The organism is Lederbergia graminis (genome assembly GCF_042655485.1).
In the GTDB taxonomy this organism is placed as follows: Bacteria; Bacillota; Bacilli; order Bacillales; family Bacillaceae_C; genus Lederbergia; species Lederbergia graminis.
The window spans coordinates 576,716-807,401 of record NZ_JBHSMC010000001.1 but is presented as its reverse complement, the minus strand read 5'-3'; the positions used below and the strand labels follow the sequence as shown (position 1 = coordinate 807,401).

The 230,686-nt window shown below is 35.0% G+C and carries 233 protein-coding genes, 1 riboswitch and 1 other annotated feature (2 of these 235 cut by a window edge); of the genes, 211 read left to right on the top strand and 22 right to left on the bottom strand.

Features of this window, described 5'->3' with window-relative positions; translation table 11 throughout:
- From ACFPM4_RS04150 to ACFPM4_RS04140, 3 genes are all read left to right on the top strand, one after another.
- A protein-coding gene (locus ACFPM4_RS04150; protein WP_382347963.1) for a peptide chain release factor 3 crosses the window boundary here: on the top strand, positions 1 to 1,262 show its 3' portion. Its footprint begins 319 nt before the window's first position; the window shows 1,262 of its 1,581 coding nt (coding positions 320-1,581); its start codon lies off the left edge, out of view; the stop codon is at positions 1,260 to 1,262.
- 103 nt (positions 1,263 to 1,365) lie between these two features.
- Entirely contained in the window at positions 1,366 to 4,461 is a 3,096-nt protein-coding gene (locus tag ACFPM4_RS04145; RefSeq protein WP_382347960.1) for an efflux RND transporter permease subunit, read from the top strand.
- Between the two features lie 73 nt (positions 4,462 to 4,534).
- A riboswitch (yybP-ykoY riboswitch) is annotated at positions 4,535 to 4,696 on the top strand.
- Between the two features lie 31 nt (positions 4,697 to 4,727).
- Positions 4,728 to 5,525, top strand: coding sequence for a TerC family protein (locus tag ACFPM4_RS04140; protein WP_144922290.1), 798 nt, complete (start codon positions 4,728 to 4,730; stop codon positions 5,523 to 5,525).
- A 43-nt stretch (positions 5,526 to 5,568) separates the two neighbouring features.
- Here the strand turns inward: ACFPM4_RS04140 and ACFPM4_RS04135 are convergent, their stop codons facing one another.
- Positions 5,569 to 5,760: a small, acid-soluble spore protein, alpha/beta type gene (locus ACFPM4_RS04135; protein ID WP_144922288.1), complete on the bottom strand. Its 192-nt coding sequence runs from the start codon at positions 5,758 to 5,760 to the stop codon at positions 5,569 to 5,571.
- 170 nt (positions 5,761 to 5,930) lie between these two features.
- Between ACFPM4_RS04135 and ACFPM4_RS04130 the strand changes: the two genes are divergently transcribed.
- Together ACFPM4_RS04130 and ACFPM4_RS04125 are read left to right on the top strand one after the other, a co-directional pair.
- Complete coding sequence (locus tag ACFPM4_RS04130) at positions 5,931 to 7,280, top strand: TrkH family potassium uptake protein (protein ID WP_144922285.1); 1,350 nt, start codon at positions 5,931 to 5,933, stop codon at positions 7,278 to 7,280.
- 79 nt (positions 7,281 to 7,359) lie between these two features.
- On the top strand, positions 7,360 to 8,346 hold the full coding sequence (locus tag ACFPM4_RS04125) for a diaminopimelate dehydrogenase (protein ID WP_144922281.1): 987 nt from the start codon (positions 7,360 to 7,362) through the stop codon (positions 8,344 to 8,346).
- Between the two features lie 128 nt (positions 8,347 to 8,474).
- On the opposite strand, the gene ACFPM4_RS04120 is transcribed toward ACFPM4_RS04125, so the two are convergent.
- Both ACFPM4_RS04120 and ACFPM4_RS04115 read right to left on the bottom strand, forming a co-directional pair.
- Positions 8,475 to 10,226: a B12-binding domain-containing radical SAM protein gene (locus ACFPM4_RS04120; protein WP_382347955.1), complete on the bottom strand. Its 1,752-nt coding sequence runs from the start codon at positions 10,224 to 10,226 to the stop codon at positions 8,475 to 8,477.
- Positions 10,227 to 10,336: 110 nt separating this feature from the next.
- Entirely contained in the window at positions 10,337 to 11,368 is a 1,032-nt protein-coding gene (locus tag ACFPM4_RS04115) for an acyltransferase family protein (protein WP_382347952.1), read from the bottom strand.
- Positions 11,369 to 11,714: 346 nt separating this feature from the next.
- Here ACFPM4_RS04115 and ACFPM4_RS04110 point away from each other — a divergent pair, with 346 nt between their 5' ends.
- The 3 genes from ACFPM4_RS04110 (at position 11,715) to ACFPM4_RS04100 (ending at position 13,410) form a co-directional block, all read left to right on the top strand.
- Positions 11,715 to 11,972 carry an aspartyl-phosphate phosphatase Spo0E family protein gene (locus tag ACFPM4_RS04110; protein ID WP_144922272.1) on the top strand — a complete coding sequence of 86 codons (258 nt, stop codon included), beginning with the start codon at positions 11,715 to 11,717 and terminating at the stop codon, positions 11,970 to 11,972.
- A gap of 100 nt (positions 11,973 to 12,072) precedes the next feature.
- Positions 12,073 to 12,867, top strand: a complete 795-nt coding sequence (locus tag ACFPM4_RS04105) for an SDR family oxidoreductase (RefSeq protein ID WP_382347949.1) — start codon at positions 12,073 to 12,075, stop codon at positions 12,865 to 12,867.
- 99 nt (positions 12,868 to 12,966) lie between these two features.
- Positions 12,967 to 13,410, top strand: a complete 444-nt coding sequence (locus ACFPM4_RS04100; RefSeq protein WP_144922266.1) for a MarR family winged helix-turn-helix transcriptional regulator — start codon at positions 12,967 to 12,969, stop codon at positions 13,408 to 13,410.
- 38 nt (positions 13,411 to 13,448) lie between these two features.
- On the opposite strand, the gene ACFPM4_RS04095 is transcribed toward ACFPM4_RS04100, so the two are convergent.
- Entirely contained in the window at positions 13,449 to 15,578 is a 2,130-nt protein-coding gene (locus tag ACFPM4_RS04095) for an ATP-dependent Clp protease ATP-binding subunit (protein WP_382347946.1), read from the bottom strand.
- 196 nt (positions 15,579 to 15,774) lie between these two features.
- On the opposite strand from ACFPM4_RS04095, the gene ACFPM4_RS04090 reads away from it, so the two are divergent.
- Positions 15,775 to 16,809, top strand: a complete 1,035-nt coding sequence (locus tag ACFPM4_RS04090; protein WP_382347943.1) for a YkvI family membrane protein — start codon at positions 15,775 to 15,777, stop codon at positions 16,807 to 16,809.
- A gap of 629 nt (positions 16,810 to 17,438) precedes the next feature.
- Here ACFPM4_RS04090 and ACFPM4_RS04085 read toward each other — a convergent pair.
- Complete coding sequence (locus tag ACFPM4_RS04085) at positions 17,439 to 18,050, bottom strand: CPBP family intramembrane glutamic endopeptidase (protein ID WP_144922256.1); 612 nt, start codon at positions 18,048 to 18,050, stop codon at positions 17,439 to 17,441.
- Positions 18,051 to 18,153: 103 nt separating this feature from the next.
- Positions 18,154 to 18,345: a YkvS family protein gene (locus ACFPM4_RS04080; RefSeq protein WP_144922253.1), complete on the bottom strand. Its 192-nt coding sequence runs from the start codon at positions 18,343 to 18,345 to the stop codon at positions 18,154 to 18,156.
- A 199-nt stretch (positions 18,346 to 18,544) separates the two neighbouring features.
- Here ACFPM4_RS04080 and ACFPM4_RS04075 point away from each other — a divergent pair, with 199 nt between their 5' ends.
- The 5 genes from ACFPM4_RS04075 (at position 18,545) to ACFPM4_RS04055 (ending at position 22,618) form a co-directional block, all read left to right on the top strand.
- Positions 18,545 to 18,811, top strand: coding sequence for a phosphocarrier protein HPr (locus tag ACFPM4_RS04075; protein ID WP_144922250.1), 267 nt, complete (start codon positions 18,545 to 18,547; stop codon positions 18,809 to 18,811).
- A complete protein-coding gene (ptsP, locus tag ACFPM4_RS04070) occupies positions 18,811 to 20,526 on the top strand; it encodes a phosphoenolpyruvate--protein phosphotransferase (RefSeq protein WP_382347939.1) in 1,716 nt (571 codons plus the stop codon). Before ACFPM4_RS04075 ends, ptsP begins: the two co-directional genes overlap by 1 nt.
- Positions 20,527 to 20,820: 294 nt before the next feature.
- Positions 20,821 to 21,204, top strand: coding sequence for a VOC family protein (locus tag ACFPM4_RS04065; protein WP_144922244.1), 384 nt, complete (start codon positions 20,821 to 20,823; stop codon positions 21,202 to 21,204).
- A 57-nt stretch (positions 21,205 to 21,261) separates the two neighbouring features.
- Positions 21,262 to 22,134: an NAD(P)-dependent oxidoreductase gene (locus ACFPM4_RS04060; RefSeq protein WP_186324691.1), complete on the top strand. Its 873-nt coding sequence runs from the start codon at positions 21,262 to 21,264 to the stop codon at positions 22,132 to 22,134.
- Between the two features lie 34 nt (positions 22,135 to 22,168).
- Positions 22,169 to 22,618, top strand: a complete 450-nt coding sequence (locus ACFPM4_RS04055) for a chemotaxis protein CheW (RefSeq protein WP_382347935.1) — start codon at positions 22,169 to 22,171, stop codon at positions 22,616 to 22,618.
- Positions 22,619 to 22,669: 51 nt separating this feature from the next.
- Here ACFPM4_RS04055 and ACFPM4_RS04050 read toward each other — a convergent pair whose 3' ends face one another.
- The gene (locus tag ACFPM4_RS04050; RefSeq protein WP_144922237.1) at positions 22,670 to 23,125 is read right to left on the bottom strand and encodes a YkyB family protein; all 456 of its coding nucleotides are present in this window, start codon (positions 23,123 to 23,125) and stop codon (positions 22,670 to 22,672) included.
- Between the two features lie 194 nt (positions 23,126 to 23,319).
- Between ACFPM4_RS04050 and ACFPM4_RS04045 the strand changes: the two genes are divergently transcribed.
- From ACFPM4_RS04045 to ACFPM4_RS03985, 13 genes are all read left to right on the top strand, one after another.
- Positions 23,320 to 23,577 carry a YkuJ family protein gene (locus ACFPM4_RS04045; protein ID WP_144922234.1) on the top strand — a complete coding sequence of 86 codons (258 nt, stop codon included), beginning with the start codon at positions 23,320 to 23,322 and terminating at the stop codon, positions 23,575 to 23,577.
- A 94-nt stretch (positions 23,578 to 23,671) separates the two neighbouring features.
- On the top strand, positions 23,672 to 24,112 hold the full coding sequence (gene cbpB, locus ACFPM4_RS04040) for a cyclic-di-AMP-binding protein CbpB (protein WP_144922231.1): 441 nt from the start codon (positions 23,672 to 23,674) through the stop codon (positions 24,110 to 24,112).
- Between the two features lie 130 nt (positions 24,113 to 24,242).
- The gene (locus tag ACFPM4_RS04035) at positions 24,243 to 25,703 is read left to right on the top strand and encodes an MDR family MFS transporter (protein ID WP_144922489.1); all 1,461 of its coding nucleotides are present in this window, start codon (positions 24,243 to 24,245) and stop codon (positions 25,701 to 25,703) included.
- 272 nt (positions 25,704 to 25,975) lie between these two features.
- Positions 25,976 to 27,730 carry an ABC transporter ATP-binding protein gene (locus tag ACFPM4_RS04030; protein ID WP_144922228.1) on the top strand — a complete coding sequence of 585 codons (1,755 nt, stop codon included), beginning with the start codon at positions 25,976 to 25,978 and terminating at the stop codon, positions 27,728 to 27,730.
- Positions 27,731 to 27,733: 3 nt separating this feature from the next.
- Positions 27,734 to 29,566 (top strand): ABC transporter ATP-binding protein, encoded by a 1,833-nt coding sequence (locus tag ACFPM4_RS04025; protein ID WP_382347929.1) that lies wholly within the window; start codon positions 27,734 to 27,736, stop codon positions 29,564 to 29,566.
- A 134-nt stretch (positions 29,567 to 29,700) separates the two neighbouring features.
- Positions 29,701 to 30,858, top strand: coding sequence for an MFS transporter (locus ACFPM4_RS04020; RefSeq protein WP_318281063.1), 1,158 nt, complete (start codon positions 29,701 to 29,703; stop codon positions 30,856 to 30,858).
- Positions 30,859 to 30,948: 90 nt separating this feature from the next.
- The gene (locus ACFPM4_RS04015) at positions 30,949 to 31,800 is read left to right on the top strand and encodes a CvfB family protein (protein WP_382347925.1); all 852 of its coding nucleotides are present in this window, start codon (positions 30,949 to 30,951) and stop codon (positions 31,798 to 31,800) included.
- Between the two features lie 208 nt (positions 31,801 to 32,008).
- Positions 32,009 to 32,353, top strand: coding sequence for a lmo0954 family membrane protein (locus tag ACFPM4_RS04010; protein WP_144925132.1), 345 nt, complete (start codon positions 32,009 to 32,011; stop codon positions 32,351 to 32,353).
- Between the two features lie 14 nt (positions 32,354 to 32,367).
- Complete coding sequence (locus ACFPM4_RS04005; protein ID WP_144925129.1) at positions 32,368 to 33,024, top strand: PspA/IM30 family protein; 657 nt, start codon at positions 32,368 to 32,370, stop codon at positions 33,022 to 33,024.
- 83 nt (positions 33,025 to 33,107) lie between these two features.
- Positions 33,108 to 33,839, top strand: a complete 732-nt coding sequence (liaF, locus tag ACFPM4_RS04000) for a cell wall-active antibiotics response protein LiaF (RefSeq protein WP_144925127.1) — start codon at positions 33,108 to 33,110, stop codon at positions 33,837 to 33,839.
- The gene (locus ACFPM4_RS03995) at positions 33,836 to 34,876 is read left to right on the top strand and encodes a sensor histidine kinase (RefSeq protein ID WP_144925124.1); all 1,041 of its coding nucleotides are present in this window, start codon (positions 33,836 to 33,838) and stop codon (positions 34,874 to 34,876) included. Before liaF ends, ACFPM4_RS03995 begins: the two co-directional genes overlap by 4 nt.
- 1 nt (position 34,877) lies before the next feature.
- The gene (locus tag ACFPM4_RS03990) at positions 34,878 to 35,513 is read left to right on the top strand and encodes a response regulator (protein WP_144925121.1); all 636 of its coding nucleotides are present in this window, start codon (positions 34,878 to 34,880) and stop codon (positions 35,511 to 35,513) included.
- 41 nt (positions 35,514 to 35,554) lie between these two features.
- Positions 35,555 to 36,214, top strand: a complete 660-nt coding sequence (locus tag ACFPM4_RS03985; protein WP_144925117.1) for a potassium channel family protein — start codon at positions 35,555 to 35,557, stop codon at positions 36,212 to 36,214.
- A gap of 318 nt (positions 36,215 to 36,532) precedes the next feature.
- Here the strand turns inward: ACFPM4_RS03985 and rnjA are convergent, their stop codons facing one another.
- Both rnjA and ACFPM4_RS03975 read right to left on the bottom strand, forming a co-directional pair.
- A complete protein-coding gene (gene rnjA, locus ACFPM4_RS03980; RefSeq protein ID WP_382347918.1) occupies positions 36,533 to 38,200 on the bottom strand; it encodes a ribonuclease J1 in 1,668 nt (555 codons plus the stop codon).
- A gap of 1 nt (position 38,201) precedes the next feature.
- Entirely contained in the window at positions 38,202 to 38,414 is a 213-nt protein-coding gene (locus tag ACFPM4_RS03975; RefSeq protein ID WP_144925111.1) for a DNA-dependent RNA polymerase subunit epsilon, read from the bottom strand.
- Between the two features lie 409 nt (positions 38,415 to 38,823).
- Between ACFPM4_RS03975 and ACFPM4_RS03970 the strand changes: the two genes are divergently transcribed.
- Positions 38,824 to 39,615, top strand: coding sequence for a Cof-type HAD-IIB family hydrolase (locus ACFPM4_RS03970; protein ID WP_382347915.1), 792 nt, complete (start codon positions 38,824 to 38,826; stop codon positions 39,613 to 39,615).
- Positions 39,616 to 39,869: 254 nt separating this feature from the next.
- Here ACFPM4_RS03970 and def (ACFPM4_RS03965) read toward each other — a convergent pair whose 3' ends face one another.
- Positions 39,870 to 40,424 carry a peptide deformylase gene (gene def / locus ACFPM4_RS03965; protein WP_382347912.1) on the bottom strand — a complete coding sequence of 185 codons (555 nt, stop codon included), beginning with the start codon at positions 40,422 to 40,424 and terminating at the stop codon, positions 39,870 to 39,872.
- A 154-nt stretch (positions 40,425 to 40,578) separates the two neighbouring features.
- Between def (ACFPM4_RS03965) and ACFPM4_RS03960 the strand changes: the two genes are divergently transcribed.
- The 10 genes from ACFPM4_RS03960 to ACFPM4_RS03915 all read left to right on the top strand — a co-directional run bounded on the left by ACFPM4_RS03960 (position 40,579) and on the right by ACFPM4_RS03915 (position 49,596).
- On the top strand, positions 40,579 to 41,229 hold the full coding sequence (locus ACFPM4_RS03960) for a YkyA family protein (RefSeq protein ID WP_382347909.1): 651 nt from the start codon (positions 40,579 to 40,581) through the stop codon (positions 41,227 to 41,229).
- A 421-nt stretch (positions 41,230 to 41,650) separates the two neighbouring features.
- Complete coding sequence (pdhA, locus tag ACFPM4_RS03955; protein WP_144925097.1) at positions 41,651 to 42,766, top strand: pyruvate dehydrogenase (acetyl-transferring) E1 component subunit alpha; 1,116 nt, start codon at positions 41,651 to 41,653, stop codon at positions 42,764 to 42,766.
- A gap of 3 nt (positions 42,767 to 42,769) precedes the next feature.
- Positions 42,770 to 43,747 (top strand): alpha-ketoacid dehydrogenase subunit beta, encoded by a 978-nt coding sequence (locus ACFPM4_RS03950; RefSeq protein ID WP_144925095.1) that lies wholly within the window; start codon positions 42,770 to 42,772, stop codon positions 43,745 to 43,747.
- A gap of 44 nt (positions 43,748 to 43,791) precedes the next feature.
- The gene (locus tag ACFPM4_RS03945) at positions 43,792 to 45,075 is read left to right on the top strand and encodes a dihydrolipoamide acetyltransferase family protein (protein WP_144925093.1); all 1,284 of its coding nucleotides are present in this window, start codon (positions 43,792 to 43,794) and stop codon (positions 45,073 to 45,075) included.
- 4 nt (positions 45,076 to 45,079) lie between these two features.
- Positions 45,080 to 46,489 (top strand): dihydrolipoyl dehydrogenase, encoded by a 1,410-nt coding sequence (gene lpdA, locus ACFPM4_RS03940; RefSeq protein WP_144925090.1) that lies wholly within the window; start codon positions 45,080 to 45,082, stop codon positions 46,487 to 46,489.
- A gap of 150 nt (positions 46,490 to 46,639) precedes the next feature.
- Complete coding sequence (locus tag ACFPM4_RS03935; RefSeq protein ID WP_382347904.1) at positions 46,640 to 46,900, top strand: hypothetical protein; 261 nt, start codon at positions 46,640 to 46,642, stop codon at positions 46,898 to 46,900.
- 59 nt (positions 46,901 to 46,959) lie between these two features.
- On the top strand, positions 46,960 to 47,814 hold the full coding sequence (locus ACFPM4_RS03930) for a polysaccharide deacetylase family protein (RefSeq protein WP_382347901.1): 855 nt from the start codon (positions 46,960 to 46,962) through the stop codon (positions 47,812 to 47,814).
- Positions 47,815 to 47,894: 80 nt separating this feature from the next.
- The gene (locus tag ACFPM4_RS03925) at positions 47,895 to 48,170 is read left to right on the top strand and encodes a UPF0223 family protein (RefSeq protein ID WP_144925084.1); all 276 of its coding nucleotides are present in this window, start codon (positions 47,895 to 47,897) and stop codon (positions 48,168 to 48,170) included.
- A 209-nt stretch (positions 48,171 to 48,379) separates the two neighbouring features.
- Entirely contained in the window at positions 48,380 to 48,574 is a 195-nt protein-coding gene (locus ACFPM4_RS03920; RefSeq protein ID WP_144925082.1) for a hypothetical protein, read from the top strand.
- Positions 48,575 to 48,798: 224 nt separating this feature from the next.
- Positions 48,799 to 49,596: an inositol monophosphatase family protein gene (locus tag ACFPM4_RS03915; RefSeq protein WP_144925148.1), complete on the top strand. Its 798-nt coding sequence runs from the start codon at positions 48,799 to 48,801 to the stop codon at positions 49,594 to 49,596.
- A gap of 31 nt (positions 49,597 to 49,627) precedes the next feature.
- Here ACFPM4_RS03915 and ACFPM4_RS03910 read toward each other — a convergent pair whose 3' ends face one another.
- Positions 49,628 to 49,810, bottom strand: a complete 183-nt coding sequence (locus ACFPM4_RS03910; RefSeq protein WP_144925079.1) for a YlaF family protein — start codon at positions 49,808 to 49,810, stop codon at positions 49,628 to 49,630.
- A gap of 104 nt (positions 49,811 to 49,914) precedes the next feature.
- On the opposite strand from ACFPM4_RS03910, the gene typA reads away from it, so the two are divergent.
- Together typA and ACFPM4_RS03900 are read left to right on the top strand one after the other, a co-directional pair.
- Complete coding sequence (gene typA, locus ACFPM4_RS03905) at positions 49,915 to 51,753, top strand: translational GTPase TypA (RefSeq protein WP_144925076.1); 1,839 nt, start codon at positions 49,915 to 49,917, stop codon at positions 51,751 to 51,753.
- A gap of 108 nt (positions 51,754 to 51,861) precedes the next feature.
- Complete coding sequence (locus tag ACFPM4_RS03900) at positions 51,862 to 52,212, top strand: YlaH-like family protein (protein WP_382348185.1); 351 nt, start codon at positions 51,862 to 51,864, stop codon at positions 52,210 to 52,212.
- 241 nt (positions 52,213 to 52,453) lie between these two features.
- On the opposite strand, the gene ACFPM4_RS03895 is transcribed toward ACFPM4_RS03900, so the two are convergent.
- On the bottom strand, positions 52,454 to 52,654 hold the full coding sequence (locus ACFPM4_RS03895; RefSeq protein WP_144925072.1) for a YlaI family protein: 201 nt from the start codon (positions 52,652 to 52,654) through the stop codon (positions 52,454 to 52,456).
- A 63-nt stretch (positions 52,655 to 52,717) separates the two neighbouring features.
- Positions 52,718 to 53,347: a YhcN/YlaJ family sporulation lipoprotein gene (locus ACFPM4_RS03890; RefSeq protein ID WP_144925069.1), complete on the bottom strand. Its 630-nt coding sequence runs from the start codon at positions 53,345 to 53,347 to the stop codon at positions 52,718 to 52,720.
- Between the two features lie 178 nt (positions 53,348 to 53,525).
- Here ACFPM4_RS03890 and ACFPM4_RS03885 point away from each other — a divergent pair, with 178 nt between their 5' ends.
- Positions 53,526 to 54,854 carry a PhoH family protein gene (locus ACFPM4_RS03885; RefSeq protein WP_382347895.1) on the top strand — a complete coding sequence of 443 codons (1,329 nt, stop codon included), beginning with the start codon at positions 53,526 to 53,528 and terminating at the stop codon, positions 54,852 to 54,854.
- A gap of 36 nt (positions 54,855 to 54,890) precedes the next feature.
- On the opposite strand, the gene ACFPM4_RS03880 is transcribed toward ACFPM4_RS03885, so the two are convergent.
- Positions 54,891 to 55,385, bottom strand: coding sequence for a peptidyl-prolyl cis-trans isomerase (locus ACFPM4_RS03880; protein WP_382347892.1), 495 nt, complete (start codon positions 55,383 to 55,385; stop codon positions 54,891 to 54,893).
- 236 nt (positions 55,386 to 55,621) lie between these two features.
- On the opposite strand from ACFPM4_RS03880, the gene ACFPM4_RS03875 reads away from it, so the two are divergent.
- Both ACFPM4_RS03875 and ACFPM4_RS03870 read left to right on the top strand, forming a co-directional pair.
- Positions 55,622 to 55,903 carry an Fpa/YlaN family protein gene (locus tag ACFPM4_RS03875; protein ID WP_144925060.1) on the top strand — a complete coding sequence of 94 codons (282 nt, stop codon included), beginning with the start codon at positions 55,622 to 55,624 and terminating at the stop codon, positions 55,901 to 55,903.
- A gap of 168 nt (positions 55,904 to 56,071) precedes the next feature.
- Positions 56,072 to 57,286, top strand: coding sequence for an FtsW/RodA/SpoVE family cell cycle protein (locus ACFPM4_RS03870; protein WP_382347889.1), 1,215 nt, complete (start codon positions 56,072 to 56,074; stop codon positions 57,284 to 57,286).
- Positions 57,287 to 57,330: 44 nt separating this feature from the next.
- Here the strand turns inward: ACFPM4_RS03870 and ACFPM4_RS03865 are convergent, their stop codons facing one another.
- On the bottom strand, positions 57,331 to 58,281 hold the full coding sequence (locus tag ACFPM4_RS03865) for a COX15/CtaA family protein (protein WP_382347886.1): 951 nt from the start codon (positions 58,279 to 58,281) through the stop codon (positions 57,331 to 57,333).
- 482 nt (positions 58,282 to 58,763) lie between these two features.
- Here ACFPM4_RS03865 and cyoE point away from each other — a divergent pair, with 482 nt between their 5' ends.
- From cyoE to ACFPM4_RS03830, 7 genes are all read left to right on the top strand, one after another.
- A complete protein-coding gene (gene cyoE / locus ACFPM4_RS03860; protein WP_144925053.1) occupies positions 58,764 to 59,678 on the top strand; it encodes a heme o synthase in 915 nt (304 codons plus the stop codon).
- Between the two features lie 126 nt (positions 59,679 to 59,804).
- Positions 59,805 to 60,881: a cytochrome c oxidase subunit II gene (gene coxB, locus ACFPM4_RS03855; protein ID WP_144925050.1), complete on the top strand. Its 1,077-nt coding sequence runs from the start codon at positions 59,805 to 59,807 to the stop codon at positions 60,879 to 60,881.
- A gap of 32 nt (positions 60,882 to 60,913) precedes the next feature.
- Positions 60,914 to 62,782 (top strand): cytochrome c oxidase subunit I, encoded by a 1,869-nt coding sequence (gene ctaD, locus ACFPM4_RS03850; protein WP_382347881.1) that lies wholly within the window; start codon positions 60,914 to 60,916, stop codon positions 62,780 to 62,782.
- Positions 62,782 to 63,414, top strand: a complete 633-nt coding sequence (locus ACFPM4_RS03845; RefSeq protein WP_144925043.1) for a cytochrome (ubi)quinol oxidase subunit III — start codon at positions 62,782 to 62,784, stop codon at positions 63,412 to 63,414. Before ctaD ends, ACFPM4_RS03845 begins: the two co-directional genes overlap by 1 nt.
- Before the next feature lie 2 nt (positions 63,415 to 63,416).
- Entirely contained in the window at positions 63,417 to 63,746 is a 330-nt protein-coding gene (gene ctaF / locus ACFPM4_RS03840) for a cytochrome c oxidase subunit IVB (protein ID WP_144925040.1), read from the top strand.
- Positions 63,747 to 64,797: 1,051 nt separating this feature from the next.
- Positions 64,798 to 65,709, top strand: a complete 912-nt coding sequence (gene ctaG / locus ACFPM4_RS03835) for a cytochrome c oxidase assembly factor CtaG (protein WP_144925037.1) — start codon at positions 64,798 to 64,800, stop codon at positions 65,707 to 65,709.
- A 44-nt stretch (positions 65,710 to 65,753) separates the two neighbouring features.
- Positions 65,754 to 66,215 carry a DUF420 domain-containing protein gene (locus ACFPM4_RS03830; RefSeq protein ID WP_144925034.1) on the top strand — a complete coding sequence of 154 codons (462 nt, stop codon included), beginning with the start codon at positions 65,754 to 65,756 and terminating at the stop codon, positions 66,213 to 66,215.
- Between the two features lie 161 nt (positions 66,216 to 66,376).
- Here ACFPM4_RS03830 and ACFPM4_RS03825 read toward each other — a convergent pair whose 3' ends face one another.
- Positions 66,377 to 66,736 (bottom strand): YugN family protein, encoded by a 360-nt coding sequence (locus ACFPM4_RS03825; protein WP_382347876.1) that lies wholly within the window; start codon positions 66,734 to 66,736, stop codon positions 66,377 to 66,379.
- A gap of 402 nt (positions 66,737 to 67,138) precedes the next feature.
- Between ACFPM4_RS03825 and ACFPM4_RS03820 the strand changes: the two genes are divergently transcribed.
- From ACFPM4_RS03820 to coaD, 9 genes are all read left to right on the top strand, one after another.
- Positions 67,139 to 68,137: a CAP domain-containing protein gene (locus ACFPM4_RS03820; protein WP_382348182.1), complete on the top strand. Its 999-nt coding sequence runs from the start codon at positions 67,139 to 67,141 to the stop codon at positions 68,135 to 68,137.
- A gap of 152 nt (positions 68,138 to 68,289) precedes the next feature.
- Entirely contained in the window at positions 68,290 to 68,694 is a 405-nt protein-coding gene (locus ACFPM4_RS03815) for a YlbD family protein (protein WP_382347873.1), read from the top strand.
- Positions 68,695 to 68,713: 19 nt separating this feature from the next.
- Positions 68,714 to 68,953 carry a YlbE-like family protein gene (locus ACFPM4_RS03810; protein WP_144925022.1) on the top strand — a complete coding sequence of 80 codons (240 nt, stop codon included), beginning with the start codon at positions 68,714 to 68,716 and terminating at the stop codon, positions 68,951 to 68,953.
- 63 nt (positions 68,954 to 69,016) lie between these two features.
- The gene (locus ACFPM4_RS03805; RefSeq protein ID WP_382347870.1) at positions 69,017 to 69,400 is read left to right on the top strand and encodes a hypothetical protein; all 384 of its coding nucleotides are present in this window, start codon (positions 69,017 to 69,019) and stop codon (positions 69,398 to 69,400) included.
- A gap of 53 nt (positions 69,401 to 69,453) precedes the next feature.
- A complete protein-coding gene (locus ACFPM4_RS03800) occupies positions 69,454 to 69,897 on the top strand; it encodes a YlbF/YmcA family competence regulator (protein WP_144925016.1) in 444 nt (147 codons plus the stop codon).
- A complete protein-coding gene (locus ACFPM4_RS03795) occupies positions 69,897 to 70,190 on the top strand; it encodes a YlbG family protein (protein WP_382348179.1) in 294 nt (97 codons plus the stop codon). Before ACFPM4_RS03800 ends, ACFPM4_RS03795 begins: the two co-directional genes overlap by 1 nt.
- Positions 70,191 to 70,286: 96 nt before the next feature.
- Positions 70,287 to 71,669: a hypothetical protein gene (locus tag ACFPM4_RS03790; protein ID WP_382347867.1), complete on the top strand. Its 1,383-nt coding sequence runs from the start codon at positions 70,287 to 70,289 to the stop codon at positions 71,667 to 71,669.
- Positions 71,670 to 71,944: 275 nt separating this feature from the next.
- Positions 71,945 to 72,514 (top strand): 16S rRNA (guanine(966)-N(2))-methyltransferase RsmD, encoded by a 570-nt coding sequence (gene rsmD / locus ACFPM4_RS03785; protein WP_382347864.1) that lies wholly within the window; start codon positions 71,945 to 71,947, stop codon positions 72,512 to 72,514.
- Positions 72,515 to 72,517: 3 nt separating this feature from the next.
- The gene (gene coaD / locus ACFPM4_RS03780; RefSeq protein WP_382347861.1) at positions 72,518 to 72,997 is read left to right on the top strand and encodes a pantetheine-phosphate adenylyltransferase; all 480 of its coding nucleotides are present in this window, start codon (positions 72,518 to 72,520) and stop codon (positions 72,995 to 72,997) included.
- 23 nt (positions 72,998 to 73,020) lie between these two features.
- Here the strand turns inward: coaD and ylbJ are convergent, their stop codons facing one another.
- Positions 73,021 to 74,250, bottom strand: coding sequence for a sporulation integral membrane protein YlbJ (ylbJ, locus tag ACFPM4_RS03775; protein ID WP_382347858.1), 1,230 nt, complete (start codon positions 74,248 to 74,250; stop codon positions 73,021 to 73,023).
- An 88-nt stretch (positions 74,251 to 74,338) separates the two neighbouring features.
- On the opposite strand from ylbJ, the gene ACFPM4_RS03770 reads away from it, so the two are divergent.
- A complete protein-coding gene (locus ACFPM4_RS03770; protein ID WP_144925001.1) occupies positions 74,339 to 75,115 on the top strand; it encodes a patatin-like phospholipase family protein in 777 nt (258 codons plus the stop codon).
- 139 nt (positions 75,116 to 75,254) lie between these two features.
- Here the strand turns inward: ACFPM4_RS03770 and ACFPM4_RS03765 are convergent, their stop codons facing one another.
- A complete protein-coding gene (locus ACFPM4_RS03765) occupies positions 75,255 to 76,490 on the bottom strand; it encodes a nucleotidyltransferase (RefSeq protein ID WP_382347855.1) in 1,236 nt (411 codons plus the stop codon).
- 287 nt (positions 76,491 to 76,777) lie between these two features.
- Here ACFPM4_RS03765 and ACFPM4_RS03760 point away from each other — a divergent pair, with 287 nt between their 5' ends.
- The 3 genes from ACFPM4_RS03760 to ACFPM4_RS03750 all read left to right on the top strand — a co-directional run bounded on the left by ACFPM4_RS03760 (position 76,778) and on the right by ACFPM4_RS03750 (position 78,217).
- On the top strand, positions 76,778 to 77,311 hold the full coding sequence (locus ACFPM4_RS03760; protein WP_382347852.1) for a YceD family protein: 534 nt from the start codon (positions 76,778 to 76,780) through the stop codon (positions 77,309 to 77,311).
- Between the two features lie 48 nt (positions 77,312 to 77,359).
- Positions 77,360 to 77,533 (top strand): 50S ribosomal protein L32, encoded by a 174-nt coding sequence (rpmF, locus tag ACFPM4_RS03755; protein WP_144924996.1) that lies wholly within the window; start codon positions 77,360 to 77,362, stop codon positions 77,531 to 77,533.
- Between the two features lie 120 nt (positions 77,534 to 77,653).
- Positions 77,654 to 78,217, top strand: a complete 564-nt coding sequence (locus tag ACFPM4_RS03750; protein ID WP_144924993.1) for an RsfA family transcriptional regulator — start codon at positions 77,654 to 77,656, stop codon at positions 78,215 to 78,217.
- A 417-nt stretch (positions 78,218 to 78,634) separates the two neighbouring features.
- On the opposite strand, the gene ACFPM4_RS03745 is transcribed toward ACFPM4_RS03750, so the two are convergent.
- Positions 78,635 to 79,060: a DUF4064 domain-containing protein gene (locus tag ACFPM4_RS03745; RefSeq protein ID WP_186324777.1), complete on the bottom strand. Its 426-nt coding sequence runs from the start codon at positions 79,058 to 79,060 to the stop codon at positions 78,635 to 78,637.
- Between the two features lie 169 nt (positions 79,061 to 79,229).
- Here ACFPM4_RS03745 and ACFPM4_RS03740 point away from each other — a divergent pair, with 169 nt between their 5' ends.
- The 19 genes from ACFPM4_RS03740 to ftsZ all read left to right on the top strand — a co-directional run bounded on the left by ACFPM4_RS03740 (position 79,230) and on the right by ftsZ (position 100,278).
- Positions 79,230 to 80,126, top strand: a complete 897-nt coding sequence (locus ACFPM4_RS03740) for a 2-dehydropantoate 2-reductase (protein ID WP_382347847.1) — start codon at positions 79,230 to 79,232, stop codon at positions 80,124 to 80,126.
- Positions 80,123 to 80,518, top strand: coding sequence for a DUF3397 domain-containing protein (locus ACFPM4_RS03735; protein WP_144924984.1), 396 nt, complete (start codon positions 80,123 to 80,125; stop codon positions 80,516 to 80,518). Before ACFPM4_RS03740 ends, ACFPM4_RS03735 begins: the two co-directional genes overlap by 4 nt.
- A gap of 80 nt (positions 80,519 to 80,598) precedes the next feature.
- Positions 80,599 to 82,230 (top strand): bacillithiol biosynthesis cysteine-adding enzyme BshC, encoded by a 1,632-nt coding sequence (gene bshC / locus ACFPM4_RS03730; RefSeq protein ID WP_382347844.1) that lies wholly within the window; start codon positions 80,599 to 80,601, stop codon positions 82,228 to 82,230.
- A gap of 137 nt (positions 82,231 to 82,367) precedes the next feature.
- A complete protein-coding gene (gene mraZ / locus ACFPM4_RS03725) occupies positions 82,368 to 82,799 on the top strand; it encodes a division/cell wall cluster transcriptional repressor MraZ (protein ID WP_382347841.1) in 432 nt (143 codons plus the stop codon).
- A 55-nt stretch (positions 82,800 to 82,854) separates the two neighbouring features.
- Positions 82,855 to 83,787: a 16S rRNA (cytosine(1402)-N(4))-methyltransferase RsmH gene (gene rsmH, locus ACFPM4_RS03720; RefSeq protein WP_382347838.1), complete on the top strand. Its 933-nt coding sequence runs from the start codon at positions 82,855 to 82,857 to the stop codon at positions 83,785 to 83,787.
- 34 nt (positions 83,788 to 83,821) lie between these two features.
- Positions 83,822 to 84,178, top strand: a complete 357-nt coding sequence (gene ftsL / locus ACFPM4_RS03715; protein WP_144924973.1) for a cell division protein FtsL — start codon at positions 83,822 to 83,824, stop codon at positions 84,176 to 84,178.
- On the top strand, positions 84,178 to 86,373 hold the full coding sequence (locus ACFPM4_RS03710; protein ID WP_382347834.1) for a penicillin-binding protein: 2,196 nt from the start codon (positions 84,178 to 84,180) through the stop codon (positions 86,371 to 86,373). Before ftsL ends, ACFPM4_RS03710 begins: the two co-directional genes overlap by 1 nt.
- Before the next feature lie 338 nt (positions 86,374 to 86,711).
- Positions 86,712 to 88,625 (top strand): stage V sporulation protein D, encoded by a 1,914-nt coding sequence (locus tag ACFPM4_RS03705; RefSeq protein ID WP_382347831.1) that lies wholly within the window; start codon positions 86,712 to 86,714, stop codon positions 88,623 to 88,625.
- A gap of 165 nt (positions 88,626 to 88,790) precedes the next feature.
- On the top strand, positions 88,791 to 90,242 hold the full coding sequence (locus ACFPM4_RS03700) for a UDP-N-acetylmuramoyl-L-alanyl-D-glutamate--2,6-diaminopimelate ligase (protein ID WP_382347829.1): 1,452 nt from the start codon (positions 88,791 to 88,793) through the stop codon (positions 90,240 to 90,242).
- 2 nt (positions 90,243 to 90,244) lie between these two features.
- Complete coding sequence (mraY, locus tag ACFPM4_RS03695) at positions 90,245 to 91,219, top strand: phospho-N-acetylmuramoyl-pentapeptide-transferase (protein ID WP_382347826.1); 975 nt, start codon at positions 90,245 to 90,247, stop codon at positions 91,217 to 91,219.
- Positions 91,219 to 92,580: a UDP-N-acetylmuramoyl-L-alanine--D-glutamate ligase gene (murD, locus tag ACFPM4_RS03690; protein ID WP_382347823.1), complete on the top strand. Its 1,362-nt coding sequence runs from the start codon at positions 91,219 to 91,221 to the stop codon at positions 92,578 to 92,580. The genes mraY and murD overlap by 1 nt, the downstream gene beginning before the upstream one ends.
- Positions 92,581 to 92,663: 83 nt before the next feature.
- Positions 92,664 to 93,764: a stage V sporulation protein E gene (gene spoVE, locus ACFPM4_RS03685; protein ID WP_144920296.1), complete on the top strand. Its 1,101-nt coding sequence runs from the start codon at positions 92,664 to 92,666 to the stop codon at positions 93,762 to 93,764.
- Between the two features lie 159 nt (positions 93,765 to 93,923).
- Positions 93,924 to 95,024: an undecaprenyldiphospho-muramoylpentapeptide beta-N-acetylglucosaminyltransferase gene (gene murG, locus ACFPM4_RS03680; protein WP_382347820.1), complete on the top strand. Its 1,101-nt coding sequence runs from the start codon at positions 93,924 to 93,926 to the stop codon at positions 95,022 to 95,024.
- A 91-nt stretch (positions 95,025 to 95,115) separates the two neighbouring features.
- A complete protein-coding gene (locus ACFPM4_RS03675) occupies positions 95,116 to 95,895 on the top strand; it encodes a cell division protein FtsQ/DivIB (protein WP_382347817.1) in 780 nt (259 codons plus the stop codon).
- Positions 95,873 to 96,580, top strand: coding sequence for a DUF881 domain-containing protein (locus tag ACFPM4_RS03670; protein WP_144920290.1), 708 nt, complete (start codon positions 95,873 to 95,875; stop codon positions 96,578 to 96,580). Before ACFPM4_RS03675 ends, ACFPM4_RS03670 begins: the two co-directional genes overlap by 23 nt.
- Entirely contained in the window at positions 96,580 to 97,299 is a 720-nt protein-coding gene (locus ACFPM4_RS03665) for a DUF881 domain-containing protein (protein ID WP_318280863.1), read from the top strand. Before ACFPM4_RS03670 ends, ACFPM4_RS03665 begins: the two co-directional genes overlap by 1 nt.
- A 5-nt stretch (positions 97,300 to 97,304) precedes the next feature.
- On the top strand, positions 97,305 to 97,661 hold the full coding sequence (locus ACFPM4_RS03660) for a small basic family protein (RefSeq protein WP_382347813.1): 357 nt from the start codon (positions 97,305 to 97,307) through the stop codon (positions 97,659 to 97,661).
- 151 nt (positions 97,662 to 97,812) lie between these two features.
- A complete protein-coding gene (gene ftsA, locus ACFPM4_RS03655; protein WP_382347810.1) occupies positions 97,813 to 99,099 on the top strand; it encodes a cell division protein FtsA in 1,287 nt (428 codons plus the stop codon).
- Positions 99,100 to 99,135: 36 nt separating this feature from the next.
- Positions 99,136 to 100,278: a cell division protein FtsZ gene (ftsZ, locus tag ACFPM4_RS03650; protein ID WP_382347807.1), complete on the top strand. Its 1,143-nt coding sequence runs from the start codon at positions 99,136 to 99,138 to the stop codon at positions 100,276 to 100,278.
- A gap of 83 nt (positions 100,279 to 100,361) precedes the next feature.
- Here the strand turns inward: ftsZ and ACFPM4_RS03645 are convergent, their stop codons facing one another.
- Entirely contained in the window at positions 100,362 to 101,051 is a 690-nt protein-coding gene (locus tag ACFPM4_RS03645; RefSeq protein ID WP_382347804.1) for a YetF domain-containing protein, read from the bottom strand.
- 328 nt (positions 101,052 to 101,379) lie between these two features.
- Between ACFPM4_RS03645 and spoIIGA the strand changes: the two genes are divergently transcribed.
- From spoIIGA to uxaC, 25 genes are all read left to right on the top strand, one after another.
- Positions 101,380 to 102,303 carry a sigma-E processing peptidase SpoIIGA gene (gene spoIIGA, locus ACFPM4_RS03640; RefSeq protein WP_382347801.1) on the top strand — a complete coding sequence of 308 codons (924 nt, stop codon included), beginning with the start codon at positions 101,380 to 101,382 and terminating at the stop codon, positions 102,301 to 102,303.
- A 47-nt stretch (positions 102,304 to 102,350) separates the two neighbouring features.
- Positions 102,351 to 103,070: an RNA polymerase sporulation sigma factor SigE gene (gene sigE, locus ACFPM4_RS03635; RefSeq protein ID WP_144920276.1), complete on the top strand. Its 720-nt coding sequence runs from the start codon at positions 102,351 to 102,353 to the stop codon at positions 103,068 to 103,070.
- A gap of 127 nt (positions 103,071 to 103,197) precedes the next feature.
- The gene (gene sigG, locus ACFPM4_RS03630; protein WP_382348176.1) at positions 103,198 to 104,016 is read left to right on the top strand and encodes an RNA polymerase sporulation sigma factor SigG; all 819 of its coding nucleotides are present in this window, start codon (positions 103,198 to 103,200) and stop codon (positions 104,014 to 104,016) included.
- A gap of 123 nt (positions 104,017 to 104,139) precedes the next feature.
- Positions 104,140 to 104,415: a YlmC/YmxH family sporulation protein gene (locus ACFPM4_RS03625; RefSeq protein WP_144920315.1), complete on the top strand. Its 276-nt coding sequence runs from the start codon at positions 104,140 to 104,142 to the stop codon at positions 104,413 to 104,415.
- A gap of 104 nt (positions 104,416 to 104,519) precedes the next feature.
- Complete coding sequence (locus ACFPM4_RS03620) at positions 104,520 to 105,191, top strand: YggS family pyridoxal phosphate-dependent enzyme (RefSeq protein WP_382348173.1); 672 nt, start codon at positions 104,520 to 104,522, stop codon at positions 105,189 to 105,191.
- 13 nt (positions 105,192 to 105,204) lie between these two features.
- A complete protein-coding gene (locus ACFPM4_RS03615; RefSeq protein ID WP_382347797.1) occupies positions 105,205 to 105,657 on the top strand; it encodes a cell division protein SepF in 453 nt (150 codons plus the stop codon).
- 4 nt (positions 105,658 to 105,661) lie between these two features.
- Positions 105,662 to 105,922: a YggT family protein gene (locus tag ACFPM4_RS03610; RefSeq protein WP_382347794.1), complete on the top strand. Its 261-nt coding sequence runs from the start codon at positions 105,662 to 105,664 to the stop codon at positions 105,920 to 105,922.
- Between the two features lie 30 nt (positions 105,923 to 105,952).
- Positions 105,953 to 106,729, top strand: coding sequence for a YlmH family RNA-binding protein (locus tag ACFPM4_RS03605; protein ID WP_382347792.1), 777 nt, complete (start codon positions 105,953 to 105,955; stop codon positions 106,727 to 106,729).
- Positions 106,730 to 106,830: 101 nt separating this feature from the next.
- On the top strand, positions 106,831 to 107,340 hold the full coding sequence (locus ACFPM4_RS03600; protein ID WP_382347789.1) for a DivIVA domain-containing protein: 510 nt from the start codon (positions 106,831 to 106,833) through the stop codon (positions 107,338 to 107,340).
- Positions 107,341 to 107,389: 49 nt separating this feature from the next.
- Positions 107,390 to 107,618 (top strand) — a binding site (T-box leader).
- Positions 107,619 to 107,794: 176 nt separating this feature from the next.
- Positions 107,795 to 110,554 (top strand): isoleucine--tRNA ligase, encoded by a 2,760-nt coding sequence (ileS, locus tag ACFPM4_RS03595; protein WP_382347786.1) that lies wholly within the window; start codon positions 107,795 to 107,797, stop codon positions 110,552 to 110,554.
- Between the two features lie 164 nt (positions 110,555 to 110,718).
- Positions 110,719 to 111,186, top strand: coding sequence for a signal peptidase II (gene lspA / locus ACFPM4_RS03590; protein WP_382348170.1), 468 nt, complete (start codon positions 110,719 to 110,721; stop codon positions 111,184 to 111,186).
- Positions 111,179 to 112,084 (top strand): RluA family pseudouridine synthase, encoded by a 906-nt coding sequence (locus tag ACFPM4_RS03585; protein WP_382347783.1) that lies wholly within the window; start codon positions 111,179 to 111,181, stop codon positions 112,082 to 112,084. The genes lspA and ACFPM4_RS03585 overlap by 8 nt, the downstream gene beginning before the upstream one ends.
- A 218-nt stretch (positions 112,085 to 112,302) precedes the next feature.
- The gene (gene pyrR / locus ACFPM4_RS03580; protein ID WP_144920256.1) at positions 112,303 to 112,848 is read left to right on the top strand and encodes a bifunctional pyr operon transcriptional regulator/uracil phosphoribosyltransferase PyrR; all 546 of its coding nucleotides are present in this window, start codon (positions 112,303 to 112,305) and stop codon (positions 112,846 to 112,848) included.
- 173 nt (positions 112,849 to 113,021) lie between these two features.
- Positions 113,022 to 113,906 carry an aspartate carbamoyltransferase catalytic subunit gene (locus tag ACFPM4_RS03575; protein WP_144920254.1) on the top strand — a complete coding sequence of 295 codons (885 nt, stop codon included), beginning with the start codon at positions 113,022 to 113,024 and terminating at the stop codon, positions 113,904 to 113,906.
- Positions 113,907 to 113,920: 14 nt separating this feature from the next.
- The gene (locus tag ACFPM4_RS03570; RefSeq protein WP_382347779.1) at positions 113,921 to 115,195 is read left to right on the top strand and encodes a dihydroorotase; all 1,275 of its coding nucleotides are present in this window, start codon (positions 113,921 to 113,923) and stop codon (positions 115,193 to 115,195) included.
- Positions 115,195 to 116,286, top strand: a complete 1,092-nt coding sequence (locus tag ACFPM4_RS03565; protein WP_382347776.1) for a carbamoyl phosphate synthase small subunit — start codon at positions 115,195 to 115,197, stop codon at positions 116,284 to 116,286. Before ACFPM4_RS03570 ends, ACFPM4_RS03565 begins: the two co-directional genes overlap by 1 nt.
- Positions 116,279 to 119,488, top strand: a complete 3,210-nt coding sequence (gene carB / locus ACFPM4_RS03560; RefSeq protein WP_382347773.1) for a carbamoyl-phosphate synthase large subunit — start codon at positions 116,279 to 116,281, stop codon at positions 119,486 to 119,488. The genes ACFPM4_RS03565 and carB overlap by 8 nt, the downstream gene beginning before the upstream one ends.
- 2 nt (positions 119,489 to 119,490) lie before the next feature.
- On the top strand, positions 119,491 to 120,273 hold the full coding sequence (locus ACFPM4_RS03555; RefSeq protein ID WP_144920245.1) for a dihydroorotate dehydrogenase electron transfer subunit: 783 nt from the start codon (positions 119,491 to 119,493) through the stop codon (positions 120,271 to 120,273).
- The gene (locus ACFPM4_RS03550) at positions 120,270 to 121,181 is read left to right on the top strand and encodes a dihydroorotate dehydrogenase (RefSeq protein WP_382347769.1); all 912 of its coding nucleotides are present in this window, start codon (positions 120,270 to 120,272) and stop codon (positions 121,179 to 121,181) included. Before ACFPM4_RS03555 ends, ACFPM4_RS03550 begins: the two co-directional genes overlap by 4 nt.
- A gap of 2 nt (positions 121,182 to 121,183) precedes the next feature.
- Complete coding sequence (pyrF, locus tag ACFPM4_RS03545) at positions 121,184 to 121,897, top strand: orotidine-5'-phosphate decarboxylase (RefSeq protein ID WP_382347766.1); 714 nt, start codon at positions 121,184 to 121,186, stop codon at positions 121,895 to 121,897.
- Between the two features lies 1 nt (position 121,898).
- Positions 121,899 to 122,534: an orotate phosphoribosyltransferase gene (gene pyrE / locus ACFPM4_RS03540; protein ID WP_382347763.1), complete on the top strand. Its 636-nt coding sequence runs from the start codon at positions 121,899 to 121,901 to the stop codon at positions 122,532 to 122,534.
- 367 nt (positions 122,535 to 122,901) lie between these two features.
- The gene (gene uxuA, locus ACFPM4_RS03535) at positions 122,902 to 123,960 is read left to right on the top strand and encodes a mannonate dehydratase (protein WP_382347760.1); all 1,059 of its coding nucleotides are present in this window, start codon (positions 122,902 to 122,904) and stop codon (positions 123,958 to 123,960) included.
- A gap of 33 nt (positions 123,961 to 123,993) precedes the next feature.
- Complete coding sequence (locus ACFPM4_RS03530; RefSeq protein WP_382347757.1) at positions 123,994 to 124,839, top strand: SDR family oxidoreductase; 846 nt, start codon at positions 123,994 to 123,996, stop codon at positions 124,837 to 124,839.
- Positions 124,840 to 124,895: 56 nt separating this feature from the next.
- Entirely contained in the window at positions 124,896 to 126,050 is a 1,155-nt protein-coding gene (locus ACFPM4_RS03525; protein WP_144920233.1) for a Gfo/Idh/MocA family protein, read from the top strand.
- A gap of 81 nt (positions 126,051 to 126,131) precedes the next feature.
- Positions 126,132 to 127,541 (top strand): glucuronate isomerase, encoded by a 1,410-nt coding sequence (gene uxaC / locus ACFPM4_RS03520; RefSeq protein WP_382347754.1) that lies wholly within the window; start codon positions 126,132 to 126,134, stop codon positions 127,539 to 127,541.
- A 658-nt stretch (positions 127,542 to 128,199) separates the two neighbouring features.
- Here the strand turns inward: uxaC and ACFPM4_RS03515 are convergent.
- Complete coding sequence (locus tag ACFPM4_RS03515; protein ID WP_382347751.1) at positions 128,200 to 129,912, bottom strand: Rqc2 family fibronectin-binding protein; 1,713 nt, start codon at positions 129,910 to 129,912, stop codon at positions 128,200 to 128,202.
- A gap of 156 nt (positions 129,913 to 130,068) precedes the next feature.
- Between ACFPM4_RS03515 and ACFPM4_RS03510 the strand changes: the two genes are divergently transcribed.
- From ACFPM4_RS03510 to spoVM, 15 genes are all read left to right on the top strand, one after another.
- Complete coding sequence (locus ACFPM4_RS03510; RefSeq protein ID WP_382347748.1) at positions 130,069 to 132,732, top strand: cation-translocating P-type ATPase; 2,664 nt, start codon at positions 130,069 to 130,071, stop codon at positions 132,730 to 132,732.
- A gap of 152 nt (positions 132,733 to 132,884) precedes the next feature.
- The gene (gene remA, locus ACFPM4_RS03505; RefSeq protein ID WP_144920225.1) at positions 132,885 to 133,145 is read left to right on the top strand and encodes an extracellular matrix/biofilm regulator RemA; all 261 of its coding nucleotides are present in this window, start codon (positions 132,885 to 132,887) and stop codon (positions 133,143 to 133,145) included.
- 12 nt (positions 133,146 to 133,157) lie between these two features.
- Positions 133,158 to 133,772 (top strand): guanylate kinase, encoded by a 615-nt coding sequence (gene gmk / locus ACFPM4_RS03500; protein WP_382347744.1) that lies wholly within the window; start codon positions 133,158 to 133,160, stop codon positions 133,770 to 133,772.
- Positions 133,773 to 133,774: 2 nt separating this feature from the next.
- Positions 133,775 to 133,984, top strand: coding sequence for a DNA-directed RNA polymerase subunit omega (rpoZ, locus tag ACFPM4_RS03495; protein ID WP_144920221.1), 210 nt, complete (start codon positions 133,775 to 133,777; stop codon positions 133,982 to 133,984).
- A gap of 118 nt (positions 133,985 to 134,102) precedes the next feature.
- The gene (gene coaBC / locus ACFPM4_RS03490; protein ID WP_382347740.1) at positions 134,103 to 135,311 is read left to right on the top strand and encodes a bifunctional phosphopantothenoylcysteine decarboxylase/phosphopantothenate--cysteine ligase CoaBC; all 1,209 of its coding nucleotides are present in this window, start codon (positions 134,103 to 134,105) and stop codon (positions 135,309 to 135,311) included.
- On the top strand, positions 135,308 to 137,713 hold the full coding sequence (priA, locus tag ACFPM4_RS03485; RefSeq protein WP_382347737.1) for a primosomal protein N': 2,406 nt from the start codon (positions 135,308 to 135,310) through the stop codon (positions 137,711 to 137,713). The genes coaBC and priA overlap by 4 nt, the downstream gene beginning before the upstream one ends.
- Positions 137,714 to 137,736: 23 nt before the next feature.
- A complete protein-coding gene (gene def / locus ACFPM4_RS03480; RefSeq protein ID WP_382347734.1) occupies positions 137,737 to 138,219 on the top strand; it encodes a peptide deformylase in 483 nt (160 codons plus the stop codon).
- Positions 138,219 to 139,166: a methionyl-tRNA formyltransferase gene (gene fmt / locus ACFPM4_RS03475; RefSeq protein ID WP_382347731.1), complete on the top strand. Its 948-nt coding sequence runs from the start codon at positions 138,219 to 138,221 to the stop codon at positions 139,164 to 139,166. The genes def (ACFPM4_RS03480) and fmt overlap by 1 nt, the downstream gene beginning before the upstream one ends.
- Positions 139,159 to 140,499, top strand: coding sequence for a 16S rRNA (cytosine(967)-C(5))-methyltransferase RsmB (rsmB, locus tag ACFPM4_RS03470; protein ID WP_382347728.1), 1,341 nt, complete (start codon positions 139,159 to 139,161; stop codon positions 140,497 to 140,499). The genes fmt and rsmB overlap by 8 nt, the downstream gene beginning before the upstream one ends.
- Before the next feature lie 115 nt (positions 140,500 to 140,614).
- Positions 140,615 to 141,367, top strand: coding sequence for a Stp1/IreP family PP2C-type Ser/Thr phosphatase (locus tag ACFPM4_RS03465; protein ID WP_382347725.1), 753 nt, complete (start codon positions 140,615 to 140,617; stop codon positions 141,365 to 141,367).
- Entirely contained in the window at positions 141,364 to 143,325 is a 1,962-nt protein-coding gene (gene pknB / locus ACFPM4_RS03460) for a Stk1 family PASTA domain-containing Ser/Thr kinase (protein ID WP_144920207.1), read from the top strand. Before ACFPM4_RS03465 ends, pknB begins: the two co-directional genes overlap by 4 nt.
- A gap of 17 nt (positions 143,326 to 143,342) precedes the next feature.
- On the top strand, positions 143,343 to 144,224 hold the full coding sequence (rsgA, locus tag ACFPM4_RS03455) for a ribosome small subunit-dependent GTPase A (protein WP_144920205.1): 882 nt from the start codon (positions 143,343 to 143,345) through the stop codon (positions 144,222 to 144,224).
- 1 nt (position 144,225) lies between these two features.
- Complete coding sequence (gene rpe, locus ACFPM4_RS03450) at positions 144,226 to 144,879, top strand: ribulose-phosphate 3-epimerase (protein ID WP_144920203.1); 654 nt, start codon at positions 144,226 to 144,228, stop codon at positions 144,877 to 144,879.
- Positions 144,879 to 145,544 (top strand): thiamine diphosphokinase, encoded by a 666-nt coding sequence (locus ACFPM4_RS03445; protein ID WP_144920201.1) that lies wholly within the window; start codon positions 144,879 to 144,881, stop codon positions 145,542 to 145,544. The genes rpe and ACFPM4_RS03445 overlap by 1 nt, the downstream gene beginning before the upstream one ends.
- Before the next feature lie 104 nt (positions 145,545 to 145,648).
- Positions 145,649 to 145,729 (top strand): stage V sporulation protein SpoVM, encoded by an 81-nt coding sequence (spoVM, locus tag ACFPM4_RS03440; protein WP_144920313.1) that lies wholly within the window; start codon positions 145,649 to 145,651, stop codon positions 145,727 to 145,729.
- Positions 145,730 to 145,818: 89 nt separating this feature from the next.
- On the opposite strand, the gene rpmB is transcribed toward spoVM, so the two are convergent.
- On the bottom strand, positions 145,819 to 146,007 hold the full coding sequence (gene rpmB, locus ACFPM4_RS03435) for a 50S ribosomal protein L28 (protein WP_144920199.1): 189 nt from the start codon (positions 146,005 to 146,007) through the stop codon (positions 145,819 to 145,821).
- 285 nt (positions 146,008 to 146,292) lie between these two features.
- On the opposite strand from rpmB, the gene ACFPM4_RS03430 reads away from it, so the two are divergent.
- The 89 genes from ACFPM4_RS03430 to ACFPM4_RS02990 all read left to right on the top strand — a co-directional run.
- Positions 146,293 to 146,655: an Asp23/Gls24 family envelope stress response protein gene (locus ACFPM4_RS03430; RefSeq protein ID WP_144920197.1), complete on the top strand. Its 363-nt coding sequence runs from the start codon at positions 146,293 to 146,295 to the stop codon at positions 146,653 to 146,655.
- Between the two features lie 16 nt (positions 146,656 to 146,671).
- A complete protein-coding gene (locus ACFPM4_RS03425) occupies positions 146,672 to 148,330 on the top strand; it encodes a DAK2 domain-containing protein (protein ID WP_144920195.1) in 1,659 nt (552 codons plus the stop codon).
- A 91-nt stretch (positions 148,331 to 148,421) separates the two neighbouring features.
- Positions 148,422 to 150,467 carry an ATP-dependent DNA helicase RecG gene (recG, locus tag ACFPM4_RS03420; RefSeq protein WP_382348167.1) on the top strand — a complete coding sequence of 682 codons (2,046 nt, stop codon included), beginning with the start codon at positions 148,422 to 148,424 and terminating at the stop codon, positions 150,465 to 150,467.
- A 94-nt stretch (positions 150,468 to 150,561) separates the two neighbouring features.
- A complete protein-coding gene (gene fapR, locus ACFPM4_RS03415; RefSeq protein WP_144920193.1) occupies positions 150,562 to 151,143 on the top strand; it encodes a transcription factor FapR in 582 nt (193 codons plus the stop codon).
- Positions 151,143 to 152,141, top strand: coding sequence for a phosphate acyltransferase PlsX (gene plsX / locus ACFPM4_RS03410; RefSeq protein ID WP_144920191.1), 999 nt, complete (start codon positions 151,143 to 151,145; stop codon positions 152,139 to 152,141). The genes fapR and plsX overlap by 1 nt, the downstream gene beginning before the upstream one ends.
- An 18-nt stretch (positions 152,142 to 152,159) precedes the next feature.
- On the top strand, positions 152,160 to 153,095 hold the full coding sequence (gene fabD, locus ACFPM4_RS03405; RefSeq protein WP_382347715.1) for an ACP S-malonyltransferase: 936 nt from the start codon (positions 152,160 to 152,162) through the stop codon (positions 153,093 to 153,095).
- The gene (fabG, locus tag ACFPM4_RS03400) at positions 153,095 to 153,838 is read left to right on the top strand and encodes a 3-oxoacyl-[acyl-carrier-protein] reductase (protein ID WP_382347712.1); all 744 of its coding nucleotides are present in this window, start codon (positions 153,095 to 153,097) and stop codon (positions 153,836 to 153,838) included. Before fabD ends, fabG begins: the two co-directional genes overlap by 1 nt.
- Before the next feature lie 88 nt (positions 153,839 to 153,926).
- Positions 153,927 to 154,160, top strand: coding sequence for an acyl carrier protein (locus ACFPM4_RS03395; RefSeq protein WP_144920185.1), 234 nt, complete (start codon positions 153,927 to 153,929; stop codon positions 154,158 to 154,160).
- A gap of 83 nt (positions 154,161 to 154,243) precedes the next feature.
- Complete coding sequence (gene rnc, locus ACFPM4_RS03390; RefSeq protein ID WP_382347708.1) at positions 154,244 to 154,981, top strand: ribonuclease III; 738 nt, start codon at positions 154,244 to 154,246, stop codon at positions 154,979 to 154,981.
- Between the two features lie 78 nt (positions 154,982 to 155,059).
- Positions 155,060 to 158,626 carry a chromosome segregation protein SMC gene (gene smc, locus ACFPM4_RS03385; protein ID WP_382347705.1) on the top strand — a complete coding sequence of 1,189 codons (3,567 nt, stop codon included), beginning with the start codon at positions 155,060 to 155,062 and terminating at the stop codon, positions 158,624 to 158,626.
- Positions 158,627 to 158,644: 18 nt separating this feature from the next.
- Entirely contained in the window at positions 158,645 to 159,631 is a 987-nt protein-coding gene (ftsY, locus tag ACFPM4_RS03380) for a signal recognition particle-docking protein FtsY (RefSeq protein WP_382347702.1), read from the top strand.
- An 88-nt stretch (positions 159,632 to 159,719) separates the two neighbouring features.
- Positions 159,720 to 160,058, top strand: coding sequence for a putative DNA-binding protein (locus tag ACFPM4_RS03375; RefSeq protein WP_382347699.1), 339 nt, complete (start codon positions 159,720 to 159,722; stop codon positions 160,056 to 160,058).
- Positions 160,059 to 160,069: 11 nt separating this feature from the next.
- Positions 160,070 to 161,413 carry a signal recognition particle protein gene (ffh, locus tag ACFPM4_RS03370; RefSeq protein WP_144920177.1) on the top strand — a complete coding sequence of 448 codons (1,344 nt, stop codon included), beginning with the start codon at positions 160,070 to 160,072 and terminating at the stop codon, positions 161,411 to 161,413.
- Between the two features lie 97 nt (positions 161,414 to 161,510).
- A complete protein-coding gene (rpsP, locus tag ACFPM4_RS03365; RefSeq protein WP_144920175.1) occupies positions 161,511 to 161,783 on the top strand; it encodes a 30S ribosomal protein S16 in 273 nt (90 codons plus the stop codon).
- An 11-nt stretch (positions 161,784 to 161,794) separates the two neighbouring features.
- Entirely contained in the window at positions 161,795 to 162,028 is a 234-nt protein-coding gene (locus ACFPM4_RS03360; RefSeq protein ID WP_144920174.1) for a KH domain-containing protein, read from the top strand.
- A 72-nt stretch (positions 162,029 to 162,100) separates the two neighbouring features.
- Complete coding sequence (locus ACFPM4_RS03355) at positions 162,101 to 162,493, top strand: YlqD family protein (RefSeq protein WP_382347694.1); 393 nt, start codon at positions 162,101 to 162,103, stop codon at positions 162,491 to 162,493.
- 8 nt (positions 162,494 to 162,501) lie between these two features.
- Positions 162,502 to 163,020 carry a ribosome maturation factor RimM gene (gene rimM, locus ACFPM4_RS03350; protein WP_382347691.1) on the top strand — a complete coding sequence of 173 codons (519 nt, stop codon included), beginning with the start codon at positions 162,502 to 162,504 and terminating at the stop codon, positions 163,018 to 163,020.
- Positions 163,020 to 163,724, top strand: coding sequence for a tRNA (guanosine(37)-N1)-methyltransferase TrmD (gene trmD, locus ACFPM4_RS03345; RefSeq protein WP_382348164.1), 705 nt, complete (start codon positions 163,020 to 163,022; stop codon positions 163,722 to 163,724). Before rimM ends, trmD begins: the two co-directional genes overlap by 1 nt.
- Before the next feature lie 158 nt (positions 163,725 to 163,882).
- A complete protein-coding gene (gene rplS / locus ACFPM4_RS03340) occupies positions 163,883 to 164,227 on the top strand; it encodes a 50S ribosomal protein L19 (protein WP_144920168.1) in 345 nt (114 codons plus the stop codon).
- Between the two features lie 160 nt (positions 164,228 to 164,387).
- Positions 164,388 to 164,930: a signal peptidase I gene (gene lepB / locus ACFPM4_RS03335; RefSeq protein ID WP_382347687.1), complete on the top strand. Its 543-nt coding sequence runs from the start codon at positions 164,388 to 164,390 to the stop codon at positions 164,928 to 164,930.
- 18 nt (positions 164,931 to 164,948) lie between these two features.
- Complete coding sequence (gene ylqF, locus ACFPM4_RS03330; protein WP_382347684.1) at positions 164,949 to 165,806, top strand: ribosome biogenesis GTPase YlqF; 858 nt, start codon at positions 164,949 to 164,951, stop codon at positions 165,804 to 165,806.
- A gap of 76 nt (positions 165,807 to 165,882) precedes the next feature.
- Positions 165,883 to 166,650, top strand: coding sequence for a ribonuclease HII (locus tag ACFPM4_RS03325; protein WP_382347681.1), 768 nt, complete (start codon positions 165,883 to 165,885; stop codon positions 166,648 to 166,650).
- Positions 166,651 to 166,669: 19 nt separating this feature from the next.
- Positions 166,670 to 167,923, top strand: coding sequence for a hypothetical protein (locus ACFPM4_RS03320; protein ID WP_382347678.1), 1,254 nt, complete (start codon positions 166,670 to 166,672; stop codon positions 167,921 to 167,923).
- Complete coding sequence (locus ACFPM4_RS03315; protein ID WP_144920159.1) at positions 167,920 to 168,204, top strand: EscU/YscU/HrcU family type III secretion system export apparatus switch protein; 285 nt, start codon at positions 167,920 to 167,922, stop codon at positions 168,202 to 168,204. Before ACFPM4_RS03320 ends, ACFPM4_RS03315 begins: the two co-directional genes overlap by 4 nt.
- Before the next feature lie 97 nt (positions 168,205 to 168,301).
- A complete protein-coding gene (sucC, locus tag ACFPM4_RS03310) occupies positions 168,302 to 169,462 on the top strand; it encodes an ADP-forming succinate--CoA ligase subunit beta (RefSeq protein WP_382347675.1) in 1,161 nt (386 codons plus the stop codon).
- A gap of 69 nt (positions 169,463 to 169,531) precedes the next feature.
- Positions 169,532 to 170,434 (top strand): succinate--CoA ligase subunit alpha, encoded by a 903-nt coding sequence (gene sucD, locus ACFPM4_RS03305; RefSeq protein ID WP_382347672.1) that lies wholly within the window; start codon positions 169,532 to 169,534, stop codon positions 170,432 to 170,434.
- A gap of 264 nt (positions 170,435 to 170,698) precedes the next feature.
- Positions 170,699 to 171,385 (top strand): DNA-processing protein DprA, encoded by a 687-nt coding sequence (gene dprA, locus ACFPM4_RS03300; protein WP_382347669.1) that lies wholly within the window; start codon positions 170,699 to 170,701, stop codon positions 171,383 to 171,385.
- 203 nt (positions 171,386 to 171,588) lie between these two features.
- A complete protein-coding gene (gene topA, locus ACFPM4_RS03295; RefSeq protein WP_382347666.1) occupies positions 171,589 to 173,664 on the top strand; it encodes a type I DNA topoisomerase in 2,076 nt (691 codons plus the stop codon).
- 106 nt (positions 173,665 to 173,770) lie between these two features.
- Positions 173,771 to 174,670 carry a tyrosine recombinase XerC gene (gene xerC / locus ACFPM4_RS03290; RefSeq protein ID WP_382347664.1) on the top strand — a complete coding sequence of 300 codons (900 nt, stop codon included), beginning with the start codon at positions 173,771 to 173,773 and terminating at the stop codon, positions 174,668 to 174,670.
- 26 nt (positions 174,671 to 174,696) lie between these two features.
- Complete coding sequence (gene hslV, locus ACFPM4_RS03285) at positions 174,697 to 175,239, top strand: ATP-dependent protease subunit HslV (protein WP_144920147.1); 543 nt, start codon at positions 174,697 to 174,699, stop codon at positions 175,237 to 175,239.
- Between the two features lie 50 nt (positions 175,240 to 175,289).
- Complete coding sequence (hslU, locus tag ACFPM4_RS03280) at positions 175,290 to 176,702, top strand: HslU--HslV peptidase ATPase subunit (RefSeq protein ID WP_318280857.1); 1,413 nt, start codon at positions 175,290 to 175,292, stop codon at positions 176,700 to 176,702.
- A 107-nt stretch (positions 176,703 to 176,809) separates the two neighbouring features.
- The gene (gene codY / locus ACFPM4_RS03275) at positions 176,810 to 177,589 is read left to right on the top strand and encodes a GTP-sensing pleiotropic transcriptional regulator CodY (RefSeq protein ID WP_382347659.1); all 780 of its coding nucleotides are present in this window, start codon (positions 176,810 to 176,812) and stop codon (positions 177,587 to 177,589) included.
- Between the two features lie 274 nt (positions 177,590 to 177,863).
- Entirely contained in the window at positions 177,864 to 178,253 is a 390-nt protein-coding gene (gene flgB / locus ACFPM4_RS03270; protein ID WP_382347656.1) for a flagellar basal body rod protein FlgB, read from the top strand.
- Between the two features lies 1 nt (position 178,254).
- Complete coding sequence (gene flgC, locus ACFPM4_RS03265; protein ID WP_144920142.1) at positions 178,255 to 178,713, top strand: flagellar basal body rod protein FlgC; 459 nt, start codon at positions 178,255 to 178,257, stop codon at positions 178,711 to 178,713.
- Positions 178,714 to 178,727: 14 nt separating this feature from the next.
- Entirely contained in the window at positions 178,728 to 179,030 is a 303-nt protein-coding gene (gene fliE, locus ACFPM4_RS03260) for a flagellar hook-basal body complex protein FliE (RefSeq protein WP_382347653.1), read from the top strand.
- A 32-nt stretch (positions 179,031 to 179,062) separates the two neighbouring features.
- Entirely contained in the window at positions 179,063 to 180,658 is a 1,596-nt protein-coding gene (gene fliF / locus ACFPM4_RS03255; RefSeq protein WP_382347650.1) for a flagellar basal-body MS-ring/collar protein FliF, read from the top strand.
- A gap of 12 nt (positions 180,659 to 180,670) precedes the next feature.
- The gene (gene fliG, locus ACFPM4_RS03250) at positions 180,671 to 181,678 is read left to right on the top strand and encodes a flagellar motor switch protein FliG (protein ID WP_382347647.1); all 1,008 of its coding nucleotides are present in this window, start codon (positions 180,671 to 180,673) and stop codon (positions 181,676 to 181,678) included.
- A 16-nt stretch (positions 181,679 to 181,694) separates the two neighbouring features.
- Complete coding sequence (fliH, locus tag ACFPM4_RS03245) at positions 181,695 to 182,441, top strand: flagellar assembly protein FliH (RefSeq protein ID WP_382347644.1); 747 nt, start codon at positions 181,695 to 181,697, stop codon at positions 182,439 to 182,441.
- A complete protein-coding gene (fliI, locus tag ACFPM4_RS03240) occupies positions 182,438 to 183,763 on the top strand; it encodes a flagellar protein export ATPase FliI (RefSeq protein WP_382347641.1) in 1,326 nt (441 codons plus the stop codon). The genes fliH and fliI overlap by 4 nt, the downstream gene beginning before the upstream one ends.
- The gene (gene fliJ, locus ACFPM4_RS03235; protein ID WP_382347638.1) at positions 183,760 to 184,206 is read left to right on the top strand and encodes a flagellar export protein FliJ; all 447 of its coding nucleotides are present in this window, start codon (positions 183,760 to 183,762) and stop codon (positions 184,204 to 184,206) included. Before fliI ends, fliJ begins: the two co-directional genes overlap by 4 nt.
- 20 nt (positions 184,207 to 184,226) lie before the next feature.
- The gene (locus ACFPM4_RS03230; protein ID WP_382347636.1) at positions 184,227 to 184,802 is read left to right on the top strand and encodes a MotE family protein; all 576 of its coding nucleotides are present in this window, start codon (positions 184,227 to 184,229) and stop codon (positions 184,800 to 184,802) included.
- 22 nt (positions 184,803 to 184,824) lie between these two features.
- On the top strand, positions 184,825 to 186,048 hold the full coding sequence (locus ACFPM4_RS03225; RefSeq protein WP_382347633.1) for a flagellar hook-length control protein FliK: 1,224 nt from the start codon (positions 184,825 to 184,827) through the stop codon (positions 186,046 to 186,048).
- 6 nt (positions 186,049 to 186,054) lie between these two features.
- Positions 186,055 to 186,687, top strand: coding sequence for a flagellar hook assembly protein FlgD (flgD, locus tag ACFPM4_RS03220; RefSeq protein WP_144920123.1), 633 nt, complete (start codon positions 186,055 to 186,057; stop codon positions 186,685 to 186,687).
- 18 nt (positions 186,688 to 186,705) lie between these two features.
- Entirely contained in the window at positions 186,706 to 187,098 is a 393-nt protein-coding gene (locus tag ACFPM4_RS03215) for a TIGR02530 family flagellar biosynthesis protein (RefSeq protein ID WP_144920121.1), read from the top strand.
- Positions 187,099 to 187,178: 80 nt separating this feature from the next.
- Positions 187,179 to 188,549: a flagellar hook-basal body complex protein gene (locus tag ACFPM4_RS03210; protein WP_382347628.1), complete on the top strand. Its 1,371-nt coding sequence runs from the start codon at positions 187,179 to 187,181 to the stop codon at positions 188,547 to 188,549.
- Between the two features lie 50 nt (positions 188,550 to 188,599).
- Entirely contained in the window at positions 188,600 to 188,818 is a 219-nt protein-coding gene (locus ACFPM4_RS03205) for a flagellar FlbD family protein (protein ID WP_144920117.1), read from the top strand.
- Complete coding sequence (gene fliL, locus ACFPM4_RS03200) at positions 188,811 to 189,236, top strand: flagellar basal body-associated protein FliL (protein WP_144920115.1); 426 nt, start codon at positions 188,811 to 188,813, stop codon at positions 189,234 to 189,236. Before ACFPM4_RS03205 ends, fliL begins: the two co-directional genes overlap by 8 nt.
- 34 nt (positions 189,237 to 189,270) lie before the next feature.
- Positions 189,271 to 190,272, top strand: coding sequence for a flagellar motor switch protein FliM (gene fliM / locus ACFPM4_RS03195; RefSeq protein ID WP_144920113.1), 1,002 nt, complete (start codon positions 189,271 to 189,273; stop codon positions 190,270 to 190,272).
- Positions 190,262 to 191,416, top strand: coding sequence for a flagellar motor switch phosphatase FliY (gene fliY / locus ACFPM4_RS03190; RefSeq protein WP_382348161.1), 1,155 nt, complete (start codon positions 190,262 to 190,264; stop codon positions 191,414 to 191,416). The genes fliM and fliY overlap by 11 nt, the downstream gene beginning before the upstream one ends.
- A 24-nt stretch (positions 191,417 to 191,440) precedes the next feature.
- Positions 191,441 to 191,803, top strand: coding sequence for a response regulator (locus tag ACFPM4_RS03185; RefSeq protein ID WP_144920109.1), 363 nt, complete (start codon positions 191,441 to 191,443; stop codon positions 191,801 to 191,803).
- A gap of 6 nt (positions 191,804 to 191,809) precedes the next feature.
- Positions 191,810 to 192,496 carry a flagellar biosynthetic protein FliO gene (gene fliO / locus ACFPM4_RS03180; protein ID WP_382347621.1) on the top strand — a complete coding sequence of 229 codons (687 nt, stop codon included), beginning with the start codon at positions 191,810 to 191,812 and terminating at the stop codon, positions 192,494 to 192,496.
- On the top strand, positions 192,489 to 193,157 hold the full coding sequence (fliP, locus tag ACFPM4_RS03175; RefSeq protein ID WP_144920104.1) for a flagellar type III secretion system pore protein FliP: 669 nt from the start codon (positions 192,489 to 192,491) through the stop codon (positions 193,155 to 193,157). Before fliO ends, fliP begins: the two co-directional genes overlap by 8 nt.
- Positions 193,158 to 193,204: 47 nt before the next feature.
- Positions 193,205 to 193,474, top strand: coding sequence for a flagellar biosynthesis protein FliQ (fliQ, locus tag ACFPM4_RS03170; RefSeq protein WP_144920101.1), 270 nt, complete (start codon positions 193,205 to 193,207; stop codon positions 193,472 to 193,474).
- A gap of 4 nt (positions 193,475 to 193,478) precedes the next feature.
- On the top strand, positions 193,479 to 194,258 hold the full coding sequence (gene fliR / locus ACFPM4_RS03165) for a flagellar biosynthetic protein FliR (protein WP_382347616.1): 780 nt from the start codon (positions 193,479 to 193,481) through the stop codon (positions 194,256 to 194,258).
- Entirely contained in the window at positions 194,255 to 195,343 is a 1,089-nt protein-coding gene (flhB, locus tag ACFPM4_RS03160) for a flagellar biosynthesis protein FlhB (RefSeq protein WP_382347613.1), read from the top strand. Before fliR ends, flhB begins: the two co-directional genes overlap by 4 nt.
- A gap of 31 nt (positions 195,344 to 195,374) precedes the next feature.
- Positions 195,375 to 197,405 carry a flagellar biosynthesis protein FlhA gene (gene flhA / locus ACFPM4_RS03155; protein ID WP_382347610.1) on the top strand — a complete coding sequence of 677 codons (2,031 nt, stop codon included), beginning with the start codon at positions 195,375 to 195,377 and terminating at the stop codon, positions 197,403 to 197,405.
- Positions 197,402 to 198,538 carry a flagellar biosynthesis protein FlhF gene (flhF, locus tag ACFPM4_RS03150; RefSeq protein WP_382347607.1) on the top strand — a complete coding sequence of 379 codons (1,137 nt, stop codon included), beginning with the start codon at positions 197,402 to 197,404 and terminating at the stop codon, positions 198,536 to 198,538. The genes flhA and flhF overlap by 4 nt, the downstream gene beginning before the upstream one ends.
- On the top strand, positions 198,535 to 199,401 hold the full coding sequence (locus tag ACFPM4_RS03145; protein WP_382347604.1) for a P-loop NTPase: 867 nt from the start codon (positions 198,535 to 198,537) through the stop codon (positions 199,399 to 199,401). Before flhF ends, ACFPM4_RS03145 begins: the two co-directional genes overlap by 4 nt.
- A gap of 6 nt (positions 199,402 to 199,407) precedes the next feature.
- Positions 199,408 to 200,007 (top strand): CheB methylesterase domain-containing protein, encoded by a 600-nt coding sequence (locus ACFPM4_RS03140; RefSeq protein ID WP_382347601.1) that lies wholly within the window; start codon positions 199,408 to 199,410, stop codon positions 200,005 to 200,007.
- Between the two features lie 13 nt (positions 200,008 to 200,020).
- The gene (locus tag ACFPM4_RS03135; protein WP_382347598.1) at positions 200,021 to 202,039 is read left to right on the top strand and encodes a chemotaxis protein CheW; all 2,019 of its coding nucleotides are present in this window, start codon (positions 200,021 to 200,023) and stop codon (positions 202,037 to 202,039) included.
- A gap of 19 nt (positions 202,040 to 202,058) precedes the next feature.
- Positions 202,059 to 202,526: a chemotaxis protein CheW gene (locus ACFPM4_RS03130; protein ID WP_382347595.1), complete on the top strand. Its 468-nt coding sequence runs from the start codon at positions 202,059 to 202,061 to the stop codon at positions 202,524 to 202,526.
- On the top strand, positions 202,519 to 203,154 hold the full coding sequence (locus ACFPM4_RS03125; RefSeq protein ID WP_144920083.1) for a chemotaxis protein CheC: 636 nt from the start codon (positions 202,519 to 202,521) through the stop codon (positions 203,152 to 203,154). Before ACFPM4_RS03130 ends, ACFPM4_RS03125 begins: the two co-directional genes overlap by 8 nt.
- Positions 203,151 to 203,642, top strand: coding sequence for a chemotaxis protein CheD (locus tag ACFPM4_RS03120; RefSeq protein ID WP_382347591.1), 492 nt, complete (start codon positions 203,151 to 203,153; stop codon positions 203,640 to 203,642). The genes ACFPM4_RS03125 and ACFPM4_RS03120 overlap by 4 nt, the downstream gene beginning before the upstream one ends.
- A 46-nt stretch (positions 203,643 to 203,688) precedes the next feature.
- Entirely contained in the window at positions 203,689 to 204,450 is a 762-nt protein-coding gene (locus tag ACFPM4_RS03115; protein WP_382347588.1) for a FliA/WhiG family RNA polymerase sigma factor, read from the top strand.
- Between the two features lie 13 nt (positions 204,451 to 204,463).
- Positions 204,464 to 204,775: a hypothetical protein gene (locus ACFPM4_RS03110; protein WP_382347585.1), complete on the top strand. Its 312-nt coding sequence runs from the start codon at positions 204,464 to 204,466 to the stop codon at positions 204,773 to 204,775.
- Between the two features lie 38 nt (positions 204,776 to 204,813).
- Complete coding sequence (locus ACFPM4_RS03105; protein ID WP_382347582.1) at positions 204,814 to 205,341, top strand: hypothetical protein; 528 nt, start codon at positions 204,814 to 204,816, stop codon at positions 205,339 to 205,341.
- Positions 205,342 to 205,488: 147 nt separating this feature from the next.
- On the top strand, positions 205,489 to 206,217 hold the full coding sequence (gene rpsB, locus ACFPM4_RS03100; RefSeq protein WP_144920073.1) for a 30S ribosomal protein S2: 729 nt from the start codon (positions 205,489 to 205,491) through the stop codon (positions 206,215 to 206,217).
- 103 nt (positions 206,218 to 206,320) lie between these two features.
- Entirely contained in the window at positions 206,321 to 207,202 is an 882-nt protein-coding gene (gene tsf / locus ACFPM4_RS03095) for a translation elongation factor Ts (RefSeq protein WP_382347578.1), read from the top strand.
- Between the two features lie 86 nt (positions 207,203 to 207,288).
- Positions 207,289 to 208,014 (top strand): UMP kinase, encoded by a 726-nt coding sequence (pyrH, locus tag ACFPM4_RS03090; RefSeq protein WP_144920069.1) that lies wholly within the window; start codon positions 207,289 to 207,291, stop codon positions 208,012 to 208,014.
- Positions 208,014 to 208,571, top strand: a complete 558-nt coding sequence (gene frr / locus ACFPM4_RS03085) for a ribosome recycling factor (RefSeq protein ID WP_144920067.1) — start codon at positions 208,014 to 208,016, stop codon at positions 208,569 to 208,571. Before pyrH ends, frr begins: the two co-directional genes overlap by 1 nt.
- Before the next feature lie 238 nt (positions 208,572 to 208,809).
- Positions 208,810 to 209,607, top strand: coding sequence for an isoprenyl transferase (locus tag ACFPM4_RS03080; RefSeq protein ID WP_382347574.1), 798 nt, complete (start codon positions 208,810 to 208,812; stop codon positions 209,605 to 209,607).
- A complete protein-coding gene (locus ACFPM4_RS03075) occupies positions 209,604 to 210,377 on the top strand; it encodes a phosphatidate cytidylyltransferase (RefSeq protein WP_382347571.1) in 774 nt (257 codons plus the stop codon). Before ACFPM4_RS03080 ends, ACFPM4_RS03075 begins: the two co-directional genes overlap by 4 nt.
- A gap of 27 nt (positions 210,378 to 210,404) precedes the next feature.
- A complete protein-coding gene (gene dxr, locus ACFPM4_RS03070) occupies positions 210,405 to 211,550 on the top strand; it encodes a 1-deoxy-D-xylulose-5-phosphate reductoisomerase (RefSeq protein ID WP_382347568.1) in 1,146 nt (381 codons plus the stop codon).
- A gap of 15 nt (positions 211,551 to 211,565) precedes the next feature.
- Positions 211,566 to 212,837, top strand: a complete 1,272-nt coding sequence (gene rseP, locus ACFPM4_RS03065; RefSeq protein ID WP_382347565.1) for an RIP metalloprotease RseP — start codon at positions 211,566 to 211,568, stop codon at positions 212,835 to 212,837.
- Positions 212,838 to 212,858: 21 nt separating this feature from the next.
- Positions 212,859 to 214,562: a proline--tRNA ligase gene (locus ACFPM4_RS03060; RefSeq protein WP_382347562.1), complete on the top strand. Its 1,704-nt coding sequence runs from the start codon at positions 212,859 to 212,861 to the stop codon at positions 214,560 to 214,562.
- An 80-nt stretch (positions 214,563 to 214,642) separates the two neighbouring features.
- Complete coding sequence (locus ACFPM4_RS03055; RefSeq protein ID WP_382347559.1) at positions 214,643 to 218,965, top strand: PolC-type DNA polymerase III; 4,323 nt, start codon at positions 214,643 to 214,645, stop codon at positions 218,963 to 218,965.
- A 169-nt stretch (positions 218,966 to 219,134) separates the two neighbouring features.
- Positions 219,135 to 219,602: a ribosome maturation factor RimP gene (gene rimP / locus ACFPM4_RS03050; protein WP_382347556.1), complete on the top strand. Its 468-nt coding sequence runs from the start codon at positions 219,135 to 219,137 to the stop codon at positions 219,600 to 219,602.
- A gap of 88 nt (positions 219,603 to 219,690) precedes the next feature.
- Positions 219,691 to 220,818 carry a transcription termination factor NusA gene (gene nusA, locus ACFPM4_RS03045; RefSeq protein ID WP_144920050.1) on the top strand — a complete coding sequence of 376 codons (1,128 nt, stop codon included), beginning with the start codon at positions 219,691 to 219,693 and terminating at the stop codon, positions 220,816 to 220,818.
- Between the two features lie 12 nt (positions 220,819 to 220,830).
- The gene (gene rnpM / locus ACFPM4_RS03040) at positions 220,831 to 221,106 is read left to right on the top strand and encodes an RNase P modulator RnpM (protein ID WP_144920048.1); all 276 of its coding nucleotides are present in this window, start codon (positions 220,831 to 220,833) and stop codon (positions 221,104 to 221,106) included.
- Between the two features lie 4 nt (positions 221,107 to 221,110).
- Entirely contained in the window at positions 221,111 to 221,416 is a 306-nt protein-coding gene (locus ACFPM4_RS03035; RefSeq protein ID WP_144920046.1) for a YlxQ family RNA-binding protein, read from the top strand.
- 15 nt (positions 221,417 to 221,431) lie between these two features.
- Complete coding sequence (gene infB, locus ACFPM4_RS03030; RefSeq protein WP_382347552.1) at positions 221,432 to 223,696, top strand: translation initiation factor IF-2; 2,265 nt, start codon at positions 221,432 to 221,434, stop codon at positions 223,694 to 223,696.
- A complete protein-coding gene (locus ACFPM4_RS03025; protein ID WP_382347549.1) occupies positions 223,693 to 223,971 on the top strand; it encodes a DUF503 domain-containing protein in 279 nt (92 codons plus the stop codon). Before infB ends, ACFPM4_RS03025 begins: the two co-directional genes overlap by 4 nt.
- Before the next feature lie 18 nt (positions 223,972 to 223,989).
- Entirely contained in the window at positions 223,990 to 224,331 is a 342-nt protein-coding gene (gene rbfA, locus ACFPM4_RS03020; RefSeq protein WP_144920040.1) for a 30S ribosome-binding factor RbfA, read from the top strand.
- A gap of 67 nt (positions 224,332 to 224,398) precedes the next feature.
- Positions 224,399 to 225,304, top strand: coding sequence for a tRNA pseudouridine(55) synthase TruB (gene truB, locus ACFPM4_RS03015; protein ID WP_382347545.1), 906 nt, complete (start codon positions 224,399 to 224,401; stop codon positions 225,302 to 225,304).
- A gap of 38 nt (positions 225,305 to 225,342) precedes the next feature.
- Positions 225,343 to 226,281 (top strand): bifunctional riboflavin kinase/FAD synthetase, encoded by a 939-nt coding sequence (gene ribF, locus ACFPM4_RS03010; RefSeq protein ID WP_382348157.1) that lies wholly within the window; start codon positions 225,343 to 225,345, stop codon positions 226,279 to 226,281.
- A 113-nt stretch (positions 226,282 to 226,394) separates the two neighbouring features.
- Positions 226,395 to 226,664 (top strand): 30S ribosomal protein S15, encoded by a 270-nt coding sequence (rpsO, locus tag ACFPM4_RS03005; RefSeq protein ID WP_144920034.1) that lies wholly within the window; start codon positions 226,395 to 226,397, stop codon positions 226,662 to 226,664.
- Positions 226,665 to 227,110: 446 nt separating this feature from the next.
- Positions 227,111 to 229,231 carry a polyribonucleotide nucleotidyltransferase gene (pnp, locus tag ACFPM4_RS03000; RefSeq protein WP_382347541.1) on the top strand — a complete coding sequence of 707 codons (2,121 nt, stop codon included), beginning with the start codon at positions 227,111 to 227,113 and terminating at the stop codon, positions 229,229 to 229,231.
- A 129-nt stretch (positions 229,232 to 229,360) separates the two neighbouring features.
- The gene (locus ACFPM4_RS02995; protein ID WP_382347538.1) at positions 229,361 to 230,359 is read left to right on the top strand and encodes a polysaccharide deacetylase family protein; all 999 of its coding nucleotides are present in this window, start codon (positions 229,361 to 229,363) and stop codon (positions 230,357 to 230,359) included.
- 61 nt (positions 230,360 to 230,420) lie between these two features.
- Positions 230,421 to 230,686 carry the start of a M16 family metallopeptidase gene (locus ACFPM4_RS02990; RefSeq protein ID WP_382347535.1) on the top strand. The gene runs 976 nt beyond the window's last position, so the window shows 266 of its 1,242 coding nt (coding positions 1-266); its start codon is at positions 230,421 to 230,423; its stop codon lies beyond the right edge, outside the window.

Here is a 230,686-nt window from a genome sequence, read left to right as displayed (position 1 = left end):
GTGCGGTGATGATAATCGACTCCGCAAAAGGGATTGAGGAGCAAACATTGAAGTTATTTAAGGTTTGCAGGATGCGTGGAATTCCAATTTTCACTTTTATTAATAAGCTTGATCGTCAAGGTCGACCACCACTAGAATTGTTAGCTGAATTAGAAGAAGTATTAGGGATTGAATCATATCCAATGAATTGGCCAATCGGAATGGGAAAAGAATTTTACGGAATATATGATCGTCATAATAAACGAATAGAGCAATTCCGTGTAAATGAAGAGGAAAGATTTTTAGCACTAGATGAAAATGGAGAAGTGATTGGAGATCACAAAATTAAAGAAACATCTCTATATACGCAAGCATTAGAAGAAATAATGCTTCTTGATGAAGCAGGAAATGAATTTTCTGTAGAGAAAATTAATAATGGGACTCTATCACCTGTATTCTTTGGTAGTGCTTTAACCAATTTTGGTGTTCAAACCTTTCTTGAAACTTACTTGCAATTTGCTCCAGCTCCACAACCGCGTGTTGCAAATGAAGGCATCATTGATCCTGCTTCTGAAGGCTTTTCGGGCTTCATCTTTAAAATTCAAGCAAATATGAATCCTGCCCATCGTGATAGAATTGCATTCGTGCGTATTTGTTCAGGACAATTTGAAAGAGGTATGAACATAACTCTTGCAAGAACGGGAAAGCAAATAAAACTATCCCAATCAACTCAGTTTGTTGCGGATGATAGAAGTACTGTGAATTCTGCTGTAAGTGGAGATATTATAGGATTATATGATACAGGAACATACCAAATTGGAGACACAATCTTTGAAGGTAAGATGAATGTTAAGTATGAAAAACTCCCTCAATTTACTCCAGAATTGTTTGTAAGAGTAACTGCTAAAAATGTGATGAAACAAAAAAGTTTTCATAAAGGCGTGCAGCAACTTGTACAGGAAGGTGCAATCCAATTATACAAAACATATAGAACGGAAGATTATATTTTAGGGGCTGTTGGTCAGCTTCAGTTCGAAGTATTTCAACATCGAATGAAAAATGAATATAATTCAGATGTTATTATGGAATCAATTGGCTCTAAGATAGCAAGATGGATAGAAAACGAAAAATTTGATGAGAACCTATCAAGTCAAAGAAGTTTACTTGTAAAAGATCGATATGATAAGCCATTATTCTTATTTGAGAATGAGTTTGCTCTTAGATGGTTTCAAGATAAAAATCCAGAAATAATTTTGACTAATCCAATGGATGAACATCAATAATATAAAATAAAGATGCCTCTTTTGCTAGTATGTGAAAGAGGCATTCTAATTGATATACTAATTTTATGGTAGTACTTGATACGATGAAAGGAGTAATCATTCTTTGGACTTAAGTAAATTTTCTATTAGGCGTCCGGTATTTACAATTGTAACAATGGTTTTAGTAATCATCCTTGGGGGTGTTTCCTTATTTAAATTACCATTTAAACTAATACCTGAAATAAACCCTCCAGTTGGTGTCGTGGTAGCTACATATCCAGGTGCCAGTCCTGATGAAGTGCTCGAAAAATTAACGAAGCCGCTTGAGGCAAGTTTAGCAACACTACCAGGTATCAAGAACATTCACTCCATATCACAAGAAGGATCTAATTTTATTTTATTAGAATTTTCATGGTCTACATCCATAGATGATATTCAGAATGATGTCCAACAAAGAATTCATCAAACTCCTTTACCTAGTGATGCTACACAGCCGAGTTTTTTAAAGTTTGATCCATCCCAGTTTCCTATCATTCAATTATCTTTAAGTACAGAAAATGTTGACAAACAAAACTTACATAAGATATCAGATACACTAATTACACAATTATCTAAGGTAGATGGTGTTGCAAGTATTAATGTAAACGGTAAATTTGTAGAAGAAATAATGGTCATTATTGATCAAGAAGCATTAAAGCAACATGGGCTTTCACAATCTGATATCGTAACGATAATCCAAGCAAATAATATTTCACTGCCTGGTGAAACAGTGTTAACAGATGGAAAGCAACTAACAACACGTATTGTTAGTGCATTACATTCAGTTGCAGAAATTGCAGATCTACCTGTTACGATTAATCCAGTGACAGGACATAAGGTGTTATTAAGTGATGTAGCAACAATTAAACAACAAGAACAGGAACAATACACTAGCACTCGAACAAATGATAATCCTGCGCTTTTATTGAGCGTCCTACAAGAAACAGATGCGAATACCGCTGAAGTTTCAAAAGAATTTCAACAAGAGTTGGAGCGTTTATTAGAACAGGATCAATTTAAGGATATTAAAGCTGATGTATTATTTGATCAAGGAGACTATATTCAAATTGCAATAAGTAATATATCTACATCTCTCCTTTTTGGAGGAGTCTTTGCTATGCTTATCTTGTTTCTGTTTTTGCGAAATGTGAAAAGTCCTCTTATTGTCGGTATAGCTATTCCTTATTCCGTCATAGTGACATTCGTTTTAATGTTCTTTGCTAATTTTGCTCTTAATATTATGACACTTGGTGCATTAGCTCTTGGCATTGGGATGCTTGTTGATAATGCCATCGTCGTAATAGAAAATATCAATCGCCATCTCTCATTAGGTAAGAATAGTAAAGAGGCTGCTCATGTTGGTACGAAAGAAGTTGCAGGAGCCATTACAGCATCTACACTTACAACTGTGGCTGTTTTTTTACCTGTTGTATTTATTAGTGGATTGTTAGGTGAATTATTTAAAGAGTTTGCCTTAACTATTTCCTTTAGTTTATTTGCATCGTTATTTGTAGCCCTAACAGTAATTCCTATGTTAGCTAGTCGCTTTATAAAAAAACCAAGGGGAAATTATAAAGTTTCTAGAAGAAGGGCAAAAATGAATTTCTTTGAACGATCATTACGTTGGTCTTTAAAACACCGCATTATTGTGCTAGTAAGTGCGATCTTATTATTTGTTGGAGGAATGTATGTTGTACGTGCAGTTGGTGTACAATTCCTACCTCCAACAGATGAAGGCTTCTTTAGTATTCGTGTACAGCTAGAAAATGGTGTTGCAATAACAGAAACAGAAAAAGTAATCAATATAATGGAGGAACAATTAAAATCCGAGGTAATTGTAGATACTTACGTTAGTTTAGTTGGCTCAACACAAGAGTCAAGTTTTCAAGGTGTAGGGAAGGCTAATACTGCAGAAATGTATATTAAATTAAAACCGCTTGATAAAAGAGAAGTATCCTTGTTTGAGTTTGTAGATGAAATTCAACCACGAATAGAAAAGGCGGTACATGATATAAATACAAATGTAAACCTTGATTTCAATATCCCAACATCTTCAGGTCTGGAACCACAAACATTAACATTTTATATAAAAGATACAAATAAATCATTGTTAGATGAATATAGTGAAAAAATAATGTTTTCCCTGAGCAATTTGGATCATGTCACAGATATTAATACGAATACAGAGGATAGCGTAGAGGAAATAAAAATTAAGATCAATCGTGAAAAAGCGATGGAAGCAGGATTAAATCCTGCGCAGATTGCGATGGTTGTTAATGATGTTACAAGAGGTGTACATGCTTCTCAAATTATGACAGACGAATCAGACGTGTTAGACGTTATCGTGCAATATGATGAAGATGTTACTAGGGAAATAGACAAATTAGCTACACTTTTAATAAGAAAGCCTGATCGGAATTATATTGAATTAGGAGACATTAGTGATATTGAAATTGGAAATGGACCATTAAATATACAAAGGATTAACCAACAAGATTCCATTCAATTTACATTAATTTATGATAATCAAATTGATTTAGGTGCGATGAGAGAACTGATAGAGAAAGAATTTGACCAGCTCAAGCTACCAGATAGTATGGAAATAACATATAGCGGTGAAATAGAAATGTTAGATGATTCCATAAATGATATGATCTTGGCACTTGTATTGGCGATCATCTTCATCTACATTGTGATGGCAGCTCAATTTGAATCATTTAAATATCCCTTTGTTATTATGTTTACTATTCCGCTAATTGCTATTGGGGTTGGAGTAGCACTATTCATAACACAGACAAAACTTAGTGTACCAGTGTTCATTGGCATTATCGTGCTAGCTGGGATTGTAGTTAATAATGCAATCGTGCTTGTGGATTATATAAACAAGCGAAAGGAACAAGGATTAGCTAGTTATGAGGCAATTATTGAATCTGTAAAAGTGAGAACGCGTCCAATTCTTATGACGGCACTTACGACAATTCTTGGTTTGATTCCTTTATCCTTAGGTATTGGTGAAGGTACAGAAATGAACCAGCCGATGGCAATTGCCGTAATAGGTGGATTAATTAGTAGTACTTTTTTAACTTTATTAATCATACCTATTGTGTATAGTCTCTTTGATAAAGAAACAAGGAAAATGAACCGAAGAAAAGTACGTTGGAGCGACAATGTAAATAATTAATATATGCGAGTGTTAAAAAAAGTTGCATGCCCACTATGAATCTATTATAATAATTATAAATTAATACATTTGACTTTCAGTCAAAGGGGAGTAGCGTTAGGTGAATATAGATTCACCTGAAACAAAGTCGTCATTTCGTGAAGTAATTCACCGGCTTTGTTGGCATTTAAAAATGTCTAGCAAGACCTTTGCCTTGTACGGCAGAGGTCTTTTTGTTTTTCAAAAAAATTCTGCCGTATGAAATGTAAAACAGAGGGGGAATTTTTTTGGAAATGTCGATGTTATTAGAATATGGATGGGTCCTACTTGTCTTAGTAGGGTTAGAAGGAATTTTAGCAGCTGATAATGCCGTTGTTATGGCTGTAATGGTGAAGCATTTACCACCAGATAAGCAGAAAAAGGCCTTATTTTATGGATTGTTCGGTGCTTTCATATTCCGGTTTGCTGCATTATTTTTAATTTCTTTTCTTGTCAATGTTTGGCAAATTCAAGCGCTTGGAGCGGCATACTTAATATTCCTAGCAGCTCACCACTTTATGAAAAAGCGGAAACCTGCAGAAGGAGATTCAGAAACGAAAGAAAGAAAAGGGAGTTCTTTCTGGGTAACAGTACTTAAAGTAGAAGTAGCGGATATTGCCTTTGCAATTGATTCTATGTTAGCTGCAGTAGCTTTAGCGGTAACATTAAAACCAACAGGATGGTTTGAAGTTGGTGGTATCGACGGTGGACAGTTTACAGTAATGCTACTTGGTGGTTTAATCGGAGTTATCATTATGCGTTTCGCAGCAACATCTTTTGTTAAGTTGTTGGCAAAATATCCTACATTAGAATCTGCAGCATTTTTAATTGTCGGTTGGGTTGGGGTTAAGCTAACTGTTTTCACTTTAGCTCATCCAAATGTATCAATCTTAGATGAACATTTTCCGGAATCAGCAGCTTGGAAAACAATCTTCTGGGTAGTTTTAATTGCAATTGCAGTAGGTGGATATCTGATTTCGAAAAAGAAGGGAAGTCAACTGCATACAGAAGAATATGTTTCTAATGCAGTATTAAATAAAGATTAAATAAAGAAGGAGCTTTTCCATAAAGGAATAGGCTCCTTCTTTATTATTGACCTTTTAATTGAGCTTGAGCTTGTTGAACTAATCTTTTAGTAATTTCTCCACCAACTGATCCATTTGCACGAGATACTGTATCAGATCCAAGAGTTACTCCGAATTCTTGGGCAATTTCATATTTCACTTGGTCCATGTATTGTTCAATTCCAGGAACGAGCAATTTATTACTTTGTCTAGCCATATAATTTTCCTCCTAATACTTTATTAACAAGCTGTAATAATAGTATGTACGCTGTGACCAAAACCATTACTGGTAAAAGAAAGCATTCAATATTAAAAAAAACTTTTAATCACATACATTTTTCTTTAGTATATAGTCATGGTTAATAAATTTAGGGAGATAGTATTATTATGAAGGCAAAAAGGCGTTTCACAAAGTTTACTCCATTTAGAATTCTTGTTTCATATTATTTTTTAACGGTAGCTTTCTCTGCATGTATTTTAAGTTTGCCCTTTGCCAGAAATGAAAATGTAGATTGGACTTTTATGGATGCGATTTTTACCGCAGCTAGTGCTGTTAGTGTAACTGGTCTTACAACAATTAATGTCTCAGAAACATTTAGTACAACAGGGCTATTTTTGTTAATGTTGGTTTTACAAATCGGTGGAATAGGAATTATGACAATCAGTACATTTTTCTGGTTAATTCTCGGAAAGAAAATTGGATTGAAACAAAGGCAATTAATAAAAACCGATCAGAATCAAATTAATATGTCTGGACTAGTTTCTTTATTAAAACAAATATTGTATTTAATTTTAATCATTCAATTAGTTGGTGCAATCATACTTGGTACATATTATTTAAAATACTTTCCAACATGGCAAGAAGCATTTTTACAAGGTTTATTCGCTTCCGTTAGTGCAACTACAAATGCAGGTTTTGATATAAGTGGAGAATCATTATTACCATTTGCTAAAGATTATTTTGTTCAATTTATAACTATTATTTTAATTGTACTAGGGGCAATCGGTTTTCCAGTATGGATTGAAGTGAAAAATTTTATCCTTCATAAGGATAACAAATTAAGATTTCGTTTCAGTTTGTTTACGAAGATTACAACAACTACATATTTTCTGCTTTTAATAATCGGTACTCTGTTTATTGTATTGTTAGAATATAATCATTTCTTTGTTGGTAAGTCATGGCATGAATCTTTTTTCTATGCGCTATTTCAATCAACAACGATGAGAAGTGCCGGGTTATTGACCTTAAATGTGAATGATTTATCTACACCAACTATATTGTTCATGTCGCTATTAATGTTTATTGGTGCTTCTCCAAGTTCTGTAGGAGGAGGAATCAGAACAACAACATTTGCATTAAATATTTTGTTTTTAATTCATTTTGCACGTGGACATAAATCAATAAAAGTGTTTCAACGAGAAATACATGAAGACGACCTTTTAAAATCTCTTGTTGTTTTGTTATTAGCGGTAATATTAGCAGGAGGATCTATCTTAATTTTATCGATAACAGAGGACGCAAGTTTAATTTCTATCATATTTGAAGTCGCTTCTGCGTTTGGAACATGTGGAGCTTCCATGGGAATTACCTCTTCCTTAACAGTTTTCGGAAAATTGGTCTTAATTGTATTAATGTTCATTGGAAGAATTGGTATTTTATCCTTTTTATTGTCGATGTCAGATAATGAAAAGCGACCAGATTTCCACTATCCAAAAGAGAGAGTGATTATCGGTTAAATTAAAATTAGACTTTTTAGTAATTTGACAAATAATAAAATTTTACGTAATATTTTATTCTGCAACAGGAGGGGATAATATGGAAAAGAAGATTAGAATTGGTATCACTGGATACGGAAATTTAGGGCGAGGTGTAGAAGCTGCTATAAAGCAAAATGAAGATATGCAATTAGTAGCTGTATTCTCTCGTCGTGATCCAGAGAGTGTTGGGGTAGAAGATAAATCTGTTAAGGTATTACCGATTACTGAAGCAAGAGATTATCAAGCAGAAATTGATGTTATGATACTTTGTGGTGGTTCAGCAACAGATTTACCAGAACAAGGACCCGAGTTTGCTCAATTTTTTAATACGATAGATAGTTTTGATACACATGCAAAAATTCCAGAATACTTCGCAGCCATAGATAAGGTAGCAACAAATTCTGGGAAAACTAGTATCATATCCGTCGGTTGGGATCCCGGAATGTTTTCTATGAATAGATTACTTGGAGAAGCAATTCTTCCTGAAGGAGAAACGTATACTTTTTGGGGAAAAGGTTTAAGCCAAGGTCATTCAGATGCTATTCGCCGAGTACCAGGTGTAAAAGCTGGTGTGCAATATACAATTCCAATAGAAGAAGCAGTTAATAGAGTTAGAAATGGAGAAAATCCAACTTTGACAACAAAGGAAAAGCACTTAAGAGAGTGCTACGTAGTTGCTGAAGATGGAGCAGATCTTCGTGAAATTGAAGAAACAATTAAAACAATGCCGAACTACTTTGCAGATTATGAGACGGTTGTAAATTTTATTTCTGAAGAGGAACTGAAAAATAATCATTCCAAAATGATGCATGGTGGCTTCGTCATTCGAAGTGGAGTAACAGGTGCAGGAAATAAAGAGATTGTGGAGTATTCCTTAAAACTTGATAGCAATCCGGAATATACTGCAAGTGTTTTAGTTGCATATGCGAGAGCTGCTTTCAAGATGAATCAAATGGGACAAGCTGGTGCCAAAACAGTATTTGATGTACCTATTGGATTATTATCGTCTAAGTCTCCAGAACAATTAAGAAAAGAGCTATTATAAATACCGCTTTGGAAATACACTTCGTATTCAATATTCAAACAGTCCTATCATAAAAAAACCGAACTATCTTGAGTTGATAGTTCGGTTTTTAGTTTCATCTATATTACTTTGTGCCAGTCTCTGTTTTTTCAACTTCTATTTCTAACAATTGGATAGATTGTTGAGTCACCTGTAGTAGGCTCGAAGTAAATTAACGCTAGGGATGGTTTTTGTACGATAATTCCTTGCTCTTGATATGATTTCATACAAAATGGGAATGATTCGATTAGTGTATGCTTATATAGGTCACGTTCATTCAATTTTAAATCAATGAACCCATTGCCAACAATTTTTGGGTCGTCGATAATTGTTAGATACGTTTTAGACCTTACATTTCTTTCAATTATATCAATCCACCATGCTTTTCTTGGTTTGTAGCGTTGGTTGACTAAATAATCGTATTTCATTAATCCAGCTGCAATTTCAGCATTTGGAATTTTTTCTTCTTGTAGAAATTGATTTAGGCGTTTGAATAAATCTTCTAATTGATGACCAATTCTAGACCATGCTTTGTTATCCCAATAGGTTCCAAATTCTTGGAAAAAATCGAATGGTGTTTCAAAGCAATAGCTAGTTAAATACTGAATAGTGTGATCCATTCTATGGGCATTCCAGTACTTTTCTAGGACATCCTCTACTTGCTTAATACGAACTATATCATTAAAATCAATGACATTATTTCCTAGAATCTCATATGGTGAATAGTCCATATATGTGTATCCATACTGTTTTGCAGATAGTCTTAGACCAGTACCTCGCAACATTTTTAGGAAGCCAAGCTGTAATTCTTCTGGCCCAAGCTCAAACACATCGTTAAATGTTTTACGGAATGATTGGTAATCCTCTTCTGGTAAACCTGCAATTAAATCGAGATGCTGGGCAATTTTTCCGCCATCTTTCACCATTGTCACGGTTCTCTTTAATTTCTCGAAGTTTTGTCTCCGCTTCACTAGTTCATTTGTTAAATCATTTGTGGATTGAACCCCAATTTCAAATCGAAATAGTCCTGCAGGAGCTTCATTATTTAAAAACTCGATAACCTCTGGTCGCATAATATCTCCAGTGATTTCGAATTGGAACACTGTACCTGGGAGATGTTCATCAATAAGGAATTGAAACATTTCCATTGCATAGCTTCTACTAATATTAAATGTTCTGTCAACGAATTTAATTGTTTTTGCCCCGTTTGCCATTAAATAACGAATATCTTCCTTAATCTTTTCACGGTTAAAATATCTAACACCAACTTCAATCGATGATAAACAAAACTGACAACTAAATGGGCATCCTCGACTAGTTTCTATATATGTAACTCGTTTGGAGAGATGAGGAATATCTTCCTTAAAGCGGAAAGGAGAGGGAGATTCTCTTAAATCAATTTTTTGTCGAACAGTGTTAATAATGGGCTTGCCGTCCTTCATATAAGCAATACCTTGGATATTTTCAAGATTCATTTCTCCATGAAATTGTTCTAAAAGCTCTTTAAATGTTGCTTCACCCTCACCCATAACAATACAATCCACTTGTGGTAGTCTATTTAACCAATGAATGACATCATAGGAGACTTCGGGTCCTCCTAACACAATTTTCACATTTGGTGTTATCTTTTTGATAATTTCAATTACCTTAATTGTTTCTTCGATATTCCAAATATAACAACTAAAACCTATTACATCCGGCTTTTTATTGAACAAATCAGTAACTATGTTCAAAGTAGGATCTTTTATAGTATATTCGGCTAATTCTACATCGAAATCAGGTGCTGCATATGCTTTTAAGTACCGTATTGCTAAGTTAGTATGTATATATTTCGCGTTCAGTGTACTTGCAATAATTTTCATTGATCAAAGTGCTCCTTTATTAATATATCTAATCTATTTTACAAGAGTTTATAGGAAATCACAATGACTAGAAAATCATACAAAAAGAACAGCTTTTACACTGTTCCTAACTATTGTCTATATTGATTAAATAAGTGTTTTTTACTAACCCAATTCATTTCAATTAATGGTTGTGTTGTGTTTTTTACAAATTTACTTGATAAGAAAATCGTTAGTAGAATGGTAAAAAGCAGAACAAGCAGTATTGGTTGTGAATCCTTCAAATATTCCTCTATATTGCTTTCTCTAAAAGTCCGGACAATAAAACCATGGAGTAAATAAACATACAATGTGTTTTTTCCTAATCGAGTAAAGAAAAGCTTGTTTTTAGGTACAAATGCGAAAAATCCTATAATCATAATAAAGTTCATCATGTAAATTCCTACTCTTTTTATTAAGCCAATTGTTGCAATAGAAGTGAATTCACTATACGGTTTTGAAGCAAAAAACCATTTTTCGTTCATTTCTGGAAAAAAGAATAGGATAGTGATTACCATTAAAATGATCATTCCAGAAATTATCTTTGCTTTTTTTGTTGTGATCAATTGAAAATGTTCCTTCTTCATATAATAGCCGATAAGGAAGAAAGGGAAGAAAACGAATGTTCTAGATAGACTAAGGTAATTAGAAATAAAGTCCACATATCCGACTGCAAGACCAATCAATATCGATAAGATTATCGCATGTTGCGGTTTTAATTTATTAAAAAGGATTAATAAGATATTCCAACAAAATAAACTTACTAAAAACCATAGCGACCAATGTGGATTTAACATGTCTATTTCTAACATAGACTCACTAAATAAGAAATAATAAAAAACAGAATATATTATCTGAAATATTATATAAGGGAGAATCAACTTTTTAGCGATTTTACTTATATAACCTCTTTCGTAAAATCCTTTTGCAAAAAAACCTGAAACTAATATGAAAGCCGGCATATGAAATGTGTAGATAATTTTATATAGTATAAAGATAAACGTATCAGCACCAATATAGGATTGAAGTAAATGGCCGAACACAACAAAAAATATCAAAATGAACTTTGCATTATCAAAATAATAATCTCTTTTTGCCATGTAATCACCTCTCCATAACTTCATTCTACCCGCATAAATATAGGAATAACATTACTGTTCTCCAACAGTTCCTTTTCAAGTGAAACAGTAATGAAACACTACGAAAAGATATGTAACATTTGATTAAGCACGCAGATAGGTTTTTCTTACCATAGAAAATATGGACTAAAATTTTTGCTTAATTAAGGCGATAATTTAGAAATTTCATCAGTTAGTTTTAATCTTTTTGATAAAATGCGGACTAATTGTTAACGAATAGTGAATTCTTTTAAGAAAAATGTCTAATTTTGCGAATCTATTTACTTTTGATAGGAGAGTTGAGATAATTACGAGGTTGAATTAATAGGAAAATAATTGGGGGAGAAAAGGAATGCATTTCAGCAGTAAGGAACAAATGCGATTTTTAATTCGCATCCAAAAAAAGCGAGAATTAATGTGTATTTTAGGAGAAGTTTATGGATTAAATGCAACCGAGACGATTAAATGTAGTCAGGAATTAGATGCATTATTAAACGAATACTATCATTTATTTCAAGCACCTACGAATAAGAAGAAATCTTCTTTACCTCTCAAATCAGTATCAAATATTTTTAGTAAACAACAACACTTACTTCTTACTGCAAAATGATTTATACATATACGTACGTGTAATCGTTTACTGTTATATATATAGGCATGGAATGTATCTCAAAGGGTAAACTATCAAATAAACTCTATTGGAGGTACATATGGAAGAACAAATTTTTTCATTAAAGAATAAAGTTGCAATTGTTACTGGTGCATCATCTGGTATAGGCAAAGCTTCTGCACTTCGGCTAGCTAAAGCTGGTGCAGCAATTGGATTACTAGATATTAAAGAAGAAAGAGCAGAACATGTTAAGAAAGAAATAGTAGGGATGGGGGGACAAGCACATGTAGTAGATGTGGACTTGTCTGACCCGAAACGTATCGATAATGGAATTAATGAAATTGTAAAGGAATTTTGGCGACTAGATATTGTTTTTGCAAATGCTGGTATAAATGGTGTAGTTACACCGATTGAGGATTTTCCACCTGAAGAATGGGATCATACAATTTCAACAAATTTAAAAAGCACTTTTTTGACAGTAAAATATGCTATACCTCACATGAAGAAAGATGGAGGGAGCATTATTATTACGAGTTCCATTAATGGTAATCGGAAGTTCTCAGGTATTGGGATGTCTGCCTATAGTAGCTCTAAAGCTGGTCAAATGGCATTTGGAAAAATGGCAGCACTAGAATTAGCTACTTACAAAATACGTGTAAATATTATTTGTCCCGGTGCAATAGAAACGAACATTGGTCAAAACACACACCCAGATCAAGAAAAGCTTAAAAAAGTACAAATCCCTGTAGAATATCCAGAAGGTAGTCATCCGTTAGAAGGTGCTCCAGGACAACCAGAGCAAGTTGCTAATTTAATCCACTTTCTAGCATCTGATGCTTCTAGTCATATTACTGGTTCAGAAATATATATTGACGGTGCAGAAACCCTTCTATAAAAAGCTGAAATTTATTTTAGGAACATTACCCAACATATTACAAATAGTTCAGTAATCTGCTAATATTGGATTATGAGTAATTAATGTAGAGGGATTGATATGATGATTAAAGAATATGAAGAGTCATTAAAGCTTTTTATTGTTTTATCTCGTGCTTATCGATCTGTGAATGAAGAGGTTAATAAACATATTCAAAAATCAGGTCTAAATCCAACTGAATTTGCAGTATTAGAGCTTCTTTATCATAAGGGCAAACAACCACTTCAGCAAATAGGTGGTAAAATCCTCTTGGCGAGTGGGAGTATTACGTATGTAGTTGATAAGCTTGAAAAGAAAGAATTAGTAAAAAGAAATGCGAGTTCAGAAGATCGTAGAGTAATTTATGCGGAAGTTACAGAAAAGGGTAAGAACTTCATAGAACAATTTTTCCCCGAACATTCCAAAAGAATATATGAATTAATGTCAGCCCTTGAACCAGATGAAATTGAAACTGCTATTACCTTACTGAAAAAGTTAGGTCTGTCTGTAAAAAAACTCGGATAAAAAAAGATTGCCATAAAGGCAATCTTTTTTTATTTGACTTAAACATTTACTGTGTTTGGTTTTATTGATATGTTATCCTCTATCACATCAACAGAGAATATTTTTTCTTCTGGATAATCTAGTATATAATCCGCTAATTGATCTTCTAATTGTTCTTGAATTACCCTGCGCAATGGTCTAGCTCCAAATTCAGGATGATATCCTAACTCTACAATTTTATCTATCACATGATCTGAGAATTCTATCGTTATATTTTGTTCTTGTAGAGTATGTTGCAATTCAGTTAATAGTAATGAAACTATTTTTTCTAAATGAGGTTTCTCTAATTTATTGAATTCAATAATGCTGTCGAAACGATTTAGAAACTCTGGTTTGAAGAATGATCCAAGTGAATCAAGAATGTTAGACTCTTTAATTGCTGTACTATTAGCAAATCCTACAGTAATTTCTTGAATTCCAGTTCCGGCATTACTTGTCATGATAATAACCGTATCTTTAAAACTAACAACTCTTCCTTGACTATCAGTTAGACGGCCATCTTCTAGTATTTGTAAAAAGATGTGCTGTACATCTGGGTGAGCCTTTTCTATTTCGTCAAGAAGAATGATACTATATGGATTTCTTCTTACTCTTTCTGTTAATTGTCCTGCTTCTTCGTGTCCAACATAACCTGGAGGGGACCCGATTAGTTTCGATACACTATGTTTTTCCATATATTCACTCATATCAAGTCGGATTAATGCATCTTCTGTTCTAAATAATTCACTAGCTAGGGTTTTGGTTAATTCTGTTTTCCCAACACCAGTTGGACCTACAAAGAGAAAACTACCAATTGGTCTGTTTTTAGCTTTTAGACCTGCACGACTACGTCTAATTGCTTTTGCAACTTTTTTGACAGCTTCCTCTTGTCCAATTACCTTTTTCGCTAAATTTTCCTCTAGGTTTTTCATTTTTTGCTGTTCCTGCGACTGAAGTTTACCTACAGGAATACCTGTTTTTGATTCAATAATATCATGAATATGATCGATGGTTACTTCTATCATCTTGTCTGTTGTATCAGCACTTAACTCTTTTTCTAACTGCATCTCTTCATCACGGAGTTCAGCTGCTAATTCGTAATTTTCTTCAGCCAAAGCACTCTGTTTTTCTTTTTCAATTTCCGAAAGACGTTGTTGTGCTTCTTCTTTAGTAGGCGTCTTAATAGTAAGGTTTAATTTTGAACCAGCTTCATCCATTAAATCGATTGCTTTGTCAGGCAAATACCTATCTTGAATATAGCGATTGGAAAGCTCTACACAAGCACGTATTGTTTCATTACTATATGTGACTTGATGAAAGTTTTCATATTTATCTTTTAGTCCTTCTAGTATTTCTATTGCTTTTTCAATAGAAGGTTCATTTACTTGAACAGGTTGGAATCGACGTTCAAGTGCGGCATCTTTTTCAATTTGTCTATATTCTTTTAATGTTGTTGCACCAATTACTTGTAATTCTCCTCTTGCGAGAGCAGGTTTTAGTATATTTCCTGCATCCATTGAACCTTCAGCAGATCCAGCACCTACAATAAGATGTATTTCATCTATAAATAATAGGACATTTTTTCTTTGCTGGAGTTCTGAAATTAATTGTTTCATTCTCTCTTCAAACTGACCTCGAATACCAGTGTTTGCTACTAATGAAGCTACATCTAATATATAAACTTGCTTGTTCAACAGTTTTGCAGGGACATCTTTTTCAATTATTTTTAATGCTAGTCCTTCCGCAATCGCAGTTTTTCCGACTCCTGGTTCTCCAATGAGCACCGGGTTATTTTTATTACGACGGTTTAATATTTCGATTACTCGTTTTATTTCCTCATCTCGACCAATTACAGGATCAATGAGACCAGCTTTTGCAGCGTTGTTCAGATTTTTTCCGAATTGGTCTAAGAAGCCATTATTTGTAGAGCTATCATTTTTTTGCGTCGTATTATTGATTGGTGAGGATCCAAGTTTATTAAATATATCGTCAAATCCACTGAACCCAAAGTTTGAACTTGGAATAGAACCTATTTTGTTTTTTTCTATCGCATAACAACTTGAACATAAAGGTAGAGTTTGCTTTTTACCATTAATATTTAAGTGGAGATGAATATTCGCATGATTCTGTTTGCATTTACTACATAACATAAATATCAATCCTCCGTATTTGACTATATTTGACCAATTAGTGAAAAAAGATAGTCAATTAAGTTTGACTTAATTTGACCTTTGGTAATTTTATTATACACTGACCTTTTTTGACTTTCAAGAAAAAAAGTTGGTTATTTTTCTAAAATGAAACATATGGTGTTAGAAGAGAATAAAAATGAAGAGGGGAAGACCTTTGAAAAAATGGACAGGCGCTTTTCAAGTGGCTGCTGTTTATGTAGGAACAGTCATTGGTGCGGGATTTGCTACAGGAAAAGAAATTGTTGAGTTTTTTTCACAGTATGGAATCGCTGGATTTATAGGTATATTACTTGTTGGTTATTTATTTATCTTTCTAGGATCAAAGATTATGACGATCTCAATAGAGATTCGTGCAAAATCATATGAAGAATTCAATGAATATTTATTTGGAAAGAAACTAGCTAAAATCATGAATATCTTTACGATGTTGATGCTAATTGGTGTTTGTGCAGTGATGTTATCTGGTGCAGAAGCATTATTTGTGGAACAATTACATCTGTCAAAATCAATCGGTTCTATCATTACTATTACATTAGCATTATTAGTTATGGCAATGGGTGTGAGAGGAATTTTTGCTGTAAATACATTTGTTGTACCGATGCTAATTATTTTTAATATCACTTTATTGATTGTTACTCTGACAAATGATTACTTTATACAAAATTTTTGGTTAACATCCGATAAACAATTTAGTTGGAGAGTAATTATGTCTGCTTTTTCTTATAGTGCATTTAATCTCACTTTAGCACAAGCTGTTTTGGTACCTATCGCAACGGAAGTAAATGATAAAGAAATAGTTAAGCGTGGTGGAATACTAGGAGGGATTTTTCTAACAGTTATATTAGCTGCTAGTCATGTAACATTATTGTCACTACCTGAGCTAATGATATTTGAAATTCCGATGGCAGTTATCGTTAAGTCCACTATAAGTAGTATTTATGTTGTTTATTTATTCATAATCTATGGAGAAATTTTTACATCCCTTATTGGCAATCTATATGGTTTAGAAAAACAAATAAAAAAATATATATCTGTTAAGAGTGTATTTATTTATCTAGGAATTATCATGATTGTATATGGTATTAGTAGAGTAGAATATGGGAAATTGCTTAGTTTGTTATATCCGGCTTTTGGTTATATAAGTTTAATATTTCTAGTACTTCTATGGCTTAAGCCCGTTAAAAAATGAAATGTGGAAGGGATAAAGTTAACTTAATTAGATAGATAAATTAGAGCAATAAATAACACTATACTTTTTTAAAGTCAAAAAGTCATTTGAAAATTAAACAAATTGTATAGTTGTTTTCCGCTCTAGTCGGATGCTTTCCACGGGCTTAGAAAAGCGAAAGGCGTTTGGAACTCAAAGGAAGGCTAATTTTCATATCTTCCTGTGGGCAGGCTCAAACAGCGACGTCCAGTCGCTTCGCCTGCACTAGTAAGTCCTTTGTACTTCGCAACGCCTTCCTGACCCGCAACGTGTGGCCCGAGACAAGCAAATGTTCTGAGATATTTACGTTCAGTTTCATTTTTTTATTTTATTTTTTTTAAAAAAAAGGCTCTGTTAAAGTTCATTGTTGTTAACAACTTAGTTGATTGTAGCGAATGTACACGAGACTCCTGCGGGAACAGCACGAGCCGAAGATCCACTTGGCAAAGCGGTTTTCTTTGCCAAGTTAGCTGAGGCCGTGCCCGCGGAAAGCGAGTGTACAGGAGCGAAAATCAACAACAGAGTTTAACAGAGCTAAAAAAAAGACCAAACTCTCTTGAAAAACAATTCAAGAAAAAGTTTGGTTAATTAATTCCATTCACATTAATTTTTTAATTTAGTGGAAAAAGAATGATTAGTAATACGTCAAATATTAAATGCGATATGATTACTAGCATGATATTTCGCTTCCAAACGTATAACCAACCCCAAACAATAGCACTAAAAAAAGCAGCGATTATAAGGAGTGGGTAACCAGTGAAACAATAGGGGAGGCTGTTTAATAGAGCAGTAGTCATAATTGCTCGGAATGGAGTCAAATGTCTACTGATTCGTTTCTGTATAAAACCTCGCCAAAACACTTCCTCTCCAGGAATAATAATAAGTATTAGTACAAAGTAATGCCAAATCCATTTCATTTTAAATAAAGTATATAATCGTTCAATATGATAATTAATATTCCATGGAAATAATGATAGGAATGAGCTTCCGATATAAAAAATACCATATAGGAAAATACCTGATATTAACCCCCAGATAAGATTTTCTAATGAAATAGATGTTTCATCTAGTTTCTCGTTAAGAATCGAGAAGCTAACTAAAAACAATATATTAGCAGTATATAAATACCAGAATACTTGTGTATGATCAAAGCTAAAGTAGATAAATATGTATGCTAATACTATTCCGCTTAGTAATTTCCAGTCTATATTGCGTGTATTCATTACAATATCCTTTCTATTAGTCTTTCATAATTATAACTAACTCATGAATAATCTGCCATGAGTGATGATAAGAAAAACCAATAGAATCCGTAAGCGCTTGCATTTATGCTTTAATAGATTCCTTGATAATTTTATAATTTTTATGGTTAACAACGGTTTTTTCAGTAAGATCCAAATCTCGAAAATTTTCCATATAAGTCAAGTCTACAATAACAGAATTCTCATTGATTTTTTCTACGATTCCTTTTAGCCCATCCTTGAATTCAATAATATCTCCTCTTTCTGCGACTCTCATACAATTTCCCCCTTTGCTTTTTTACCATATTTTGCACTAATATGTTTGAAAGTGCAAGGATTAAAAATAATTTCTTCATAACTCATACAAATTTTTGATAATAAAACGCTTTTTTCATTCGATTTGTTTGACGAAATGGCAAAAATTCGCTAATTTTGTATAGAAGTAAAAAATTAATCTTAATAAGGAGATGAAGTAAATGCAAGAAAAACAATTTACTGTTATCGCTGATACTGGTATTCATGCTAGACCTGCTACATTATTAGTTCAAACTGCTAGTAGATTTTCATCAGATATTCAGTTGGAATATAAAGGTAAGAAAGTTAACTTAAAATCAATTATGGGTGTTATGTCACTTGGAATTGGTAAAGATGCAACAATATCAATTTCAGCAGAAGGCAATGATGAAGCAGAAGCAATGACTGCAATTGAAGAATTACTCAATAAAGAGGGACTTGCAAACTAATGAAAAACTTAAAAGGGATAGCAGCATCTAGTGGTATTGCTATTGGAAAAGCATACCGTCTTGTAGAACCAGATTTTACAATCACGAAAAAAACTATCTCAGATACAAAAAATGAAATTGATCGATTTCAAACTGCAGTAAGTCATGCAAAGTCGGACTTGGAAATAATTCGAACAAAGGCATTAAATGAGCTTGGAGAAGAGAAAGCGCAAATATTTGATGCTCACATGCTTGTATTAAGCGATCCAGAATTGTTATCTTCCATTGAAGGTAAAATTAGTTCAGACATGGTTAATGCAGAGATTGCTTTGAAAGAAACTGCTGATATGTTCATCACAATGTTTGAACAAATGGATAATGAATATATGAGGGAACGAGCAGCAGATATAAAAGACGTATCCAAGCGTGTACTTGCTCATCTTTTAGGAGTGGAAATCCCAAATCCAGGATTAATAAATGAGGCTGTAGTAATAATCGCTACAGATCTAACACCATCAGATACCGCTCAATTAAATAAAGAATTCGTTAAAGGATTTACGACTGATATTGGTGGTCGTACATCTCATTCAGCGATTATGGCGCGTTCGATGGAAATTCCGGCTGTAGTAGGTACAAATTCTGCTTCTCAAACGATTGCCAATGGAGATATGGTGATTGTAGATGGTATTAATGGTGAAGTATATATCAATCCATCACCAGAAACGATCGAAAAGTATAAAAATCTGCAACAAGATTTTATCAAGCAAAAGTCAGAATGGGCATTGTTGAAAGACGAGCCATCTATTTCCAAAGACGGTACACAAGTGGAACTTGTTGCTAATATAGGTTCTCCACAAGATGTAGAGTCGGTAATTTCTAATGGTGGTGAAGGTGTCGGTCTTTATAGGACAGAGTTTCTTTACATGGAAAGGGATCAGTTACCTACTGAAGATGAGCAATTTGAAGCTTATAAAACGGTCCTTGAACAAATGGGAGAAAAAACTGTAGTAGTTCGCACACTGGATATTGGTGGAGATAAACAGCTACCTTACTTAAATCTGCCTACAGAGATGAACCCATTCTTAGGATTTAGAGCAATTAGACTTTGCTTAGAAGAACAGGATTTATTTAGAACCCAGCTTCGAGCATTATTGAGAGCAAGCATTTATGGGAATTTAAAAATTATGTTCCCAATGATTGCTACTATAAATGAGTTCCGAGCAGCTAAAGCAATATTATTAGAAGAGAAAGAATCACTTAAGGCAAATGGTGTTGCGATTTCAGAAGAAATAGAAGTTGGAATTATGGTTGAAATACCATCAACAGCTGTAATTGCAGATCAATTTGCTAAAGAGGTGGACTTTTTCAGTATCGGTACAAATGATTTAATTCAATATACACTAGCTGCAGACCGGATGAATGAAAAAGTATCTTATCTGTACCAGCCTTATAACCCGGCAATATTACGACTAGTTAAAATGGTAATTGATGCTGCACATAGTGAAGGTAAATGGGCAGGTATGTGTGGTGAAATGGCTGGAGATGAGATAGCAATCCCACTCTTACTAGGGCTAGGTTTAGATGAATTCTCTATGAGTGCATCATCTATATTAAAAGCAAGAAGCCAAATAAAGGGTCTTAATCAAAAAGAAATGGCCCAGTTAGCTGAGGAAGCATTAACAAAAGGTACAGTTGAGGAAGTTATCGAGCTTGTTAAAAGCAAAACTGTAATATAATTGTAATGTTATCTGAGTGTATAAATTATAAAAAGGTGGTATAGACTAATAATCATGATTGATATGACGATTCCTAGTCATTTCATTCTCATTTTTCCCCCTTTTTACCGCTAGACATTTGTCTAGCGGATTTTTTTATGTTATGAATGAAAATAACTATTAGTGAAATCATCCAATCTTTATCTGTAGCTCAAGTGAAGTTCTAATTAAGTAAAAAATAATGGTATTCGCTTAGAGAGAATAGTATGGTAATAATAGAAATATTTTAGAATTATATGAGAGGGGAAGAGCATAATGATTGAAATTGTTGGGATGCACCATGTAAGTCTTACAGTAACAAAACTGGAGGAGTGTAAGCATTTCTATGGAAACATTCTCGGATTAACAGAAATAGAGCGTCCACCATTTGATTTTCCAGGAGCATGGTATCAAATTGGAGATCAACAGCTTCATCTAATCGCCTATCCTGAATCCAGTACATTTAGAGCGAAAAAAAATATAGATACAAAAGATGGGCATTTTGCAATTAGAGTGAAAAATTACGATGCAGCAATTACATGTTTACGAGAAAATAATGTTCCGTATTTTGAGAATAAAGGGACGAAAAGTGGTTTTGTCCAAGTATTTTGTACTGACCCAGATAATAATTTGATTGAGTTAAATATAGAGGGAAAATAATATTTAGATGTAGCTGTAAAGGTTTTCTCTTTGCTACATAAAAGGAAGGACACTATTATGATGGATACTAATACTAGAATTGGTTTTATTGGAATAGGTGTAATGGGTGAGAGTATTGTCCGTAATTTAATGAGTAACGGCTTTACTGTAACTATAAATACTAGAACAAAATCAAAAGCTAATACGTTACTTACAGAAGGAGCAAAATGGTGTGACAGTCCTAGACAGCTAGCTGAAATATCAGATGTTATATTCACTATGGTTGGGTACCCTCATGATGTAGAAGAAGTGTATTTAGGATCTGAGGGAATTTTTGCTGGAGTTCAAGAGGGAACTATATTAGTAGATATGACAACATCAACACCGACACTAGCGAAACAAATTTTCCAGCTTGCTAAAGAGCACAGAGTGGAAGCATTAGATGCACCTGTGTCAGGTGGTGATATTGGAGCTAAAAATGCTACATTATCTATTATGGTTGGTGGGGACAGGAGTACTTTTGATAAAGTATTATCACTGTTCCAAGTCATTGGAGAGAATATTGTATTTCAAGGTCCTGCAGGGTCTGGGCAACACACAAAAATGTGTAATCAGATTGCAATTGCCTCCAATATGATCGGTGTTACAGAAGCGTTTGTCTATGCACAAAAAGCAGGTCTCGATCCAGAAACTGTATTAAAATCCATTAGTAATGGTGCAGCCGGTAGTTGGTCTATGTCAAATTTAATTCCTCGTGTATTAAAGAAGGATTATTCGCCTGGTTTTTTTATTAAGCATTTTATTAAGGATATGAGCATTGCTATTGAGGAAGCTGAGAAAATGAATCTACAATTACCAGGACTAAAATTAGCGAAACAAATGTATGCAACCCTTGCTCAAAATGGGGAAGAAAATAGTGGTACACAAGCATTAATTAAGTTTTGGGAATAAAATCGGCATTGAATATGAAAGGTTTGAAGAGTATATGAAAGATGAAAGTAAAGAAATGATTGAATTTCGGTTAGCTAGGAAAAGTTACGGAATAGATGTCTTACTAGTACAAGAAATTATTCAGAGTACTACTATTACACCAATTCCATATGCACACCCCGCAATAACGGGAATAATCCAGCTTAGGGGAGAAATTCTACCTGTTATTGACTTTAGTAGATTATTGAATAACAACGATTTACATCTAAACTATACACGCTTTATTGTTGCCAAAGTGAAAGGACACAGTGTTGTTTTTCCAGTAGAAGAAGTTAATGATATTGTTCGAGCATCCTCTGAACAAATAGTAGAAATAGAGGATGCGCAAGATGTAAAAGAATCATTCATAATTGCTGAAGTACAGGTTGGTAGTAAAGAAGCGATAAAATTAGTAGATTTTACAAAGGTTTTGGATACAATTCAAAATCACAAAAATATAGCATAAAAGCAAAAGAAATATAGCCCGAAGTCCTTATAGAAGGAGTCCGGGCTATTTCTAATTATAAAAACTTTCCCCAAGCTTCTTAAATACCGGTTTATTAGGTGTCCTTGTTTGAGGTTTATTGTCTTCCTTTATGCCGGTATAACGTTGAAGTATTTTTTTTGCTATACTGAGAGACATGTAGGTTTTTGGGTTGCGGAAATTTGAGTCTAGCTGACCAAGATGAGGCAATTCTTTGAAATCCTCTTTTGTTGGGGGAATATGAAACAAATAGTCACCACATTCGATAAGTACATCAGATCTTTGTTGACTAAATTTCGGGTTTCTTGAGAAATGAAGACCTATTTTAGTTGCTTTTTTTTCTCGAATCATTTTGTTAATTGCTGTTTTTTTTAGGTCATATAAAAATGAAGGATTAGTAGCTGTTTTTGCATGCCGATTAACGGTAAAAATGGCTTGTGATAGGTTCGATACAGTAAGTTCGGTTGAATTACGGGTTCGATAATCCATTAAATTTCACCTTTCTTTATTTTAAGAAACTAAATTATGCATATTATATCATTGTATTTATTATAAGGAAAGAGAACGAAGTAGATTTTAACAGTATTGATTAATATTAATAAAAGTGAATTTTTTGATGTTTGCAATCACATACCAAACTCTTTTATAATAACAAGTGGCTTTCCAAAGAAAGGAGTTTTTAAATGTCTCAATTAGCAGGAATAATTCAAAGGTTGCAATCAATGCAAAAATCAGAAGATCATGAGGATTTACCACAAAGGTTATTTGAAGTAAATGGGAAGGTATTATGTCAGGTTAAATACTTTCCAGCAACTAATATGTATGAAGTAGAAGAATATGATAAAGATCGTTATAAGAAAAAATATCAATTTGATGATATTGATATGGCTGCCATTGAAATCTTTGAGATTGTACAAGAGGAAAAAACATCATCTTCATGAATTCTTAATGGAATTTACACATTAACCCAATCTTCTATATACAATTATGTTAAAATGAATTAGAAATGAAATATAGAGATGAGGGAGTTTTTCGATGCTTTCCTTACGTCATAATCAAGATTTTATAGAACCAAAAATTAGTAAGTATATGATACCCGCAGAAAAGGTTGCACATGTACAAATTGGGAATAGTCTAGAACATGCACTCCTAGTGCTGACAAAGAGTGGGTATTCCGCTATACCAGTTCTGGATGCCAGATTTCGTTTACATGGACTCATTAGTTCTGCAATGATTACAGAATCCCTTTTAGGACTAGAACGGATTGAATTTGAAAAATTAGCCGATAAAAAAGTGGAAGATGTAATGTTAGTTAAAATACCCAAAATTACTTTGGAAGAGAACCTCGAAACAGCGATTGATTTATTGATTAACCATCCTTTTCTTTGTGTTGAGGATAGTGAAGGTTTTTTTGAGGGCATTTTCACGAGAAGGATTCTTTTGAAAGAATTGAAACATCATATTATTAATCAATAATAAATGTAGCTCCTGGATGTAGGGGCTACATTTACTATTTCCCGATTTGAATGGAGTGGGATGTTAGTTGAGCCTACATACAATATCCAATACAAAACAAACGAAGCGAGTCTATGTACTTATCTGTGTTATGCTTGTAATGTTTATGGGGGCAATTGAAGGAACAATTGTTGCTACCGCTATACCTGCGATTGTTGGTGATCTGGGTGGCTTCTCACATTATAGCTGGGTATTTTCATCGTATTTATTAATGACAACGATTACAGTTCTGATTTACGGGAAATTAGCAGATTTATTTGGAAGGAAAATAATCATCTCAATTGGAATTATCATTTTTCTTATTGGGTCAGTACTTTGTGGATTTGCTCTAACAATGAATCAGTTGATTGTTTATCGCTTTGTACAAGGCATTGGTGCTGGTGCAGTTATGCCGATTGCAACTACTATAATCGGAGATATTTATCCGAAAGAGGAACGGGCTAAAATACAAGGGTATTTATCTAGTGTTTGGGGAATTTCAGCAGTAATGGGTCCTGCAGTAGGTGGCTTGCTCGTTGAATATGTAAGCTGGCGTTGGGTATTCTGGGTTAACATTCCTATCGGTTTCATTGCGATGATTGGATTATGGGTTTTTCTACAGGAATCTAATGTAAAAAGAAAAGCATCTATTGATTATGTAGGAGCGATTCTGCTTACAGTTTCAGTATCTGCTTGTATGCTCGTCCTTGTAGAAGGAGGAGTACAATGGGAATGGTATTCGATGGAGACAATATTAATATCAATGATCTCTTTCGTTACGCTTATTTTATTTATTTTAAAGGAAAGAAAAACACCTGAACCAATGATGCCTTTCTCATTATGGAATACTCGTCCCATATTAATAGCTAATATTGTCTCGTTTCTAACAGGGATAATATTAATTGGTATTTCGAGTTTTCTGCCTGCGTTTGTTCAAGGTGTAATGGAGAAGAATGCAACTATTGCTGGTTTTACATTAACAGCCATGTCTATTGGGTGGCCAATAGCATCGACATTATCAGGAAGATTGATACTTACAATTGGTTTTCGAAATACCTCCATTTTAGGAGGTATCTCATTAGTAATTGGTGGCAGTTTATTTGTATTCATTGTTCCGGAGTTCGGTCCTATAGGAGCAGCTGTTTCATCCTTTTTTGTAGGAGTAGGAATGGGACTAACATCAACATCTTTTATTGTACTAATACAAGAAGCTGTAGCATGGCAACAACGAGGCATTGCTACTGCATCTAATATGTTTATGCGGAATCTTGGTAATACAGTTGGTGCTGCACTTTTAGGTGGAATTCTAAATGGTCAAATTATGCGTTATTTTTCAAAACAAGGAAACGATATTGGTGAGCTCTTGACATTGGACTCGACGAATAAGTTATTGAATGAAGAAGAAAGAAATACTCTTTTACCGGAGGTTAAGAATTTACTTCAAGAAGGATTAGAGATATCGCTTCACACGGTATACATTACAATACTTTTCGTGGCACTTATTAGTTTTTTCCTTATATTCCTATTGCCTAGAATGAACGTTGATTCAAATGAAAAAGTAGTAAATAAATAGGTTGCTATTTAATCAAAAAGAATAATAATCAAAGTTCATTAGATGTTATGAGTGCCCATATTATTTTTAGGGCATTCTTTTTTTATTTAACTTACACTTTTTTTAAAAACTTGCTTGGAATGAACTTATGATTTTTTTCTTCTCAGACTTTTGATGTAGGGGGGTTCGTTAATTGGATGGAAAAATGAAAATAATTGAAAAAATACTGGAAAAATAATTCGTAAACCGATATATTTATTATCATGGTCATTTGGCATAAGGGAGGGAATTGCGTGGAAGTTTTTAAAAAGTTAAGGCAATACTACTGGCCATATAAAAATTACTTCATCTTTTCAATGGTTTTCTTGTTAATTGTAACAGGACTCACAGTAGTATATCCGGTTATACTACAACAAACGATTGATAAGGTGATATATAAGGGTCAGTATGATTTAATTCCAACACTAACTTTAGGATTTCTTGGAATTATGGTTATCAAAGGAATAGCAACATATATCCAGCAATATACCGGTGATTTATTTGGAATTAAATCTGTGTATAGAATGCGGAACGCACTATATGAAAAACTACAGTTTTTGCCATTTAGTTATTATGATAACGCAAAAACAGGGGATTTAATGTCACGATTAACAGCAGATGTGGAGACTTTCAGATTCTTTTTATCTATGGGGTTTTCCGAGTTATTTAGATTCATATTAATGTTATCAGTAGCATTCGGGGTTATGTTCTTTTATTCTGTACCACTTACTCTTGCTACAATGGTATCATTACCTTTTCTACTCTTTGTCGTATATAAGTTTGATCGCTCTGTGCATCCTGCATTCCGAGGGATTAGAAAATCATTCGGAAGATTAAATACGAATGTTCAAGAGAATATTTCTGGGATTAACACAGTCAAATCTTTGTCACGTGAAGAATTTCAAAATGGTAAATTTAATGTATCGAATACGGATTACAAAGACCAAATGATCTTTACATCTGGAATTTGGGCGAAGTATTTTCCATTGATGGAATTCCTCGGAAACCTCTGTGTTGTAGTGATGCTTTCATTCGGGGGTTACCTTGTAATCAATGGCAGCTTAACTCCAGGTGAATTAGTAGCATTTTACAGTCTTGTAGGTTTTGTATTATGGCCAATCATGAGTCTTGGATTTACAATTAACATGTTTTCTCAGTCTAAGGCTTCTGGTGAAAGATTACTAGAAGTACTCGAAGTGAAGGAAGAAATCCAAGAGAAAGAGGATGCCTATGCTCCAGAAAGGTTGTTAGGTGAAGTTGAATTTAAGAATGTATCTCTTCGGTATGCAGGTGATGATAACGAAGCGTTACAAGACATTAACTTTAAAGCAGAGCCTGGAAAGATTATTGGATTATTGGGTGCAACCGGTTCCGGAAAAACTAGTATTACCCAGTTGATTACTAGATTTTATGAAGCCGAGAAAGGCGAAGTACTAATTGATGGAAGAAATGTAAATGAGTACTCCTTAAAATCATTAAGAAGCAATATCGGTTTTGTGATGCAAGAAAGTTTTCTATTTTCTTCCACAATTAAGGCTAATATCGCTTATGGTCGTCCTGAAGCATCGATGGAAGACATTATGGAAGCTGCAAAAAGAGCAGATGCACATAATTTTATTATGGACTTACCTGAAGGATACGACACAGTACTTGGTGAACGTGGATTAGGTTTATCAGGTGGTCAAAAGCAACGTATTTCTATTGCTCGCGCTATCTGCCAAGATCCAAGCATTTTAATACTAGATGATGCAACAAGTGCAGTTGACATGGAGACTGAGTTTAAAATACAAGGTGCACTCCGTGAAGTAATGAATGGAAGAACAACATTTATAATTGCTCATCGTATTTCTTCCTTAAAACATGCGGACGAGATACTAGTATTAGATAATGGTAGAATTGTTGAAAGAGGGAAGCATGAACAACTTCTTCAAAATGGCGGTCCTTATGAACGTGTATATAAAATCCAATTCCAGGATCAGCAAGCAATTTTGCAAGGTCAGCGAGGGTGAGGAATGAAGATGGATAAAACAAAAAAAGTCAATCCACTTGTGTTAGAGCGTTTCCGATATTCCTCTGAACAGTTAATTGAGAAGCCGTTTAACTGGAAACAAATGGGGAGACTAATAGAATATTTAAAACCATATTCTAAAAATTTATTGCTAAAATCAATTATCACGGTTTTAATTACAACGATCGTAAGATTAATAATACCAATCATGATAGGTGTTTATGCTTTAGAAAAGGCGATTGAGGAGAATAGAGACTTCTCCATGCTAATGTGGCTAGTATTCGCAATTGCTGTCTTATATTTGATTTCTTATGTCGCCAATATTTACCGTATAAAATGGAGTAATGAGCTTGGACAAAATGTTGTCTATGACTTAAGGAAGCATATTTTTACACATGTTCAAAATTTATCCCATAACTTTTTTGATCAACGTTCAGCCGGATCAATTTTGGTAAGGATTATGAACGACACTAACTCACTTCAAGATTTATTTACAAATGGTGTTATTAATATCTTTATGGATATATTGATGTTGTTCGGGGTTATTATTATTTTATTTACGTTAAGTCCACAGTTAATGTTGGCTGTTCTAATTATATTACCTTTAATGTTCTTAATTTCTACTAAACTACGTCGCAATATCCGTAGATCTTGGCAGTTCATGAGATTAAAGCAATCTAAGCTAAATTCTCATTTGAATGAGAGTATTCAAGGAATTAGAGTTACTCAAAGTTTCACTCAGGAAAAAGAAAACATGGCTTTCTTTAATGGTGTAAATGAAGAGAACTATGAGGCATGGAGAAACGCCTCCAAGAAAAGTGCCTACTTCCGTCCATTAATTGAATTAACAAATGCAATTGGATCTGCTGTGTTAATTTGGTATGGGGCACATTTAATTCAAACAGACAGCTTGTCTTTTGGTAAATTTGTTGCGTTTGCTTTCTACTTAGGTATGTTCTGGGAACCAATATCGAGAATTGGTCAGTTATATAATCAGTTATTAATGGCAATGTCTTCGTCTGAACGTATTTTTGAATATTTAGATGAACGTCCAATTGTCGATGAAAAGCAAGAAGCAATTGAATTACATGATATTGAAGGTAGAATTGAATTTAAAGATGTAGAGTTCTCATATGATGATAAACGTCAAGCACTAAAAGGAATTTCACTAGAAATGAAGCCAGGCCAAACAATTGCTCTAGTTGGTCATACTGGTTCTGGTAAGTCTACAATAGCTAACTTAATTTCTCGATTCTATGATCCTACTGCTGGTGCAGTTTTAGTCGACGGACATGATTTGCGTGATGTATCATTATCTAGTCTTCGTCATCAAATCAGTGTTGTGCTACAAGATACGTTCATCTTCTCTGGTACTATTATGGAGAATATTCGCTTCGGTAGACCAACAGCGACGAATGAAGAAGTAATTGCAGCAGCAACTGCGATTGGTGCAAATAAATTTATTGAAAAATTACCGATGGGATATGATACGGAAGTAGAAGAGCGCGGAAATATACTTTCTGTTGGAGAAAGACAATTGTTGTCATTTGCAAGGGCGTTGTTAGCGGATCCGAGAATTATCATTTTGGACGAAGCAACTGCAAGTATTGATACTGAAACAGAAGTACAAATTCAAAAAGCGTTAAAATTACTTCTAGAAGGAAGAACATCCATTATTATCGCTCATCGTCTTTCAACAATTCGAGAAGCAGATAAAATCTTTGTACTCGAGCAAGGTAATATTATCGAAGAAGGAAATCATGATGAATTAATGCTACACAAAGGTGAATATTACCGTCTAATTGAAGCTCAATTTAAAGTTATGAGAGCAATATAAACTTAAAAAAGGCTGTGCAATTCATTGCACAGCCTTTTTTGTTTATTAAATATTATGAAACTATTTGTTCACTCTGCTGTTTTTACGTGATAGAATGTACAAGGTACTTTATTAGTTTTTAGGAGATGCTTATTTTGATAAAGTTATCGGTTTTCTATTTTGTTTTTTATTGGTCGATGACAATTGTGAATGTGTTTTTGCCTTTATTATTTGGTTATAAAGGATTAACACCTGCTGAAATAGGAGTAGTAATTGCTTCGGCACCAATAATTGCTATTTTTTCACAACCACTTTGGGGAATCATTTCAGATAAATATCAAACAGTGAAGAAAATAATATTACTTCTTTTAGTAGCATCATTATTATTAGGGATGTCAGTTTTCTTTAGTTCCACTATGATCTTACTAATAGTTTCAATGCTATTATTTCAATTTTTTATGGCTCCTATACAACCACTAATGGATAGTCTTGCTACAAATATCTCTAGAGAAAATGGTGGAAACTACGGATCGATTAGAATATGGGGTTCCTTGGGATTTGCCTCATCGTCCTTAGCAATAGGTTTTATTATAGGGAAGATTGGGGTTCAATATTTATGGGTAATATACATAATAATAATCATTATTTCTTTTATTCTTGCTTTATCCTTATCAGATTCTAAAGCAGCTAGAAAACCAGTAACTGCTGAAGGGTTCAAGAAAGCTTTTAAGAATCCTAAATATGTAGGAATATTAATAGCAGTATTGTTTATTGCAATTCCTCATAGAATGAATGACAGTATGCTAGCTTTATATATGAAATCACTTGGAGCAACTGAGGGTCAAGTTGGGCTGGCATGGACCTTTTCAGCATTAAGTGAAGTACCTGTAATTGCAATTATGTATCTTTTAATGCGGAAATTACCCTTATTAGCTTTAATAAGTATTGCAGGCTTCTTTTATTCCATTCGTTGGCTTTTATATGGGTTTATTACAGAACCTTTTTTATTAGTCATAACACAGGCGATGCATAGTGTCACATTTGCTATTTTTATGGTAGCTACGTTACAATACATAGCCTCAATCATCCCACCTGAAATGCTGGCAACAGGTCAGACTGGTTATTTTGCTACATTTACAGGAATAGCTTCCATTATTGGAAGTTCTGCTGGAGGATATTTAATGCAATATTACGGTGGGGGCTTAATTTATAAATTAGGTTCAATATCAGCATTAATAGGCACATCAATTGTTTTATTTATGTTTTTAAAAGAAAGAAAACAGCAATCAAAAGTGTTAACACAACATAACTAGCAGCATGCCTCCTAGTTGAATGATAGTAAATTCTTGTGACATGATATAAGTAAATATTAAGTATGTGAAGTGAAAGTAGGGAAAATAGTTATGGAACCAGGTAAAGTTAAGAGACTACGAGTTGTTCGTGAGGTGCCATTTGGTTTCTTCTTATCTAATGGAGAAGAAGATATATTGCTGCATCGTTCGGAAGTAAATGATGAAATAACATTAGATGAAGAATTAGATGTATTTATTTTTCAAGATCATGAAGGAAGACTTGCAGCAACATTAACAATTCCATCTGTTCAAATAGATCTGTATGATTGGGTAGAAGTGGTGGAAGTAAATAAAAAACTAGGTGTATTTGTAGATATTGGCTTGAAGAAAGATATTTTAGTTTCGATGGATGATTTACCAGCCTTGTTTGAATTGTGGCCAGAAAAGGGAGATAAGTTATATTGTTCCTTAAAGGTTGATAATAAAAATCGCCTGTTTGGTAAGTTAGGTACAGAGAATGTGATGCGGTCTATTTCAAAACCAGCTGATCGTAGTGCATTTAACAAAAATGTTTCTGGTCATATTTATCGTCTGCTTCTTGAAGGGTCATTTTTAATAACTGAAGAAGGCTACTTAGGTTTTATCCATTCTTCTGAGCGGAAAAGGGAACCGCGCTTAGGCGAAAAAGTAAGTGGAAGAATCATTGACGTGAAAGTCGATGGATCAATTAATATTAGCTTGTTACCAAGAACGCATGAACAAATGGATGACGATGCAAATACTATATATGATTATTTACAAAGTAGGGGAGGTTCTATGCCTTATTGGGATAAGAGCTTGCCTGAAGAAATCAATAAACGATTTAATATGCGTAAAGCAGCATTTAAACGCGCCCTCGGTAGACTAATGAAGGAAGGCAAAATTACACAAGAGGACGGCTGGACACATTTAAAGAATAAATAAACGAAGAGATTGGGAAGCCAAACTATTGCTTGATTTATTAATCAAGATAGTTTGGCTTTTTTTCTTTAGAAATATTTTCGGCAAAAATTGTCGTTTTTTTATTTTCAAATCGGTCTTAGGTCTTAGATGAAAATCCAGCTAGGGCTGGTTAAGCAAATCACTAAATTTCTTTAAAGTATAGATATAAGGAACGGAAGGAGGAAACTTGATGAAACAATTCTTATTGATCACAGCAGCTATAGTTTTAGCAATTATCGCACTATCAAGTATTGGACCAATGATAGGGATGGCAATAAGTGCATTAATTGTCTATTACTCACTTAAGAAGTTTACAGCAACAAATTCTACAGGAGCAAAAGTTTGTTGGGCAATCCTCGGATTAATTGGTTTTTCAGGATTGTTAGCAAATCTGCCAGCATTAGCAGGTATCGCTGCAGTATACATTCTTTACACTGGATATAAACACTGGAAGAGCGATGAAATGTCATCAAAACAAGAAGATCCGTTTGCAGGATTTGATAAAGAATGGAAAAAACTACAAGGGCTTAAATAAAAGGAGAGATTATAATGACAAACATCTTTGAAAAAATAAAAAAATCAATCTTAGAAGATTTTAACGACATGAAAAATGAACCACAAAACCCAATCAATCAATTAAATAAATATGTACGTGATAGTGAAGCAGAAGTTGAAAAAGCAGCAAAATTAGTGGAAAGACAGCGTTTATTGAGAAATGAATTCCATAAGGAATGGAAATTAGCGGAATCATTGGCGAACAAGCGTAAAGAACAAGCTAATATTGCTATTCAGGCTGGAGAAGATGATTTAGCGGAGGTAGCATTACGTTTCCAAGTACAAGCGGAACAGCAAGCAGAAAAATTACAAAAGTCATATGAGAATTCCTTAGAACAGCTTGCACAATTGGAAGAAAAGTATGAAGAAATGAAAATGAAAGTAAAGGATATGCATTATAAACGTCTAGAACTAATGGGAAAACAAAATCTTCTTGAAATGAAAGAGAAGATGAATAACTTATTAGACGAGTCTGAGTTTGGAAATGCTGCTAAAAACTTTGAAAATGTTGAATCTGAAATGAAGAAAAAAGAAACAAATATAGATGAGGAATATGATATCTCTATCTTCGATGCAAAAATTCAGCAACTTGCAAAAGAGATGAATAAGGTTGAAAAACAAAACAGTTTGGATGAAAACGTGGTACAATAACAAGAAGAAAAGGCGTTAAACATGCGCCTTTTTCGTCTATTTCATTTTGAACAGTTACTAACAAGAAAGGGGGAACCAGAATCATGAAGAATATGAGTAAAACTAGTATTATCGGATGGACCATATTAATATTTGCAATTGGAATGGGATTAGAAATTCTTTTTCAATGGTGGCTACTCATCCCCCTTTTAATAGGCATTTTCATACTGTATCATGTGAAAAATGAAAAGGATTTACGTGATAATAAACGAACACTACTATTAATTGCCGGTTATTCATTATTAGCAATTCCTATTTTATCTTCTACATTTTTGAAATTATTTATTATTGTTGTAGTTATCTATGGGTTAAACGAATACTCTAAATCGAAGAAGCAAGTGAATACCATTACGGTTAACACAATTGAACCGGGTCAAAAAACGACACATTTTAAGAAGAAACAACCTTTTATTAGAAATTTCTTTGCTGGCAACCAACGGATAGTAAATGAAATTTATGAATGGGACGATATAAATATTCAATGTGGTTTCGGAGATACAGTAGTGGATTTAGGAATGACAATGCTTCCAAAAGGTGAAAGTACTGTAGTAATACGAGGGCTGGTAGGAAATATACAATTACTTATTCCTTTCGATGCTGCAGTTATCATAAATCACTCGACTGTTAGTGGAAAATTAAAAGTATTTGAAGAGGAAGAAACAGAATTATTTAATAGTAATGTCATTTATCATCCGAACCAGGACGAATCTTCCATTCGAACTATAAAAATTATTACTAACATTGTGGTTGGAAATCTTGAGGTGAGGCGAATATGAGAATCCAAGCCACTTTCTCTCTTTATTTCGCTTCAGCCATGTTTATTGCTTCAATCTTTGTTGGTGGATCATTAATTTATCTTATTGATGCTAATTGGACGGAAGTTTTATTTCAACGAAAGGTTTTTTTAATTCCGACAGGCCTGGTAATTATACTTACTTGTATTTTATTTGGCGCAGTTACAGGATGGATAATTGGAATGCTTATTGTACAGAAAAGAAACGCTATTGCAGAAAGCTTGCTTGAAATTGAAAAGGGGAATTATGATTTAAAGCCTGCAGGATGGAAACAAAGTGATGATTTTTATGTTGTTTGGGAGCGTATTAATGCAATTTCCACTCGTTTTAAGGAGCAAGCAAAAGTGCATCAAAAGTTAGCAACAGAGCGTGTGGAATGGAATAATCAATTAAAGGAAGAACTGATTACAAAGGAAAGAAATCGATTAGCACGTGAATTACATGATTCTGTAAGTCAACAATTATTTGCCGCAACAATGCTTTTATCTGCGATAAATCAAAATCCAGATCAGCATAGTGAAACAATGAAAAAGCAACAAAAACTAGTAGAAGGTATTGTCAATGATGCACAAACAGAAATGAGAGCATTACTACTCCATTTACGTCCTATCCAATTAGAAGGAAAATCACTTAAAAGTGGAATGGAAGAGTTGCTATCCGAATTAACATCTAAACTTCCATTAGAAGTTTTTTGGCATATACAGGATGTTTCCTTAGATAAAGGCGTAGAGGATCATTTATTCCGTATTGTACAAGAGGCAGTCTCTAATACATTACGACACGCCAAAGCGACTTCCTTAGAAGTTACTTTAAAACAAATTAATCAAGTTGTTTTCCTGAAAATAATGGATAATGGGAAAGGCTTTGATGTGGATAACATTAATAAAGGTTCATATGGTATTAATAATATTAAAGAAAGAGCATCGGAAATTGGGGGGAGTGTAAAGATAATATCTATCCCTGGAAGTGGGACCAATATTGAAGTAAAAGTACCGATAATAATACAAAAGGATGAGTGAAATGATAAAGGTACTATTAGTAGATGATCATGAGATGGTGCGCATTGGCGTATCAGCCTACTTGTCAATTCAACCAGATATTGAAGTTGTTGGTGAAGCAGAAAATGGGGCAAAAGGAGTTGAACTAGCACTCTCATTACGCCCAGACATTATTTTAATGGACCTAGTGATGGATCAAATGGACGGTATTGAGGCAACAAAAAAAATTATTGAACAATGGCCTACAGCTAAAATAATTATTGTTACTAGTTTTTTAGATGATGATAAAGTCTATCCGGCCTTAGAGGCAGGGGCAACAAGCTATATATTAAAAACATCTACTGCGGATGAAATTGCTGAAGCAATTCGCACTACATATAAAGGTCAATCTGTCTTAGAACCTGAAGTTACGGGGAAAATGATGGAGGGTATGAGAAAAAGGCAAACACCAATTTTACATGATCAACTTACCAATCGTGAATTTGAAATATTATTGCTAATTGCCGAGGGGAAGACAAATCAAGAAATTGCAGAAGAATTATTTATTGGATTGAAAACGGTGAAAACCCATGTTAGTAATATATTGAGTAAATTAGAAATACAAGATAGGACACAAGCTGCTATTTACGCATTTAAGAATCATTTGGTTGAGAAATAATAGTTCGTTTTATAGGAATAGGAGCTTAATTGGAGGTACTAATGAATAAACAATTTGCAGTTATTGGGCTTGGCCGTTTTGGAGGAAGTATTTGTCGAGAATTATTAGAACAAGGTATGGAAGTTTTAGCAATGGATGTAGATGAGGAAAGAGTAAACGAATTCGCTTCTATTGCTACTCATGCAGTTATTGCTGATACTACAGATGAAAATGTGTTGAAGAATTTAGGCTTGCGAAATTTTGATCATGTAATCGTTGCAATCGGTGAGGACATTCAATCAAGTATTTTGACAACACTTATGTTAAAAGAAATTGGTGTAAAGCATATTACGGTAAAAGCACAAAATGATTACCATGAGAAAGTGTTACGTAAAATCGGTGCAGACCATGTAGTTCATCCAGAACGTGATATGGGTAGGAGAATTGCGCATTATATTGTGTCTAATAATGTACTGGATTATCTAGAGCTTTCTGATGAGTATAGTATTGTTGAAATAAAAGTAAATGAAAAGCTTGCTGGAAAATCATTAATAGAACTAGACGTGAGAGCGAAGTACGGCCTTAATATCGTAGCTATTAAAAGGAAGAGAGAAATAATTGTTTCACCGGCTGCTGCCGACCCATTGTTATTAGAAGATATTCTAATCGTAATTGGCGCTGATTCGGATATAAATCGTTTCGAAACAAAATTAATGAATTAATTTAATAAAGGGTTACTATTACTGTAATCGCATGTCTGACTTATAGATAATTCTATGTTGACATTTGCTTTTTCGAATAGTGAAGTAGAGAGCCAGACATACATACTAAGTGAGTACAGGATAATGGAATAAAATCAAATAAATACTTTAATAAAAAAGGTATAATTCCATGTAAAAATAGAATTATACCTTTATTGCTGATTATAGGGTGTAGCAGGGCACCTAATGCCATTTAGTTATGAACTTAGTACCCTAGCATGTCCTAGAAATCAATAATTACAAGTTAGGCAGATGATTAACTGCCTTTTTTAGTATGTTTTAAATTTCCATAATGATTGGTAAAATCATTGGTCTTCTTTTTGTCTTTTCATATAAGAATGGGGAGATTGTATCCGTTATTTCATTTTTAATCTCTGACCATTGTGTTGTTTTTCGCTCCATGATTTTATTCAAGTGTTTGGAAATCATTTTTTGTGCTTCATTAATTAAATCCCCAGATTCTCTCATATAAACAAATCCACGTGAAATAATATCTGGACCAGCAAGTATTTGGTTGTTCTCCATATCTATTGTTACGACAACGATTACCAAACCTTCTTCAGATAAAATTCGGCGGTCCCTAAGCACGATATTACCAATATCTCCAATTCCACTTCCATCAATATACACATTACCAGATGGTATCTTTCCAGCTATTTCTGCAGTGTTTGCCGATAATGCTAATACATCTCCATTATCCATAATAAAGCAATCTTCCTCTGGAACTTCACAATCTATCGCTAATTGAGCATGCATCTTCTGCATACGGAATTCACCATGTATTGGCATGAAAAATTTTGGTTTCATTAATCGTAACATAAGCTTTTGCTCTTCTTGACCACCATGTCCTGATGTATGAATATCGTTTAGAGATCCTGCAATAACATCAGCACCTGCTCTATACAATAGATTTATAGTTCTGTTTACACTTATCGTATTTCCAGGAATTGGTGAAGAAGAGAAAACGACTGTATCACCAGGCTGAATTTGTATTTGACGATGAGAACCATTTGCTATTCTAGATAGTGCAGCCATTGGTTCTCCTTGGCTTCCAGTACATAGAATTGTAACTTTATTTGCTGGGAGCCGATTTAGCTGTTGCGCAGAAATAAATGTATCCTTAGGCGCTTTAATATAACCAAGTTCTTGACCAATTTCTATCGCAGCATCCATACTTCTTCCAAATACAGCAATCTTTCTTCCATTTGCAACAGCTGCTTCTGTTACTTGTTGCAAGCGATGAATATTGGATGCAAATGTAGCGAAAATAACTCTACCATCCACTTTGCGGAAAATATCGTGAATACTATCTCCAACACGTCTTTCTGACATCGTAAATTGTGGAACTTCGGCATTTGTACTATCTGATAGAAGACATAGAACTCCTTCTTTCCCAAGTTCAGCCATCTTTGTTAAGTTTGCAGGTTCACCTACTGGTGTAAAATCAAACTTAAAATCTCCAGTATGTACAATATTACCTGGAGGAGTTTTAACAACTATCCCGTACGAGTCAGGAATACTATGAGTAGTTCGGAAGAAAGAGACCGAAGTTTTCCTGAATTTAATAATGTCATCTTCTTTAATTTCTATAAACTTAGTTTGTCTTAGTAGTCCATGTTCTTCGAGTTTTTTTCGAATAAGTCCAATAGCTAATTTTCCAGCATAAATAGGTACATTTACTTCTCTTAATAAGTACGGAATTCCACCAATATGGTCCTCATGTCCATGTGTGATGAATAATCCTTTAATTTTTTCGGCATTCTTAACAAGAAAAGAATAATCAGGTATGACGTAATCAATTCCTAAAAGTTCATCTTCAGGAAACTTAATGCCTGCGTCAATTAAAATTATTTCATCCTGAAACTGAACTCCATAGGTGTTCTTACCAATTTCGCCTAAGCCGCCAAGGGCGAAAACGGCAGTTTGGTCATTTTTTACAAACTTCATATTAAACATTCTCCTGTATTTTGAAGTTCTCACTTTGTTTTTCATATTCGAGGTAAGCACCTTCAAGGAGCTGAACTAATTCGATATTTATATCTTTACCTTGTAATTTTTCTCTAATTTCTCGTTCGTTTTCTCCTTCCATATATAATGTTTTAGTGTTTTCTCGAACTGGAACTTCAGTTTTACTTTCCTGATAATATACTTTAAAAATCATGTGAATCTCTCCATTTCATTAGTTTTGTAATATATAAAGCTTAGCAGCTATTACAGGCATATTTTTATTAAAGGATTTTTATAAGATGAGATAACCTAGTAATACAGAATCCTTCCAATAAATAAGCCCTCTTATATGAGAGGGACTTATAAAAATTGAATTAGGCAATTGTTTTTTTTCTAAGTAAATCTTTCCACTGTTTTAAAAGCTTCTTACGTAGCCTCTTAAACATTGTGGGTTCACTCCTTATTATTCTATTTTAACCGATTGTTGTCTAAAGTAAAAGTAACTTACTATGATAAGCGCTCATTTTGTGCATTTTTGTTAAATTTATTATATGCTCATTATGAAAAGTCACTCAAAAATTATACTAGTAAAGATTGGTATTAAACTTTTAAGGAGCTGTAAAATGAGTAAAATAGTGTTTTTTGATATTGATGGAACTTTGTTGGATGATGACAAAAATTTACCGTCATCAACAAAAGCAGCAGTAAAAGCATTGCAGAAAAATGGTATTTATACGGCGATAGCAACTGGTAGAGGGCCGTTTATGGTAACACAAGTTATAAATGAACTAGATATTGATTCTTATGTAGCTTTTAATGGTCAATTTGTTGTATTTGAGAAAGAAGTTATCTATAAAAATCCATTTAATCCAACAGAATTAAAAAGGTTTGCTAGTGAAGCAAATAAACGTAATCATCCGCTAGTTTATATGAGTGAAAAAACATTAAAGGGGAATGTTGAAAAAGATAAGAGAATTGCAGATAGTATGGCTTCTCTTCAGCTTGTACATCCTGATGTTGATCCTGATTATTATGTAAAAGAAGATATTTATCAAACATTATTATATGCAAAGGAAGATGAAGAGGAATATTTATCCGCATTTGAGGACATATATACTTTCATTCGATGGCATAAAGAAGCAATGGATGTTGTTCCAAAAGGTGGTTCAAAAGCAGAAGGTATTAAAATATTAATTGAAAGATTAGGTTTTAAGATGGAAGATGTGTATGCATTTGGTGATGGTTTAAATGATATTGAAATGCTAAAGACTGTTGGAACTGGTGTAGCGATGGGGAATGCTCATGAGGCAGTGAAAATACATGCTGATATAGTCACGGAGCGCGTAGAGAATAATGGGATTGCAGTTGGTTTGAAGAAGGTTGGACTTCTAGATGACAGTTTTGAAATTATATAAAAACAGCGACAAATATATATTGCAAAAGATGTATCTGTGTTTTGGAGAAAATAGTTTGTAATAAAAAATAGTCTTTTATGTAATCTATTTTACAGGACGTACTAGTGCAGGCGAAGCGACAGTTCGTCGCTTCGCCTGCAAACAGGATGTTATGAGATTAGCCTTCCTTCAAGTTCCAAGCGTTTATCAATTTTCTATGCCCGGGAAAGCGAAGTGTATTTCTGCAACAGGAATATCCGCACAAATACTAGTATCTACCTATTAATTGGTTTGGCACCTTCTTCAATTTGAAAAGGGTTTTCTGGATTAATATGATCATAAAACATAACACCATTTAAATGATCCAACTCATGTTGAAACACGATTGCGGGTAATCCTTTTAAACGTAGTTTTACTTCTTGCTCAGTGTTCACGTCATAACCAGTGATAGTGATTCGTGCATATCGATGTACGTACCCTGGCACATTACGATCTACAGATAAGCAGCCTTCTCCACTTGTTAAGTATGCTTTTTCAACAGAGTGACTAATAATTTTGGGATTTATTAATGCATAGTCATATAACTTTTCGTTATCTTCTAAATAAATTGCAAACATTCTTTTCGATATATTAATCTGTGGGGCAGCAAGTCCAACACCAGGGCGTAGGTTATATTTAACACTTAGTTCAGGATCTTGACTATTTAGTAAGTACTCTCGCATTTCTTTTAACGTATTTTTATCCTCATTACTAGGGGGAAGAGAGACTTCATCTGCTACTTTTCGAAGTATCGGATGATCTTCTCTTACGATGTCTTTCATAAGAATCATTTCATCACTCCTAAAAAATCGAATATAATAATATAGTAAGTATATCAAAATAAAAAATAATAGCTGAATAAAAACATCTTATTTATTTTCAAGAATGTTGTCAAATTAAGTATATCTCGGTATAGTATTAATGGAAAAGGTTAGGAGGGTTTGGATGAAAAAGCAATATATAGCAATTCTTATATTTATTTTTTCGGTAATTTTAGCTGGGTGTACATCACCTGAAGAAACCATTTATGAAATAATTGAAGCAAGTGCTCAGGAAGAAAAAGTTTTTGAGGATCAGCAGAAGCCTATTGCTGACCTAGTAGAAGAAGAAAAGAATCTTTTTGATGAAATCATTGCGCTTGGATTAAAGGAATTTGAACAAATCTCTACTCTATCTAATAATGCATTAGAAAATATAGATAAGAGAGAAGAGCATATTAATAAAGAAAAAGAATCCATTTCTTCATCTTATGACGAATTTAATAAAATAGTAGATGAAATGGAAAAAATAAAAGATGCTGATTTAAAGAAGCAAGCAGAAGACTTAAAAAGTATTATGGATGAGCGATATCAAGCATATGAAGAATTATATACCGCTAATATAAATGTTCTTGCAGAGGATCGTAAGATTTATGAATTGTTAAAAGATGAAAATCTTAAAGAAGAAGATTTATTAGCACAAATTGAAGCCCGTAATGAGACATATGAAAAAGTAAAAGAAGCAAATGAAAAGTTTAATGAAGCAACAGATAAATTTAATGAAGCAAAACTACAGTTTTATAAAGATTCTGGATTAAACATCACTTCTGAAGTGTAAAACAAGAAAAACAGGAAACGATAAGAGTATCGTTTCCTGTTTTTGGTATTGGTTGGAATAAATTGTAATGTATAACAGATGCACAAAAAAAGTTTTTTTATAAAACAGTTTACGAAATTCTATTAGTACAGTTTTAGAAATTAAAATTCTGGAAATTCAGTATTTCGTAGGTCAAAGTAAATTTATTGACGAAAAAGTGGTTTTCATGTACTCTTAATTATGCAAGTATTGTATTATATTTTTTTAAAAAATCATTAGTACAGTTTGTAATTTTAGATGGGAAAGTTTTTCTGTTTTTCTTCTGAAGAAATGTGGAAAACCTATACTAGTATGGAAAACGGCATATTAAAGAAATAGAATGAAATCTTACTCTTTAATAATCCGTAAACAAATATTTGATTAGAAAGGGTAGGTGGCTTCAATGGCTTCTAAAACAAAGAAGGCACAATTCGATGCAGTAAAAACGCTCGAAAATATTGAAAGTCAATTTTCAATGGTTCAGGTTTTGAATGAAAAAGGTGAGATTGTCAATGATGCGGCAATGCCTGACTTATCTGATGATCAACTAGTTGAATTAATGCGTCGCATGGTATATACGCGAATTCTCGATCAACGTAGTATTTCTTTAAACAGACAAGGGCGTCTAGGCTTTTATGCACCTACAGCAGGTCAAGAAGCTTCTCAAATAGCTTCTCAATTTGCACTAGAAAAAGAAGACTTTATCTTACCTGGATATCGTGATGTTCCACAAATCGTTTGGCATGGTCTTCCATTATATCAAGCATTCTTATTCTCCCGTGGCCATTTTGTAGGTAACCAAATTCCTGAAGGTGTAAATGTTATTTCACCTCAAATTATTATTGGTGCTCAATATGTTCAAGCAGCTGGAGTAGCACTTGGATTCAAAAAGCGTGGTAAAAAAGCAGTCGCTGTTACATACACAGGTGATGGTGGTTCTTCTCAAGGTGACTTCTATGAAGGAATTAACTTTGCAGGAGCATACGGTGCACCAGCTGTATTTATCGTGCAAAATAACCAGTTTGCTATTTCTACTCCACGTGAAAAACAAACTGCAGCTACAACAATCGCACAAAAAGCAGTTGCTGCTGGGATTCCAGGAGTATTAGTAGACGGTATGGATCCACTTGCAGTTTATGCTGTAGTAAAAGAAGCGCGTGAACGAGCAATTAATGGTGGTGGCCCAACTTTAATTGAAACAATGTGCTATCGTTACGGTCCACATACAATGGCTGGGGATGATCCAACACGTTACCGTACATCCGATACAGACAGTGAGTGGGAAAAGAAAGATCCACTAGTTCGTTTCCGAATTTATCTTGAATCTAAAGGTCTTTGGACTGAAGAGAAAGAAAACGAAGTAATCGAACAAGCGAAGGAAGAAATTAAACAGGCAATTAAACAGGCTGATGATACTCCTAAGCAAAAAGTAACAGATTTAATTACAAATATGTTTGAGGAGTTACCTGTAAACTTACAAGAACAGTATGAAATTTATAAAGAGAAGGAGTCGAAGTAAGCCATGGCGCAAATGACTATGATTCAAGCTATCACGGATGCGCTTCGCACTGAATTGCGCAACGATGAAAATGTTTTAGTTTTTGGTGAAGACGTTGGCGTAAACGGAGGGGTTTTCCGTGCTACAGAGGGTCTTCAGAAAGAATTTGGCGAAGATCGTGTTTTTGATACACCTCTTGCCGAATCAGGCATCGGCGGATTGGCTATTGGATTGACTACACAAGGGTACCGCCCTGTTCCGGAAATTCAATTCTTTGGCTTTGTATATGAAGTAATGGACTCCATTAGTGGACAAATGGCTCGTTGGAGATATCGTTCAGGTGGAACATATCATGCTCCAATTACAATTCGTTCACCATTTGGCGGTGGTGTTCATACACCAGAAATGCATGCGGACAGTTTAGAAGGTCTGATGGCACAGCAACCTGGTTTGAAAGTTGTTATTCCTTCAACACCTTATGATGCAAAAGGTCTATTGATCTCTGCGATTCGTGATAATGATCCAGTTATCTTTTTAGAACATATGAAACTTTATCGTTCATTCCGTCAAGAAGTACCTGAAGAGGAATACACAATTCCATTAGGTAAAGCAGAAGTGAAAAGAGAAGGTTCTGACCTATCTATCGTTACTTATGGTGCAATGGTTCATGATTCTCTTAAAGCTGCGGAAGAATTAGAAAAAGAAGGTTATTCAGTAGAAGTAATTGACTTACGTACTGTTAGCCCACTAGATATCGAAACAATCATTGCTTCTGTTGAAAAAACAAATCGAGCTATCGTTGTCCAAGAAGCACAAAAACAAGCAGGAATTGCAGCAAATGTTGTTGCTGAGATTAATGACAGAGCTATCTTAAGCTTAGAAGCACCTGTGTTACGTGTAGCAGCACCTGATACTGTATATCCATTCTCTCAAGCAGAACCTGTGTGGTTACCAAATCACAAAGATATCATCGAAACTGCTAAAAAAGTACTAGAATATTAAGACACCAAGAATTCGATTATGAATAAACAGGAGGTTGAAAATCAATGTCATTTCAATTTAAAATGCCAGATATCGGTGAAGGTATCCACGAAGGCGATATCGTAAAATGGTTTATTAAACCAGGAGATAAAGTAGAAGAAGATGATGTTCTATGTGAAGTGCAAAATGATAAAGCTGTAGTAGAACTTCCTTCTCCAGTAGCAGGTACTGTCTTGGAAATATTAGTTGAAGAAGGTGCAACTGCTACTGTTGGTGACGTACTAATTAAATTTGATGCTCCTGGATATGAAGATCTTCAATTCAAAGGGGACTCTGGAGAGGAACCAGAACAACCTGCACAAGAAGCGGAAGCTCCAGCTACTAAAGAAGCTGTTAGTGCAAGTGAAGAAGCTGCAGATCCTAACACACGTGTTATTGCAATGCCATCTGTTCGTAAATATGCACGTGAAAAAGGTGTAGATATTCAAAAGGTTACTGGATCAGGTAAAAACGGCCGTATCTTAAAAGAAGATGTTGATACATTTGTATCTGGTGGACAACCTGCAGCAGCTACAGCAGAGACTGTTGAAGAACCAAAAGCTGAAACTACTACTGCTGCAGCGAAACCTGCAATTCCAGAAGGTAATTTCCCAGAAACACGTGAGAAGATGAGTGGAATCCGTAAAGCTATTGCTAAAGCGATGGTAAATTCCAAACATACTGCACCACATGTTACATTAATGGATGAAGTTGATGTATCTAAACTTTGGGATCACCGTAAGAAATTCAAAGATATTGCTGCTGAAAAAGGTATTAAATTAACATTCTTACCTTATGTAGTGAAAGCTCTTGTAAGTGCATTACGTGAGTATCCTGTTCTGAACACTGAAATTGACGACAAAACAGATGAAATCGTACAAAAGCATTATTACAATATCGGAATCGCGGCTGATACGGAAAAAGGTCTCCTAGTTCCAGTTGTTAAGAATGCGGATCAAAAATCTGTATTTGCTATTTCAAATGAAATTAATGAACTTGCTGCTAAAGCACGTGATGGAAAACTTGCTCCAAATGAAATGAAAGGTGCGTCTTGCACAATTTCTAATATTGGTTCTGCAGGAGGTCAATGGTTCACTCCAGTTATCAACCATCCAGAAGTCGCTATCTTAGGTATTGGTAGAATTGCAGAAAAACCAGTTGTTAAAAATGGAGAAATAGTTGCAGCTAGAGTATTAGCTCTATCACTAAGCTTTGACCACCGTGCAATTGATGGCGCAACTGCTCAAAATGCACTTAACCAAATTAAACGACTACTAAGTGATCCTGAACTTTTATTAATGGAGGCGTAAAATAATGGTAGTAGGGGATTTTCCGATCGAAACAGATACAATTGTCATTGGAGCAGGACCAGGCGGGTATGTAGCTGCAATTCGTGCAGCACAACTTGGCCAAAAAGTAACGATTGTAGAAAAAGCTGATTTGGGTGGCGTATGTCTAAATGTTGGTTGTATTCCATCAAAAGCACTGATTACTGCTAGTCATCGTTATGAAACAGCTAAACACTCTGATAATATTGGTATTACTGCTGATAATGTATCAGTTGATTTTTCTAAAGTACAAGAATGGAAAGGTCAAGTTGTAAACAAACTTACATCAGGTGTTGGTGGTTTATTAAAAGGTAATAAAGTTGACATCGTTAAAGGTGAAGCATATTTTGTGGATGAAAATACATTACGCGTAATGGATGAATCATCTGCACAAACATATACTTTCAAGCATGCGATTATTGCAACTGGATCCCGTCCTATTGAAATACCATCATTTAAATACTCAAAGCGCATCATCAATTCAACAGGTGCATTAAACTTACCTGAAATCCCTAAGAAATTAGTGATTATTGGTGGTGGAGTTATCGGAGTAGAACTTGGAACTGCATATGCTAACTTCGGAACTGAAATTACCATTCTTGAAGGTAGCAGTGAATTATTTGCTGGTGCATTTGAAAAACAAATGACTTCTGTTGTTGTGAAGAACTTGAAAAATAAAGGCGCAGAAATTGTTACAAGTGCAATGGCAAAAGGCGCAGAAGAAAAAGAAGACAGTGTAGTTGTAACGTATGAAGCAAATGGAGAAGAGAAAACAATTGAAGCTGATTATGTCCTAGTAACGGTTGGTCGTCGTCCAAATACAGACGAAATAGGCCTTGAACAAGTTGGCATTAAGATGACAGATCGTGGTGTAATTGAAGTCGATCAACAATGTCGTACAAATGTACCGAATATCTATGCAATCGGTGATATTGTTCCAGGACCTCAACTTGCTCATAAAGCATCTTATGAAGCTAAAATTGCAGCCGAAGCTATTGCTGGTGAGCCTTCTGAAATTGATTATTTAGGAATACCTGCTGTTGTATTCTCTGAACCAGAGCTTGCGACTGTTGGTTATACTGAAAAACAAGCAAAAGAAGAAGGGTTAGAAGTTGTTGCTGCTAAGTTCCCATTTGCAGCTAATGGCCGTGCTCTCGCTTTAAACAACACAGATGGATTCTTAAAGCTTGTGACTCGTAAAGAAGATGGAGTAATCATTGGTGGTCAAATTGCTGGTGCAAGTGCATCTGATATGATCGCTGAGATTGGTCTAGCAATTGAAGCGGGAATGACAGCTGAAGATATTGCTTTAACAATCCATGCTCACCCTACTTTAGGTGAAATTACGATGGAAGCAGCGGAAGTTGCTTTAGGAACTCCAATCCATATTATGTAATAGTGAATATATATAAAAGGTTGTTGTCAGCACATTTTGTTGTGCTGAAACAACCTTTTTATTTTATAGACAAGTAAAGGTTTATTCTATAAATTGTCCCGCATATTATCAGAGTAATAATCTATTTAGGAAAAGATGGTGTTGCGGTCCATGTTGAAAAAATATGTTGCCATGCTAATCCAAACATTTTTCTGGTGTGGGTATACAGTTGCTGAGTGGTTATCTGGAAAGGATCACTTCATTTATAAATTGGTGCTATTTATAGTTTTTCTTTATCTAGCATTTCTTACTGCGAGAAAAATAGTGGAATCGAATAGAATTTCAATCATTGTTACGATAACGAGTTTGGGAGCATACGGTATCGTTTATTTCATACTAGATACGTTAAATAGGTTAGAAATCCTCTTCTAAAGTTTATAGAAGATAGAGTAAAATGGAAGTGGAAAATTCGGTATAAAGGAGAGGTAAATATGAAGAAGTCTTTATATATATTACTTGTTTTGGTCGTAATATTTCTTGGTGCTTGTTCTACAGAAAAAGAATCATCAATAGATGAGACGAAAGATAATGTAAATGACAAAAACGAGAATATAAACTTAGAAGAACAAAATGAGGAAGATAGTGAAGTGGATGAATCAGATTCTATATCTGATGAAGTGGAAGAACAAAATGATGTGATTACGAAGGAACCACAATATAAAATGAATGAAATTTATTCCATCGTCCCAATCGATGATGCGAATCCAAAAGTAGTGTTACTTACAATTGATGATGCACCGGATAAATATTCGTTAGAAATGGCGAAAACACTAAAGGAGTTGGATGCTCCAGCAATATTTTTTGTGAATGGTCATTTTATACAAACGCCTGAAAAACAACAAATATTAAAGGAAATTTATGATTTAGGGTTTGTAATCGGTAATCATACAGCAACACATCCTAATCTAAAAGAAATAAGTGCGGAAGAACAGAAAGAGGAAATTATTTCAGTAAATGATATGGTTGAAAAAATTACAGGTGAAAGGCCGAAGTTTTTTAGAGCACCATTTGGGGTTAATACCGAAGTAAGTCAACAAATAGCTGCAGATGAGAATATGCTTTTAATGAACTGGTCATTTGGTTATGATTGGGATAAACAATATATGACAAAAGAAGCGATTGCGGATATTATGGTTAATACTCCCTTATTAGCGAATGGATCAAACTTACTCATGCATGATCGTAAATGGACTGCTGAGGGGTTAGAGAGTATTGTTACAGGATTACTTGAAAAAGGATACGAACCTGTGGATCCGAAGTTAATCCAAACTCCGAATATACAATAAATAATTTATGTTTTTTTTGGTATATGATAGTTTGAGATTACCAACAATAATACAAAGAAGGGGAAATGGGGGCACAAAAAATGGAATATCGTTATCCATTCTCAATCGACTGGACAAAAGAAGAAATTTTGGATGTGGTAGCTTTTTTTCACGCTATAGAGGCTGCGTATGAAAAAGGGATTAAAAAAGAAGAACTTATGGAAGCATATCGGAAATTTAAGGTGATTGTTCCAGGGAAAGCAGATGAAAGAAATATTTGTAATGAGTTTGAAGAGGAAAGTGGATATTCTGCCTATAGAACAATCCAACAGGCGAAAAGCTCAGACCAAATGGATAAAATAAAGATGAGTAAGTAAGAAGAGTCGAAATTCATAAGAAAAGTTTATTGGAGAGAAAAATTGGGTACAAAATAATAACAGAAATAATAAATATCACCCAATAGCTAGTACACTACATAGGTAAACACACAATTTTGTTACGGCAATAGTACCGGTAACATAGAATATATTAAGTAATTCCCGAAAGATGAATGGTCGTTAATCAATTTCGGAAGGGGTGTTTTTCCATGAAACAAGTAGTGAATGCATATCGGAAGAAAAACTTAGATAGACAAAGGCTTGCGGTACTCCGTTTAGAGTTAAATTATGAATTAGCTGTTCTTTATGAGGCACTTCAGGAAAATGATGAAGATCTACAATTAAAAACAAAACGCAAACTGGAAAGACTGCGTGAAGAACTAATAAAATTAGAAGCATTTTGAATCGTAAATTGGGTGATTTTTTTCCTGATAGTATGATAAAGCGAACTTCCTGATGTATTATATATAAAGGAAGTTCGTTTTTTGCTATTCGAGAGAAAATTTCATCACTACTTTTCTTCAACTTGAGAAATATGCACTGTATGTGTAAATCAACAATATCCAACCTGCTAAACTTTATTAGATTTTACAAACACTCTCGGCTATCTATCTTGAAAGGATTGATTATATTGACTGATTGGAATAAGATAGACAAGTTTGCAAAAGAATGGTTACAGGAAGCTAGATCAAAGATTATTGCTTCATTTGAAAGTACTTTAACAATTACTACAAAGTCGGATGCAAATGATTTAGTTACGAATATGGATGAAGAAATTGAAAATTTCTTTGTTACTAATATTCGAAATCAATTTCCAAGTCATGAAATACTTGGAGAAGAGAGTATCGGACATGAGATCGAACAGCTTGATGGTGTAGTTTGGATAATCGATCCAATTGATGGAACGATGAATTTCGTGCACCAAAAAAGAAATTTCTTCATCTCTATTGGTATTTATGAAGATGGAGTTGGACAGCTCGGTTATTTATATGATGTCGTACATAATGAATTATATTATGGTAAAAAGGGGGAAGGTGTTCATTGTAATGAAGTGAAAATTCCTCCAATAAAGGATGTCCCTATACATGAAGCTATTGTTGGAATAAGTGCTACATGGCTCATTGAGAATAAAGATACGAATAAAGGGGAAGCCTTAATCGAACTCGTAAAGGATGTACGAGGGACACGTTCATACGGATCAGCTGCATTAGAGTTTTCCTATGTTGCAACAGGTCGTTTAGATGCTTATATTAGTATGCGTCTCGCTCCTTGGGATTTTGCGGGTGGGAAGATCATCATTGAAGAACTCGGTGGCATTGTTACTGATTTGGATGGAAAAGCATTAAATTTATTAGAAAAAAGCCCAGTACTCGTTACATCATCAGGGCTACATGAACAAATATTTAAATCATACATAAAAAAATAGGCGCCAAATTATGGTGAGCCTATTTTTTATATTAATTTTCTTTATTACGTAGGTTTCTTTTCCATGTAAATCCAGTTCCCATGATTGCAATGAACAGGATGAAGCAAATTCCAATTCCTAATAAACTTCCTCTTCCTAAGAAAACGCCGATTCCTATAATTGATGCAACAGCTAAAATGGCTAATGCTAGAAAGTTCCACTGAATATTTTGCATGACATTACCCCCTCGTGTAATACTATTGTACAAAAAATAATACAAATCTTCTACTGTATATGATATAATACTTCAGTTAATCCCAATTAATGGAGGAAAAAAACTTGAAACTTAGAGAAGATATCCGTAATATTGCCATAATTGCACACGTTGACCATGGAAAAACGACAATGGTTGACCAACTATTACGACAATCAGGAACATTTCGTACAAATGAACAAGTTGCAGAACGGGCAATGGATTCCAATGATATTGAAAGAGAACGTGGTATTACAATTTTGGCGAAAAATACTGCCATTCAATATAAAGATACTAAAATAAATATCTTGGATACACCAGGACACGCTGACTTTGGTGGAGAAGTAGAACGTATTTTAAGAATGGTGGACGGCGTATTACTAATTGTGGATGCTTATGAAGGATGTATGCCACAAACTCGTTTTGTGCTAAAAAAAGCACTTGAACAAAACTTAACACCAATTGTTGTTGTAAATAAAATTGATCGTGATTTCGCTAGACCTGAAGAGGTAGTAGATGAAGTTCTTGAATTATTTATTGAATTAGATGCCAATGATGAACAATTAGAATTCCCTGTTATTTACGCTTCTGGTATTCAAGGAACTGCTAGTAAAGATCCAAGTTCCCAGGATGAAAATATGGAAGTACTTTACGAAACAATTATTGAAAATATTCCTGCACCTATTGATAATAAAGAAGAACCATTACAATTCCAAGTTTCGTTACTCGATTATAATGATTTTGTTGGTCGAATTGGAATTGGAAGAATTTTCCGTGGTAGCATGAAGGTTGGACAACAAGTTGTCGTATTAAAACAAGACGGTACTTCAAAGCAATTTCGTGTTACTAAAATGTTTGGGTTTTTTGGTTTAAAACGGGTAGAGATTCAAGAAGCTTCAGCAGGAGATCTAATTGCAGTTTCTGGGATGGAAAGTATTGATGTCGGTGATACGATTTGTCCGGTAGAACATCAAGAACCATTACCAATTCTACGTATTGATGAACCAACATTACAAATGACATTTTTAGTAAACAATAGTCCATTTGCAGGTAGAGAAGGGAAGTTTATTACTTCACGTAAAGTAGAAGAACGTCTCAGAAGCCAACTTGAAACTGATGTGAGTCTTCGCGTTGAAAATACGGATTCCCCTGATGCTTGGATTGTTTCAGGCCGTGGTGAGTTACATTTATCTATTCTTATTGAAAATATGAGAAGAGAAGGATTTGAACTTCAAGTTTCGAAACCACAAGTTATTGTGAAAGAAATTGACGGAGTAAAATGTGAGCCTGTTGAGCGTGTGCAAATAGATATTCCTGAAGAACATACTGGAAGTGTGATTGAATCACTTGGTACACGTAAAGGTGAAATGTTAGATATGATTAACAATGGTAATGGCCAAGTCCGATTAATATTTAATATTCCAGCTCGTGGTTTGATTGGTTATACTACAGAATTTATGTCCATTACAAGAGGGTATGGAATTTTGAACCATACATTTGACAGTTATCAACCATTACAAAAAGGTAAAGTTGGCGGAAGAAGACAAGGTGTCCTTGTTTCTATGGAAACAGGAAAATCTACCTCATATGGAATCTTACAGGTAGAAGACCGAGGTACTATATTTGTGGAGCCTGGTACCGAAATATATGAGGGTATGATTGTTGGGGAACACACTCGGGAAAATGATATTACAGTTAACATAACAAAAACGAAACATGCAACGAATGTTCGTTCAGCAACAAAAGATCAAACAACTGTTATTAAAAAACCAAGAATTATGTCATTAGAAGAGGCTTTAGAATATTTAAATGACGATGAATATTGTGAAGTAACTCCGCAATCCATTAGGTTACGTAAACAAATATTAGACAAAAATGAACGAGAAAAGGCAGCAAAGAAGAAAAAATTACAAGAAGTTGAGTAATAGTTGAAGCAATATCCTGCTTATATGTTATGATATACTCGGACCTAATTGTTAGGTTCGAGTATTTTTTTAGTATTAGTAGAGGGGGCAATTACAGGAATGAACCTCATGATAAATATCCCTTTCCTGATTGGAGCAGTAAGTGATCAAAAGGCAATTGATAGTTTTTCACCAACCTTGCGTTTTTATTATCTACTTACAGATAGTCCAAGTATATCAAATTGGTTACTATGGATTACGATAACCGCGTTAACTATTGTAGTATATAAACTAGGGTTTGCGAAAAAACTACCTCTTTTGAAATCAGCTATCATATATACCTTTTTAATAGCTGGATGCTTATTTTTAACCTTTTTAGCGATCTTTTTGCCAATTACAGAAGGGTTAATGGTTGCTGCATTAATCTTAATCATTTATAAAATTAGACTCCATCGTGAAAGAAAATCTGGTGCTATTTAATAAGAAAGAGACTAGGTATATGTAAGTGCAATTAACTCGTTGTGAAAATACACCACGCTGTTAAGCGCAAAAACAATTGACTCGAATTTTACACTAGTTATTTAAACGCCAAAAGCCAAACTAGCTTTTGATTAATTCAAGCAATAGTTTGGCTTTTTGTTCTATCTACATACTTATGTTTCAGCTTCTTTCGATTTTATTTATTAATATTGTAAATGAAATCGACAGAAGCACTTTTTGTTTAGAATTCATTGTTTTTTGTGTCATATTGATATAAGTGGAAGTTACCGCTAGCAAGGCGTGCTTCGGTTTTTATTTTAATTCTTTCATAACAATCATGGCACATATACGTATGAATTGGTCGGTTACGTAATTTCTTAGCGAGTGGCAAATCATCATCAAGCTGAGATTGACCATCGCATATGACACATTGTACTTTCATATCATACACTCCTGGATAAAATGCAATATTATTATCCAAGTATATCATGAAAGATTGTGAAAACTAAATGTTATTTCCGCTAGAATGCTCCTCTTGTTCTTTTTCTAATTTATTCTCCTTCGTATTATTCAGGTCTTGTTTTTGATTATCCATTGAATCCTCAGGATTTTTACCTTTTTCCTGTATTGGAATATCAGGAATAACTCTACCAACTATGTCTGCCAATTCATTCATAAGTCCTTGGATAGGTTTGCCGTTTTTAATATCTTCACTTATTTCCTTCAATCTTGCGTTAATATCAGGATCTGCTACAACAACAGCTCCTGCACCATGTGGATCATGTTTTAAACTTTCAGCCACAGAATATTTAATAGTACCTACTTGGGACCTCTCCACATTTCCATCAATATCGATACCAACAACGGCGATATTTCCTAACACGACAGCTGTAGCATCATTTACATTAGGGACACTTGCAGCTAGATTTGCTAAGTGTTGAGCTCTTTCTTCATCTGATGCCTTAGTTGTATCGGTGTTTAAATGACTATCTCTAACGGAAACACCTTTAGGCATAAACTCCGAATTTGGAACATTATTATTTGAATTTTTATTTTCGTTTTGTGAGTCAGCATTATTCTGAGTACATGCAGACAGTATAATTAAACATAAAACAATAAATAGTACATTTCTCACACACAATACCTCCTAAAAAAATCTTCATTACTTTTTATTATTTTGCTTTTATCTTCTATCTTTATTCTGACTTTCATATATTTCATAAAAATAGGAAGAACTGTTTGAAGTAATTTCTTCAGGAACCGGCCAACTTGGAGCCACATATATTATAAAAAAGGAGCAGGAGGCATCGATTTTGACAAAAATTTATGTATTGGATACAAATGTCTTACTGCAAGATCCCAATGCGGTCTACTCATTTGAAGACAATGAGATTGTAATTCCAGCAGTTGTACTTGAAGAGGTGGATTCAAAGAAAAGATACTTAAATGATGTTGGCAGGAATGCAAGAATCGTCTCAAAAATGATTGATGGTTTTAGGGGTACAGGTAAACTCCATGAAAAAATTGTATTAGAGAATGGAGGGACATTGCGTATCGAATTAAACCATCGATCCTTTCAACAACTCCAAGAAATCTTTATAGAGAAAACGAATGATAATCGAATATTAGCTGTAGCAAAAAATATTGCCCTTGAAGAAGAAACAAAGACGGATGGGAAACCTGTTATACTCGTAAGTAAAGATGCATTACTCCGTGTAAAAGCAGATGCACTTGGATTGATGGCAGAGGATTTCTTGAGTGACCGAGTGGTCGAATTAGATCACATATATACTGGTGTACAAGAAATGTATGTCAATATAGATAAAATTGGAATGTTTTATGAACACGGTGAAATACCGTTACTTGAGTGCAGTGGTAATGGATTTTATCCAAATCAATTTTTAATCATAAGAGATGAACTCGGTAGTTCCGCTTCAGCGATTGGTATTGTAAATGAGAAAGGTACAGCATTAAAGAAACTCATCAATCAATATGATTCCATTTGGGGTATCAAGCCAAGGAATGCTCAACAAACAATGGCTTTGGAATTATTATTTAGAAGGGATATTCCATTAGTAACGATGATTGGAAAAGCAGGTACGGGGAAAACATTACTTACCCTTGCTGCTGGTTTAATGCAAACCGAAGACTTGCGATTATACAAAAAACTGCTTGTGGCGCGACCTATTGTTCCTGTTGGAAAGGATATTGGTTATTTACCGGGGGAGAAGCAAGAGAAATTAAGACCGTGGATGCAGCCGATATACGATAATCTAGAATATTTATTTAATACAAAAAAACCTGGTGAGTTGGATGCAATTTTAGCTGGAATGAGTTCAATTGAAGTGGAAGCTCTAACTTATATAAGAGGTCGTAGTATCCCAGAGCAATTTATCATAATTGATGAAGCGCAAAACTTAACAAAACATGAAGCTAAAACGATATTAACGAGAGTAGGGGAAAGAAGTAAAATTGTTTTTGTAGGAGATCCTGAACAAATCGATCACCCATACTTGGATGAATATAATAATGGATTGACATATATACTGGAGAAATTCAAATCACAACCAGTTGCTGGTCATATTAAATTAGTGAAGGGGGAACGTTCAGGACTTGCTCAATTAGCTGCAGACTTACTGTAATGTAAAAAGCAGGCGGGTGCGTCCGCCTGCTTGATTCTACTCAACTCTAAATCCTTTGACGTGCTTAATTGGATTATCACGATTGGATCCATCTGGAAATAAAATGTGGACAGGGCCGTCTTCACGTAGTGGCTTTCCTTCCTTTGAGAATTGGATAATGACGTCATACCCTTGCTCTAAAGGTAAAGAAAATTCTCCCTTATCTGTTTCAAAAATTAATGTGGTAGCATCTTTTAATGGTTCGGAATTATGTAAGAATGGTCTAAAAATAATACCAAATGTACCAGTTAACATTTTAATTTTTTCATATTTGCGTTCGGTCTTTAATGTTGGTGGGGCAACAGAGCCTTCTTTAATTACTCTATCCCAATGTTTAGAAGCAATTGTAAGTTCTTCTTCTTCCTCATTTTCATCAATTGAATGATTGAAATATGTATCTAAATCAATTCTGCGATCATCAAAAATCCAAGCACCTACATCTAAAGTTATTGGAAATTTTACTTTTCCTTTAATATTCATAATCAAATCCACGGTAATATCCCTTCCTTCCTATTAATAAATTATAGCGCTAACATTTATAAATTAAAAGAGTCTAGTTCATTTCCTATTAGTAAGTTATAAATCTCCGTTACCTCATTCTCTAATCCCTTGCTTTTTTTTGATATTAGTTGTAAAATTTATAGATAATACTGACCTTTTATAAGAATTGCTTACATATTTTTTAGGGACTCTAGCGCTAATGCGTGATAGGAGATAGGGGGATTAATGTGGTGTCTGAAACTCAAATAAATCATCGTGAAAAAGCCTACGAAATATTAAAGGCGGATGCTGAAAAGATATTACGTCTTATACAGGTACAGATGGATAATTTAACAATGCCGCAATGCCCTTTATATGAAGAAGTGCTAGACACTCAAATGTTTGGATTGTCTCGCGAAATAGATTTCGCTGTACGTTTAGGACTTGTGGATGAAAAAGATGGGAAAGAATTAATTGGTTCTTTAGAAAGAAAACTTTCAGCTCTTCATGAAGCTTCAATTGATAAATAACTCGTAGATTAAACATATAAATAGTTTACTTTTAACGCAAAAAATCATGTAAACTCAAACATTTTATTGAAATTGTTTGAGTTTTTTTCAATAATATGTGATAGCCTAGATTTTGAAAGGTGTTATTTCTTTTATGCCGAACTTATTTAAATAGATTGGAAGAATTATATGTTTAAAAAAATGCTTAAATCACATGACTATTCAATAATAGGTGTTTATATTTTCCTTTGTTTGTTTGGACTTGTCATGATATATAGTTCGAGCATGGTAATGGCTGTCCAACGTTATGGATATCCAGCTGATTTTTTTTACGATAAACAAAAAATTAACTTACTTATTGCATTCGCTGCATTTTTATTTTTTGCTTTTTTTCCTTATAAAGCTTTTAGAAATAAAAAGTTCCTAATAACGATGACAATAACTGCTATACTTGCTTTATTTGCAGTGTCCGCTTATGGTTATGTCGGAAATAATGCACAAAGTTGGATTAGTGTTGGGTTTAGAAGTATTCAGCCATCTGAGTTTGTCAAAGTGTCTGTCATTATTTATTTATCTGCAGTATATGCTAATAAACAAGCATATATAAACCAGCTAAATAAAGGTGTATTACCACCAATAATATATTTAGTATTTGTTTGTTTTTTAATTAAAATCGAACCAGATAATGGATCTGCAGTAATTACTTTCTTAATAGGTATGACGATAATTCTTTGCTCTGGAATGAAATTTAAAACATTAATGAAACTAGCAGCTATTGCAGGAGGACTTGCATTATTGTTTGTTCCGTTTATCCTATTTAAATTTGATTCTATCGTAACTGATAATAATATGGCCCGTATTACTGGCTTTTTACATCCGTTTGAACTTGCTCAAAAGGAAGGTTACCAATTAGTTAATTCTTATTTAGCTATTGGATCTGGTGGGCTCAAAGGTGTAGGTCTTGGACAAAGTGTCCAGAAATTAGGATATCTTCCAGAACCACATACTGATTTTATTATGGCAATTATAGCCGAAGAATTAGGTATAGCTGGAGTTATTATAGTAATTGGTGGATTAAGTTACCTAGTCTTAAGAGGAATCTATATAGGCATTAGGTGTCGCGATCCTTTTGGAAGTATGTTAGCAATTGGTATTGCGTCTATGTTAGGAATTCAATCATTTATTAATTTAGGTGGAATGTCTGGCTTAATACCAATCACAGGTGTAACATTGCCGTTTATTAGTTACGGTGGATCCTCTATATTAGTTTTATCGATAGCGATGGGGATATTATCTAATGTCGCGATGTTTAAAAATTATGATGAAAAATATAAACATCAAAAAGTAGAGGATAAGCCAGTGTCACCATCAATCCCTTTGAATTATGAAAACAATTTTCGGTAAATAAAAAACTTGCATATTCATATATGCAAGTTTTTTTTTGGTGTTTAAAAACTCTTTTTATCCATTTTGTTTTGAATTGCAGCTTGATTTGATGCGACCACTTTATTTCGTGATAAAAGCATGATGAAATAACATAATAACCCAAATAGAAGTGTTATAAATAATGCATGGAGCAGAGCGAAATAAATATTAAGACCTGTTAGGACGACAATCGCACCAGAAGTGACTTGTAATGAAACGATTATAAAAGCGATAATCCAGCCTAAATATAAAACTTTTTGATGTTTATAATTTCTTATAGCAATAATCATTACGTAGGCAATCCAGATGAAAATTAATCCGGCTGCTAAGCGATGTCCCATTTGTATCCATTCATATTGATTCACTGGTAATGTAAATGAACCATTTACACACATTGGCCAATCATGACAAATTAGACTTGATTCAGTGTGTCTTACTAAAGCGCCTGTATATACTACAAAATAACTGTAAATAGTCACACCTATAATATGAAATTTCATACGTTTGTCGATAATAAGTTTTTCGGTATCAAATTTTTTATCGACTTCAAAAATTAGCAGTGTCAGTAGGAATACTGCTGCAAATGATATGAGTGAAATTCCAAAGTGTAAGGCTAGAACAAAATCTGATTGTGGCCAAAGCACTGCAGCTGCTCCGATTAAAGCCTGAATGATTAGAAAAGAGATAGACAAAATCGCTAATAGTTTTGTTTCGCGAATATGTCCTATAACCTTCCAACTCCAAATACTTAAAATAAGTACGAATATAGCAGCACTTCCGGATACGAGTCGATGAGCAAGTTCAATCACTAGTTCTGGTGTAATAACACTAGGGATTAGTTCTCCTTCACAAAGCGGCCAAGATCGACCACACCCCATACCTGAGTCTGTTTTAGTAACTAGGGCTCCTCCCAATAATACACCAATCATAATAAGAGTTGTGATAACGGAAAACCCTTTTAACTTACGGTACAATATTCCACCTTCTTACTATACTTAATTGTGATATCTTGATAGGTTTATACTTTTAATACCATAACTGATACTACCGAATCTTATTTTAAAAAACAACCGACAAAATTGTTACAATTCCTCTTGTGTAAACGGATTGCTTGAAAATCACTATAAAAATTGTACAATAGAGTTGATTCTTTAATGGTACGTTGTATTAATAGCTGTCACAGATTTGCCATACACTTATCAAAATTTATAGCAGTAAAAGACGTGAATATGGTTTAATATTGTATTGTGCGACCACTATTAATCCTCCATAATGATTTTTTGACGAATTATGTTATAATGTGTAAGTCGATTTAAAATACATACATTTTCCAATTCGTCAAACGCTTGTTCACTTATTGAACAAATACTGAAACTTCTCCAAAAATAGAGAAAATAACAGTATTATGGCTTATAGTAAAGATTGTAGAAGATATTTAGAAGAGAGGAGGGGTTGAATGGGGAATAGTCGTACAATTACAACAATCGATGAAACATCAAGTCCTGCAAAAACTACTTGGAGTGATTTTACGGCATTAATCAAAATCGGAATAGTGAACTCGAACTTAATCACTACTTTTACAGGTTTATGGTTAGCGTTTATGTTCACAGAGAAACACTTTCTCCAATCTCTTGATATAGTTATTTTAACCTTAGTAGGGTCAGCATTCATTATTGCTGGTTCATGTGCCTTAAATAATTTTATCGATAGAGATATTGATCCAATAATGCAAAGGACAAAGGGAAGACCAACCGTAACAGGGAAAATTAGTGGCTCTAAAGTATTAATAATTGGATTTACTTTAGTCGGCCTTGGATTATTAATGCTCTTTCTAACAAATATAGTAACAGGTGTCATCGGTATAATAGGGGTCTTTAGTTACGTAGTGCTATATAGTATGTGGTCAAAAAGAAGACATGTTAGTAATACAATTGTTGGAAGTATATCAGGAGCAGTACCACCTTTAATAGGTTGGGCAGCAGTTGATCCGACATTACCTACGATGGCTTGGATGCTATTCCTTATTATGTTTGTGTGGCAACCTCCACATTTTTATGCCCTTGCAATGAGAAGGGTTGAAGAGTATCGAGCAGCTTCCATTCCAATGCTTCCAGTTGTTAAAGGATTTGAAGTAACGAAACGTCATATTATTATTTGGGTATTATTATTATTACCTACACCATTTTTTATGACAGAATTGGGAATGGCTTTTGTTATTTTAGCAACTATATTAAATATAGGTTGGCTCGTTTTTGGATTAATTGGTTATAAGACAATGGATAATATAAAATGGGCGACTCGAATGTTTGTATATTCATTGAACTATTTGACGATTCTGTTTACAGGAATGGTAATTCTTTCTGTATTTTAACAAATGGAAATAAGCAATGATAGTTTGAATTATTAGGGGTATTCTTTCTTATTTATAAGGAATCCATATATTAAAAGGCTTGACCTTAAGTTAAGACATTGAATGAAAGAGGGGTTTGATGAAATTATGAAACAATGGCTGCGAAAAATGCGTATCGTGTCAGTTCTTGCGTTTCTGGCACTTATCCTGTCTGGATGTGGCGAGAACTACTTGTCCGCATTAAAACCAGCGGGTGAAGTAGCGGAACAACAATATGATCTCATAATGTTTAGTTTAGCTGTTATGACACTAGTTATTGTCGTAGTAACTGTTATTTTTATTTATGTCATGATACGTTTCCGCCGCAAAAAAGGTGAGGAAAATAAAATTCCTAAACAAGTTGAAGGAAGTCATAAACTAGAACTTGTTTGGACAATTATTCCAATCATTCTTGTTATTATTCTTTCTGTTCCTACAGTAGCTGTTACGTTCTCTCAAGGAGATGTTTCCGCTATTGGTAAAAAGGATGCAGATGGTAATCCGGAAAATCTAGTAGTTAATGTTCGTGCTCATCTATATTGGTGGGAATTCGAATATCCTGATTTAGGGATTGTAACGAGTCAGGACCTTGTAATTCCAACTGATGAGAGAGTTTATTTCCAATTATCTTCTGCGGATGTAAAACACTCTTTCTGGATTCCACCTCTAGGAGGAAAAATGGATAACAATCCGGAAAATATCAATAAATTCTTCTTACATGTGGATCAAGAAAAAGCCGAGGAAGCTAATAACGTATTTTACGGAAAATGTGCTGAGCTATGCGGACCGTCCCATGCTTTTATGGATTTTAAAGTGAAAGCGATGCCTAGGGACGAATTTGATCAATGGGTTTTAGATATGAAAAATGCTGAAGCTCCTGAACCAACTACAGATTTAGCTAGACAAGGTGAAGAGGTATTTAATAATAGCTGTATCACTTGTCACGCGATTTCCGCAAGTAATGATGCACCGTTATTCGCACCAAACTTAACTAATTTTGCTGAAAGAGAAAAAATTGCAGGTATCCTTGATCATAATGAAGAGGAATTAAAAAATTGGATAAGAGATGGTCAAAAATATAAGCCAGGTAATCCAATGCCTGAATTTAAAAAAGATGCAATTAGTGATGAAGATCTAGATGCTCTTGCAGCTTATTTAATGGAGCTTAAAGTACAAGATAAGTAATTTTGGCTCTTGATAAAGAGGGAGGTTAAAAGGTGAGTACTATTGCTCAGAAAAGAGGCTTTGGTGCCGCACTTTGGGACTACTTAACGACAGTAGACCATAAAAAGATTGGGATATTATACATCGCTGCTGGTGGTTTCTTCTTTCTTTTAGGCGGACTCGAAGCATTGATTATTCGTATTCAATTATTCGCACCGAATAGTGATTTCATTAGTGCAGGTCTATTTAATGAAATGTTAACTATGCACGGTACAACCATGATTTTCTTAGCAGCCATGCCGCTGTTAATTGGATTTATGAACTTAATAATGCCATTACAAATTGGAGCTCGAGATGTGGCATTTCCATTCTTGAACTCACTTGGTTTTTGGCTATTCTTTTTTGGTGGGTTGTTATTAAACCTATCATGGTTTTTAGGTGGAGCACCTGATGCAGGTTGGACTTCTTATGCTTCATTAGCATTGAATTCTACTACGCATGGTATTGATTATTACGCATTAGGTATCCAAATATCTGGTTTCGGTACATTAATGGGTGGTATCAACTTCTTAGTTACGATTATTAACATGAGAGCACCTGGTATGACATATATGAGGATGCCGTTATTTAGTTGGACTACTTTTATTGCTTCTACTCTAATTTTGTTTGCATTCCCACCTCTAACAGTAGCATTATTTATGCTTACATTTGATAGAATGTTTGATGCAAACTTCTTTAATGTAGTAGCTGGTGGTAACACAATAATTTGGGAACACTTCTTCTGGATTTTTGGACACCCAGAAGTTTACATCTTAGTTTTACCGACATTCGGTATTTTTTCTGAGATATTTGCAACTTTCTCTAGAAAGCGACTTTTTGGATATTCATCCATGGTCTTTGCAACAGTACTTATCGGTTTCCTAGGCTTCATGGTTTGGGCTCACCATATGTTTACTGTCGGTCTAGGTAGTATTGCCAATGCAATCTTCGCTGTAGCTTCATTTGCAATTGGTGTTCCTACTGGAATTAAGATATTTAACTGGTTATTTACTGCATGGGGTGGAAGTATTAAATTTACTACTCCAATGATGTATGCAGCTGCATTTATACCATCATTCGTAATGGGTGGGGTAACTGGTATCATGGTTGCTATGGCACCAGCAGATTATCAGTTCCATGATACGTATTTCGTTGTAGCCCATTTCCACTATGTAATTGTTGGTGGGGTAGTGTTAGCTATTCTAGCTGCTACACATTTCTATTGGCCAAAAATGTTTGGAACTATGTTAAATGAAACACTTGGAAAAATAACTTTCTGGTTGTTCTTAATTGGTTTCCATTTAACATTCTTTATTCAACATTTCCTAGGCTTAATGGGGATGCCACGAAGAGTCGCAACATTCTTACCTGGTCAAGGGTTAGACGCAGGAAACTTTATCAGTTCCATTGGTGCATTATTAATGGGTGTTGCGGTATTAATATTGCTGTATAATATTATTGTTACTTCTGTTAAGAATGAAAAAGTTGGCAACGATCCTTGGGGTGACGGAAGAACATTAGAATGGTCTTTACCATCACCACCACCGCACTATAACTTTAAACAACTTCCACTAGTACGTGGTATTGACACTTACTGGATTGAAAAAATGGAAGGGAAAAAAGAAGTTACAGCTGCAGAACCTGTAGGGGATATTCATATGCCTAACGGTTCAATTCTTCCTATATGTATTTCATTAGGATTCTTTATTGCTTCATTTGGAGCAATTTACCGTCAAGAACATTCTTGGGGGCTTGCAGTCCTAATCATTGGACTTGTAATTGCATTTGGTTCCATGTTAATTAGATCATTGAAAGATGATCATGGATACCATATTACAAAGGAAGAATTATTGAATGATAATGATAAGGGGGTAAGGGCATAATGCATGTTGAACAACCTTATACACCAAAAACATGGCCTGAATCACCCGAAAGAGCAACATTAGAGGGAAAAAATAAGTTTTTAGGATTCTGGTTGTTTCTAGGTGGCGAAACAGTACTTTTCGCTTCCTTGTTTGCAACATATCTTGCATTAAAGGATAAAGTACCAAATCCTGCAACTGATGTATTAGCTAAGGATTTATTTGAATTACCATTAGCATTTTTAATGACAATGCTATTACTAACAAGTTCCATTACAAGTGTGTATGCGATATATCATATGAAGAATTACCATTTCAAAAAGATGCAAGCTTGGTTGTTAATTACTGTATTATTAGGCTTGGGCTTCCTTGGATTAGAAATTTATGAGTTTTATCATTATACACATGAATATGGATTTGGATTTACAACAAGTGCTTTTAGTTCTGCATTTTATACGTTAGTCGGATTCCACGGTGCACACGTAGTGTTTGGACTTGGGTGGATTATCGCTCTAATGGTAAGAAATGCGAAGAGAGGATTAAGCCTATATAATGCTCCAAAGTTCTATGTAGCTAGTATCTATTGGCACTTTATTGATGTTGTATGGGTATTTATCTTCACTGTAGTATATTTAATGGGGATGGTGGGATAAAGATGGCAAACAACTTAAATTCTAACAATCCTAATGTAGAATATGAATATCGTCGTAGAAGAAATGCAGAGGAAATGCGTCACCAAGTAATTTCTTTCGCTATTTCCATCTTCTTAACGCTAGTAGCATTTGGTGCAGTGTATGCAGGCTTTGATAAATGGTTTGTAGTACCAGTAATACTACTACTAGCAGTTGTTCAAGTTATATTTCAATTATATTACTTCATGCACATGGGAAATAAAGGGCATGAAGCACCACAATTGTTTTTATATGGTGGAGCTATAATCGGCTTTTCCATCCTACTTGGTTTTCTAACAATTGTTTGGTGGTAATTAATAGTATGGGGCTTCCGTTAGTGGAGGCCCTATATTTTTTTGTTCATTTCCATTCTGGGATCTTGGAGAGAGTGGTGCGTCGACTAAAACCGGCACGTCCTCTGCAGGCTTAAGCTGCGACATCCTGCCGCTTCGCCTACATTAGTACATCCTGTATACGCTACAACGTCGACGTAACCTACCTCCTGTATGCCCACGTCGCTGACCAGGCGCCCTCCGCTTTTCTTTGTCTAGTTCCAACGCCTAGCGCCTAGCGGATTTCAGATCCCTTCCTACGATAAGTCAACATCGGTTCGTTCCTCGCCGTGTTTCCTTTATCTCGTCAGGGCTCTTAGAAATCCGTACGTCGCTGACCAGGCGTTTTCACTTTTCTTTGTCTAGCTCCAGCTCCTATCGACTAGAAAACTTCTTGTCCTTCTCCCTCCGATAAGTCAACATCGGTTCGCCTAGCGGCTTACCGTGTTTCCTTTATCTCAGTCAAAGGCCCTGAAGTTTTTACGTCGATTAACAGTCGCTGTCGCTTTTCTTTGTCTAGTTCCAACGCCTAGCGACTAGTGGATTTCAGATCCCTTCCTACGATAAGTCAACATCGACTCGTTCCTCGCCGTGTTTCCTTTATCTCGTCAGGGCTCTTAGAAATCCGTACGTCGCTGACCAGGCGTTTCCACTTTTCGTTGTCTAGCTTCGGGCGCCATCGGCTCGAGGTCAAATAACCTGAGCCAACGAAAGGTACAAAACACCTTTCTATGGCTCAGAACATTTGCTTGTCGCCGATAGTCAGGCGCCCTCCGCTTTTCGTTGTCTAGCTCCAGCTCCTATCGACTAGAAAACTTATTGTCCTTCTCCCTCCGATAAGTCAACATCGGTTCGCCTAGCGGCTTACCGTGTTTCCTTTATCTCAGTCAAAGGCCCTGAAGTTTTTACGTCGATTAACAGTCGCTGCCGCTTTTCGTTTTGTCATTAACTTGTCATTTGGTTTTGTTGAAGTGGGGGGATGGGAAAAGTATAATAGAGGTTAGGGAAGAAACCTAGTAAAGAGGTGAAGGTAATGCCTTTAAGTATTTTTGGATTTCGTGCATTATGGAGTCCATATTTTTTCATTTTTGTCGTTCTTATTATAGCTGGGTATTTTTATATCACTGTGAAAAATCGCCATAAATATTCAGAAAGTGAACCATTAAAGAAGAGTGAAGCAATTCTTTTTGTTATTGCAATGGTATTGTTATATGCAACAAAAGGATCTCCTGTCGATTTAATGGCTCATATCATGTTTACGTTCCATATGGTACAAATGGCAATTTTATATTTAGTTATACCTATACTTGTCATTATGGGTATTCCTAACTGGGTTTGGAGAAAGATAGTAGGTATTCGAGTAATCGAACCAGTTTTTAAATTCCTTACTAAACCATTAATTGCAATAATAATGTTTAATGGCTTATTCTCCGTTTACCATATACCATTAATTATGGATGCAGTGAAGATGAATATTTTTATTCATGCATTATATACTGTAGTTCTCTTTATATTTGCTATTTTACAATGGTGGCCATTAGTAAATAAATTAGAGGGACATCACCAACTACATGGTTTGAAGAAATTAGCTTATTTAATTGGTGATAGTGTATTATTAACACCAGCTTGTGGGTTGATCATCTTCGCACCAGCAGCTATGTATGGTACATATACAGACGGTGAAATGTGGATGAAGGCGATGGAACTTTGTGTACCGGGAACATTATTGACTAATCTATCGATAAGCGGACCAGAATTATTCGTCAATATGAAACCATTAGAGGATCAACAGCTTGGTGGAGTAATTATGAAAATAATGCAAGAGATTATTTTAGGAACAATGTTAATTAAGATATTCTTTGAGTGGTACAAAAAGGAACAAGAAGAAGGAGATAAAATAAACGAGGCAGCATTATTAGAACCAAGAACTCAACCAGCAGAGTAAAAAATATACAGAAAAAGAATGTTACAAGGGGAAGATAGAAGCCTATGTCGGTTCCATTATTACCAACATTAAGTACATTGTGTATTATAATAAGTGCTATCCTCGTTGCTATTGGATGGGGAAAGATTAGAAAAAGGGATATTGATGGTCATAAAAAAGTGATGACAGGTGCTGCTATATTTGCAGTAGTATTTTTCATCATTTATTCTAGTAGAACCATTTTTGTTGGAAATACTTCATTTGGAGGACCAGATGAGTATAAAATATACTACACTATATTTTTAATATTCCATATTACGCTTGCAACCATAGGAGCCGTACTAGGAATTATTTCACTTGTTACAGGTTATAAAAATAAGCTTACATTTCATCGCAAGCTTGGACCGATTACAAGTATTGTGTGGTTTTTAACTGCCATAACTGGTGTTGTCGTTTACTTATTACTTTATATCATCTATGAAGGTGGTACGACTACTTCCATGATCAAGGCAATTCTTGGGCTTTAACATAAGTGTTTAATAGTAGCTGCTTGGGTCTAGTATCCGGCAGCTTTTGTTAATTTTATAAACATGGTTAATAATTGCAGTGTTATTGCGTATTATTATTAATAATAAGCTAGTAAAGGAAAAAGAACATGGTTACATTGTCCATGTTCTTTTTAGTAAATTTATTCAGCAAATATTGCTAGTTCTTTATTAATTTTCTCAAGGATTTGCTTGCATTGTTTTACTAGATGCTCTGGAAAATACTCGTCTTCTCCATATTCAACGCCATGTGGATAATAATGCTTACCTAAAATTGGCTGCATTAATTGAATCACTGCATCGTGTGCTCCTACGTCACCTTCAATTGCATAACCTTGAACGCGTAGATAGTATGTACCTTCCTTAATTTGAAATTTATGATCGTATGTAACACGTTCATAATCCCATTGACCTGCTCTAACCATACCGTTTTGATCCATAACTTCATCTAAATTATTAAGATCAACTTTAATGGATTCAATACCACTATTTTCAAATTTCATTAGTTTTCCCTCCAATTGTTGATGTCAAATTTGACCTAATATCTATAATGAATAAAATTACTCCATTTTATAATAGTCGAAAGTTGATATTGTTGCAATGAATTGACGATAAGAGTACTGGTTTTGCCATTATTTATCAATAAATAAAGTTTGAAGACGATTGATTGGACCATATTATTTATTAGCTTTCATGAGGAGCAATTTTATTATCCGGAAATATTAACGTTTACAATACTTTCTATTATCGAACTTAGTATGTTGATGTTATAATAATCATAAATTAATTGATATATCCTACTAAAGTTCTAATATATGATGATTCATTGCTATTTCATGTGGGAGGTGATAATTCTGCGCAGCATTATTCGAATTATAATTTTAGTGCCTATTATCTTTATATTAATGATATATAGTTATTCTATTCGAGATGAAAATGAACCCTTAAAAGATAATTTGAGTTCTCCTAAGGTTGACTATACGATAGAAGAGGATACATCAACTATTACGAAACGACCAGATGAGGGCTTATCAAAATATATAGGTAAATCAGGTAAGGAATTTACGGAAGTGTATGGCGAACCACAAAGAAAAGAACCATCCGCCTACGGTTATGATTGGTGGATTTATAAAAGTTTTTCGGGTACTTATATGCAAGTAGGTGTTGAATATGGAAAGATTGTAACTATATATGCACTTGGTAATCAACTGAATGTAGCACCATTTCGTATTGGTCAAACAATCGAAGAAATTTTTCGTACTACATTTTTAGAAGCTGAGATTTTAGTTACTATTGAAGATGGGGCATATCGATTTGAGCTTTCCGAAGAGGATTTGAATATTCGGCCGCTTGTCCAATTAGGTGATATATACGCGCAATTATCACTAAATAAATACACAAGTAGTTTATCTAGTATACGTTTTTTTGATAAAGAAACGTTGATAGCAATGAGGCCATATGAATTAGTGTATCGAGGAGAATTAATTGAACCACCAGAAATAAGTGATACTGAATGGAATGAAATTGAGATAGGAATAGAACAACAAATCTTTGATATTACGAACGTAATTAGAGATAGGAATCAGCTTAAACGATTACAGTGGAACCAAGAATTGGGAAGAATAGCATATGAACACAGTAAGGACATGTTTGAAAATGATTATTTTTCACATGATTCACCAGATTTTGGGACATTAACTAACCGTTTAGAATCTAATGATATTAGTTATAAAAATGCTGGAGAGAATATAGCAGCTGAATATATGGATGGTCCAGCTGCAATTGAAGGTTGGTTGAATTCTGAAGCCCATCAGAAAGATTTATTAGCAGAAAACTTCACACATCTAGGTGTCGGAGTTTATCGTAAAAATTATACACAAAACTTTATAGAAATTGAGGATTAGTGATGGAGACCAAATTATGGTCTTTTTTTTGTATATAGTTAAGTATGATTACTACTAATAACAGCTTTATAAGTGAATGATGATAAACATCACATTTCCACCTAATTTTTCATACTTTAAATAATAATAGAAAATTATTTGAGGTGAGTGTGGTGGCGGAAAAATTACATCCATCCGTTGAAGAATTTAAATTATTTGTAAAAGAACACCCTGAATTAGTAAAAGCAGTTCGAAGTGGTGAAGGAACGTGGCAAGAGTTCTATGAAGAGTGGTATTTATTAGGTCCAGATGATCCTAAATGGTCTAATTATAAACTGAATCAATCTACGGAAAGTAATGATACAACAGAAGAATCCAGTGGTAATAGTAATTGGATTAACCAAATAACAGGTGTGTTAAAGAAAATGGATCCAAATCAACTTCAATATCATATTGGTCAGTTAAGTGAAGCTATTGGTGCTATACAAGGTGTAATGGGTCAATTCCAAAGTGAAAATAAACAAAATACAAGTCAATCTCAAGGGGCGAGACACCCTTTCGCATTTAGAAAAGACTAAAACGCTGGAGGGGAATATTTTGAGACAAGAAATAGTGCAATACATTCATTCTAAAAATGATTTGAAACAATTTATTAGAGAACAACCAATTTGGTATAGGAAGTTAGCTAGGCACCCAGAATTATTGGAGCAGTTTGAAATAGCTTCGTTACATTATTTCCAGAAAACAATCCCACATCGAGTTCAAAGGTTTTCTAATAACCTACATATGGCCTCGATGATGATGAGTATGCTGCAATCAATGAATCAATCTGAATAATATAATAGAAAATGCATGTAACCTTAATCATTAGTAAAAACTAATGATTAAGGAGTGATTTTCTTGAAGAAGATGTTTTATTGCGTAATAATTTTATTATTCTTAAGTGGATGTAAACAAGAAGTTCCTGAGCCTGAAGCTTTTACTGTAGAAGCTGCTGAAATTCAAAAGAAAGATTTTTCGCAAGCAATTATTAAGCACAATGTTCATGGCAGGAATGTGTTAGTGGAGTGTAATGTGAAAGATATACGCTTCGCTAATACCGCTAGTAAAAATAATGGAAAAGTTTTATTATATGTTAATAATAGGTTATACAATGAATATAATACTGCGGCCTTTGTTGTAAAAGGGTTAAAATCTGGAACACATAAACTAAAAGTTGAATTAGTGGATTTGAATAATAAGTCGTATGGAGTAAGTAAGGAATTTTTAGTCACAATTATCTAATAGATGTGCAAGCATTATGAAAACATGGTAAAATTACGATTGGAGGTGAGCAAATGCTTGCTACAATCGAAAGTGTAGAATTATTAGATAGAGCGGAACTGTTAGGTGAATTGATATTAACATCAGAAATTGCTGAAAAGTACCGTTTTTATTATAAAAAATTATATAATGATCCGGAAACAAAAAGGAAAATTGCAGAGTTTTCAAAAATGAAGGATCTATATGAAGATGTCCAAAGATTTGGGCGTTATCATCCCGACTATAAAGAGATAATGGTTAAAACAAGACAACTTAAACGGGATATGGATCTAGATGAAAATGTAGCAAATTTCCGAAAAGCAGAGACTGAATTACAGGGATTATTGGATGAAGTTAGCATGATAATCGGAAAATCTGTATCAGAAAACATAAAAGTTCCTACAGGGAATCCCTTTTTTGAGACTGGGTCTTCTTGTAGTGGGGGTTGCGGATCCGGTGGAGGATGTGGGTGTTCTTAATGCATGAAGAAAAGAAAATAGCTAATGGCAGACAAGGTGTTATTATTTGGTTATATAGCTTAAAGAATGCCAAGACTTTAAGGAGATTTGGAAATGTTCACTATATTTCTAAACGAATGAAATACGTTGTCTTATATTGTGCACAGGATGAAGCAGCAGGACTTGTAGAAAAGTTGTCCTCTATGCCCTTTGTAAAAAAGGCAGAACTTTCCTATCGACCTTATTTAAAAACAGAATTTGAGAATTCTAAGCCTGATAAAGCGAAGGAATATGATTATAGAATCGGATTGTAATGAATGAAGCTGTTATAAAGGTAAGGTCAAATACAACCTTGCTAATATGACAGCTTTTTCTATGGTAAAAATGGATAGACGATAGGAGATAATGAATTGAAGAAGTTTTTATTTCTTATAATACCCATCATTTTAATGACAGGAATAATGTTATATTTTCAATGGAATGGCTTCTCATCAGATGCGGAAGAAGCTGTTGTCCCTGTGAAACAAACGGTTCGCATGTTACATGATAAAAATATGATTAAGATTGAGCAAACAATTGATGGGCTAAAGAAGCAAAAATATACTATTGATTTACCCAAGCAAGCAGATAACATTGTATGTGAAGCAGGAAGTAATCAAAAATGTGAAATTGATGATGGTATTTTGAAAAATAATAAAAGTGTTGTCACAATATCTTATGAACTCCCAGCACCAAAGGACCAAAAGAGTATTTTATACGACAGTTTTGTAGTCGAAATTAAAGGTATAGAAGTAAAGTCAACCCGTTTGGAGATTTCTGATTCACTTAAGAGAGAGGGTAGCTGGGTCAGCCCTGGAAGATTAGTAGGCAGTAAGAGAATGGATTATATTGATTACTATGTGTATGAACTTAACGAGGTTAGCCCAATTTTATATTGGCAGAAAGAAGTGTTAGATTACATAGAAGTAAATGATAATCTTATTGTTTATAAAAATAATAATGTCGAGATAGATATCACTCAACTTGATTTTGAAGAGATCAATTCAACAAAAGATTATATCATATTCTCAAATGCACATACAGAATTTCAAACAGATTCATTACACCTTTTTCATGTACAAACTCCAATAAACACAATTCAAGAAAAAATTGTACTAGCAAATATGGATATGAAGTTTAATTTAGATAATAATTTGCACTGGTTACGTGAAATTGTGTTAGCCATCATTTTAGAGCGTCCAGTTGGAACAGACAAAGCAAAAGGGATGTATAAGGAACTTTCGGAGAAAATTAGTGAAAACGAACTAAATCATTTCGTTGATAAAATCAAAAATGATAACCGGATAATAACCTCACCAAAAGAAATGGATGAACTTTTGTCTACTGTATTGAATGCTCAAGTATTATTTTTTGAAATCAATCAGCATCAAAATACATTAATACCATTGATGTATAAGGATAGTCGAGAATTAATGATTGACAGTGATACAAATAAGGATATACAAGTAATTTTCGATGATGAAAAAATATATATTGAATTTATTCCTTTCTTACAAGCTATAGAGTACGAAGTGAGTTTAAAAGAGAATAGGGAAATTGCAGCAGAAAAAGGTGTAATTCAATATCATTTTTATCCGGAAGAGAAGAGGTTTATGTTAAATAATCAACGATATCAAATGACGCATAACCCTATTCGTTTATTTAATAAGGATCCTTATATTGAATTAAATGTTATTGATAAGCTTTTTAATGTTACTGTAGTTCAAACAGAAAAAGAAATAGTCATCAAATAATAAAAAAACCCTGCACATTATGCAGGGCCCTTCTAATTCCATTAAGGATAGAAGGCAAAGGGAGAGGAGAAACCGGAGGAAGAACTTAAGGGGAACGTAAGTCTTCTCCGCGGTTGGCAACAACATCACTTGATGCTGTTATCGTTATTATCGCCCTATAAGGATATTTTATACACATATACTATGTTAGAGCGAAAATTTCTTATTTGTGGAATGCATAAGGAACTTATGATAGGATGTAAAAAGAAAAAAATCTATTGTGAATCGGTGAAGTAATGAGAGTTATATCAGGATATTATAAAGGAAGACAATTAAAATCAGTGCCTGGGAAACAGACAAGACCTACTACAGATAAAGTAAAGGAAACAATGTTTAATGTCATTGGCCCGTACTTTTCAGGTGGGCTAGGCTTAGATTTGTTTGCAGGAAGTGGTGGTCTAGGGATAGAAGCCTTAAGCAGAGGGTTAGATAAAGTAATCTTTGTAGATAGAGATATGAATGCACTACAAACGATAAAAGCAAACGTTGGCTTATGTGGATTGGAAGATAAATGTGAAATATATCGAAATGATGCAGAGCGTGCATTAAAATCCATTATTAAGCGAGAAATCCAATTTGATTGTATATTTCTTGATCCACCATATCGTAAGCAAAAATTAGAGTCATTACTTAATATGATTGAGCAAAACAATTTATTAACAATAAATGGAACTGTGGTTTGTGAACACGGAACCGACGTAGTCCTTCCTAAGAAAATTGGTAATCTAGAACAGGGAAAAACAAGTGATTACGGAAATATTGGTTTGACAATTTATTATTTATCAGAGGCTATTAAGGAGGACTAACCAATGCCTAGTATTGCAGTTTGCCCCGGCAGTTTTGATCCAGTTACTCTAGGTCATATGGATATCATTCGTCGCGGAGCTAAAGTATTCGATGAGGTTTATGTTGCTGTATTGAACAATTCAACTAAGAATTCTTTATTTACAGTAGATGAAAGAATAAGTTTATTGAGAGAAGTTACAAAAGACATTGCAAATGTGAAAGTAGACACGTTTAACGGTTTGCTTATAGATTATGCTAAGAGAGTTCGAGCTAACGCTATATTACGTGGGCTTCGAGCCGTTTCAGACTTTGAATACGAAATGCAGATGACATCTATGAACCGAGTTTTAGATGAACAAATTGAGACATTCTTCATGATGACGAATAATCAATATTCATTTTTAAGCTCTAGTATTGTAAAAGAAGTCGCAAAATATCATGGGAATATTTCAGAGCTTGTACCACCAGAAGTGGAAGAAGCGCTTCAACGTAAATTCAAATAGGACGATAAGGATGAGTGCTCTTCTTATACAGGAGAACTCATCCTTTTTATATAAATAAAGATATAACATATAAGAGAAAGGATCGTAATTATTGGACCAATTTCTTCGAAATATTGCACTGTTTCATGCCACCACAAGTCATGTTGCTGTAGAAATACCGGAGCGGTTGTTTGAGTAGATTCAAGTTGAAATTTTGTAGCAATTGGCTTCCACAATAAGAACGTAAAAAATGCAGCAAATATACCTTGGAAAATTCTTGCTACAAAGAACGGTTTAAAATCTATGTCTGTCTCTGCTAAAATACTTGCTACTTGTGCTTGAACACTTAAACCACTAAAACCCAAAATAAAACTAACGATAATTGTTTTTTGCATTAAAGTTGCATTAGCGAGTTCACTCGTTAATTGACTACCTAATGTAATTTCAAATATGCCAGCAATTGCAGGAATACTCAATTCAATTGGTAATTGAAAGACAGATAAGAGGATAACAAAAAATGAAGCTAATATATGTGTAATATTTAATAGTAACAATAATTTATTTAGTACTGAAAATAAAATAATGAAGCCACCAATCATTAGTAACGTATGGATGGAAGATATAACAGCATCTCCTAATAATTTTCCGATAGGTTGCTTGTTTTTCATTCTTGTTTGATGTAATGCAGATAAAGCTTGTCTTATATTAAATACGGAAGAGGTTCTTTTTTGTTCTTTTATCATTTTATGATCTTTTCCATCTTTTCCGTAAAATCTCATCATAAGGCCAACGCAAAAATTACCTAAGTAATGCGTAAGTGCGAGAATGATTCCCAGTCTTGGGTTATGAAAAAAGCCAACAGATACAGCGCCGAAAATAAAAAGTGGGCTTGAAGCATTTGTGAAAGAGACAAGTCTTTCAGCTTCAATTTTCGTTAGTTGCTTTTCTTGTCTAAGTCTAGCTGTTAGCTTTGCTCCAGCAGGAAATCCAGTTGCCATTCCCATTGCCCAAGGAAAACCTCCAACTCCAGGTACTTTAAATAATGGCCTCATTAAAGGTTCTAATAATGTCCCAATAAATCTAACTACTCCAAATCCAATTAGTAATTCCGCAATCACAAAAAATGGAAATAATGAAGGGAAGACAATTTCCCACCACATTTTTAAACCACGAATGGATGCCTTAAATGATTCCTCAGGAAGAAAAATCATTGTAATTGCCATAAATGTTGCCCCTGAAGCTAATAAAATTGTCTTTAATTTAGATACATTCAATACCAATACCTCCTGTTCAACATCCACACAATCAATATACTCATAGAAATAATTTTTAGACCATAAAATGTTGTAGGAGGAGATTTGTGTGGGAATGCCTAAAGTTGGTTTGGCTCTTGGATCTGGAGGCGCAAGGGGATTTGCTCATTTAGGAGTTATTAAGGTGTTACAAGAAAACTCTATTCCAATCGATATGATTGCGGGCAGCAGTATGGGAGCACTTGTAGGTTGTTTCTATGCATTTGGTCATGATTTGGACCAGTTAATTAAGTTATCCACCGCGTTTAAAAGAACGTATTATTTAGATTTTACTGTACCAAAGATGGGGTTAATAGCTGGAAACAGAGTGAAACATTTAATTGACTTGTTTATGCATGGGAAAAACTTAGAAGATTTGAAGATTCCTGTATGCGTCATTGCTGCCAATCTACAAACAGGTGAAAAAGTGGAGTTCAAAAAGGGATCTATAGCACAGGCAGTAAGGGCAAGTATTGCTATACCAGGTGTATTTACTCCTGAGGAAATAAATGGATCATTGTTTATAGACGGTGGAGTAGTGGATCGCGTACCAGTTTCAACAGTTAAAAAAATGGGTGCTGATATTATCATTGGTTGTGATGTTGCTAGATTAAATACAAAAGCGGAAATTACGACGATTTATGATGTAATCATGCAGAGTTTGGATATACTTCAAATTGAAATAGTGGAAAATAGAAGAGAAGAATCAGACATTATGATTCGACCACCTGTAGAACAATTTAGTGCAAGAGCTTTTACTAACATTAACGAAATAATTAAATATGGTGAGATAGAGACACGAAAAATGCTACCAGCAATAAAAGCGAAAATGGAACAATTTAAATAAGAAAAGGAGAGACACGGAAAGACGTTTATTCTTTTAGTGTCTCTGGTTATTTGTCCTCGATCAAAACCCAACTTGTACTTTGCCAAGACTTATGAGCCTTTTGCTTGAATTCTCTCTGTTTCTTTTATTTTATCCTTACCTACATTATTTTGTTCAAGCCTCTTTCCTTTAAGTAAACAGGTGGTTGGGCAAACTCTTGCTTCAACAGCTTTGATTTATAAGGCTCATTTAACCCGGTCGCATATACATTTGTAGCTTTTACATCAAGCTGAATCATTTCGTTATCAAAAGCAGAAACTTTAGAAACAAGAGGGATTTCTATTTCCTTCTTAATTTGGTTTAAATAAACCCTACCAGCCTCACTCATCCCGAGTAAACGAGCATAAGAAGGAGTTTCACCTAATGAATGAATAGAGCTTTTGGGCGTATTCGTTAAAATATGTACACACATTCGTTGTAATCTAGTCCATGTATAACGTTTCGTCTTTATAATTTGCATAAAAGCCTCAAAGCTAGTGGCTGATTTTGCTGCTCTTAATAATCGGTTTTCTATTCCTTCTTCCACTTCATAAATCTCTCGCAGACTAGTTTCATTATGAGAAAACAACTGATATTGTAACAATGGCCAATAAACTTCCCAATCATGGAATTGGCCATAATTTGCATGATAACTTTCCAATTCAGATGTTGTGGATTTTGGTAAGTAAGGTTCAACATCTGAAAGGTTACCATTTTGCTGTAAAGCTTTTCGAATGGAAGTAGCACTAGCAATTGTAGCATTAGAAAAGTCTTGATCATGATATTCTGCATTTTTTCTTTTTACTGTATAAAAATCAAGTAAAGAATGTAATCTTTTAGCTGCTGCATAATAATGATAGCCGAGTATGTTATTTGGTTTTGACAAATCAATCATATCTTTATCAGGCTGAAGTTTGTCAAATGCTTTCGCTAAAGCAGTTGGATAACTTACTCCTTCTTTTATAAATGTGCGAATATAATGCTCATAACTATCCCTATGTTGTTCTAAAAATGTATATGTACTTACAAAATGATTTACATCGCCTGATTCACTACCAAAGCAAATTCCATTACACTTCAATGCATCTAGTATATAAACGGAGCCAAATGCAAATGCTTCTGCTTGTTGTACAGCAAAAGCGTATGGGAGCTCGATAACTATATCTACTCCTGCATGTAGCGCCATTTTAGTACGGGCCCATTTTGATACTAGTGCAGGTTCACCTCTTTGGAGGAAATTTCCGCTCATCACTGCAATGGTTATATCAGATTGTGATAGTTGTTTTGCTGATTGTATATGATATAGGTGTCCATTATGAAAAGGGTTATATTCTACTACTACTCCGACACTCCGCATAATCTATTTACCTCCTTTTACTAAAATCAATTCCATCCTTACATATATCATACTGTCATAATAGAAATTATAAACACCTTATGAATACTTGTATACTTGGAAAAGCTAATTGTTAGTGGAATCATATCTTTTAGATTTGTAATAAGTGGTGGGGTGTCTTACGTTTTAAGGCTTGAATAAATCCCGATATAATAAGTGCTCAGGATAATGTGTGATGCTACTGTTTTTTTATTGACAAACTTTGTGCTGAAAGCTATAATTACTTTTGTTGCCTAGAGGTGATATCGATGAAATGGACAGTTAATCAATTGCGGAAATATCGTGAAAATGGCCTGAAAATTGATGATTATGTCAACGTGGCAGAAGGATTAAAGAGACGTGACTCGGAAGTAAGAGGAGCATCTTTAATTCATATCACGGGAAAAGCCAAACTTGATTCACAAAAAGTAACTTTTGACCTTCATTTAACAGGGTCAATAATATTACCCTGTTCTAGAACTCTTGTAGATGTAGATTTTCCTATTGATATCCATTCAACAGAAATCTTTCTGTTAAATCCTCAAGAAGAAGAATTTGCCGAAATGGACGAATTCCACCATGCGGAAGCAGGTATTGTGGATTTAATGCCTATCATTGAAGAGTTACTTATATTGGAAATTCCAATACAAGTTTTCTCAGAAGCTGCTCTTGAAAATAAGGGTCTTCAGGCAGGAAGTGACTGGGAAGTAATGACGGAAGAACAATATTTGCAAGATAAGGAAAAAAAAGTAGATCCGCGTTTAGCAGGATTAGCTAAATTGCTGGATAACAATAATGAGTAAAATCAATCACTAGAAAGTGAACGTTATCCTTTTAAGGAGGTGGGAAGAATGGCAGTACCTAAGAGAAGAACATCTAAAACAGCAAAAAGACAACGCCGCACACATTTCAAACTGCAGGTCCCAGGTATGGTTGCATGCTCTAATTGTGGAGAAATGAAACTAGCACACCGTGTATGTAAAGAATGTGGAACATATAAAGGCAAAGAAGTAGCAAGCAATTAATAAAAAATCGTGAAGAGACCATGGCTCTTCGCGATTTTTTTATTATCTTAATATGATCTTAATTTTATTCTATCTCTCCTATTTGAAGCATATAATTAGAAAAAAATAGGAGTGATATATATGACAGCTGCACGCCAAGATGCATGGACTGCTGATGAAGATTTAGTGCTTGCGGAAATAGTGCTTGCGCATATAAGGGATGGGAGTACTCAACTCCAAGCCTTTGAAGCAGCAGGAAGAAAACTAAAAAGAACAGCCGCTGCTTGCGGATTTCGCTGGAACTCAAATATCCGGAAGCAATATAAAGAAGCTATCGATTTAGCTAAAAAACAAAAAAAGGAAAAGAAAAAGGAAGTAACGCAAGAAGTTGTCCCAACAGTAAATCCTTCAGTTCTAGTGAAAGAGAGTGTGGAAGCTGAAGTGAATGAACAGGAAGTTGTTAGTATTAGTGATGCTCTCCAATATATTAAAAGAATAGAAACTGAATTAGAAAATATTTCTAATTATAAAAAAGAAAATGCCAAACTAAGAAATAAAATAGATGAACTCAACGATGAGAATGCGAAAGTACTAAAGTCATTAGATAATTTAACGGAAGAATATAATATGTTAAAAGATGAATACAACTCCTTAATAAATGTACTGAACAAGGCAAGAAAAATGGCAGAAGACTTTAGCGCATAAGAGAGCAGATGAATTCAAGTTCATTAAGTTCTTTGAATGAAATGCGGTTGAGACAAACCGATTTAACTTGGATGTAGATCTGAATAATCTAAGTGTAGCTATACCGCTTCGGAAATACACTTCGCTTGTAACTATAAAAAATTTTATAATTGATAAAGTGACCGAACTATCTTATTTTGAAATAGGATAGTTCGGTTTTTATTTGCAACTATATTCCTTTTTCTCAACCTTTTTTTATTCCATTCTGCTTCTTTGCTATTTATAGTGGAGTAAACCATAATTAGCATCAATCGAAAGAATATGTTCTCTACATGTAAATTGAAAACTTAAATTTAAAAATTAATAAAGGCTTCCAACATGTCAAATATGTTGACACTTTGGTAAGCCTCGTTTTTGTACCTTTGTTTTTAAAATGATTTAGTATGCAGTTGGTTCAGCTGGTTGTTTGCGAACGAAGCACATAATACCTGCTATAATGAATAGTAATGCAGGTAAAAATCCAAGACCTAAGCTAATGATACCAACTAGTACACCGCCAACTATATACATCCAGCCTGCTAATTTCGGATTTTTATTACCTTTTATGCTTATGATAGCTATTATTCCAAAAATAATTCCAATAATGGATGCTATAATAATAGCCCAGCCACCTGTGGAGAATAGCCCAAGTACCACATCAATATCTTCTTGTACCATCATAGGGTCATCTTGAACTTGTTTTTCCACTTCAGCCCTTACTTCATCAGAAGATGCTGTCCAAATTAAAAACATTCCTAAAAGGCTCATTAATCCACTAATGATTGTTCCAATGATTCCTAGTGTAAATTCCGCTGTTCTTTTCAAACAAATACCTCCTAAAATATCATTCTGTTAATTATACGATATTTTGTATGAATAGTTTCATCTTTTTCATTATTTTTATTGAATTCGTCTCAAATGCGAAATAACTAACTACTTTCATTCTGTTTTTGCTACAATAGTACTATAAAATACAATGTTTATAGGTGATAACGTGAAGGTAGGAATAATTGGTGGTGGAGCGGTTGGACTACTATTTGGCTATTATTTAAGCCAAAACCATAATGTAACGATATTTACAAGAACAGTAGAACAGGCTAACGTATTAGGCAAGGAAGGTATAACTGTCTGCAGCGAGAATTTGGCAAAGACCCGCAAAGTTAGTGCTGAAGTAAGTCGTGATATGATAAAGAATCAGGACTTTATCATTGTAGCTATGAAGCAATACCATTTTTCCACACTTAATCTACCTGATATACTACCATCTGACATTCCAATATTATTTATTCAGAATGGTATGGGTCACTTGTCATTAATGGAACAAATGTCTAATGAGAAAATCTTCGTCGGTACCGTAGAGCATGGTGTTAGGAAGGTGAATAGTACGACAGTAGAGCATACTGGAATTGGACAGACGAATGTAGCGATTTATCGGGGGTTAGAAGGGGATTTTACTGATTTTCCACTATCAAGAGATCATCACTTTCCATTTGAAATTAAAAAAGAGTATGAAGTGATGTTGATTTCAAAATTATTAGCGAATGCAGTTATAAATCCACTAACCGCAATTTTCCAAGTGAAAAATGGTGAACTGATTACTAACCCTTATTATTTTTCTGTGTTTGAACAGCTTTTTGATGAAATCGTAAGCGTTTTTCCAACCGTTAATAAGGAACAGAGCTTCCTCCATATTAAACAAATTTGTTTGCAAACGAGAAACAATACATCGTCGATGCTTAAGGATATTATAAGTGGGGGAAAAACAGAAATTGATGCTATTTTAGGTTATATAATGGAAGAAGGAAATAAAGTTGGTAATGATATGCCACTCACCTCTGCTGTATACAACATGATAAAAGGAATGGAGTATAGGGGAGGAATAGAAAAATGATGGAATCGATTATGTCTTCTTTAACAGCGATAATTATCATTTTTCCGTTTGTTTTATTTATATTAGTATTTTATATTGGAAAACAAATAACAAACAAAAAGCGAAGTGCGAGGAACATAGCTATTAATGTGACTACAATCGCACTTATATTTTCTGTACATTTTATCATTATTTCAATATGGGCGAAGTCATTGATTTGGGCAATTATCTTATTTATGATTTTAAGTGCTATTATTTTTACATTTTTATATTGGAAATTTGCAAATGAAATTGTTTATCGAAAAATCTTTAGCAGATATTGGAGATTAAATTTTTTATTCTTTTCGTTTGTATATCTGATTTTACTTCTTTATGGATTAGGGTCAAGAATATTCGAAGCAGTGAAAATATAAAAATTAGTGCAAGTTATTATCCTTTTATTTCTGATTTTGTTATACTAACCGTTAGTAAATGAAGAAAGGAAGTACGGTATATGGAATTTGAAAGCATGGTCATTCCAGCAATGAACGACTTTGCTTCTCTTTATATAGAACAAAAAGAGCCCGTAAGAGGTTTCTTTCATTATGATATAACGGAGAACACAGTTTTTGAAAAAAGATATCAAGATGTAATGAATCGTAAGTATAACCGTGCAGACCTTGCAGAATGTATAAAAGCTTATATGTTGAAATTTCCCCAATCGGAGCAAACTAAAAATTCACTTAAAAAGCTGCAATTACATAATTCATCAGTAGTAATTGGGGGACAACAAGCTGGACTATTAACGGGTCCTCTTTACACAATACATAAAGTAATATCTATTATTAAATTAGCAGAACACCAAGAAAAGAAATTAGGGACACCAGTTATACCTGTCTTTTGGATTGCGGGCGAGGATCACGACGTACTCGAAGTGAACCATGTATATGTAGAAGCTGGTCAATCCATGAAGAAAATGAGTTATCAAGAAGTAAATGTCAATGAGAAGAGAATGACATCTGATATATCATTTAATAAAGATGAGATGAAAAAGTGGATTGATTCTATCTTTATGCATTTCGGAGAACGGAAGTATACAAAAGAATTACTCTCATTCATTGATGAAGTTTTACAATCCAGTCATACGATAACTGATTTGTTTTCTTACATTATTATGGAGTTATTTAAAGATTATGGATTGCTTATTATGGATGCTGCAGATCCGAACATTAGAAAGTTAGAACAATCTTACTTCGAACAACTAATTAATGAAAACACTCAAATCACTAATGCAGTTTTACAACAACAAGATATAATTACAGGTCACGGTTTTAAAAAAGCGATCGAGATAGACGCGGATTGTGCAAATATTTTTTATTACAAAAATAATGAACGCTTATTATTAAATTATGACCCGCTGGAAGATATGTTTGTGGAGAAAAAAGGGAATTTTCAAATCGAGAGACGATTATTACTGGAGGAACTGAATTCGAGTCCTGAAAAATTTAGTAATAATGTTGTAACTAGACCTGTCATGCAAGAATTTGTTTTTCCAAGCTTAGCATTTATCGCTGGGCCAGGTGAAATTGCATATTGGGGTGAGTTGAAGCAAGTATTTGAACATTTGGGAATTCAAATGCCACCAATTATTCCAAGGTTGAATATGACCTTTGTTGAGGCTGTAGTGGAAAGAGATGTTAATGAATTAGAACTGGATTTAAAAAATGTACTAAAAAATGGTGTGAATTCTTCCTTGCAGGACTTTCTTGACTCAGAAAGAGATCAAGAATTGATATCCAAGTTAGATGAGATTGCATCCTATTTAAAAGCTGAATATAACGATATTTTTTCTAGACTCGAAGAAAGTGATCGCGGTCTACTTCCTTTAGCGAAAAAGAATTTAAACTTTCATTTACTGCAACTAGAATTTCTAGAAAGAAAATCAAACTATAATATGGAACAAAAATTCCAGGCAACTTTAGATAAATATAAGAAAGTAGAACGTCATCTTTACCCTAATGGAATTCCACAAGAAAGAATATGGAATATCTTCTATTATTTAAATGAATATGGTTTATCTTTTATAGATCAGCTAATGATGGAGAATTTTGAATTTGATGGAAAACATAAGGTGATTAAAATTTAAACGACCTATCCCACTAAGGGAAAGGTCGTTTTTTTTATTTCTAGGAAAAAATAAGGAATTTTTTATGAAATACAGAAAAAGAGTGGTGAAAGGTGGGGGGATGTGGTACATTAAATATAGAAAGTGGGGGCATTAATATGTTCATGGGAGAATACCAACATAATATTGATGCGAAGGGTCGTTTAATAGTCCCTGCAAAATTTCGTGAGCACCTCGGAGAAACTTTTGTAATTACTCGTGGGCTTGATCAATGTTTGTTCGGTTATCCTCTTGAAGAATGGAAACGAATAGAGGAAAAGTTAAAGACACTCCCAATGACTAAAAAAGATGCCCGTGCATTTACACGCTTCTTCTTTTCTGGAGCGGTAGAATGTGAAATTGATAAGCAAGGCAGGATAAACTTGCCAACAACACTACTTGGTTATGCAAAATTAGAAAAAGAATGTGTAATTTTAGGTGTTTCAAGTAGAATTGAGATTTGGAGTAAGACATTATGGGAAGACTATTTTGCAGAATCAGAAGAATCATTTGCTGAAATAGCTGAGAACATGATTGACTTCGATATTTAATTTCAAAAATCTCTCTATTTCATGTAAAAAAGATGCAAAGAAAGTAGTGACAACCATGTTTAATCATACAACTGTGTTATTAAATGAAACTGTTGAAGGTTTGAATATTCGCCCGGATGGTACATATGTAGACTGTACACTTGGTGGAGGTGGGCATTCCGAAAAAATTCTTTCTCAATTATCAAGTGAAGGAAAACTGATTGCGTTTGACCAAGATGAAACAGCAATAGCACATGCAAGGGAAAAGTTATCTAAATACAAAGATAATCTAATATTTGTAAAGAGTAATTTTAAACATCTGAAAGAAGAAGTAAACCGTTTAGGATTTTCTAAAGTCCATGGGATTGTATATGATCTAGGAGTATCTTCACCACAGTTAGATACACCAGAACGTGGGTTTAGTTACCACCACGATGCCCCACTCGATATGCGTATGGATTTAGAAGGGGAGATTACCGCTTATGATGTAGTGAATCACTGGGCTTATGAAGATTTGGTTCGAATTTTTTTCAAATATGGGGAAGAGAAGTTCTCGAAACAAATCGCACGAAAGATTGAAGCTGCACGTGAAAAATCACCAATTAATACAACAGGTGAGTTAGTAGAGCTTATTAAGGAAGGGATTCCTGCACCAGCAAGACGAAAAGGCGGTCATCCTGCTAAACGAGTTTTTCAAGCGATTCGTATTGCTGTAAATGATGAATTAAATGTATTTGAAAGTTCTTTGAATCAAGCAATTGATTTGCTTCATCCAGAAGGGAGAATATGTGTAATTACTTTCCACTCTTTAGAGGATAGAATTTGTAAATCAGTATTTAAAGAAGCAAGTGAAGGACCACCATTACCTCCTGGATTACCTATCATTCCTGAAGGATATGAGCCACTCATAAAACTCATTAATCGAAAGCCAATTATTCCTTCGCAGGACGAGCTGGAAGAGAATAACCGCGCTAGATCATCAAAATTAAGGATTGCAGAAAAATTATAGTAGTATAAAATATAGTTATTGGAGGGAGTTATTTTTGAGTAATTTAGCACGTAAATATCAACAACAATATAAACCAATAGAACAAACTGAAGTCCAGAAACAGACGATTAGACGCAAATCACTAATTACTCCCGGTGAAAAAATTCTTGCAGTTATGCTAGTAATATTTCTTGCTATTATGGCAGTTCAAATAATTTCCTCTCAAGCGAATGTTTATCAAATCAATATGCAAATTGAAGACACGAAAACCGCTATTCAGGAACAGGAAAAAATAAATGGAGATTTAGCAATGCAAGTAAGTGACATGAGCCGGTATGAGGAAGTTTGGAAAAAAGCAAAAGATTTAGGATATAAATTAAATGCAGATAATGTTAAGGTTGTTGGAGAATAATGAATAAAAAATATAGAAACATTGGAGCAGCGAGCTTTTTTATCTTCTTTAGTCTGCTCTTTTTTGTGTTAATTGTCCGATTTATTTCTATTCAATACACTGGAGAAGTGGAAGGAAAAGTATTAACGGCTCAAGCTGCACAATTATATATGAGAGAAGACGTTATAAAAGCACAACGTGGAAGTATTTATGATAACAACGGTGAAGTTATTGCTGAAGACGCAGCATCTTATACATTAGTTGCTATTCTTTCAGATACGATGACAACAGATCCAGATTATCCGCGACATGTAGTTGACCCTCGTAAAACAGCAGCACAATTAGCACTTCATATTGATATGAGTGAACAAGATATATATGATCGTTTAACTCAAGAAGGAAGATTTCAAGTTGAATTTGGACGTGCAGGTAAAGATTTGTCTAACTCTGTGAAAATAGCAATAGAGGAACTTCAATTACCTGGAATAACATTTATTAAAGATACGAAACGATATTACCCAAATGGTATTTTCGCATCGCATTTAATAGGTTATGCACAAAAAGATGAGGAATCATCAGAAATAGTTGGAGTTACAGGACTGGAAAATAGCTACAATGATTTACTTGATGGTGAAGACGGTTCTTTTAAGTATGAAGGAGATATATGGAATTATATTTTACCTAATTCTAAAAAACACGTAGAAGAACCGGTAAATGGACAAGATATTTATTTGACCATCGATAAGAAGATTCAAACTTTTCTTGAAGACGCTATGAATAAAGTGGATGAACAATATAAGCCGAAACGAATTATGGCTGTTGTAGCGGACCCGAAAACAGGGAAAATCTTAGCAATGGGCCAACGTCCCACTTATCATCCAACGACACGAGAAGGTATCGATCAATCTTGGCATAATGAGATTATTGAGACTTCATTCGAACCAGGTTCAACGATGAAAATCTTTGCACTAGCAACAGCAATTGAAAAGAATGTATTTAACCCAAATGACAAGTTTGCTTCTGGACAATATTGTTTAGATGGTAAAAATTGTATAAATGACCATAACTATGGTAAAGGATGGGGAACTATTTCTTATCTAGAAGGCTTTCAGCGTTCATCTAACGTAGTGATGGCCAAATTATTAGAAAAAATGGGTGCAGAAACTTGGCTTGAATACATGAATAAATTCAAGTTTGGGATGAAAACAAATATCGGACTTCCGAATGAAGTACCAGGAAAGATCTTGTATAATTGGCCAATTGAGAAAGTAACAAGTGTGTATGGGCAAGGTACCACTGTCACTGCTATTCAAATGGTTCAGGCGATGTCAGCAATTGCAAACGATGGTAAGATGATGAAGCCTTATGTCGTGGACAAAATTGTGGACCCGAATACCAAAACGGTTACAGAAACAAAACCAGAAATTGCAGGTAATCCGATATCTGCTGATACAGCTAAGCAAGTACGAGAAATATTGGAATCCACTATTACTTCTGAACATGGAACTGCAAAAACGTATCATCTTGAAGGGTATAGAGTCGGAGGAAAAACAGGTACTGCTCAAATACCAAATCCAAATGGTAAGGGATATTTAAAGGAACGGAATCAGTATATCTTTTCCTTTCTAGGTTTAGCTCCGGTTGATAACCCACAGCTAGTTATGTATGTCGCTATCGAGGAACCACAAATCGAACCGGATGAAAACGGTAGTAAGCCAGTTTCGATGATTTTTAATACTGTAATGAAAACAAGCTTGCAATATTTAAATATTGAACCTGAAAAGACTACAGAAGTAAAGAATACTAGTTTACCAGACTTAACAAAAATGAAACTACAAGATGTACAAACATTTGCGCAAGATTCTAATTTGGAATTAGTTACGATCGGAAAAGGAAACAAAATAGTAGAGCAATTCCCAGCTAGTGGAGTCTCCTTGCTAGAGGGTGAAAAAATTATAGTTAAAACAGACGGTGATATATTTGTGCCTAATATGACCGGATGGTCGAAGCGCGATGTATTAAAGATTGCTCAACTTGCTAGCTTAGAGCTTAATATGGTTGGTAACGGTTATGCATATAAGCAAAATTTTCAACCTAATACCTCTGTTCAAGCAGGTGATCAGCTAGTTGTCCATTTTGAAACACCAGCTGCAAAGATAGAAAGGGAACAAGCTGAATCACAATCTGATGCAGAAGACGAAGTTACAGATGAATAAAACGACATAAGAAAAGTCTAATACCGAACCAATTAGAAGCCTAACTATTACTTGAATATGTTCAAGTTAGTTCGGCTTTTGTTTTTTTATGCTTATTAGGATATACGTTTTTCGTAAAGTAGCAAATTGTCTAAGAAAATGAGCAATTAACAGTTTGATTGTGGGATGACAGAAAAGGTATTTTCGTAGAAAGATAACTGCAAAACTTTGATTGTAATTTTCATCCAGTAATTGGATTCTGTCATTCCATTTTTTTCTGTTACACCTTTCCCTTTCGTTCTACTTATAGTGGACGAGGCATATAGTTGAACAAGCCTACAGAAAAGGGAGGACCTATTTTGAAGCGTGTATCAACTGTTACTGTTAGGAAAAGATTGTCATTTATATTACTTGCCGGATTATTAATATTTTTCATCATAGATATTAGGCTAGGATATGTACAGTTTGGTTTAGGGACTGAACTAACAGAAAAGGCAAGAAATCTATGGAGCCGGAATATCCCATTTGAACCTGAACGAGGTAAGATTATAGATAGAAATAGTGTTGTTATAGCTGAGAATTTAAGCGCACCAACCGTATATGTAGTTCCAAGGCAAATTCAAGATCCAGCAAATTCGGCGAAAAAGCTAGCTGCCGCTTTAAATGCATCAACAGAAAAGATATATCAACAAATGGTGAAAAGATCATCGATTGAAAGAATTTCTGCTGGTCGAAAGATATCTTATGAAAAAGCAAAGGAAATAAATGCATTAAACATAAAAGGTGTATATATTGCAGAAGACTCGAAACGTCACTATCCATTTGGTGATTATTTATCACATGTATTGGGCTTTACAGGCATAGATAATCAAGGATTAATGGGATTGGAATTGTATTATGATAAAGAATTAAGTGGCACAAAAGGATCAGTTCAATTCTTTTCCGATGCTAAAGGGAGAAGAATGCCAGATATGTCAGATGAGTTTGAACCTCCTGTTGACGGATATGATTTAAGATTAACAATCGATACAAAGATCCAATCAATTATTGAACGGGAATTGGAGAATGCAGAAGCATTATATAATCCAGACGGTATTATCTCGATTGCAATGAATCCAAATAACGGTGAGATATTAGGGATTGCTAGTAAACCATCCTTCAATCCAGCAAATTTCCGTGATGTCCCTCAGGAAGTGTATAATCGTAATCTACCTATTTGGAGTACGTATGAACCAGGTTCTACCTTCAAAATCATCACCCTTGCAGCTGCTTTAGAAGAAGGGAAAGTTGATTTAGAGGAGGAACACTTCCATGACCATGGATCCGTAAAGGTTGGCGGAGCTACATTAAGATGTTGGAAAAGTGGCGGTCATGGTAGTCAGACATTTTTAGAAGTAGTAGAAAACTCTTGTAACCCTGGTTTTGTTGAGCTTGGACAACGTCTTGGTGAAGAAACATTATTCAAATATATTCGTGACTTTGGTTTTGGGCAGAAAACGGGTATCGATTTAGCAGGAGAAGGAACAGGAATCTTATTTAAACCTGAACAAGTAGGACCTGTTGAGCTAGCTACAACTGCTTTCGGGCAAGGTGTATCCGTAACACCGATACAACAAGTTGCTGCTGTAGCCGCTGCTATTAATGGTGGAATATTATACACTCCGTATGTAGCGAAAGAATTGATTGACCCTATTACAGGAGAAGTAGCAATGAGAAAAACTCCAGTTGAAAAAAGAAGAGTTATTTCAGAAGAAACTTCGAAGCAAATTAGACATGCATTAGAAAGTGTTGTAGCACAAGGTACAGGTGGTAATGCATTTGTCGATCATTTTCGTGTAGGTGGAAAAACTGGGACGGCACAGAAAGCAAAAGATGGTAGATATTTAGAAAATAATCATATTGTATCATTTATTGGTTTTGCCCCAGCTGATGATCCGCAAATTGTTGTATACACAGCTATTGACAACCCAAAAGGAGTTGTTCAATTTGGTGGTACTGTAGCGGCGCCAATTGTCGGGAATATAATTGGTGATGCACTAAGGGAAATGGGTGTAGAGCCACGAGATGAACAAATTGAAAAAGAAAAAAAATGGAATGATCCAATAACTTCAGAAGTTCCTGATCTAAAAGGCATGACAATAAGAGAGATTCAACAAAAGATGTACAATTTTAAACTAAATGCTAGTGGAGAAGGAGATAAAGTTGTCCATCAAATTCCAGAACCAGGTGTTAAGTTGGAGGAAGGATCTGTAATTCGTGTCTTTATAGAGTGAAGTGAACGAGCGGCATGATACATTCATGACCGCTTCTCGTTTGAATATCGATTTATATGCTAAAAATATAGATAAACATAGCATCATACTAGATTTTTTTGTAGAATAGACTAGAATGCTTTTGCATTAAACAGAAAGGCAGAAGAAGTGAAAGGACTGATGAATATGAAATTACATACACTTCTCCAATCTATTCCAATGATTCAATTGCCTAAAGCTAATCCAGAAATTTTAAACATCGAAAATAATCATAAAAATGTTCAACAAGGATGTTTATTTATTTGTATTTCAGGTTTGGTGTTTGATGGCCATGATTTTGCGAAAGAAGCAGTAGAGAATGGTGCTGTTGCAATTATTGCGGAAAGAAAATTGGATGTAAATGTTCCCGTTATTATTGTGAAGGATAGTAAACATACAATGGCGATTCTTGCTGATCGTTTTTACAATCATCCATCCCAGAAATTCCACCTGATTGGAATAACAGGTACTAATGGGAAGACTACTACAAGTGCTTTAATTGAAACAATATTCAGTAATGATCAACAAAATACAGGGTTAATTGGAACTATATATATGAAAATAGCCAATCGTCAACTAGAAACTAAAAACACTACTCCAGATAGCCTAGTGTTACAGTCTGTTTTTGATCAAATGGTTTCCGAGAATGTTGATGCAGTAGTAATGGAGGTATCATCTCATGCACTTGTTCAAGGACGTGTAAATGGGAGTGACTTTGATGTTGCAGTTTTCACCAATTTAACGCAGGACCACCTTGATTATCACCATACAATGGAGGAATATCGCAGAGCAAAAGGATTATTATTTTCTAGACTTGGTAATACGTATACCAAACCTAAATATGCAGTTCTGAATGCAGACGATCCAGCAACGAAGTACTTTATGGCCGAAACTGCTGCGCATGTTGTCACATATGGGATTGAAACTCCTGCTGATTTTTCTGCAAGTAATATTAAACTTGGTAATACAGGTACGCAATTTACACTTCATACCCCTGAAGGTAAGCATGAAGTTTCCATGAAGTTAATTGGAAAATTTAATATTTATAATGTGCTTGCTGCTATAGCTAGTACTTTTGTATCTAATATTCCATTATCGACTATCATAACATCTATAGAAGGTGCAAAAGGTGTATCAGGTCGATTTGAAGTAGTAGATGGAGGGCAAGATTTTTCAGTTATAGTGGATTACGCCCATACTCCAGATAGTCTTGAAAATGTATTGAAAACGGTAAGACAGTTTGCTAAGAAACGCATATTTGTTGTAGTTGGTTGTGGAGGCGATCGTGATCCATCTAAACGTCCATTAATGGCAGACGTAGCTTGTACATATGCAACGAATCCAATTTTTACTTCAGATAATCCAAGAAGTGAAGACCCAATGGCTATTTTACGTGATATGGAACAAGGGGTAGTGGGAAATAGTTATGAAATAATCCCTGATCGAGCGGAGGCAATTAAAAAAGCAATAACTTCTGCAGAGAGTGGAGATATTGTATTAATTGCTGGTAAAGGGCACGAAACGTACCAAATAATTGGCAATAAAGTGCTTGATTTTGATGATAAGAACGTTGCATTACAGGTTATTAAGGAGAGATAAATATGATGGTGAGCGTTATTTTATATGCAGTGATAACAGGATTTATTATTTCAGTGCTCATTTCACCATTTTTCATTCCTTTTCTAAGAAGACTTAAGTTTGGTCAGAGTATTCGAGAAGAAGGACCGAAATCGCACATGAAAAAAAGCGGAACTCCAACAATGGGTGGTATTATTATCTTATTTTCGATTGTAATTACTTCACTTGTCATAACCGCTATCTTTTCTGAATTGAATAAAGAAACATATTTACTGTTATTAGTATTGCTTGGATATGGTTTGTTAGGTTTTTTAGATGATTTCATTAAAATTGCTTTGAAGCGAAATCTAGGATTGACATCTTTACAAAAATTAATAGGGCAAATCATCATCGCGATCATTTTTTTCCTTGTATTGCGAGCACATGATTTTTCAACAGAAATTCAAATACCGTTAACGGACTTTTCGTTTGATTTAGGATGGGGTTATGCACTATTTATTATTTTCTGGCTAGTTGGTTTCTCTAATGCGACTAACTTAACAGATGGTCTAGACGGATTACTATCAGGTACTGCTGCTATTGCATTTGGAGCATTTGCAATCCTTGCCTGGAGCCAAGAATTATTCGATATCTCCATTTTTGCTGTATCTGTAGTTGGCGCTGTTTTAGGATTCCTTGTATTTAATGCGCATCCCGCGAAAGTATTTATGGGGGATACTGGTTCACTAGCATTAGGAGGGGCAATTGCAGCAATCTCGATTTTAACTAAAATGGAGGTCATCCTACTAATTATCGCAGGAGTTTTTGTCATCGAAACATTATCTGTTATCCTGCAAGTAGCTTCTTTTAAATTAAGAGGAAAAAGAATCTTTAAAATGAGCCCGATTCACCACCATTATGAACTATCTGGCTGGTCTGAATGGCGTGTAGTTGTTACATTCTGGGCTGTTGGTATCCTTTTCTCTATATTAGGAATTTATATTGAGGTGTGGTTGTAATGAATAAAGTTACAAAATATAAATGGAAAAAAGTCCTTGTACTTGGATTAGCCAAAAGCGGAGTAGTTGCAGCATCCTTATTACATGAACTAGGAGCGTTTGTAACAGTAAATGATTATAAACCTTTTGAAGAAAATCCTGATGCACAAGGATTACTAGAGCAAGGGATTAAAGTCATTTGTGGGAGTCATCCTGTGGAATTACTGGATGAAGGCTTTGAATTGATCGTTAAAAATCCTGGGATTCCATACACTAATCCAATCATTAGGAGAGCGCAAGAACTAGGACTACCAATTATTACGGAGGTAGAACTTGCGTACGAAATTACAGAATCAGATATTATAGGGATTACTGGTACAAATGGCAAAACAACCACGACGACTTTAATTTATGAAATGATGGATAAAGGAAATAAAAATCCGCTAATAGCTGGTAATATAGGGACTGTAGCCTCAGAAGTAGCTCAAAATGCGACAACAGAGGATACGATGGTTGTGGAATTATCTTCTTTTCAATTAATGGGAATTTCTGCTTTTCGTCCTCATATTGCGATCATAACAAATTTATATGAAGCGCATTTGGATTACCATTCTTCATGGGGAGAGTATATTCAAGCGAAAATGAATATAACAAGTAACCAAAGTGAAGAAGACTTCCTTATCGTAAATGCTGATCAAGATGAGTTAATGAGCTTAGCTAAGCAATCTATCGCTCAAATAATTCCGTTCTCAACAAAACAGTACGTTGAAGACGGTGCATGCTTGATGAATGGATCTATCTATTTTAGAAAAGAAAAAATAATCAATGTAGATGAGATTGTATTACCTGGGGTACATAATTTAGAAAATATTTTAGCTGCAGTTGCTGCTGCTAAATTAAAAGGTGTCAATAATGACGCTATTCAGCAAGTACTGACGACATTTCCAGGGGTGAAACATCGTACACAATATGTTGCAGAGATTCAGGGGAGAAGATTCTATAACGATTCAAAGGCAACGAATATCCTTGCAGCAACTAGTGCATTAAAAGCCTTTAATGATCCAATTATATTATTAGCTGGTGGACTTGATCGTGGAAATGAGTTTGATGCTCTTATTCCTGTGTTAAAAGGTGTTCGTGCACTTGTATTATTTGGAGAGACTGCACCTAAAATAGAAAAAGTTGGTAAGTCTGTAGGAATAGAAAAGATTATCCATGTCGATAATGTGGAAGAAGCTGTTCCAGTGGCATATGAAATATCAGAACCGGGAGATATCATTTTATTGTCTCCAGCATGTGCAAGTTGGGATCAGTATAAAACATTTGAGGTTCGTGGTGATATTTTTATCCATGCAGTGCATAAACTTGAAGAGAGCAATTAACTTTTCATGCGTACATCATTTGGCAATACACCTAAGAATGCTCGAAAATATGCTCTAAAATGAGTGTGCAGAGGTGTTGAGAATTGCCATTAAAAAAAACGGCTCCTGATTTCATATTAATATTAGCAACATTTTTATTACTCTCAATCGGACTAATTATGGTTTATAGTGCGAGTGCTGTTGCAGCTAATTATCATTTTTCGGATTCCTTTTTCTTCGCAAAACGACAGTTGTTGTTTGCTGGAGTGGGCATTATCGCAATGTTTGTGATAATGTATGTCGATTACTGGGTAATTAAAAAATGGGTAAAACCTATTCTCATTATTTGCTTTATCCTTTTAATAGCGGTATTAATACCAGGCGTCGGTATGACACGAAACGGATCAACAAGTTGGATTGGAGTGGGGGCTTTTTCCATCCAGCCATCTGAATTTATGAAATTAGCAATGATTGCATTTTTAGCGAAATTTCTTTCAGAAAACCAACGGTATATTACTACAGTTAAAAAAGGGTTGCTCCCTTCTCTCTCGTTAGTATTTATCGCATTCGGTTTAATAATGTTGCAACCTGATTTAGGGACAGGAACAGTAATGGTTGGGACATGCATCTTAATGATCTTTACAGCAGGTGCAAGAATCCTGCATTTCGCAGTTCTAGGACTAGTAGGCGTGGCAGGTTTTGTTGGACTAGTTATTTCTGCACCATATCGGATTGCTAGAATTACCTCGTTCCTAGATCCCTGGCAAGATCCTTTAGGTAGTGGATTTCAAATTATTCAATCCCTTTATGCAATTGGACCTGGCGGACTGTTTGGATTAGGATTAGGAGAAAGTAGACAAAAGTTTTTCTATTTACCTGAGCCGCAAACCGATTTTATCTTCGCAGTGATCGCTGAAGAGCTCGGTTTTATAGGTGGTAGTGTTATCTTATTATTATTTGCATTATTGCTATGGAGAGGAATTCGCGTAGCGCTTGGAGCGCCGGATTTGTTTGGAAGTTTTCTTGCAGTAGGTATTATTTCAATGATTGCAATCCAAGTAATGATAAATATAGGGGTTGTTATCGGTTTAATGCCAGTTACTGGAATTACCTTACCATTCCTGAGCTACGGTGGATCCTCATTAACTTTGATGTTAATGGCCGTTGGGATTTTATTAAATATTAGCCGTTATTCTAAATTATAAGTTGTAAAAAGGACTCTATTTTGGGGTTCTTTTTTCATTTGATTCGTATTTTCATTACAATTATACAACAATAATTATTGAACACTTTCTTCGGGGGGAAAATATAGTAAGATAATGTAAGAGTTATTTTTTTTGATCTTAAAAACTTGAGGTGGAAAAATGAAAATAGTAGTTAGTGGCGGTGGAACAGGAGGACATATCTATCCTGCACTTGCTTTAATTCGAACAATTAAAAAATTACATCCAAATGCCAAATTTTTGTATATAGGTACGGAGAAAGGTTTAGAAGCAGATATTGTTCGTAGAGAAGACATACCATTTGAATCTATTAATATTACAGGCTTTAAGCGAGCATTGTCATTTGAAAATGTCAAAACAGTACTTCGCTTTATAAAAGGTGTAACAGATAGTAAGAAGATCTTGAGGAGATTTAAACCGGATGTAGTCATTGGAACAGGTGGGTATGTTTGTGGGCCTGTTGTTTATGCGGCAGCAAAAAGTAAAATACCAACTATTATTCATGAGCAGAACAGTATTCCAGGATTGACAAATAAGTTTTTAAGTAAATATGTGAACAAAGTTGCTATTTGCTTTCCAGAGGTAGCAGAGTTTTTTCCGGAAGATAAAGTTGTCTTGACTGGGAATCCCCGTGCTTCGGAAGTAAATGTATCTAAAATGAAAGGTATTTTACAAACTTACGGTTTAAATGATAACAAGAGCACTGTTCTTATCTTTGGTGGGAGTAGGGGAGCCAAGCCAATTAATGAAGCTGTTATTAATTCTATATCTCAGTTTGCAACAAAGCCATATCAAGTTATGTATGTGACTGGTAATGCACACTTTGATGCTGTAATGGAAGAGGCCAAGTTATTAGGTACTCATGACAATGTTGCGATCATTCCTTTCATTCATAATATGCAAGATGTACTAACTTCAATAGATTTAGTTGTTGGAAGAGCAGGGGCCACTTCTATTGCAGAAATAACGGCTATTGGTGTCCCATCCATTTTAATACCAAGTCCATATGTTACAAATAACCATCAGGAAAAGAATGCAGACGCATTAGTAAAAAAAGGTGCTGCTAACATGATTATTGAGAAAGAATTAACGAGTAAGCGACTAGTAGACTCTATCGATTCAATTCTATTGGATGAAAATAAAAGAAGAGCAATGGGGGAAAATGCCAAAAAATTAGGGATTAGAGATGCATCTGAAAAGTTAATTTCTGTTATTTTAGACTTAATGAATGAAAAAAAATAAAATTCAAGGTATTATAAAGGATGTAACATATTTTGTAAAAAATGTAACTTTATCTTGTACCATATGAATTATGTTTTAAGGGGAATATAGTATGCAAAAAGGTAAAGTCCTATCACTTGAAGACAGGATTCCAAAAATCAAAGAACATCGTAGACGAAAGGCTAATAGACGGTTAATATTTCTATTATCTTTATTTTTCTTACTTATTGCTTGTGTTGTATATTTTCAATCCCCTCTAAGTCACATTCATAGTATTAAGGTTGATGGTAACCAATCAATTTCTGAAGAAGAGATGTTAGTTGCCTCTGGGTTGCGAATTGGAGATAATATTTGGAAAGTGAACAAAAAGGAAGCGACAAAGAAAATAAAGGAATTACCAGAAATAAAAAGTGCTGAAATCTCGTATAAATTTCCTAATAAGCTAGAGATAATAGTCAAAGAATTTAAGACTATCGCGTATGTAGAAAGAGAAAACAAGTTTTATCCAATTTTAGAAAATGGAAAAAGGTTAGATAAAGAAATAAATTCTAATCTACATTCTCCAATATTAATTGGATTTACGGAAAATGAAGTTTTGGATGAGTTAGCAGCGCAGTTACAACAAATACCTAACGAAATTGTTAATTCTATTTCTGAAATTAAATATGAACCAAAAGAAACGGATAAATATCGCATCATCTTATATATGAATGATGGGTTTGAAGTCCATGCAACGATGATGACTTTTGCTGAAAAAATGACTTACTACCCATCGATTGTAAGTCAACTTGATCCCGAGATAAAAGGTGTAATTGATTTCGAAGTGGGATCCTATTTCCGGAAATATGAAATAGAGGAGGAAGAAATCGTTGAGGAAGAGAAAGCAGAATAGGTATATTGTTTTCTCTTTTATATTCTTAGTCTTTGGCTTTATTTTTTCCTTTTCATATAGTCAGTCAAAGAAGGAAGAAAATTTGCAGGTCAATTTAACAGATAGGCAATATAGAATTGAAAATAATATGAGAAGCCAATTATTGGACATCCAAGATCGTAATCGAAAATTACAAAAAGAATTATATGAAAAGCAAAGTAAAGTTCGCCAATTTGAGAAAGAGTTATCACAAGAAGAGGAAATATATTTTAACTTGGCCGAAGACACAGAAAAGTATCGGATGTTTTTAGGGAAAGTAAAGGTAAAAGGTCCAGGAGTAGAAGTTGTTTTGGAGGATGCAGAATACATAAAAAGTGAAGATGTAAATAATTATATTGTTCACGAGCATCATGTATTTAAAGTTGTTAATGAATTATATATTGCTGGAGCATCTGCTGTAGCAATTAATGGACAAAGAATTAGTCATGATTCCTATATTGTTTGTCAAGGTCCAGTAATAACTGTTGATGGTAATCCCCATCCTGCCCCATTTATAATCTCTGCTATCGGTGATTCAGACGTATTAGCATCTGCTATTTCTATTACAGGCGGTGTCCGTGATCAAATTGTAAATGATAATATTGTCTTTTCTCTGGAAAAGAAGAAAAACATAATGATGGAACCAATATTTGGAGAGGTTTCATGATGAGTAGGGCGAAAATTAACTTTACTATGATAACGATTATAATCGGTTTTATGATTGCAATTCAATTTAAAACTGTTCAGCAGCCTGTAGCAAGGGATACTAGAGATACGTGGGAATTAAGGGACTCCATTCGTACGGAGATGAACTTACAGAAACGACTGCTTGCTGAAATTCGGCTTCAAGATGAGAGGTTAAATAAATATTCCTCCGAAATGGAGGGAAGTAAAGAATCTGTATTAAGACAAACTTTATTGGAGTTAAGAAAAGAAGCTGGATTAACGGAAGAAACTGGACCAGGAATTAAGTTAACAGTAAGACCGATTAATCAAGCTTTAATACCTGGTGATAGTCCACAAACAGTATCGCCAATTACATTAAAACGATTAATCAATGAACTTAATATGTATGGAGCTAAACATATTTCCATTGACGGAGAACGCTTAGTAAATACAACCGTTATTCGAGATATTAATGGTGAAACAAAAGTGGGGACCCATTCATTAAGGTCTTATCCATTTTCTATTAATGTCATTACCGAAACATATGAATTAGCAGAAAAAATGTTTAACCGAATGCATGTTTCTCCATCAATAGATGATTTCTTCCTCGATAACTTGGAAGTAGTCATTTCTAATCCAAATAAAAAAATTGTAATCCCAGCACATGTTGAACCAATTACAATCAGGAATATGGAGCCTGTGGATGAAGAAGGAGAGTGACTAATATGTGGCTGCCAATTCTTGGATTGTTGATTGGGCTTTTTTTAGGCCTGTCTTCCGATATTAAAGTACCCGAGGAATATACTAATTACCTATCAATTGCAGTATTAGCAGCCCTAGATACTTTTTTCGGTGGGATTAGAGCACATCTACAAAATTCCTACGATAATCTAGTTTTTGTTACAGGTTTTTTCTTTAATATTATACTTGCTGCAAGTTTAGCTTTTCTAGGTGTTCATCTTGGTGTAGACTTATATATAGCAGCAGTTTTTGCTTTTGGAGTTAGGTTATTCCAAAATATCGCCGTAATTCGTAGAATTCTGATTAATAAATGGGTTAGTGCTAGAGAAAATTCTCAATAAATAGTATTATTAAACAGGATAAATATGAATGAATGACGAATATTTCTATATTGAATAATAATTATTTATTATAGTAAACTCAAGGATGATTTAAAATGGATTTTATAAAAATTAAGAAAACATATAGTAAAGTAGAAGGAGGTGCCGTAGAATGAACAACAATGAAATATATGTCAGCTTGGATATTGGTACATCCTCCGTCAAGGTAATTATTGGTGAAATGTCCAATAATTCTCTCAATATTATTGGAGTAGGTACTTCAAAATCTGAGGGGATTAGAAAAGGCTCAATTGTGGATATTGACGAAACAGTTCATTCGATTAAAAAGGCAGTAGAGCAGGCTGAAAGAATGATTGGCATGCAAATAAAACAAGTTATCGTCGGTATTACTGGAAATCATGTCGGCTTACAACCGTGTCATGGTGTAGTAGCTGTTTCTAGTGAAAATCGTGAAATAAGTGATTATGACGTCGCTAGAGTGATAGAAGCTGCAGAGGTTGTTTCTATTCCACCAGAAAGAGAAATAATCAACGTCTTACCAATCCAATTTATTGTCGATGGATTAGATGAAATAACAGATCCACGAGGAATGATTGGTGTTAGGTTAGAAATGCAAGGAACAATTATTACTGGTTCAAAAACTATCCTACATAATACATTACGCTGCGTTGAAAGAGCAGGCTTGGAAATTGTGGATATTGTTCTACAACCACTTGCTTCTGCATCTGCTGCTTTATCTAAAGATGAACAGAATCTAGGTACTGCACTTATTGATCTGGGCGGTGGTTCCACTACTGTAGCAGTATTCGACCAAGGATTTATTGCAGGGACTTCCGTAATACCAATTGGTGGAGATAATATTACGAAGGATTTATCCATCGGTCTCAGAACATCTACGGATGATGCAGAAAAAATTAAGACAAAATATGGCCATGCGTATTACGATGAAGCCTCTGAAGATGAAGTATTTAGTGTACCAATTATCGGAAGTGAGCAACATCAGCAATTTAACCAACTAGAAATTTCTGATATCATAGAAGCAAGAGTTCAAGAAGTATTTGAGTTGGTACAAAAAGAACTATATAAAATGGGTATATCTAACTTGCCAGGTGGATTTGTATTAACTGGTGGAGTAGCAAATATGCCTGGTGTGATGGAATTAGCTCAAGATATACTACAAAATCGAGTTAGAGTTGCAATACCTGACTATATTGGTGTGAGAGAACCCCAATATACGACAGCAGTAGGACTTATCAAACATGCATACAAGAGTGCTAGATTACAAGGAAGAAATGTAAGTTCAGCACCAGTACAATATGTAAATGAACAAACGGAAAAACGACCTAGTAAGACACAACAAAATACAAAACAAGAAAAACATCCGGATGAAAAAATCTCCTCAAAAGTAAAAAGGTTTTTTGCTGACTTTTTCGAGTAGACCATCAGAAGTTTTAATCAAATAGGAGGACTAGCCATGTTGGATTTTGATACAAATTTAGATTCTTTAGCAACTATTAAAGTTATTGGCGTTGGTGGAGGCGGTAATAATGCCGTCAATCGAATGATCGAACACGATGTACAAGGTGTTGAATTTATTGCAGTAAATACGGATGCGCAAGCACTTAATCTTTCAAAAGCAGAAATAAAAATGCAAATCGGCGCAAAACTTACAAGAGGACTTGGTGCAGGAGCAAATCCAGAAGTTGGTAAGAAAGCTGCAGAGGAAAGTAAGGAACAAATTGAAGAGGCACTAAAAGGTGCAGATATGGTATTTGTTACAGCTGGAATGGGCGGTGGAACAGGTACTGGTGCAGCACCTGTTATTGCAGGAATTGCAAAAGAATTAGGAGCTCTAACTGTTGGTATCGTGACAAGACCATTTACATTCGAAGGTCGTAAACGTGCTGGACAAGCTGGTGGTGGTATCGATGCCATGAAAGAAGCAGTTGATACACTTATCGTAATTCCGAACGATCGTCTTTTAGAAATTGTGGATAAAAGTACTCCTATGTTAGAGGCTTTCCGTGAAGCAGATAATGTATTGCGACAAGGTGTTCAAGGTATTTCTGAATTAATTGCTGTTCCTGGATTAATTAATTTGGACTTCGCAGACGTTAAGACCATTATGACGAATAAAGGATCTGCTCTAATGGGTATTGGGGTGGCTGCTGGAGAAAATCGTGCAGTTGAGGCGGCTAAAAAAGCAATCTCTTCTCCATTATTGGAAACATCTATTGATGGTGCTCAAGGTGTACTTATGAATATCTCTGGAGGAACTAACTTAAGCCTTTATGAGGTACAGGAAGCTGCTGATATTGTTGCATCAGCTTCAGACCAAGAAGTTAATATGATTTTCGGTTCTGTCATTAATGAAAATTTAAAAGACGAAATTGTTGTAACAGTAATTGCAACAGGATTTAACGATGTTGCACCACAACCGAAACAACAACGTCCTAGTTTCGTACAACAAAAACCAAATAGAGTGCAACAACAAAGTCAAAGTTCAAACTTTGATCAAGGAAAAGAAGAATATCAGGAACCAATCCGTTCTAATCAATCAGTAGAGGATACACTTGATATTCCAGCATTCTTAAGAAATAGAAAAAGAAGAAGATAATAACGAATTAAAGACCAGAGGTGAAGCATATTGTTTCTCCTCTGGTCTTTTGTTATGTACTTTGGTGGAGAGTGTGTGTCATCTTAATTGTTAATTCTTCTATCTATGTAGAGAGAGCCGTCTGTCTGAAGTTGAGCAAACAACACATCTGAAACTGAATTAATTTTCTTTGCACTTAATTGCATATCAATCCACTTTTCATCTAGTTTCAATTTTTTTAGGTTTGATTGAATTATCTTTCCATCACATATTACCTCTGTTGCAATAGGATATACTTTTGACTGAACCGGTATATTCAAATCATTTTTTATAACGGGTTTTTTACTTTCCTTTAATAGTACTGAAAGCTTACCGTTTGTTTCGAAAATAGCATAATCTATGTCAACAAATGAAAAGATATTTTGTTGTCTTAGCATTGTAGTTAATGAATCTAGATCTAACCGACAAGAACTCAATGCTTTCTCGACAATTTTTCCATCTTTAATTACGATGACAGGGTCACCTGTGACAATTCTTCTAAGAGCTTTTGATTTTATATCCATAAAAGCCATTACTAATGTAAAGAGTGTCCAGCCTGTTAGCGCCATTAAACCATTTAGCAAATCTACATCTTTATTTAAAACAAAATTTGCTGCTATGGAACCGATGGAAATAGCAGATACAAAGTTAAAAAACGTCATCTGGCTAATTTCTTTTCGACCTAGAATTCTTGTCAATAAGAATAAGGAAAGGAAACCTAGTGTAATTCTCCCTATTTGCTCCCAAATATCCATATTAATACCACCTTTTTTACTTCTCCATTCTCATTATAGGTTGATTAGCCAATTGATAAACCTAATCAATAAAAACAGGGAATTAGGCGATAGGGAGGTTTTTTATAGAGACACATTTCTCTTTAACTCTTTTATAATTTAATTCCCTCCATCTAGCTAAAACGGTTTACGACAATCTTCGAAGTAAAAGGTGAAAACTTCTATTATTTCCAGTACAGAAACTGACAGAATCTAATCTATTTGTGTTCTATACTTTTTAGTAACGAGAAGGATGACATTGAATCAGGAATATTTCTTTTTTGGATTTATGGATTGGGAGGAGGTTTAATTGGTTGTTTATTTAGATATTATTTGGCTATTAAATTTACTTGTGGACAGCCTCTTATTATGGACTACATCAATATTCTTAAAAAGAAAGATTCATCCTGTTCGTATATTTCTTGGTGGTTTACTAGGTTCCATTATTATTTTATTAGCTATTACACCAATTGCAAATGTAGCAACAAATCCATTTGTTAAGATTGGCTTATCCATATTAATGGTTTACATTGCTTTTGGATTCAAAAGACTTTCTTCCTTTCTATCTTCTTTGTTAACGTTTTATTTTGCTACCTTTTTAATGGGAGGAATTTTACTAGGAACACATTATTTTTTAACGTTTAACTTAGATTTACAATCTGCGGTAGTGCTTGAAAGTGTTCGTGGATTTGGTGACCCTGTTAGTTGGTTATTTTTATTAGGTGCATTTCCACTTGCTTGGCATTTTTCAAAAAGACGAATAGATGGGATTACCGTATCGAATATTCAGTATAATGTGTTAATGGATATATCCATTGATATAAACGGATTAAAGCTAGAATTGAAAGGGCTGATTGATAGTGGTAACCAATTATATGATCCAATCTCCAAAACTCCAGTAATGATCATTTCTGTTAATACAATAAAGGATATGATACCGAAAGCAATTTTAACACTAGCAGATGAGGAAAATGATGTATATGCTTCGATTAGTGAATTACCACCAGAGTGGAGTAACATTATGCGAATCATTCCTGCAAAATCTATTGGACGCAGTAATCAGCTACTTTGTGCTTTTAAACCACAACATTTATCTGTTGGAAAAGAAAATGAAGCAAAAGAGGAAAGGAAAGCACTTATTGTTTTTAGTAATCAACAATTATCTAGTGATGGACGTTTTCAATGTATTATTCATCCGAAAATGGCTATCGAATCAATAAATCAATCAGCGTAATGAAATTCATATCATTCTTTGTTTATTATTGAGGGGAGGATATTTTTTTGAAGCAATTTCGTCTACGTATTCAGTATTATTGGTATAAGTTTCTTACCAAAATCGGTTTGAAATCAGATGAAGTATATTACATTGGTGGTAGTGAAGCCTTACCTCCTCCATTATCAAAAGATGAGGAGGCAATACTGCTAAGTAAATTACCGAATGGTGATAAAGCAGCTCGCTCCATTTTAATCGAAAGGAATCTGCGATTGGTTGTGTATATTGCTCGGAAGTTCGAAAATACTGGCATCAACATTGAGGACTTAATCAGTATTGGTACGATTGGCTTAATAAAAGCAGTAAACACATTTAATCCAGAGAAGAAAATTAAGCTAGCTACATATGCTTCTAGATGCATAGAAAATGAAATTTTGATGTATTTACGAAGAAACAATAAAACTAGATCAGAAGTTTCTTTTGATGAACCATTAAACATTGACTGGGATGGAAACGAACTTTTACTATCGGATGTGCTCGGCACTGAAGAGGATATCATCACAAAAGATTTAGAAGCTAATGTAGATAAAAAATTATTATTAACAGCACTAATGAGATTAACTGATAGAGAAAAACAAATAATGGAGCTTCGCTTTGGTTTAACAGGTGGAGAAGAAAAAACACAAAAAGATGTTGCTGACATGCTAGGAATATCACAATCCTATATATCAAGACTAGAGAAGAGAATAATTAAAAGGTTGAGGAAAGAATTTAATAAGATGGTTTAGAAATGGGTGAAAAGTAGCAAAGGATAAAAAAAAATTTTTGAACGGAAACACTTAGTCACTATTGGTTTTGATGACGAATATTGTCGATAAGGAAAAATACTAATGCATAGAATTCCCTCCCCAGGAGATACTTAATTTTGTACAACAGCTCCTGCAAGGAGGGAAAAAGTTGAAGCGAAATAAAGTTGAAATATGTGGTGTGGATACTTCTAAGCTCCCTGTCCTAAAAAATGAAGAAATGCGGGAACTTTTAAGGCAAATGCATCAAGGCGATAACACGGCGAGGGAAAAGCTAGTAAACGGAAATCTAAGGCTCGTATTAAGTGTCATTCAAAGATTTAATAATCGGGGAGAATATGTAGATGATTTGTTTCAAGTCGGCTGTATTGGCTTGATGAAATCTATCGATAATTTTGATCTGAGTCAAAATGTTAGATTTTCTACATATGCAGTTCCGATGATAATTGGAGAAATTAGACGTTACTTAAGGGATAATAATCCTATACGTGTTTCAAGGTCTTTACGAGATATTGCCTACAAAGCATTACATGTTCGCGAGAAGTTAATCGCAAAGACATCACGAGAACCAACAGCAGAAGAAATCGCGAAAGAACTTGATATCCCTCATGAGGAAGTCGTTTTCGCACTTGATGCTATCCAAGATCCAGTATCTCTATTTGAACCTATCTATAATGATGGTGGCGACCCAATATTTGTAATGGATCAATTAAGTGATGAAAAGAGTAGGGATAGCCATTGGATAGAAGAAATTGCGCTCCACGATGGTCTACAAAGACTTAATGACAGGGAAAAAATGATCATTCGTAAACGCTTTTTTCAAGGGAAAACACAAATGGAAGTTGCTGAGGAAATTGGGATTTCACAGGCACAAGTATCTAGATTAGAAAAAGCAGCAATAAAACAAATGAATAAAAACATCCAATAAAAGAGCTTGATTCCTTGTTATTTCTAATAAGACAAGGAGTCAGGCTCTTAACTATTATCATGAACATGAGGATCCCTTGCATATATTAGTTTAAAGTATATGTTAGGAAAGTGAGGAATCGATATGGTCAGAATATCTGAGTTCCAAATAAAAGATGTTGTCAATATTTCGGATGGGCGTAAACTCGGAAATATAGGTGATATTGAAATAAATTTAGAAACTGGAAGAATTGAGTCGATCATAATTGGGTATACAGGAAAGTTAATGAGTTTCTTCGGCAAAGAAGAGGAGATTATCATTCCATGGAATCAAATTGTGAAGGTTGGTGAAGATGTGATTCTTGTTCGTCACCAAAGCCATCAATATGTCCAACAAAGGCTTGGTGCACCAAAAAATTAATAATTCATTAACGGGTAGCATTCTTTTATGGTACACTAGAAGAAATATCATTTATCAAAAAATCAATTATATTTCGCATGATAAAGCAAATAGGAGTTATTACGATGGAAGTAAGAAAGAAATATGAATTAATTAAGACATCAATTGAGGAAGCTTGTAGAAATGTAAATAGAAACCCAGAAGAAGTAACTGTAATTGCAGTAACAAAATATGTTTCTATTGATAGAGCAAAAGAAGCGGTTGAGGCAGGTATTATTCACTTAGGGGAAAATAGAGATGAGGGCCTAACGACCAAATGGAATAGCTTGGGAGATGGGCCTGTATGGCATTTTATTGGGACCCTACAATCTCGGAAGGTAAAGAATATAATAGATAAAGTGTCCTATATCCATTCTTTAGACAGATTGTCTTTAGCGAAAGAAATAAATAAAAGAGCCAAAGCACCTATAAAATGTTTTGTACAAGTTAACGTCTCAGGGGAATCATCGAAGCATGGAATTGAACCTGAGGAAGTAATCGAGTTTATTAAAAATCTGAAGAATTACCCAAATATACAGGTTATCGGATTAATGACAATGGCACCTCATATCGATAATGAAACGATATTGAGGGATTGTTTTAGAAGATTGAAATCTATTCAAACAGAAGTAGCAAATATGAAGTTGGATTATGCGCCATGTACGGAATTATCGATGGGAATGTCTAATGATTATCAAATAGCTATTGAAGAAGGCGCAACATTTGTACGCATTGGTACTGCCTTAGTTGGAGAATAGAGGAGGATTGTTTATGGGGATTAAAACAAAGTTTAAGAACTTTTTCTTGCTTGATGATGAAGAGTATATCGAAGAAGAAGAAAAAACAGTGAATCGTCAACAAGTTCAAGCACCTGAAAACGAAAAGCATTATCCAGAAGTAAAGAAACAAAATGTAGTAAGTTTACAAAGTGTTCAAAAGTCATCTAAAGTTATATTATTTGAACCTAGAGTTTATGCTGAAGCCCAGGAAATTGCGGATCATATTGTAAATCGACGTGCTGTAGTCGTAAATTTACAGCGTATCCAACATGATCAAGCTGTTAGAATAGTGGACTTTTTAAGTGGTGCCGTGTATGCAATAGGTGGAGACATTCAAAAAATTGGACTAGATATTTTCCTATGTACACCTGATAATGTGGAAGTCTCAGGGAATATATCTGACATCATAGCCGAAAACGACTTTACAGATACGAGGTGGTCCTAATAAGATGGATTTTGTTATAGGCATTATTGGACAGGCTATCCAAATTTATTCATGGGCATTAATCATTTATATTTTAATGGGTTGGTTTCCTGGTGCTCGAGAATCTGCAATTGGTGAGTTTTTAGGACGAATTTGTGAACCATACTTGGAGCCATTTAGGAGGTTTATTCCGCCGCTAGGAATGATTGATATTTCGCCAATTGTTGCATTTTTTGTACTAAGACTTGCAACAACTGGATTATTAGAATTAGGGAGAATGTTTTAATATATTTAGTGGTTATGGAGAGTGTAAATTATGTCAGGCATTTACCAGCATTTCCGGCCTGAGGAAAAGGACTTTATTGATCAAGTAATTGGCTGGCAACAATATGTAGAAAATACCTATGCTGATAAGCTTACCGATTTTCTCGATCCTCGCCAACAATTTATTGTTCGTTCCATTATTGGTGAACAAAATGCAGTGCGTTACCAATTTTTTGGAGGGATAGATAATTGTGAGCGTAAAAGGGCGCTAATTTATCCAGAGTATATGACTCCAGACGAAGCAGATTACCAAATTGGGCTCTATGAGATAAAATATCCTACGAAATTTGTTCAACTTGATCACCGGATGGTTTTAGGGTCTATTATGTCTCTTGGTATGAAACGAGATAAGTTTGGAGATATTCTTATTAATGATGAAGTGATACAATTTTTCCTTGCTACCGAAATAGAGGATTTTGTGAAGATCAATTTGACGCAAATAGGAAAAGCTAAGGTGACGATAAAGAGATGTGAGAATGAACTAGCTATAAATACGGAAGATAAATGGTTAGAACGAGATACAACTGTTAGTTCACTACGTTTAGATTCCATTATTAGTTCTGCGTATAATATCTCTAGACAAAAAGCACAATTACTTATCCAACAAGGACATGCAAAAGTTAATTGGGAAAAAATAGAGCGTACTTCCTTTGAATGTGATGAAGGGGATGTTTTATCTGTCCGTGGTTTTGGACGTTGCACTATTAAACAATTGCAAGGAAGAACAAAAAAAGATAAATATCGTGTGAAAATTGGATTAAAGAAATAGTTTTAAAATAATATTTACAGGTTTTTCGTAATATATAGTCGAAATCTAATATTCCATGTATAATATAGTAATAATGATAGATTTGCAATGGAGGTGGCAATATGCCGTTAACGCCTGTCGATATACATAATAAAGAATTCAGTAGAGGATTCCGTGGTTATGATGAAGATGAGGTTAATGAGTTTCTTGACCAAGTAATTAAAGATTATGAATTGATTATTCGTGAGAAAAAAGAATTAGAGGATAAGCTTTCTTCGTTAAACGAGCGGCTTGGCCATTTCAGTACAATTGAAGATACGCTTCATAAATCAATTGTTGTTGCTCAAGAAGCAGCTGAAGAAGTAAGAGGAAATGCACAAAAAGAAGCAAAACTAATTATTAAAGAAGCAGAGAAGAATGCAGATCGAATTGTAAATGATGCCCTATCTAAAGCTCGTAAAATCGCTTTAGAAATTGAAGAATTAAAGAAGCAATCAAAAGTTTTCAGAACAAGATTTAAATTACTCATTGAGGCTCAGCTTGATTTAATCGGAAATGATGATTGGGATCATTTAATGGAGTTGGATATTGATTCAACAGAATTAAAAGCTCTTCAAGAAGTTGAAGAGTAATATTGACGAATCGATCTATCCTCACATATAATGAAATAAATTTTTATATTACTAAATGATGACAGGGACAGTACATGCCCCAACCCTATTAAAGCGATCCAAGGATAGTGCGAGCTTGGAATAGGAAGGCAATGGAAGATCACCCTCGAGTTCTTAATTCGAACGCATATGTTAGTAGATGCAAGCGGACACTCCACGATACGGAAATTGAGCGGACAATATACATATGTTTTTGTCAATTTGGGTGGTACCGCGGGAATAGCCTTCTCGTCCCTTTTATGGGATGAGAAGGCTATTTTTTTGTTGCTGTAATTAATGTGTTGATGGACGGGTGACTACAACGGTTCTGATCTAGCAAAGTATTTCTTTCAGATTCGTGACTTACGAATCCGCACATCTAAATTAGCAACCGGAGCGAATTTTCCAAGTAATAGTTATTAATAGGAGGATTAACATGGACTATAAAGACACTTTATTAATGCCAAAGACAGAATTTCCTATGCGAGGCAATTTACCGAATAAAGAGCCGGAAATTCAAGCTCGTTGGGAAGAGCAAGATATTTATAAAAAAGTACAAGAACGTACAAAAGGAAAACCATTATTCATATTACATGATGGACCACCATACGCAAATGGGGATCTACATATGGGGCACGCGCTGAATAAAACATTAAAAGATTTTATTGTGCGTTATAAATCAATGAATGGTTACTGTGCTCCGTATGTCCCTGGATGGGATACACATGGATTGCCAATCGAACAGGCGCTTACGAATAAAGGTGTAAAACGGAAAGAAATGTCCATCGCTGAATTTCGTAAACTATGTGAAGATTATGCATATGAACAAATCGATAACCAGCGTACAGAATTTAAACGTTTAGGTGTTAGAGGAGATTGGGATAACCCTTATATTACGTTAAAACCAGAATATGAAGCACAACAAATTTTAGTTTTTGGCGAAATGGCGAAAAAAGGCTATATTTATAAAGGGAAAAAACCAGTTTACTGGTCTCCATCAAGTGAGTCTGCATTAGCAGAAGCGGAAATTGAATATCATGATAAACGTTCCCCTTCCATCTATGTTGCATTCGAAGTAGAAGATGGGAAAAATGTTATTGAACAGGGAACAAAAGTCATTATCTGGACAACAACACCATGGACTATTCCTGCAAACCTTGGAATTGCTGTACATCCTGATTTAGATTATGTTGTAGTTTCTGTTAATAATGACCGTTATTTAATCGCTCATGCACTTTTAGAAAATGTAACAACTACTTTAGAGTGGGAAAATGTTGAAATAGTTCAAACCATTAAAGGTTCAGAATTAGAAGGTGTAGTGGCAAAACACCCATTATATAATCGCCCTTCGCTCGTTGTATTAGGGGATCATGTTACGGTAGATTCAGGAACTGGCTGTGTTCATACAGCACCTGGACACGGGGAAGATGACTTTTTTGTAGGACAAAAATATAATTTAGATGTTTTATGTCCTGTAGATGATAAAGGAGTTATGACAGAAGAGGCTCCTGGCTTCGAGGGGATGTTCTATGATAAAGCAAACAAACCAATTACGGATAAATTAAATGAAGTTGGGGCTTTATTGAAGCTCGAATTCATTACTCACTCTTACCCTCATGATTGGCGTACAAAAAAACCAGTTATTTTCCGTGCAACATCTCAATGGTTCGCATCTATTAAAGATTTCCGCGAAGATTTGCTTGAAGCGATAAAAGAAGTCAAATGGGTTCCAAATTGGGGTGAAACAAGACTTTATAACATGGTAAGAGACCGTGGCGATTGGTGTATTTCACGTCAACGTGTATGGGGAGTACCAATTCCTGTATTTTATGCAGAAAACGGTGAAGCGATAATTACGGATGAAACAATTCATCACGTAGCGAATTTATTCCGTGAACATGGGTCTAATATTTGGTTTGAAAAAGAAGCAGAAGAACTGCTTCCAGAAGGGTTTACACACCCAGGAAGTCCAAATGGAAGCTTCACGAAAGAAACAGATATTATGGATGTATGGTTTGATTCAGGTTCTTCACATCAAGGTGTTCTCGTTGAACGTGATGACTTACAACGTCCAGCTGATCTTTATTTAGAAGGGTCTGATCAATATAGAGGTTGGTTTAACTCTTCACTAACAACAGCTGTAGCTGTTACTGGTAAAGCTCCGTATAAAGGAGTATTAAGCCATGGTTTTGTTTTAGATGGTGATGGAAGAAAAATGAGTAAATCACTAGGAAATGTTATTCTTCCTGGCAAAATTACAAAACAACTCGGAGCAGAAATAATCCGCCTGTGGGTTGCCTCTGTTGATTATCAAGCGGATGTTCGTGTTTCTGAAGCTATCCTAAAACAAGTAAGTGAAGTTTACAGGAAAATTAGAAATACTTTCCGATTCTTACTTGGAAACTTAGCCGATTTTAACCCTGAAACAGATGCAATTGAGTATGAAAAACTCCGTGAGGTAGATCAATTCATTCTTGTTAGACTTAACAATCTTGTGAAGACAGTAAAAGATTCTTATGAAAAATATGAATTCATGAATATTTACCATGCAGTTAATAATTTCTGTACACTAGACTTAAGCTCTTTCTATATGGATTTTGCAAAGGATGTATTATACATCGAAGCGAAAGATAATTATGAACGTAGAGCAATGCAAACCGTCATGTATGAAAGTGTAGTAACATTAGCAAAATTATTAGCACCTATTTTGCCGCATACAACAGACGAAGTGTGGGCACATATACCAGCTGTTCAAGAGGGAAGTGTTCAACTTACAGATATGCCAGAAGTAAAAGATTTATCGCGTGCACTAGAGCTGGAGGAAAAATGGTCAAAATTCCTAAAGCTTCGTGATGATGTATTAAAAGCTCTTGAAGAAGCTCGTAACCAAAAAATAATTGGTAAATCACTAACTGCAAAAGTTACTTTATATGTAAATGATAATACGAAGGCATTATTAGAAAGTTTATCAGAAAGTATGAAACAATTATTTATTGTTTCTGGCTTTGAAGTGGCTGGTACAGTTGATGAAGCACCAGAAAATGCATTGAAGTTAGAGCACGCAGCTGTTGTAGTAGAAAAAGCGGATGGTGAGACTTGTGAAAGATGCTGGGTTGTAACGCCGGAAATTGGTGTAGATTCAGAACATCCTACATTATGCAAACGTTGTGCACAAGTAGTAAAAGAAAACTATTAATAAATATGGGAGCTGTCTCGAAAAAGGCTAACACTCAATCATAACAGAATCATATTCATTATGATATTACTGTATAATGTTATGAAAAGGTGCTATGCTCTAAGTTTTTGGGGCAGCTCTTTTTCTGTTATTATGTAAAAATGAAATAGATGGGGGTGTGAAAGATTTATTATTTAATCGCGGTATTTTTAGTATTATTAGATCAGCTAACAAAATGGTTAGTTGTGAAAAACATGGAACTCGGGGAAAGCATTCCAATTATTTCAGATTTCCTTTACATAACATCACATCGGAATCGTGGTGCTGCATGGGGAATCTTGGAAGGACAAATGTGGTTATTTTATATCATCACCATTATTGTAATCGTAGTTATTATTTATTACTTAGAGAAACATGCTAAAGGAAAAGCGTTGTTCCAATTAAGTTTAGCATTTATTCTAGGTGGAGCGATTGGGAACTTTATTGACCGCTTATTTAGAAAAGAAGTTGTTGATTTCATGGATACGTATATTTTCACATATGACTTCCCTATCTTTAATATTGCAGATTCGGCACTAACAATTGGAGTAATTCTCATGTTTATACAAATGATAAGAGAAGCAATAGAAGAAAAGAGGCAGCAGAATGAGTGAGGAAATATACCACACAGTAGAAACAGAAGGAAATGAAAGAATCGATAAAGTTATAACAAGTTTAAATAATGAATGGTCTAGGTCACAGGTCCAACAGTGGATTCGCGAAGGACATGTTACTGTCAATGGAGAAAAAGTAAAAGCAAATTATAAATGCAACATACATGATGAAATTACTGTAAGCATACCTACTCCTGAACCATTAGATGTAACTCCAGAGGATCTCGATCTTGATATTTACTATGAAGATGAAGATGTCATTGTAGTGAATAAACCGAAAGGGATGGTAGTCCATCCTGCGCCAGGTCATCTATCTGGAACTCTTGTGAATGGTTTAATGGCACATTGTAAAGATTTATCTGGAATTAATGGAGTAATGAGACCAGGGATAGTCCATCGTATAGATAAAGATACGTCAGGACTATTAATGATTGCAAAAAATGATAAAGCACATGAACATTTAGTCAATCAATTAGTTGCCAAAACAGTTACTCGGAAATATTTTGCACTTGTACATGGTGTTATTCCTCATGATCATGGAACGATTGAAGCTCCGATTGGTAGGGATAAAATTGACCGACAAAGTATGAGTGTTGTAGATAATGGTAAACATGCTGTTACACATTTTAAAGTTTTAGAGAGATTTGATCAATACAGCTATGTCGAATGTGTGCTAGAGACAGGAAGAACACATCAAATCCGTGTCCATATGAAATATATTGGCTACCCTTTAGTAGGTGATCCAAAGTATGGTCCGCGAAAAACGCTCGAAACAGATGGACAAGTATTGCATGCTGGAATATTAGGTTTTATTCACCCTAGAACGAATGAATATATAGAATTCTCTGCACCCCTTCCAGCTTATTTTGAAAAAATATTAACTACATTGAACAAATAAAAATTGACAAATTGCCTGTATAGGTTTATATTGAGTATTAGTTACATAAAGCACCTTTAATTTAGTCCTGTGAGACTGAGAAGGATACATAGCAAATGCTTATATAATAAGCTTCCCTGCTATATTTGTCTGGAATTTTATCCCTCTCACTTACTGGTGAGAGGGATTTTTAGTTTTCATGAATGGGTGCTTTCCACTTATGATTTGAGGTGAAAAGAATGCAACAAGAAACTATTGTTTTAGATGAAAAAGCAATACAACGTGCACTTACACGCATTGCCCATGAAATAATCGAGAGAAATAAAGGGATTGATGATTGCATTATTGTTGGTATAAAGACTCGAGGAATTTACCTTGCAGAACGACTAGCGAAACGCATCGAGAAAATTGAAGGTGAAAAAATCCCTGTTGGAGAAATTGATATTACTTTATACAGAGACGATCTCTCTATAAAAACAAAAAACTTAGAACCGGAAGTTAAAGGTTCCCATGTACCAGTAGATATAAGTAATAAAAAAGTAATACTTGTTGATGATGTTTTATATACAGGTAGAACTGTAAGAGCTGGGATGGATGCATTGATGGATATTGGTCGTCCTTCACTCATACAACTAGCGGTATTAGTTGATAGAGGCCATCGTGAATTACCAGTTCGTGCAGATTTTATCGGAAAGAATATACCTACATCTAAGCAAGAACGAATCGTTGTAGAATTAATCGAAGCTGATAATAAGGATCAAGTAAGTATCCATAAAAATGAATAGTCCCTTTTAAATACAGTCCAGAGAGGCTGGCAAAGGGAGGATGAGTAGAAAGCATTGACATAATGCTTTTTTCAAGAACCCCTCTTTGTCTAGATGTGACAATGAGGGGTTTTTTTGGTGAAAAACCTAACTCCAATCCTCCATGCGCTTTTCAAAAATAGGAGGCGAAACTGATGAGACATCTAGTGTCAATGAATGATTTATCAAAGAATGAAATATTAACTATTTTGGATCAGGCTGAATCTTTTGCAAACGGGGAGAAATGGTCATTCACTGATAAAGTGTTTGCAGCAAATTTATTCTTTGAACCAAGCACAAGAACAAAAACAAGTTTTGAAATGGCTGAGCGCAAATTGGGATTTGAGATAATTCCATTTGAAACTAGTACATCTAGTTTACTGAAAGGTGAAACCCTATATGATACAGTAAAAACGTTAGAATCAATCGGTGTAGATGTTGCAGTTATTCGACATACACAAGATAAATATTATGAGGATCTAATAGGGAATGTGAATTTGAAAATAGTAAATGGTGGAGATGGCTGTGGACAACATCCAACACAATCCCTTTTAGACTTATTTACAATCAAACAAGAATTTGGCAGTTTTGAAGGATTGAAGGTTGCGATTATTGGAGATTTACAACATAGTAGGGTAGCCAAATCGAATAAGGATGCTCTAACAGCATTAGGAGCAGAAGTTATATTCTCAGGACCGCGTGAATGGTTTCTTGGAGAAAATGAGGAATCACAAAATTATTATGAGATTGATGAAGTGATTGAAACCGCAGATGTAGTAATGTTACTGCGTATTCAACATGAACGTCATGTAACAAAAAGCTTCATGACAAAAGAACAATATCACTTACAATATGGATTAACAGTGGAGCGCGCTAAAAGAATGAAAAATAACAGTATCATTATGCATCCCGCTCCAGTAAATAGAAATGTAGAAATTGCAGATGAACTAGTTGAATGTGAAAAATCAAGAATTTTTAAGCAAATGCAAAATGGAGTTTTTACGAGAATGGCTGTCCTAAGAACATTAATAGAAAGCTAGGAGATGAATGGTAAATGAGTTTGCTTATAAAAAATGCTAGGTTAACGACAAACAATGAATTAATTGATATTCGAATAAAAGAAGGTCTAATTGTAGAAAAGGGAGTAAATCTCGAAACTAATGGTGAAGAGGAATTCGATGCAAAAAGACTTTATATTGCACCAGGATTTGTGGATCTTCATATCCATTTAAGAGAGCCAGGTGGAGAGAAAAAAGAAACAATTGAAACAGGAACACTTGCTGCTGCAAAGGGTGGGTTTACGACAGTTGCTGCAATGCCAAATACAAGGCCTGTTCCGGATAATGCAGAACAAATGAGTTGGCTAGTTGATCAGTTTAAAACTAGAGGTTTTGTAAATGTTTTACCATATGCAGCAATTACAACACGCCAATTAGGGAAAGAATTAGTAGATTTTGCAGCATTAAAAGAAGCTGGGGCTTTCGCGTTCACCGATGATGGTGTTGGAGTTCAAAGTGCAGGGATGATGTATGAAGCAATGCAAAAAGCAGCAGCACTAGATATGGCAATCGTTGCACATTGTGAAGATAATTCGTTGATTTATGGAGGTTCCGTCCATAAGGGGAGATTTTCTGAACAATCAGGAATTCCAGGAATCCCATCTATATGTGAATCAGTACATATAGCAAGGGATGTGCTACTTGCGGAGGCAGCGGGATGTCACTATCATGTATGTCACATCAGTACGAAGGAATCAGTAAGAGTTGTAAGGGATGCGAAAAGAGCAGGTATCCGAGTTACTGCCGAAGTATCTCCACATCATTTGCTACTATGTGAAGATGATATCCCTGGTGACGATGCAAATTATAAAATGAACCCACCACTTAGAGGTAGTGATGATCGTGAAGCATTAATTGAAGGTCTTCTTGACGGGACGATAGATTTTATCGCAACGGACCATGCTCCTCATACAGAAGAAGAAAAGTCGAATGGTATGAAGTCAGCACCGTTTGGGATTGTAGGGTTAGAAACAGCCTTTCCTCTCTTGTATACAAATCTAGTAAAAAAGGAAATTTGTTCTATACATCAATTAATTGATTGGTTAACAATCAAACCAGCTGAAACATTTGGTTTAGAATACGGAACATTAGAAGTTGGAAAACGTGCAGATATTACCTTAATAGACTTAGTGGAACAAAAAGACATCAATCGTCAAGAGTTTGCTTCTAAAGGAAAAAATACACCATTTGATGGCTGGAGCTGTTACGGGTGGCCACAAGCAACCTTTGTAGCTGGAGAACTAAAATGGTCTGAAGGGAAGAGAAATTAATGAAACGTAAATTAATCTTAGAAGATGGAACGGTCTTTATCGGTGATGCATTCGGTAGCACAAAAGAAACAATTGGAGAAGTTATTTTCAACACAAGTATGTCTGGTTATCAAGAAGTAATTTCAGATCCATCAAACTTTGGGCAAATCATCACCTTTACATATCCGATGATTGGAAACTATGGGATCAACCGCGACGACTTCGAATCAATACAACCTGTTATAAAAGCTATTATTGTGAAGGAAGTTTGCGATTTCCCATCTAATTGGAGAAGCAAGATGTCTCTACAGGAGTATTTAGAACGGAAGGATATACCAGGACTTTCTGGTATTGATACGAGGATGCTTACTAGATTGATAAGAGAAAAAGGTGTTATGAAGGGGATTTTGTGTAGTGTTGAAGAAGACGAAGAAACAGTTTTATCACGTCTGCGTGCAGTAATCCCACCATCAGATGCGGTAAAACAAGTATCTGCAACGAAACCATATCCTAGTCCAGGACGTGGAAAGAATGTTGTAGTAGTGGATTTCGGTGTTAAACATGGAATTTTAAGAGAATTAACAAAAAGAGGTTGCGATGTAACGGTTGTTCCTTATAATAGCTCGGCGACAGATATATTAACATTAAACCCTGATGGTATATTACTTTCTAATGGACCTGGTAATCCTGAGGATGTGGATGTATCTGAAATGATAAAAGAAGTGCAACAAAAAGTACCTCTTTTAGGAATTGGACTTGGTCATCAACTATTTGCCTTAGCAAATGGTTGTACAATCACAAAGATGCATTATGGACATCGCGGTTCAAGTTATCCTGTGAAGGATATATCAACAGGTAAGGTGATATTCACTTCACAGAATCATGGATATGAAGTAAATGAAGATTCCGTGGATGAATCTGTACTAACCATTACTCATCGAGCATTAAACGGTGATTCCATTGAAGGGTTATCACACACTGCTTTCCCTGCTTTTTCCGTACAATATGAGCCAGAAGCATCACCAGGATCAGAGGACGCTAAGAAGATATTTGACTATTTTATGGAAGTAATGAATGAACAACTTGGAAGGGTGGAGGAGCAACATGCCTAAACGAACAGATATTAAAAGTATACTAGTAATTGGATCTGGCCCAATTGTCATTGGTCAGGCAGCAGAATTCGACTATGCAGGTACACAAGCTTGTCTAGCCTTAAAAGAAGAAGGATATCGAGTTATACTAATCAATTCAAATCCGGCAACGATTATGACAGATACAGAAATTGCAGACGCAGTATACATTGAACCGATTACGATGGAGTTTGTTGCAAGAATTATTCGGAAGGAAAGACCAGATGCAATCCTACCTACTCTAGGAGGACAAACAGGATTAAACATGGCCATGCAATTGGCTAAGGCTGGAATTCTTGATGAATGTGGAGTAGAGATTCTTGGAACAAAGCTATCAGCGATTGAACAGGCAGAAGATCGTGATCAGTTTAGAGAATTAATGAGAGAGCTTAATGAACCAGTCCCTGAAAGTGAAATTATTCATAACTTAGATGAAGCAATAGAATTCGTCGAAAAAGTCGGATATCCAATCATTGTAAGACCAGCCTATACTTTAGGCGGTACTGGTGGAGGCATATGTGAAAATGATGAGGATTTACACGAGATTGTTACAAGTGGTTTGAAAAATAGTCCTGTTTCACAATGCTTACTCGAGAAGAGTATTGCCGGATTTAAAGAAATTGAATTTGAAGTAATGAGAGATTCCAATGACAATGCAATAGTCGTTTGTAACATGGAGAATGTGGATGCGGTAGGAATACATACGGGAGATTCTATTGTAGTTGCACCATGTCAAACATTAACGGATAGAGAAGTACAATTAATGCGGAATACATCCTTGAAATTAATACGTGCGCTTGGGATTGAAGGTGGATGTAACGTACAGCTTGCACTCGATACAGATAGCTTTGAGTATTATGTCATTGAAGTAAACCCACGTGTAAGTAGATCTTCTGCACTTGCTTCTAAAGCAACAGGCTTCCCTATTGCAAAGTTAGCAGCAAAAATTGCAGCAGGATACACATTAGATGAAATCATGAATCCTGTTACTGGAAAGACATATGCTTGTTTTGAACCAGGAATTGACTATATTGTAACGAAAATTCCTAGATGGCCATTTGATAAATTTGAGTCTGCCAATCGTGTATTAGGAACACAGATGAAAGCAACTGGTGAAGTAATGGCGATTGGGAGAACTTTTGAAGAATCTTTACTTAAAGCAGTTAGATCACTAGAAAGTAATGTTTTCCACTTAGAATTACCAGACGCACAAAACCTAGATAGAGATGAATTAAAGACACAAATAGAAAAAGCAACTGATGAAAGATTATTCTATATTGGTGAAGCATTGCGTCAAGGTATTACCATAGAAGAACTACATGAGTGGAGCAAGATTGACCTATTCTTCTTATATAAAATGGATAAAATCATTCAGTTAGAAAAAGAATTAAAAGATTACCCACACAACGTTGATTTGGGACGTAAGGCGAAGGAATTTGGATTTTCCGATAAGAAAATTGCGGAATTATGGAATTCGGATGAAACATCCATTTACGAATGGAGAAAATCAAATGGCATAATCCCTGTATATAAAAAAGTCGACACATGTGCAGGTGAATTTGAATCAGATACACCGTATTTTTATGGAACTTACGAGCAAGAAAATGAATCAGTAAGAACAGATAGAAAGAGTATTGTCGTAATTGGCTCTGGTCCAATACGAATCGGTCAAGGGATAGAGTTCGACTATGCTACGGTTCATAGTGTTTGGGCAATTCAAGAAGCTGGTTATGAAGCAATTATAATCAATAGCAATCCGGAAACAGTATCAACAGACTTCAGTATTTCCGATAAGCTTTATTTTGAACCACTTACAATAGAGGATGTTATGCACATTATTGACTTGGAGCAACCTGAAGGTGTAGTTGTTCAGTTTGGTGGTCAAACAGCAATTAACTTAGCATCAGCATTGGAAGCAAGAGGAGTCAAAATTTTAGGAACATCTTTAGAAAGTCTAGATCGAGCAGAAAATAGAGATAAGTTTGAACATGCTCTTTCTCAATTAGATATTCCACAACCAAAAGGAAAAACAGCATTTTCTGTTGAGGAAGCAGTAAAGATTGCGAAAGAAATCGGTTATCCAGTATTAGTACGACCATCATATGTACTTGGTGGAAGAGCGATGGAAATTGTATATGAAGAAAGTGAACTTCTTCATTATATGAAAAATGCCGTCAAGATTAATCCAGAACATCCTGTTCTTGTCGATCGTTACTTAGTCGGAAAAGAAATCGAAGTGGATGCGATATCTGATGGTGAAAATGTACTGATTCCAGGGATTATGGAGCATATTGAGAGAGCCGGGGTCCATTCTGGTGATTCGATAGCTGTTTACCCACCACAAAATATTAGTAAGGATATGCAAGCGAAGATTATCGATTATACGATTCGATTAGCTAAAGGTCTTGATATTATTGGTTTACTAAACATTCAATATGTTATTTCAAATAATGAACTATATGTAATCGAAGTTAATCCTCGTTCTAGCCGTACGGTTCCATTCTTAAGTAAAATAACTGGGATTCCAATGGCTAATGTTGCAACAAAGGTAATTCTTGGGGAAACATTAACATCTTTAGGTTATGAAACTGGATTAGCTCCAGAACAACCAGGAGTATACGTGAAAGTTCCTGTCTTCTCCTTTGCCAAATTACGCCGTGTAGATATTTCATTAGGACCTGAAATGAAGTCTACTGGTGAAGTAATGGGTAAGGACAAAACAATGGAAAAAGCATTATATAAAGGCCTTATTGCAGCAGGAATGGATATTAAAACATATGGAACAGTCTTAATTACTGTAGCTGATAAAGATAAAGAAGAGGCATTGGGTCTTGCTAAAAGATTTTCCGCAATTGGCTATAAGATAATTGCGACTAGTGGAACTGCTAAAGCAATTGCAAATGCTGGAATAAAAGTTGAGGTAGTAGATAAGATTGGATCCGATGGTCCTACACTCATCGATGTAATTAGAAAAGGACAAGCGCAAATCGTTATTAATACGTTAACGAAAGGAAAGCAACCACAACGTGATGGCTTCAGAATTAGAAGAGAATCTGTTGAAAATGGAATTGCATGTCTAACTTCATTAGACACAGCAGAAGCAATTTTAGGCGTGATGGAATCAATGGTATTTTCTGCAGAAGCAATGGTCAATCCTACAGCTCGTTCAAAAGAGGTGATCTAAGTATGATACAACAAGAGATGATGAACATCATTAAACATCAAAATATCGCCAAGGATATTTATGAGCTAACGTTACAAGGTACACTAGTTCAAGAAATGGGAGAGCCTGGACAATTTGTTCATATTAGAACTAATTCAGGAGTTGATCCACTGTTACGTAGACCGATTAGCATTGCTCATATAGATAAACAACTTAATCAATGTACACTCATTTATCGTGCAGAAGGAAAAGGAACAAAGCTACTAGCTTCTCATTCGGTAAGCAGTCAAGTAGATGTACTAGGTCCATTAGGAAATGGTTTTCCAATCGAAGAAATTCAAAGAGGAGAGACGGCATTATTAGTCGGCGGGGGAATAGGTGTCCCCCCTCTTTTTGAACTAGCGAAACAATTGAATCAAAATGGAGTAAAAACCATTCATGTTCTTGGATTTGAAACAGCTGAAAAAGTTTTCTATGAAGAAGAATTTGCTAAACTTGGAGAAACCTATATTACTACAGTAGATGGAACAATGGGTACTGCAGGATTTGTTACGAATGTTATAGATGAATATCAATTTGACTTTCATGTTTTATACTCATGTGGTCCGATTCCAATGCTTAAAGCGTTGGAAGATCGCTTTAAGGAAAGAAAAGGATATATTTCACTAGAGCAACGTATGGGTTGTGGTATCGGAGCATGTTTCGCTTGCGTATGTCACCTTGCAGAAGAACCAACTGGTGCAGCTTATGTGAAAGTTTGTAGTGATGGACCGGTATTTCCGATTGGAAAGGTGGTTTTAGCATGAATCGTTTGCAAGTGGAATTACCAGGACTATCATTAAAAAACCCAGTAATGCCTGCTTCCGGCTGTTTTGGATTTGGGAAAGAATTTAGTAAGCTTTATGATTTAAATAAACTGGGTGCAATCATGATTAAGGCAACAACAGAAGAAGCGAGATATGGCAATCCAACACCACGAGTAGCTGAAACTCCTGCCGGAATGCTAAACGCTATTGGATTACAAAACCCGGGATTAGAAGGCGTACTAACTAATGTATTACCGTGGCTCGAACAATTTGATGTTCCGATTATTGCAAATGTTGCTGGATCGGAAACAGAAGATTATGTAGAGGTTGCCAAAAGGATATCATTAGCACCTAATGTCCAAGCTTTAGAATTGAACATTTCCTGCCCAAATGTTAAAAAAGGTGGAATTGCTTTCGGTACGATTCCAGAGGTTGCTCAGGAATTAACGAAACGTGTAAAAGAAGTATCAGCTGTTCCAGTTTATGTAAAATTGTCTCCTAATGTAGCTGATATCGTCGGAATGGCTCAAGCAGTTGAGGCAGGAGGCGCTGATGGAATTACGATGATTAATACCTTATTAGGGATGAGAATTGATATAAAATCAGGGAAACCAATTTTAGCAAATAAAAGTGGTGGATTGTCTGGTCCTGCTATTAAGCCAGTAGCAATTCGAATGATATATGAGGTAAGTCAAAAAGTGAATATTCCAATCATTGGAATGGGTGGAATAGAATCAGTAGATGATATTATTGAATATTACTATGCTGGAGCTAGTGCCGTAGCTATTGGTACTTTAAACTTCACAGATCCTTTTATTTGTCCTCGATTAATTGAGGAATTACCAGGTAAGCTAGATGAACTAGGTGTTCATCATATTACTGAACTTATAGGAAGGAGCTGGAAGTAGTAATGTTAGATAAACCTATTATTGCTCTAGACTTCCCTAATAAAGAGGCTGCAATTGATTTTTTAAGCGAGCTAAACTCCCAATCACTATTTGTGAAAGTAGGGATGGAGTTATTCTATCAAGAAGGAGCTTCTTTTATTCACTGGCTAAAAAGTCAGGGTCATTATATTTTCTTAGATTTAAAACTGCATGATATACCAAATACAGTTTATAGTGCCATGAAGGTATTAGCTAGTCTAGGAGTCGATTTAGTAAATGTTCATGCTGCAGGTGGCTCCAAGATGATGAAAGTCGCGTTAAGAGGATTAGAAGAAGGAACACCGAAAGGCAAGAAAAGACCTGCTCTTATTGCAGTAACGCAATTAACAAGTACGAGTGAACAGCAAATGCAAGAAGAACAACTTATAAAATGCAACTTGAATGAATCTGTTCTTCATTATGCGAAATTAGCTTATATGTCTGGACTAGATGGTGTTGTATGTTCGGCACATGAAGCTGGTATGATTGCCGAGATAACAAGTGAAAGCTTCTTACGTGTGACCCCTGGAATAAGAATGACTGGAGATAGTTCAGATGACCAAATCCGGATTGTCACACCTGATCAAGCTCGTCAAATAGGTTCTACACACATTGTAATTGGGCGATCTATAACAAAAGCAAATAATCCGAAATTAGCGTATGATCAGGCAATTAATTTATGGGAGCGGAGGAATTAATATGTTGGCAAATAACATCGTAGAACAATTATTAGAAATTGAGGCTGTATTTTTGCGTCCTAATGATCCATTCACTTGGTCTTCAGGATTAAAATCACCAATTTATTGTGACAACCGTTTAACCCTCTCTTATCCTACTTTAAGAAAAGAGATAGCTTCAGGTCTTAGTAAACTAGTACAAGACCACTATCCAGAGGTAGAAATGATCGCTGGTACAGCAACAGCTGGTATTCCTCATGCGGCATGGGTAAGTGACCAATTAAATTTACCGATGTGCTACGTAAGATCATCTGCTAAAAGCCATGGTAAAGGAAATCAAATAGAAGGAAAAGTAGAAGCTGGTCAGAAGGTAGTGGTAGTGGAAGACCTAATCTCTACTGGGGGAAGTGCTATTACAGCTGCAGAAGCTTTGCGAGAAGCGGGACTAGAAGTACTTGGGATTGTTGCTATCTTTACATATGAATTAGAAAAAGGAAAACAGTGTTTGCAGGAAGCGAATTTAGAAGCACATTCCTTAACCAGTTATAGCAACCTCATTAGTGTCGCTTTAGAAAAGGGTATCATTGAAGATAAAGATGAAGAAGCTCTGATTAGCTGGAGAAAAAATCCAGAAGCTTGGGGAAAAGAAAACGAATAAATTTACAGACCGCTATACAAGCATTTGTAGCATAAATCAACTTACTACCTATAAAACGAGATAATCGCGAGAAACTACCTTACAATCGCGAATAAATCGAAACAATCGCAAGAAACCGCCTTGCAATCGCGAGAAAACAGCAAGAAATCGCGAGAAAAAAATCGATGCGTGAGATAGTGTCTTACAATCGCGAATAAATTAAACTTAAAACTTTCGATTCCTTTATTTCGAATTTGGGACACACATTTTTTTAGATGTGTGTCTTTTCTTGTTCAATTTTTCAATATAGCCAAAATAGTTTGGGAATAACGAGTGCTTTATTGTACAATGATAGTGATTCAATTTAATAAGATAGGAGAAGAAGTCTATGAAAATGGTTTTTCGATGGTTTGGCGAAGGCAACGATAGTGTAAGCTTAGCACAAATTAAGCAAATACCAGGAGTGGAAGGAATTGTATGGGCACTACATGATATGCCAGCGGGAGAAGTTTGGCCACTTGATAGAATTCTTGAAGTGAAACAACAAGCTGAAAAACATGGATTCCATATTGATGTTGTTGAAAGTGTAAATGTTCATGAAGATATTAAACTAGGATTGCCAACTCGTGATACATATATTGAAAACTATAAAGAGACGATTAGGAATTTGGCAAGAGCAGGTGTGAAGGTTATATGTTACAATTTTATGCCTGTGTTTGATTGGACAAGAACTGATTTATTTAAAGAAATGGAAGATGGTTCGACTGCATTATTTTTAGATAAAGTAAAAGTAGATAACATGGATCCACAGGAATTAGTAAAAAGTATTGCAAATGATATAAACGTAACGATGCCTGGATGGGAACCAGAACGATTGAAAGCGTTGTCTCGGTTGTTTGATGCCTATAAATCTGTAACAAGGGATGACCTTTGGAATAACTTGCACTATTTCTTACAAGAAATAATTCCGGTTGCAGAGGAAAATGATATTAAAATGGCGATTCATCCGGATGATCCACCATGGGATGTGTTTGGACTACCTAGATTAATAGTTTCTCACGAAAATGTTCGAAAGTTTCTTAACCTATACGATAATCCATATAATTGTATTACTTTATGCACTGGCTCACTTGGGGCAAATCCAAATAACGATATAGTGGAAATGATTCACGAATTTCATGAACGAATTCCATTCTCTCATATTCGCAATTTGAAAATTTATGAAGATGGAAGCTTTATTGAAACTTCACATCGAACAGAAGATGGCTCCGTAGATATAACTAATATTGTAAAAGCATACCATGAAAATGGATTTTCGGGATATGTAAGGCCAGATCATGGTAGACATATATGGGATGAACAATGTAGACCTGGATATGGTTTATATGATCGTGCCCTAGGGATTATGTATTTATGGGGAATATGGGATGCATTACAAAGTAATTAAAAATTTCAGATGTAAAAAGGGGAAGGAAATACAATGTTACCTTTAAATGAAAGTTTAAGAGGCAAGGTTGCAGTAATTACAGGTGGTGGCGGAATTTTATGTGGGATGATGGCACGAGAATTAGGTCGCCAAGGAATGAAGGTTGCTGTATTAAATAGAACATATGAAAAAGCAGTAAAAGTAGCAAATGATATTAAGGAATCAGGTGGAACAGCAATTCCTGTTCAATGTGATGTATTAGATGTGGAGAGTGTGAAAAAGGCAGATCAAATTGTATTTGAACAATTTGGAAAAGTAGATGTGTTAGTAAATGGTGCAGGTGGTAATCACCCTCAAGCAAGTACAACCAACGAAACTCTTAGTCTACCAGATCTAGATAATGAAGAAATTCAATCATTTTTTGATTTAACTGTAACTGGATTTGATTCGGTTTTCCGATTAAATTTTATTGGTACTTTAATACCGACTCAAATTTTTAGTAAAAGGATGCTTGAAAAGAAAGGGACAGTTATTAATATTTCGTCCATGAGTTCTTATAGTCCGATGACAAAGGTACCAGCATATAGTGCAGCCAAATCCTCTATAAATAATTTTACACAATGGTTAGCAGTGCATCTAGGTGACACTGGAATTCGCGTAAATGCTATTGCTCCTGGATTCTTTTTAACGGAACAAAATCGTTCATTGCTAACAAATCCAGATGGTTCACCTACACCAAGAATGGAAAAAATCTTATCACAAACTCCCATGAAGAGACTTGGGAAACCTGAAGACTTGCTAGGAACATTACTATGGTTAGTAGATGAAAATGCTAGTGGGTTTGTAACAGGAATTATAGTTCCTGTTGATGGAGGTTTTATGTCTTACTCAGGTGTTTAACATACCTTTTACAAAGGATAATCGGGTAAAACCAATTTTTAAGGAGTGTTAATTATATGGTGAGAGTTGCAATTATTGGTACTGGTGCGATAAGTGGATCACATATAAATGGATATTTAGAATTTCCGGATAGATGTGAAATAGTAGCTTTATGTGATATTTTTCCTGAAAAAGCTAAACAAACAGCAGAACGGCTTGGTTTAAAGATTCCTATTTACAATGACTATAAAACGTTATTGCAACAAGTAGATGTGGATTTAGTTTCTATTTGTACACCGCCTTATACGCATGCACCGATTGCAATAGACTCTTTAAAGGCTGGGAAACATGTAATTGTTGAAAAACCAATGGCATCCTCATTAGATGAATGCGATGCCATGATTGAAGCTGCAAATGAAAACAATAAACTGTTATCCGTTGTTGCTCAAAATCGTTTTACTAATCCGATGATGAAAGTGAAACATGTTCTCGATACACAATTAATTGGCCCAATTGTTCATGCACAAGTCGATTCATACTGGTGGAGAGGACATAGCTATTACGATTTATGGTGGCGTGGAACATGGGAGAAAGAAGGTGGTGGTTGTACTTTAAACCACGCTGTACATCATATTGATATATTCCAATGGATGAATGGCATGCCTTCAGAAATAACAGCAGTGATGAGTAATACATCCCATGACAACGCGGAAGTTGAGGATATTTCAATAGCGATTGCAAAATATGATAATGGAAGTCTAGCCCAAATTACAAGTTCAGTTGTTCATCATGGAGAAGAACAACAATTAATTTTCCAAGGTAGAGATGCACGTGTTTCGGTACCTTGGCGACACACAGCGTCAAAATCAAAAGAAAATGGATTTCCACAACCGAATCCTGAGTTAGATGAAAAATTAGAACGAGTATATTCACAATTGAAAGATTTACGATATGAAGGACACACTGGTCAAATTGATAATGTATTATCAGCGATTGAAGGTAATGGAGAATTACTAATTGATGGAATTCAAGGTAGGAAAACATTAGAATTAATTTCTGCTATCTATGAATCTGCTAGTTTATCCAAAACAGTTAAATTACCACTCACAAGAAGTAATCTATTTTACACAAGAGAAGGAATATTGAAAAACGCAACATACTTTTATGAAAAACAAACTGCAGTAGATAATTTTAATAATAATGAAATAACAGTTAGTGGTGAAGAAAGGTAATCATCAGTTATTGTTATTTCCCTCATAAATACTAGGAGATATTATTCAATTAGATAATATAAAAAACGAGAGGTGAAGGTGTTGAAAGAATTTTTAGGAGAGGATTTCCTACTGGAAACAGAGACAGCTAAAACACTTTATCATCAATTTGCTAAGCATATGCCAATCTTTGATTACCATTGCCATCTCACTGCCAAAGAAATTGCAGAAGATAGACAATTCTCTTCTATTACGGAACTATGGTTAGGTGAAGACCACTATAAATGGCGTGTATTAAGAGCGAATGGAGTTCCAGAAGACTATATTACCGGTAGCAAATCAGATAAAGAAAAATTCATGAAGTGGGCAGAAACAGTACCACAACTTATTGGTAACCCTCTACATCATTGGACACATCTAGAATTACAACGTTGCTTCGGTATAGATACTGTACTAACTCCGGCTACTGCAGAAGAAATATGGAGCAAGTGTAATGAAAAGATCCAATCGGGCTCCTTTTCAGCTCGTCAAATTATTAAGAATTTCGATGTGAGAGCAATTTGTACGACAGATGATCCAATAGATTCACTCGAATACCATAAGCAGTTAGCAGAGGATACAACTTTTCCTGTTAAGGTATTACCTACATTCCGACCTGATGGTGCTTTAAATATATCTGCACCTACTTTTACGGAGTGGTTGGAAAAACTAACAAATTTATATGGCAAACCAATATCATCTTTTTCAGATTTTCTAGATGCATTAGTAGATCGCATTCATTATTTCCATGAAGTTGGTTGTCGTTTATCGGATCATGGATTGGATTCAGCTTTTTATTTACCGCCTGATGAATCGAAGTGTGAAGAGATTTTTCAAAAGGCAACAGCGGGAAAATCACTTACTAATAAAGAGATTACTCTATTTCGCTCAACTGTGTTAATTCACTTAGGGAAGGAATACGCAAAGAAAGGCTGGGCGATGCAATTTCATATTGGTGGATTGCGTAATACGAATACGAAGATGATTGAAAAGCTTGGACCAAATACTGGATATGATTCAATTGCTGATTTCACATTTGCGGAAGATCTTTCTAATCTACTAAATGAATTGGAGAAAGTAGATCTACTGCCAAAAACCATTTTATATAATTTAAATCCACGGGATAATTATATGCTGGCAACACTTGCGGGTAATTTTCAAGGAGAAGTCCCTGGAAAAATCCAATTTGGAACAGCTTGGTGGTTTAATGATCAAAGAGATGGAATGGAAGCGCAAATTAAAACACTAGCAAATGTGGGGGTATTATCTAGATTTATCGGAATGCTAACAGACTCAAGAAGTTTATTATCGTATACACGACACGAATACTTCCGAAGAATTATTTGTAATATTTTTGGTAAATGGGTGGAGAATGGTGAATATCCAAATGATATAGAAACCCTTGGCAAAATGATACAAGATATTTCGTTTAATAACATCGAAAAATACATGGATGTAGAATTGTTAAAATAATAAGGATATGACAAAAGATTTTAACCTGATGTAATCTGTACATTGTTAATGCAATTATACCGCTACGGAAATACACTACGCTTTCCGCGGGCGAGTGTCGAGCCTCCTCGGGCAATGCCCTCCGGGGTCTCGCCGATCTCGTACTTCACGCAGTCAACCATGTATCCAAAAATACACCACAGGGAATGGAAATGTGCTAGGTAGGTCTATACGATGCATGTATAAGTTAGATTTAACTTTTTGGCTCTGTTAAAGTTCATTGTTGTTAACAACTTAGTTGATTGTAGCGGATGTACACGAGACTCCTGCGGGAACAGCACGAGCCGAAAATCCACTTGGCAAAGCGGTTTTATTTGCCAAGTTAGCTGAGGCCGTGCCCGCGGAAAGCGAGTGTACAGAAGCGAAAATCAACAACAGAGTTTAACAGAGCTAACTTTTTAAAGCTTTATTTCCATGGTAGGAGTCTTCGTGTATTTCCTCCGCTGGTAAAGTTCAATTGCTTCTTTGGTATATACAATACACCATTAGTTTTTTTACTTCTATATTGAATATCGTTGTCGTCTACTCCTCGGAAGAACGAGTTTCCGAATCCCTGTTTTAAAAAAAATCGAACTTTTTAGGGTCATTCAATCTTTCTAATCCCTTTTTCAACTCACATTTATATGGATCTCATCTTTTTAACAGTGTCTTCATCCGGTGTAACATAAACAGTTTGTTGATTATCATATATAACAAAACCAGGCTTCGCTCCATTTGGTTTTTTTACATAGCGTATTTTAGTGAAATCTACAGGTACGGAGGAGGAAGTTTTTGCTTTACTATAATATGCTGCCAGTATAGCTGCTTCCTTTATTGTCTGTTCCGAAGGCTCTTTACTACGGATGACAACATGAGAACCAGGAATATCCTTTGTATGTAACCAAATGTCATCTCGGGCAGCTAATTTATTCGTTAAGTATTCGTTTTGCTTATTGTTTTTGCCAACGATGATTTCCGTTCCATCGCTAGCTACATATTTATCAAGGATTGGTTTTGCATTCGATTTCTTTTTATTTGCCTTTTTCTGTTTGCTACGTAAATAACCTTCTTCGGCTAGTTCTTCACGAATTTCCTCAATATCCTTCGTAGACGCAGATTCTACTTGTTGCATTAATGATTCAAAATATTGTATTTCAGCTTCTGCTTTTTCAATTTGTTCTTTTACAATTTCGACCGCGTTTTTAGCTTTTTGATATTTTGAAAAGTATCTTTGTGCATTCTCTGCAGGAGTTTTACGAGGCTCAAGTGGTATTACAATTTGCTCACCAGCCTCATCATAATAATTGACTACACTAATTTCCTTCATACCTTTTTTAATAAGGTGCATATTTGCCGTTAATAATTCACCTAGCAATTGATAGTAGTCAGCCTTTTCGGCATCTTTTAATGTTGCTTTTAATTTTTTAATTTTTGTTACGTTTTTTTCCGTTTCGTTTTTAATAAATCGCTCTAAATCTGTAGCTTGCTGTTTGACACGATCACGATCAGCTTTTCCAAAATAGAAACGATCCAACAATTGACTTAATGAAGAGAAGTGTTTTTCTTCTCCTTTTAAATATGCGATTGGAAAAACATAATATTGTTCCGTTTTATTTGTAGCTGTAATAGTTGGAAGATAATCATGTTTCTTAAAACGATCCATAAATTGAATAAAGGCTTGTGGTAATGTTTCTCGATTGGCTAGTCCAGCATGGAAGATAATTTCCTTCGCAAGTATTGGTGACATTCCCGCAAATTGATCCACTAGTTGTTTATCAAGCTTTCCACTATTAAAATCAATCTTTTTTAATACATCGAATTCAGTAGCAGCTAACGGATTATCCTTGTTTTGTGCAGGTGGCAATATATATTTTGCCCCAGGCAGAGTAGTTCGGTAACTATTAACAGCACTTGAAATATGTTTAATACTATCAATAATTGTATTTTTCTCTTTATCAACAAGAATGATGTTGCTATGTCTGCCCATAATTTCAATAATCAACTGTTTATAAGCGATATCACCTAATTCATCTCTTCCTTTTATATCAAAGATAATAATACGATCCATTTCTACTTGAGTTATATTCTCAATAATTGCACCTTCCAAGTGTTTTCTTAAAATCATACAAAACATAGGAGGTTCATTTGGATTTTCAAATGTATCTTCCGTTAATTGAATTCTAGCGTAACTTGGATGTGCAGAGAGAAGAAGCCGGTGATTTTTTCTGTCCGAACGAATCGTAAAGACTATTTCATTTTTAAATGGTTGATAAATTTTTCCGATTCTTCCGCTTTGGAGTAAATCAGATAATTCATGCACCATTGCACGTGTAAAAAAACCATCAAATGGCATGATAAACATCCTCTTCTCTAAAATTTCATTTTTTACTATTACCTTTGCTGAAAATTATATCATGATTTCGTCTGTCACTGAATAAGTATCCTACTATATAGGACAACTTCTATCAGGAGACGGAAAGCGAGTGATGGCCGCGTGCTTTATCATGGAATGAAGGAAAAAGAAGTAGAAAAATCTTTAAATACAAGTATCGAACAAGGTTTAACAACAAAAGAAGTAGAACTTCGGAGGAATAAATTTGGCTGGAATGAATTATCGGAAGGAGAAAAGCAATCAGCTATACTATTATTTTTCAGTCAATTTAAAGACTTTATGGTTCTAGTTCTACTTGGTGCAACGTTAATTTCTGGACTTCTAGGAGAATACATTGATGCCATTGCTATTATGGCGATAGTTTTAATAAATGGAATTTTAGGGTTTATACAAGAACGAAAAGCAGAAAAATCACTAGATGCATTGAAAAATTTATCTGCACCTCAAGTAAATGTGTTGCGCAATGGAACTTGGATTAAAATAAATTCACGAGAAGTAGTTCCGGGTGATGTTATTAAATTTTCTAGTGGGGACAGACTAGGTGCGGATATAAGACTAATACAGGTCAATAATTTGGAAATTGAAGAGTCTGCCTTAACAGGAGAATCTATACCCGCTGTTAAAAATACAAATATCATACATGAGAAATCGCCAAACCTCGGTGATATGAACAATATGGGTTTCATGGGTACGATGGTTACAAGAGGTAATGGAGTTGGAATTGTAACTGGTATCGGAATGAGTACTGCGATGGGGAAAATTGCAGATATGATTCAATCTGCTACCGCAATGATTACTCCTTTACAAAGAAGGTTACAGCAATTAGGCAAAATATTAATAACAGTTGCCTTATTATTAACACTCCTTGTCGTTGTCGTTGGTATTATACATGGTCATGATGCTTATACCATGTTTTTAGCAGGTGTTTCACTAGCAGTAGCTGCAATTCCTGAAGGATTACCTGCAATTGTGACTGTTGCTCTATCACTTGGAGTCCAACGAATGATTAAGAAGAACGCAATTGTCCGAAAACTCCCGGCAGTTGAAACCCTTGGTTGTGCATCTGTTATTTGTTCAGATAAAACAGGTACGATGACTCAAAACAAAATGACTGTAACACATTTGTGGAGTGGAGGAAAAACTTGGTTTGTAAAAGCAGAAGAAGATCCGGATGGGAAACTCTTTTTCGATAGGGAATTACCAGTTGATCCAAACGAAGAAAAATCAGTTCAACAGCTATTAACATTCGGTGTATTGTGCAACCATACGGAACTAGTATTTAAAGGAGATAGCTATTCGATTGATGGTGATCCGACTGAAGGTGCTTTGCTTTTTGCAGCATTAAAAGCAGGAATACAACGAAATACATTGTTAGAGCAATTTGAAATAGAAAAAGAATATCCATTTGATTCTACTAGAAAAATGATGTCTGTTATTGTAAAGGATGCAAATGGTAAAAGATTTGCAATCACAAAAGGTGCCCCAGATGTGCTAGTGGAAAAATGTGAATCTATCTTGTGGGATGGCAAACAAAGATTAATGAATAAGGACTTAAATACAAGTGTAATGAATGCAGTAAATGATCTAGCTGCACAAGCATTGAGGACGATTGCTATCGCAATGAAACCAATACATTCTGGTGTTCTGCCAGAAAAAGAAAGTGACGTAGAAAAAGATTTAACTTTTATTGGTTTACAAGGGATGATTGATCCTCCTCGTCCAGAGGTTAAAGCTGCAGTTGAGGAATGTAAAATAGCTGGTATTAAAACGGTGATGATTACTGGTGACCATAAAGCAACTGCATGTGCAATTGCTGAGCAATTAGGAATTCTGGATAATCGTGAGCAAGTAATGGATGGTCAAAGACTGAATGAGTTAACAGTTGAAGAGCTTGAAAACGAAGTAGAAAACATATCTGTATTTGCAAGGGTTACACCTGAGCATAAATTAAAAATTGTAAAAGCCTTACAAAATAGAGGACATGTTGTTGCAATGACTGGTGATGGAATTAACGATGCGCCAGCAATTAAAACTGCTGATATTGGTATTGCTATGGGTATCACTGGTACAGATGTTGCTAAAGAGGCATCCTCACTTGTGTTATTAGATGATAATTTTGCTACGATAAAGGCAGCTATTAAAGAAGGACGTAATATTTACGAGAACATCCGTAAGTTTATTCGTTACCTATTAGCTTCTAATGTAGGTGAAATACTTGTCATGCTCTTTGCGATGCTCCTATCTCTACCTTTACCGTTAGTTCCAATCCAAATATTGTGGGTGAACCTTGTTACAGACGGACTTCCAGCAATGGCGTTAGGTCTTGACCAACCAGAAGAAAATGTGATGAGACGCAAGCCAAGGCATATTAAAGAAGGTGTCTTTGCACGAGGACTTGGATGGAAGATTGTTTCGAGAGGTTTTCTAATTGGGATTTCAACGTTAATTGCTTTCATGGTAGTTTACTATAAGGATCCGAACAATTTAGAATACGCACAAACAATCGCATTTGCAACGCTCGTTCTAGCACAACTTATTCATGTATTTGATTGTAGAAGTGAAATATCTGTATTCTCTCGAAATCCATTCGGAAATAAATATCTTGTTTGGGCAGTTATATCCTCTGCAGCATTAATGGTAGCAGTTATTTATGTTCCATTCTTACAACCGGTCTTCCATACACTGCCAATTGCTCTTAATGACTGGTTACTCATTGTTGGAATGAGTGCTTTACCAACATTTTTATTAGCTGGATCATTTATTTTAAGAAAAAAACAGTAAAATATGTTATAATGCAAAAGGTAATAGATGATTATATCTCTATTACCTTTTCGTTATGGTATAATCTACATACATTAAAAATTTCAAGATAAAATATATACATATATGTATACTTATTGAAAAAATTACCGATAGATGACTGGAGGAGCAGTATGCCGATTAAGCTCTTAAACATTGGGTTTGGAAATATCGTATCAGCTAATCGAATTATTTCGATTGTCAGGCCAGAATCGGCCCCAATCAAGCGAATTATTCAAGATGCTCGCGATCGAGCAACATTAATTGATGCCACATATGGTAGGAGAACTAGAGCAGTTATCATTATGGATAGCGAACATGTTATTCTATCTGCTGTACAACCAGAGACAGTTGCTCAGCGCTTATTTGGGAAGGATGACAATGATGAAGGGTAGGAAATTAGTACAATGAATGAAAAAGGATTGCTGATTGTTCTTTCAGGTCCGTCAGGGGTCGGTAAGGGAACTGTAAGACAAGCTGTATTTTCAAGACCAGATGCTAAATTTGAATATTCAATATCCATAACAACTAGGAAGCCACGTGAAGGTGAAAAAGATGGAGTGGATTATTTCTTTAAAACTCGTGAAGAATTCGAACAGTTAATTAAAGATGATAAATTACTGGAATATGCAGAATATGTAGGAAATTATTATGGTACACCTGTAGACTACGTCCAGGAAACATTAAATGCTGGGAAAGATGTATTTTTAGAAATCGAAGTACAAGGTGCTAAACAAGTCCGAGAGAAATTTCCAGATGGTTTATTTATTTTTCTCATGCCTCCTAGCTTAGGTGAATTACAAAATCGTATTGTTGGCAGAGGTACTGAATCGGAAGATCTGATTAGCAATCGAATGGAAGCTGCTAGGAAAGAAATTGAATTAATGAGTATGTATGACTATATTGTTGAAAATGATGATGTTGAACTGGCTGTCGATCGAATAAATGCAATCGTATTGGCTGAACACCATCGTAGTGAAAGATGTGTATCTAAGTATATTAAATTGTTGGAGGTTAAATAATTATGTTGTATCCTTCTATAGATAAGTTACTGAATGTTATTGACTCTAAATATTCCCTTGTGACAGTTTCTTCACGTAGAGCTCGTCAATTCCAAGATGATAAAAATCCGATATTAGAAAAATATCAGTCCCATAAATATGTTGGAAAAGCATTAGAAGAAATATATGCCGGAGTTTTAAAAATAAAAGAATCAGATGAAATAAGTGAATAGTTAACTTTCTTATGACAACCCATACGCATGGGTTGTCTTTTCATTTCTAAATCGTTCATAATAATAAGAAATAATAAAAATATAAACTACTTTACATATAGAGATAGGAGCTTTTTCGATGAAAACGAGAAAAATTTTACTCTGCGTTTCAGGTGGGATTGCAGCTTATAAGGCTGCAGCATTAACAAGTAAGTTAACTCAGGCCGGATATGAAGTAAAGGTAATAATGACGTTATCTGCAACAAAATTCATTTCTCCATTAACATTTCAGGCACTATCAAGAAATGAAGTTTATACTGATACATTTATAGAAAATAATCCGAAAGTAATCGCTCATATAGATGTTGCAGATTGGCCGGATTTAGTTTTAGTGGCGCCAGCAACAGCAAATACTATTGGAAAACTTGCCAATGGTATTGCGGATGATATGCTTACGACCACATTACTAGCTACAACTGCACCGATTTGGATTGCTCCAGCAATGAATGTACATATGTACAGTAATTCTGCAGTACAACAAAACATGAAAACGTTGGCAGAATATGGGTATCGTTTTATTGAGCCTGGAGAGGGTTATTTAGCTTGCGGCTATGTTGGAAAAGGGAGACTCGAAGAACCAGAAACAATTGTTCAACTAGTTCAATCGCATTTTTCAATGGATCCTGCTCCACTTACTCAAAAGAGAATATTAATAACTGCTGGTCCAACGAAAGAAAAAATTGATCCCGTTCGATATATGACAAATCATTCTAGTGGTAAAATGGGTTATGCATTAGCGGAGGAAGCAGCTAAAATGGGAGCAGAAGTTATTCTCATTTCTGGTACTGACAGTTTAGAAACTCCTATTGGTGTAGCATTAGTTAAAGTTGAAAGTGCAGAAGAAATGTATAATGAAGTAATGCGCTTTTTCCCTGATGTCGACATTGTAATAAAAAGTGCAGCAGTTGCTGATTATCGCCCTATATCTTTTTCAGAAAAGAAGTTGAAGAAAAAAGAAGGTAATTTAGTAATTGAGCTGGAAAGAACAAAAGACATTTTATCTGAATTGGGTGTTAGCAAAAAACAGCAATTTCTAGTTGGTTTTGCAGCCGAAACAAATAACATTGAACATTACGCAATGGATAAATTACAACGGAAAAATGCTGATATGATAGTTGCAAATGATATTACAGCACAAGGTGCAGGTTTTAAAAGCGATACAAATATTGTGACGATTTTTCATAAAGATAAAACAAAGAAGCAATTACCATTATTAAGTAAAAGAGATACTGCCAGAGAAATTTTACAGGAAATTGTACTGAAAATGGGGGATGAGAAGCAGAAATGAATATTGCAACTGTGATTGTCGATGTACCAGCACTCGGTACAGATAAGGAGTTTGATTATCTTATCCCAGATAAGTGGATGGGCATAATTGAACCTGGAATGAGAGTTGCGGTTCCTTTTGGTCCACGAACGATTCAAGGATTTGTAATAGCGATAAAACAGAACAGCAGTGTTAGAAAGCTTAAGGAAATAAGTGAACCACTTGATATTACTCCTGTTTTGAATAAAGAATTATTAGAACTAGGATATTGGCTAGCTCATGAAACACTTTCTTTTAAAATCTTAACCTATCAGGCGATGTTACCCGCGGCAATGAAAGCAAAATATGAAAAGAAAATTGTTAGATTGAATAGGGAGCATCATCCATTACTTGATGAAATCTTTGCGGATCAAGAAGAACTTGATTGGAGCGATGTAGAACGTCAAGGAATTCATCGTGACATACACAATGAAATAAAAAATGGAAATATAGAAGTAATCTATCAAATAAAAAATCGAGCTAGTAAGAAAAAAGTGAAAACATATCATTTAGTAATGGAGATACATGATATTGAGAAGTTAAAGGAATCATTACGGGCAAATGCCGTGCAGCAAAAGACCGTTTTAGATTATGTAATGAATCATCCTACTGATAAATATATTGGAACCGAGCTAATTAAAAATACCAATGTGTCCTATGCAACATTAACTTCATTAGTAAATAAAGGTGTGTTTACGGAAAGTAATGAGGAAGTCTATCGAGATCCATTTGAACATAAAACATTTATTCCCTCTGATCCGTTGCCACTTACTAGTCAACAAACAGAAGCAATTAAGCCAATATTAAATACAATAGAGTCAAACAACCACGAAACATTTTTATTATACGGAGTTACTGGTAGTGGAAAAACAGAAATTTACTTACAATCTATTCAAAAGGTATTAGAAGAAGGAAAAGAGGCAATCGTCCTTGTACCAGAGATAGCTTTAACTCCTCAAATGGTGGACCGTTTTAAGAGTCGTTTCGGGAAAGATGTAGCTGTATTACATAGTGGTCTTTCCGTTGGGGAGAAATATGATGAATGGCGAAAGGTGCTACGAAAGGAAGCGAAAGTAGTTGTCGGAGCTAGGTCAGCTGTTTTCGCTCCTTTTGAAAACTTAGGAATCATCATTATTGATGAGGAACATGAAACAAGCTATAAACAAGAAGAAATGCCAAGGTATCATGCAAGAGATGTTGCAATTCAACGAGCAAAATATCACAAATGTCCAGTAATCTTGGGCAGTGCTACTCCTGCTCTCGAATCATTTGCTAGAGCACAAAAAGGTGTCTATACTCTATTAACATTATCTAAACGAATGAATGATAGAAACCTTCCTTCTGTTTCGATTGTTGATATGAGAGAAGAAATGCGTAATGGAAATAGATCTATGTTTTCTCGAGAATTATTTGAAAAACTACAAGATAGATTAGAGAAAAAACAGCAAACAATTCTATTTCTTAATAGAAGAGGACATTCATCGTTTATGATGTGTCGCGATTGCGGCTTCGTCATGCAATGTCCTAATTGCGACATATCCCTAACATACCATCAATTTTCAAATGAAATGAAATGTCACTATTGTGGTTTTGTAACGAGTGTTCCGAATATTTGTCCTGAATGTACAAGTGAACATATTCGTTATTTTGGTACAGGTACTCAAAAAGTAGAGGAAGAATTACATAAAATATTACCTGATGCTAGGGTTGTGAGAATGGATGTTGACACTACCTCGAGGAAAGGTGCTCATGAGCAATTACTTGACCACTTTAAATCGGGGAATGCAGACATATTACTCGGAACACAAATGATTGCAAAAGGATTAGACTTTCCGAATGTTACACTTGTAGGTGTATTAAGTGCTGATACGATGTTGCATTTACCGGACTTCAGAGCTGGGGAAAAAACATTTCAATTACTCACCCAAGTAAGTGGACGTGCTGGTAGACATGAATTACCTGGTGAAGTCGTTATTCAAACTTATTCCCCTGAACATTACAGTGTAGAACTTGCCGGTAAACAAAATTATGATCAATTCTATAAGCAAGAAATGATAATGAGAAAAATTGGTTCCTATTCACCGTTTTACTATTTGTCTTTAATTACTGTAAGTCATGAAGATTTAATGAAAGCAGTGTCAGTTACGGAGAAAATCACAAAATATATTGGTTCTAGATTATCCGGAAATGCTATCATATTAGGACCCGTAGCGTCTCCAATGTCACGTGTGAATAATAGATATCGTTATCAATGTTTGATAAAATACAAAAAGGAACCAGAATTAAAAAATATATTAAAAACGGTTATTGAGCATTATTATCCACAAACTGTAAAAGAAGGTTTGATGATTCATATTGATGTCAATCCTTATATGATGATGTAAAGTAAAGAAAAGAGGGCGTAAGAATGGCTATTCTCTCCATCGTAACCCATCCGGCAGACATATTAGAAGTAGTTTGTGATCCTGTTACAGAGTTCAATCATGAATTACATATTTTATTAGACGATATGTATGAAACAATGGTTGCTGCGGATGGTGTTGGATTAGCTGCTCCACAAATTGGTATAAAAAAACGAATTGCTGTTATTGATGTTGGAGATAAAAATGGAATAATTGAACTAATCAACCCAACTATTATAAAGGCAAAAGGTGAAAATACTGATATAGAGGGTTGTTTAAGCTTCCCTAATTTATATGGAACAGTATCAAGAGCACAAATTGTAAAAATTAAAGCACAAGATCGAAATGGAAAAGAATTTAAATTAAAGGCAAATGATTATTTAGCACGTGCAATTCAGCATGAGTTGGATCATTTGGATGGAGTTCTATTTACGACGAAAGTCATTGAATATGTCGATGAAGAAGATTTAGAAAGTAGTGAAGTATAATGACAAAAATAGTGTTTATGGGGACACCAGATTTTTCAGTCCCTGTTCTACAAAAAATTCTTGCTGACGGATATGATGTTATTGCTGTGGTTACCCAACCAGATCGTCCTGTTGGCCGTAAAAAAATTCTAACACCCCCACCTGTAAAAGTGGAGGCTGAGCGTCATGGCATACCAGTTCTTCAACCAGAGAAGCTTCGAGAGAATGTTGATGAAATTATATCACTTCAACCAGATCTTATTATTACGGCTGCATATGGGCAAATTCTACCAAAGGTTTTATTGGATGCTCCGAAACAAGGGTGTATAAATGTACATGCTTCCTTATTACCTGAGTTAAGAGGTGGAGCTCCGATACATTATGCCATTTTAGAAGGAAAAGAAAAAACAGGGATAACCATCATGTACATGGCAGAAAAATTAGATGCGGGTGATATAATTAGTCAGGTAGAAGTGGCAATCGAAGAACAAGATGATGTTGGTAGTTTGCATGACAAGTTAAGTATAGCTGGAGCGGATTTATTAGCAAATACCTTGCCTAAGTTATTGAATAATGAAATTCAGGCAATTCCTCAAGATCACACGAAGGCAACATTCGCATCGAATATTACTCGAGAACAAGAAAAAATAGATTGGAATCTCCCGGGTGAAAAAATTTACAACAAAATTCGTGGACTTTCGCCTTGGCCTGTAGCATACACAACGTTTGCGAACAAAGTGATGAAAGTTTGGAAAGCCGAAAAGTATAAAATGTCAGGTGAATTCAACCCAGGTTCAATTATAAGAATTGAAAAAGATGGATTTGTGATAGCTACTGGGAATGATGTTGCAATAAAATTAATAGTGATTCAACCAGCTGGAAAAAAACAAATGTCTGCTGAACAATTTTTACAAGGAGCAGGCGCCAATATACAAATAGGTGATAGATTGGGTATCGAAAATGAGTAAAAAAAATAAAAATGTTCGGGAATCGGCATTAGAAATTTTGGAAGCTATTGATAAACAACAAGCGTATAGTAATCTACTGCTAAATCAAGTGATTAACAAAAATCAAATAAAAGGTCCCGATGTTGGTTTATTAACGGAAATTGTTTATGGGACATTGCAACGAAAGTTAACACTAGATTATTTTTTACAGCCATTTATTAAGAAAAAGCTAGAAGTATGGGTAATGAATCTATTAAGACTTTCCCTATATCAAATGCATTATCTTGATAAAATACCTGATCGAGCTGTTTTATTTGAAGCAGTAGAGATTGCAAAAAAGCGTGGACATAAAGGGATTGCTAGTCTAGTTAATGGTGTTTTACGTGCAATTCAAAGACAAGGAGTTCCTTCTTTAGAGGAAATAAAAGATCCTTTGAAGAGGTTATCTATCGAAATGAGCCATCCTTTATGGCTTGTACAAAGATGGGAGAAACAATATGGACTCGCCTTAACAAAGGAAATGTGTGCAGAAAATTTAATAGCACCTGTTCAAACTGCACGTGTCAATACAACAAAAATTACCCGTGACGAAGTATTGAGCATGCTCAGAAATGAAGGGTTTGAAGTGGAACCGAGCGTGATCTTACCTGTCTCTATTCGTATACTAAGAGGAAATGTCGCAAACTCGACTGCATTTGAGAAAGGGTATTTAAGTATTCAGGATGAAAGTTCGATGATCGTTGCCTATACCCTTGACCTAGAGGAAAATATGACGATACTTGATGCTTGTGCAGCACCAGGGGGGAAGACCGGACATATTGCCGAGTTACTAAATGGAACAGGAAAAGTACAAGCTATAGACATACATTCTCATAAGGTTAAATTAATACAAAGTAATGCAGCTCGACTTGGTTTATCGAATATTGAAGCTTCTGTATTAGATAGTAGAAAAGTAAGTGAAAAATTTTCACACGAGGTTTTTGATCGAATTCTTGTCGATGCACCTTGTTCAGGTCTTGGTGTATTAAGGAAAAAGCCGGACATTAAATATGTGAAAAAACCAGAAGACATTGATAATCTGAAAAATATTCAACAAAATATTTTGAATGAAGCAGCAAAGACATTAAAAAAGGGTGGAATTCTAGTGTACAGTACGTGTACAGTAGATAAGGAAGAGAATTATGGGACAATTAATGATTTTCTACAAAATCACCCAGAATTTAAGGAATACCCATTACAATTACCTGATTCATTAACATACCTCCTTGAAGAAGGTTCAAATGCTTTACAAATATTCCCCCAAGATTTTGGAGGAGATGGATTTTTCATAGCAAGTTTTAAAAAATCAATGTAATAGCTTAAAGTGTTGGTAATGCTCAATAAATAGAGTATTATCTATTCCCATAGTTAATTAGAGCAGATTTTTCTAGGGAAATGCTCTTAGAAAGGGACGTAAGGGGGAAAGAAAAATGAAGGCAACTTTTAAAACAGATACCGGAAAAGTTCGTCGACACAATGAAGATGATGGTGGCGTGTTTTTGCACCGATCTGGATATTATTTAGCTGTTGTTGCTGATGGTATGGGCGGACATAATGCGGGAGAGGTAGCTAGTCAAATGGCCGTAGCTAATCTTCAAAAACATTGGAATGAAATTGAAAATATCCAAACACCAGAGGAAGCAGAGAATTGGTTACGTAGTAAAGTAACGGATATTAATAAGGATATTTACAATCATTCAAAAAGTAATTCAGAATTAGACGGAATGGGTACTACCTTAGTTGCTGCTATATGTACTAACCTATTTGCAACGATCGTTAATATTGGCGATAGTAGATGTTATATTCTGAATGAAGATGGTTTTAAACAAATAACAGAGGATCATTCACTAGTAAATGAATTAATTAAAATTGGCCATATTTCACCAGAAGATGCCGAGATACATCCTCGTAAGAATATGCTATTAAAAGCAGTGGGGACAGAACCTGTTACTGAAATGGATATTATTACGATAACATTTGAAGAAGGAGACAAACTTCTTTTATGTTCAGATGGCCTATCTAATAAAGTAACTAATCAAGAGTTAGAATCCATTTTACAATCAGATGAAGATATAGATAAAAAAGCATTAACGATGATAAACCTTGCTAATCAAAACGGTGGAGAAGATAATATATCCGTTGCAATCATTGAAACCTGTAAAGAAAGCGGGTGTGAGCAATGATAATCGGTAGTAGAATAAGCGGTCGTTACAAGGTTCTCCGGATGATAGGCGGAGGTGGAATGGCGAATGTTTATTTAGCACGAGATGTAATTCTAGATCGCGATGTTGCTATCAAAATATTAAGAATGGATTTTGCGAATGAAGATGAGTTTATTCGCCGTTTTCAGCGAGAAGCACAAAATGCAACAAGTTTGGCACATGAAAACATTGTTAGTATATATGATATCGGGGAAGAAAAGGACATCTATTATATTGTAATGGAATATGTCGATGGGATGACATTAAAACAATACATACAGCAATTTCATCCAATCCCTCTTGAAAAAACAATCGATATAATGAAACAACTAACATCCGCCATTACTCATGCTCACCAAAATCAAATTGTTCATCGTGATATAAAACCGCAAAATATATTAATTGATCATAACGGTCACGTTATGATTACTGATTTTGGAATTGCCTTGGCACTTAGTGCAACATCGATTACACAAACAAATTCTGTATTAGGATCCGTACATTATTTGTCTCCAGAACAAGCACGTGGTGGGTTAGCTACGAAGAAATCAGATATTTATTCCTTAGGTATCGTCATGTTCGAGCTCTTAACTGGTAGGCTACCATTCTCTGGTGAATCAGCAGTTTCGATTGCCCTTAAGCATTTGCAATCGGAGACACCTTTTCCTAGCAGGTGGAATCCGGATATTCCACAAAGTGTAGAAAATATTGTATTAAAAGCTACTGCAAAAGATCCATTTATTCGCTATGAAAGTGCAGAGTTAATGGAAAGTGATTTAGAAACAGCGTTAGATGCTAATCGTTTACATGAGCCTAAGTTTGTAATTCCTGAAGATGATGATGCAACAAAGGCGATTCCTGTTATTAATGGGGAATACTTAAAAAATGAACAAGAACAAACAATTGCTCATAAAAGTGAGCCGAAAAATAATGTTGCTCAAGAACAACCTCAAAAACGCAAAAAGAAGATTTGGCCATGGATTGTCGGTGGTGTAACAGCATTATTAATATTAGCAGTAGTTTTCTTTACTAATATTCTTCCGGCGATTCAAAGTGCGAAAAATGTCGAAATACCAGACATTAGTGGTGAAGAGTATGATGAAGGTGTACTTCATCTTGTCGATCTTGGCTTAGAAGTAGGAAAAGTCGTGGAAGCAAATAGTGATGATGTTCCTGAAGGTGAAATCATTAGGACGAGCCCTAGGGCAGGTAAAGAAGTTAAAAAGGGAAGTAAAGTTGATATTTATTTAAGTATAGGTAAAGAAAAATTCACATTAGAAGATTATACAGGTCGTCAATTTGACGAAATTGCTCAGTTATTAGACGATAAAGGTTTTAAAAATATTCGAGAAAATGGAAAACATTCCGATGAAGTAGAAGGAACCATATTGGAGCAATCTCCTGGTCCAGATGAAGCAGTAGTACCGGAGGATACCGTTCTTACATTTACTGTAAGTCTAGGGAAAGAAAAAGTAATTTTAAGAGATTTAACAGGTTATAATGCGAAAGGACTTGAAAGTTATATAGAGTTATCTGGACTATCGATTGATATGTCACAGGAAGAGTACCATGAAACTGTTCCAGAAGGTGAAGTTATTTCGCAAAGTCCTGCTCCGAATACAGAATTATCAAAAGGAGATAAAGTTACGGTTGTCATTTCAAAAGGAAAAGATTTATCACCGAAAACAGTTACAAAAAATGTAACGATTGAATATGAACCACTGAATGAAGAGGGAGAAGAAGCACAACCACAAAAAGTAATTATTTTCATTCAGGATTTGAATAACGATATGAAAGTACCTGTAGAAGAATTTGAAATCACTAGCACGATTGAAAAAGAACTTGTTTTTACCGTTGAACATGGTAAAACAGCTACTTATAAAATCATGCGTGATGATGAAGAATATGAAACTGGCACAGTAGAATATCCAAATGAATAATTGAAAGGATCGGTGACATGGCAGAAGGGAAAATTATTAAGGCGCTTAGTGGATTTTATTATGTGTTATCGGACGGTAAAATCTTTCAATGTAGAGGGAGAGGAGTTTTTCGAAAAAACAACATTACTCCCTTAGTAGGTGATTATGTAATCTTCCAAGCGGAGAATGAAAAAGAAGGTTACATTATGGAAGTGAAGACGAGAAGAAATGAACTTGTTAGACCGCCAATTGTAAATATAGATCAAGCTATTTTAGTTTTCTCTGCTACTGAACCAGCTTTTAATCCTGCTTTATTAGATCGGTTTTTAGTTATTGTGGAATCAAGAATGGTTTCTCCAATAATATGTATTACGAAAGCGGACTTGCTTAATAGTCAAGAGCGAGAGGAAATCAATCGATATATTCATTTGTATCAGTCTATTGGCTATGAAGTACTTTTACTGTCAGCGAAGACGGAGGAAGGGATAGAGGATATTCGTCCTTTCCTCGCTGATAAGACGAGTGTATTTGCTGGCCAATCTGGTGTAGGTAAATCCACATTGCTTAATGTACTACAACCGGATTTACAAATGAAGACAAATGAGATTTCTACGCATCTTGGTCGTGGGAAACATACTACTCGTCATGTCGAATTAGTGAGAGTCGATTCGGGGTTAGTAGCAGATACCCCTGGGTTTAGTTCATTAGAATTTACGGATATCGAGGCGGAAGAATTATCTTCATATTTCCTTGAAATAGAGGAAAAAGGGCGAGATTGCAAATTTCGTGGCTGTCTACATCTAAATGAGCCTAAGTGTGCTGTGAAGGATGCTGTTGAGGCCGAAGTGATTGCTTCTTTCCGTTATGAAAACTATTTGCAATTTTTACAGGAGATTCGGGAGAGAAAGGTGAGATATTAACATGATGAAAATTGCTCCTTCTATATTAGCAGCAGATTTCTCGAAATTAGGGGATGAAGTAAGATCAGTAGAATCTGCAGGTGCGGATTATATTCACATTGATGTAATGGATGGTCATTTTGTTCCTAATATAACTATGGGACCACTTGTAGTAGAAGCAGTAAGGAAGGTAACTAATATACCTTTAGACGTACATTTAATGATTGAAAATCCTGATAAATATTTACAAGCATTTGCTGATGCAGGTGCAGATATAATTACTGTTCATGTAGAGGCATGCCCACACCTTCATCGAACAATTCAAGAAATAAGGAAGCTTGGTGTGAAGCCTGGAGTTGTTTTAAACCCAGCAACACCTGCATCAATACTTGAGAATATTATTGAAGATGTAGATATGGTATTGCTAATGACAGTGAACCCTGGATTTGGTGGTCAATCGTTTATTCCTGGAGTATTGTCAAAAATCAAAGAAGTAAGATCAATGATCGAACGTAAAGGTTTAAATGTTGATATCGAACTTGATGGTGGAATACATGCAGGCAATGCGAAAATTTGTATGGAGGCAGGAGCAAATGTTTTTGTTGCAGGATCGGCTATTTTTGGAAAGGAAGATCGTAAAGCAGCAATCGAAGAAATCCGCTCTGAGTTACAATAATGAGTCAAAATATAAAAGCTATATACATTGTAGCTGGTGGACCACAACAATACATTCCTGAATATGACTCATACAAAAACGTAAGTAATACTATTTGGATGGGTGTTGACCGTGGAGTGTATTATTTATTGGAGAAAGGGATAATACCTACATATGCTGTAGGTGATTTTGATTCAATAAATGAACGTGAATGGGAAGAGATTAAAGAAAAAGTTCCTAACATAAAACAGGCCAACCCGGAAAAGGATGAAACAGATTTAGAGTTGGCCCTCTTTTGTGCATTGGAACATGATCCGGAAAAAATAATTATTTGGGGTGCAACAGGTGGTAGACTCGATCATTTTATGGCAAATGCATTTATGTTATCGAAATTTCAAAAACAGCATCCCCATATACCAATAAATATAATGGATCAGCAAAATACATTATCGGTGTATTTCCCTGAAACGCATGAAATTTTTAAAGATGAGAAAAAGAAATATGTGTCTTTTATTCCGCTTAGTTCTGAAATAATTGGCTTAACATTAAAGGGTTTTAAATATCCACTCACAGATAAGACAGTTGAATTTGGTTCATCATTATGTATTAGTAATGAATTAATCCAACAATCTGGTACTTTTTCCTTTGAAAAAGGCATATTAATGATGGTAAGAAGTACAGATTAACATATAGGCCCATTTTTATCTAAGGGTGCGTACTTATCCGATTACTACGAATATATTATCAGTGGGTGTAAGCCGGTATTTTTTAGACTAGGAGGGAATTTTTAATGAGATTTTATACAATTAAACTTCCTCGATTTTTGGGAGGAATAGTTAGAGCGATGTTGGGGACATTTAAAAAAGGTTGAAAAATAAGAAGAAAGGCACCAAAAAGGTGCCTTTCTTCTGTTTTTGAAGATGGAAGTACTTCCGTAAGTGGAACGTACTTCTAGTTATTTTATACTCTTTCGACTTTACCTGATTTAAGGGCTCTTGCAGATACCCAAACACGTTTCGGTTTACCGTCAACAAGAATACGTACTTTTTGAAGATTCGCACCCCATGTACGTTTGTTCGCATTCATAGCATGTGATCTTCTATTTCCTGCTGAAGCCTTACGCCCAGTGATAACACATTGCTTTGGCATTAATAATCCCTCCCATAGATGAAGTTAGACCTAGATTATTGTTCATCACTTCAAAATCTGTCATTAAACATACTTTAATAATTTATCACACATATTATTAGAATGCAATATAATATCAATCGCAGTTTTAGGCTTGACAATCATCAGCAAACTAGAAATAATCATACAGGAGAAACTTTTAAAAACTGTTCCGTTATAGTAAAATAACTTTATCTATGTAGTGAGGCGATAATATATAATTCACACTTTTCATAGGATATTTCGACTAATAAGGAGGAATTATACATGTCCATTGAAATGAAAACGAAGTTCGGTCATATTGATATATCTAATGATGTTATAGCAACAATTGCTGGTGGAGCTGCAATCGATTGCTATGGTATTGTTGGCATGGCTTCTAAAAAGCAAATTAAAGACGGTTTAACAGAAATCTTACGTAAGGAAAATTTCACTCGTGGTATTATCATCCGTCAGGAAGAACAGGCGTTACACATAGACATGTATATTATTGTTAGCTATGGAACAAAGATTTCAGAGGTTGCTCATAATGTGCAATCAAAAGTAAAATATACACTTGAACAAACGATAGGTATTTCAGCTGATACTGTAAATATTTATGTTCAAGGGGTTCGGGTTACGAATCCGTAATGGAGGAGGAATTAACGTGTCTATAACATCATTAGATGGAAATAGGTTCGCCGAGATGATCGTGAAAGGTGCTAACAATTTGTCTGCTAATGCGCAAATGGTAGATGCCTTGAATGTATTCCCGGTGCCTGACGGAGATACAGGAACAAATATGAATTTATCGATGACTTCTGGTTCAAAAGAAGTGCAAGCAAATAAGCAACAACATATTGGAAAAGTGGCAGCAGCCTTATCTAAAGGTTTATTAATGGGGGCACGTGGTAATTCTGGTGTTATTTTATCACAATTATTTCGTGGCTTTGCAAAAGATATTGAGGCGAAACCATCACTTTCAGGAAGTGAATTTGCTCATGCATTAGAAGCAGGTGTATTAACTGCATATAAAGCAGTAATGAAACCTGTTGAAGGTACGATTTTAACAGTTGCGAAAGATGCAGCAAATAGGGCTGTAGAGATAGCAAAAACGGAATCTGATATCATTAAGATTATGTCAGAGACTCTAAAAGAAGCGAAAGCATCCTTAAAACGTACTCCTGATTTATTACCTGTTTTAAAAGAAGTTGGGGTAGTTGATAGTGGTGGACAAGGACTTGTATGTGTTTATGAAGGCTTTTTAGCTGAGTTAACTGGCGAAGAGTTACCAGATGTTACAGAGATAGCTCCTTCAATAGATGAGCTTGTCAATGCACAACATCATCAATCTGTACAAAGTTTTATGAACACAGAAGACATTGAATTTGGCTATTGTACTGAATTTATGGTGAAATTCGATAACGATAAAAAGTCATTTACGGAAGAAAACTTTAGAAATGACCTTAGTGAACATGGAGATTCTTTATTAGTAATTGCCGATGAAAGTGTTGTGAAAGTACACATTCATACGGAGCATCCTGGTGACGTTTTATCATATGGTCAACAATACGGTAGCTTAATTAATATGAAAATTGAAAATATGCGTGAACAACATAGCTCCATTATAGATGGAGATTCTCATAAACATTCTTCTCCACAGGAAAAGCAGGAATATGGAATTATTGCTGTTTCAATGGGTGAAGGGATTGCAGATTTATTTAAAAGTGTAGGTGCCACTAGCGTAATTGAAGGTGGCCAAACGATGAATCCTAGCACTGAAGATATCATGAAAGCAATCGAAAGTGCCAATGCAAGCAACATCATTTTGTTACCAAATAATAAGAATATTATTATGGCTGCAGAACAAGCTGCTGAAATTGCCACAGAGAATGTTGTAGTTGTACCTTCTACATCTGTTCCACAAGGTCTTTCTGCTATTTTAGCATTCAATCCATCTGCTTCTATTGAACAGAATGGGCAAGGGATGTCAGAAGCATTATCTCAAGTGAAAACAGGACAAGTAACTTATGCAGTAAGAGATACCAGTATCGATGGGATTGCCATTACAAAAGATGATTATATGGGAATACAAGACGGGAAAATCGTTGAAACAAATAAAGACTTATTCCAAGCAACATGTAATCTTCTAAATAAGATGATTGACAGTGATTCTGAAATCATAACGGTTATCCATGGCGAAGATACTGCTCCTGAAATAGTTGATAAAGTAGAACAGTATATAAGCGATAATTTTGAGGATGTTGAAGTGGAAATTCATAATGGAAAACAACCATTATACAACTTCATTATATCTGTAGAATAACCACACACAAATAGAAGGGTAACCCCCTTCTATTTCTGGTTATGAAAGGATAGAGGTGAATTTGGTGAGTGAAGAAGTTAGTGGAATTACTGTGAATCAATCACTTGATCACCCTACTTCTGTTATAAAAGGAATTGGTGAAGAGACTGCTGACCAATTAGCTGCAATGGGGATTCATACCGTGAATGACCTCCTGCACCATTTGCCTTTTCGGTACGAAGATGTTCGATTACGTGATATCACAGAGGTAGCACATAATGAAAAAATTACGGTTGAAGGAACAGTACATAGTGAACCAGCTGTTATGTATTATGGTAGAAAAAAGAATCGATTGACGATTCACATGTTTGTAGATAATCATTTAATAAAGGTTACTTTTTTTAACCGAGCTTATTTAAAAAATAAGCTTTCGCCACAAGATACGATAACTGTTACTGGTAAGTGGGATAAACATCGACAGACAATAACTGGGCAAGATATTAAAATTGGCTCTTCTGTAGGTTCAGATTTCGAACCTGTATACTCTGTAAAAGGATCGATAACTGTTAAAGCGTTAAGAAGATATATTACTTCTGCTTTTAACGAATATGGGAATTATATAACAGAATCGATACCAACAAAGATCCGTGAACAATATAAATTACTTAGTAAGAAAGATGCCCTTCGTATTATGCATTTCCCTCATTCAGCTGAAGAAGTGAAGCAAGCAAGAAGGACGATTATTTATGAAGAATTTCTATATTTTCAACTGAAAATGCAAGTATTACGAAAAGTACAACGTGAACAATCCATGGGAATAGGTCAACATTATGATTTACAAAAAGTTAAACAGTTTATTTCTATGTTACCTTTTCAATTAACAAATGCACAGAAGAAAGTAGTAAATGAAATTTGTGCGGATTTAAAATCACCTTACAAGATGAATAGATTGTTACAAGGTGATGTAGGATCGGGAAAAACCGCTGTTGCTACTATCGCTTTATATGCTAGTATAACGGCAGGATATCAAGGTGCGTTAATGGTCCCAACAGAGATACTTGCAGAACAGCATGCAGAATCCTTAAGTAAGCTCCTCGCTGGTACAGATGTAGAAATTGCATTACTAACAGGATCGGTCAAAGGAAAAAGACGAAAAGAAATCCTCGAGCGACTCGAGGCAGGTGATATAGATATCATTATTGGAACGCATGCTCTTATTCAAGACGATGTTAACTTTTTGAAATTAGGCTTAGTAATAACAGATGAACAACATAGATTTGGAGTTGAGCAACGAAGAATCTTGCGTGAAAAGGGCGAAGCTCCAGATGTCTTATTTATGACGGCTACACCAATTCCTAGGACTTTAGCGATAACTGTATTTGGTGAAATGGATGTATCCATCATTAATGAAATGCCTGCTGGAAGAAAAGCAATTGAGACACATTGGGTGAAACATGAAATGCTTGATCGTATTCTCGATTTCATAAATAAGGAACTTAAAAAAGGGCGACAAGCATATGTGATATGTCCGCTTATAGAGGAATCAGATAAATTAGATGTTCAGAATGCGATTGATGTACATGACCTTCTTTCAAATTATTATGCAGGAACGTATTCTGTTGGGCTTATGCATGGGAAATTACACGCAACAGAAAAAGATGAGGTTATGAGAGCGTTCAGTGAAAATAAGATACAAGTATTAGTATCGACTACGGTTGTTGAGGTTGGAGTAAATGTACCGAATGCAACAGTAATGGTAATTTATGATGCAGAACGCTTTGGTTTATCTCAATTGCACCAACTACGGGGTAGGGTTGGAAGAGGAAGTGAACAATCCTATTGTATTTTACTAGCCGATCCGAAGACAGAAGTAGGGAAAGAACGTATGCGGATCATGACGGAAACGAATGATGGTTTCGTATTAAGTGAACGTGACTTAGAACTTCGTGGCCCGGGTGATTTCTTTGGACGAAAACAAAGCGGTCTTCCAGAGTTTAAAGTAGCTGATATGGTACATGATTATCGAGCTTTAGAAACTGCTCGTAATGATGCAGCATCCTTAATTTCTAATGAAGAGTTTTGGGTAAGTGATGAGTTTACCTATATACGTCAGTATTTACAGCAATCTGGAGTTCTATCTGGGGAAAAATTAGATTAATAGAGGGAAATGCTTTTGGTTGCGCATCCCTCTATTTTTTTATATACTACTGTTAATACCTAGTCATAATATCTTGAAATGGTGTTGATAATAAATGAGACCTTCGAAAAAGGAGCGGCAAAAACTGCTCCGACAGACAATTGATGATAACCCTTTTATTACCGATGAAGAATTATCTGAGAAGTTTTCAGTAAGTGTACAAACAATCAGATTGGATAGAATGGAGCTTTCCATTCCAGAATTGAGAGAAAGAATAAAATCGGTTGCAGAGAAGCATGTAGTTAATGAAGTAAAAGCTCTTCCAATTGATGAAGTTATTGGAGAAATTATTGATATTGAATTAGATGAGTCTGCTATCTCGATATTTGATGTTCAAAAAGAGCATGTATTCAAACGGAATTTAATAGCACGGGGGCATCATTTATTTGCACAGGCTAACTCTTTAGCTGTAGCTGTTATTAATGATGATCTCGCACTAACTGTAAAGGTGAATATTCACTATACTCGACCAGTAAAATTGGGAGAAAGAGTAGTCGCAAAAGCAAAAGTACGGAAACGAACACCTAATTCTGATCGCACTGTAGTAGAAGTGCTTAGCTATGTTGGAAAAGAACTAGTATTTAAAGGTGAGTTCGAGATGTACCGTTCTAGTCAAATGAATGAAGGTGAAGAGTAATGAAAATAGCGATAGACGCTATGGGTGGAGATAATGCGCCTAAGGAGATAGTTCTTGGGATTAACCGAGCAGCACAGGACTTTCCGGATACGGAATTCATATTATACGGTGATGAATCACAAATAAAAGAATTTGTAATAGATAATAAAAATATTTCCATCGTACATACAACTGAAAAAATTGAAGGTACGGATGAGCCGGTCCGTGCAGTTAGAAAGAAAAAGAATGCTTCTATGGTACTCATGGCACAAGCTGTCAAAGATGGAGAGGCGGATGCTTGTATTTCAGCAGGGAATACTGGGGCTCTAATGGCAGCAGGTCTTTTCGTAGTTGGTAGAATTAAAGGAATCGATCGTCCAGCTTTAGCACCTACCCTTCCTACATTAGATGGGAAAGGCTTTGTCATGCTTGACTTAGGTGCAAATGCTGATGCGAAACCTGAGCATCTACTTCAATACGCAATCATGGGAAGTATTTATGCGGAAAATGTAAGAAAAGTAAACAAACCAAGAATTGCTCTTTTAAATATTGGTTCCGAAGAGAATAAAGGTAATGAACTTACCAAAAAAACATTTGAACTATTAAGTTCACTAGATAAAGATACGTTTCATTTTGTAGGCAATATAGAAGCAAGGGAATTATTAGAAGGTCATGCGGACGTTGTAGTGACGGATGGTTTCACTGGTAATGTCGTATTGAAATCGATAGAAGGAACTGCTTCCGCAGTATTTACCATGCTTAAGGATGTACTAACAAAAAATTTAAAAAATAAACTAGCGGCAGGAGTTATCTTGCCAGATCTCCGTAAATTAAAAGATATGCTCGATTATTCGGAGTACGGTGGAGCTTGTTTATTTGGGTTAGAAGCTCCAGTGATTAAAGCGCATGGTTCTTCTAATGCTAATGCAATTTATCATGCTGTTCGTCAAACTCGAGATATGGTGAAAAGTGATATATCCGGTACAATAAGCAATGCTGTAAATGTTGAAGAGGCTTAAAGAAAAGAGGCGATAATAATGGGGAAAATAGCATTTGTCTTTCCAGGGCAAGGATCACAAACAGTAGGAATGGGACAAGCTATTGCTAACAGCAATAGCACAGCACAAGAAGTATTTAATACGGCAGATAAGCGTCTAGGTTACGACTTATCATCCATAATGTTTAATGGTCCACAAGAAAAACTTACGAAAACATATTACGCACAGCCTGCGCTCTTGACGGCTAGTATAGCTTTAGCACAAGTTTTACGAGAAGCAGGGATTGAGCCCGACTATACTGCAGGACATAGCTTGGGAGAGTATTCAGCCCTTGTTGCAAGTGGTGCACTTTCTTTTAGTGATGCAGTTTATGCTGTATCTAAGCGTGGAGAATTGATGGAAGAAGCGGTTCCAAACGGTGAAGGCACAATGGCAGCTGTATTAGGTTTAGAAAGAAATATACTAGCTGATATTACTGAAAGTGTAACGAAAGACGGTTTTCCTGTTCAATTAGCTAATTTGAATTGTCCTGGGCAAATTGTAATATCAGGAACAGTTGCAGGTGTCGAAAAAGCAGGTGCATTAGCAAAGGAAAGTGGAGCAAAACGGGTATTACCATTACAAGTTAGCGGTCCTTTTCACTCTAGTTTAATGAAGCCAGCAGCTGAAAAATTCCAATCTGTTCTACATGAGATAGAAATAAATGAAGCGCGAATACCTGTAATTGCTAATGTTACCGCTGAGCCAATTTCTGATATTGAAGATACATTAGTTAAACAACTTTATTCACCAGTATTATGGGAAGACTCAGTTGAAAAAATGATAGAATTAGGTGTAGATACATTTATTGAAGTAGGACCTGGGAAAGTATTATCTGGATTAATTAGAAAAATTAATCGAGATGTTAAAACTTATTCTGTACAAGATCCTGATAGCTGTCAGTCCGTTATTGATACATTAAAGGGGGTAAAATAATGCGATTAGAAGGGAAAGTAGCACTAGTAACTGGTGCTTCGCGTGGAATTGGAAAACAAATTGCACTATCATTAGCTCAACAAGGCGCGAGTGTGGTCGTTAATTACGCAGGTAGTGAAGCGAAGGCGAATGAGACTGTCGATGAAATAAAATCATTAGGTAGAGAAGCAATTACATATCAATGTGATATCTCTAACGGAGAAGCAGTACAAGAGATGATAAAAGAAACAGTTAAAACATTTGGAAAACTAGATATTTTAGTGAATAATGCCGGCATCACTCGTGATAATCTATTAATGCGTATGAAAGAAAATGAATGGGACGATGTTATAAATACGAATTTAAAAGGAGTATTTATCTGTACAAAAGCTGTTTCTAGACAAATGATGAAACAGAAGGCCGGAAGAATTATCAATATTTCTTCTATCGTTGGTGCAAGTGGAAACCCAGGACAAGCTAATTACGTAGCAGCAAAAGCAGGTGTTACCGGGCTAACAAAAACATCCGCGTTAGAGCTTGCTCCTCGTGGAATTACTGTAAACGCAGTGGCGCCAGGTTTCATCACAACAGATATGACAGACCAACTTCCTGAAGATGTTAAAGCTTCTATGTTAGAAAAAATTCCACTAGGAAAATTTGGAGAAGCTGAAGATGTTGCATCTCTTGTTACCTATCTTGCATCAGATGAAGCAAAATATATTACTGGTCAAACAATCCATGTGAACGGTGGAATGTATATGTAATTCTCCCAGTGTTTTTGGGAAAATTATATGAAGGGTATTTTTCTTTAGTAGGTTATCCTTTATAATGTCTTGAGGGGAGGTGAAAGTAATGGCAGATACATTAGAGCGCGTAACGAAGATTATTGTAGACCGTTTAGGTGTAGAAGAATCAAAAGTGACTTTAGAAGCTTCTTTTAAAGAAGATTTAGGAGCAGATTCCCTCGATGTTGTAGAGCTTGTCATGGAATTAGAAGATGAATTCGATATGGAAATTTCTGATGATGACGCAGAAAAAATTGCAACAGTAGGTGACGCTGTTAATTACATACAAAGTAATAACTAGTCGCTGGAGTATTGAAAGTGTCCCGTTAATTACTGACGGGACATTTCTCATTGATAATAAATTATCTCCAAGGTGGATTGAAAATGCGAAAATCGAATCGTGAACGAAATACTATTAAGAATAATATTATGCAAAATTTTTTTGAGTTCCAAGAAAAAATCGGCATTCAATTTAAAAATGAATCCTTATTAATGCAAGCTTTTACACATTCATCATATGTGAATGAGCATCGAAAAAAGCCATATGAAGACAATGAACGCCTTGAGTTTTTAGGTGATGCAGTTCTTGAATTAACTGTATCCCAGTATTTATTTAAAAAGTTTCCAATGATGAGTGAGGGTGAATTAACGAAACTCCGTGCTGCAATTGTATGTGAGCCATCTCTCGTAATGTTCGCTACCGAACTCAACTTTGGGGCGATTGTTTTACTTGGAAAAGGAGAAGAAATAACCGGCGGGCGTAATCGTCCTGCATTACTAGCAGATGCCTTTGAGGCATTTATAGGTGCGTTATATCTCGATCAAGGCTTAGATGTAGTTATTTCATTTCTTCAAATGGTAGTGTACCCAAAAGTAGATTCTGGTGCTTTTTCTCATGTGATGGATTTTAAAAGTCAACTACAAGAATATGTGCAAAGAGATGGTATTGGAGCTATCGAATACGAGATCTTGGAAGAAGAAGGTCCTGCTCATAATAGAATTTTTGTTTCTCAAGTATCACTTAATAGTGAAGTACTAGGAGTAGGCAGAGGGAAATCGAAAAAAGAAGCAGAACAACACGCAGCTCAAGTAGCATTAGCAAAATTAAAAGAAGAAAATTAAGGCATTATAATAGGTCGTCTTATCTTAAATTTTATAATTACAGGCTGTCATACGCTTTTAGAAAAGGAGTGAATGGTATTGTTCCTCAAACAACTAGAGATCATTGGCTTCAAATCATTTGCAGAAAAGGTTTCAATAGAATTTGTTCCTGGTGTCACAGCTGTTGTTGGGCCAAACGGGAGTGGGAAAAGTAATATAACAGATGCAATAAGATGGGTTTTAGGGGAACAGTCAGCTAAGTCCTTACGTGGTGGGAAAATGGAAGACATTATTTTTGCCGGGAGTGATTCTAGGCGGAAATTAAATTTTGCTGAAGTTTCCCTTACGTTGAATAACGAAGATAATGCATTACCAATTGAATTTAATGAAGTATGCGTAGCACGTAGAGTATTCCGAACTGGTGAAAGTGAATACTTGCTAAATGGTCAACAATGTCGCCTAAAAGATATTATTGATTTGTTTATGGATTCTGGTTTAGGTAAAGAGGCATTCTCCATTATTAGTCAAGGAAAAGTGGAGGAAGTGCTCAATAGTAAGCCTGAAGAAAGACGAACAATATTTGAAGAAGCAGCCGGAATCCTGAAGTATAAAACAATGAAGAAAAAAGCAGAAACGAAGCTTCAAGAAACGACAGAAAATTTAAATCGCGTCAACGATATACTTCATGAATTGGAAGTGCAAATTGAGCCGTTACAAATCCAAGCGTCTATCGCAAAAGATTATTTAGAAAAGAAAAAAGACCTTGAACACCATGAAGTTGCGTTAACAGTTTACGAAATTGGCGATTTGCATGGTAAATGGGAAAGAACAAAACAAGAGTTGGATAACTTAATTCAAAAAGAAGCAGAGTTAGCATTGAAAATCGAACATGATGAAAAAAATCAGGAAAAAAACCGTTCACAACTAACAGCTCTTGATGATAAGATTGCTGAATTGCAATCACAGCTATTAACGACTACTAAAACACTTGAAAAATTAGAGGGTAGACGAGAAGTTTTAAAAGAAAGAAAACGAAATGCTACACAAAATACAGACCAGCTAAAAAATAATATAGCTGAATTGAAAACAAAACTGCAATCACTTCAAGACAAGCAAGCAAAGGTAAAAAAAGAAGTGGTTGAAAAAGAACAAACAGTTAAGCAATTAAAGGGCTTACTTACTGAAAAACGAAATAAATTAAGCATGCTAGATGATTCAATTGAAGATACGATTGAATCTCTAAAAAGTGATTATATTGAAGTATTAAATGAGCAAGCATCCGCTAAAAACGAAATCAATTATTTGAATCAACAATTAAATCAACAAATAATGAAAAGTAATCGCTTGGATGGAGAAAATGAGAAATATATCGAACAACGAAGTGAAATTACTCAAAAGCTCCACGAAGCCACAACCGAATTAAAAGAGGTAGAAAGTGCAATCTCAGAACAACTCGCATTGTATGATGAAATTCAAAAAAATATAGCATCCTTAAAAGAACAGTATGAATCACAGCTAGCAATGATAAACCAAGCAAACCAGTATATTCAAAAAGCTCAGGCAAGAAAAGAAACGTTAGAAGAAATGAATGATGACTATACTGGGTTTTATCATGGTGTTAAAGAAGTACTTAAAGCTAAAAATCATACTCTAGAAGGAATTGAAGGTGCGGTTGCTGAGTTAATTCAAGTGCCAAAACAATATGCAGTTGCAATTGAAACAGCTTTAGGAAGTGCGATGCAAAATATCGTCGTTCAAACGGAAGAGCATGGTCGTCGAGCTATTTCATTCTTAAAGAGAAGACAATTGGGACGAGCAACTTTTTTACCTTTGAGCGTAATGAAAGAAAAAAAAATACCTGCTCAACAACGTGCTATTTTAAATTCCCACCATGCATTTGCAGGTATTGCTGTTGAACTAATTGACTTTAAAGACCACCATTCCCCTGCTATACATTACTTACTTGGTAATATTGTTATTGCGAAGGATTTATCAGGTGCAAATGAAATAGCCAAGTTATTACAGTACCGTTATCGAATTGTTACACTCGATGGAGATGTTGTGAACCCAGGTGGCTCCATGACAGGTGGTGCATCAAAGCAAAATACCGCATCACTATTAACTCGTAAAAGTGAATTGGAAGATTTAAAGACAAAGATAATTGAAATGGAAACAAAAACAAAGCAGCTTGAGCAGGTTTGGGAAGGTGTTAGAACTAATTTAGTGAAAGAAGAAGAACGACTCCATCAAGTTAGAATAAATGGTGAAGAGTTAAGGGGAAGGCAAAACGATTTAGAAGCAGAAATTGCAAAAATCGAAATGAGTAAGAAAAATATTGACGAACGTCTTGCTATATATGATCTGGAAACATCTGAACTTAAAAATGAGAAAGATAAAATTAGTGAGAGACTGAAAAGTTTATCCAATATAACAGCAAATAGTGAGCAAAAAATTAAGCAATTAAATGAAAAAATCGAACGTTTAACAAAACAGAGAAATTCGGAAAGACAGTCTAAAGATTCATTAACAAAAGAAATATCTGAGTTATCGTCTGATTTGGCTGTTGCAAAAGAAAAACTATCCGCAACTATCAGTTACGCGGAATCTCTTGAGATTGAAATAAACGATACAAACACTACTACTCAATCATTACTAGATGATCTTAATTGGTTGGAAAATGAGATGACTGGCCATCATTCTACTGAAGAACAATTAGAATTAGAAATTAAAGAACAGAAAAATGAGAGAGATAATATTGATGACTTACTTAATTCTAATCGTCAACAAAGAATGGAATTGCAAATTAAGGTAGAACAACTAGAAGCAGTATTAAAAGAGTGGAAGAGACTGCATCAAGGCACTAGTGTAATGTTAAAAGATACGGAAATTAAGACAAATCGCTTAGATGTAGAGCTAGATAATAAACTTCATAAACTAAGGGAGGAATATTCCCTATCTTATGAAGGAGCAAAAGAACAATATCCTCTTACTCTTTCTGTGGAAGAAACGCGTACAAAGGTAAAACTAATTAAAATAGAGATTGAGGAGTTAGGATCTGTTAACCTAGGAGCGATCGAAGAGTATGACAGAGTATACGAACGATATCATTTCTTATTAGAGCAACAGACAGATTTATCAGAGGCGAAAGCAGACTTATTCCGAGTAATGGATGAAATGGATGAAGAAATGGAGAGAAGGTTTAGTACTACTTTCTTTGAAATACAAAATCAATTTGAAAATGTTTTTCGTGCCTTATTTGGCGGAGGAAGAGCGGAATTGAAACTTACGAATCCTTCCGATATGCTAAATACAGGTGTTGATATTGTAGCCCAACCACCAGGAAAGAAATTGCAAAATTTAAGTTTATTATCAGGTGGAGAGCGGTCGTTAACAGCGATAGCATTGTTGTTTTCTATTTTGAAAATCCGACCTGTTCCTTTTTGTGTACTTGATGAAGTAGAAGCTGCACTAGACGAGGCAAATGTTCATAGATTTAGTTATTATTTACAAGAATTTAGTAAAGAAACACAATTTATCGTCATTACACATCGTCAAGGAACAATGCAAGGTGCGGATGTGTTGTATGGAGTTACGATGCAAGAATCAGGAGTCTCAAAAGTGGTGTCTGTTAAATTAGAAGATACGGCAGAAGTGGCGAAGATATAACGAAATGGGGGAGTAATCATGAGTTTTTTTAAGAAATTAAAAGAGAAGTTTACGACCCAAACCGATAATGTAACGGATAAATTTCGTAATGGTTTGGAAAAGACGAGAAATAGTTTCACTGGTAAAGTGAATGATTTAGTAGCTCGTTATCGTAAAGTAGATGAAGATTTCTTTGAAGAGTTAGAAGAAATACTTATACAAGCAGATGTTGGTTTTGAAACTGTATTGGAATTAGTAGAAGAATTAAAAAATGAAGTAAAGAGACGTAATATTAAAGACCCTAATGATGTACAAGCAGTTATTTCCGAAAAACTAGTAGACATTTATCAATCAGGAGATGATTCAACTAATAAGCTGAATCTAGTGGAAGATGGATTGACAGTCATCTTATTTGTTGGAGTTAATGGTGTAGGAAAAACAACTACTATTGGGAAGCTCGCACATAAATTTAAACAAGAAGGAAAAAAAGTATTATTAGCAGCAGGAGACACGTTCCGTGCCGGTGCTATTGAGCAACTAGAAGTATGGGGTGAACGTGTTGGTGTTGATGTTATTAAACAAGTAGAGGGATCTGATCCTGCTGCTGTTATGTTTGATGCATTGCAAGCAGCAAAATCTAGAAATGCAGATATACTGTTATGTGATACTGCAGGTCGTTTGCAAAATAAAGTCAATCTAATGAAAGAACTAGAGAAAGTAAAACGAGTAATTGAACGTGAGGTACCAGGTGCTCCACATGAAGTATTAATCGTTTTAGATGCTACTACTGGGCAAAACGCATTAATTCAAGCAAAGACCTTTAAAGAATCAACAAATGTTACAGGAATTGTATTGTCTAAACTCGATGGAACTGCTAAAGGTGGTATTGTTCTTGCTATTCGCAATGAATTAAAAATACCAGTGAAATTCGTAGGTCTGGGTGAGAAAGTAGATGACTTGCAAGAATTTGATGCTGAGAAGTATGTATATGGATTATTTTCAGACTTAATTGAGAAGGAAGCGTGAGTACAACGCTTCCTTCTTCTTGACAAATGAATAGCTAGTATGTAAAATTTTAGTGTAAAGGTTTTTAACTTAACAAGGTGGGATCTACATGACGATGCTAGAGAAAACAACGCGGATTAATTTTCTATTCGATTTCTATCAGGCGTTGTTAACTCCAAAGCAACGCAGTTATATGACCCTATACTATCTTGATGACTATTCACTCGGAGAAATTGCGGAAGAATTTAATATTAGTCGGCAAGCAGTGTATGACAATATTAAACGTACTGAATCAATGCTTGAAGACTACGAAGAGAAATTAAGATTATTTCACAAATTTCAAGAGCGTGGTAAAATCATGAGACAATTGGATCTTTGTTTAAGTGAAGAAGATATCAATAAAGAGAAAATTGATCAATATTTGAATTTGCTCAAGGAATTGGATTAGGGGGCGGCAATATGGCATTTGAAGGTTTGGCCGACCGGCTGCAGGCAACTATGCAGAAAATCCGAGGCAAAGGTAAGGTTACAGAATCCGATGTTAAGGAAATGATGCGTGAAGTTAGACTAGCTTTACTCGAAGCAGATGTTAACTTTAAGGTTGTCAAACAATTTATTAAAAAAGTAAGTGAAAGAGCAGTTGGACAAGAAGTGATGAAAAGTCTCACTCCTGGCCAACAAGTTATAAAAGTAGTAAAAGAAGAATTAACAGAGTTAATGGGTGGGGAACAAAGTCAAATAGCTGTTGCTAAAAAACCGCCTACTGTAATTATGATGTCCGGCTTACAAGGGGCAGGTAAAACTACTTTTACAGGAAAACTAGCAAATCTGCTGCGCAAAAAGTATAATAGGAATCCACTTTTAGTAGCAGCTGATATTTATCGACCAGCTGCAATCAAGCAACTGGAAACGCTAGGTAAACAACTGAGCCTACCTGTGTTTTCACTTGGGGATCAGGTAAGTCCTGTAGAAATTGCTAGGCAAGCAATTGAAAAAGCAAAAGAAGAACATCATGATTATGTACTTATCGATACTGCAGGTAGACTTCATATTGATGATCAGTTAATGGATGAATTAAAGGAAATTAAAGAGGTTGCTAAACCTGACGAAATTTTCTTAGTTGTTGATGCGATGACTGGTCAAGATGCAGTAAATGTTGCACAGAGCTTTAATGAGCAATTAGAGATATCCGGTGTAGTATTAACTAAGCTGGATGGCGATACACGTGGAGGTGCAGCACTATCAATACGTGCCGTTACCAATAAGCCTATTAAATTTATTGGTACTGGGGAAAAGATGGATGCATTAGAACCTTTCCATCCTGAACGTATGGCTTCTCGAATTCTCGGTATGGGTGATATGCTGACACTTATTGAGAAGGCTCAAGCATCTGTTGATGAGGATAAAGCAAAAGAGTTAGAAAAGAAATTCCGCACAGCTTCTTTCACCTTAGATGATTTCTTAGAACAGTTAAGTCAAGTGAAAAATATGGGGCCACTCGATGAATTATTAAAAATGATGCCTGGAGCAAATAAAATAAAAGGCATGAACAATTTGCAAGTCGATGAGAAGCAAATTGGTCATGTAGAAGCAATTATTCGCTCTATGACTACAAAAGAAAAGCTCGAACCAGAAATAATTAATGCTAGTAGACGTCGTAGAATTGCAAAAGGGAGTGGAACAACCGTTCAAGAAGTAAATAGACTTCTGAAGCAATTCGAAGAGATGAAAAAAATGATGAAGCAAATGACAGGAATGCAAGGAAAAGGCAAGAAAAAAGGCTTTAAATTTCCATTTATGTAATATTTTTTTCGTTCTGTTAAGAAAAAATACTTTACAGCAAAAAATACTTTTGATATTATAATATCTTGTGTGAAACTATTCGGAGGTGCTAGTAAAAATGGCAGTAAAAATTCGTTTAAAACGTATGGGAGCAAAAAAATCTCCTTTCTATCGTATTGTTGTAGCTGATTCTCGTTCACCACGTGATGGACGTATTATCGAAGAAATCGGAACTTATAATCCGGTTGCACAACCAGCTCAAATCGCAATTAAAGAAGAGTTGGCATTAAAATGGTTACAAGATGGTGCAAAACCTTCTGATACAGTTCGTAACCTTTTCTCCACTCAAGGCATTTTGGAAAAATTCCATAACGCTAAACATAGCAAATAATTGTGATAGATATGCAAAATCTAATCTTGTCGATTGTAAAGCCGATTGTTGATTATCCCGACGATGTTCGGGTGAGTGTAAATGAGGAAGAGCATCGTATTACTTACCATTTGAATGTCAATGAACAGGATATTGGGAAAGTAATTGGACGACATGGTAGAGTTGCGAAAGCAATTAGAACCGTTATCTACGCAGCAGCAGGATTAAAACAACATAAGAAGGTTTATTTAGAAATCGACGAATAGGGAGGCTTAAACACCTCCCTTTTTCTGTATAAATTTAAGGTATACATATTATAATGAGCGGAGGATGATATGATGAGAATTCTCCAAACTGTTTCTGTAAAACAAATATTAACGGAAACGAGTAAGAATAATTTACTAGAAAAATTTAAACATAATAAACAGCAACTGAAAAAAGAATGTGATCAATTATTATTTGAAATGCGAAAGATGGAAAGAACTCGTAAAATGGTATCTGGTAGTTTAAAGTCCCAATTTGACAAGGAAATCGATATCCGCAAAGAGAAAGTAAAATTAATTGAATTTCAAATGGAACAATTAGAAATATTACCATTAGGTAGTGAACTCCATGACCAAGAGGTTCAAGCGATTATCGACGTACAAGTAGGAGATAATTGGGATGAAATTAATAATGGAAAAACTATTGTAGTAAAAGATGGTATTGTTACAGAAATTCGTGAAAGGTGAGTGAGAGTTTGGAGAGTTGGTTTAACGTTGGGAAAATCGTAAATACCCATGGAATTCAAGGAGAAGTAAGAGTAATTTCGAGGACTGATTTTCCGGAAGAAAGATATACACCTGGAAACCACCTTCATCTTTTTATCCCAGGTCAAAAGCAGCCAATTGATGTAGTCGTCAAAACCCATAGAAGGCATAAAAATTTTGATTTACTAAGTTTTGAAGGTTTAAATAATATTAATGACGTAGAAAAGTGGAAAAATGGTATTTTAAAGGTGACAAAGGAGCAGTTACAAGAGTTACCTGAAGGTGAATACTATTTTCATGAAATTATCGGATGTGACGTTGAAACAGTCGATGGTGAACATATAGGAAAAGTAATAGAAATATTATCCCCTGGTGCTAACGATGTATGGGTTGTGAAGCCGGATGATGGTAAAGAAATACTTATACCATATATAGATGAGGTTGTTTTGAGTGTTTCAGTTGCAGACAAAAAAATTACAATTGAACCGATGGAAGGATTAATTCCATGATGAAAATTGATGTTTTATCCCTTTTCCCAGAAATGTTTACAGGTGTATTAGGATCATCGATTTTAAAGAAAGCAGCTGAAAAAGAAGCGGTTTCATACCAAATTATAAACTTCCGAGATTTCTCTAATAACAAGCACCAATCAGTTGATGACTACCCATATGGTGGTGGAGCAGGAATGGTATTAAAACCACAACCTATTTTTGATGCAGTAGATCATCTGAAGGAACAATCCCAAACAAAACCAAGGGTAATCCTACTATGCCCCCAAGGAGAACAATACACTCAACAAAAAGCAGAAGAATTCGCAAAGGAAAGTCACTTAATTTTTATTTGTGGACATTATGAAGGCTATGATGAACGGATACGAGAGCATGTAGTTACAGATGAAATTTCCATTGGAGATTATATATTAACAGGTGGAGAATTAGGTGCAATGGTAATGATTGATTCCATTGTACGATTAATTCCAGGTGTACTAGGTAATGATGACTCACCAATTCAAGATTCGTATTCAACTGGCCTGTTAGAACATCCTCATTATACTAGACCAGCAGATTTCAGAGGGTTGAAAGTACCTGATGTTTTATTATCTGGTAACCATCAAAAAATTCATGAGTGGCGAGAAAGCGAATCTTTAAATCGAACAAAAACAAGAAGACCAGATTTATATGATAAATATTTGCGATCAAAAAACAAAAAATAGTAATCATTTTTTCTAAAAGTATAATTGCAATCAAAAAGCGTGTATGTTAATATATTCTTTGTGACTAAGGACTAAATAAAGTCTTAGGTCTGGAACAACGGTGTTCCGCTGCAAGGGATATTGTTTGCATGAACGTCGGTTGGAAGGAGATGAATACGATGCACAAAATTATTGAAGAAATTACAAAAGACCAGCTTCGCAATGATTTACCAGCTTTTCGTCCTGGTGATACAGTACGTGTACATGTTAAAGTAGTAGAAGGTACTCGTGAGAGAATCCAGTTGTTCGAAGGTGTTGTAATCAAACGTCGTGGTGGTGGAATTAGTGAAACTTTCACTGTTCGTAAGATTTCTTACGGAGTAGGAGTTGAGCGTACATTCCCTGTACACACACCAAGAATTGCGAAACTAGAAGTAGTGCGTCGCGGTAAAGTTCGCCGTGCGAAACTTTACTATCTACGTGAATTACGTGGTAAAGCAGCTCGTATTAAAGAAATCCGCTAAAATTATATTTTTACGGAATATAAAAGCAAAAGAAGTAAAAGGGGCTTGGGTACAAGCTCCTTTTATTTTTGGTTAAACTTTTATTACGGTTAAACTTACTGTACAATAGGGTATACATAAAAAAATATAGGCTGCATTTAATGGATGGATGGTGAAATGAATGGTAAAAGGGAAAAATGAATTATGGGAATGGACGAAGGCACTTTTAATTGCAATTGGTTTAGCTGCAGTGATTCGCTACTTCCTATTTGCGCCAATCGTTGTGGATGGGCATTCTATGATGCCAACTTTACATAATGGAGATCGTATGATAGTTAATAAACTGGGAAAACCTGAGCGATTCGATATTATTGTATTTCACGCGCCAGAACAGAAAGACTATATTAAACGAGTAATCGGCCTCCCTGGTGATACAGTGGAATATAAAAATGATGTGTTATACATAAATGGGGTTGCATATGAAGAACCTTACTTAGATAAATATAAAGCACAAGTAAAAGACGGCCCTCTCACACAAGATTTTAAATTAGAGGATTTACCAAGTGACCATAAAACTGTTCCTGAAGGTGAATTGTTTGTAATGGGGGATAACCGCCGTTCTAGTAAGGACAGTAGGCATATAGGTACTATTCCTATGGACAAAGTAATTGGTGACACCAGTGTTGTCTATTGGCCTATTAAAGATATTAGATATGTTAAGTAGTAATGGAGGTATATTTTCATGACAATACAATGGTTTCCAGGGCATATGGCAAAGGCGCGCCGCGAGGTTACGGAAAAGCTGAAACTAGTAGATATAATCTTTGAACTAGTTGATGCTCGAATACCTATTTCATCCTCCAATCCAATGTTACAAGATATCATTCAGCAAAAACCAAAATTAGTTTTATTAAATAAAGCTGATATTGCAGACCAGAAATTAACTAACCGTTGGATCAAACATTACGAAGAGCAAGGAGTTAGAGCATTAGCTATTAACTCACAGGCTGGTAGTGGAATTAAAGATATTGTTTCGACTTCGAAGATTATACTTCATGATAAACTAGAACGACATAAGGCAAAGGGATTAAGACCTCGTGCCATTAGAGCAATGATTATTGGGATTCCGAATGTTGGTAAATCCACTTTGATAAATCGTCTAGCAAAACGAAATATTGCTAAGACAGGTAACACACCTGGTGTAACAAGATCTCAACAATGGATAAAAGTTGGTAAGGAACTAGAGTTACTAGATACACCTGGAATACTTTGGCCAAAATTCGAAGATCCAGAGATTGGCTATAAATTAGCACTTACAGGAGCAATAAAGGATACATTATTAGATATGCAAGATATTGCTGTGTTTGGTTTGAATTATTTAAAAGCTAACTATGAAGAACGCTTAATAGATCGATATCAGTTAACAGAAATACCAGATGAAATAGCAGCCCTCTTTGATCAAATAGGGACGTTTAGGGGTTGTTTAACATCAGGAGGAGAAGTAGATTACGATAAGACTGCTGAAGTAATCGTACGGGATATACGAATGCAAAAGCTAGGTAATATTACACTGGATTTACCAGAAGTAGCTCCTGTATAATTTAGACCCCACTAGTTGGGGTCTAAATTTTTTATTGGATTCAACCGATATTAAGTAGTAGAGAGGATAAGTTGTAATGAAAAGACTATCTATTCAAGAAGTAAAGACCATATTACAAACAATAGAAAACCAAGATGATCCCTTCCTAGCTCAATTTAAAAATGATACTCGAAAAGGGGTCCAACAATTACTAGCTAAATGGCAAAAAAATAGAGAGCAGGAGCTAGCTGATTGGGACCATTATCAATCCATGATGAAATATGAAAACAAAGCTAGAGTACAAGGATATAACATGATTGCGGGGATTGATGAGGTAGGGCGTGGTCCATTAGCTGGTCCCGTTGTTTCAGCTGCGGTTATTTTACCAGCAAATTGCTATATTCGTGGACTTAATGATTCAAAGAAATTGAATGAAAATAAACGAGAAGAACTATACGAGCATATTAAAACACAAGCCATCTCTATTGGTATTGGTGTTGTAGATGCTAATGATATTGATCAAATTAACATTTACGAAGCAACAAAAAAATCAATGCAATTAGCAATTCTTAACCTAAATGTCGAACCAGATTTTCTGCTTATTGATGCGGTTAAATTAAACAGTATTTATCCAGAAGAATCTATTGTTAAAGGTGATGCAAACAGTGTTTCCATTGCTGCTGCATCCATAATTGCCAAAGTTACAAGAGATAGGATGATGAAGAAGTTTCATCAACTATATCCAGAATATCATTTCGATAAAAACATGGGCTACGGAACTCAAATTCACTTAGATGCGATTAATGAATACGGACCATGTGAAATTCACCGAAAAACATTTGCTCCTATAAAAAAAGAAATTTAATTGTAAGGGGGAATTGTATATGAGGTTGCAAGCTTCCTTCCAATCACTGTTGGAAAAATCAATTTTAAAAAATAAAACTCCTTTGCAGTTTAGTGTGAATCAAATTTTTCATGGAAAAGTATCGAAACTATTTCCAGGTTCGTTTGCAGAAATAAAACTAGGGGAACAAAAAATGATTGCAAAACTGGAAGTGCCACTAGTTAATGGGAAGGGGTATTGGTTTCAGGTCATCTCTAATGATAGTGAAGTTAAATTGAGAATGTTACCAACAAATCTTGAAAATAATAACGGATTGCTACAATACATGAATATTCCGAATACGAAGACTAACAAAGCACTTTTGCGTTTTTTACAGGAACATAATATCCCTCTATCTAAAAATGACATAGCTCAAATTAGTCATTTATTGACTTTATCTAAGGATATGGAAAAAAGCTTGCAAGTAGTACGCATGATGCACACGCATAATATGGCATTTAATGAAAAAATATTTCTCTCTTTACTGTCAGTGAATAAGGATATATCCCTTACAAATCTCCTTGCCTCTCTCCAGGATGCTCTTCTTGTTGAGAGAAACAAAACGGACTCAAGTCATAAATTGTTAACCCATTTAGAAGTGATGAGAACCAATAATGTGTTGTCAGGAAATAGTAATCTTGAATTAGCACAGATGCTGAAAATTGCCCAAAACCAGACTGGTGCATTTTATGAGGCTAATGTATTACATAATGAATTGAATAAAGAGTCGATTCAGCATTCTTTAAAGCCATTGTTAGTACAACTATTACAAGATGATTCTATTTCGATGAAGACAAGAGAAATTGTAGAACAAATGTTATATAGAATGAATGGGATGCAGATAGTATCTAATGATTCTAATGGGTTCCAGCAACTTATGTACGAAGTACCGATAAATTTGGCAGGACATAAAACCGATTTAACGATGCAATGGTCGGGGAAAAAGACAAAAGATGGTACAATTAGTGCTGACTTCTGCAGAATAATATTTTACTTAGATTTACAATATGTTCACGAAACTATAGTAGATATGCAAGTGCAAAATCGCATCGTCACAGTGAATATATTTAATGAAAATGAACACATCAAAGCGTTAGCACAACCATTTATCGAACCATTACAAACAGGACTAAAGGCTATAGGATATCAATTAGCAACAGTCCATTTTTCAGGATCTCAAATAAATAATTCGAAGAAAGAAAAGAAATTTATGTCTGTTCATCAACCATATTCAGGAGTTGATATACGAATATGAAATCACAGCAACCTAATAGAAATAGGCTTGAAGCAGTTGCACTTAGTTATGATGTTGAAACTAACCATGCACCACGTATAATTGGGAAAGGTAAAGGATTCGTAGCCGAAAATATTATAAAAAAAGCACATGAAAACAACATACCAATTCAAGAAGATTCAACCCTGTTAGAATTATTAAGTCAAATAAATATTAACGAAACAATACCCGAAGAATTATATAAAGCAGTTGCAGAAGTTTTTGCGTTTGTTTATAAAATTGATCAAATAAATAAACAATAGTAATATCTTAAAAATTATAATATTGGACATATTGAAATCGTTTTAATACAATATAGATGGCAATTTATTTTTTAATTGTATGATTGGAGGATGGGTAATGAATATCCACGAATATCAAGGTAAGGAAATCCTCAGGAAATATGGGGTTACGGTACCTAATGGTAAAGTTGCTTTCACTGTTGAAGAGGCTGTCGAAGCAGCCAAAGAACTTGGGTCTGAAGTTTGTGTAGTTAAAGCACAAATCCATGCCGGAGGAAGAGGAAAAGCTGGTGGAGTAAAGGTAGCGAAAAATCTGGAAGAAGTTCGTACATATGCGGATGAAATACTAGGAAAAACGTTAGTAACTCATCAAACAGGACCAGCAGGAAAAGAAGTGAAACGGTTATTAATTGAAGAAGGCTGTGATATTAAGAAGGAATATTATGTCGGCCTTGTAGTTGATCGAGCAACTGACCGTGTTGTTTTAATGGCTTCTGAAGAAGGCGGTACAGAAATTGAAGAAGTTGCAGAGAAAACACCAGAAAAAATATTTTATGAAACAATAGATCCTTTAGTTGGATTAACTGGATTCCAAGCTAGAAGAATAGCTTTTAATATTAATATCCCAACACAATTAGTTGGAAAAGCAGCAAAATTCATGTTGAGTCTTTATAATGCTTTTGTTGAAAATGATTGTTCTATTGCTGAGATTAATCCATTAGTCGTAACAGGTGATGGAAATGTAATGGCGCTAGATGCAAAGTTAAACTTCGATTCCAATGCATTATTCAGACATAAGGATATTGTCGAATATAGAGATTTAGATGAAGAAGATCCAAAAGAAATTGAAGCATCTAAATATGACCTTAGCTATATTTCTTTAGATGGAAATATTGGTTGTATGGTAAATGGTGCAGGTCTAGCAATGGCAACAATGGATATAATTAAGCATTATGGTGGCGATCCTGCGAACTTCCTAGATGTAGGTGGCGGTGCTACTGCAGAAAAAGTTACGGAAGCGTTTAAAATTATCCTTTCAGATGAAGCTGTGAAAGGAATTTTCGTTAATATCTTCGGGGGTATTATGAAGTGTGACGTTATTGCTACAGGTGTAGTAGAAGCAGCAAAACAAATTGATCTAGATGTACCACTTGTTGTAAGACTAGAAGGTACAAATGTAGACTTAGGTAAGAAGATACTACAAGAATCAGGATTAAATATTATTGCTGCGGAATCAATGGCGGATGGCGCAGAGAAAATTGTCGAATTAGTAGGATAATAGCTTATTAAATGAAGATTAGAAGAGAGTAAATGTCTTCCGTAAGAATTTTGAAAGGCAGGGAAAAAAATGAGTGTATTTGTCGATAAAAATACAAAAGTAATCGTACAAGGAATTACAGGATCAACAGCATTGTTTCATACAAAACAAATGTTAGAGTATGGAACGAAAATTGTAGGCGGAGTAACACCTGGAAAAGGTGGAACAGAAGTTGAAGGTGTTCCTGTTTTTAATACAGTTGCCCAAGCAGTTGAAGAAACAGGTGCAAATGCTTCTGTTATATATGTGCCTGCACCATTTGCTGCTGATGCAATTCTAGAAGCTGTTGATGCTGAATTAGATCTAGTTATATGTATTACAGAACATATTCCAGTACTAGATATGGTGAAAGTGAAACGTTATATGGAAGGTAAGAAAACACGTCTTATTGGACCAAACTGTCCAGGAGTTATTACAGCAGATGAATGTAAAATTGGTATTATGCCAGGATATATTCATACAAAAGGTCATGTTGGTGTAGTTTCCAGATCAGGAACATTAACATATGAAGCGGTACATCAATTAACTCAAGCAGGAATCGGACAAACAACTGCTGTAGGTATTGGTGGTGACCCTGTAAATGGGACGAATTTTATCGATGTACTAAAAGAATTTAATGCGGATCCTGAAACTGAAGCCGTTATCATGATCGGTGAAATCGGAGGTACTGCAGAAGAGGAAGCTGCCCGTTGGGTGAAAGCGAATATGACAAAACCAGTAGTTGGCTTTATTGGTGGGCGTACTGCACCTCCAGGAAAACGTATGGGTCATGCTGGAGCTATTATCTCAGGCGGTAAAGGAACTGCAGATGAGAAAATTCGCGTTATGAATGAATGCGGAATACAAGTAGCAGAAACTCCATCTGTTATCGGGGAAACACTGATTAAAGTATTAAAAGAACAAAATCTTTATGATAAATGTAAAACCCATTAATTAGTTAAAGGGATGCCTCTACAATATAGTAGAGGCCCCTTTTTACATACAATAAAAGAAAGGAGCTTGATTTCTATATTTAGGGAAAGACTATTTCATCTTGTACATATTCGACATTTGTCGAGTAGCGAGATTAGAAAAATACTTAAAGTTGACCCTCAATTAACCAACCTTTATAATATGTCTTCATCCGAACTTCAACAAATTCTCCAAATAAATTCCGACAAAATGAAGCTAGTTCTGCAAGAATTTTCAAAAGTGAATGTGAAGAAGTTGTTATCACTATACAAATCTAGAAATATTCATTATATGACTTACTTTGATAGTGAATACCCTTATATGTTAAAAGAAATTTATAACCCTCCTTTATGCTTATTTTATATAGGTAATAAGACTTTACTAGAGCGACCAGCTCTTGCTGTAGTAGGAGCACGTGATGCCAGTTTAGAGGCATTTCATTCTATTAATATGATTTTACCTGGATTGATTAAAGAAAATATTGTAATTGTGAGTGGGCTTGCAAAGGGAACAGATACAATTGCACATGAACGCGCAATTGCAAACGGAGGAAAAACGATTGCCATTCTTGGAGGCGGGTTCTTTCATTTATATCCGAGTGAAAATAAAGAACTTGCAAATGTTATTGCTCGCGAACATTTACTTCTTTCAGAGTATCCACCATTATGGAAACCAGAGAAGTGGTATTTTCCAATGCGGAACAGAATTATTAGTGGTCTTTCAATTGGAACCCTTGTTATTCAAGCGAAGAAAAGAAGTGGATCGTTAATAACAGCTGATATGGCATTAGAATCAGGAAGAGAAGTATTTGCAATTCCTGGTCCTATTACGGAAACATTATCAGAAGGAACGAACCACTTAATTCAACAAGGTGCAAAACTTGTCACAAATAGTTCTGATATACTAGAAGAATTACAATTAGATATGTTCTGATGTGTTTTAAGATTGGATATAATAAGTAAATATAAAATTTAAAAAACTTGCAATTACTTGGATAGTAGGATAAATTTTCAAATGACGAGTAATCGAAATTTTCTAATGTATAAATTCATTTCATTGACAAAATGAAATGAGCCATTTAGTATTTACTCTGATTCATTAGAAGGGATTTCAAATTCCTTCAAGGAGGATTGTGCATGTCGGATTTTTTAGTAATTGTGGAATCGCCAGCTAAAGCGAAAACAATTGAACGATATTTAGGAAAAAAATATAGAGTGAAAGCATCCATGGGGCATATTCGTGATTTACCGAAAAGCCAAACGGGTGTAGATGTAGAAAATAACTATGAACCAAAATATATTACAATAAGGGGTAAAGGCCCAGTTTTAAAGGAACTTAAAACAGCTGCTAAAAAAGCGAAAAAAGTATACCTAGCTGCTGACCCGGACAGAGAGGGAGAAGCAATTGCTTGGCACCTTGCTCATAGTCTTGGTGTTAATTCTGAATCAGATTGTCGGGTAGTCTTTAATGAAATTACAAAAGATGCAGTTAAAGAAGCTTTTAAGCATCCACGACCAATTAATATGGATTTAGTAGATGCCCAACAAGCCCGTAGAATTTTGGATAGACTTGTAGGCTATAATATTAGCCCTTTATTATGGAAAAAAATAAAAAAAGGCTTAAGTGCAGGTCGTGTACAATCTGTAGCAGTTAGGTTAATCATTGATCGTGAAAAAGAAATTGCAAATTTTATACCTGAAGAGTATTGGTCCATTGATGCTGAGTTTTTAAAGGGAAAAGAAAACTTCCAAGCCGCTTTTTATGGCATTAATAATAAAAAAACAAAACTTAGTTCAAAAGAAGATGTTGATTCTGTAATGTCAAAAATAAATGGGAATCAATTTGAAGTAGTATCGGTAGTGAAGAAAGAGAGATTGAGAAATCCATCCTTACCTTTTACAACATCATCTTTACAACAGGAAGCAGCTAGAAAATTAAATTTCCGTGCTAAAAAAACAATGATGTTAGCTCAACAATTATATGAAGGTATTGATCTTGGGAACGAAGGAACAGTAGGTCTTATCACATATATGCGTACTGATTCAACGAGAATTTCTGAGTTAGCACAAAACGAAGCTGTTGAAGTAATATCTTCTTTATTTGGTAATCAATATGTAAAGAATGGTAATCAAAAAGCGAAGAAACAAGCTAATACACAAGATGCTCACGAAGCAATTAGACCTACAAGTGCATTACGGGAACCAAATTCCGTAAAATCATTTTTAAGTAGAGATCAATTTAGATTGTATAAATTAATATGGGAGCGATTCGTTGCAAGTCAAATGGCTCCTGCAATTATGGATACAATGGCAGTTACTTTGAAAAATGGTGAAGTGTATTATCGAGCAAATGGATCGAAAATTAAGTTCCATGGTTTCATGAAGTTATATATTGAAGGAACGGATGACCAACAAGAAGAAAAGGAAAATATGTTACCAGAACTTGTTGAAGGTGATATAGTAAAAGCAGAAAAACTGGATCCGAAACAACATTTCACACAACCACCACCAAGATATACAGAAGCAAGGCTCGTTAAAACGCTTGAAGAACTAGGAATTGGAAGACCTTCCACTTTTGCTCCTACTCTTGATACGATTCAACGACGTGGCTATGTTGCACTTGATAACAAAAGATTTATCCCTACAGAACTAGGGGAAATTGTCCATGAAATGATTGTAGAATTTTTCCCTGAAATTATAAATGTTGAATTTACTGCTCAAATGGAAAAGTCACTTGATGAGATTGAAGAAGGAAAGATTGAATGGGTAAGTATTATTGATGATTTTTACAAAGGTTTTGAGAAAAAGTTAAAAGTTGCAGAAGAAGAAATGGAGAAAGTAGAAATAAAGGATGAACCTGCAGGAGAAGATTGTGAGAATTGCGGGCATCCAATGGTGTTTAAGATGGGCCGTTTCGGTAAGTTTATGGCATGTAGCAACTTCCCTGATTGTAGAAATACAAAACCAATTGTAAAACATATTGATGTCAAATGCCCTAAATGTAGTGAAGGAAATGTAATTGAAAGGAAAAGTAAAAAGAAAAGGATTTTTTATGGTTGCGACCGTTACCCTGAATGTGATTTCCTTTCTTGGGATAAACCTATAGCAAGACATTGTCCGAAATGTCAAGATATGCTCGTAGAAAAGAAACTAAAAAAAGGTATACAAGTTCAATGTGTCCAATGCGATTATAAGGAACAAACCGTTCAATAATCTTAATGCTAGAAATAATTCAAAACTTTGTGAAAAATTTGTAACATTCATTGCAAAGGCTGCTAAATTATGTTAATATTTAGTAGCCTTTGTGAGGTGGATAATAATGGATAAGACTACTAATGGATTTGTAAATTCCTTTATAGAATACTTGCAAATTGAAAAGAACTATTCGGAGAATACGATTAATTCGTATAAAAAAGATATAGAACAATTTTTATTATTTTTACATGCTGAGGGAATAGTTGTTACTGACGTTGAATATTTTAATGCGCGCTTATACGTTACAGAACTATACCACCAGAAAATATCTAGAGCAAGTGCAGCAAGAAAGATATCATGTATACGAAGTTTTTATAAATTTCTATTAAGGGAACAAATTGTCAAGGAGAATCCATTTGCATTAGTAATTCAGCCGAAAAAAGAAAAGAAACTCCCAAGCTTTTTTTATGAAGAAGAATTAGAACTACTATTTGATGTTTGTAGGGAACCAACACCACTAAAAATACGAGACCTTGCTTTACTAGAATTACTTTATGCAACAGGAATCCGTGTTAGTGAGTGTGCTAATATTCAATTAAGTGATATTGATTTTGATATTGGAACTATTCTTGTAAAAGGAAAAGGGCGGAAAGAACGCTATGTCCCCTTTGGTAGCTTCGCTCATGAAGCTATACAAAAATACATTGAAGAAGGTAGAAGTGTTTTAATGCAAGAAAAAGAAAAGCACACCTTCTTATTTGTAAATTCACGTGGTGGACCACTAACTACTAGAGGGATTCGATATATCCTTTCTAAAATAATCGAATCGGCTGCTCTTACAGGCAAAATCCATCCCCATATGCTTCGCCACACATTTGCCACTCATATGCTTAATAATGGAGCAGATATGCGTACTGTTCAAGAATTACTTGGTCATGATAATTTATCTTCAACACAAGTATATACACATATTACAAAAGAACATTTAAGAAAAACATATATGAACCATCACCCACGTGCTTAAAAAATAATGAGCAGGAAGGAGATATTATGGATCAATTTCATGCAACTACTATTTTTGCTGTTCAACATGATGGAAAAAGTGCAATGGCTGGAGATGGACAAGTGACGTTTGGAAACGCAGTTGTGATGAAACATACTGCAAAGAAAGTACGGAAATTGTTTAATGGAAAAGTAATTGCAGGATTTGCTGGATCCGTTGCGGATGCCTTTACTCTGTTTGAAAAATTTGAGGGAAGACTACAAGAATTCAATGGAAATTTACAACGTGCCGCTGTTGAACTTGCAAAAGAGTGGCGTAGTGATAAAGTATTGCGAAAACTAGAAGCAATGTTAATCGTAATGGATAAGGATAACTTATTACTTGTTTCTGGTACAGGTGAGGTAATCGAACCTGATGATGGCATACTTGCTATTGGTTCTGGTGGGAATTATGCATTATCTGCAGGACGTGCACTAAAACATTACTCGGGAGAACATTTAACTGCGAGAGAAATAGCGAAGGCTTCTCTTGAGATTGCTGCAGATATTTGTGTGTACACAAATAGAAACATTATTGTTGAAGAACTTTAACTCAAAGGAATGTAACCCAATCTTTTATTTATATCAAAGGAGGGGACAATTTGGTAACTGAAATAAAGGGGTTAAATATGACTCCACGCCAAATCGTTGAGAAACTTGATCAATATATTATTGGACAGAAAGAGGCGAAAAGAGCTGTTGCTGTTGCACTCAGAAATCGATATCGCCGTGGAAAGCTTGATCCGAATTTAAGAGATGAGATCATACCTAAGAACATTCTTATGATTGGTCCTACCGGAGTAGGTAAAACAGAAATTGCTAGACGCATGGCAAAACTAGTTGGTGCTCCGTTTGTAAAGGTCGAAGCCACTAAATTTACAGAAGTAGGCTATGTGGGTAGAGATGTGGAATCAATGGTACGCGATTTAATGGAGACATCTGTACGAATTGTAAAAGAAGAAAAGATGTTAGAAGTAAGAAGTCAAGCAGAGAAACAAGCTAATAGCAGACTGGTGGAATTATTAGTACCAGCTAAGAAGAAGTCAGAAAGCTTTAAAAATCCATTTGAGATGATATTTGGTAATCAACAGCAGGAACAAGATGATCAAAGCTCTCAAGAAGAAATGAACTTAAGAGACCGTCGAAGAGTTATTGCTGAAAAACTTGCAAATGGCGAATTAGAAGATTCAATTGTACAAGTAGAAGTGGAAGAACAACAACCTTCTATGTTCGATATGTTACAAGGATCTGGTATGGAACAAATGGGCATGAACATGCAGGATGCTTTCAGTAGTCTAATGCCGAAAAAAAAGAAAAAAAGAAAATTGCCTGTTAAAGATGCAAGAGTTGTATTGACGAATGATGAAGCTCAGAAACTAATTGATATGGATGAAGTCTCTCAAACGGCAATTAGAAGAGCAGAGCAAACAGGTATTATTTTTATCGATGAGATCGATAAAATTGCAAGTAAAGGTAATTCATCATCTTCTGCGGATGTATCGAGAGAAGGGGTCCAACGTGATATTCTTCCAATCATCGAAGGTTCCACTGTAGTTACAAAATACGGACCAGTGAAAACAGATCATATTCTATTTATTGGTGCAGGCGCATTTCATATTTCGAAACCTTCTGACTTGATTCCGGAACTTCAAGGTCGTTTTCCTATTAGAGTGGAACTAGAGAAATTATCTGTGGAAGATTTTGTGAGTATTTTAACTGAGCCAGATAATGCATTAATTAAGCAATACATAGCATTAATGGCAACAGAAGGTATACAAATCGAATTTTCTGACGATGCTATTCACAGACTTGCTGAAATAGCGTTTAATGTTAATCAGGAGACAGATAATATCGGTGCTAGAAGATTGCACACTATCATGGAAAAATTACTAGAAGACTTATCGTTTGAAGCGCCCGATGTTACATTGGAGCTAGTGAAAATAACACGTGCTTATGTGGATGAAAAACTAAATGCGATTTCTAAAGATAAAGATTTGAGTCAATTTATCTTATAATGTTTTAAATCAAAATTATCAGGGTAAGATATTACTGAGAATTCTAATTAATTAAAAATCAAACTACTGATTATCGTTTATATAGAATAATATTAGGAGGAAATCTAATGGAATTATTATCAAGAACAAGAACAATTAATGCAATGCTCCAAAAAGCTGCAGGAAAACCGGTTAATTTTAAAGAAATGTCAGAAACTCTAAGTCAGGTGATTAATGCGAACATTTTCATTCTTAGTCGTCGTGGAAAATTAATTGGTTACGCTGTAAATCAACAAATTGAAAATGAAAGAATGAAAAAAATGCTCGAAGAAAGACAATTTCCTGAAGAGTATACGAAGAGTCTATTTAACATTACAGAAACATCTTCTAATATCGGAGTGGATAGTGAGTATACAGCGTTCCCTGTAGAAAACAAAGATTTATTTAGCAATGGTTTAACAACAATCGTACCTATTATTGGAGGCGGTGAACGTCTAGGCACACTTCTACTTTCTCGTCTTGAGGAAAACTTCCAAGATGATGATTTAATCTTAGCAGAATATGGTGCAACAGTAGTAGGTATGGAAATTCTTCGTGAAAAAGCAGAAGAAATTGAGGAAGAGGCTAGAAGTAAAGCTGTTGTACAAATGGCGATTAGCTCACTATCGTATAGTGAATTAGAAGCTATTGAACATATTTTTGAAGAGTTGAATGGCAGCGAAGGATTATTAGTAGCATCAAAAATTGCAGATCGTGTAGGAATTACACGCTCCGTAATTGTTAATGCATTGAGAAAGCTTGAAAGTGCTGGAGTAATCGAATCACGTTCACTTGGGATGAAAGGTACATATATAAAAGTCCTAAATTCTAAATTCCTACAAGAACTTGATAAGTTAAAGTCTAATTAAATAATTAAATAGTATAGCAATAATAAAAGTTACTGGACTTTAGTCTGGTAACTTTTTCTTTGTTTTGTGGGCAAAAAGCGCTAAAAATATGGGTGTCTAAAGTACTATTTTCTATAATTTGGACAAGATTGTCACAAATTCGGTCCGACATATATAGACGAAATATGACAAAAATAATACAATGAGATAGATGTGTAATGAATGTGTAATGAAATATATATAAGGTGATTATTTGTATTAATTTCGTAATGTAAAAAAACGGTGGTGTTAAATATTGAATTTATTTTCAAACAATATTAGCTTACTTGAAAAAGGATTAGATTATTCTGCATTAAAGAATAAAACAATTGCGCAAAATATTGCGAATGTAGATGTGCCTAATTACAAAAAGAAAACAGTTAGTTTTAAAGAAGTTCTTGCTGATTCAACTAAACATATCGATACTTATAGAAGCGATCCTCGTCACTTCCCAATCTCCATTAAAAACAGCAGTCCTACTATCCAAACTTCTACCAATTGGCAGTACCACCACAACGGAAATAATGTCGATATAGATAAGGAAATGTCGGATCTTGCAACGAATCAAATTTACTATCAAGCATTAGTAGAAAGAATTAATGGGAAATTCTCAACTCTTCAGAATGTCATAAAAGGAGGTAGGTAGGATGTCTCTTTTTCAGAGTATGGGTATTACATCATCAGCATTAACAGCACAACGCCTAAGAATGGATGTTATTTCTTCAAATATGGCAAATGTTGATTCAACAAGAGGGAAACTTGTAAATGGAGAATGGCAACCTTATACAAGGAAAATGGTTGTGATGGAGCCGAATGAGCAATCATTTGCTTCTGTACTACAATCTGTTAGAGGTAACCAAAATGATAAAAACAATTTAAATGGTGTACGAGTATCAAACATAGTGGAAGATGATTCTCCGTACCGACTTGAATATAATCCTTCTCATCCTGATGCGAATGATGAAGGATATGTACAGTTACCTAATGTAGATCCATTGAGAGAAATGGTTGATTTAATAAGTGCAACAAGATCTTATGAAGCAAATGTTACAGTACTTAATGCAACGAAATCTATGTATGTGAAAGCTTTGCAAATCGGTAAGTAAAAGGAGGATTCGTGTTGGCTATTAACAGTGTTAGTATCGCAAACTTACAGCCCATTAATCTAAATAATAACAGTAACCAGTTATCAAAAAAATCACAGGTTAGTTTCAATGAAATATTAAAAGCAGCTGTTAACAATGTGAACGATGCACAGGTGCAATCAGATATTGCGACAGAAAAATTAATTAAAGGCGAAAAAATTGAACTACATGATGTGATGATCACTGCACAAAAGGCATCCATTTCATTGCAATTAGCGATGGAAGTGCGCAATAAAGCGGTGGAAGCATATCAAGAAATGATGAGGATGCAAGTTTGATGAGTGCATGCTATTTGGTAAGGGGTTTATAAATGAAAGAGAATATAAACAATAAAATTGCTAGTTTGAAAGAATATTGGTCAAACAGAACTGGAAATCAAAAAATAATTATTATTGGTTCGATAGTTGTTTCCCTTATTTTAATTGCTAGCATTTTTTATTTTGTATCTAAACCAAGATTAGTTCCATTATATACAAATTTGACTCCTTCTGAGACAGGAACTATTAAAGAGAGTCTAGATGCTAAAGGGATTCAATCAGAGATATCCAATGGTGGTACAACCATTAAAGTCCCAAAAGAAAATGTAGAAACTCTCCTAGTTGAACTTGCTGCAGAGGGTGTACCAGAATCAGGTAATATTGATTATTCTTTCTTTGCTAATAATGCTGGTTTTGGTATGACAGATAATGAATTTAATGTAATGAAGTTAGAGGCCACACAAACAGAGTTAGCAGAACTGATGAGAAGTATTGAAGGAATTGATCAGGCAAAAGTAATGATAACTCTGCCAGAAAAAGGTGTATTTCTCAGTGACGCTAATGAATTTGCTTCTGCATCTATTATATTGCATACCAAACCAGGACATAGCTTCGATGAAAAACAAATCAAGTCATTGTATCATCTAGTGTCCAAAAGTGTTCCTAACCTACCGACTGATAATATTGTTATTCGTAATCAGTATTTAGAGTACTTCGATCTAAATGAGCAACAATATGCGGATAATGGGTTTACTCAACAAATGCAAATAAAAAAACAAATTGAACGAGATATCCAACGCCAAGTACAGAATATGCTTGGTACATTAATGGGTTTTAATAAAGTAGTTACATCCGTAACTGCTGATATAGACTTCACTCAAGAAAATCGTGAAGAAAATTTAGTACTACCTGTTGATGAGGAAAATATGGAAGGTATTGCTATAAGTGCTCAACGTATCACAGAGACATATACAGGAAGTGGAGATATGGCTGGAGGAATTCCTCCTACCGGTGATGAAACAGATCCAAATAATGGTCAATATCTAGAAGGAACCAATGGTAATGGTGATTATGAGAGAACGGAAGAAATTATCAATAATGAAATAAATCGAATCAGAAAAGAGATTGTTGGAAGTCCTTATAAAATAAGAGATCTTGGAATCCAAGTGATGGTGGAACCACCAAATCCAGATGATATGAATTCATTTCCTGAGGCAAGAAAACAGGATATACAACAACTATTATCAACTATCATCAGGACATCGATTGATAAAGAATCAGGAACAGATATTTCAGATGAAGCGATCCAAGAGAAGATTGCAGTTTCTGTACAACCATTTAATGGCAAGGTGGAGATGACGGAAACACCTAATAATAAAATGCCTTGGTTGGTGTATGCGATGGCCGGCCTACTTTTAATACTAATCGGTGTCATTATTTATTTAATGATGAAACGAAAACGAGATGTAGTTTCAGAAGAAGAGCTGTATGAAGTTGAAGAATTAGAAGATGACCCAATCGAAATACCAGATTTAAATAATCCTATCGTAACAGAAGCAGAACTGCGCAAAAATCAATTGGAAAAACTCGCGAAAGAGCAACCAGATGAATTTGCTAAATTACTTCGTACTTGGTTAGCGGAGGAATAGGAGGGGTGCTAATTGGCAAATAAAGGCTTAACTGGAAAACAGAAAGCGGCAATTTTACTAATTTCATTAGGCCCAGATGTCGCCTCGTCTGTCTATAAGCATTTATCAGAAGAAGAAATGGAAAAATTAACATTAGAAATTTCGAATGTAAGAAAAGTTGATTCACAATCGAAAGAGGAAGTATTGGAAGAATTCCATAATATCGCTATAGCGCAAGATTATATTTCACAAGGTGGAATTGGCTATGCAAAGACAGTGTTGGAAAAGGCATTAGGTCCCGAACAAGCGTCGATTATTATTAACCGACTTACCTCTTCACTACAAGTACGACCATTTGATTTTGCGAGAAAAGCGGATGCTAGCCAAATATTAAACTTTATTCAAAACGAGCATCCGCAAACAATTGCCTTGATACTTTCATATTTAGAGCCAGAAAAAGCTGGACAGATATTATCTGAATTACCACAACAAATGCAAACAGATATTGCCAAGAGAATTGCAATCATGGATCGAACATCTCCAGAGGTAATCAGTGAAGTAGAAGCAATATTGGAAGAAAAATTATCTGCTACTGTAACACAGGATTATACACAAACCGGTGGTATTGAATCTGTTGTAGAAGTACTAAATGGAGTCGATAGAGCAACGGAGAAAACGATATTAGATGCACTTGAAATTGAAGATCCTGAATTAGCAGAAGAAATTAAAAAGCGAATGTTTGTCTTTGAAGATATCGTTACATTGGACAATCGTTCTATCCAGCGTGTAATTCGGGAATGTGATAACGAAGATTTATTGTTAGCACTAAAAATTTCAAGTGAAGAAGTGAAAGAAATTCTATTTCGCAATATGTCCTCCCGTATGGTGGAGACGGTTAAAGAAGAATTACAGTATATGGGACCAGTTAGGCTACGAGATGTAGAAGAAGCACAAATGAAAATCGTTAGCATTATTCGTAGACTAGAGGATACTGGAGAAATCATCATCGCCCGTGGTGGAGGAGATGACATAATTGTCTAGGCTTATTAAACGGCAAATGACACCTATAAATCCTTCAAACTCTAAGATTATTGCTTTGAAGAATGTTTTTATAGAAGAGTCGGTGAGTGAAGACGCGAATTCCAACTCATTACTTGAAGAAGAAAGAGAGAGAATCCTTCAAAATGCTGATATCGAAGCAAGGCAAATGGTACAACAAGCACAACTTCAAGTACAAGAAATGATGAAACAAATAGAAAAAGAAAAAGCAGATTGGGAATCTGAAAAGAAAATACTAGCAGAAAAAGCCTATGCAGAGGGCTTCGAGAATGGTAAGAAAGATGGTCAAGCAAGTGGATACGAAGAGTATGTAGATCTTATCAGTCATGCACAGCAAATTGTTGAAAGTTCAAAGACTGCATTTGTAGAACATGTGGAACAAGCTGAGAAATCAATATTAGAAATTGCGATTGCTGCATCAGAAAAGATAATGCGAACAAGTTTAATGGAAGATAAACAAAAATTTATACCTATTGTGACGAGTGCACTTAAGGAAGTACGTGAATATAAAGAGATTCAAATTCATGTTCATCCTGCTCAGTATGAATCCTTACTTGCAGAAAAAAAAGAATTAGAAGCTGTATTCCCACATAATACACAGTGTTTTATATATCCTAATGCCGAACTTGAAGAATTCACATGTTTAATTGAATCCGATAAAGGCAGGATTGATGCATCTCTTTCAACTCAATTAATCGAATTAAAAGAAGCATTACTACATTTACTAGAAGGTAATGAAGCATGAAGGCAAATAACCTAATTCCATACATGAATAATATTGATACTTTCAAAAGATATGGGAAAGTAAGTAAAGTGGTTGGATTAATGCTGGAATCACAAGGACCAGATTGCAAAATAGGGGATGTATGTATCATTCATGCAGGCGGAAAGAGAAAGGACAAAAAAATATTAGCTGAAGTAGTTGGTTTTAAGGAGCAATCTATCATACTTATGCCTTATTCAGATATACAGGAAGTAGCTCCCGGCAGTCTTGTTGAAGCAACATCGAGCTCTCTCCAAATTAAAGTAGGACCTGAACTAATAGGTAGAGTTGTAGATTCATTAGGTGAACCAATGGATGATTTTACATTGCCAGTTGGAATGAAAACTACGCCTATTGATCGAAACCCACCAAGTCCGTTAAAAAGGCCACCCATATCAGAAAAATTAGAAGTCGGTGTTCGAACAATCGATAGTTTATTAACGGTTGGGAAAGGACAAAGATTAGGAATATTTGCTGGTAGTGGTGTTGGTAAGAGTACACTTTTAGGAATGATTGCTCGTAATACAAAGGCTGATATTAATGTCATTGCATTAATCGGCGAACGTGGTCGTGAAGTAAGAGAGTTCATCGAAAGAGATTTAGGTCCTGAAGGTCTAAAAAAATCAGTAGTAATTGCAGCTACCTCTGATATGCCTGCGCTAATGAGAATAAAAGGTGCATTTACTGCTACTGCCATTGCAGAGTATTTTCGTGATAAGGGACATGACGTAATGTTTATGATGGATTCGGTAACAAGGGTTGCGATGGGACAAAGAGAGGTTGGATTAGCGATTGGAGAACCACCAGCAACTAAAGGCTATACACCCTCCGTTTTTTCGATATTGCCTCGTCTATTAGAAAGAACGGGGACTAATGAGAAAGGCTCGATAACTGCCTTTTATACAGTTTTGGTAGACGGTGACGATATGAATGAACCTATCGCAGATGCAGTTAGAGGGATCTTAGATGGACATATTGTACTTGACAGAGAATTGGCAAATAAAGGACAGTATCCTGCTATTAATGTATTAAAAAGTGTAAGTAGATTAATGAATCATCTGTCTAGTAAAGAACATCGGTATGCAGCCGAGAAGTTTCGTGATTTGTTGAGCACGTATATGAATTCAGAGGATTTAATTAATATTGGAGCATATAAACGTGGTGCATCTAAAGAAATTGACGCAGCAATTCAAGCATATCCAAATTTAATTTCATTCTTGAAGCAAGAGACAGATGATGCTGTTTCCTTATCAGGTAGTATTAATGCTTTGATTCGTTTAATAGAAACAGGTGAGATAAATTGACCTACAATTTTAAATTTCAAAAAATACTAGATTTAAAAGAACGAGAGAAAGATGAAGCTTTTAGCAAATATCAAGAGTCTGTTCAAAAATTTGAAGTATATGCTGAAAAGCTATTTGAACTCCTGAAAAAAAAGGAAGATTTAGAGAAATTACAATTACAACAGATTTCTACAGGTCTTTCTGTTATGGAAATCAGGCATAATCAGTCGTTCCTTTTAAACCTACAGAAAACAATTGACCATTATCAAAGACTTGTTATTAATGCAAGAAATACAATGAATTTCAGAGAAGAACAATTAAAAGAAAGTAATATTGAAATGAAAAAATATGAAAAAATGAAAGAAAAAAGTTATAAATACTATTTAAAAATGGTCGATAAGATTGAAAATATCCGCCTTGATGAATTTGCTTCACAGCAATACTTTCATCGAGGAGAAAGATAGGTGATAAAGTGGATAAAGCCTTGAAAAATCAAGAAGAGGAAAAACAAATTACATTCTTTCAAAGATTTATTTATTGGTTTTTAATTCCGCTATTATTTGCCATCTTTATTGGAGTACTGATTGCATCGGTTGCAGGCGTAAATGTTTTCGAACAAGTGAAGGAATGGTCTGAAAAAATTCCTCTCGTACAAAAAGAAAGTAACGAAGAGAATATATCGGAATACGAGCAGAAAATAATTCATCTTGATGCGGAAATAGAAAATAAAGAAGCACAAATCAGTCAATTACAGGTTCAATTGGATAATAAAGATTTGAAAATTGAAGAGCAAATAAAACAGCAAGAAGAGTTGCAAAAACAAATTAATGAACTCCAACAAATAAAAGATGAACAAAGGCGAGCCTTTAAAGAAGTAGTATCAACTTATGAGGCTATGTCTCCAAAAAGTGTTGCACCGATTATTTTAGAAATGGATGAAAAAGAGGCATTAAAGATTTTGTCCAATATTAGTACAGAATCATTAGCCAAAATCATGGAAAAAATGCCTCCGAAAGATGCAGCGAAATTCTTTGAAATGATGTCTGTAGATATGGAATGAGTAGGAAGTTACTTGAAGGGGGGTGAAGCATACAGTGAAAGTAGCATTGATAGAACCTAGTGTTCAAACATTCCATACTAGTAATAAAAAAACAAGTAATGAGGATTTCCAAAAGGAATTGCAATCTTACTCTAAGTTAGAAGGTCCTTTAGAACAAAGTAAAAAAATGATTCATTCACATGCAGAAAAAGATGATGGAAAAGCTATCAAAGACGGAAATTCAGAGGACTTACTTGGAGCAGTAGGTTTGCAAATGTCCCCATTGGATTCAAAATTAACTGAATTATATCCTGAGATACAAAAAGATTTACTAGAGTTATTAAACGGGTTAAAAACAGAAACAAATACTGAAATTCAGATTGAAAATCATGACTTTATATCTGTTGCTACTAGTATTTTGCAAGTTTTAAATGACATTAATATAGACGAGATGAACTCTAAACTCGCTAAAAATGTAATGCCGTTATTGGAAATAGGAAAAGAATTAACGACACTACTTACAAATATTAAGTTGGATGTATTGGAACGAACTAAAATAGAAGAGTTCCAGTTAGAAATGGATGAATTTCTGACACGACTTCAGTTATCGGATAACAAAATGAAACATCAGAATAATAATGAATTAAATTCCTTATGGAAAGAACAAGAGAATCATAATCTTTACAAGCAACCATTGTCACAAATATTACCGAGAAGATCGGTAATAGTCCAAGATCAAACTAATGCTAATATGCGAGTAGAATCGATCAATAATACTATTGTAAGTTTGAACTTAGAGACAATTTTAGTTCAACAAAATGGGAAAATCGATGAGCAAACTACTATGCGTTCATTCGTGAGGGAATTTTCTAATATTCTAGCGAAGTCCAATTTCTCACAAGGACCATTTTCATCAAAATTACTCATCAGACTATATCCTGAGCAATTAGGATCAATGCGAGTAGAATTATTACAGCGTGATGGGATGATGATGGCAAGAATTTTGACGACAACGAAAAATGCGAAAGAAATGCTTGATTCGCAAATTCATCATTTGAGACAGGCTTTTGCTCAGCAAAACATTGCTATTGATAAAATTGAAATTAATCTTAGTCAACAAGAACAACTAAACTATTTGAACCAAGAGAGACATAATGAGCAGCAACACCATCAAGAAAATCAAGATAGTATGGTTGAAGAATCAAAAGAATCTCGAAATAGTTTTATAGAAACATTACATTCACTTTTATTTGAAACGGAGGTGTAACGAAATATGACAAATTCAATAGATCCAAATTTATTTTTATCCTCTTCTTATCAGAAAAGAGAAGTGAAGACAGGTAATGATGTTCTTGGGAAAGATGACTTTTTAAAATTATTAATGGTCCAGCTTCAAAACCAAGATCCAATGAACCCAATGCAAGATAAAGAGTTTATTGCACAAATGGCTACTTTTTCATCTCTTGAGCAAATGACAAATATGAATCAGGCAATAGAGAAACTAGTTCAAGCTGAAACACAATCGAGCCTAATCTCTTATAGTAAGTTTGTTGGTAAAGAAGTTACTTGGCATATGGTGAATGAGGGAGGAAATTCGGAACAACCGAATATTTTGGAAGGAAAAGGTGTAATTCAATCTGTTCAATTTGTGGGTGACACAGTGAAATTTTTCACAGAAGATGGATTAGAACTTTCACCAGCCAATATATCTCAAGTTCATGATAGCACGTATGAGACACCATTAATTAGAGCTAGTGCTTTAATCGGGAAAAATGTGTCTTGGTTAGATGGTAAAGAAACCGTTAATGCAATTATCCAATCCGTATCACAGCAAAATGGAAAGATAATGTTACAAACGGAAAATGGAGATTCCATCTCAACAAATCAAATTACAAAAATAGGTTAGGAAAGGATGAAGTGATGTATGGGAAATCATATTATTCATAAACTCCCGTCTCAACCAACCACTATTCATCCATTTTCTAAGAAAGTAAGTAAACAACACACATCCCAAAATGTAAGCTTCTCTCAATATTTAGAGACAGCTCAAAAACATCACTCATCACTTACAATTAGTAAACATGCTGGAAAACGAATGATAGAACGGGATATAACAATAAAACCAGAAATTTGGAATGAGATAGGTGAAAAGGTTGTGGAAGCAAAACGAAAAGGTGTGAATGATTCCCTTGTTTTGCTTGAAAATGCTGCATTAATCGTAAGTGCAAAAAATAATACCGTAATTACAGTGATGGATAGACAGGAAGCCGAAAATCAAATTTTTACAAATATTGATGGAACAATTGTAATGAATTAAATCAAAGATGCAACTGGACCTAAAAGGAAGTTGCTTGCCACTGACCGATAGACGTGGCAAAAAAAGGAAGGGGTATTCACATGATTCGATCGATGTATGCTGGAATTACAGGAATGAAAAATTTCCAAACGAAACTAGATGTAATAGGTAATAATATTGCAAATGTAAATACATACGGCTTTAAAAAAGGTCGTGTAACATTTAAAGATATGGTAAGTCAAACAATCTCCAGTGCAAGTGCACCTACTGCTGGAAAAGGTGGAGTTAATCCACAACAAGTTGGTTTAGGTTCTCAACTTGCAACTATCGATACTATTGATACACAAGGTAGTTTACAAACTACCGGTAGAGTTTTGGATGTCGCAATTCAAGGGGATGGATATTTAGTTGTTGCCGAAGGAACACCGAGTGGTGAGTCATTTTTCCAAACTTCTACCTATTATACACGTGCAGGTAACTTATATTTAAATAGTGAGGGATATGTGGTGACGGGAGCGGGACAGTATGTGTTAGCTACGAACCCTTCAACAGGAGACTTGCAACCAATCTCTATTAATGGAGGAAACATTCAAGAGGTACAAAGCTTTAGTATTTCCCAGGATGGAAAAATCAGCTTTATCAAAAGTTCACCATTAACTTCGATAGATAAGGCACAAGAGATAATCGGAACAATAGTTGCTACTACAAAAAACTTAATTGATGATCCAACATCCAAAAAACATGTCGATTCACTTGCTAAGTTAACAGAGCAATTTGAACTGATAGCAAATGATGCTCAAGAAGAAGCAAAATTACTAACTGTTGAAGCAGAAAATTTATTAGCAATTGCACAAGCAAACGGTGATCCTAGAGAAATTACGGCAGCTAATGATGCACTAGCAAGGGCAACTAATGCAGAAACTGCCATTACGGATATGATTAACTCCATAAATCAAGTTCAAAGTGCATTTACTAGTATCGATAATGCTTTTAATACTTATCAAGGATCTCCTACAACAGCAAATGAACAAGCTATTATTGATGCAGGAATAGCAGCATTAGCAATTAATAATGGAGTAGCAACACAAGCAGCTACTGCTGGAACGAATGTTACCGATACAAAGGACGCGATTGATTATATTCATGCAATGCAATTAGATTTAATTAAGGAAGGAGATTTATATACAACTTCCTATTCCATAGCAATCGCTCGTTTTGCAAACAATGGAGGCTTGCAAAAAGTAGGAGAGAACATGTTTGCACAAACAGCAAGCTCTGGAGCTGCTACTTATTTGACCCCAGGGATAGAAGGCGCAGGTTCGGTAGTTTCTGGATCATTAGAAATGTCTAACGTCGATCTTTCGGAAGAATTTGCTGAAATGATTGTGGCACAACGTGGTTTTCAAGCTAACACAAGAATTATTACAACTTCAGATGAAATACTACAGGAGTTAATTAATTTAAAACGTTAGTCTAAGGGAGGGGACAAAGCTGAGACAATGAGCTCGGCTTTGGCTTAATTTTGATAAAAGTAACGAGATTGAACGGTAAATCCTTTCAAATTAATGCCTTATATATAGAAACAGTAGAATCTTTTCCGGATACGACCATCACATTAACAAATGGTAAAAAATATATCGTTGCGGAATCAGTTGAGGTATTACAAGAACGTATTGTTGATTTCTATAATAGAATTAACCTGCTTAGCAGCAAGAAACTGGGGGTTGAAAAAGATGAATAAAAATGTAGCAACAACTATGATTGTCCTATTAACAGCCATCTTGCTGCTTGGTGGGCTAGCCTTAATTGTCTACTTGAAATTAGATGAGAAAAATTCAAATGATGAACCGACAATAGACGATATATTAAAAGTTTCCGTCGATATTCCTGAAATAACAACAAACTTGAAAAACGGAGATTTTGTGAAAATATCTTTTAAAGTTCAAACGGATGGTAAAAAAGCGAAAGAAGAATTGGAAAAACGTGAATTTCAAGTAAATAACTTGATAATTTCTGAGCTTTCAGAAATGAATGTATCTGATTTAGCAGGGAAAGATGGGAAGGAAATGCTTCAGGAAAAGGTAGAATCTAAAATTAATGAACTAATGCAACAAGGTAAAGTGATTCAAGTTTATATCACCTCCTATGTCATTTCTTAAGTGAAAAATAACAATTGAAAAAGGGGGTGTGGTTATGAACGATGAAATTTTATCTCAAAATGAAATTGATGCACTCTTATCTGCAATTTCTACTGGAGAAATGTCCGCAGAGGATCTCAAGAAGGATGAATCAGAAAGAAGAGTCAAAGTATATGATTTCAAACGGGCGTTAAGATTTTCGAAAGATCAAATTCGGAACTTAACGAGAATCTATGACAATTATGCCCGATTACTGACTACTTACTTTTCGAGTCAGCTGAGAACATATATCAATATTAGTGTTGCATCTGTCGATCAAATTCCATATGAGGAGTATATTCGTTCCGTACCACATATGACGATATTAAATGTAATTGAAATACCACCATTAGAAGGACGAATGATTATGGAAGTTCATCCTAATCTGGGATATACAATGCTTGATCGTATTCTCGGTGGTAAAGGTACAAATTATAATAAGATCGATAATTTAACAGAAATTGAAATGAAGTTAATGAAGAACTTATTTGATCGAACTCTTGATTATTTGCAAGAAGCATGGTCATCACTAATTGAAATAGATCCTATTTTATTGGAGATTGAAGTAAATCCTCAGTTTCTTCATGTAGTATCTCCTAACGAAACAGTAGTAGTAATTTCGATGAATGCCACTGTTGGAGAAACAAGTGGTATGATTAATATTTGTATTCCTCATGTATTATTAGAACCGGTAATTCCAAAATTATCAGCTCACTATTGGATGGAGGATATGGATAAGGTAATCAATCCTGAAGAAGCAGTACTACTAGAGAAAAAAATCAAAGAAGCAAAATTAGAAATTATTGCAGAATTAGGATCTTCCAATATATCGGTTGCTGATTTTCTATCTTTATCCTTAGGGGATGTTATCGAATTAAATGCTAATATTAACGCTCCGATGGTTGTGAAAATTGGAAACAAGCCGAAGTTCCTTGGTCAAGCTGGGACTAAAAATAAACGTATGGCTGTGCAGATATTAGAGGAGATAAAGGAGGGGAATGAGGAAGATGGCTGGTGATATGCTCTCTCAAGATGAAATTGATGCTTTATTACGTGGCGAGACACTCGATTATGTTCAAGAAGATAAAACAACTATAGATGTGAATGATTATTTAAACGAAATGGAACAAGACGCTATAGGGGAGATAGGGAATATCTCTTTAGGCAGTTCTGCCACAGCACTTTCCACATTACTGAATCATAAAGTGGAAATTACGACACCAACTGTTTCCATTATTGATAATTCCAAAATAGAAGATGAATTTCCACATCCATATGTTGCAATACAAGTTAAATATACAGTTGGATTTTCGGGGATTAATATTCTTGTCATAAAACAAAGTGATGCAAATATAATTGCTGATCTTATGCTAGGTGGTAATGGTATAAACCCAGCAACAAAGATGGATGAAATACAACTTAGTGCTGTACAAGAAGCAATGAATCAAATGATGGGTTCTGCTGCTACTTCTTTATCGTCTATTTTTAATAAACGAGTTGATATTTCACCACCAAGTATCGAGTTATTAAACGTACTAGAAGGAGAAGGAACTAGTACGATTAATCATGAAAATTTAATTGTTAAGGTAGCTTTTCGCTTAAAGGTCGGGAACCTAATAGATTCTGAAATTATGCAGTTAATGCCAATTGATTTTGTGAAAAATCTGGTTGGAGATCTGATGCATGTAGATGAGGAAATTGATAATCATGAAGAAGCTTCTATTCCTACACCTTCCACAGAAAGTGTAAATACTACACAACAAAATGTTCCTAATGACTTGCCGTTTAGTAATGAACAACAGGTAGAACAACATTCAGAAATAAGACAACCGATGGAGAACCATCAAGTGCAAACAGCAAGCTTTATGGAATTTAAGGAAGAGCCGATAGCGACAACAGAAACAAAAAATTTAGATATGTTATTAGATATACCGTTAGAGGTGACAGTTGAGTTAGGTAGTACAACTAAAACGGTTAAAGATATATTAGAACTAGGTACTGGTTCAGTTATAGAATTAGATAAATTAGCTGGAGAACCAGTTGATATCTTAGTGAATAGTAGGCTAATAGCGAAAGGTGAAGTAGTCGTTATAGATGAAAACTTCGGTGTGAGAGTAACAGATATTGTAAGTAAAAGGGATAGAATCAATAAATTAAAATGATAATTAAAGGGGTTTGTGAAAAATATGAGTAACAGAATTTTAGTTGTTGATGATGCAGCATTTATGAGAATGATGATTAAAGATATATTAGTGAAAAATGGTTTTGATGTTGTTGGAGAAGCTGTTGATGGTGTACAAGCAGTAGAAAAGTATAACGAGCTAAAGCCTGACTTAGTAACAATGGATATTACGATGCCAGAAAAGGATGGTATAGCTGCATTAAAAGAGATTAAAGCAATTGATCCTAATGCAAAAATAATCATGTGTTCTGCGATGGGACAGCAAGCAATGGTTATTGATGCCATCCAGGCTGGTGCAAAAGATTTTATTGTAAAACCATTCCAAGCAGATAGAGTAATAGAAGCAATCAAGAAAACACTAGGATAATGTGAAATGATTTCTACAGTAAAGAGGATATTATTATTTTTTACTTTCTTCATTTTAATCAGTTATAGTGAGGGATATTTCGTAGCTAATATTGCTGCGGATTCCCTTGATGAATCTGTTGAAGATTTTTATTCGAAAAAAAATGAGGAAAAAGAAAAAGATGAAAACTTATCCCCTCAACCAGATGCTAACACAGAGTCTGACCAACTTAGTATCACTTTTGTTGACGGACTGCAGATGATTTTCGCGTTAATTTTTGTCATTGCAATCCTTTATTTTTTACTGCGATTTATTAATAAAAGAAGTCAATCTTTTCAACAAAATCGCCTTATCCAAAACATTGGTGGAACATCACTAGGTGGTAACAAGTCAATTCAAATTGTTAAGGTTGGTAACCAGTTGTTCATTGTGGGGGTAGGAGAAGATATTACCTTATTAAAAGAAATTACCGATAAGGAAGAGTATGAAGCATATTTGCTCCAACATAATGAGCAATTAGAGAAAAGTCTTCAACCCGTTGATATGTTTTCAAAAGTGTTAAAAAATGGGATGAAGTTTATAAAAAGCTCATCTGAAAATAAAAGCACGACATCTTTTAATATGCATTTAAAAGGAAAACTAGATGAAATAAAAAAAGAACGTCGAGATGCGTTAAATAGGATGGAGAAGAAGGAGTCTAAACAAGATGAATGAGTTTATGGAGTTTTTTAATAACAGTTCATCTGATACTGTCGCAACTTCTGTAAAGTTATTTCTTTTATTAACGGTCTTATCACTTGCTCCTAGCATCCTAATATTAATGACTTCTTTTACAAGAATCATTATTGTTTTATCGTTTGTTCGAACATCGCTAGCTACACAACAAATGCCTCCAAATCAGGTGTTGGTTGGGATTGCACTTTTTCTAACATTTTTTATCATGGCACCTATATTAAGTGAAGTTAATGAAGATGCATTAACTCCATTGTTTAATGATGAAATAAATTTAGAGGAAGCTTATGAGCGAGCGGCAGTTCCCTTTAAGGATTTCATGAGTAAGCATACGAGACAAAAAGATTTAGAACTTTTCTTATCATATTCAAATGCGGAAAGGCCAGAAACAATCCAGGATATTCCCTTAACAACCCTTGTTCCAGCTTTTGCATTAAGTGAATTAAAAACTGCCTTTCAAATTGGATTTATGATTTTTATACCATTTTTAGTAATCGATATGGTGGTTGCGAGTATTTTAATGTCGATGGGGATGATGATGTTACCTCCTGTAATGATTTCCCTTCCCTTTAAGATATTATTATTTGTATTAGTGGATGGTTGGTATTTGGTCGTACAATCATTATTACAAAGTTTTGGATAATGGTAGTGTAATCATGAATTTGTATGAAGTAATGGAGTGATCAAAAAATGAACGCACAGCAAGTTATAGCATTAGCAGAAAAAGGGGTTTATACCATTTTAATAGTAGCAGGGCCTCTTCTTATTCTTGCATTAGTTGTAGGTTTAGTGGTCAGTATTTTCCAAGCTACGACGCAAATTCAAGAACAAACACTTGCCTTTATTCCGAAAATTGTCGCCGTTTTAGTTGGCTTAGTAGTAATGGGGCCATGGATGTTAAGTAAATTCCTTTCCTATGCAACGGACATTTTGCAAAATTTAACGCGGTTTGTAGGTTGAATGCATGGAAGCTCTACTACCTAACTTTTCGGTTTTTATTTTAGTTTTTATGAGAGTTTCTGCATTTTTTGTTACACTACCGTTGTTTTCATATAGAACACTTCCTGCAACATATCGAATAGGATTTGCTGCCTTTCTGTCATTGTTAATTTATTATACACTGGACGTTCCTGGTTTTGAAATAACAGGAGTTTACTTCTTATTAATCATAAAAGAAGCTTGTGTAGGATTGTTAATTGGCTTTGTTGCCTATCTAATGCTTTCAGCTATTCAAATAGCAGGTGGTTTTATTGATTTTCAAATGGGTTTTGCCATTGCGAATGTAATTGATCCACAAACGGGGACACAGAGTCCGTTAATTGGACAGTATTTATATATGTTTGCATTACTTTTTTTATTAGCTGTGAATGGACATCACTTAATTTTAGACGGTGTTTTTCATAGTTATAAGTTCATCCCTTTGGAGCAAGTGTTTTTACCATTCGGTGACGCGAATATGGCAGAATACATTGTAAAATCTTTCAGTTTGATGTTTATGATTGCATTCCAAATGGCAATACCTGTTGTTGCTTCTTTATTTCTAGTAGATGTTGCTTTAGGAATAATAGCCCGAACAGTTCCTCAAATAAATATATTTGTAGTAGGCTTCCCAATTAAAATTGCGGTTAGTTTCATTGTATTGTTTATCGTGATGGCTGTTATGTTTGGGACAGTTCAATATTTGTTTGAAACAATGTTAAAAGTGATGCGGAATGTAATGGGATTAATGGGGGGAGCGGGATGAGCTTACTAAAACTTAATCTTGATCTCCAGTTTTTCGCAGGTGAGAAGACAGAAAAAGCTACTCCGAAAAAAAGACAAGATGCAAAGAAAAAAGGACAAACAGCCAAAAGTCAAGATGTTAACACAGCCATAGGCTTATTAGCTGTCTTTTTATTTTTGTCTTTCTTTGCATCGTCTATGGGGAATATTTCCATGGATATTTTTCGTCACGCTTTTAATGAATATTTACTAATGAGTGTAACAGAGGACAACTTACAGCTTATATTTCTTGATCTATTAAAAGAACTCGTTTTACTATTGGGTCCCATTATGCTCATAGCATTAGTCGCTGGAGTTGCAGCCAATTTAATGCAAGTAGGCTTTATGAATACAACAGAACCACTAAAACCAAAATTAGAGAAATTAGACCCTATAAAAGGCTTTAAAAGAATATTCTCGCTTAGAGCAATTGTAGAACTATTAAAGTCAATGTTGAAAATAGGGTTTGTAGGAATCATTACATTCATCGTTTTATGGCTGAGAATCGATGAAGTTCTTGCATTATCCCATAAAACGGTTGGGGCGGCTTTAAAAACTGTTGGTTCGCTTACATTGCAAATGGGTCTAGCAGCATCGATAGCATTGTTATTTCTCTCTCTATTTGATTATCTTTATCAACGCTATGATTTTGAAAAAAATCTAAGAATGTCAAAGCAAGATATTAAGGATGAGTATAAGAATATCGAAGGAGACCCATTGATTAAATCGAAGTTTAAGCAAAAACAACGAGAAATGGCAATGTCAAGAATGATGCAAGAAGTTCCAAAAGCAGATGTTATTATTACGAATCCAACACACTATGCTATTGCATTGCAATATGATGAAAATGTAAGTGATGCTCCAGTTGTCATTGCAAAAGGTATAGATTTCATGGCGCAAAAAATTAAACTTATTGCTGGGGAACATAAGATAGTGATGGTAGAAAATCGTCCGTTAGCCAGGGCATTATATGACCAACTCGAAATTGGAGATAAAATACCTGATGAATTCTTTAAAGCAGTCGCCGAAATTCTAGCTTATGTTTATCGAATTCAAAATAAAATTTAAAGAGAGATTTGCTTCTTTAGGAGAGACCGTTATGAAACTTAGAGATATTTCTGTACTAGCAGCTGTTATATTGATTGTAGCCATGTTGATTATTCCTTTTCCTCCATGGTTATTAAGTTTGTTAATCATAGCGAATATGTCTCTTGCACTTCTTGTTTTACTAACTTCTATGAATATGCAAGAACCACTTCAATTTTCAATATTCCCTTCCTTACTATTGTTATTAACATTGTTTCGATTAGGTCTCAATGTTTCTACAACTCGATCCATTCTTTCCGAAGGTGATGCTGGAAGAGTGGTCGAAACCTTTGGTACATTTGTAACTGGGGGTAACATTCTAGTAGGTCTTGTTGTATTTTTTATACTAATTATTATTCAATTTATCGTAATAACAAAAGGTTCTGAACGTGTTTCGGAAGTTGCCGCTAGATTTACATTAGATGCAATGCCTGGCAAGCAAATGAGTATAGATGCTGATCTAAATGCTGGTGTCATATCTGAGCATGAAGCAAGGGAACGAAGAGAAAAAGTATCCCGTGAATCAGACTTTTATGGAGCAATGGATGGGGCCAGTAAGTTTGTTAAAGGTGATGCTATCGCTGGTATTATCATTGTTCTAATAAATTTATTATTTGGTATTATTATCGGGATGGCTCAGGAAGGCTTACCACTTGGGGAAGCAGCTGTTAAATATTCGCAGCTTACAGTCGGTGATGGAATTGTAAGTCAGATTCCAGCGTTATTAATTTCTACTGCAACTGGTATTGTTGTAACCCGTGCAGCATCTAATGGTAACCTTGGATCCGACATTCTCGGGCAATTATTTGCCTATCCGAAGATGCTTTATATTGCTGCTGTGACAATTTTTCTTTTAGGTTTTACTCCAATTGGATTAGTAATAACAATACCAATAGCAGCAGCTCTTGCTTTTGGTGGTTATCAATTATCGAAGGCTTCAACACAACCAGACGATCAATTTGTAGAAAATGAAGAAGATGCCGAACAAGAAGATATGAAAAGTCCTGAAAACGTCGTTAACCTATTGAATATCGATGCAATTGAATTTGAATTTGGGTATGGATTAATTCCTTTAGCTGATGTTAACCAAGGTGGCGACTTGTTAGATAGAATCGTGATGATTAGACGGCAGTTAGCATTAGAGTTAGGTATAGTTATCCCCGTAGTAAGAATTAGAGATAATATTCAATTAGAGCCTAATGCATATCGTTTAAAAATAAAAGGGAATGAGATGGCAAAAGGTGAGCTATTGTTAGATCATTATTTGGCAATGAGTCCAGGTGGTGAGGACATGATCGAAGGAATTGATACAATTGAACCATCATTTGGATTACCAGCAAAATGGATTACGGAGGAAGTTAAAGAACAGGCGGAAATACTTGGTTATACAGTTGTAGATCCACCATCTGTTGTTTCCACACATATTACGGAAGTTATCAAAGTTAATGCGTATGAATTGCTTGGAAGACAAGAAACGAAACAGTTAATTGATCATTTACAAGAATCATATCCGATTTTGGTGGAAGAAGTGACACCGAATCCACTTTCAGTCGGGGAAGTTCAAAAAGTCCTTGCAAAATTATTGAAAGAATTTGTTTCGATCCGAAATCTTCCAGTGATTTTTGAAACACTTGCTGATTATGGGAGAATGACTACAGATACAGATCTATTAGCCGAATATTGCCGTCAAGCGCTCGCAAGGCAAATTACAAATCAATATGCTGAAGATAATAGTCCTTTGAAGGTAATCACTGTTTCTGGTAAGGTGGAAAAATTAATTGCCGATAGTATTCAACAAACTGAACACGGAAATTTCATGTCACTTGATCCGAATGATTCACAAGCCATTTTGGAAGCAGCTGCTTCACAGATTGAGCAATTATCAATGATGCAACAAACACCAATCATATTATGCTCGCCGGCTGTGAGAATGTATGTTAGACAGTTAACGGAACGTTATTTTCCACAAGTACCTGTATTATCTTATAATGAATTGGATGCAAATGTGGAAGTGCAAAGTACCGGGATGGTGAATATAGAATGAACATAAAAAAAATAATTGCACCAACGATGTCTGAAGCAGTTCAAAAAGTAAAAAGAGAGCTTGGTGAAAATGCAGTTATATTGCACTCAAAAGAGATATATAACGGTGGCTTTCTTGGCATGTTCCGAAAAAAGAACTTTGAAGTAATAGCAGTTCTGGACGAACATACGATAAAGCCATCACCTAAGTCTTATAAAAATGCGAATGTTATAAATTTAAGTCAAACAGACAAGCTCGTGGATAATGACACTAGTAAAGTAAATGAAGATATATTGGATGAGCTAGCAAAACTAAGAGAAGAAATGAAGCTTTACCATTTGGATCATACATGGAGTAAATATCCGGATGTAATCCAAAATAAAATTCAAGTATTGAAGTCTGCAGGTGTTCATGAAAGTTATTTAGTTGAAATTGCTGATAACTTATTTGAAAAATGGCAACAATCTACAAATGCTTCACAAGAGGATATATTGGATGAGATTTGTTCCCAAATAATCGAAACAGAACTAGGGAAATACTCATTTGAACCGATAGCGAATGCGAATAAAATTATTCATTTTGTTGGACCTACAGGGGTTGGGAAGACTACTACTATTGCAAAACTTGCTGCTGAAGCAGTATTAGATTATAAGAAAAAGGTTGCATTTATAACAACAGATACATACAGAATTGCGGCCATTGAACAAATAAAAACTTATGCGGAATTATTACAAATCCCAATTGAAGTAGTATATGAAAAAGAGGATTTTCAAAAAGCTGTTGTACAATTTGCAGATTACGATTATATATTCATTGATACAGCTGGGCGAAATTATAGAGAAAAAAAATATATTGATGATTTAAGGGGAATACTCGGGAAAAATGTGGACGTTACTACCTATTTAGTTTTAGCCTTATCAATGAAAGAGGAAGATGTTTATCCAATTATTGATAACTTTATTCCACTAAATATACAACAATTTATTTTTACAAAAGCTGATGAGACTAATTCGTTTGGTATGATGTACAACATCATTATGAAGTATAAGATAGGTGCTGCATACATAACTGCAGGACAAGATGTTCCAGACGATATAAATCCTGCTACACCTAAAGTTATTACTAAATACATACTTAGGGATGAACAAGTATGAGGGATCAAGCTGAGAAACTACGTATGAGGATACAAAATCCAGAAAAAAAAGTTGCTAAGACAATCGCTGTTGTCAGTGGTAAGGGCGGCGTCGGCAAGTCCAATATATCTATTAATACAGCGATGATTTTACAGCAAAAGGGATATCGAGTCTTATTATTCGATTTAGATATTGGGATGGGTAATATCAATATTATTCTCGGAGGGATTGCGACAGCAAGTCTTTCGGATTACTTAAATACGGATATGCTGATAGATGATATTATTTTCACAACGGATGAAGGTGTATCTTATATTTCTGCAGGTAATGGATTAAATAATATTGTAGAAATTGATGGTACTCTACTCGAGAAATTATTACGTGGATTAGAGAAATTACAGATGAATTATGATTTTATTATCTTTGATATGGCAGCAGGGGCGAATTCCGCAGCAATGGAAATACTAAAGTCTGTGGACGATATATTTGTTCTGTCTACACCTGAACCAACTGCAATGACAGATGCCTATTCCATGATGAAATATCTTTGTTTGGAAGATGCTAAAGGTACATTTCATCTTATTTGTAATCGTGCAGATAGTGAACAACAAGGAACAAATACATTAAAAAGATTAGAGAAAACTGCGTTGGTATTTCTACAAAAACAAGTAAATACTCTTGGTGTTTTATTAGAGGATCCACATGTTAGGAAGGCTGTTATTGATCAGTCTCCGTTTACAAGAAAGTATCCAAATGCAGTTATTTCACTAAAACTAAAAAAACTAATCTCACTATATTTAAATAAAGATCATGAAATATTACCTGTAAAAAAGGATAGTTTCATAGGGAAATTACGTCGTTTTTTCTTGGAGAAAGGTAAGTAATGTATGGTGAAACACAATAAAAATTCGAATAATAAAATAATTTGCATTGGTACATCAACAGGTGGTCCACGTGCATTACAAGAAATATTATCCAAGATGCCAAAGGAAATAAATGCACCTATCGTCATTGTGCAACATATGCCACAAGGTTTCACTAAGTCTCTAGCAAATAGGCTGAACTCAATATGTGCTATACATGTAAAAGAAGCTGAGCACGGTGAAATACTCAAATGTGGAACAGCTTATATTGCTCAAGGAGGTAAACATTTTGTCGTTCAGAGTGATAGGACCAATAATCTTATTGCCCATTTAACGGAAACAGAACCAGTATCAGGACACCGACCATCTGTCAATGTATTATTTGAATCCTTAAGTACGATTCAAAACTACGATAAAATTGCTGTTATCTTAACCGGAATGGGAGCAGATGGTTCTGCTGGTTTAATAAAGTTAAAAGAAAAAAGCGACAGGTGTATTGCAATTGCAGAATCAGAGGAAACATGTATTGTTTTCGGTATGCCGAAAGCTGCAATCGCAACTAACTTAGTAGATATAGTTTGTAGACTTGATGAAATTCCTAAAATGATTAAGAAATTCATGAATTAAAGGACGTGGGCTCATGGACATGAACCAATATTTAGAAGTGTTTATTGATGAGAGTAAGGAACATTTACAGAGTTTAAATGAAAATCTTTTAGAATTAGAAAAAAGTCCTCATGATTTAACTATCGTCAATAATATTTTCCGTGCTGCACATACGTTAAAAGGTATGGCAGCATCGATGGGATATAGTGATTTAGCTAATTTAACGCACATAATGGAAAATGTATTAGATGGTATTCGTAATGAGAAAATTAATGTTTCTACTCATATATTAGATGTTATATTTCAAGCTGTTGATGATTTAGAAGTGATGGTAGAGTCAATTGAAGACGGACAAGATGGCACACATGATGTCACTATTGTTATACAGAAATTAGAAGCAATTGAAAAAGGTGTAAGTATTGATGTCTTGGAAGCAGAGCAGGAAATAGCAGCTACATTAGCTACGACTCAAAAACTAAATCAACAATACAATCAATATGAACTCGAACTGCTTGAGCAATCACATCAGCAAGGATTTGAAGCTTATGAATTAAAGATAACTTTACGCTCAGATTGTGCACTTAAAGCTGTTCGTGTTTATATGATATTTGAAGTGTTAGAAAATGTAGGCGAAGTAATAAAAACAACACCGACTGTAGAATTATTACAAGAGGAGCAATTTGACAATCAACTTTTAGTAACAATTATTACGAAAGAACCAATTGAAGAGATACAAGAACAGATTGAGAATATTTCAGAAATTGAAGCTGTGGAAACTTTATTTGTAAATGACCAATTATCTGAAGAAAGTGAAACTATTAACAAAGAAACTACTAGAACTGAAGGAACAAATACTAGTAAAGATTATAAAGAAGAACATGATCAAAACAAACCGAAACAAAAAGATAAAAATAAAACGATTCGAGTAAATATTGAACGTCTGGATACTTTAATGAATTTGTTTGAAGAGCTTATTATTGACCGTGGAAGACTAGAACAAATATCCAAAGATATTCAAAATAATGAACTTGCAGAAACAATAGAGCGTATGACGAGAGTTTCTGGTGACTTACAAAATATTATTTTAAATATGCGCATGGTACCAATTGAAACTGTATTTAATCGCTTTCCACGAATGGTTCGGAAACTCTCTAGAGAATTAGGTAAAGAAATTGATCTTGAGATTTTAGGCGCAGACACCGAACTTGATCGCACAGTAATTGATGAGATTGGGGATCCTATTGTCCATTTATTAAGAAATGCGATCGATCATGGTATTGAAAATCCTTCTGATCGAGAGATAAATGGTAAATCTAAGGTTGGAAGAGTAGTATTACAAGCTTACCATAGTGGAAATCATGTATTCATTGACATCGAAGATGATGGAGCAGGAATTAACCGGAGTAAAATAATTAATAAGGCAATTGAAAAAGGTATAATTTCTCAAAGTGAAGGCGCAAATTTAAGTGATACTGAGGCTTTTGCATTAATAATGGAACCTGGATTCTCGACTGCTGAAGTAATTTCAGATGTATCTGGTAGAGGAGTTGGGCTCGACGTTGTTAAGTCAACAATTAATTCAATTGGTGGTTCTATCTCTATTGAATCAGCCATTGGTAAAGGAACAAGATTCTCTATACAATTGCCATTAACTCTATCTATTATTTCTGCAATGCTAGTAGAAGTTGGTCACGAAAAATACGCAATCCCATTATCATCTATAATGGAAACTGCAATTATTAAGAAAACTGATATTTTAACTGCGCATAATCAACATGTAGTTGACTTAAGAGGTAAATTAGTACCCCTTGTATATCTAACTTCTATTTTTAATATAGAAACTGATAGAGAAGATGAATTTTATTCGATCGTTTACGTTCGTAAGGGAGAAAAAATGACAGCTCTAGTAGTAGACTCTTTCATAGGTCAACAAGAAATTGTTCTTAAGTCGCTTGGAAACTACTTAACAGATGTGTTTGCTATATCTGGTGCAACTATACTTGGGGATGGTTCGGTAGCACTAATTATTGATAGCAATGCACTTATTAAATAATGAATAAGGAATGGGACAAATGAGCACTGAATTAGAAAATTCTGAACGTAAAGTTGTTGTATTTAATCTTGAACAAAGAGAGTATGCCATCGATGTGGACTACGTGATTGCTATTGAGAAAATGCTACCAATTACTAGAGTCCCCAATGTACCATCCTATGTAAAAGGAGTAGTCAATTTACGAGGAATGATAGTTCCAATTATTGATTTAAAAAATCAATTTCATCTTGGAAATGTAGTAGAGGATAATAATACTCGTATTATTATTGTATCTAAGGATACTATAACAATCGGATTAATGGTAGATAAGGCGAATGATGTGTTAGATATTCCTACAAGTTTAATAGGACCATGTCCAGATACAGTTGAACAATCTTTATCCGAGTATATTAATGGTGTTGCTAATATAGAAAAGCGTCTTTTAATTATCATGGATATGGATAAAATAATAACTCCATTAGAAACAAGGAACATTGCGAATGGATAATAAATCAAATATTACAGAATTTCATATCGATGTTTTGAAAGAAATAGGTAATATAGGTGCTGGAAATGCAGCTACTGCACTCTCAAATTTAATTGGGAAACCTATTGATATGAAAGTTCCAACAGTTAAGATTGTTACATTTGATGAAATGATTGAATTAGCTGGGGGATATGAAAATATTGTAACAGCTGTCTTCTTAAGGGTAGAAGGTGATATATCTGGAAGTATGTTTGTCGTATTGCCATTAGAACAAGCTACAAAATATGTTCAAACATTAACAGGTGATACTGCATTTTCTTTTGAGAATCCACCATATTCAGAAATAGGTCTTTCTTCTATGCAGGAGTTAGGTAATATACTTGCTGGATCTTATTTAACAGCACTATCTGACTTTACAAGCTTAAACCTTATGCCATCCATTCCTTCATTAAATGTAGATATGGCAGGTGCAATCATTAGTTCTGGAATAATTGAATTATCTCAAACGCAGGATTATGCCATTGTCATTGATACAGCATTAAGAGAAGAAATAAAAGAAGTGAGTAACACGGTAAAAGGGCATTTTTTCCTGCTTCCTGATCCAGATTCATTTGATCATATCTTTCGTTCCTTAGGTGTAGAAATATGATTAATTTGGTTGAAAAAGTCAGTATTGCTGACATGAAGATAGTTCATGCCCCCACTAAAGTCAGAACTTCTGGCCTTGGTTCTTGTGTAGGAGTTGTTTTATATGATGATGTATTGAAAGTTGCTGGTCTAGCACATGTAATGCTCCCAGATTCGAGTTTAGCAAGAAATAAACAGTTTCACCCAGCGAAGTTTGCAGATACAGCAATTACAGCATTATTAGATGGGCTTCTCTTGGCAGGAGCTTCTCAAAATCGTATACAGGCCAAAATTGCAGGTGGATCACAGATGTTTCAATTTACCCCAACGAGTAACCAAATGCGAATTGGCCCTCGAAATGTAGAAGCGATCAAGGAGATGCTCCAAACATTAAAGATAAAATTGGTAGCAGAAGATACTGGCGGACATAGTGGGAGAACAATCGAATTTGATCCTGAAACAAATATGTTACTAATAAAAACAGTGAATCAAGAAACGAAAGAAATTTAAGACAGCATTCGATCAAAAAGGGCTTTACACTGGAGGAGGTATTTAAATGGCAAATTCACCACCGATAGAGGAGCAAAAACAGTGGGAACGATGGGTTCATTCACGGGATGCTGATGCTGGGAATTTCTTGGTAGAAAGATATATGCCATTGGTGTTATTTCATGTACAACGCATATCAGTTGGCCTTCCACGCAATATCAGTAGAGAAGAAATTAAAAGTCTAGGAATGGTTGGATTATTAGACGCATTACATAAATATGATTACTCACGTGATATAAAATTTGACACCTATGCTTCTTTTCGAATAAAAGGTGCTATTATGGATGGACTTAGAAAAGAGGATTGGCTTCCTAGAAATACGCGTGAAAAAGTGAAGAAAATTGACGAAGTTACAAATAAGTTAGAACAATTGTTAATGAGATACCCTACTCCTGCTGAAATTGCAGAGGAAACTGGTTTATCAGAAGAAGAAGTAAGTAAGACATTAAATGAGGATTTCTTTGCAAATATATTATCAATTGATGAGCAGAGTAATGACCAAGATGAAGATAGCCACTTCTTTGTATTGAAGGATGAAAATACCATCACTCCAGAAGCACAAATCATAAAGAGTGAATGGTTACAAGAATTAGCTGAGGCTGTACAGGAATTAAATGAAAAAGAACAGTTAGTCTTAAGTCTCTTTTATAATGAAGAATTAACATTAACTGAAATTGGAGAAGTCATGCAATTATCTACATCAAGAATTTCACAAATCCATTCAAAAGCACTTGTCAAAATAAGAGCGATTCTACTTAAGAGAAAGTAATGGAGGAAATAATGTGAGTCTAAAATCTATTGAGATGCAGATAGCACTCCCAAGATCGGTTGATTCCGCAAAAATATCAGAACAATTACAACAACGAGGGCAACAAATAATCGATAATGCCACCGATGATATGAAATGGAAGGATACACAAAATCGCCAATCTGTTGTCGAAATGGAAAAAGGGCATAAGCTCTGGCAACATACGGATGATGATCAGCCTTCAAGTCAGTACGAAGGAAAACAGAATCAAAATAAGAAACAACAGCAGAAAATGCAAGAACCAATCCATCCTTATAAAGGAAAATCAATTGATTATAGTGGGTAGGGAAAATATAAATGCCTATACTAATATTTTTTTTATACTTGATAATAGTCTTTATTATATTAGCGATTATCCTTCTATACTTAAGGCAAAATCGTTTTATAGAGGCAGAGAAAAAATTGAAGAAGATACAAGAGGAATCCGAAGAATTGCTTGCTGCATTTTTAGTAGAGTTAAAAGAAGAAAATGAACAGTTTGTGACAAAATTAAATAACATGCAAGAAAAAATTAATAAAATTACAACAGAAGCGGAATCTAATCCACAATCCAATAATTTTACATATTCAGACGTTACATCACAGTCTAATAAAGAGCAAGCTATTACGAATGAAGTTTATTCCCGAATGCTCGCAACGCAAAAGTATCAGAATAAAGAAAAAAACACTGAAAATGTGATTGATCCGAAAGATACTGAAGAAAAAATCGATGAACAACCAGAAGAATCAACAGAACAAAGAATCATCACATTACATGAGGCTGGTTATAATGCGGAAGAAATTGCCAAAATAACTGGTAAAGGAAAGACAGAAATTGAGTTATTACTGAAATTTCGACGAAATATGAAGTAATACTTGATAGAGGTTTGGATTTATGCTATATTCAATGATGGTGTTAATTACACACGTTTCGTGATTTTCGTGCAAGGTGCTGTTTAATTACAGTTTGTACAAAATATGAGCGGAGCGGAGGATAAAAACCAAGGAGGATAAAACACTATGTCAGTAATTTCAATGAAGCAATTGCTTGAAGCTGGTGTACATTTCGGACACCAAACACGCCGTTGGAATCCAAAAATGAAAAAATATATTTTCACGGAGCGTAACGGTATTTACATCATCGACCTTCAAAAAACAGTTAAAAAGGTTGAAGAAGCTTATAACTTTATGAGAGAACTTGGAGAAAACAACGGAAAAGTTCTTTTCGTAGGTACAAAAAAACAAGCTCAAGATTCTGTTAAAGAAGAAGCTGAGCGTGCAGGTCATTACTATGTTAACCATCGTTGGTTAGGTGGTACTTTAACTAACTTTGAAACTATTCAAAAACGTATTGATCGTTTAAAAGCAATAGAAAAAATGGAAGAAGACGGCACATTCGACGTACTTCCTAAGAAAGAAGTAGTTATGTTGAAAAAAGAACATGACAAACTTGTTAAATTCTTAGGTGGTATTAAAGATATGAAGGGTCTACCAGATGCAATGTTTATCATTGACCCTCGTAAAGAAAGAATTGCTGTTGCTGAAGCTCGCAAATTAAATATTCCTATCGTCGGTATCGTTGATACTAACTGTGATCCAGATGAAATTGATTATGTTATTCCAGCAAATGACGATGCAATTAGAGCTGTTAAATTATTAACTGCTAAAATGGCTGACGCATTAATGGAAGTAAAACAAGAAGAGGAAGCAGAAGAAGCAGCTGAAACTGCTGAAACAGCTAACGCATAAGCAAATCTGTATCAATTCGATAAAAGGTGATAAGAGTGATTTACACTTATCACCTTTTTTTAACAATCATTTACTAGATGTGAACATAAGGAGGACATAGCAAATGGCAATTACAGCACAAATGGTTAAAGAGTTGCGTGAAAAAACAGGCGCAGGCATGATGGATTGTAAAAAAGCATTAACAGAGACAAATGGAGATATGGAAAAAGCAATTGATTTCCTACGTGAAAAAGGTATTGCTTCCGCTGCTAAGAAAGCAGATCGTGTTGCTGCAGAAGGTATTACACACATTTTAAGTAAAGGTAATGATGCAGTAATCTTAGAAGTAAATGCTGAAACTGATTTTGTTGCTAAGAATGAAAACTTCCAAAACTTAGTTTCTGAAATTGCTGAGCATTTGATTACAAACAAACCAGCATCAGTAGAAGAAGCATTAGAACAAACAATGACAAATGGACAAACAGTAAATGAATTTATTAATTCTGCTATTGCAAAAATCGGTGAAAAACTTACACTTCGTCGTTTTGAAGTGAAAACTAAATCTGATAATGGTGCATTTGGCGAATACTTACATATGGGTGGTCGTATCGCCGTATTAACAATAATTGAAGGCTCTACAGATGAAAATATAGCAAAAGATGTTGCAATGCACATCGCTGCTATTAACCCGAAATATGCTTCTCGTGATCAAGTATCAGAGGAAGAAACAGAACATGAGCGTCAAATCTTAACTCAACAAGCATTAAATGAAGGTAAACCAGAAAATATTGTTGCGAAAATGGTTGAAGGTCGTCTAAGAAAATTCTTCGAAGAAATTTGCTTATTAGACCAACCTTTTGTTAAAAATCCAGATCAAAAAGTTCGCCAATTTGTTGAAGCAAGTGGTGCTGAAGTAGTAGGATTTACACGTTATGAAGTTGGAGAAGGAATTGAAAAGCGCCAAGAGAACTTCGCTGATGAAGTAATGAGCCAAATTAAAAAGTAAGCATATTGCATAAAACCAAATAGGGGACACCATGTGTTCCCTATTTTTACAAGAATTAACTACATAGAACAATATTGGAGGATCAAATGGGTAATCCAAAATACAAAAGAGTAGTATTAAAACTCAGCGGTGAAGCTTTAGCAGGACAACAAGGATTTGGAATTAGTCCAGATATTATTAAATCAATTGCTGGTCAAATTAAAGAAGTAGTTGAGTTAAATGTTGAAGTAGCAGTTGTTGTAGGTGCAGGTAATATTTGGCGCGGAAAAGTCGGAAGCGAGATGGGAATGGACAGAGCAACAGCAGACTATATGGGAATGCTAGCTACTGTTATGAATTCACTTGCTTTACAGGATAGTCTGGAACATTTAGGTATTGAAACTCGAGTTCAAACATCAATTGATATGCGTCAAGTTGCAGAGCCTTATATTCGAAGAAGAGCAATCCGACATCTAGAGAAAAAACGTGTAGTAATCTTCGCTGCCGGAACTGGTAATCCATACTTTACTACTGATACGACAGCGGCTCTTAGAGCAGCAGAGATTGAGGCTGAAGTAATTCTCATGGCGAAAAACAATGTAGATGGAGTGTATAATGCTGATCCTAAACTAGATAAGAATGCCGTGAAGTATGAGCAACTATCTTATTTAGATGTACTTAAAGAAGGATTAGGTGTTATGGATTCAACAGCATCTTCTTTGTGTATGGATAATGATATACCATTAATTGTTTTTTCATTCACAGAAGAGGGTAATGTTAAAAGGGCAGTAATGGGAGAAAATATTGGAACAATTGTAAGGGGGAATAAATAATGCCAAAGCAAGTAGTAGCTGCAACAAAAGGGAAAATGGAAAAAGCAATTCAAGCTTATACTCGTGAATTAGCAGGAATAAGAGCAGGTAGAGCAAATGCTTCATTATTAGATCGTCTTTCTATTGATTACTATGGTGCACCTACGCCAGTAAATCAAATAGCGTCTATTTCTGTTCCTGAAGCACGTTTACTTGTTATTCAACCATATGATAAATCCGTACTTGGTGATATTGAAAAAGCAATTCTGAAATCTGATCTTGGATTAACTCCTTCTAATGATGGATCATTAATTAGACTTACAATTCCTCAATTAACAGAGGAAAGAAGAAAAGAGCTAGTTAAAGTAGTGAAAAAAGCTGGAGAAGAAGCGAAGATTGCCATCCGTAATGTTCGTCGTGATGGAAATGAAGATTTGAAGAAATTAGAAAAGAATGGCGACATCACAGAAGATGAGTTAAGAGCATATTCTGATGACGTTCAAAAATTAACAGATGATCATATTAAAGAAATAGATCAACTTACAAAAGAAAAAGAACAAGAAATTTTAGCCGTGTAATAGCGCAATAGTAATAGGACATCGGTGAGTTTATTGGAAAAATCGCTCCCTTCATTATTTGATGGGAGTTTTTTTATTGAATTTCAACAAGGATAATCACTATTCAAAAACAGATATTTTCTTTATAATAGTTAACATGACTTGTACATAAATATAAGAGTATGAGCGAAAGAGAAGAAATTATGTTACGATATGTTTAATTATACATTAGGAAGTAACTCTAATGGAGGACCCTTTCATGTTTGAAAAAATTAAGTTTTGGAAAAAAACGCCATCAGTAACGGTTGATGACGAAACATATGATCAAATTACAAAGCTTCCCATCCCTGAACATATAGCTATTATTATGGATGGAAACGGTCGTTGGGCGAAGAAACGGGCATTACCTCGTATTGCTGGACACCATGAAGGTATGAAAACCGTCAAAAAGATAACAATGGTTGCTAATAAGTTAAACGTAAAAACTTTAACGTTATATGCTTTTTCAACTGAAAATTGGAAACGACCAAAAAATGAAGTTGACTACCTATTAGGTCTTCCAGAAAAATTTCTTGGTACATACTTACCAGAGTTAATAAAAGAAAATGTGAAAGTTTGTGTCATTGGTTACTTAGATGATCTTCCACAAAGTACACAACGTGCAGTAAGGAAAGCAATTGAAGAAACTGCACAAAATACTGGTCTTCAATTAATTTTTGCACTTAATTATGGTGGGCGTGCGGAAATCGTAGAAGCGGTTAGAAGTATTTCAAGAGATGTTAAAAATGGTGATTTAAATATCCAAAATATTGATGATACGTGTATTGCAAATTATTTAATGACAAAATCACATCCAGATCCTGATTTGCTCATAAGAACTAGTGGTGAATTAAGAATTAGTAATTTTATGCTATGGCAAATTGCTTATACCGAACTTTGGTTTACGGATGTATTATGGCCTGATTTTTCGGAAAGTCATTTGCTCGCAGCAGTTGATGCATACCAAAAGCGATCTAGAAGGTATGGAGCATTACATGTTGAGGAGTCAAAAAAATGAAGCAAAGAATTATTACTGCAGCAATATTAATTGCAATTTTTCTACCCTTAGTTATTATAGGTGGTATTCCATTTTTAATTTTAACCTACATAATGGCGACCATTGGCTTATATGAATTATTCGCTATGAGAAAGCTATCCATATTTTCTATAAAAGGTTTTATTGCGCTATTAATGTTATGGATATTTCTAATTCCGAATGATTTTGTAAACCTTGAAATTAAACTTGAACTTATTAGTGCTGGTATTTTACTTCTTCTATCTTATTCGGTCGTCGTAAAAAACAAATTTTCATTTGCTGATGTCGGATTTTTACTTATTTCCATTTTCTATGTAGGCATAGGGTTTTATTATTTAGTACATACTCGAGAAGCTGGACTAATCTATCTTCTTTATGCATTATTTGTAGTCTGGGTTACAGATTCAGGTGCATATTTTGTAGGAAGAAAGTTTGGAAGGAAGAAGTTGTGGCCAGAAATTAGTCCAAACAAAACAGTAGAAGGATTTGTTGGAGGAATTATATCAGCTTTAATTGTAGCTATACTATTTATTATCTTTACAGATTTAGATATTCCATTTATTAATTTAATGCTTATAACAGTAGTATTATCGATATTCGGTCAATTAGGTGACTTAGTAGAATCTGCTTTGAAACGACATTATGGTGTGAAAGATTCAGGGAATATTTTCCCTGGCCATGGTGGTATTCTTGACCGTTGTGATAGCTGGTTATTTGTATTACCGCTTTTAAGCTTTTTCCATGTGTTTTAATGATTTGTAAAGCAAGGAGAAAAAATGATGAAGAGTATAAGTTTGCTTGGGGCTACAGGTTCGATTGGCACACAAGCATTAGATATTATTAGAAACAATCATGACAAGTTTTCATTAGTTGCCATTTCTGCAGGAAAGAATATTAACCTCGTTAGAAAAATAATAAAGGAGTTTAACCCACAATTAGTATCCGTACAAGAAAAAAGTGATATGGATGTTTTAAAAGCAGAGTTTCCAGGAATTGATTTCTGTTCCGGTACTTCAGGTTTGCTAGAAGTTGCTGTTTATGAAAAGGCTGATATACTCCTCAATGCAGTAATGGGAAGCATTGGACTTGCACCAACATTAGCTGCTATTAAGGAAAAAAAGACTATCGCAATTGCTAATAAGGAAACACTTGTAACAGCAGGACATATTGTTATGAATCTTGCCCGAGAGTGTAAAGTACCAATACTACCAGTGGATAGTGAGCATTCTGCTATCTTTCAATGCATACAAGGAGAAAAACTTCAAGATGTTGAACGGTTAATAATTACTGCTTCAGGAGGAAGTTTTCGTGATTTAAACCGAGAACAATTAGCTTCTGTAACAGTTGAGCAGGCACTTAGTCATCCCAATTGGACAATGGGTTCCAAAATTACAATTGACTCTGCTACAATGATGAATAAAGGCCTAGAGGTAATTGAGGCACATTGGTTATTTGATTTACCATATGAAAAAATTGATGTCTTATTACATCGAGAAAGTATTATCCATTCTATGGTAGAATATGTAGATAGCAGTGTAATTGCCCAATTAGGGACGCCAGATATGAGAGTTCCTATCCAATATGCACTTACCTACCCTGAACGGTTACCGTTGCAATCAAGTAGTAGATTGAACTTAGCGGAAGTGGGAAAACTGCATTTTGAAGAGATGGACTTTAATCGCTATAGATGTTTACAATTTGCATATGATGCTGGAAAAGCTGGAGGGACACTGCCGACAGTTTTAAATGCGGCCAACGAAGTTGCTGTAAATGCCTTTTTAGAAGGAAGAATTTCATTCCTTGCAATTGAAGATATGATTGAACAAGCACTCGGCCGCCATAACAATATCGATAATCCGGATCTATCAACTATTCAAGATGTTGATGTAGAAACGAGAAATTTTATTCACTCACTCTGTAAATAAAGGTGGTAATCTGAAATGAATACAGTGATATCCTTTATTGTCATTTTCGGTGCTCTCGTGTTTTTCCACGAACTTGGCCATTTTATTTTTGCAAAACGGTCGGGAATTCTTGTTAGAGAATTTGCAATTGGATTTGGTCCTAAGATCTTTTCTAGCAAGAAAAAGGAAACAACCTATACGATAAGACTTCTTCCAATTGGTGGCTTTGTACGAATGGCTGGAGAAGACCCAGAAATGGTTGATATAAAGCCCGGTCAAAGAGTCGCACTTTTATTTGATGATAATGAAAAAGTATCAAAAATTGTCATTACGGGAAAAGATCGTTTTCCTAATGCTCGAACAATAGAAGTTGAAAAAGCTGAATTAGAGCATCAATTATTTATTCGCGGTTATGAAGATAGTGAAGATGAAGAGGAAGGAACATTAAAAACTTTTTATCTCTCACGTGAAGCAATAATAGTTGATAATCAAATTGAAACTCAAATTGCTCCTTGGGATCGTCAATTTGCTTCCAAAAAATTAAGTCAAAGAGCAATGACGATATTTGCTGGACCACTGTTTAATTTTATATTAGCACTATTTGTATTTACTATTATTGGTATTATACAAGGAGTTCCTGTGGAAGACCCGGTACTAGGTAAGATATTGCCTGAAGGAGCAGCACAAGAAGCGGGACTTCAGGAAAATGATATTGTTTTAAGTATTGACGGTTCTGAAGTATCAAGCTTTGCTGATATGACTAAAATTGTGAGAGAACATCCTAATGAGGAATTAATTTTTACAATTGATCGTAATGGACAAACGCATGAAATTCCAGTTACACCGAATAGAATTGTTCAGGAAGAAATGGAATTTGGACAAATAGGCGTCCAAGCAAACTTAGATAAATCATTCGGTAAATTGGCTATCTATGGTTTTCAAGAAACATACCACTGGACAATTGAAATTATACGACTACTTGGGAAGTTAGTCACAGGGCAATTTTCCATTGATATGTTATCAGGTCCTGTAGGTATTTATGTTTCAACGGAGGAAGTAGCGAAAGCAGGAATTATTAATTTAATGAGATGGACAGCATTACTAAGTATTAATCTTGGAATTATGAATCTATTGCCAATCCCAGCGTTGGATGGTGGTCGTCTATTATTCTTTGGTGTAGAAGCTCTTAGAGGAAAACCGATTGACCGCCAAAAAGAAGGGTTGGTTCACTTTATTGGATTTGCACTATTAATGTTATTAATGATAGTAGTGACGTGGAATGACATTCAACGATTCTTTATAAATTGATTTTGTAATGAGGTGCAAGGTATGAGACAAAGTATGACACTTATTCCTACGCTTAGAGAGGTACCTGCTGATGCAGAAATTAAAAGCCATCAGCTCCTCCTAAGAGCAGGTTTTATTAAACAAATTGCAAGTGGTATTTATACATACTTACCACTTGCAAAAAGAACGTTAGATAAAGTAGAAAAAATTGTACGAGAAGAAATGGAAAATGCTGGTGCAGCTGAAGTGCTGATGCCATCATTACAACCTGCTGAACTATGGCAAGAATCTGAACGATGGTACTCATATGGACCAGAATTAATGCGCATGAAAGATCGTCACGGTCGGGAATTTGCACTTGGACCAACACATGAGGAAGTTATCACATCTATCATAAAAGATGTCGTTCAATCCTATAAACGGTTGCCTTTAAATATTTATCAAATACAAACAAAGTTTAGAGATGAACAACGTCCACGATTTGGTCTTTTACGCGGCCGTGAATTTATCATGAAGGATGCATACTCTTTCCATACTTCAAAGGAAAGTCTCGATGAAGTGTATGATAAAATGTATACTGCATATAAGAATATTTTTACTAGATGTGGTCTTGATTTTAGAGCAGTACTTGCAGATTCAGGAGCAATAGGAGGAAAAGATTCACAAGAATTTATGGTCCTTTCCGATATTGGTGAAGATACGATTGCGTATTCTGATGCATCTGATTATGCAGCAAACATAGAAATGGCAGAAGTGGTATGTAACGATGACAAACCATCTGTAGAAGAAAAACCGTTAGAAAAAGTAGAAACGATAAACCAGAAAACAATTGAACAAGTTTCTAGTTTCTTAAATGTATCACCTAGAGAATGTATAAAATCACTTGTCCTTAAAGTGGATGATGAATTTGTCATGGTCTTAGTTCGTGGTGATCATGAAGTAAATGATATTAAAGTAAAAAATGTTTTAAATGCGAGTTTGGTTGAGTTTGCGGACGAATCCGAAGTAGAGGAACTACTGGGATGCTCTTTTGGCTCCATTGGTCCAGTGGGTTTACCTGAAACAATAAAAGTATATGCAGACAATGCTGTACAAGCAATGATTAACGCTACATGTGGTGCTAACGAAAATAACTATCACTATATTAACGTAGTTCCTAATAGAGATTTTTCAGTAGAAAGTTATGCAGATTTCCGCTTTATTCAAGAAGGAGATCCTTCACCAGACGGACAAGGTACAATCCGATTTGCACGCGGAATTGAAGTAGGTCATATTTTCAAACTGGGAACTAAATATAGTGACTCTATGGATGCGAAATTCCTAGATGAAAATGGACGAGCTCAAAGTTATATTATGGGTTGTTATGGTATTGGTATTTCACGAACACTTACAGCAGTAGCTGAGCAATGTAACGATGATAATGGGTTAGTTTGGCCTGTAGATTTAGCACCTTATCATATTCATTTAATTTCTGTTAATGTGAAAGATGATGTACAAGTGCAATTATCAAATGACCTGTACGATTCTTTAAAACAAAATGGATATGAAGTTCTTCATGATGATCGCAACGAGCGTCCTGGGGTGAAATTTAAAGACTCTGATTTAATTGGGTTGCCAGTTAGAATTACAATTGGTAAAAAAGCATCTGAAGGTATCGTAGAAGTTAAAGATAGAAAAACAGGTGAAATGTTAGAAGTATCAAAAGATGACTTACTTCCATTATTGAAAAAATTACTACAAATGTAATAAAGGTTGAGGAGGGTACCTATTTTTAGGTACCTTCCTTCGATTAAAAAAATGAAATAAAGTGGATGGGAGAGAGTATTGTGGCAATTAACTCCACTGAATCAAAAGAAAGATTTCAATTACTATTACAACAACTACAATTGACGGATGATGCTTTTATGATTCACTTTTCTAATGCTGAAATAGCAAAGTTGATTGTAGATCGAAAACAGAAAAGATGGCATTTTACATTTTTGATGGAAAAGATAATACCTTGTAACGTATTACAACATTTTTCACTTCATCTAAAACAATCCTTTCAACATATTGCCTCTGTAAGTTTTAATATAAAGGTCAGAAACAATGAAATTACAGAACAATTAGTTCATGATTATTGGACTTATTGCATACAAGAAATCGATGGCATTTCACCAATTCTACTAAAATTATTAAATGAGCAATTACCGACATTAAAAGGGAATAAGCTTCTAGTTAATGCCAATAACGATACAGAAGCGAGAACATTAAAAACGAAATATAGTGAAATTGTTCAACAAGCATTTGAAAATGTAGGCTTTCCACCGCTACAACTAGATGCAAATGTTGTGGAATTGGAAGAAGTAAATGAAGACTATCAAAGATTCCTAGAAGCGAAGCAGAAAGAGGATCAAGAACGTGCAAGACAAGCTGTTATAGATATGCAGCAAGATAACTCGAAAGATAAAGAAGATGCTGCTTCTGCTGGGCCACTGTCGATAGGTATTACGATAAAAAATGATGAGGATTTCAAAAAGATTGAAGAAATTGTGGATGAAGAACGTAGAATTGCGCTGGAGGGTTATATTTTTGATGCGGAAACAAGAGAGTTAAGAAGTGGAAGGACTTTATTAACCTTCAAACTTACTGATTATACCGATTCTATCTTAATCAAGATGTTTTCACGTGATAAAGAAGATGCCGAATTACTTAACCGTGTAAAAAAAGGTATGTGGGTCAGAGTTCGCGGTAGCGTGCAAAATGATACGTTTGTGCGCGATCTAGTGATGATCGCAAATGATATTAATGAGATAAAACCAAAGTCTCGACATGACCTTGCAGATGAAGATGAAAAGCGTGTAGAACTCCATCTTCATTCACCGATGAGTCAAATGGATGCTGTAACTTCTGTTTCGAAATATGTAGAGCAAGCGAAAAAATGGGGTCATAAAGCTATCGCAATAACGGATCATGCCGTAGTTCAATCATTCCCAGAAGCTTATAGCGCTGGTAAGAAGAACGACATAAAAATTTTATATGGATTGGAAGCAAACTTAATCGATGATGGAGTTCCAATTGCATATAATAGTACCCATCAATTATTAGAAACAGCTGAGTATATTGTATTTGACGTTGAGACAACTGGACTATCTGCAATTTACGATACGATTATTGAGTTGGCAGCGGTAAAAATCCGCGGGGGAGAAGTTGTCGATAAGTTTGAAAGCTTTGCTAATCCTCATCATCCATTGTCCGCAACAACGATAGAACTAACTGGGATAACGGATGATATGGTTAGAGATGCTCCTGAAGTAGAAGAGATGCTTCAGAAATTTTACGAATGGTCAAAAGATGGGATATATGTAGCACATAACGCTTCTTTTGATATGGGCTTCTTGAACACTGGATACCAAAAAATCGGTGTAGGAAAAGCTACTAATCCTGTTATAGATACATTAGAATTAGCGAGGTTCCTATATCCACAATTTAAAAATCATCGCCTAAACACATTAGCGAAAAAATTTGATATTGAATTAACTCAGCATCACCGTGCGATTTATGATGCAGAAGCAACAGGTTATTTATTCCTAAAAATGTTAAAAGATGCAACAGAAAAAGGGATTGAATATCATGATCAATTTAATGATTATATGGGTGTTGGCGATGCATATAAACGAGCAAGACCTAGCCATTGTACATTATTGGCGCAAACAGAGGCTGGTTTAAAGAACTTATTTAAACTTGTTTCTATTTCACATTTAAATTACTTTTATCGCGTTCCACGTATTCCAAGATCCTTGTTAGAAAAACATCGTGAAGGGATACTCGTTGGTTCAGGTTGTGATAAAGGGGAAGTCTTTGAGGCAATGATGCAAAAAGGGAGTGCGGAGGCAGAAAAGGCAGCTGCTTTTTATGATTATTTAGAAGTTCATCCGAAACCTGTATATGCACCATTAATTGAAGCAGAACTAGTAAGAGATGAAGCAGACTTAGAAGATATAATAAAAAATATCGTGAACCTAGGTGAAAAGCTTGATATTCCAGTTGTTGCAACTGGTAATGTACATTATTTGAATGAAGTAGATAAAATTTATCGGAAAATCTTAATTAATTCACAAGGTGGAGCTAATCCATTAAATCGAAATGAATTACCTGATGTGCACTTCCGGACAACAAATGAAATGCTTTCAGAGTTTGCATTTTTAGGAGCAGATAAGGCGAAGGAAATCGTTGTAACGAATACTAATGCAATTGCTGATAAAATCGATGTCATAAAGCCAATTAAGGATGACTTATATACACCTAAAATTGAAGGTGCTGACGAAGAAATTCGTTCCATGAGTTATAACATGGCAAGAAGTATTTATGGAGATGAACTTCCGGAAATAATTGAAGCAAGACTTGAGAAAGAATTAAAAAGTATTATTGGTCATGGTTTTGCGGTCATTTATTTAATTTCTCATAAACTTGTTAAGAAGTCACTCGATGATGGCTATCTAGTTGGTTCCCGTGGTTCAGTAGGTTCATCATTTGTTGCGACAATGACAGAAATCACGGAAGTAAATCCACTACCTCCACACTATGTGTGTCCTAATTGTAAACACTCAGAGTTTTTTGATGATGGTTCTGTCGGTTCAGGGTTTGATTTACCAGATAAAGATTGTCCTCATTGTGGGTCTGCATTCAAAAAAGATGGACATGATATTCCATTTGAAACATTCCTTGGATTTAAAGGCGATAAAGTACCAGATATTGATTTAAACTTCTCAGGAGAATATCAACCAATAGCACACAACTATACAAAGGTTTTATTTGGAGAAGATTACGTATATCGAGCAGGAACAATTGGAACAGTAGCAGAGAAAACGGCATTTGGTTATGTGAAGGGATATGCTCAAGACAATAATGTTCATCTTCGAGGAGCGGAAATTGACCGTTTAGTTCAAGGTTGTACAGGGGTAAAGAGAACGACGGGGCAGCACCCGGGTGGTATTATCGTTGTTCCGGATGATATGGAGATATATGATTTTTCACCAATTCAATTTCCAGCTGATGATAGTGAGTCCGAATGGAAAACTACCCATTTTGATTTCCATTCCATCCATGATAATTTACTAAAACTAGACATTCTAGGTCACGATGATCCGACCATGATTCGGATGTTACAGGATTTAAGTGGAATTGATCCTAAAACTATCCCAACCGATGATTCCGAAGTAATGAAGATATTTAGTGGTACTGAATCACTAGGGGTAACGGAAGAGCAAATTATGTGTAAAACTGGTACTTTGGGAATTCCAGAATTTGGGACAAGGTTTGTAAGGCAAATGCTTGAAGATACGAAGCCAACAACCTTCTCAGAACTAGTGCAAATTTCTGGATTATCACATGGTACGGATGTTTGGTTAGGTAATGCACAGGAGCTTATCCATGATAAAACATGTACCCTATCTGAAGTTATTGGTTGCCGGGACGATATAATGGTGTATCTCATTTATCAAGGATTAGAACCATCCTTAGCATTTAAAATAATGGAATCAGTTCGTAAAGGGAAAGGTTTAACACCTGAATGGGAAGATGAAATGAGAAAAAATAATGTACCAGAATGGTATATTGATTCTTGTAAAAAGATTAAATATATGTTCCCGAAAGCCCATGCTGCCGCATATGTTTTAATGGCAGTTAGAATTGCATATTTTAAAGTACATTACCCACTATATTATTATGCATCCTATTTTACTGTAAGAGCAGATGATTTCGATTTAGAAGCAATGGTCCGAGGCTCTCAAACATTGCGTGCTAGAATTGAAGAAATTAATGCAAAAGGTCTAGAAGCATCAACAAAAGAGAAAAACTTACTTACAGTTTTAGAAATAGCTTTGGAAATGTGTGAAAGAGGCTTCAGTTTTCAAAAAGTAGATTTATACCGCTCAAAAGCATCGGAATTTATTATTGACGGTGATTCACTGATTCCACCATTTAATGCTATACCAGGCTTAGGGACAAATGCTGCTATTAACATTGTAAAGGCACGTGAGGATGGAGAATTTCTTTCAAAAGAAGACCTTCAGCAACGTGGTAAAGTTTCAAAAACTATTATCGAGTATTTGGACAAACATGGATGTTTAGAATCACTACCAGATCAAAACCAATTATCATTATTCTAAATCCTATAAACAAAGGGTTTATTTGCAAAATAAAGATGAGTATGGTATATTTTTTATGGAAATACTGTAAATAACTCTCTATTGACGAAAGAGTGGGCGCCCCCCACTCTTTCGTATTGTACTGGAAAATTAACCAATACACCTTGAACTTGTGGACATGGAGGTAATTATGAGCAAAGTAACCGACTTAGTTGAAGAACTCGTAACGCCCATAATCGCAGATATGAATCTTGAACTCGTAGATGTGGAATATGTTAAGGAAGGTAAGAACTGGTTTCTCCGTATATTCATTGATAAGGACGAGGGTATAGATATCGAGGAATGTGGCATTGTGAGTGAGCGATTGAGTGAACACCTAGATAAGCTTGATCCAATACCTCATAACTATTTTTTAGAAGTTTCTTCACCAGGTGCAGAACGACCACTGAAAAAAGAAGCAGATTTTAAAAAAGCGATAGGAAAAAACATATTTGTCAAAACATATGAACCTTTAAATGGTGAAAAGTCTTTTGAAGGCAAACTTATTGATTTTATCGAAGGCAAATTAACGATGGAAATTAAGGTGAAGACTAGAACGAGCATAGTTGAAGTACCTACCGATAAAATAGCGAGTGCCAGATTGGCAATTATATTTTAAAAAATATGAAATTGGCCATTCATCATAACTGATTGTATGAATGCCAATAATTACTTACTAACGTAAGTTAAAAGGGGATGACATTTGAATGAGCTCAGAGTTATTAGATGCTCTCATTATATTGGAAAAAGAAAAAGGGATTAGTCGAAATGTTTTGATTGAAGCGATAGAAGCAGCCCTTGTTTCTGCTTATAAACGAAACTTTAATCAAGCACAAAATGTCCGTGTTGACTTAAATTTAGAGACTGGTACCATGAGAGTATTTGCTCGTAAAGAAATCGTTGAGGGTGTTTTTGATTCTAGGTTAGAAATCTCCATAGACGAAGCGAAAAAACTAAATCCATCCTATGAAATTGGAGATATTGTAGAGCTGGAAGTTACACCAAAGGATTTTGGTAGAATCGCTGCTCAAACTGCTAAGCAAGTTGTTACACAACGAGTTCGCGAGGCAGAAAGAGGAATCATATATTCTGAATTTATCGATCGCGAAGAGGACATCATGACAGGAATTGTTCAACGTTATGACTCTCGCTATATTTATGTGAGTCTTGGTAAGATTGAAGCTTTATTACCACAAAGTGAGCAAATGCCGAATGAAACATATAAGCCACATGATCGTATTAAGGTTTTCATTACAAAGGTAGAGAAAACAACAAAAGGTCCGCAAATATATGTATCGAGAACACATCCTGGTTTATTAAAAAGACTATTTGAAATTGAAGTACCTGAAATTTTTGATGGTACAGTTGAAATTAAGTCTGTAGCACGTGAAGCTGGAGACCGCTCTAAAATTTCTGTAGGTACAGATAATCCAGAAATTGATCCAGTTGGATCCTGTGTTGGACCAAAGGGGACTCGTGTTCAGGCAATTGTAAACGAGTTAAAAGGCGAAAAAATTGATATTGTGGAATGGTCACAAGATCCTGTAGTCTTCGTAGCGAATGCATTAAGTCCATCCAAGGTTCTAGATGTTGCGGTTAATGAGGAAGAAAAAGCAACCACTGTCGTCGTTCCAGATTACCAACTTTCTCTAGCGATAGGGAAAAGAGGACAAAATGCACGACTAGCAGCTAAATTAACAGGTTGGAAAATCGATATTAAGAGTGAAACAGATGCTCGTGAAGCTGGTATTTATCCACGTGAAGAACCGCTTTTACTTTTTGATGACGATGACTCAAATGATGATTTTAATTTCAATGAGGACGACATCGAATAGAGGTGAATAGGTTTGGCGAAACAAAGAAAGATTCCGATGAGAAAATGTTTAGCAACAGGGGAAATGAAGCCAAAAAAAGAGATGATTAGAATCGTACGTTCTAAAGAAGGTGAAGTCTCCGTCGACGTAACAGGGAAAAAACCAGGTCGAGGAGCATACGTATCTTTAGATCGCGAAGCAATAATGAAGGCAAAACAAAAGAATTTGTTTGCTAGCCAACTTAATACTGAAGTTGATGAATCCGTATATGAAGAACTACTTGCATTAGTAGATAATGAAAGTAAGTGAGATAATGCAACAAGAGAAATGGATGTCACTGCTTGGATTGGCAAATCGAGCTAGAAAGATTATTTCTGGAGAAGAGTTAGTAGTGAAGGAAATAAAGAGTAATAAAGCAAAGCTAGTACTTATATCTAAAGATGCTTCCATTAATACTACTAAAAAAATCCAGGACAAATGTACATTCTACAAAATTCCTTTCCGATTCGTACAGTCAAGAAATCAATTAGGCCATGCTATAGGAAAGTTTGAAAGAGTAGTTGTAGCGGTCTTGGATGAAGGTTTTGCACAGAAACTTTCTTCCATGCTCGATGAATAAAACGGGGGTGAACCAATGAGTAAAATACGTGTATATGAATATGCTAAAAAACAAAACACTTCCAGTAAGGATATTATTGAAAAGCTTAAAGGTTTGAATGTTACAGTATCAAACCATATGTCGATGATTGATCGTGATACAGCGAATAAATTAGATAATATTTTTAATGGAAAACAAGCAAGTCAGCCAAATAATAGCGGGAAAAATACTGCTAATAATAATCAACATACTCGAAATAAGAGTAATACTGCAACGAACATTCAAAATAAAACGCAATCAAATAATAGCGATAATGCGGTAAAACGTTCGAATGATAAAACAGACAAAAAAGCAAATCCACGCAATGAGATGAGGCAAAATAAACCTAATATGAAAAATAGTACCGGTAACCAACCTAAAAATAGGCAGCAGAAAGATAATAGGGGAAACAAAAATAACAATAGTAATAAAAAAGGTAATAACAATAATTCAAAACAAAGGCAAAAGCCACAGCAACATCAACCAGCTCCACCAAAGCAAAAAGAATTACCAGAGAAAATTATCTTTTCCGGTTCACTTACAGTTGGTGAATTAGCAAAAAAAATCCATAGAGAGCCTTCTGAAATCATTAAAAAGTTATTTATGCTAGGTGTAATTGCTACTATTAATCAAGATCTAGATAAAGATGCGATTGAATTAATTTGTTCAGAATATGGCGTAGAAGTTGAAGAAGAAATTCAAATCGATACAACTGATCTTGAAGTGTATTTTAATGATGATAATGAGGAAGACTTAGTGGAGCGTCCCTCAGTAGTTACAATTATGGGTCACGTTGACCATGGTAAAACCACATTACTAGACTCATTAAGAAATACAAAAGTAACTGCTGGTGAAGCTGGGGGTATCACGCAACATATTGGTGCCTATCAGATCGTAAGTAACGAAAAGAAAATTACATTCCTAGACACACCTGGTCACGCAGCGTTTACAACAATGCGTGCAAGAGGCGCAAAAGTTACCGATATTACCATATTAGTTGTTGCAGCAGATGATGGTGTTATGCCACAAACTGTGGAAGCAATTAATCATGCAAAAGCAGCTGAAGTTCCAATTATTGTTGCTGTAAATAAAATGGATAAACCAACTGCAAATCCGGATCGAGTTATGCAAGAATTAACAGAACACGGCTTAATTCCGGAAGATTGGGGTGGAGATACTATCTTTGTTCCAATCTCAGCACTAAAAGGCGAAGGAATTGACAATTTACTTGAAATGGTCCTTTTAGTTAGTGAGGTTGAAGAGTTAAAGGCAAATCCTAACCGTAACGCTATAGGAACAGTAATAGAAGCACAATTAGATAAAGGTCGTGGATCTGTTGCAACACTTCTAGTCCAAAATGGTACGTTGAAAATCGGTGATCCGATTGTTGTTGGAAGTACCTTTGGTCGTGTCCGGGCAATGGTAAATGATGTCGGACGTCGAGTGAAAACTGCAGGACCATCAACTCCAGTAGAAATTACAGGTCTTAATGATGTTCCACAAGCTGGAGACAGATTTGTTGTTTTTGATGATGAGAAGACAGCAAGGCAAATTGGAGAAATTCGTGCACAAGAAGCATTACTAGCTTCCAGAAATGAAAGTTCTCGTGTTAGCCTTGATACATTATTTGAGCAAATGAAACAAGGCGAGATGAAAGATCTAAATGTTATTGTGAAAGCAGATGTTCAAGGATCTGTAGAAGCTCTAGCAGCAGCACTAAGACAGATTGATGTAGAAGGGGTTAATATTAAAATAATCCATACTGCAGTTGGTGCAATTAATGAATCTGATATTACTTTAGCAGCAGCTTCCAATGCAATTGTTATTGGATTTAATGTTAGACCTGATGTGAATGCAAAACGCGCTGCTGAAGCTGAAAAAGTAGAAGTTCGCCTACATCGTGTTATTTATAAAGCAATTGAAGAAATTGAGGCAGCAATGAAAGGTATGCTTGATCCAGAATATGAAGAAAAAGTAATTGGGCAAGCAGAAGTTCGCCAAACATTCAAAGTTTCTAAAATTGGTACAATCGCTGGTTCATATGTAACGGATGGAAAGATTACACGTGATAGTGGCGTACGATTAATTAGAAATGGAATCGTCATTTTTGAAGGGGTTATTGATGACCTCAAACGCTATAAAGACGATGTAAAAGAAGTAAGTCAAGGTTATGAATGTGGTATAACAATTAAGAACTTTAATGATATTAAAGAAGAAGATGTTATTGAAGCCTTCTTAATGGAAGAGATTGAACGTACTTGATAGGATATGTTGAATGTGAAATTACCATATTTCATGCTCAATCCCTTAAAGAAAAACGTGCGGTTTTACAAAGAGTAATCATGAGGGTGAAACAGAAGTATAATATTGCTGTTTCTGAAATCGGACATCAAGATATGTGGAATATTACCAAGATAGCATTAGTAACTGTTTCATCCTCAAAAAAACAATGTGAGCGTGAATTACTTAATGCCTTGAAATTTATGGATTCTTTTCCAGAATGGGAGAGAATAGAAACGAATTTCGAGTGGCTGTAAATTAATGAGGTGTTATACATGAGTGTACGTGCAAACCGAGTTGGCGAACAAATGAAAAAGGAACTTGGTGACATCATCACCAGAAAACTAAAAGACCCTAGAGTAGGTTTTGTTACGATTACAGATGTACATGTTACAGGTGATCTCCAACAAGCGACCGTATATATTTCAGTACTAGGTGATGATGATCAGAAGGAAAATACGCTAAAAGGCCTCGAAAAAGCAAAAGGGTTTATTAGGTCAGAAATTGGTCAAAGAATTCGTTTGCGAAAAACTCCTGAACTAATTTTTGAATTCGACGAATCAATCGATTATGGAAATCGAATCGAAACATTATTAAAGGAAATTAAAAATGATTAATCATTATTCAATGAACATGGATAGACATATGTCTATCCATTTTTATTGATGAATATAGGAGGTTACAATGGACGGTATTATACCTCTTTGGAAACCGAGGGGAATGACATCCCATGACTGTGTTTTTAAAATCCGTAAAATATTAAAAATGAAAAAAGTTGGTCATACAGGAACATTAGACCCAGAAGTAGATGGTGTACTGCCAATTTGTATAGGTAGAGCAACAAAAGTGGCTAAGTATATTACAGATGCAGGTAAAGAATACATAGGTGAAGTAACAATCGGATATTCGACAACAACGGAAGATGCTCATGGTGAAATAGTAGAGTCGAAAAAGATAGAAAATCCTATTTCTATACAAGCAATAAAAAATGTGTTGCAGACACTAACAGGTGAAATAGAACAAACACCTCCAATGTATTCTGCGGTCAAAGTAAATGGGAAAAAATTATATGAATATGCCCGAGCAGGCATTACAGTAGAAAGACCAACACGAAAAGTTCATATTTATCAAATTAGTCTAGATGAAGATTCGATAAAAATGAACGATGGAAAATGTGTATTTTCTTTTCGAGTGAAATGTAGTAAAGGTACTTATATTAGAACACTGGCCGTAACAATAGGTGAAAAACTAGGTTATCCGGCTCATATGTCAAAGTTAACGAGAATTGCTTCCGCTTCGTTTACGTCAGAACATTGTTTATCGTTCGAAGACATCGAGAAATTCATGTTAAATGGCGAACTAATGGATAATATTTATCCATTAGAGACGGGTATTTCATATTTGCCGAAATACATTTTAGATGATAGTTTAGTGTTGAGAATTAAAAATGGAGCAGTATTACCAAAACCAGTAGATTGGCCAGATGGACATGTGGTGATGGAATATAATTCGGAAGCATTTGCAATATATCAACTCCATCCAAATAAAGAAAATGTTATAAAGCCGGTTAAAATTTTACGTAATACTTAAGATTCAACGAAAATAGGTGATAAAAATTGCAAGTTAAAATGATACATCATCCTCATCAATTTCAAAAAGGAGAATACCCTGAGCTAGCAATAGCACTAGGATTCTTTGATGGAGTACATATTGGACATCAGAAAGTAATTTCTACTGCAACATCCATCGCTAAAGAAAATAATTGGAAAAGTGCTGTGATGACCTTTGATCCACATCCTTCTGTAGTTTTAGGTAAAGGAAAAAAGCCCGTTCAGTATATAACTCCTTTAGAAGATAAAATTAAATTTATTAATACTCTTGGTGTAGATTATTTATTTGTTATCCGATTTACTTCAGCTTTTTCAAGTCTAGAACCAGAAGAATTTGTTAATCAATATTTAATTAATTTAAATGTAAAGCACGTTATTGCAGGCTTTGATTATTCCTATGGTAAGTTTGGCAAAGGAAATATGGAATTGTTACCAAAACATAGTAAAGGGAATTTTGATGTTACAACGATATCAAAACTCGAAAAGAATAATGAAAAGATTAGTTCAACCGCGATTAGACAATTAATTAATAATGGTGATATGCAAAGCGCTAGAAAACTATTAGGCCGCTACTATATTACAGAGGGTACCGTAGTAAACGGTGATAAACGTGGTAGAACGATTGGTTTTCCAACAGCGAATGTAGCACTTGAAGGAGATTATTTAACTCCGAAGGGTGGAATATATTCGGTAAAATTCTTTGTTTCAGGAAAATGGGAAAATGGTGTATGTAATGTTGGTTATAATCCTACATTCACTGATAGAAAGCAATTATCTATAGAAGTTTTTATTTTGGATTATAATCAATATATTTATGGGGAAAAAGTTGCTATTGAATGGCATGAAAGAATTCGAGATGAGTTAAAATTCGAGAATGTCGATGATTTAATAGCTGAAATGAATAAAGATGTGGAAACTGCAAGGGATTACTTTAAAAAACTCGATAAAGAAACTTGATTTTACCCTATGAAAGATGATATTCTATTACAGTAACAAGAACCTTTGCTTGGCAATACGCCTCACCAACGTTTGCTAGGTAATAGGGGATAGAAAATTAGGAGGTGACTAGGATGGCGATTTCTCAACAACAAAAAAATGAAATCATCAACCAATACAAGATTCATGAAACTGATACCGGATCTCCGGAAGTTCAAATTGCGGTTTTAACAGAAGAAATCAACAAATTGAACGAGCATCTTCGTGTACACAAAAAGGACCATCATTCAAGACGTGGATTATTGAAAATGGTAGGCCGACGCCGTAATCTTTTAACGTATCTTCGTAATAAAGATGTTCAACGTTATCGTGATCTAATTAACAAACTTGGCCTTCGTCGATAAGACAATGCGCCGTCAGAAAAAGCGGGGAGTACATTCCCGCTTTTTTTTAGGATTAACCAAACTAGTAAAAATTGGATAACCGTTTATTGACAAACCAATCATCTAAAGAACTGTCATGAAAATGGCAGAACTGAACATTGGACATACATATGATAAGAAATGTGAAGACTTGTTGCTCTATCGTTTTGTAAATTCAATATTGAAACTAACAAGATGGAGAAATATTATAAGGCCATAAGTATTATTTACATATGTAGAAGAAAACACTTTATCAAGATGAAAGAAAACAATTAGAAATTGATTCAATTGTCATCAATCATATTTATGTCTAATGTTCAGTGTGAAGTCATGAACGGTGATTCCAACAAATTACAAGGACTTATTTTTATTTTTCGTAAACAATAATAAATAAGTCCAGCATGGAATCGAAAGTGAGGATTATCTATATGGAACAACAGAAACAAACATTTAGCATGGACTGGGCTGGCAGAAACCTAACAGTAGAAGTTGGCCAATTAGCAAAACAAGCAAACGGTGCAGTACTAATTCGCTATGGTGAAACTGCTGTACTTTGTACTGCCACTGCGTCTAAAGAAGCAAAAGCAGTTGATTTCTTCCCTTTAACTGTAAATTATGAAGAAAGATTATATGCAGTTGGGAAAATTCCTGGAGGTTTCATTAAGAGAGAGGGACGTCCAAGTGAAAAAGCCATTCTAGCAAGCCGTTTAATTGACCGTCCTATTCGTCCATTATTTGCGGATGGTTTCAGAAACGATGTACAAGTAATAAGTATTGTAATGAGTGTGGATCAAAATTGCTCTTCAGAAATGGCAGCAATGTTTGGTTCATCACTAGCTTTAAGTACATCTGATATACCATTTGAAGGGCCAATAGCTGGTGTTGAAGTTGGTAGAGTAGATGGTAATTTTATTGTGAACCCAACTGTTGAACAAGTGGAAAAAAGCGATATCACATTAACTGTAGCTGGAACAAAAGATGCTATAAATATGGTGGAAGCAGGAGCTCTTGAAGTACCTGAAGAAACAATGTTAGAAGCAATAATGTTTGGTCATGAAGAAATCAAAAAATTGATTGCATTCCAAGAAGAAATTGTTCGCGCTGTTGGTAAAGAGAAAATGGAAGTAACTCTTTATGAAGTGGACAAGGAGCTTGATCAAGTAGTACGAAGCATGTGTGAAAAAGATTTAGTTGCTGCAATCCAAGTAGAAGAAAAACATGCAAGAGAAGATGCAATTAGTGCAGTGAAGGAAAGAGTTATTTTAGAGTTTAATGAACGTGAAGATATAGATGAAGATACACTAAAACAAGTTTCTCAAATTTTGAGTAATTTGGTGAAAGAAGAAGTTCGTAGATTAATTACAGTGGAAAAGGTACGTCCAGATGGTAGAAAGCCGGACGAAATTCGACCATTATCATCCGAAGTGAATCTTTTACCACGTACACATGGTTCTGGCTTGTTTACTCGCGGCCAAACGCAAGCATTAAGCATTTGTACTCTCGGTGCATTAGGAGATGTTCAAATTCTTGATGGATTGGGAGTAGAAGAGACGAAACGATTTATGCACCATTATAATTTCCCTCACTTTAGTGTAGGGGAAACTGGACCAATTCGTGGACCAGGTCGAAGAGAAATTGGTCACGGTGCTTTAGGAGAACGTGCATTAGAGCCTGTAATCCCTAATGAAGCGGATTTCCCTTATACAATCCGTCTCGTATCTGAAGTATTAGAATCAAATGGCTCCACATCACAAGCAAGTATTTGTGCAAGTACTTTGGCAATGATGGATGCAGGTGTTCCAATTAAAGCTCCAGTGGCAGGTATTGCAATGGGACTAGTAAAATCTGGTGATCATTATACAGTACTTACAGATATCCAAGGAATGGAAGACCATTTAGGTGATATGGACTTTAAAGTTGCAGGAACTGAAAAAGGTGTTACTGCATTGCAGATGGATATAAAAATTGAGGGATTGTCTCGTCAAATACTTGAAGAAGCATTGCTTCAAGCAAAAGAAGGACGTATGCATATATTAAAATCTATGCTAGCAACAATCTCAACACCTAGAGAGCATTTATCGAAGTATGCTCCGAAGATTCTTACTATGACAATAAATCCAGATAAGATTAGGGATGTAATTGGACCAAGTGGAAAACAAATCAATAAAATTATTGATGAAACTGGCGTAAAAATTGATATAGAGCAAGATGGTAAGGTCTTTATTGCTTCCTCAGACGAAGAAATGAATGTGAAAGCAAGAAAGATTATAGAAGATATTGTAAGAGAAGTAGAAGTTGGACAAATGTATCTTGGAAAAGTAAAGAGAATTGAAAAATTTGGTGCGTTTGTAGAACTATTCGCTGGAAAAGACGGTTTAGTTCATATATCTCAATTAGCTGAAGAACGTGTGAATAAAGTGGAAGACGTTGTTTCAATCGGCGATGAAATCCTTGTAAAAGTACTTGAAATTGATAATCAAGGTCGAGTAAATGTTTCAAGGAAAGCAGTTCTAAAAGAGCAGAAAGAAAAAGAAGAAAAAGCGAAGTAAAAGTAAATAGAAAATGCCAGGAGAAATCCTGGCATTTTCTATTTACATAAATTGCAAACTAAACATATAGAGCTAGATGTTCTAACTTGTCCTTCCTAATCATATTTTATGAGGAAGGAGGTTTTGCATGTGATTCGGGCAAAAAGCTTGATTGGCTTTGTTGTGATTGTTATTCTATCAGTGTCTGTAATTTTTAATCCATTAAGTAAAACGTATATTAGTGAATTAAGAAGTAATAGTGTATATGTAAGTACTCAAGATATGTCAAATCTACAAGAGCTGATTGATGCAGCAGCTAAAAAGTTCAATAAAGCGCCATCTGATGCTAAAATCGACCGAGTTTGGAAAGCAATGCCAGGATATAATGGATTAGAAGTGGATGTAGAGGCATCATATAATAAGATGATAAAAGAAAAAGCCTTTGATGTACAAAAGATAGTATTTAAACAAATACCACCCAAAATACATTTGGAGGATTTGCCACCATCACCTATTTATAGAGGACATCCAGAAAAACCAGCTGTTAGTTTCCTAATCAATGTTGCATGGGGAAATGAATATTTACCTTCCATATTGGCAACGCTTAAGGAAAATAAAGTACATGCTACCTTCTTTTTGGAAGGACGCTGGGTTAAAGAAAATCCAGATCTTGCAAAAATGATTGCTGATGGTGGACATGAAATAGGAAATCATTCCTATAGTCATCCCAACATGGCAAATATTAGTTCATATAGAATTAAAGAAGAATTAGTGAAAACGAACGAAATCATCGAAGCTACAACTGGAAAAACAGTAACATGGTTTGGTCCTCCGGCCGGTGCATTTCGAGAAGAAACTGTTCTTATTGCTGATTCTTTACATATGAAAACAGTAATGTGGACTGTTGACACAATTGATTGGCGAGAACCAACACCTGAACAATTGCTCCAGCGGGTAATATCCAAGGTACATCCAGGTGCGATGATTCTTATGCATCCAACTAAGGCAACAGAAAAAGCTTTAAATACGTTAATTTCGGAAATTCGTTCAAAAAACTTAAGAATTGGTACTGTTACGAAATTAATGGATGAAGAGCGTATCATAAAAAGAGAAGAATTAGACATGGAAGAAAATACGCAACATCCATAATGTGTTTTCCACTGATATGGACAAATGGCATGTTTTTGCACCATGAATAGGAGGAATTACAATGCTGAAGAAACATAAATGCCAAAATGGAGTTAGAGTTGTCCTTGAAACAATTCCAACAGTCAGGTCTGTTGCAATCGGAATATGGATTGGGACTGGATCTCGTGATGAAACTGCCAGTAACAATGGTATTTCACATTTCTTAGAACATATGTACTTTAAAGGTACTAAAACTCGTTCAGCAAGGGAAATTGCGGAATCTTTTGACTCTATCGGTGGTCAAGTGAATGCATTTACTTCAAAGGAATATACTTGCTACTATGCAAA

What these genes read in the sequence shown, in the direction of transcription:
- ACFPM4_RS04135 (WP_144922288.1), bottom strand. Translation starts at nt 5,760, where the DNA reads ATGGCTAGACAAAGTAATAAATTGCTCGTTCCTGGAATTGAACAATAC.
- ACFPM4_RS04130 (WP_144922285.1), top strand. Translation starts at nt 5,931, where the DNA reads ATGAAGGCAAAAAGGCGTTTCACAAAGTTTACTCCATTTAGAATTCTT.
- ACFPM4_RS04125 (WP_144922281.1), top strand. Translation starts at nt 7,360, where the DNA reads ATGGAAAAGAAGATTAGAATTGGTATCACTGGATACGGAAATTTAGGG.
- ACFPM4_RS04120 (WP_382347955.1), bottom strand. Translation starts at nt 10,226, where the DNA reads ATGAAAATTATTGCAAGTACACTGAACGCGAAATATATACATACTAAC.
- ACFPM4_RS04115 (WP_382347952.1), bottom strand. Translation starts at nt 11,368, where the DNA reads ATGAAGTTATGGAGAGGTGATTACATGGCAAAAAGAGATTATTATTTT.
- ACFPM4_RS04110 (WP_144922272.1), top strand. Translation starts at nt 11,715, where the DNA reads ATGCATTTCAGCAGTAAGGAACAAATGCGATTTTTAATTCGCATCCAA.
- ACFPM4_RS04105 (WP_382347949.1), top strand. Translation starts at nt 12,073, where the DNA reads ATGGAAGAACAAATTTTTTCATTAAAGAATAAAGTTGCAATTGTTACT.
- ACFPM4_RS04100 (WP_144922266.1), top strand. Translation starts at nt 12,967, where the DNA reads ATGATGATTAAAGAATATGAAGAGTCATTAAAGCTTTTTATTGTTTTA.
- ACFPM4_RS04095 (WP_382347946.1), bottom strand. Translation starts at nt 15,578, where the DNA reads ATGTTATGTAGTAAATGCAAACAGAATCATGCGAATATTCATCTCCAC.
- ACFPM4_RS04085 (WP_144922256.1), bottom strand. Translation starts at nt 18,050, where the DNA reads ATGAATACACGCAATATAGACTGGAAATTACTAAGCGGAATAGTATTA.
- ACFPM4_RS04080 (WP_144922253.1), bottom strand. Translation starts at nt 18,345, where the DNA reads ATGAGAGTCGCAGAAAGAGGAGATATTATTGAATTCAAGGATGGGCTA.
- ACFPM4_RS04075 (WP_144922250.1), top strand. Translation starts at nt 18,545, where the DNA reads ATGCAAGAAAAACAATTTACTGTTATCGCTGATACTGGTATTCATGCT.
- ptsP (WP_382347939.1), top strand. Translation starts at nt 18,811, where the DNA reads ATGAAAAACTTAAAAGGGATAGCAGCATCTAGTGGTATTGCTATTGGA.
- ACFPM4_RS04065 (WP_144922244.1), top strand. Translation starts at nt 20,821, where the DNA reads ATGATTGAAATTGTTGGGATGCACCATGTAAGTCTTACAGTAACAAAA.
- ACFPM4_RS04060 (WP_186324691.1), top strand. Translation starts at nt 21,262, where the DNA reads ATGATGGATACTAATACTAGAATTGGTTTTATTGGAATAGGTGTAATG.
- ACFPM4_RS04055 (WP_382347935.1), top strand. Translation starts at nt 22,169, where the DNA reads ATGAAAGATGAAAGTAAAGAAATGATTGAATTTCGGTTAGCTAGGAAA.
- ACFPM4_RS04050 (WP_144922237.1), bottom strand. Translation starts at nt 23,125, where the DNA reads ATGGATTATCGAACCCGTAATTCAACCGAACTTACTGTATCGAACCTA.
- ACFPM4_RS04045 (WP_144922234.1), top strand. Translation starts at nt 23,320, where the DNA reads ATGTCTCAATTAGCAGGAATAATTCAAAGGTTGCAATCAATGCAAAAA.
- cbpB (WP_144922231.1), top strand. Translation starts at nt 23,672, where the DNA reads ATGCTTTCCTTACGTCATAATCAAGATTTTATAGAACCAAAAATTAGT.
- ACFPM4_RS04035 (WP_144922489.1), top strand. Translation starts at nt 24,243, where the DNA reads ATGCTTGTAATGTTTATGGGGGCAATTGAAGGAACAATTGTTGCTACC.
- ACFPM4_RS04025 (WP_382347929.1), top strand. Translation starts at nt 27,734, where the DNA reads ATGAAGATGGATAAAACAAAAAAAGTCAATCCACTTGTGTTAGAGCGT.
- ACFPM4_RS04015 (WP_382347925.1), top strand. Translation starts at nt 30,949, where the DNA reads ATGGAACCAGGTAAAGTTAAGAGACTACGAGTTGTTCGTGAGGTGCCA.
- ACFPM4_RS04010 (WP_144925132.1), top strand. Translation starts at nt 32,009, where the DNA reads ATGAAACAATTCTTATTGATCACAGCAGCTATAGTTTTAGCAATTATC.
- ACFPM4_RS04005 (WP_144925129.1), top strand. Translation starts at nt 32,368, where the DNA reads ATGACAAACATCTTTGAAAAAATAAAAAAATCAATCTTAGAAGATTTT.
- liaF (WP_144925127.1), top strand. Translation starts at nt 33,108, where the DNA reads ATGAAGAATATGAGTAAAACTAGTATTATCGGATGGACCATATTAATA.
- ACFPM4_RS03995 (WP_144925124.1), top strand. Translation starts at nt 33,836, where the DNA reads ATGAGAATCCAAGCCACTTTCTCTCTTTATTTCGCTTCAGCCATGTTT.
- ACFPM4_RS03990 (WP_144925121.1), top strand. Translation starts at nt 34,878, where the DNA reads ATGATAAAGGTACTATTAGTAGATGATCATGAGATGGTGCGCATTGGC.
- ACFPM4_RS03985 (WP_144925117.1), top strand. Translation starts at nt 35,555, where the DNA reads ATGAATAAACAATTTGCAGTTATTGGGCTTGGCCGTTTTGGAGGAAGT.
- rnjA (WP_382347918.1), bottom strand. Translation starts at nt 38,200, where the DNA reads ATGAAGTTTGTAAAAAATGACCAAACTGCCGTTTTCGCCCTTGGCGGC.
- ACFPM4_RS03975 (WP_144925111.1), bottom strand. Translation starts at nt 38,414, where the DNA reads ATGATTTTTAAAGTATATTATCAGGAAAGTAAAACTGAAGTTCCAGTT.
- ACFPM4_RS03970 (WP_382347915.1), top strand. Translation starts at nt 38,824, where the DNA reads ATGAGTAAAATAGTGTTTTTTGATATTGATGGAACTTTGTTGGATGAT.
- def (WP_382347912.1), bottom strand. Translation starts at nt 40,424, where the DNA reads ATGATTCTTATGAAAGACATCGTAAGAGAAGATCATCCGATACTTCGA.
- ACFPM4_RS03960 (WP_382347909.1), top strand. Translation starts at nt 40,579, where the DNA reads ATGAAAAAGCAATATATAGCAATTCTTATATTTATTTTTTCGGTAATT.
- pdhA (WP_144925097.1), top strand. Translation starts at nt 41,651, where the DNA reads ATGGCTTCTAAAACAAAGAAGGCACAATTCGATGCAGTAAAAACGCTC.
- ACFPM4_RS03950 (WP_144925095.1), top strand. Translation starts at nt 42,770, where the DNA reads ATGGCGCAAATGACTATGATTCAAGCTATCACGGATGCGCTTCGCACT.
- ACFPM4_RS03945 (WP_144925093.1), top strand. Translation starts at nt 43,792, where the DNA reads ATGTCATTTCAATTTAAAATGCCAGATATCGGTGAAGGTATCCACGAA.
- lpdA (WP_144925090.1), top strand. Translation starts at nt 45,080, where the DNA reads ATGGTAGTAGGGGATTTTCCGATCGAAACAGATACAATTGTCATTGGA.
- ACFPM4_RS03935 (WP_382347904.1), top strand. Translation starts at nt 46,640, where the DNA reads ATGTTGAAAAAATATGTTGCCATGCTAATCCAAACATTTTTCTGGTGT.
- ACFPM4_RS03930 (WP_382347901.1), top strand. Translation starts at nt 46,960, where the DNA reads ATGAAGAAGTCTTTATATATATTACTTGTTTTGGTCGTAATATTTCTT.
- ACFPM4_RS03925 (WP_144925084.1), top strand. Translation starts at nt 47,895, where the DNA reads ATGGAATATCGTTATCCATTCTCAATCGACTGGACAAAAGAAGAAATT.
- ACFPM4_RS03920 (WP_144925082.1), top strand. Translation starts at nt 48,380, where the DNA reads ATGAAACAAGTAGTGAATGCATATCGGAAGAAAAACTTAGATAGACAA.
- ACFPM4_RS03910 (WP_144925079.1), bottom strand. Translation starts at nt 49,810, where the DNA reads ATGCAAAATATTCAGTGGAACTTTCTAGCATTAGCCATTTTAGCTGTT.
- ACFPM4_RS03900 (WP_382348185.1), top strand. Translation starts at nt 51,862, where the DNA reads ATGATAAATATCCCTTTCCTGATTGGAGCAGTAAGTGATCAAAAGGCA.
- ACFPM4_RS03895 (WP_144925072.1), bottom strand. Translation starts at nt 52,654, where the DNA reads ATGAAAGTACAATGTGTCATATGCGATGGTCAATCTCAGCTTGATGAT.
- ACFPM4_RS03870 (WP_382347889.1), top strand. Translation starts at nt 56,072, where the DNA reads ATGTTTAAAAAAATGCTTAAATCACATGACTATTCAATAATAGGTGTT.
- cyoE (WP_144925053.1), top strand. Translation starts at nt 58,764, where the DNA reads ATGGGGAATAGTCGTACAATTACAACAATCGATGAAACATCAAGTCCT.
- coxB (WP_144925050.1), top strand. Translation starts at nt 59,805, where the DNA reads ATGAAACAATGGCTGCGAAAAATGCGTATCGTGTCAGTTCTTGCGTTT.
- ACFPM4_RS03845 (WP_144925043.1), top strand. Translation starts at nt 62,782, where the DNA reads ATGCATGTTGAACAACCTTATACACCAAAAACATGGCCTGAATCACCC.
- ctaF (WP_144925040.1), top strand. Translation starts at nt 63,417, where the DNA reads ATGGCAAACAACTTAAATTCTAACAATCCTAATGTAGAATATGAATAT.
- ctaG (WP_144925037.1), top strand. Translation starts at nt 64,798, where the DNA reads ATGCCTTTAAGTATTTTTGGATTTCGTGCATTATGGAGTCCATATTTT.
- ACFPM4_RS03830 (WP_144925034.1), top strand. Translation starts at nt 65,754, where the DNA reads ATGTCGGTTCCATTATTACCAACATTAAGTACATTGTGTATTATAATA.
- ACFPM4_RS03825 (WP_382347876.1), bottom strand. Translation starts at nt 66,736, where the DNA reads ATGAAATTTGAAAATAGTGGTATTGAATCCATTAAAGTTGATCTTAAT.
- ACFPM4_RS03820 (WP_382348182.1), top strand. Translation starts at nt 67,139, where the DNA reads ATGATATATAGTTATTCTATTCGAGATGAAAATGAACCCTTAAAAGAT.
- ACFPM4_RS03800 (WP_144925016.1), top strand. Translation starts at nt 69,454, where the DNA reads ATGCTTGCTACAATCGAAAGTGTAGAATTATTAGATAGAGCGGAACTG.
- ACFPM4_RS03795 (WP_382348179.1), top strand. Translation starts at nt 69,897, where the DNA reads ATGCATGAAGAAAAGAAAATAGCTAATGGCAGACAAGGTGTTATTATT.
- rsmD (WP_382347864.1), top strand. Translation starts at nt 71,945, where the DNA reads ATGAGAGTTATATCAGGATATTATAAAGGAAGACAATTAAAATCAGTG.
- coaD (WP_382347861.1), top strand. Translation starts at nt 72,518, where the DNA reads ATGCCTAGTATTGCAGTTTGCCCCGGCAGTTTTGATCCAGTTACTCTA.
- ACFPM4_RS03765 (WP_382347855.1), bottom strand. Translation starts at nt 76,490, where the DNA reads ATGCGGAGTGTCGGAGTAGTAGTAGAATATAACCCTTTTCATAATGGA.
- ACFPM4_RS03760 (WP_382347852.1), top strand. Translation starts at nt 76,778, where the DNA reads ATGAAATGGACAGTTAATCAATTGCGGAAATATCGTGAAAATGGCCTG.
- rpmF (WP_144924996.1), top strand. Translation starts at nt 77,360, where the DNA reads ATGGCAGTACCTAAGAGAAGAACATCTAAAACAGCAAAAAGACAACGC.
- ACFPM4_RS03750 (WP_144924993.1), top strand. Translation starts at nt 77,654, where the DNA reads ATGACAGCTGCACGCCAAGATGCATGGACTGCTGATGAAGATTTAGTG.
- ACFPM4_RS03735 (WP_144924984.1), top strand. Translation starts at nt 80,123, where the DNA reads ATGATGGAATCGATTATGTCTTCTTTAACAGCGATAATTATCATTTTT.
- bshC (WP_382347844.1), top strand. Translation starts at nt 80,599, where the DNA reads ATGGAATTTGAAAGCATGGTCATTCCAGCAATGAACGACTTTGCTTCT.
- mraZ (WP_382347841.1), top strand. Translation starts at nt 82,368, where the DNA reads ATGTTCATGGGAGAATACCAACATAATATTGATGCGAAGGGTCGTTTA.
- rsmH (WP_382347838.1), top strand. Translation starts at nt 82,855, where the DNA reads ATGTTTAATCATACAACTGTGTTATTAAATGAAACTGTTGAAGGTTTG.
- ACFPM4_RS03710 (WP_382347834.1), top strand. Translation starts at nt 84,178, where the DNA reads ATGAATAAAAAATATAGAAACATTGGAGCAGCGAGCTTTTTTATCTTC.
- ACFPM4_RS03700 (WP_382347829.1), top strand. Translation starts at nt 88,791, where the DNA reads ATGAAATTACATACACTTCTCCAATCTATTCCAATGATTCAATTGCCT.
- mraY (WP_382347826.1), top strand. Translation starts at nt 90,245, where the DNA reads ATGATGGTGAGCGTTATTTTATATGCAGTGATAACAGGATTTATTATT.
- murD (WP_382347823.1), top strand. Translation starts at nt 91,219, where the DNA reads ATGAATAAAGTTACAAAATATAAATGGAAAAAAGTCCTTGTACTTGGA.
- murG (WP_382347820.1), top strand. Translation starts at nt 93,924, where the DNA reads ATGAAAATAGTAGTTAGTGGCGGTGGAACAGGAGGACATATCTATCCT.
- ACFPM4_RS03675 (WP_382347817.1), top strand. Translation starts at nt 95,116, where the DNA reads ATGCAAAAAGGTAAAGTCCTATCACTTGAAGACAGGATTCCAAAAATC.
- ACFPM4_RS03665 (WP_318280863.1), top strand. Translation starts at nt 96,580, where the DNA reads ATGAGTAGGGCGAAAATTAACTTTACTATGATAACGATTATAATCGGT.
- ACFPM4_RS03660 (WP_382347813.1), top strand. Translation starts at nt 97,305, where the DNA reads ATGTGGCTGCCAATTCTTGGATTGTTGATTGGGCTTTTTTTAGGCCTG.
- ftsA (WP_382347810.1), top strand. Translation starts at nt 97,813, where the DNA reads ATGAACAACAATGAAATATATGTCAGCTTGGATATTGGTACATCCTCC.
- ftsZ (WP_382347807.1), top strand. Translation starts at nt 99,136, where the DNA reads ATGTTGGATTTTGATACAAATTTAGATTCTTTAGCAACTATTAAAGTT.
- ACFPM4_RS03645 (WP_382347804.1), bottom strand. Translation starts at nt 101,051, where the DNA reads ATGGATATTTGGGAGCAAATAGGGAGAATTACACTAGGTTTCCTTTCC.
- ACFPM4_RS03625 (WP_144920315.1), top strand. Translation starts at nt 104,140, where the DNA reads ATGGTCAGAATATCTGAGTTCCAAATAAAAGATGTTGTCAATATTTCG.
- ACFPM4_RS03620 (WP_382348173.1), top strand. Translation starts at nt 104,520, where the DNA reads ATGGAAGTAAGAAAGAAATATGAATTAATTAAGACATCAATTGAGGAA.
- ACFPM4_RS03615 (WP_382347797.1), top strand. Translation starts at nt 105,205, where the DNA reads ATGGGGATTAAAACAAAGTTTAAGAACTTTTTCTTGCTTGATGATGAA.
- ACFPM4_RS03610 (WP_382347794.1), top strand. Translation starts at nt 105,662, where the DNA reads ATGGATTTTGTTATAGGCATTATTGGACAGGCTATCCAAATTTATTCA.
- ACFPM4_RS03605 (WP_382347792.1), top strand. Translation starts at nt 105,953, where the DNA reads ATGTCAGGCATTTACCAGCATTTCCGGCCTGAGGAAAAGGACTTTATT.
- ACFPM4_RS03600 (WP_382347789.1), top strand. Translation starts at nt 106,831, where the DNA reads ATGCCGTTAACGCCTGTCGATATACATAATAAAGAATTCAGTAGAGGA.
- ileS (WP_382347786.1), top strand. Translation starts at nt 107,795, where the DNA reads ATGGACTATAAAGACACTTTATTAATGCCAAAGACAGAATTTCCTATG.
- ACFPM4_RS03585 (WP_382347783.1), top strand. Translation starts at nt 111,179, where the DNA reads ATGAGTGAGGAAATATACCACACAGTAGAAACAGAAGGAAATGAAAGA.
- pyrR (WP_144920256.1), top strand. Translation starts at nt 112,303, where the DNA reads ATGCAACAAGAAACTATTGTTTTAGATGAAAAAGCAATACAACGTGCA.
- ACFPM4_RS03575 (WP_144920254.1), top strand. Translation starts at nt 113,022, where the DNA reads ATGAGACATCTAGTGTCAATGAATGATTTATCAAAGAATGAAATATTA.
- ACFPM4_RS03570 (WP_382347779.1), top strand. Translation starts at nt 113,921, where the DNA reads ATGAGTTTGCTTATAAAAAATGCTAGGTTAACGACAAACAATGAATTA.
- ACFPM4_RS03565 (WP_382347776.1), top strand. Translation starts at nt 115,195, where the DNA reads ATGAAACGTAAATTAATCTTAGAAGATGGAACGGTCTTTATCGGTGAT.
- carB (WP_382347773.1), top strand. Translation starts at nt 116,279, where the DNA reads ATGCCTAAACGAACAGATATTAAAAGTATACTAGTAATTGGATCTGGC.
- ACFPM4_RS03555 (WP_144920245.1), top strand. Translation starts at nt 119,491, where the DNA reads ATGATACAACAAGAGATGATGAACATCATTAAACATCAAAATATCGCC.
- ACFPM4_RS03550 (WP_382347769.1), top strand. Translation starts at nt 120,270, where the DNA reads ATGAATCGTTTGCAAGTGGAATTACCAGGACTATCATTAAAAAACCCA.
- pyrF (WP_382347766.1), top strand. Translation starts at nt 121,184, where the DNA reads ATGTTAGATAAACCTATTATTGCTCTAGACTTCCCTAATAAAGAGGCT.
- pyrE (WP_382347763.1), top strand. Translation starts at nt 121,899, where the DNA reads ATGTTGGCAAATAACATCGTAGAACAATTATTAGAAATTGAGGCTGTA.
- uxuA (WP_382347760.1), top strand. Translation starts at nt 122,902, where the DNA reads ATGAAAATGGTTTTTCGATGGTTTGGCGAAGGCAACGATAGTGTAAGC.
- ACFPM4_RS03530 (WP_382347757.1), top strand. Translation starts at nt 123,994, where the DNA reads ATGTTACCTTTAAATGAAAGTTTAAGAGGCAAGGTTGCAGTAATTACA.
- ACFPM4_RS03525 (WP_144920233.1), top strand. Translation starts at nt 124,896, where the DNA reads ATGGTGAGAGTTGCAATTATTGGTACTGGTGCGATAAGTGGATCACAT.
- ACFPM4_RS03515 (WP_382347751.1), bottom strand. Translation starts at nt 129,912, where the DNA reads ATGCCATTTGATGGTTTTTTTACACGTGCAATGGTGCATGAATTATCT.
- ACFPM4_RS03510 (WP_382347748.1), top strand. Translation starts at nt 130,069, where the DNA reads ATGAAGGAAAAAGAAGTAGAAAAATCTTTAAATACAAGTATCGAACAA.
- remA (WP_144920225.1), top strand. Translation starts at nt 132,885, where the DNA reads ATGCCGATTAAGCTCTTAAACATTGGGTTTGGAAATATCGTATCAGCT.
- gmk (WP_382347744.1), top strand. Translation starts at nt 133,158, where the DNA reads ATGAATGAAAAAGGATTGCTGATTGTTCTTTCAGGTCCGTCAGGGGTC.
- rpoZ (WP_144920221.1), top strand. Translation starts at nt 133,775, where the DNA reads ATGTTGTATCCTTCTATAGATAAGTTACTGAATGTTATTGACTCTAAA.
- coaBC (WP_382347740.1), top strand. Translation starts at nt 134,103, where the DNA reads ATGAAAACGAGAAAAATTTTACTCTGCGTTTCAGGTGGGATTGCAGCT.
- priA (WP_382347737.1), top strand. Translation starts at nt 135,308, where the DNA reads ATGAATATTGCAACTGTGATTGTCGATGTACCAGCACTCGGTACAGAT.
- def (WP_382347734.1), top strand. Translation starts at nt 137,737, where the DNA reads ATGGCTATTCTCTCCATCGTAACCCATCCGGCAGACATATTAGAAGTA.
- fmt (WP_382347731.1), top strand. Translation starts at nt 138,219, where the DNA reads ATGACAAAAATAGTGTTTATGGGGACACCAGATTTTTCAGTCCCTGTT.
- rsmB (WP_382347728.1), top strand. Translation starts at nt 139,159, where the DNA reads ATGAGTAAAAAAAATAAAAATGTTCGGGAATCGGCATTAGAAATTTTG.
- ACFPM4_RS03465 (WP_382347725.1), top strand. Translation starts at nt 140,615, where the DNA reads ATGAAGGCAACTTTTAAAACAGATACCGGAAAAGTTCGTCGACACAAT.
- pknB (WP_144920207.1), top strand. Translation starts at nt 141,364, where the DNA reads ATGATAATCGGTAGTAGAATAAGCGGTCGTTACAAGGTTCTCCGGATG.
- rsgA (WP_144920205.1), top strand. Translation starts at nt 143,343, where the DNA reads ATGGCAGAAGGGAAAATTATTAAGGCGCTTAGTGGATTTTATTATGTG.
- rpe (WP_144920203.1), top strand. Translation starts at nt 144,226, where the DNA reads ATGATGAAAATTGCTCCTTCTATATTAGCAGCAGATTTCTCGAAATTA.
- ACFPM4_RS03445 (WP_144920201.1), top strand. Translation starts at nt 144,879, where the DNA reads ATGAGTCAAAATATAAAAGCTATATACATTGTAGCTGGTGGACCACAA.
- spoVM (WP_144920313.1), top strand. Translation starts at nt 145,649, where the DNA reads ATGAGATTTTATACAATTAAACTTCCTCGATTTTTGGGAGGAATAGTT.
- rpmB (WP_144920199.1), bottom strand. Translation starts at nt 146,007, where the DNA reads ATGCCAAAGCAATGTGTTATCACTGGGCGTAAGGCTTCAGCAGGAAAT.
- ACFPM4_RS03430 (WP_144920197.1), top strand. Translation starts at nt 146,293, where the DNA reads ATGTCCATTGAAATGAAAACGAAGTTCGGTCATATTGATATATCTAAT.
- fapR (WP_144920193.1), top strand. Translation starts at nt 150,562, where the DNA reads ATGAGACCTTCGAAAAAGGAGCGGCAAAAACTGCTCCGACAGACAATT.
- plsX (WP_144920191.1), top strand. Translation starts at nt 151,143, where the DNA reads ATGAAAATAGCGATAGACGCTATGGGTGGAGATAATGCGCCTAAGGAG.
- fabD (WP_382347715.1), top strand. Translation starts at nt 152,160, where the DNA reads ATGGGGAAAATAGCATTTGTCTTTCCAGGGCAAGGATCACAAACAGTA.
- fabG (WP_382347712.1), top strand. Translation starts at nt 153,095, where the DNA reads ATGCGATTAGAAGGGAAAGTAGCACTAGTAACTGGTGCTTCGCGTGGA.
- ACFPM4_RS03395 (WP_144920185.1), top strand. Translation starts at nt 153,927, where the DNA reads ATGGCAGATACATTAGAGCGCGTAACGAAGATTATTGTAGACCGTTTA.
- rnc (WP_382347708.1), top strand. Translation starts at nt 154,244, where the DNA reads ATGCGAAAATCGAATCGTGAACGAAATACTATTAAGAATAATATTATG.
- ftsY (WP_382347702.1), top strand. Translation starts at nt 158,645, where the DNA reads ATGAGTTTTTTTAAGAAATTAAAAGAGAAGTTTACGACCCAAACCGAT.
- ACFPM4_RS03375 (WP_382347699.1), top strand. Translation starts at nt 159,720, where the DNA reads ATGACGATGCTAGAGAAAACAACGCGGATTAATTTTCTATTCGATTTC.
- ffh (WP_144920177.1), top strand. Translation starts at nt 160,070, where the DNA reads ATGGCATTTGAAGGTTTGGCCGACCGGCTGCAGGCAACTATGCAGAAA.
- rpsP (WP_144920175.1), top strand. Translation starts at nt 161,511, where the DNA reads ATGGCAGTAAAAATTCGTTTAAAACGTATGGGAGCAAAAAAATCTCCT.
- ACFPM4_RS03360 (WP_144920174.1), top strand. Translation starts at nt 161,795, where the DNA reads ATGCAAAATCTAATCTTGTCGATTGTAAAGCCGATTGTTGATTATCCC.
- ACFPM4_RS03355 (WP_382347694.1), top strand. Translation starts at nt 162,101, where the DNA reads ATGAGAATTCTCCAAACTGTTTCTGTAAAACAAATATTAACGGAAACG.
- trmD (WP_382348164.1), top strand. Translation starts at nt 163,020, where the DNA reads ATGAAAATTGATGTTTTATCCCTTTTCCCAGAAATGTTTACAGGTGTA.
- rplS (WP_144920168.1), top strand. Translation starts at nt 163,883, where the DNA reads ATGCACAAAATTATTGAAGAAATTACAAAAGACCAGCTTCGCAATGAT.
- lepB (WP_382347687.1), top strand. Translation starts at nt 164,388, where the DNA reads ATGGTAAAAGGGAAAAATGAATTATGGGAATGGACGAAGGCACTTTTA.
- ylqF (WP_382347684.1), top strand. Translation starts at nt 164,949, where the DNA reads ATGACAATACAATGGTTTCCAGGGCATATGGCAAAGGCGCGCCGCGAG.
- ACFPM4_RS03325 (WP_382347681.1), top strand. Translation starts at nt 165,883, where the DNA reads ATGAAAAGACTATCTATTCAAGAAGTAAAGACCATATTACAAACAATA.
- ACFPM4_RS03320 (WP_382347678.1), top strand. Translation starts at nt 166,670, where the DNA reads ATGAGGTTGCAAGCTTCCTTCCAATCACTGTTGGAAAAATCAATTTTA.
- ACFPM4_RS03315 (WP_144920159.1), top strand. Translation starts at nt 167,920, where the DNA reads ATGAAATCACAGCAACCTAATAGAAATAGGCTTGAAGCAGTTGCACTT.
- sucC (WP_382347675.1), top strand. Translation starts at nt 168,302, where the DNA reads ATGAATATCCACGAATATCAAGGTAAGGAAATCCTCAGGAAATATGGG.
- sucD (WP_382347672.1), top strand. Translation starts at nt 169,532, where the DNA reads ATGAGTGTATTTGTCGATAAAAATACAAAAGTAATCGTACAAGGAATT.
- topA (WP_382347666.1), top strand. Translation starts at nt 171,589, where the DNA reads ATGTCGGATTTTTTAGTAATTGTGGAATCGCCAGCTAAAGCGAAAACA.
- xerC (WP_382347664.1), top strand. Translation starts at nt 173,771, where the DNA reads ATGGATAAGACTACTAATGGATTTGTAAATTCCTTTATAGAATACTTG.
- hslV (WP_144920147.1), top strand. Translation starts at nt 174,697, where the DNA reads ATGGATCAATTTCATGCAACTACTATTTTTGCTGTTCAACATGATGGA.
- codY (WP_382347659.1), top strand. Translation starts at nt 176,810, where the DNA reads ATGGAATTATTATCAAGAACAAGAACAATTAATGCAATGCTCCAAAAA.
- flgC (WP_144920142.1), top strand. Translation starts at nt 178,255, where the DNA reads ATGTCTCTTTTTCAGAGTATGGGTATTACATCATCAGCATTAACAGCA.
- fliF (WP_382347650.1), top strand. Translation starts at nt 179,063, where the DNA reads ATGAAAGAGAATATAAACAATAAAATTGCTAGTTTGAAAGAATATTGG.
- fliH (WP_382347644.1), top strand. Translation starts at nt 181,695, where the DNA reads ATGACACCTATAAATCCTTCAAACTCTAAGATTATTGCTTTGAAGAAT.
- fliI (WP_382347641.1), top strand. Translation starts at nt 182,438, where the DNA reads ATGAAGGCAAATAACCTAATTCCATACATGAATAATATTGATACTTTC.
- flgD (WP_144920123.1), top strand. Translation starts at nt 186,055, where the DNA reads ATGACAAATTCAATAGATCCAAATTTATTTTTATCCTCTTCTTATCAG.
- ACFPM4_RS03215 (WP_144920121.1), top strand. Translation starts at nt 186,706, where the DNA reads ATGGGAAATCATATTATTCATAAACTCCCGTCTCAACCAACCACTATT.
- ACFPM4_RS03210 (WP_382347628.1), top strand. Translation starts at nt 187,179, where the DNA reads ATGATTCGATCGATGTATGCTGGAATTACAGGAATGAAAAATTTCCAA.
- fliL (WP_144920115.1), top strand. Translation starts at nt 188,811, where the DNA reads ATGAATAAAAATGTAGCAACAACTATGATTGTCCTATTAACAGCCATC.
- fliM (WP_144920113.1), top strand. Translation starts at nt 189,271, where the DNA reads ATGAACGATGAAATTTTATCTCAAAATGAAATTGATGCACTCTTATCT.
- fliY (WP_382348161.1), top strand. Translation starts at nt 190,262, where the DNA reads ATGGCTGGTGATATGCTCTCTCAAGATGAAATTGATGCTTTATTACGT.
- ACFPM4_RS03185 (WP_144920109.1), top strand. Translation starts at nt 191,441, where the DNA reads ATGAGTAACAGAATTTTAGTTGTTGATGATGCAGCATTTATGAGAATG.
- fliO (WP_382347621.1), top strand. Translation starts at nt 191,810, where the DNA reads ATGATTTCTACAGTAAAGAGGATATTATTATTTTTTACTTTCTTCATT.
- fliP (WP_144920104.1), top strand. Translation starts at nt 192,489, where the DNA reads ATGAATGAGTTTATGGAGTTTTTTAATAACAGTTCATCTGATACTGTC.
- fliQ (WP_144920101.1), top strand. Translation starts at nt 193,205, where the DNA reads ATGAACGCACAGCAAGTTATAGCATTAGCAGAAAAAGGGGTTTATACC.
- fliR (WP_382347616.1), top strand. Translation starts at nt 193,479, where the DNA reads ATGGAAGCTCTACTACCTAACTTTTCGGTTTTTATTTTAGTTTTTATG.
- flhB (WP_382347613.1), top strand. Translation starts at nt 194,255, where the DNA reads ATGAGCTTACTAAAACTTAATCTTGATCTCCAGTTTTTCGCAGGTGAG.
- flhA (WP_382347610.1), top strand. Translation starts at nt 195,375, where the DNA reads ATGAAACTTAGAGATATTTCTGTACTAGCAGCTGTTATATTGATTGTA.
- flhF (WP_382347607.1), top strand. Translation starts at nt 197,402, where the DNA reads ATGAACATAAAAAAAATAATTGCACCAACGATGTCTGAAGCAGTTCAA.
- ACFPM4_RS03145 (WP_382347604.1), top strand. Translation starts at nt 198,535, where the DNA reads ATGAGGGATCAAGCTGAGAAACTACGTATGAGGATACAAAATCCAGAA.
- ACFPM4_RS03135 (WP_382347598.1), top strand. Translation starts at nt 200,021, where the DNA reads ATGGACATGAACCAATATTTAGAAGTGTTTATTGATGAGAGTAAGGAA.
- ACFPM4_RS03130 (WP_382347595.1), top strand. Translation starts at nt 202,059, where the DNA reads ATGAGCACTGAATTAGAAAATTCTGAACGTAAAGTTGTTGTATTTAAT.
- ACFPM4_RS03125 (WP_144920083.1), top strand. Translation starts at nt 202,519, where the DNA reads ATGGATAATAAATCAAATATTACAGAATTTCATATCGATGTTTTGAAA.
- ACFPM4_RS03120 (WP_382347591.1), top strand. Translation starts at nt 203,151, where the DNA reads ATGATTAATTTGGTTGAAAAAGTCAGTATTGCTGACATGAAGATAGTT.
- ACFPM4_RS03115 (WP_382347588.1), top strand. Translation starts at nt 203,689, where the DNA reads ATGGCAAATTCACCACCGATAGAGGAGCAAAAACAGTGGGAACGATGG.
- rpsB (WP_144920073.1), top strand. Translation starts at nt 205,489, where the DNA reads ATGTCAGTAATTTCAATGAAGCAATTGCTTGAAGCTGGTGTACATTTC.
- tsf (WP_382347578.1), top strand. Translation starts at nt 206,321, where the DNA reads ATGGCAATTACAGCACAAATGGTTAAAGAGTTGCGTGAAAAAACAGGC.
- pyrH (WP_144920069.1), top strand. Translation starts at nt 207,289, where the DNA reads ATGGGTAATCCAAAATACAAAAGAGTAGTATTAAAACTCAGCGGTGAA.
- frr (WP_144920067.1), top strand. Translation starts at nt 208,014, where the DNA reads ATGCCAAAGCAAGTAGTAGCTGCAACAAAAGGGAAAATGGAAAAAGCA.
- ACFPM4_RS03080 (WP_382347574.1), top strand. Translation starts at nt 208,810, where the DNA reads ATGTTTGAAAAAATTAAGTTTTGGAAAAAAACGCCATCAGTAACGGTT.
- ACFPM4_RS03075 (WP_382347571.1), top strand. Translation starts at nt 209,604, where the DNA reads ATGAAGCAAAGAATTATTACTGCAGCAATATTAATTGCAATTTTTCTA.
- dxr (WP_382347568.1), top strand. Translation starts at nt 210,405, where the DNA reads ATGAAGAGTATAAGTTTGCTTGGGGCTACAGGTTCGATTGGCACACAA.
- rseP (WP_382347565.1), top strand. Translation starts at nt 211,566, where the DNA reads ATGAATACAGTGATATCCTTTATTGTCATTTTCGGTGCTCTCGTGTTT.
- ACFPM4_RS03060 (WP_382347562.1), top strand. Translation starts at nt 212,859, where the DNA reads ATGAGACAAAGTATGACACTTATTCCTACGCTTAGAGAGGTACCTGCT.
- rimP (WP_382347556.1), top strand. Translation starts at nt 219,135, where the DNA reads ATGAGCAAAGTAACCGACTTAGTTGAAGAACTCGTAACGCCCATAATC.
- nusA (WP_144920050.1), top strand. Translation starts at nt 219,691, where the DNA reads ATGAGCTCAGAGTTATTAGATGCTCTCATTATATTGGAAAAAGAAAAA.
- ACFPM4_RS03035 (WP_144920046.1), top strand. Translation starts at nt 221,111, where the DNA reads ATGCAACAAGAGAAATGGATGTCACTGCTTGGATTGGCAAATCGAGCT.
- infB (WP_382347552.1), top strand. Translation starts at nt 221,432, where the DNA reads ATGAGTAAAATACGTGTATATGAATATGCTAAAAAACAAAACACTTCC.
- rbfA (WP_144920040.1), top strand. Translation starts at nt 223,990, where the DNA reads ATGAGTGTACGTGCAAACCGAGTTGGCGAACAAATGAAAAAGGAACTT.
- truB (WP_382347545.1), top strand. Translation starts at nt 224,399, where the DNA reads ATGGACGGTATTATACCTCTTTGGAAACCGAGGGGAATGACATCCCAT.
- ribF (WP_382348157.1), top strand. Translation starts at nt 225,343, where the DNA reads ATGATACATCATCCTCATCAATTTCAAAAAGGAGAATACCCTGAGCTA.
- rpsO (WP_144920034.1), top strand. Translation starts at nt 226,395, where the DNA reads ATGGCGATTTCTCAACAACAAAAAAATGAAATCATCAACCAATACAAG.
- pnp (WP_382347541.1), top strand. Translation starts at nt 227,111, where the DNA reads ATGGAACAACAGAAACAAACATTTAGCATGGACTGGGCTGGCAGAAAC.